The sequence below is a fragment of the Pseudomonas sp. PLMAX genome (assembly GCF_046042685.1).
Lineage (GTDB): Bacteria > Pseudomonadota > Gammaproteobacteria > Pseudomonadales > Pseudomonadaceae > Aquipseudomonas > Aquipseudomonas putida_AE.
In genome coordinates, this window is sequence record NZ_CP064949.1 from 6,297,501 (window position 1) to 6,524,243 (window position 226,743).

The 226,743-nt window shown below is 60.2% G+C and carries 215 protein-coding genes, 6 tRNA genes and 3 pseudogenes (2 of these 224 running past the window's edge); 110 read left to right on the top strand and 114 right to left on the bottom strand.

Going from position 1 to position 226,743, the window contains the following annotated elements:
- The 4 genes from pssA to DKB71_RS28650 form a co-directional block, all read right to left on the bottom strand.
- Positions 1–672: the 5' portion of a CDP-diacylglycerol--serine O-phosphatidyltransferase gene (pssA, locus tag DKB71_RS28635; RefSeq protein ID WP_274074596.1), read on the bottom strand. Its footprint begins 186 nt before the window's first position; only the first 672 of its 858 coding nucleotides appear in the window; it begins with the start codon at positions 670–672; its stop codon lies off the left edge, out of view.
- Between the two features lie 144 nt (positions 673–816).
- The gene (gene ilvC / locus DKB71_RS28640) at positions 817–1,833 is read right to left on the bottom strand and encodes a ketol-acid reductoisomerase (RefSeq protein ID WP_007909969.1); all 1,017 of its coding nucleotides are present in this window, start codon (positions 1,831–1,833) and stop codon (positions 817–819) included.
- A 45-nt stretch (positions 1,834–1,878) separates the two neighbouring features.
- Positions 1,879–2,370, bottom strand: a complete 492-nt coding sequence (gene ilvN, locus DKB71_RS28645; RefSeq protein WP_003176102.1) for an acetolactate synthase small subunit — start codon at positions 2,368–2,370, stop codon at positions 1,879–1,881.
- A gap of 2 nt (positions 2,371–2,372) precedes the next feature.
- Positions 2,373–4,097, bottom strand: a complete 1,725-nt coding sequence (locus DKB71_RS28650) for an acetolactate synthase 3 large subunit (protein WP_274074595.1) — start codon at positions 4,095–4,097, stop codon at positions 2,373–2,375.
- A gap of 397 nt (positions 4,098–4,494) precedes the next feature.
- On the opposite strand from DKB71_RS28650, the gene DKB71_RS28655 reads away from it, so the two are divergent.
- Positions 4,495–4,917, top strand: a complete 423-nt coding sequence (locus DKB71_RS28655) for a DUF4124 domain-containing protein (protein WP_408598871.1) — start codon at positions 4,495–4,497, stop codon at positions 4,915–4,917.
- 119 nt (positions 4,918–5,036) lie between these two features.
- Here the strand turns inward: DKB71_RS28655 and DKB71_RS28660 are convergent, their stop codons facing one another.
- The 3 genes from DKB71_RS28660 to mrcB are packed head-to-tail and all read right to left on the bottom strand — an operon-like array spanning position 5,037 to position 8,462.
- Complete coding sequence (locus DKB71_RS28660; RefSeq protein WP_408598873.1) at positions 5,037–5,372, bottom strand: YqcC family protein; 336 nt, start codon at positions 5,370–5,372, stop codon at positions 5,037–5,039.
- On the bottom strand, positions 5,372–6,124 hold the full coding sequence (locus DKB71_RS28665; protein WP_408598875.1) for a tetratricopeptide repeat protein: 753 nt from the start codon (positions 6,122–6,124) through the stop codon (positions 5,372–5,374). Before DKB71_RS28665 ends, DKB71_RS28660 begins: the two co-directional genes overlap by 1 nt.
- A gap of 16 nt (positions 6,125–6,140) precedes the next feature.
- Complete coding sequence (mrcB, locus tag DKB71_RS28670) at positions 6,141–8,462, bottom strand: penicillin-binding protein 1B (protein WP_274074592.1); 2,322 nt, start codon at positions 8,460–8,462, stop codon at positions 6,141–6,143.
- Between the two features lie 115 nt (positions 8,463–8,577).
- On the opposite strand from mrcB, the gene DKB71_RS28675 reads away from it, so the two are divergent.
- The 5 genes from DKB71_RS28675 to DKB71_RS28695 all read left to right on the top strand — a co-directional run bounded on the left by DKB71_RS28675 (position 8,578) and on the right by DKB71_RS28695 (position 12,524).
- On the top strand, positions 8,578–10,134 hold the full coding sequence (locus tag DKB71_RS28675; protein WP_274074591.1) for a bifunctional aminoglycoside phosphotransferase/ATP-binding protein: 1,557 nt from the start codon (positions 8,578–8,580) through the stop codon (positions 10,132–10,134).
- A 91-nt stretch (positions 10,135–10,225) separates the two neighbouring features.
- A complete protein-coding gene (locus tag DKB71_RS28680; RefSeq protein WP_408598878.1) occupies positions 10,226–10,570 on the top strand; it encodes a pentapeptide repeat-containing protein in 345 nt (114 codons plus the stop codon).
- A 243-nt stretch (positions 10,571–10,813) separates the two neighbouring features.
- On the top strand, positions 10,814–11,086 hold the full coding sequence (locus tag DKB71_RS28685) for a TfoX/Sxy family protein (protein WP_007971093.1): 273 nt from the start codon (positions 10,814–10,816) through the stop codon (positions 11,084–11,086).
- A 16-nt stretch (positions 11,087–11,102) separates the two neighbouring features.
- Complete coding sequence (locus tag DKB71_RS28690; protein ID WP_408598880.1) at positions 11,103–11,912, top strand: Crp/Fnr family transcriptional regulator; 810 nt, start codon at positions 11,103–11,105, stop codon at positions 11,910–11,912.
- Positions 11,913–12,206: 294 nt separating this feature from the next.
- The gene (locus DKB71_RS28695; protein ID WP_408598882.1) at positions 12,207–12,524 is read left to right on the top strand and encodes a Rieske (2Fe-2S) protein; all 318 of its coding nucleotides are present in this window, start codon (positions 12,207–12,209) and stop codon (positions 12,522–12,524) included.
- Here DKB71_RS28695 and sfsA read toward each other — a convergent pair.
- Both sfsA and DKB71_RS28705 read right to left on the bottom strand, forming a co-directional pair.
- Positions 12,521–13,234, bottom strand: a complete 714-nt coding sequence (sfsA, locus tag DKB71_RS28700) for a DNA/RNA nuclease SfsA (protein ID WP_408598884.1) — start codon at positions 13,232–13,234, stop codon at positions 12,521–12,523. The two genes, DKB71_RS28695 and sfsA, sit on opposite strands and share 4 nt — an antisense overlap.
- Positions 13,234–14,406: a pyridoxal phosphate-dependent aminotransferase gene (locus DKB71_RS28705; RefSeq protein ID WP_274074586.1), complete on the bottom strand. Its 1,173-nt coding sequence runs from the start codon at positions 14,404–14,406 to the stop codon at positions 13,234–13,236. Before DKB71_RS28705 ends, sfsA begins: the two co-directional genes overlap by 1 nt.
- A gap of 334 nt (positions 14,407–14,740) precedes the next feature.
- On the opposite strand from DKB71_RS28705, the gene dksA reads away from it, so the two are divergent.
- The 14 genes from dksA to DKB71_RS28775 all read left to right on the top strand — a co-directional run bounded on the left by dksA (position 14,741) and on the right by DKB71_RS28775 (position 34,643).
- Complete coding sequence (gene dksA / locus DKB71_RS28710; protein ID WP_046815673.1) at positions 14,741–15,184, top strand: RNA polymerase-binding protein DksA; 444 nt, start codon at positions 14,741–14,743, stop codon at positions 15,182–15,184.
- A gap of 218 nt (positions 15,185–15,402) precedes the next feature.
- On the top strand, positions 15,403–16,299 hold the full coding sequence (gluQRS, locus tag DKB71_RS28715; protein WP_408598887.1) for a tRNA glutamyl-Q(34) synthetase GluQRS: 897 nt from the start codon (positions 15,403–15,405) through the stop codon (positions 16,297–16,299).
- 77 nt (positions 16,300–16,376) lie between these two features.
- On the top strand, positions 16,377–16,553 hold the full coding sequence (locus DKB71_RS28720; RefSeq protein ID WP_003176118.1) for a hypothetical protein: 177 nt from the start codon (positions 16,377–16,379) through the stop codon (positions 16,551–16,553).
- Positions 16,537–19,491, top strand: coding sequence for a sensor histidine kinase (locus DKB71_RS28725; RefSeq protein WP_274074584.1), 2,955 nt, complete (start codon positions 16,537–16,539; stop codon positions 19,489–19,491). The genes DKB71_RS28720 and DKB71_RS28725 overlap by 17 nt, the downstream gene beginning before the upstream one ends.
- A gap of 22 nt (positions 19,492–19,513) precedes the next feature.
- Positions 19,514–20,953, top strand: a complete 1,440-nt coding sequence (locus tag DKB71_RS28730) for a sigma-54 dependent transcriptional regulator (RefSeq protein ID WP_274074583.1) — start codon at positions 19,514–19,516, stop codon at positions 20,951–20,953.
- Between the two features lie 707 nt (positions 20,954–21,660).
- The gene (locus DKB71_RS28735) at positions 21,661–23,061 is read left to right on the top strand and encodes a polynucleotide adenylyltransferase PcnB (RefSeq protein ID WP_274074582.1); all 1,401 of its coding nucleotides are present in this window, start codon (positions 21,661–21,663) and stop codon (positions 23,059–23,061) included.
- Positions 23,062–23,064: 3 nt separating this feature from the next.
- Positions 23,065–23,550 (top strand): 2-amino-4-hydroxy-6-hydroxymethyldihydropteridine diphosphokinase, encoded by a 486-nt coding sequence (folK, locus tag DKB71_RS28740; protein ID WP_408598890.1) that lies wholly within the window; start codon positions 23,065–23,067, stop codon positions 23,548–23,550.
- Between the two features lie 328 nt (positions 23,551–23,878).
- Positions 23,879–24,679, top strand: a complete 801-nt coding sequence (panB, locus tag DKB71_RS28745; RefSeq protein WP_408598892.1) for a 3-methyl-2-oxobutanoate hydroxymethyltransferase — start codon at positions 23,879–23,881, stop codon at positions 24,677–24,679.
- Positions 24,676–25,536 carry a pantoate--beta-alanine ligase gene (gene panC / locus DKB71_RS28750; RefSeq protein WP_274074579.1) on the top strand — a complete coding sequence of 287 codons (861 nt, stop codon included), beginning with the start codon at positions 24,676–24,678 and terminating at the stop codon, positions 25,534–25,536. Before panB ends, panC begins: the two co-directional genes overlap by 4 nt.
- Positions 25,537–25,745: 209 nt before the next feature.
- The gene (gene pgi / locus DKB71_RS28755) at positions 25,746–27,410 is read left to right on the top strand and encodes a glucose-6-phosphate isomerase (RefSeq protein WP_323608705.1); all 1,665 of its coding nucleotides are present in this window, start codon (positions 25,746–25,748) and stop codon (positions 27,408–27,410) included.
- Between the two features lie 157 nt (positions 27,411–27,567).
- Positions 27,568–29,505, top strand: coding sequence for an acetate--CoA ligase (acs, locus tag DKB71_RS28760; RefSeq protein WP_408598894.1), 1,938 nt, complete (start codon positions 27,568–27,570; stop codon positions 29,503–29,505).
- A 111-nt stretch (positions 29,506–29,616) separates the two neighbouring features.
- Positions 29,617–30,483: an oxygenase MpaB family protein gene (locus tag DKB71_RS28765; protein WP_408598896.1), complete on the top strand. Its 867-nt coding sequence runs from the start codon at positions 29,617–29,619 to the stop codon at positions 30,481–30,483.
- Between the two features lie 95 nt (positions 30,484–30,578).
- On the top strand, positions 30,579–31,595 hold the full coding sequence (locus DKB71_RS28770; RefSeq protein ID WP_408598898.1) for a class I SAM-dependent rRNA methyltransferase: 1,017 nt from the start codon (positions 30,579–30,581) through the stop codon (positions 31,593–31,595).
- Between the two features lie 93 nt (positions 31,596–31,688).
- Entirely contained in the window at positions 31,689–34,643 is a 2,955-nt protein-coding gene (locus DKB71_RS28775; protein ID WP_408598900.1) for a DUF748 domain-containing protein, read from the top strand.
- A 220-nt stretch (positions 34,644–34,863) separates the two neighbouring features.
- Here the strand turns inward: DKB71_RS28775 and DKB71_RS28780 are convergent, their stop codons facing one another.
- Both DKB71_RS28780 and DKB71_RS28785 read right to left on the bottom strand, forming a co-directional pair.
- On the bottom strand, positions 34,864–35,217 hold the full coding sequence (locus DKB71_RS28780) for a BON domain-containing protein (RefSeq protein ID WP_274074573.1): 354 nt from the start codon (positions 35,215–35,217) through the stop codon (positions 34,864–34,866).
- Between the two features lie 308 nt (positions 35,218–35,525).
- Positions 35,526–35,945, bottom strand: coding sequence for a pilin (locus DKB71_RS28785; protein ID WP_274074572.1), 420 nt, complete (start codon positions 35,943–35,945; stop codon positions 35,526–35,528).
- A gap of 11 nt (positions 35,946–35,956) precedes the next feature.
- On the opposite strand from DKB71_RS28785, the gene DKB71_RS28790 reads away from it, so the two are divergent.
- From DKB71_RS28790 to DKB71_RS28815, 6 genes are all read left to right on the top strand, one after another.
- Complete coding sequence (locus DKB71_RS28790; protein WP_408598903.1) at positions 35,957–36,130, top strand: hypothetical protein; 174 nt, start codon at positions 35,957–35,959, stop codon at positions 36,128–36,130.
- Positions 36,131–36,229: 99 nt separating this feature from the next.
- Positions 36,230–37,447: a type II secretion system F family protein gene (locus tag DKB71_RS28795; protein WP_408598905.1), complete on the top strand. Its 1,218-nt coding sequence runs from the start codon at positions 36,230–36,232 to the stop codon at positions 37,445–37,447.
- 1 nt (position 37,448) lies between these two features.
- Entirely contained in the window at positions 37,449–38,321 is an 873-nt protein-coding gene (locus DKB71_RS28800; RefSeq protein ID WP_323627336.1) for an A24 family peptidase, read from the top strand.
- Entirely contained in the window at positions 38,318–38,941 is a 624-nt protein-coding gene (gene coaE, locus DKB71_RS28805) for a dephospho-CoA kinase (RefSeq protein WP_408598907.1), read from the top strand. The genes DKB71_RS28800 and coaE overlap by 4 nt, the downstream gene beginning before the upstream one ends.
- Positions 38,938–39,138 carry a DNA gyrase inhibitor YacG gene (gene yacG, locus DKB71_RS28810; protein ID WP_060543361.1) on the top strand — a complete coding sequence of 67 codons (201 nt, stop codon included), beginning with the start codon at positions 38,938–38,940 and terminating at the stop codon, positions 39,136–39,138. The genes coaE and yacG overlap by 4 nt, the downstream gene beginning before the upstream one ends.
- 208 nt (positions 39,139–39,346) lie before the next feature.
- Complete coding sequence (locus DKB71_RS28815) at positions 39,347–39,907, top strand: magnesium transporter (protein WP_274074567.1); 561 nt, start codon at positions 39,347–39,349, stop codon at positions 39,905–39,907.
- Between the two features lie 32 nt (positions 39,908–39,939).
- Here the strand turns inward: DKB71_RS28815 and DKB71_RS28820 are convergent, their stop codons facing one another.
- Genes DKB71_RS28820 through DKB71_RS28840 form a run of 5 tightly spaced genes read right to left on the bottom strand, consistent with a single transcriptional unit; the run spans position 39,940 to position 44,968 of the window.
- The gene (locus tag DKB71_RS28820; protein WP_408598910.1) at positions 39,940–40,257 is read right to left on the bottom strand and encodes a cytochrome C oxidase subunit IV family protein; all 318 of its coding nucleotides are present in this window, start codon (positions 40,255–40,257) and stop codon (positions 39,940–39,942) included.
- Positions 40,258–40,270: 13 nt separating this feature from the next.
- Positions 40,271–40,984, bottom strand: coding sequence for a heme-copper oxidase subunit III family protein (locus DKB71_RS28825; RefSeq protein WP_274074565.1), 714 nt, complete (start codon positions 40,982–40,984; stop codon positions 40,271–40,273).
- A gap of 6 nt (positions 40,985–40,990) precedes the next feature.
- A complete protein-coding gene (locus DKB71_RS28830) occupies positions 40,991–41,680 on the bottom strand; it encodes a cytochrome c oxidase subunit 3 (RefSeq protein WP_408598912.1) in 690 nt (229 codons plus the stop codon).
- Positions 41,677–43,452: a cytochrome c oxidase subunit I gene (ctaD, locus tag DKB71_RS28835; RefSeq protein WP_408601171.1), complete on the bottom strand. Its 1,776-nt coding sequence runs from the start codon at positions 43,450–43,452 to the stop codon at positions 41,677–41,679. The genes DKB71_RS28830 and ctaD overlap by 4 nt, the downstream gene beginning before the upstream one ends.
- Positions 43,453–43,495: 43 nt before the next feature.
- The gene (locus tag DKB71_RS28840; protein WP_408598914.1) at positions 43,496–44,968 is read right to left on the bottom strand and encodes a c-type cytochrome; all 1,473 of its coding nucleotides are present in this window, start codon (positions 44,966–44,968) and stop codon (positions 43,496–43,498) included.
- A gap of 228 nt (positions 44,969–45,196) precedes the next feature.
- On the opposite strand from DKB71_RS28840, the gene DKB71_RS28845 reads away from it, so the two are divergent.
- Complete coding sequence (locus DKB71_RS28845) at positions 45,197–45,532, top strand: hypothetical protein (protein WP_408598916.1); 336 nt, start codon at positions 45,197–45,199, stop codon at positions 45,530–45,532.
- A 57-nt stretch (positions 45,533–45,589) separates the two neighbouring features.
- Here DKB71_RS28845 and DKB71_RS28850 read toward each other — a convergent pair whose 3' ends face one another.
- Together DKB71_RS28850 and DKB71_RS28855 are read right to left on the bottom strand one after the other, a co-directional pair.
- Positions 45,590–46,279, bottom strand: a complete 690-nt coding sequence (locus DKB71_RS28850) for an energy-coupling factor ABC transporter permease (protein ID WP_274074561.1) — start codon at positions 46,277–46,279, stop codon at positions 45,590–45,592.
- A gap of 75 nt (positions 46,280–46,354) precedes the next feature.
- On the bottom strand, positions 46,355–47,287 hold the full coding sequence (locus DKB71_RS28855; protein WP_274074560.1) for a LysR family transcriptional regulator: 933 nt from the start codon (positions 47,285–47,287) through the stop codon (positions 46,355–46,357).
- A 247-nt stretch (positions 47,288–47,534) separates the two neighbouring features.
- On the opposite strand from DKB71_RS28855, the gene DKB71_RS28860 reads away from it, so the two are divergent.
- Positions 47,535–47,777: a DUF2790 domain-containing protein gene (locus tag DKB71_RS28860; protein ID WP_274074559.1), complete on the top strand. Its 243-nt coding sequence runs from the start codon at positions 47,535–47,537 to the stop codon at positions 47,775–47,777.
- 13 nt (positions 47,778–47,790) lie between these two features.
- Here DKB71_RS28860 and DKB71_RS28865 read toward each other — a convergent pair whose 3' ends face one another.
- From DKB71_RS28865 to DKB71_RS28875, 3 genes are read right to left on the bottom strand one after another with little or no spacing between them, the layout of a single operon-like run.
- The gene (locus DKB71_RS28865; RefSeq protein WP_408598919.1) at positions 47,791–49,059 is read right to left on the bottom strand and encodes an OprD family porin; all 1,269 of its coding nucleotides are present in this window, start codon (positions 49,057–49,059) and stop codon (positions 47,791–47,793) included.
- A gap of 16 nt (positions 49,060–49,075) precedes the next feature.
- The gene (locus DKB71_RS28870; protein ID WP_408598921.1) at positions 49,076–50,296 is read right to left on the bottom strand and encodes a benzoate/H(+) symporter BenE family transporter; all 1,221 of its coding nucleotides are present in this window, start codon (positions 50,294–50,296) and stop codon (positions 49,076–49,078) included.
- Between the two features lie 3 nt (positions 50,297–50,299).
- On the bottom strand, positions 50,300–51,643 hold the full coding sequence (locus tag DKB71_RS28875; protein ID WP_408598923.1) for an aromatic acid/H+ symport family MFS transporter: 1,344 nt from the start codon (positions 51,641–51,643) through the stop codon (positions 50,300–50,302).
- A gap of 219 nt (positions 51,644–51,862) precedes the next feature.
- Between DKB71_RS28875 and DKB71_RS28880 the strand changes: the two genes are divergently transcribed.
- The 4 genes from DKB71_RS28880 to DKB71_RS28895 are packed head-to-tail and all read left to right on the top strand — an operon-like array spanning position 51,863 to position 54,597.
- Positions 51,863–52,489: a DUF1780 domain-containing protein gene (locus DKB71_RS28880; RefSeq protein ID WP_007970534.1), complete on the top strand. Its 627-nt coding sequence runs from the start codon at positions 51,863–51,865 to the stop codon at positions 52,487–52,489.
- Positions 52,486–53,013 (top strand): MOSC domain-containing protein, encoded by a 528-nt coding sequence (locus tag DKB71_RS28885; protein WP_408598926.1) that lies wholly within the window; start codon positions 52,486–52,488, stop codon positions 53,011–53,013. Before DKB71_RS28880 ends, DKB71_RS28885 begins: the two co-directional genes overlap by 4 nt.
- Positions 53,014–53,064: 51 nt before the next feature.
- Positions 53,065–53,238, top strand: a complete 174-nt coding sequence (locus DKB71_RS28890; RefSeq protein ID WP_007996394.1) for a DUF3094 family protein — start codon at positions 53,065–53,067, stop codon at positions 53,236–53,238.
- A 60-nt stretch (positions 53,239–53,298) separates the two neighbouring features.
- Positions 53,299–54,597: an NAD(P)/FAD-dependent oxidoreductase gene (locus DKB71_RS28895; RefSeq protein ID WP_323608719.1), complete on the top strand. Its 1,299-nt coding sequence runs from the start codon at positions 53,299–53,301 to the stop codon at positions 54,595–54,597.
- 172 nt (positions 54,598–54,769) lie between these two features.
- Here the strand turns inward: DKB71_RS28895 and DKB71_RS28900 are convergent.
- From DKB71_RS28900 to rluD, 9 genes are all read right to left on the bottom strand, one after another.
- Positions 54,770–54,846, bottom strand: a tRNA-Pro gene (locus DKB71_RS28900).
- Between the two features lie 222 nt (positions 54,847–55,068).
- Positions 55,069–55,145 (bottom strand) — tRNA-Pro (locus DKB71_RS28905).
- A 222-nt stretch (positions 55,146–55,367) separates the two neighbouring features.
- Positions 55,368–55,444, bottom strand: a tRNA-Pro gene (locus DKB71_RS28910).
- Between the two features lie 97 nt (positions 55,445–55,541).
- A tRNA-Lys gene (locus tag DKB71_RS28915) sits at positions 55,542–55,617 on the bottom strand.
- A 5-nt stretch (positions 55,618–55,622) separates the two neighbouring features.
- Positions 55,623–55,699 (bottom strand) — tRNA-Pro (locus DKB71_RS28920).
- A gap of 9 nt (positions 55,700–55,708) precedes the next feature.
- Positions 55,709–55,784: transfer RNA gene (locus DKB71_RS28925), tRNA-Asn, on the bottom strand.
- 299 nt (positions 55,785–56,083) lie between these two features.
- Positions 56,084–58,648 (bottom strand): ATP-dependent chaperone ClpB, encoded by a 2,565-nt coding sequence (clpB, locus tag DKB71_RS28930; RefSeq protein ID WP_406592038.1) that lies wholly within the window; start codon positions 58,646–58,648, stop codon positions 56,084–56,086.
- A 130-nt stretch (positions 58,649–58,778) separates the two neighbouring features.
- Positions 58,779–59,504, bottom strand: a complete 726-nt coding sequence (gene pgeF, locus DKB71_RS28935) for a peptidoglycan editing factor PgeF (RefSeq protein WP_408598929.1) — start codon at positions 59,502–59,504, stop codon at positions 58,779–58,781.
- Positions 59,501–60,463, bottom strand: a complete 963-nt coding sequence (gene rluD, locus DKB71_RS28940; RefSeq protein WP_274074551.1) for a 23S rRNA pseudouridine(1911/1915/1917) synthase RluD — start codon at positions 60,461–60,463, stop codon at positions 59,501–59,503. The genes pgeF and rluD overlap by 4 nt, the downstream gene beginning before the upstream one ends.
- A gap of 151 nt (positions 60,464–60,614) precedes the next feature.
- Here rluD and DKB71_RS28945 point away from each other — a divergent pair, with 151 nt between their 5' ends.
- The 4 genes from DKB71_RS28945 (at position 60,615) to DKB71_RS28960 (ending at position 64,920) form a co-directional block, all read left to right on the top strand.
- On the top strand, positions 60,615–61,637 hold the full coding sequence (locus tag DKB71_RS28945; RefSeq protein ID WP_408598932.1) for an outer membrane protein assembly factor BamD: 1,023 nt from the start codon (positions 60,615–60,617) through the stop codon (positions 61,635–61,637).
- 136 nt (positions 61,638–61,773) lie between these two features.
- Positions 61,774–62,007, top strand: coding sequence for a PP0621 family protein (locus DKB71_RS28950; RefSeq protein ID WP_274074549.1), 234 nt, complete (start codon positions 61,774–61,776; stop codon positions 62,005–62,007).
- The gene (locus DKB71_RS28955; RefSeq protein ID WP_408601172.1) at positions 61,997–63,586 is read left to right on the top strand and encodes a sensor histidine kinase; all 1,590 of its coding nucleotides are present in this window, start codon (positions 61,997–61,999) and stop codon (positions 63,584–63,586) included. The genes DKB71_RS28950 and DKB71_RS28955 overlap by 11 nt, the downstream gene beginning before the upstream one ends.
- Before the next feature lie 2 nt (positions 63,587–63,588).
- Positions 63,589–64,920: a sigma-54-dependent transcriptional regulator gene (locus DKB71_RS28960; RefSeq protein WP_408598934.1), complete on the top strand. Its 1,332-nt coding sequence runs from the start codon at positions 63,589–63,591 to the stop codon at positions 64,918–64,920.
- Between the two features lie 120 nt (positions 64,921–65,040).
- On the opposite strand, the gene thiO is transcribed toward DKB71_RS28960, so the two are convergent.
- From thiO to DKB71_RS28995, 7 genes and pseudogenes are all read right to left on the bottom strand, one after another.
- Positions 65,041–66,141 (bottom strand): glycine oxidase ThiO, encoded by a 1,101-nt coding sequence (gene thiO, locus DKB71_RS28965; protein WP_323608772.1) that lies wholly within the window; start codon positions 66,139–66,141, stop codon positions 65,041–65,043.
- A gap of 54 nt (positions 66,142–66,195) precedes the next feature.
- On the bottom strand, positions 66,196–66,597 hold the full coding sequence (locus tag DKB71_RS28970; RefSeq protein WP_274074545.1) for a type IV pilin protein: 402 nt from the start codon (positions 66,595–66,597) through the stop codon (positions 66,196–66,198).
- A 14-nt stretch (positions 66,598–66,611) separates the two neighbouring features.
- Positions 66,612–68,441, bottom strand: a pseudogene (locus tag DKB71_RS28975) (pilus assembly protein); the annotation flags it as partial.
- Positions 68,442–68,538: 97 nt separating this feature from the next.
- Entirely contained in the window at positions 68,539–69,009 is a 471-nt protein-coding gene (locus DKB71_RS28980) for a PilX N-terminal domain-containing pilus assembly protein (RefSeq protein WP_408598937.1), read from the bottom strand.
- A gap of 11 nt (positions 69,010–69,020) precedes the next feature.
- Positions 69,021–69,734: a PilW family protein gene (locus DKB71_RS28985; RefSeq protein WP_408598939.1), complete on the bottom strand. Its 714-nt coding sequence runs from the start codon at positions 69,732–69,734 to the stop codon at positions 69,021–69,023.
- Positions 69,731–70,180, bottom strand: coding sequence for a type IV pilus modification protein PilV (pilV, locus tag DKB71_RS28990; protein ID WP_274074541.1), 450 nt, complete (start codon positions 70,178–70,180; stop codon positions 69,731–69,733). The genes DKB71_RS28985 and pilV overlap by 4 nt, the downstream gene beginning before the upstream one ends.
- Positions 70,177–70,650, bottom strand: a complete 474-nt coding sequence (locus DKB71_RS28995) for a GspH/FimT family pseudopilin (RefSeq protein ID WP_408598941.1) — start codon at positions 70,648–70,650, stop codon at positions 70,177–70,179. Before DKB71_RS28995 ends, pilV begins: the two co-directional genes overlap by 4 nt.
- Positions 70,651–70,735: 85 nt before the next feature.
- Between DKB71_RS28995 and DKB71_RS29000 the strand changes: the two genes are divergently transcribed.
- A complete protein-coding gene (locus DKB71_RS29000) occupies positions 70,736–71,248 on the top strand; it encodes a GspH/FimT family pseudopilin (protein ID WP_408598943.1) in 513 nt (170 codons plus the stop codon).
- A gap of 4 nt (positions 71,249–71,252) precedes the next feature.
- Here DKB71_RS29000 and ispH read toward each other — a convergent pair whose 3' ends face one another.
- The 6 genes from ispH to murJ form a co-directional block, all read right to left on the bottom strand.
- Positions 71,253–72,200: a 4-hydroxy-3-methylbut-2-enyl diphosphate reductase gene (gene ispH / locus DKB71_RS29005; protein ID WP_046815712.1), complete on the bottom strand. Its 948-nt coding sequence runs from the start codon at positions 72,198–72,200 to the stop codon at positions 71,253–71,255.
- 149 nt (positions 72,201–72,349) lie between these two features.
- Positions 72,350–72,787, bottom strand: coding sequence for an FKBP-type peptidyl-prolyl cis-trans isomerase (fkpB, locus tag DKB71_RS29010; RefSeq protein ID WP_172668667.1), 438 nt, complete (start codon positions 72,785–72,787; stop codon positions 72,350–72,352).
- A 7-nt stretch (positions 72,788–72,794) separates the two neighbouring features.
- On the bottom strand, positions 72,795–73,322 hold the full coding sequence (gene lspA, locus DKB71_RS29015) for a signal peptidase II (RefSeq protein WP_323608764.1): 528 nt from the start codon (positions 73,320–73,322) through the stop codon (positions 72,795–72,797).
- The gene (gene ileS / locus DKB71_RS29020) at positions 73,315–76,146 is read right to left on the bottom strand and encodes an isoleucine--tRNA ligase (protein ID WP_408598946.1); all 2,832 of its coding nucleotides are present in this window, start codon (positions 76,144–76,146) and stop codon (positions 73,315–73,317) included. Before ileS ends, lspA begins: the two co-directional genes overlap by 8 nt.
- The gene (gene ribF / locus DKB71_RS29025) at positions 76,147–77,097 is read right to left on the bottom strand and encodes a bifunctional riboflavin kinase/FAD synthetase (protein ID WP_046815716.1); all 951 of its coding nucleotides are present in this window, start codon (positions 77,095–77,097) and stop codon (positions 76,147–76,149) included.
- A 129-nt stretch (positions 77,098–77,226) separates the two neighbouring features.
- The gene (gene murJ / locus DKB71_RS29030; protein WP_274074535.1) at positions 77,227–78,765 is read right to left on the bottom strand and encodes a murein biosynthesis integral membrane protein MurJ; all 1,539 of its coding nucleotides are present in this window, start codon (positions 78,763–78,765) and stop codon (positions 77,227–77,229) included.
- Between the two features lie 252 nt (positions 78,766–79,017).
- Between murJ and rpsT the strand changes: the two genes are divergently transcribed.
- Positions 79,018–79,296, top strand: coding sequence for a 30S ribosomal protein S20 (gene rpsT, locus DKB71_RS29035; RefSeq protein ID WP_020798646.1), 279 nt, complete (start codon positions 79,018–79,020; stop codon positions 79,294–79,296).
- Between the two features lie 182 nt (positions 79,297–79,478).
- Here the strand turns inward: rpsT and DKB71_RS29040 are convergent, their stop codons facing one another.
- The 5 genes from DKB71_RS29040 to rplU all read right to left on the bottom strand — a co-directional run bounded on the left by DKB71_RS29040 (position 79,479) and on the right by rplU (position 83,227).
- Complete coding sequence (locus tag DKB71_RS29040) at positions 79,479–79,943, bottom strand: CreA family protein (protein ID WP_274074534.1); 465 nt, start codon at positions 79,941–79,943, stop codon at positions 79,479–79,481.
- An 11-nt stretch (positions 79,944–79,954) separates the two neighbouring features.
- Positions 79,955–81,073 (bottom strand): glutamate 5-kinase, encoded by a 1,119-nt coding sequence (proB, locus tag DKB71_RS29045; RefSeq protein ID WP_033047437.1) that lies wholly within the window; start codon positions 81,071–81,073, stop codon positions 79,955–79,957.
- A 127-nt stretch (positions 81,074–81,200) separates the two neighbouring features.
- Positions 81,201–82,424, bottom strand: a complete 1,224-nt coding sequence (gene cgtA, locus DKB71_RS29050) for an Obg family GTPase CgtA (RefSeq protein ID WP_274074533.1) — start codon at positions 82,422–82,424, stop codon at positions 81,201–81,203.
- A 195-nt stretch (positions 82,425–82,619) separates the two neighbouring features.
- Complete coding sequence (rpmA, locus tag DKB71_RS29055; protein ID WP_003281574.1) at positions 82,620–82,877, bottom strand: 50S ribosomal protein L27; 258 nt, start codon at positions 82,875–82,877, stop codon at positions 82,620–82,622.
- A 35-nt stretch (positions 82,878–82,912) separates the two neighbouring features.
- Positions 82,913–83,227, bottom strand: coding sequence for a 50S ribosomal protein L21 (rplU, locus tag DKB71_RS29060; RefSeq protein WP_003176051.1), 315 nt, complete (start codon positions 83,225–83,227; stop codon positions 82,913–82,915).
- Positions 83,228–83,466: 239 nt separating this feature from the next.
- On the opposite strand from rplU, the gene DKB71_RS29065 reads away from it, so the two are divergent.
- The 3 genes from DKB71_RS29065 to DKB71_RS29075 all read left to right on the top strand — a co-directional run bounded on the left by DKB71_RS29065 (position 83,467) and on the right by DKB71_RS29075 (position 85,404).
- Positions 83,467–84,435: a polyprenyl synthetase family protein gene (locus DKB71_RS29065; RefSeq protein WP_008058287.1), complete on the top strand. Its 969-nt coding sequence runs from the start codon at positions 83,467–83,469 to the stop codon at positions 84,433–84,435.
- 162 nt (positions 84,436–84,597) lie between these two features.
- Positions 84,598–84,939 (top strand): zinc ribbon domain-containing protein YjdM, encoded by a 342-nt coding sequence (locus tag DKB71_RS29070; protein WP_020798653.1) that lies wholly within the window; start codon positions 84,598–84,600, stop codon positions 84,937–84,939.
- 207 nt (positions 84,940–85,146) lie between these two features.
- Positions 85,147–85,404: a hypothetical protein gene (locus tag DKB71_RS29075; protein WP_180204545.1), complete on the top strand. Its 258-nt coding sequence runs from the start codon at positions 85,147–85,149 to the stop codon at positions 85,402–85,404.
- Between the two features lie 131 nt (positions 85,405–85,535).
- On the opposite strand, the gene DKB71_RS29080 is transcribed toward DKB71_RS29075, so the two are convergent.
- The 3 genes from DKB71_RS29080 to DKB71_RS29090 form a co-directional block, all read right to left on the bottom strand.
- Positions 85,536–86,153 carry an FKBP-type peptidyl-prolyl cis-trans isomerase gene (locus tag DKB71_RS29080; protein WP_408598951.1) on the bottom strand — a complete coding sequence of 206 codons (618 nt, stop codon included), beginning with the start codon at positions 86,151–86,153 and terminating at the stop codon, positions 85,536–85,538.
- 118 nt (positions 86,154–86,271) lie between these two features.
- Positions 86,272–86,562: a DUF6482 family protein gene (locus DKB71_RS29085; RefSeq protein WP_406591180.1), complete on the bottom strand. Its 291-nt coding sequence runs from the start codon at positions 86,560–86,562 to the stop codon at positions 86,272–86,274.
- Positions 86,563–86,697: 135 nt separating this feature from the next.
- The gene (locus DKB71_RS29090; RefSeq protein WP_007970904.1) at positions 86,698–87,186 is read right to left on the bottom strand and encodes a TIGR00645 family protein; all 489 of its coding nucleotides are present in this window, start codon (positions 87,184–87,186) and stop codon (positions 86,698–86,700) included.
- A 170-nt stretch (positions 87,187–87,356) separates the two neighbouring features.
- Here DKB71_RS29090 and DKB71_RS29095 point away from each other — a divergent pair, with 170 nt between their 5' ends.
- The gene (locus DKB71_RS29095) at positions 87,357–89,186 is read left to right on the top strand and encodes a hypothetical protein (RefSeq protein WP_408598954.1); all 1,830 of its coding nucleotides are present in this window, start codon (positions 87,357–87,359) and stop codon (positions 89,184–89,186) included.
- A gap of 5 nt (positions 89,187–89,191) precedes the next feature.
- On the opposite strand, the gene DKB71_RS29100 is transcribed toward DKB71_RS29095, so the two are convergent.
- Positions 89,192–89,533 (bottom strand): hypothetical protein, encoded by a 342-nt coding sequence (locus DKB71_RS29100; protein ID WP_046815727.1) that lies wholly within the window; start codon positions 89,531–89,533, stop codon positions 89,192–89,194.
- Positions 89,534–89,845: 312 nt separating this feature from the next.
- Complete coding sequence (locus DKB71_RS29105; protein WP_274074530.1) at positions 89,846–92,284, bottom strand: Lon protease family protein; 2,439 nt, start codon at positions 92,282–92,284, stop codon at positions 89,846–89,848.
- A gap of 280 nt (positions 92,285–92,564) precedes the next feature.
- Between DKB71_RS29105 and DKB71_RS29110 the strand changes: the two genes are divergently transcribed.
- The 3 genes from DKB71_RS29110 (at position 92,565) to DKB71_RS29120 (ending at position 95,687) form a co-directional block, all read left to right on the top strand.
- Positions 92,565–93,053: a DUF3015 domain-containing protein gene (locus tag DKB71_RS29110; protein ID WP_020798660.1), complete on the top strand. Its 489-nt coding sequence runs from the start codon at positions 92,565–92,567 to the stop codon at positions 93,051–93,053.
- A 234-nt stretch (positions 93,054–93,287) separates the two neighbouring features.
- A complete protein-coding gene (locus tag DKB71_RS29115) occupies positions 93,288–95,141 on the top strand; it encodes a DUF4105 domain-containing protein (RefSeq protein WP_408598957.1) in 1,854 nt (617 codons plus the stop codon).
- A gap of 51 nt (positions 95,142–95,192) precedes the next feature.
- Entirely contained in the window at positions 95,193–95,687 is a 495-nt protein-coding gene (locus tag DKB71_RS29120) for a GreA/GreB family elongation factor (RefSeq protein ID WP_408598959.1), read from the top strand.
- Here DKB71_RS29120 and gdhA read toward each other — a convergent pair.
- Complete coding sequence (gdhA, locus tag DKB71_RS29125) at positions 95,684–97,021, bottom strand: NADP-specific glutamate dehydrogenase (RefSeq protein ID WP_274074527.1); 1,338 nt, start codon at positions 97,019–97,021, stop codon at positions 95,684–95,686. The two genes, DKB71_RS29120 and gdhA, sit on opposite strands and share 4 nt — an antisense overlap.
- A 347-nt stretch (positions 97,022–97,368) precedes the next feature.
- The gene (gene ettA, locus DKB71_RS29130; RefSeq protein WP_008058240.1) at positions 97,369–99,033 is read right to left on the bottom strand and encodes an energy-dependent translational throttle protein EttA; all 1,665 of its coding nucleotides are present in this window, start codon (positions 99,031–99,033) and stop codon (positions 97,369–97,371) included.
- A 346-nt stretch (positions 99,034–99,379) separates the two neighbouring features.
- Between ettA and DKB71_RS29135 the strand changes: the two genes are divergently transcribed.
- From DKB71_RS29135 to DKB71_RS29165, 7 genes are all read left to right on the top strand, one after another.
- Positions 99,380–103,168, top strand: coding sequence for an EAL domain-containing protein (locus tag DKB71_RS29135; protein WP_408601174.1), 3,789 nt, complete (start codon positions 99,380–99,382; stop codon positions 103,166–103,168).
- Positions 103,169–103,391: 223 nt separating this feature from the next.
- Positions 103,392–104,645, top strand: coding sequence for a serine hydroxymethyltransferase (glyA, locus tag DKB71_RS29140; protein WP_077185842.1), 1,254 nt, complete (start codon positions 103,392–103,394; stop codon positions 104,643–104,645).
- 268 nt (positions 104,646–104,913) lie between these two features.
- Positions 104,914–105,480, top strand: coding sequence for a hypothetical protein (locus tag DKB71_RS29145; RefSeq protein WP_274074526.1), 567 nt, complete (start codon positions 104,914–104,916; stop codon positions 105,478–105,480).
- 42 nt (positions 105,481–105,522) lie between these two features.
- Entirely contained in the window at positions 105,523–106,068 is a 546-nt protein-coding gene (locus DKB71_RS29150) for a hypothetical protein (RefSeq protein WP_408598962.1), read from the top strand.
- Between the two features lie 242 nt (positions 106,069–106,310).
- Positions 106,311–107,624 (top strand): C4-dicarboxylate transporter DctA, encoded by a 1,314-nt coding sequence (locus tag DKB71_RS29155; protein ID WP_323627375.1) that lies wholly within the window; start codon positions 106,311–106,313, stop codon positions 107,622–107,624.
- 65 nt (positions 107,625–107,689) lie between these two features.
- Complete coding sequence (locus DKB71_RS29160) at positions 107,690–108,394, top strand: FadR/GntR family transcriptional regulator (RefSeq protein ID WP_274074523.1); 705 nt, start codon at positions 107,690–107,692, stop codon at positions 108,392–108,394.
- A 25-nt stretch (positions 108,395–108,419) separates the two neighbouring features.
- Positions 108,420–109,109 (top strand): GntR family transcriptional regulator, encoded by a 690-nt coding sequence (locus DKB71_RS29165; RefSeq protein WP_408598965.1) that lies wholly within the window; start codon positions 108,420–108,422, stop codon positions 109,107–109,109.
- Here DKB71_RS29165 and yjiA read toward each other — a convergent pair.
- From yjiA to DKB71_RS29180, 3 genes are all read right to left on the bottom strand, one after another.
- A complete protein-coding gene (gene yjiA, locus DKB71_RS29170; RefSeq protein ID WP_408598967.1) occupies positions 109,106–110,077 on the bottom strand; it encodes a GTPase in 972 nt (323 codons plus the stop codon). The two genes, DKB71_RS29165 and yjiA, sit on opposite strands and share 4 nt — an antisense overlap.
- 123 nt (positions 110,078–110,200) lie before the next feature.
- Positions 110,201–110,398 carry a YbdD/YjiX family protein gene (locus DKB71_RS29175; RefSeq protein WP_007895266.1) on the bottom strand — a complete coding sequence of 66 codons (198 nt, stop codon included), beginning with the start codon at positions 110,396–110,398 and terminating at the stop codon, positions 110,201–110,203.
- 15 nt (positions 110,399–110,413) lie between these two features.
- A complete protein-coding gene (locus DKB71_RS29180; protein WP_408598969.1) occupies positions 110,414–112,480 on the bottom strand; it encodes a carbon starvation CstA family protein in 2,067 nt (688 codons plus the stop codon).
- A 160-nt stretch (positions 112,481–112,640) separates the two neighbouring features.
- Here DKB71_RS29180 and DKB71_RS29185 point away from each other — a divergent pair, with 160 nt between their 5' ends.
- Complete coding sequence (locus DKB71_RS29185; RefSeq protein WP_274074519.1) at positions 112,641–113,009, top strand: PilZ domain-containing protein; 369 nt, start codon at positions 112,641–112,643, stop codon at positions 113,007–113,009.
- 122 nt (positions 113,010–113,131) lie between these two features.
- On the opposite strand, the gene radA is transcribed toward DKB71_RS29185, so the two are convergent.
- Positions 113,132–114,499, bottom strand: a complete 1,368-nt coding sequence (radA, locus tag DKB71_RS29190) for a DNA repair protein RadA (protein WP_274074518.1) — start codon at positions 114,497–114,499, stop codon at positions 113,132–113,134.
- 618 nt (positions 114,500–115,117) lie between these two features.
- On the opposite strand from radA, the gene mscL reads away from it, so the two are divergent.
- On the top strand, positions 115,118–115,531 hold the full coding sequence (gene mscL, locus DKB71_RS29195) for a large-conductance mechanosensitive channel protein MscL (RefSeq protein ID WP_274074517.1): 414 nt from the start codon (positions 115,118–115,120) through the stop codon (positions 115,529–115,531).
- A 31-nt stretch (positions 115,532–115,562) separates the two neighbouring features.
- Here mscL and DKB71_RS29200 read toward each other — a convergent pair whose 3' ends face one another.
- The gene (locus DKB71_RS29200; RefSeq protein ID WP_408598972.1) at positions 115,563–116,339 is read right to left on the bottom strand and encodes a ferredoxin--NADP reductase; all 777 of its coding nucleotides are present in this window, start codon (positions 116,337–116,339) and stop codon (positions 115,563–115,565) included.
- A gap of 326 nt (positions 116,340–116,665) precedes the next feature.
- On the opposite strand from DKB71_RS29200, the gene DKB71_RS29205 reads away from it, so the two are divergent.
- Together DKB71_RS29205 and DKB71_RS29210 are read left to right on the top strand one after the other, a co-directional pair.
- Entirely contained in the window at positions 116,666–117,397 is a 732-nt protein-coding gene (locus DKB71_RS29205) for an autoinducer binding domain-containing protein (RefSeq protein ID WP_408598974.1), read from the top strand.
- Positions 117,398–117,562: 165 nt separating this feature from the next.
- A complete protein-coding gene (locus tag DKB71_RS29210; protein WP_274074514.1) occupies positions 117,563–118,687 on the top strand; it encodes a methyltransferase in 1,125 nt (374 codons plus the stop codon).
- A 48-nt stretch (positions 118,688–118,735) separates the two neighbouring features.
- Here the strand turns inward: DKB71_RS29210 and DKB71_RS29215 are convergent, their stop codons facing one another.
- Genes DKB71_RS29215 through DKB71_RS29225 form a run of 3 tightly spaced genes read right to left on the bottom strand, consistent with a single transcriptional unit; the run spans position 118,736 to position 121,410 of the window.
- Positions 118,736–118,903, bottom strand: a complete 168-nt coding sequence (locus DKB71_RS29215; RefSeq protein WP_323608308.1) for a DUF2474 domain-containing protein — start codon at positions 118,901–118,903, stop codon at positions 118,736–118,738.
- 59 nt (positions 118,904–118,962) lie between these two features.
- The gene (gene cydB / locus DKB71_RS29220) at positions 118,963–119,970 is read right to left on the bottom strand and encodes a cytochrome d ubiquinol oxidase subunit II (protein ID WP_408598977.1); all 1,008 of its coding nucleotides are present in this window, start codon (positions 119,968–119,970) and stop codon (positions 118,963–118,965) included.
- Positions 119,971–119,973: 3 nt separating this feature from the next.
- The gene (locus tag DKB71_RS29225; RefSeq protein WP_408598979.1) at positions 119,974–121,410 is read right to left on the bottom strand and encodes a cytochrome ubiquinol oxidase subunit I; all 1,437 of its coding nucleotides are present in this window, start codon (positions 121,408–121,410) and stop codon (positions 119,974–119,976) included.
- Positions 121,411–121,810: 400 nt separating this feature from the next.
- Here DKB71_RS29225 and DKB71_RS29230 point away from each other — a divergent pair, with 400 nt between their 5' ends.
- Together DKB71_RS29230 and DKB71_RS29235 are read left to right on the top strand one after the other, a co-directional pair.
- Positions 121,811–123,049, top strand: coding sequence for an MFS transporter (locus DKB71_RS29230; RefSeq protein WP_274074510.1), 1,239 nt, complete (start codon positions 121,811–121,813; stop codon positions 123,047–123,049).
- A gap of 97 nt (positions 123,050–123,146) precedes the next feature.
- The gene (locus DKB71_RS29235) at positions 123,147–123,434 is read left to right on the top strand and encodes a HigA family addiction module antitoxin (RefSeq protein ID WP_274074509.1); all 288 of its coding nucleotides are present in this window, start codon (positions 123,147–123,149) and stop codon (positions 123,432–123,434) included.
- 6 nt (positions 123,435–123,440) lie between these two features.
- On the opposite strand, the gene DKB71_RS29240 is transcribed toward DKB71_RS29235, so the two are convergent.
- Complete coding sequence (locus DKB71_RS29240) at positions 123,441–123,992, bottom strand: DJ-1 family glyoxalase III (protein WP_408598982.1); 552 nt, start codon at positions 123,990–123,992, stop codon at positions 123,441–123,443.
- A gap of 68 nt (positions 123,993–124,060) precedes the next feature.
- Positions 124,061–124,510 (bottom strand): DUF4879 domain-containing protein, encoded by a 450-nt coding sequence (locus DKB71_RS29245; protein WP_274074605.1) that lies wholly within the window; start codon positions 124,508–124,510, stop codon positions 124,061–124,063.
- 220 nt (positions 124,511–124,730) lie between these two features.
- Between DKB71_RS29245 and DKB71_RS29250 the strand changes: the two genes are divergently transcribed.
- Positions 124,731–126,026, top strand: a complete 1,296-nt coding sequence (locus tag DKB71_RS29250; protein WP_274074507.1) for an NCS2 family permease — start codon at positions 124,731–124,733, stop codon at positions 126,024–126,026.
- On the top strand, positions 126,023–127,102 hold the full coding sequence (gene trmA, locus DKB71_RS29255) for a tRNA (uridine(54)-C5)-methyltransferase TrmA (protein ID WP_408598985.1): 1,080 nt from the start codon (positions 126,023–126,025) through the stop codon (positions 127,100–127,102). Before DKB71_RS29250 ends, trmA begins: the two co-directional genes overlap by 4 nt.
- A 54-nt stretch (positions 127,103–127,156) precedes the next feature.
- On the opposite strand, the gene DKB71_RS29260 is transcribed toward trmA, so the two are convergent.
- Together DKB71_RS29260 and DKB71_RS29265 are read right to left on the bottom strand one after the other, a co-directional pair.
- Positions 127,157–127,603, bottom strand: coding sequence for a DUF2442 domain-containing protein (locus DKB71_RS29260; protein WP_323626413.1), 447 nt, complete (start codon positions 127,601–127,603; stop codon positions 127,157–127,159).
- Positions 127,600–128,028 carry a DUF4160 domain-containing protein gene (locus tag DKB71_RS29265; RefSeq protein ID WP_408598987.1) on the bottom strand — a complete coding sequence of 143 codons (429 nt, stop codon included), beginning with the start codon at positions 128,026–128,028 and terminating at the stop codon, positions 127,600–127,602. Before DKB71_RS29265 ends, DKB71_RS29260 begins: the two co-directional genes overlap by 4 nt.
- A gap of 266 nt (positions 128,029–128,294) precedes the next feature.
- On the opposite strand from DKB71_RS29265, the gene DKB71_RS29270 reads away from it, so the two are divergent.
- The 3 genes from DKB71_RS29270 to DKB71_RS29280 all read left to right on the top strand — a co-directional run bounded on the left by DKB71_RS29270 (position 128,295) and on the right by DKB71_RS29280 (position 130,644).
- Entirely contained in the window at positions 128,295–129,206 is a 912-nt protein-coding gene (locus DKB71_RS29270; RefSeq protein ID WP_408598989.1) for a LysR family transcriptional regulator, read from the top strand.
- A 137-nt stretch (positions 129,207–129,343) separates the two neighbouring features.
- Positions 129,344–129,784 carry a type II 3-dehydroquinate dehydratase gene (gene aroQ, locus DKB71_RS29275; RefSeq protein ID WP_274074503.1) on the top strand — a complete coding sequence of 147 codons (441 nt, stop codon included), beginning with the start codon at positions 129,344–129,346 and terminating at the stop codon, positions 129,782–129,784.
- 5 nt (positions 129,785–129,789) lie between these two features.
- A complete protein-coding gene (locus DKB71_RS29280) occupies positions 129,790–130,644 on the top strand; it encodes a shikimate dehydrogenase (protein WP_274074502.1) in 855 nt (284 codons plus the stop codon).
- Positions 130,645–130,693: 49 nt separating this feature from the next.
- On the opposite strand, the gene DKB71_RS29285 is transcribed toward DKB71_RS29280, so the two are convergent.
- Both DKB71_RS29285 and quiC read right to left on the bottom strand, forming a co-directional pair.
- Positions 130,694–131,371 carry a TetR/AcrR family transcriptional regulator gene (locus tag DKB71_RS29285; RefSeq protein WP_274074501.1) on the bottom strand — a complete coding sequence of 226 codons (678 nt, stop codon included), beginning with the start codon at positions 131,369–131,371 and terminating at the stop codon, positions 130,694–130,696.
- A 102-nt stretch (positions 131,372–131,473) separates the two neighbouring features.
- Complete coding sequence (gene quiC, locus DKB71_RS29290) at positions 131,474–133,375, bottom strand: 3-dehydroshikimate dehydratase QuiC (protein WP_408598992.1); 1,902 nt, start codon at positions 133,373–133,375, stop codon at positions 131,474–131,476.
- 579 nt (positions 133,376–133,954) lie between these two features.
- Between quiC and DKB71_RS29295 the strand changes: the two genes are divergently transcribed.
- Positions 133,955–135,292 carry an MFS transporter gene (locus tag DKB71_RS29295; protein ID WP_406591190.1) on the top strand — a complete coding sequence of 446 codons (1,338 nt, stop codon included), beginning with the start codon at positions 133,955–133,957 and terminating at the stop codon, positions 135,290–135,292.
- A gap of 63 nt (positions 135,293–135,355) precedes the next feature.
- Here DKB71_RS29295 and DKB71_RS29300 read toward each other — a convergent pair whose 3' ends face one another.
- The 4 genes from DKB71_RS29300 to DKB71_RS29315 all read right to left on the bottom strand — a co-directional run bounded on the left by DKB71_RS29300 (position 135,356) and on the right by DKB71_RS29315 (position 139,153).
- A complete protein-coding gene (locus DKB71_RS29300) occupies positions 135,356–136,234 on the bottom strand; it encodes a DMT family transporter (protein WP_046815761.1) in 879 nt (292 codons plus the stop codon).
- 36 nt (positions 136,235–136,270) lie between these two features.
- Complete coding sequence (locus tag DKB71_RS29305) at positions 136,271–137,089, bottom strand: sugar phosphate isomerase/epimerase family protein (protein WP_408598995.1); 819 nt, start codon at positions 137,087–137,089, stop codon at positions 136,271–136,273.
- 2 nt (positions 137,090–137,091) lie between these two features.
- Positions 137,092–138,147 (bottom strand): Gfo/Idh/MocA family oxidoreductase, encoded by a 1,056-nt coding sequence (locus DKB71_RS29310; RefSeq protein ID WP_323608314.1) that lies wholly within the window; start codon positions 138,145–138,147, stop codon positions 137,092–137,094.
- Between the two features lie 229 nt (positions 138,148–138,376).
- Positions 138,377–139,153, bottom strand: a complete 777-nt coding sequence (locus DKB71_RS29315; RefSeq protein WP_323608315.1) for an IclR family transcriptional regulator — start codon at positions 139,151–139,153, stop codon at positions 138,377–138,379.
- 175 nt (positions 139,154–139,328) lie between these two features.
- Between DKB71_RS29315 and DKB71_RS29320 the strand changes: the two genes are divergently transcribed.
- The 5 genes from DKB71_RS29320 to DKB71_RS29340 all read left to right on the top strand — a co-directional run bounded on the left by DKB71_RS29320 (position 139,329) and on the right by DKB71_RS29340 (position 144,904).
- Positions 139,329–141,071 (top strand): FAD-dependent oxidoreductase, encoded by a 1,743-nt coding sequence (locus DKB71_RS29320; RefSeq protein ID WP_408598998.1) that lies wholly within the window; start codon positions 139,329–139,331, stop codon positions 141,069–141,071.
- Positions 141,055–141,888: an aldo/keto reductase gene (locus tag DKB71_RS29325; protein ID WP_408599000.1), complete on the top strand. Its 834-nt coding sequence runs from the start codon at positions 141,055–141,057 to the stop codon at positions 141,886–141,888. Before DKB71_RS29320 ends, DKB71_RS29325 begins: the two co-directional genes overlap by 17 nt.
- Positions 141,889–142,036: 148 nt before the next feature.
- On the top strand, positions 142,037–142,906 hold the full coding sequence (locus DKB71_RS29330; RefSeq protein WP_408599002.1) for a neutral zinc metallopeptidase: 870 nt from the start codon (positions 142,037–142,039) through the stop codon (positions 142,904–142,906).
- 147 nt (positions 142,907–143,053) lie between these two features.
- Positions 143,054–143,947: a neutral zinc metallopeptidase gene (locus tag DKB71_RS29335; protein WP_408599004.1), complete on the top strand. Its 894-nt coding sequence runs from the start codon at positions 143,054–143,056 to the stop codon at positions 143,945–143,947.
- A complete protein-coding gene (locus tag DKB71_RS29340; protein ID WP_408599006.1) occupies positions 143,948–144,904 on the top strand; it encodes an alpha/beta hydrolase in 957 nt (318 codons plus the stop codon). It abuts the gene before it with no gap.
- Positions 144,905–144,957: 53 nt separating this feature from the next.
- Here DKB71_RS29340 and DKB71_RS29345 read toward each other — a convergent pair whose 3' ends face one another.
- From DKB71_RS29345 to DKB71_RS29355, 3 genes are all read right to left on the bottom strand, one after another.
- A complete protein-coding gene (locus tag DKB71_RS29345; protein ID WP_274074491.1) occupies positions 144,958–145,551 on the bottom strand; it encodes an HAD family hydrolase in 594 nt (197 codons plus the stop codon).
- Complete coding sequence (tesB, locus tag DKB71_RS29350) at positions 145,548–146,417, bottom strand: acyl-CoA thioesterase II (RefSeq protein ID WP_323608320.1); 870 nt, start codon at positions 146,415–146,417, stop codon at positions 145,548–145,550. Before tesB ends, DKB71_RS29345 begins: the two co-directional genes overlap by 4 nt.
- A gap of 106 nt (positions 146,418–146,523) precedes the next feature.
- Complete coding sequence (locus DKB71_RS29355; protein ID WP_408599009.1) at positions 146,524–147,093, bottom strand: GNAT family N-acetyltransferase; 570 nt, start codon at positions 147,091–147,093, stop codon at positions 146,524–146,526.
- A gap of 20 nt (positions 147,094–147,113) precedes the next feature.
- Here DKB71_RS29355 and DKB71_RS29360 point away from each other — a divergent pair.
- The 8 genes and pseudogenes from DKB71_RS29360 to DKB71_RS29395 all read left to right on the top strand — a co-directional run.
- A pseudogene (locus DKB71_RS29360) lies at positions 147,114–147,257 on the top strand (histone deacetylase); the annotation flags it as partial.
- A 41-nt stretch (positions 147,258–147,298) separates the two neighbouring features.
- Positions 147,299–148,831, top strand: a complete 1,533-nt coding sequence (locus DKB71_RS29365) for a recombinase family protein (protein ID WP_408599011.1) — start codon at positions 147,299–147,301, stop codon at positions 148,829–148,831.
- 765 nt (positions 148,832–149,596) lie between these two features.
- A complete protein-coding gene (locus tag DKB71_RS29370) occupies positions 149,597–149,842 on the top strand; it encodes a hypothetical protein (RefSeq protein WP_408599013.1) in 246 nt (81 codons plus the stop codon).
- On the top strand, positions 149,839–150,351 hold the full coding sequence (locus DKB71_RS29375; protein WP_408599015.1) for a hypothetical protein: 513 nt from the start codon (positions 149,839–149,841) through the stop codon (positions 150,349–150,351). Before DKB71_RS29370 ends, DKB71_RS29375 begins: the two co-directional genes overlap by 4 nt.
- A gap of 29 nt (positions 150,352–150,380) precedes the next feature.
- Positions 150,381–150,920: a hypothetical protein gene (locus DKB71_RS29380; protein WP_408599017.1), complete on the top strand. Its 540-nt coding sequence runs from the start codon at positions 150,381–150,383 to the stop codon at positions 150,918–150,920.
- 368 nt (positions 150,921–151,288) lie between these two features.
- Positions 151,289–151,471, top strand: a complete 183-nt coding sequence (locus DKB71_RS29385; RefSeq protein WP_408599019.1) for a hypothetical protein — start codon at positions 151,289–151,291, stop codon at positions 151,469–151,471.
- Entirely contained in the window at positions 151,434–152,951 is a 1,518-nt protein-coding gene (locus tag DKB71_RS29390) for a hypothetical protein (RefSeq protein WP_408599021.1), read from the top strand. Before DKB71_RS29385 ends, DKB71_RS29390 begins: the two co-directional genes overlap by 38 nt.
- 473 nt (positions 152,952–153,424) lie before the next feature.
- Positions 153,425–154,132, top strand: a complete 708-nt coding sequence (locus tag DKB71_RS29395) for a recombinase family protein (RefSeq protein WP_408599023.1) — start codon at positions 153,425–153,427, stop codon at positions 154,130–154,132.
- Positions 154,133–154,543: 411 nt separating this feature from the next.
- Here the strand turns inward: DKB71_RS29395 and DKB71_RS29400 are convergent, their stop codons facing one another.
- Positions 154,544–154,798 carry a DUF1652 domain-containing protein gene (locus DKB71_RS29400; RefSeq protein ID WP_408599025.1) on the bottom strand — a complete coding sequence of 85 codons (255 nt, stop codon included), beginning with the start codon at positions 154,796–154,798 and terminating at the stop codon, positions 154,544–154,546.
- A gap of 244 nt (positions 154,799–155,042) precedes the next feature.
- On the opposite strand from DKB71_RS29400, the gene DKB71_RS29405 reads away from it, so the two are divergent.
- Complete coding sequence (locus tag DKB71_RS29405) at positions 155,043–155,261, top strand: hypothetical protein (RefSeq protein WP_408599027.1); 219 nt, start codon at positions 155,043–155,045, stop codon at positions 155,259–155,261.
- An 84-nt stretch (positions 155,262–155,345) separates the two neighbouring features.
- Here the strand turns inward: DKB71_RS29405 and DKB71_RS29410 are convergent, their stop codons facing one another.
- Together DKB71_RS29410 and DKB71_RS29415 are read right to left on the bottom strand one after the other, a co-directional pair.
- Complete coding sequence (locus DKB71_RS29410) at positions 155,346–155,774, bottom strand: response regulator (protein WP_408599029.1); 429 nt, start codon at positions 155,772–155,774, stop codon at positions 155,346–155,348.
- Positions 155,775–155,904: 130 nt separating this feature from the next.
- A complete protein-coding gene (locus DKB71_RS29415) occupies positions 155,905–156,213 on the bottom strand; it encodes a hypothetical protein (protein WP_408599031.1) in 309 nt (102 codons plus the stop codon).
- Between the two features lie 132 nt (positions 156,214–156,345).
- On the opposite strand from DKB71_RS29415, the pseudogene DKB71_RS29420 reads away from it, so the two are divergent.
- Both DKB71_RS29420 and DKB71_RS29425 read left to right on the top strand, forming a co-directional pair.
- Positions 156,346–157,194, top strand: a pseudogene (locus DKB71_RS29420) (histone deacetylase); the annotation flags it as partial.
- Between the two features lie 291 nt (positions 157,195–157,485).
- Entirely contained in the window at positions 157,486–158,727 is a 1,242-nt protein-coding gene (locus DKB71_RS29425; RefSeq protein ID WP_408599033.1) for a TIGR03862 family flavoprotein, read from the top strand.
- Positions 158,728–158,844: 117 nt separating this feature from the next.
- On the opposite strand, the gene DKB71_RS29430 is transcribed toward DKB71_RS29425, so the two are convergent.
- Together DKB71_RS29430 and yedA are read right to left on the bottom strand one after the other, a co-directional pair.
- A complete protein-coding gene (locus DKB71_RS29430) occupies positions 158,845–160,185 on the bottom strand; it encodes a DEAD/DEAH box helicase (protein ID WP_323626400.1) in 1,341 nt (446 codons plus the stop codon).
- 65 nt (positions 160,186–160,250) lie between these two features.
- Positions 160,251–161,180, bottom strand: coding sequence for a drug/metabolite exporter YedA (gene yedA / locus DKB71_RS29435; protein WP_323608324.1), 930 nt, complete (start codon positions 161,178–161,180; stop codon positions 160,251–160,253).
- A 164-nt stretch (positions 161,181–161,344) separates the two neighbouring features.
- Here yedA and DKB71_RS29440 point away from each other — a divergent pair, with 164 nt between their 5' ends.
- Complete coding sequence (locus DKB71_RS29440; protein WP_323626399.1) at positions 161,345–161,800, top strand: Lrp/AsnC family transcriptional regulator; 456 nt, start codon at positions 161,345–161,347, stop codon at positions 161,798–161,800.
- Between the two features lie 121 nt (positions 161,801–161,921).
- On the opposite strand, the gene DKB71_RS29445 is transcribed toward DKB71_RS29440, so the two are convergent.
- The 3 genes from DKB71_RS29445 to DKB71_RS29455 form a co-directional block, all read right to left on the bottom strand.
- A complete protein-coding gene (locus DKB71_RS29445) occupies positions 161,922–162,533 on the bottom strand; it encodes a 3'-5' exonuclease (RefSeq protein ID WP_323626398.1) in 612 nt (203 codons plus the stop codon).
- A gap of 22 nt (positions 162,534–162,555) precedes the next feature.
- Complete coding sequence (locus tag DKB71_RS29450) at positions 162,556–163,035, bottom strand: NYN domain-containing protein (RefSeq protein WP_007946629.1); 480 nt, start codon at positions 163,033–163,035, stop codon at positions 162,556–162,558.
- A gap of 128 nt (positions 163,036–163,163) precedes the next feature.
- Positions 163,164–163,925, bottom strand: a complete 762-nt coding sequence (locus DKB71_RS29455) for a DUF2076 domain-containing protein (RefSeq protein WP_408599037.1) — start codon at positions 163,923–163,925, stop codon at positions 163,164–163,166.
- 178 nt (positions 163,926–164,103) lie between these two features.
- Here DKB71_RS29455 and DKB71_RS29460 point away from each other — a divergent pair, with 178 nt between their 5' ends.
- Together DKB71_RS29460 and DKB71_RS29465 are read left to right on the top strand one after the other, a co-directional pair.
- Positions 164,104–164,778 (top strand): YciC family protein, encoded by a 675-nt coding sequence (locus tag DKB71_RS29460; protein ID WP_274074481.1) that lies wholly within the window; start codon positions 164,104–164,106, stop codon positions 164,776–164,778.
- A 66-nt stretch (positions 164,779–164,844) separates the two neighbouring features.
- Positions 164,845–165,933, top strand: coding sequence for an endonuclease/exonuclease/phosphatase family protein (locus DKB71_RS29465; protein ID WP_408599039.1), 1,089 nt, complete (start codon positions 164,845–164,847; stop codon positions 165,931–165,933).
- Positions 165,934–165,942: 9 nt separating this feature from the next.
- On the opposite strand, the gene hrpB is transcribed toward DKB71_RS29465, so the two are convergent.
- A complete protein-coding gene (hrpB, locus tag DKB71_RS29470) occupies positions 165,943–168,462 on the bottom strand; it encodes an ATP-dependent helicase HrpB (RefSeq protein ID WP_408599041.1) in 2,520 nt (839 codons plus the stop codon).
- 109 nt (positions 168,463–168,571) lie between these two features.
- Between hrpB and DKB71_RS29475 the strand changes: the two genes are divergently transcribed.
- Both DKB71_RS29475 and DKB71_RS29480 read left to right on the top strand, forming a co-directional pair.
- The gene (locus DKB71_RS29475; RefSeq protein ID WP_274074478.1) at positions 168,572–168,991 is read left to right on the top strand and encodes a polyribonucleotide nucleotidyltransferase; all 420 of its coding nucleotides are present in this window, start codon (positions 168,572–168,574) and stop codon (positions 168,989–168,991) included.
- Between the two features lie 29 nt (positions 168,992–169,020).
- Complete coding sequence (locus DKB71_RS29480; RefSeq protein ID WP_408599044.1) at positions 169,021–169,929, top strand: cation diffusion facilitator family transporter; 909 nt, start codon at positions 169,021–169,023, stop codon at positions 169,927–169,929.
- Here the strand turns inward: DKB71_RS29480 and DKB71_RS29485 are convergent.
- Positions 169,911–170,849, bottom strand: coding sequence for a DUF6515 family protein (locus DKB71_RS29485; RefSeq protein WP_408599046.1), 939 nt, complete (start codon positions 170,847–170,849; stop codon positions 169,911–169,913). The two genes, DKB71_RS29480 and DKB71_RS29485, sit on opposite strands and share 19 nt — an antisense overlap.
- Positions 170,850–171,284: 435 nt before the next feature.
- Here DKB71_RS29485 and DKB71_RS29490 point away from each other — a divergent pair, with 435 nt between their 5' ends.
- Both DKB71_RS29490 and DKB71_RS29495 read left to right on the top strand, forming a co-directional pair.
- Positions 171,285–171,764 (top strand): Lrp/AsnC family transcriptional regulator, encoded by a 480-nt coding sequence (locus DKB71_RS29490; RefSeq protein WP_007894448.1) that lies wholly within the window; start codon positions 171,285–171,287, stop codon positions 171,762–171,764.
- A 197-nt stretch (positions 171,765–171,961) separates the two neighbouring features.
- Positions 171,962–172,171 (top strand): DUF2788 domain-containing protein, encoded by a 210-nt coding sequence (locus DKB71_RS29495; RefSeq protein WP_046815823.1) that lies wholly within the window; start codon positions 171,962–171,964, stop codon positions 172,169–172,171.
- Here the strand turns inward: DKB71_RS29495 and DKB71_RS29500 are convergent.
- From DKB71_RS29500 to DKB71_RS29515, 4 genes are all read right to left on the bottom strand, one after another.
- Positions 172,166–172,801, bottom strand: coding sequence for a pseudouridine synthase (locus tag DKB71_RS29500; protein WP_408599049.1), 636 nt, complete (start codon positions 172,799–172,801; stop codon positions 172,166–172,168). The two genes, DKB71_RS29495 and DKB71_RS29500, sit on opposite strands and share 6 nt — an antisense overlap.
- Positions 172,802–172,870: 69 nt before the next feature.
- Positions 172,871–174,370, bottom strand: coding sequence for an AMP nucleosidase (gene amn / locus DKB71_RS29505; RefSeq protein WP_274074474.1), 1,500 nt, complete (start codon positions 174,368–174,370; stop codon positions 172,871–172,873).
- Positions 174,371–174,518: 148 nt separating this feature from the next.
- Positions 174,519–176,168 carry an acyl-CoA dehydrogenase family protein gene (locus tag DKB71_RS29510; RefSeq protein WP_406591201.1) on the bottom strand — a complete coding sequence of 550 codons (1,650 nt, stop codon included), beginning with the start codon at positions 176,166–176,168 and terminating at the stop codon, positions 174,519–174,521.
- 74 nt (positions 176,169–176,242) lie between these two features.
- Positions 176,243–178,627: a 7TM diverse intracellular signaling domain-containing protein gene (locus DKB71_RS29515; protein ID WP_408599052.1), complete on the bottom strand. Its 2,385-nt coding sequence runs from the start codon at positions 178,625–178,627 to the stop codon at positions 176,243–176,245.
- A gap of 304 nt (positions 178,628–178,931) precedes the next feature.
- On the opposite strand from DKB71_RS29515, the gene DKB71_RS29520 reads away from it, so the two are divergent.
- From DKB71_RS29520 to DKB71_RS29535, 4 genes are all read left to right on the top strand, one after another.
- A complete protein-coding gene (locus DKB71_RS29520) occupies positions 178,932–179,729 on the top strand; it encodes a hydroxymethylpyrimidine/phosphomethylpyrimidine kinase (protein ID WP_046815827.1) in 798 nt (265 codons plus the stop codon).
- Positions 179,730–179,747: 18 nt separating this feature from the next.
- A complete protein-coding gene (gene thiE / locus DKB71_RS29525; RefSeq protein WP_274074471.1) occupies positions 179,748–180,371 on the top strand; it encodes a thiamine phosphate synthase in 624 nt (207 codons plus the stop codon).
- Positions 180,372–180,387: 16 nt separating this feature from the next.
- Positions 180,388–181,671, top strand: a complete 1,284-nt coding sequence (hemL, locus tag DKB71_RS29530) for a glutamate-1-semialdehyde 2,1-aminomutase (protein WP_008066019.1) — start codon at positions 180,388–180,390, stop codon at positions 181,669–181,671.
- A 225-nt stretch (positions 181,672–181,896) separates the two neighbouring features.
- Entirely contained in the window at positions 181,897–182,451 is a 555-nt protein-coding gene (locus DKB71_RS29535) for a tetratricopeptide repeat protein (RefSeq protein ID WP_408599055.1), read from the top strand.
- A 123-nt stretch (positions 182,452–182,574) separates the two neighbouring features.
- Here the strand turns inward: DKB71_RS29535 and DKB71_RS29540 are convergent, their stop codons facing one another.
- Positions 182,575–182,904: a DUF1820 family protein gene (locus tag DKB71_RS29540; protein WP_008066015.1), complete on the bottom strand. Its 330-nt coding sequence runs from the start codon at positions 182,902–182,904 to the stop codon at positions 182,575–182,577.
- Between the two features lie 132 nt (positions 182,905–183,036).
- Between DKB71_RS29540 and miaB the strand changes: the two genes are divergently transcribed.
- The 5 genes from miaB to lnt all read left to right on the top strand — a co-directional run bounded on the left by miaB (position 183,037) and on the right by lnt (position 188,458).
- Positions 183,037–184,365 carry a tRNA (N6-isopentenyl adenosine(37)-C2)-methylthiotransferase MiaB gene (miaB, locus tag DKB71_RS29545; RefSeq protein WP_408601175.1) on the top strand — a complete coding sequence of 443 codons (1,329 nt, stop codon included), beginning with the start codon at positions 183,037–183,039 and terminating at the stop codon, positions 184,363–184,365.
- Positions 184,366–184,579: 214 nt separating this feature from the next.
- On the top strand, positions 184,580–185,587 hold the full coding sequence (locus DKB71_RS29550; RefSeq protein WP_274074469.1) for a PhoH family protein: 1,008 nt from the start codon (positions 184,580–184,582) through the stop codon (positions 185,585–185,587).
- Positions 185,580–186,074: an rRNA maturation RNase YbeY gene (gene ybeY, locus DKB71_RS29555; RefSeq protein WP_274074468.1), complete on the top strand. Its 495-nt coding sequence runs from the start codon at positions 185,580–185,582 to the stop codon at positions 186,072–186,074. The genes DKB71_RS29550 and ybeY overlap by 8 nt, the downstream gene beginning before the upstream one ends.
- A gap of 5 nt (positions 186,075–186,079) precedes the next feature.
- Entirely contained in the window at positions 186,080–186,919 is an 840-nt protein-coding gene (locus DKB71_RS29560; RefSeq protein ID WP_046815833.1) for an HlyC/CorC family transporter, read from the top strand.
- 15 nt (positions 186,920–186,934) lie between these two features.
- Entirely contained in the window at positions 186,935–188,458 is a 1,524-nt protein-coding gene (gene lnt / locus DKB71_RS29565; protein ID WP_408599058.1) for an apolipoprotein N-acyltransferase, read from the top strand.
- Positions 188,459–188,557: 99 nt separating this feature from the next.
- Here the strand turns inward: lnt and DKB71_RS29570 are convergent, their stop codons facing one another.
- Complete coding sequence (locus tag DKB71_RS29570; RefSeq protein ID WP_408599060.1) at positions 188,558–189,319, bottom strand: YdcF family protein; 762 nt, start codon at positions 189,317–189,319, stop codon at positions 188,558–188,560.
- A gap of 105 nt (positions 189,320–189,424) precedes the next feature.
- The gene (locus DKB71_RS29575) at positions 189,425–189,745 is read right to left on the bottom strand and encodes a hypothetical protein (protein ID WP_274074465.1); all 321 of its coding nucleotides are present in this window, start codon (positions 189,743–189,745) and stop codon (positions 189,425–189,427) included.
- A 280-nt stretch (positions 189,746–190,025) separates the two neighbouring features.
- Here DKB71_RS29575 and leuS point away from each other — a divergent pair, with 280 nt between their 5' ends.
- From leuS to DKB71_RS29600, 5 genes are all read left to right on the top strand, one after another.
- Positions 190,026–192,632 (top strand): leucine--tRNA ligase, encoded by a 2,607-nt coding sequence (gene leuS, locus DKB71_RS29580; RefSeq protein WP_408599062.1) that lies wholly within the window; start codon positions 190,026–190,028, stop codon positions 192,630–192,632.
- Between the two features lie 88 nt (positions 192,633–192,720).
- On the top strand, positions 192,721–193,326 hold the full coding sequence (gene lptE, locus DKB71_RS29585) for an LPS assembly lipoprotein LptE (protein ID WP_274074463.1): 606 nt from the start codon (positions 192,721–192,723) through the stop codon (positions 193,324–193,326).
- Between the two features lie 39 nt (positions 193,327–193,365).
- Positions 193,366–194,403 (top strand): DNA polymerase III subunit delta, encoded by a 1,038-nt coding sequence (gene holA, locus DKB71_RS29590; protein ID WP_408599065.1) that lies wholly within the window; start codon positions 193,366–193,368, stop codon positions 194,401–194,403.
- Positions 194,404–194,556: 153 nt separating this feature from the next.
- On the top strand, positions 194,557–194,721 hold the full coding sequence (arfA, locus tag DKB71_RS29595) for an alternative ribosome rescue factor ArfA (protein ID WP_056855798.1): 165 nt from the start codon (positions 194,557–194,559) through the stop codon (positions 194,719–194,721).
- A 62-nt stretch (positions 194,722–194,783) separates the two neighbouring features.
- Positions 194,784–196,106 (top strand): lytic murein transglycosylase, encoded by a 1,323-nt coding sequence (locus DKB71_RS29600; protein WP_408599067.1) that lies wholly within the window; start codon positions 194,784–194,786, stop codon positions 196,104–196,106.
- A 145-nt stretch (positions 196,107–196,251) separates the two neighbouring features.
- Here DKB71_RS29600 and DKB71_RS29605 read toward each other — a convergent pair whose 3' ends face one another.
- From DKB71_RS29605 to DKB71_RS29665, 13 genes are all read right to left on the bottom strand, one after another.
- A complete protein-coding gene (locus DKB71_RS29605) occupies positions 196,252–197,199 on the bottom strand; it encodes an LD-carboxypeptidase (protein ID WP_408599069.1) in 948 nt (315 codons plus the stop codon).
- A gap of 171 nt (positions 197,200–197,370) precedes the next feature.
- Positions 197,371–198,393 carry a lipoyl synthase gene (lipA, locus tag DKB71_RS29610; protein ID WP_406591207.1) on the bottom strand — a complete coding sequence of 341 codons (1,023 nt, stop codon included), beginning with the start codon at positions 198,391–198,393 and terminating at the stop codon, positions 197,371–197,373.
- Position 198,394: 1 nt separating this feature from the next.
- Positions 198,395–199,042, bottom strand: a complete 648-nt coding sequence (gene lipB, locus DKB71_RS29615; RefSeq protein ID WP_274074459.1) for a lipoyl(octanoyl) transferase LipB — start codon at positions 199,040–199,042, stop codon at positions 198,395–198,397.
- Positions 199,042–199,317 carry a DUF493 domain-containing protein gene (locus DKB71_RS29620; RefSeq protein ID WP_003215438.1) on the bottom strand — a complete coding sequence of 92 codons (276 nt, stop codon included), beginning with the start codon at positions 199,315–199,317 and terminating at the stop codon, positions 199,042–199,044. The genes lipB and DKB71_RS29620 overlap by 1 nt, the downstream gene beginning before the upstream one ends.
- An 85-nt stretch (positions 199,318–199,402) precedes the next feature.
- Entirely contained in the window at positions 199,403–200,560 is a 1,158-nt protein-coding gene (locus tag DKB71_RS29625) for a D-alanyl-D-alanine carboxypeptidase family protein (protein ID WP_274074458.1), read from the bottom strand.
- 196 nt (positions 200,561–200,756) lie between these two features.
- On the bottom strand, positions 200,757–201,764 hold the full coding sequence (locus tag DKB71_RS29630; protein ID WP_274074457.1) for a septal ring lytic transglycosylase RlpA family protein: 1,008 nt from the start codon (positions 201,762–201,764) through the stop codon (positions 200,757–200,759).
- Positions 201,764–202,774: a lytic murein transglycosylase B gene (gene mltB / locus DKB71_RS29635; protein ID WP_408599072.1), complete on the bottom strand. Its 1,011-nt coding sequence runs from the start codon at positions 202,772–202,774 to the stop codon at positions 201,764–201,766. The genes DKB71_RS29630 and mltB overlap by 1 nt, the downstream gene beginning before the upstream one ends.
- A 17-nt stretch (positions 202,775–202,791) precedes the next feature.
- Positions 202,792–203,895: a rod shape-determining protein RodA gene (gene rodA / locus DKB71_RS29640; RefSeq protein ID WP_274074601.1), complete on the bottom strand. Its 1,104-nt coding sequence runs from the start codon at positions 203,893–203,895 to the stop codon at positions 202,792–202,794.
- A 31-nt stretch (positions 203,896–203,926) separates the two neighbouring features.
- A complete protein-coding gene (gene mrdA, locus DKB71_RS29645) occupies positions 203,927–205,822 on the bottom strand; it encodes a penicillin-binding protein 2 (RefSeq protein ID WP_274074455.1) in 1,896 nt (631 codons plus the stop codon).
- Positions 205,823–205,832: 10 nt separating this feature from the next.
- Positions 205,833–206,300, bottom strand: a complete 468-nt coding sequence (gene rlmH, locus DKB71_RS29650; protein ID WP_007937439.1) for a 23S rRNA (pseudouridine(1915)-N(3))-methyltransferase RlmH — start codon at positions 206,298–206,300, stop codon at positions 205,833–205,835.
- A gap of 9 nt (positions 206,301–206,309) precedes the next feature.
- Positions 206,310–206,804 (bottom strand): ribosome silencing factor, encoded by a 495-nt coding sequence (gene rsfS / locus DKB71_RS29655; RefSeq protein ID WP_008065972.1) that lies wholly within the window; start codon positions 206,802–206,804, stop codon positions 206,310–206,312.
- 73 nt (positions 206,805–206,877) lie between these two features.
- Complete coding sequence (gene nadD / locus DKB71_RS29660; protein ID WP_408599075.1) at positions 206,878–207,567, bottom strand: nicotinate-nucleotide adenylyltransferase; 690 nt, start codon at positions 207,565–207,567, stop codon at positions 206,878–206,880.
- Between the two features lies 1 nt (position 207,568).
- Positions 207,569–208,840: a glutamate-5-semialdehyde dehydrogenase gene (locus tag DKB71_RS29665; protein ID WP_408599077.1), complete on the bottom strand. Its 1,272-nt coding sequence runs from the start codon at positions 208,838–208,840 to the stop codon at positions 207,569–207,571.
- Positions 208,841–209,029: 189 nt separating this feature from the next.
- Between DKB71_RS29665 and DKB71_RS29670 the strand changes: the two genes are divergently transcribed.
- Positions 209,030–209,728, top strand: coding sequence for a DNA-3-methyladenine glycosylase (locus DKB71_RS29670; protein WP_323607793.1), 699 nt, complete (start codon positions 209,030–209,032; stop codon positions 209,726–209,728).
- Between the two features lie 174 nt (positions 209,729–209,902).
- Positions 209,903–211,219 (top strand): bifunctional DedA family/phosphatase PAP2 family protein, encoded by a 1,317-nt coding sequence (locus tag DKB71_RS29675; protein ID WP_408599080.1) that lies wholly within the window; start codon positions 209,903–209,905, stop codon positions 211,217–211,219.
- Positions 211,220–211,355: 136 nt separating this feature from the next.
- Here the strand turns inward: DKB71_RS29675 and DKB71_RS29680 are convergent, their stop codons facing one another.
- From DKB71_RS29680 to DKB71_RS29695, 4 genes are all read right to left on the bottom strand, one after another.
- Positions 211,356–211,616, bottom strand: a complete 261-nt coding sequence (locus DKB71_RS29680; protein ID WP_408599082.1) for a hypothetical protein — start codon at positions 211,614–211,616, stop codon at positions 211,356–211,358.
- Positions 211,617–211,726: 110 nt separating this feature from the next.
- The gene (locus DKB71_RS29685; protein ID WP_274074450.1) at positions 211,727–212,317 is read right to left on the bottom strand and encodes an LON peptidase substrate-binding domain-containing protein; all 591 of its coding nucleotides are present in this window, start codon (positions 212,315–212,317) and stop codon (positions 211,727–211,729) included.
- A gap of 11 nt (positions 212,318–212,328) precedes the next feature.
- Positions 212,329–213,045, bottom strand: a complete 717-nt coding sequence (locus DKB71_RS29690) for an LrgB family protein (RefSeq protein WP_008065952.1) — start codon at positions 213,043–213,045, stop codon at positions 212,329–212,331.
- On the bottom strand, positions 213,042–213,404 hold the full coding sequence (locus DKB71_RS29695; RefSeq protein ID WP_408599085.1) for a CidA/LrgA family protein: 363 nt from the start codon (positions 213,402–213,404) through the stop codon (positions 213,042–213,044). The genes DKB71_RS29690 and DKB71_RS29695 overlap by 4 nt, the downstream gene beginning before the upstream one ends.
- A gap of 194 nt (positions 213,405–213,598) precedes the next feature.
- Here DKB71_RS29695 and DKB71_RS29700 point away from each other — a divergent pair, with 194 nt between their 5' ends.
- The 3 genes from DKB71_RS29700 to DKB71_RS29710 all read left to right on the top strand — a co-directional run bounded on the left by DKB71_RS29700 (position 213,599) and on the right by DKB71_RS29710 (position 216,555).
- Entirely contained in the window at positions 213,599–214,054 is a 456-nt protein-coding gene (locus DKB71_RS29700) for a MaoC family dehydratase (protein WP_274074448.1), read from the top strand.
- Between the two features lie 113 nt (positions 214,055–214,167).
- Complete coding sequence (locus DKB71_RS29705; protein WP_408599087.1) at positions 214,168–215,886, top strand: C13 family peptidase; 1,719 nt, start codon at positions 214,168–214,170, stop codon at positions 215,884–215,886.
- A 27-nt stretch (positions 215,887–215,913) separates the two neighbouring features.
- Entirely contained in the window at positions 215,914–216,555 is a 642-nt protein-coding gene (locus tag DKB71_RS29710; RefSeq protein ID WP_274074446.1) for an oxidoreductase, read from the top strand.
- A gap of 85 nt (positions 216,556–216,640) precedes the next feature.
- On the opposite strand, the gene DKB71_RS29715 is transcribed toward DKB71_RS29710, so the two are convergent.
- From DKB71_RS29715 to mpl, 3 genes are read right to left on the bottom strand one after another with little or no spacing between them, the layout of a single operon-like run.
- A complete protein-coding gene (locus DKB71_RS29715) occupies positions 216,641–216,925 on the bottom strand; it encodes a YceK/YidQ family lipoprotein (protein ID WP_323607792.1) in 285 nt (94 codons plus the stop codon).
- Positions 216,918–217,550 (bottom strand): flavin prenyltransferase UbiX, encoded by a 633-nt coding sequence (ubiX, locus tag DKB71_RS29720; RefSeq protein WP_274074444.1) that lies wholly within the window; start codon positions 217,548–217,550, stop codon positions 216,918–216,920. Before ubiX ends, DKB71_RS29715 begins: the two co-directional genes overlap by 8 nt.
- On the bottom strand, positions 217,547–218,896 hold the full coding sequence (gene mpl / locus DKB71_RS29725) for a UDP-N-acetylmuramate:L-alanyl-gamma-D-glutamyl-meso-diaminopimelate ligase (RefSeq protein WP_274074443.1): 1,350 nt from the start codon (positions 218,894–218,896) through the stop codon (positions 217,547–217,549). The genes ubiX and mpl overlap by 4 nt, the downstream gene beginning before the upstream one ends.
- Before the next feature lie 194 nt (positions 218,897–219,090).
- Between mpl and DKB71_RS29730 the strand changes: the two genes are divergently transcribed.
- The gene (locus DKB71_RS29730) at positions 219,091–220,215 is read left to right on the top strand and encodes a molecular chaperone DnaJ (protein WP_408599091.1); all 1,125 of its coding nucleotides are present in this window, start codon (positions 219,091–219,093) and stop codon (positions 220,213–220,215) included.
- A 36-nt stretch (positions 220,216–220,251) separates the two neighbouring features.
- Here the strand turns inward: DKB71_RS29730 and DKB71_RS29735 are convergent, their stop codons facing one another.
- A complete protein-coding gene (locus DKB71_RS29735) occupies positions 220,252–222,174 on the bottom strand; it encodes a sigma-54-dependent Fis family transcriptional regulator (protein ID WP_408599093.1) in 1,923 nt (640 codons plus the stop codon).
- 301 nt (positions 222,175–222,475) lie between these two features.
- On the opposite strand from DKB71_RS29735, the gene DKB71_RS29740 reads away from it, so the two are divergent.
- From DKB71_RS29740 to DKB71_RS29750, 3 genes are all read left to right on the top strand, one after another.
- Entirely contained in the window at positions 222,476–223,996 is a 1,521-nt protein-coding gene (locus tag DKB71_RS29740) for an aldehyde dehydrogenase family protein (protein ID WP_274074440.1), read from the top strand.
- Positions 223,997–224,206: 210 nt separating this feature from the next.
- Positions 224,207–225,577: an ethanolamine permease gene (gene eat / locus DKB71_RS29745; RefSeq protein ID WP_083349793.1), complete on the top strand. Its 1,371-nt coding sequence runs from the start codon at positions 224,207–224,209 to the stop codon at positions 225,575–225,577.
- Between the two features lie 183 nt (positions 225,578–225,760).
- Positions 225,761–226,743, top strand: the 5' portion of a protein-coding gene (locus DKB71_RS29750; protein WP_408599096.1) for an ethanolamine ammonia-lyase subunit EutB. The gene runs 412 nt beyond the window's last position; only the first 983 of its 1,395 coding nucleotides appear in the window; its start codon is at positions 225,761–225,763; its stop codon lies beyond the right edge, outside the window.

The window sequence follows — 226,743 nt, forward strand, 5'->3', positions numbered from 1 at the left end:
GTACTTGATGTTGCTGACCATCAGCATGCCGGCCGCCGCAACCAACAGCGCCACCAGGAAGGACATCTTCGAACCCTGGATGCCGTAATCGCTGAACGCCCAGACTATCCCCGCCACCACACCGGCTGCGGCCGGGCTGGCCAGACCGATGAAATAGCGCTTGTCGGCGGTACCGACCTGGGTATTGAAACGCGCCAGGCGCAACGCCGCGCCCGCTACATAGATGAAGGCGACCATCCAGCCAACCTTGCCCATGTCGCCCAGGGCCCAGCCGAAGGCGAGCAATGCCGGTGCCACACCAAAGGCGACCATGTCCGACAGTGAGTCGTACTCGGCACCAAAGGCGCTCTGGGTATTGGTCATGCGCGCAACGCGACCGTCGAGGCCGTCGAGCACCATGGCCACGAAAATCGCGATGGCGGCAAAGGCGAAATACTTGCTCGCACCGATCGAGTCGCCGGCGCTCAAGGCAGCCTGGGCACTCATCGAGTTGATGATGGAATAGAAACCGGCGAACAGGTTCGCCGTGGTAAACAGATTCGGCAGAAGATAGATACCACGATGCCGGACTTTACGGCCTTCAGCGTCATGCCCTTCTTCGACATGTTCATCGATGGGCAGCAGGCTTTCGGCGTCAGAGGCCTGGTTTGGCTCTTCGGGACGTTCGCTCATGGACATTACCTTGCAACGGGGTGGAAAGTTTCGACAGGTGTCTGGGACGACGGTTCGACCGCAAACGATGCAGCTTTATACCAGAACCAGCCCCCCAAACGAAAAAACGCGGCCTAAGCCGCGTTTTTCGTACAAGAGCTCGACTTAGTTCTTGGCTTTGTCGACGATCTTGTTGGCACCGATCCACGGCATCATGGAGCGCAGTTGCTCGCCGATGACTTCGATACCGTGCGCGGCGTTGTTACGACGCTTGGCGGTCATCGAAGGATAGCCGGTAGCGCCTTCGCTGATGAACATCTTGGCGTATTCGCCGTCCTGAATACGTTTCAGGGCGTTGCGCATGGCCTGACGGGATTCGGCGTTGATGACTTCCGGGCCGGTCACGTACTCGCCGTACTCGGCGTTGTTGGAGATCGAGTAGTTCATGTTGGCGATACCGCCTTCGTACATGAGGTCAACGATCAGCTTCAGTTCGTGCAGGCACTCGAAGTAGGCCATTTCCGGCGCGTAGCCAGCTTCAACCAGGGTTTCGAAACCGGCTTTTACCAGTTCAACGGTACCGCCGCACAGAACGGCTTGTTCGCCGAACAGGTCGGTTTCGGTCTCGTCCTTGAAAGTGGTTTCGATGATGCCGGTACGACCGCCACCCACGCCAGCTGCGTAGGACAGTGCTACGTTTTTAGCGTTGCCCGAAGCGTCCTGGTAGATCGCGATCAGGTCAGGGATACCGCCGCCTTTGACGAACTCGGAACGCACGGTGTGGCCTGGCGCCTTCGGCGCGATCATGATCACGTCGAGGTCAGCGCGTGGCACTACCTGGTTGTAGTGGATCGCGAAGCCGTGGGAGAAGGCCAGGGTGGCGCCTTTCTTGATGTTCGGCTCGATTTCGTTCTTGTACAGGGAGGACTGGAACTCGTCCGGGGTCAGGATCATGACAAGGTCGGCAGCAGCAACGGCGGAAGCAACGTCAGTCACTTTCAGGCCGTGGGCTTCAGCCTTGGCAACGGTGGCCGAGCCTTTGCGCAGGCCAACAGTCACGTCAACACCGGAGTCTTTCAGGTTGCACGCTTGAGCGTGGCCCTGGGAACCGTAACCGATGATGGCAACTTTCTTGCCCTGGATGATCGACAGGTCGCAGTCTTTATCGTAGAAAACTTTCATGAATTTCCCCTATATCAGGCCGTTCAGGCCATTCGCTAATTTGGTTTAGATGCTGAGTACTTTGTCGCCGCGGGCGATACCGGTGACGCCACTGCGGACGGTCTCCAGGATCGAGGCGGTGCCAATGGACTGGATGAAGCTGTCGAGCTTGTCGCTGGTACCGGTCAATTGAACGGTATACACGCTGGCACTGACATCGACGATCTGTCCACGGTAAATATCGGTGGTGCGCTTGATCTCGGCGCGCTGGGCGCCGGTGGCCTTGACCTTGACCAGCATCAGTTCGCGCTCGATGTGAGCACTTTCCGACAGGTCGACCAATTTGACCACTTCGATCAGCTTGTTCAGGTTCTTGGTGATCTGCTCGATGACTTCATCGTGACCCACGGTGGTCAGCGTCAGACGCGACAGGGTCGGGTCTTCGGTTGGCGCCACGGTCAGGCTTTCGATGTTGTAGTTGCGCTGCGAGAACAGGCCGACTACACGAGACAAAGCGCCAGGTTCGTTTTCCAGAAGCAAGGAAATAATGTGCCGCATGATTAAGTACGCTCCGTCTTGCTCAGCCACATATCGCGCATGGAGCCGTCTTTGATCTGCATCGGGTAGACGTGCTCGCTGGTGTCGACCGAAATATCGATCACCACCAGGCGATCTTTCATGGCGAACGCCTCTTCCATCTTCGACTTCAAATCTTTCGAATCGGTAATGCGCACGCCGACGTGGCCGTAGGCCTCTGCCAGCTTGACGAAATCAGGCAGCGATTCCATGTAGGAATGAGAGTGGCGGCTGCCGTAGCTCATGTCCTGCCACTGGCGAACCATGCCCAGCACACCGTTGTTCAGGATGACGATTTTTACCGGCAGACCGTATTGCAGGCAGGTCGACAGTTCCTGAATGTTCATCTGGATGCTGCCCTCGCCCGTTACGCAGGCGACGTCGTCATCCGGAAAGCTCAACTTGATACCCATGGCCGCCGGGAAACCGAAGCCCATGGTGCCCAGGCCACCGGAGTTGATCCAGCGGTTCGGCTTGTTGAACTTGTAGTACTGCGCGGCGAACATCTGGTGCTGACCCACGTCGGAAGCCACAAAGGCATCGCCCTTGGTCACTTCGCACAGGGTCTCGATCACCGCTTGCGGCTTGATGACACTGCCGTCGCCCTTGTCATAAGGGAACAGGCCGCGGTCACCGCGCCACTCGTCGATCTGCTTCCACCAGCTGGCAACGGACTCCTTGTTCGGGGTCTCGCCGATTTCCTTGAGGATCGCGACCATTTCGGTCAGGACGCTCTCGACCGGACCCACGATAGGCACATCGGCCTTGATGGTCTTGGAGATCGAAGCCGGGTCGATGTCGATGTGAATGATCTTGGCGTTCGGGCAGAACTTCGATGCGCCGTTGATGACGCGGTCGTCGAACCGTGCGCCGACGGCCAGGATCACGTCAGCATGGTGCATCGCCAGGTTGGCGGTGTAGCTGCCGTGCATGCCCAGCATGCCGATGAACTGACGGTCGGTGCCAGGGAAACCGCCCAGGCCCATCAGGGTATTGGTCACTGGCAGGTTGAGCATTTTCGCCAGCTCGGTCAGCGGTGCGGAGCCGTTGCCGAGAATCACGCCACCGCCCGAATACATCACGGGACGCTTGGCCGCCAGGAGCATTTCTGCCGCCTTGCGGATTTGCCCCGAGTGGCCGCGAACGGCCGGGCTGTAGGAGCGCAGCTTGGCTTTTTTCGGGAAGATGTATTCGAACTTCTCGGCAGGGTTGGTCATGTCTTTCGGGATATCGACAACGACAGGACCAGGACGACCGGATTGCGCCAGGTAGAAGGCTTTCTTCATGACTTCCGGGATTTCCGACGCGTGCTTGATCATGAAGCTGTGTTTCACGATCGGCCGGGAGATACCGATCATGTCGGTTTCCTGGAAGGCGTCGGTACCGACCATGGTGCTCGGCACCTGGCCGGAAATCACCACCATCGGAATGGAGTCCATGTAGGCCGTGGCGATACCGGTGATGGCGTTGGTCGCGCCCGGGCCGGAAGTCACCAGTACCACGCCGGCTTTACCGGTGGCACGGGCGTAGCCGTCAGCCATATGGGTCGCGGCCTGCTCGTGACGAACCAGGATGTGGGTCACTTCCGGTTCTTTGAACAGGGCATCATAGACATGAAGAAGAGCACCACCCGGGTACCCGTAGATATATTTGACGCCTTCGTCACGCAAAAAGCGGACGAGCATCTCACCGCCAGATAAAAGCTCCACGTTGTTCACCTCTAAAACGCCAGAATACCGCCCACAAAAGGGACGGGTCTTAATAGGTTTACTTCTCAGCAGAGCATGAGCGACGGTGGTCGCCGACTACGTCAGCACTGACTGAGCAAGTATTGGGATCGTCCCAAGTGTTGCGGGCCTTTCCCACCCAGCGCGAGGTAACGCGTTGCGGGTGTAACAGGTCGGCGCGGATGTGCGCCTCATGATCTGCCGAGCGGGTCTGCTTCTGGCAGTCCCTCTACAGCGGACTTTGGATTCTTCTGTTTCGTCCCCTGCAAGTCAAGTCGTCTATGAGGTTTATTCTACTAACCACATGAGAACGCAAGAAAAAACCTGTAAACCCCCAGTGTGTTAGCTTCAATTGCGCAACTTTTGACTAGGAATTGGCATGCGTACGCACTTCTTCATCGCCGGCCTGATGGCCGCCCTCAGCCCGCTGTCCCTGGCCGCGCAAATTTACCAGTGGGTCGACGCCCAGGGCGTTACCCATTTCGATGCGCAACCGCCCAGGGATCAGCCAGCCACGACCCTCGTCACGCCCGCCTCCCCCTCTGGCAAATCGGGCGCCGCCGCGCACAGCGGCGCCATTGGTGACCAACAGGCGATCGACAAGTCGGTGAAGCAGCAGGTGGCCGAGCAACAGAATCAATTGAGGGCTTTCTGCGAACAGGCACGAACCAACCTGGCGCAGTTGCAGAATAATCCGCGTTTGAGAGAGCAAGTGGATGGCCAGATGCGACGCCTTGATGACACGCAACGCCAGGAGCGCATCGGCGAAACGCAGAAACAGATTGCCGATAACTGCATGTAGGAGCTGTCTCGTGGAACGAGGCTGCGATCTTTTGATCTTTGAAAAGATCGCAGCCTCGTTTCACGAGACAGCTCCTACAGGTTCCCGCAGGCCCCACAGGTTCAGACGATGGGGCGGGGTTAGCGGGAGGCAGTGATCAGGTGATCGAACTCTTTGAGCAACACCTGCAGCTGGCGATCCCTGCCCTGGACATTGCGTCCGGCAAAGACCATTTCCGCCATTTCCTGGATGCCAGATGCATTCGGCAATGGCAGGTCCTGCTCGAGGATCATCTTCATGCGCGGCAGGAAGATCCATTGCAGCCACTGCTCGAAGTCCAGTGTATCGACCGAAAACGGCTCAACACTGGACAGCGCTTCAGCGGAGGGTGGAGCTTCGTCCCACCACCCTTGCACGCGCAATTCACGCTCGATCAGCAGCAGCTGATCGGCGATTTTGAGAAAGCGTGCATCCATTACGACGTTACCTTGGCTTTTTGACGAGCCAGCGCTGCGCCCGAAGAGTCGCCCTGCTTCTCACGCGCTTGGGCGATCAGCTCCCACAGGCTGGCTTGAAGTGCCGGACGGCCGTTGGCGAAGGTCAGGCCACGGCGGGCAAATTGCTCGGCCTGTGGCGCATCGCCTTGGGCCATGCGCACTTGTGCCAGGCGATACAGCACTTGCGGCTCACGCGGGGCCACACGCTGGGCACGTTCGAGGATTGAAGAAGCGCCATTGAGGTCGCCACTGGCCTGTTGTTGCTGAGCGGTGGTCAACAGGGCCAGTACCGGACCGTCCAGTTGCTCGTCGGCGGACAGGCCACCGGAGCTACTGGCCGACGGAATACCGCTCGGCGTCGAAGGCATGCTGTAGCTGCCCTGATTGACCGGTGCGGACTGCACCGGCGACGTGTCGATCGGGCCTGGCGTTATTGGCCCTGGAGTAATGGGCCCCGGAGTAATTGGACCAGTGCTGATCGGTGCCGACGCCACCGCACCACCACCCGGCACCATCACGACCACACCGGTATCGCCTTGTGGAATCTCCTGAGGCCTGGATTGCACAGGACGTTGCACCGTTGTCTGACGGTATCCGCCGTTCGCCGATACGCGCTCGCTGTTGGAAACCCTGGTGCCGGAGTCCTCCACCGGAATCGAGCCGCGCTGCACCGTGGAGCAACCGCTGAGCAAAGCCACGGCAGTAACCGCTGGAATCAACCACTTGTTCACTTGAAACCCTCTTTGCTTAATTCATCCAGCCCTTGACCCAATCCATCACCGTTTCGCCGGAAGGGCTTTCGCCACCGCAAGCGGCACCGGGAGGCGGTTCGCTGCCGCGAATATACGGCATCTGCACGGCGCCCGGGCAACCGGCGTCGGAACCTTGTCCGGTGCGCGAATCGACCCAGGCCTGAACGATATTATCCGGCTGCGGCATGTCCAGCGGCAACGGGTCGGCCTTGCGCATGAAGCTGGTCCAGACCTGCAACGCACCGGTGGCACCGGTGAACGGGGTCTTGCCGTTATCGTCGCGCCCCAACCAGACCACCGCCAGCAAGTCCTGACTGAACCCGGCGAACCAACTGTCCCGCGAGTCGTTACTGGTCCCGGTCTTGCCGGCCAGGGTCAAAGTCTTTGGTAACACGTTGTAAACCGAGCTGCCGGTACCCTCGCGCATGACCCGCTGCATCGCGCTCTGGATCAGGTAGATCGACGCCGGGTCGAAACGCTGCTGGATCTGGAACGGATAGCGCTTGAGCGGCTCGCCTTCAGCCGTCAATACACTGCGAATCCCGCGCATTGGCGTATTGAAACCACCGTTGGCGAGCGTCTGGTACATGGTTGCCACTTCGATCGGGGTCATGCCGCCGGCACCCAGCAACATCGACGGGAAGGCCGGGAACTCGCGGCTGACACCCAGGCGTCCGAGTGTCTTGAGGACATTCGGCACGCCCACGGCCAGGCCCAGGCGCGCGGTCGACAGGTTGTAGGAGTGCGCCAGCCCTTGATAAAGGAAAACCGTGCCGTGGGAGCGGCGATCGTAGTTCTGTGGTTTCCAGACCTGGCCGTCCGCGCCCTTGACCGAGAAGGACTCATCCGACAGCCAACTGGTCAATGTGTACTGGCTGGGTTTTTCCAGCGCCGTCAGATAAACCGCCGGCTTGATCAACGAGCCGATCGGCCGCACCGCGTCCAGCGCCCGGTTGAACCCGGCGAAGCTGGCCTGGCGACTGCCGATCATCGCCTGCACCTCACCGGTTTCCGGGTTGGTCACGACCATGGCCGCCTCGACATCATCCGAACCCTTGCGGCCGGAGAGGCGCTTGAAGGTGTCATTGACCGACGCTTCGGCTTTCATCTGCAGGATCGGATCGAAGCTGGTAAAGATCCGCAGCCCCTCCTCGGTCAAGTCTTCGTCGCGGTAATCTTCGCGCAGCTGGCGCTTGACCAGGTCCAGGAAGCCAGGGAACGAGCTGTCCGCCAGACTGCCGCGCTTGGTCACGCCCAGCGGCATTTTCTTCGCCGCTTCGACTTGCTCGGCCGTGGCAACGCCCTGCTCCTGCAGCACATCGAGCACCAGGTTACGCCGCTCGAGTGCACGCTCCGGATAGCGGCGCGGGTTGTAGGAGGATGGCCCCTTGACCATGCCGACCAGCAAGGCCACCTGATGCAGCTTGAGCTCGGCCAGAGGCTGACTGAAGAAGAACTGGCTGGCCAACCCGAAACCGTGCACCGCGCGTTGACCGTCCTGGCCGACAAACACCTCGTTGAGGTAAGCCTCGAGGATTTCACGCTTGTCGTAGTGCAGTTCGAGCAGCAGCGCCATCATCGCTTCGGTCAGCTTACGGCTCAGGCTGCGCTCGTTGGTCAGGTAGAAGTTCTTGACCAGCTGTTGAGTCAGGGTACTGCCACCCTGGCGCATGCGGCCCGACGAACCGTTGACCCAGATCGCACGGGCGATCGACTTCGGCGAAACACCAAAGTGGTGATAGAAATCACGGTCCTCGACAGCGACCAGGGTTTCGAGCAGATACGGCGGCACCTGGTCGATCTTGATCAGGATCCGGTCTTCGAGGTTTTTCGGGTACAGGCCGCCGATCAGCAGCGGCTCCAGGCGCACCACTGACAACTTCGAGCCTTTGGTCGACGACAGCTCGGCCACGTAATCACCCGAGAAGCGCACACGCACCGGCTGCGCTTGCTCCATACCCTCATAGAACTGGAAGCCACGGGTATTCAGATCGACGGTATTGCCGTTGACCGACGCCGCGCCCGGACCGTTGGCCACGCTTTCACGGCGATAGCCCAAGGCATCGAGCTCGGTGAGAAAATCGTCCCTGCTCAACTTTTGTCCGACGAACAGCTCGAGCGGGCGCGCGTAGACCTTGGCCGGAATGGTCCAGCGCTTGCCGGAGAACTTCTCCTGCACGATGGCATCGAGGTACACGGCGAACCCGGCCAGCACCACGAGGCCGACCAGGCTGAGTTTAAGGGCCCAGCCCAGCCAGGGCCGCAGGCCTCTGGAGGGTGGTTTTTTTGGGGTACGGGGGGATCGAGTACGAGTCATGGCGGCGGATTATACGCACTTTATTCATACTCAACAGGAGGCCCGCAAGTTTGCGTTAGGCTGGCTAGACGCCATAATGACGACCTGAATTTTTTCCGACTCTTAAGGATCGCCTGTGAGCCAGTCCCTGATCGCCGCCCTGCAAAACAAGGCCCTCTACCCGCATCCTGTAGATGGATTCAAGGTCATCGAGACCCACATTTCCTGGGTCGTGCTTACCGGCCCCTTTGCTTATAAAGTGAAGAAGCCGATGAACTTCGGTTTCCTCGACTTCACCACCCTCGAGGCTCGCGGGCATTTCTGCGCTGAAGAGCTGCGCCTGAACCAGCGCCTGACCCAGGATCTTTATCTCGAAGTGCTGCCGATTACCGGTAGCGCCGAAGCACCGCAACTGGGCGGCGAAGGCCCGGCCATCGAGTACGCCCTGAAAATGCGCCAGTTTGGCCAGGACGGTTTGCTCAGCACGCTGCAAGCCAACGGCGAATTGACGCCCGCGCACGTCGACCAGATGGCTGACCAGATCGCCCGTTTCCACCTTGACGCACCGCGCGTGCCGGCAGAACACGAAGCCGGGACCCCGGACAGTGTCATGGCCCCTGTGCGGCAAAACTTCGAGCAGATTCGCCCCTTCCTCAGCGACAAGGCCGACCTGCTGCAACTGGACGCCCTGCAGGCCTGGGCCGACAGCAGCTTCGAACGCCTCAAGCCACTGTTCAGCCAGCGCAAGGCCGAGGGTTTCATTCGCGAATGCCACGGTGATATCCACTTGGGCAACGCTACGGTGATTGACGGCCAGGTCGTGATCTTCGACTGCATCGAATTCAACGAACCGTTCCGCTTCACCGACGTGTACGCCGACACCGCGTTCCTGGCGATGGACCTCGAAGACCGCGGCCTGAAGTGCCTGGCACGCCGATTCATCAGCCAGTACCTGGAGCTGACCGGCGATTACCAGGGCCTGGAACTGCTCAACTTCTATAAAGCCTACCGCGCCCTGGTTCGCGCCAAGGTCAGCCTGTTCAGCATGCCGGCCGAGGCGACCCCGGTACAGCGCGCCACGACACTGCGCCAATACCGCAACTACGCCAACCTGGCGGAAAGCTACAGCACCATCCCTTCGCGATTCATGGCCATCACCCATGGTGTGTCCGCCGTGGGCAAAAGCCACGTGGCGATGCGCCTGGTTGAAGCACTGGGGGCGATTCGCCTGCGCTCCGATGTGGAACGCAAGCGTCTGTTCGGCGAGCAAACCGTGGCCAATGACCTGCAGGCCGGCATTTATAGTGCCGACGCCAGCGCCGCGACCTACCAGCGCCTGCACGACATTGCCGCAGTGATCCTGCACGCCGGGTTCCCGGTGGTGGTCGACGCCACTTACCTCAAGCATGCGCAGCGCGACAGCGCGGCGAAAGTGGCCGAGGCAACCGGCGCACCGTTCCTGATCCTAGACTGCAATGCACCGCAAGCAGTGATCGAGAGCTGGCTGGCCCTGCGCCAGGTCGACAAGAAGGATCCGTCCGACGCTACCCTGGCCGTGATCGAAGCCCAGCAAGCCAGCCGTGAAGCGCTGACGCCTGCAGAAATTCTCTGCAGCAAGCGCGTACAGACCAATGAAAGCGGCACCCTCGACACGGTGGTGGAACAGATTCGCCAGCGCCTGCCGGGACTGTAAGCAAACCTTTGGGCCGTGAAGCCTGCCCCGGCTTCGCGGCTTTTAGATAGTGGCACTACACTGGCGTCATGAATCCAACAGGTGACGCAAAATGAGCCAACCGAGACTGCTCGACACCCCGCTCTACGCCTTGCTGCACAAAGACGACATCGCGGGCTTCAATAAAGAGCGCCCCGAGCAAGGGCCTATCGACATGGTCGGTGGTGATTTCCGCGGCCTGGACCTGCGCGAACTGAACGCCGACGGCATCGACTTCACCGACGCCTATTTCCGCTCCGCCGATTTGCGCGGCATCGATTTTCGCAATGCATCGCTTGAAGGGGCGAGCCTCGCCCACGCGCAGATTTCCGGCGCCTACTTCCCGGTGGAACTGAGCGCCGACGAAATCCTGATGTCGATGAACTTCGGTACGCGCCTGCGTTATCGCACCCGCTGATCGCCCGTCTGAATTGACAAGTCCAGCGCCCTCGCTTCGCGCTTGACTGCGTGCTTTTTCGCCTGAAATTCTATCGTTTTTATCATCCTTACCCTCCTCTTCGCAGCTTTTCGAAGCACTCGCGCCTGCACCCTCTTAGAAGCGTTTGCGTCAAAAACGAGCAAACAATCACGCTTTTCCTACTGATGGCTACACTCCTCAGAAGCTTGCCCACGCACCATTCGGCCATCGCAAGGAGGCTTGATGAATGATGAACTGCAACACCTGAAGAATCTTGGCAAGACGTCGGCGCAGTGGCTGCATGCCGTGGGCATCCACAGCGCCTCGGACTTGCGTCGCCTGGGGGCGGTGGATGCCTATCGGGCCGTGCGCACGCGCGGGTTTCGGGCGTCCAAGGTGTTGTTGTACGCAATCGAAGGCGCGTTGATGGACGTGCACTGGAACGACATTCCCGCCGAACGCAAGGAAGCCTTGAACAAACAACTCGAAGCCATCTCGTCACGCCACAAGAATTGAACGAGTACCGCTCGCCATGTACTTACTCGGGGAACAACCGGCTTACGCCGAAACACTGATCAATCGACTGCAAAATCTCCCTGCCCGCCTGTTGCAGGGGTTGGCACCGAGTGGGCCCGCCGTCGAGTTTCCTGCCATCGACGACCTCGCCGCGGCGCTACCCAGCGACCAGTTGTACATGCTGGACAGCGGTCGATTGCACGGATGCATCGATGATCGCGCGCTGTTCTATCTGCGCCAGGGCGACCTGATCGGCCTGCGCCAGGACGCGGGGTTGCCGCGCTGTCGCCTGTGCAGCAAGACGCCCCTGGCGCTGACGCCCTACCTTCGATCGCAGGTGTTCCAGCACATCTACGCCGACCCGTCCCGCTCGGAACTGTTCCTGCAATACATGGCGGGCCAGACGGCCCTGCTGTCCGATGCCGTAGCGCGCCTCAAGCAACCGGAATTTCGCGCCACCAACGGCTTCCAGCGCGTCGCCGGCGGTGAAACGCTGATCCATCAGGGCGATGAGGCGGACCATGTGTTCGTGATCATCGAGGGTCACGCCGAAGCATTTGTCGATGGATTCAAAGTGGGCGATGTACCCAAGGACGAGATTTTCGGCGCCATGGCGGTGTTTACCGGCGAGAAACGCAGTGCTACGGTCATCGCCAGCGAACCAAGCACCATAATGCGTATTCCCAAGGACCAGTTCCTGAGCCTCACCCAGAGCAATCCGAAGATTGCCAGCTGCCTGATCGAGAGCATGGCCCGCCGTATCGACCTGCTGAATAAACAAGTTACACAACTGATGGCACTGAAAACGACAGGCAGACCTCAATGAATACAAGGACCTGGAACGAGCGTGCGACACGAATCGAAGAAATGGAAAATCACCTGTTGACTTGGTAATGAGAATCGATATGATTATCACAACTGGTCGCGAGACTGGTCGATCTTCTGAAAAGCCCTTGGTTCGGACTCTCAGATTATCTCCTCATCAGGCTAATCACGGTTATTTGACCCGGCTCTTGCCGGGTCTTTTTTTGCCTGTGGAAAAGTCATCCGGCGCTGCGCCAAGTATCCTGAGCACCTGAGCCCTGCTCGCACCGGGCAGTTGCGCCATTTGAGGATCAGCATGAAATTTCTCTGTACCGGCCTCGAGCTGGCCGATGCCAGCAGCCGCGGTTTCGACATTGACGGCCAGAGGCTGTTCGCCGTGCGCCGGGGTGGCCAGGTCTACGTCTATATCAACCGCTGCCCGCACCGTGGCGTCGGACTGGAATGGACCCCCGACCAGTTCCTCGACCCCAGCAACAGCCTGATCCAGTGCGCCACCCATGGCGCCCTGTTCCTGATCGAGGACGGCGAATGTGTCGCCGGCCCTTGCGCAGGACAATCGTTGACCCGTGTCGATTGCCGCGAAGACGCGCAGGGCATCTGGGTCAGCCTCTAACCGCCGAGCAACACCTGCAGACGCCGGTCCACCACCATCTCCTCATGGCTCAGGCGTACGCCGTAGGCCAGCACTTCAACTCCGCACGCCACGGCCTCGCGTAAGGCCTGGGCGTAGGCTGAGTCGATCTCTTCTGCGGGACGCACGGCCTCGATGCCACTGAGATTGACGCAATACAACTGCACCGCGCGAATCCCGTCCCGGGCCAGATGCGCCAATTCGCGCAAATGCTTGGCGCCGCGCTGGGTTACTGCATCGGGAAACGCCGCCACGAGCGTGCCGTCATAGCCCAGGGTGACGCTTTTGACTTCCACATACGCTGGTCCGCTTGGGTAATCGAGGCGGAAATCGATGCGACTGCTTTCCTGGCCGTAGGCGACTTCACGCTTCAGCTCGGTGAAACCGTTCAACTCGGTGATCACGCCCGCCCGCAGCGCCTCTTCGACCAGGCCATTGGCCCGCCCCGTGTTCACGCAGAACAAGCGCCCGTGCGGGGTCTCGCCGACTTCCCAGGTGCCGGGCAGCTTGCGCTTGGGGTCATTGGAGCGGCTGAACCAGACCTGCCCGCCTTCGACCTGGCAATTGAGCATCGAGCCGGTATTGGGGCAGTGAATGGTCAGCAATTCGCCATCGACGGTTTCGATGTCGGCGAGAAAACGTTTGTAGCGGCGAATCAGCCGACCTTCTTCGAGGGGAGGATGAAAACGCATCAGCCTTGCCAGCTCCGCAGGCCACGACCGATACGCTCCACCGCTTCCTGCAAGCGTTCGAGGTTTTGGGTGTAGGCAAACCGTACGTGGTGCCCGGCTTGATAACGACCGAAGTCCAGCCCGGGGGTGATGGCGACATGTTCGGTTTCGAGGAAGTGACGGCAGAACGCGAAGGCATCGCCGCCGAACTTGCTGATATCGGCGTACAAGTAGAACGCGCCTTCCGGCTCAACGGCGATCCCGAAACCGAGATCTCTCAGGGCAGGCAGGAGGAAATCCCGGCGACGTCCGAATTCGGCGCGTCGCTCTTCCAGGATTGCAATGGTGGCCGGCTCGAAACAGGCCAGCGCCGCGTGCTGGGCCATGCTTGGCGCGCTGATGTAGAGGTTTTGCGCGAGTTTTTCCAGCTCGCCCACCGCCGCGTCCGGCGCTACCAGCCAGCCCAGGCGCCAGCCGGTCATGCCGAAATACTTGGAAAAACTATTCAGGACAAAGGCACTGTCGTCGACTTCCAGCACGCTGGCCGCATCGGTGCCGTATGTCAGGCCATGGTAAATCTCGTCCACTACCAAGTGGCCGTGGCGCTGCTTGATGGCCTGGGACAGGCCCGCCAGCTCGTCGCGGGTGAGGATGGTGCCGGTCGGATTGGCCGGGGAAGCCACCAGCGCGCCAACGCTGTCGTGATCCCAATGCCGGGCGATCAGGTCCGGTGTCAGTTGATAACGCACCTCCGGTCCGACCGGGACCAGCTGCGCGGCGCCTTCCACCAGTCGCAGGAAGTGCCGGTTGCACGGGTAACCCGGGTCGGCCAGCAGCCAGTGTTTGCCTGGATCGACCAGCAAGGCACTGGCCAGCAGCAGCGCACCGGAACCACCGGGGGTGATGAGAATGCGGCGCGGGTCGATGTTCAAGCCATAACGCTGCTGATAAAAGGCCGAAATGGCCTCACGCAGCTCGGGAATGCCACGGGCGGCGGTGTAGCGCGTCTTGCCCCCTTCCAGCGCGGCCTGCCCGGCGCGGATGATCGGCTCGGCGGTGGTGAAGTCCGGTTCGCCGATTTCCAGGTGGATCACATCGTGACCGGCAGCCTGCAATTCATTGGCCCGCGCCAGCAACGCCATGACATGAAATGGTTCGATCGCGCGACTGCGGGCACTGTAGGACTGAGCCATTGGCCTTCCTTCAACAGGGAAAAGAATCGATTCTACCCAAGCGCAGGAACGAGCGAGAACCTAAAGCGGTCAGAGGCCATATGACCCGGGCCACAAACGAACTGAGCGAGTGCCCCAGGTTTGACTAAAATCATTAATTGAGCCGGGTTCCAGAGCCACCAGGCAACACTTTGCCAGCATTTGCCAGCACCGCGGGCTGCGCCCTCGACATCCGGGAGTAGCGCGGTCTGATTTGATCTGGTAAGTTCGCCCGCTTGCAGCCGCAGGGCCGGCAGGTGCCGGTGATGGAGCAATCCTGCGCAGATGGATTACAAGAGTAGAGGCGGTCTATTTCATGTCCACCCAAGCAAAGCAACAAGCGAATCAGACGATCAGCGGCTTCGAGCCCTATGTTCAGAAAGCTGGCGAAGAGTACATGGGCGAGCCCATGCGCAAGCACTTCACCAAGGTTCTGAATCAGTGGAAAAAAGAGCTGATGGAAGGTGTCGACAAGACTGTGGACCACATGAAGGACGAAGCGGCCAACTTCCCGGACCCGGCAGACCGTGCCAGCCAGGAAGAAGAGTTCGCTCTCGAGCTTCGAGCCCGCGATCGTGAGCGCAAGTTGATCAAGAAGATCGACAAGACGCTGCAGCTGATCGAAGACGAAGAGTACGGCTGGTGTGAATCCTGCGGCATCGAGATCGGCGTCAAGCGCCTTGAGGCCCGTCCTACCGCTGACTTGTGCATCGACTGCAAGACACTGGCGGAAATCAAGGAAAAGCAAGTCGGCAAATAATCGCGGCTTGAACGAAGAACGGAGCGTGCGAACGCTCCGTTTTTGTTTCTGATATTTGCTTCGGCAGGAAACCCTGTGGGAGTGGGCTTGCTCCGGGCGGCGTTCCGACGAAAGCGGTGCATCAGCCTATATTGATGATGAGGCTGATGGCCTCTTCGCGAGCAAGCCCGCTCCCACAGGGTGGTTGGCGCAAGCCTGGAAAAAGTAATATTGCCCTTATGACTGCCATCGCCGCCTCTACCTACATCGGGCGTTTTGCCCCCACGCCCAGTGGCCACCTGCATTTCGGTTCGCTGGTCGCCGCATTGGCCTCCTACCTCGACGCCCGCTCGGTGGGTGGCCGCTGGCTGATGCGCATGGAAGACCTCGACCCGCCCCGCGAAGAGCCCGGCGCCCAGGCGGCGATCCTCAAGGCTCTGGAGAGCTACGGTTTCGAGTGGGATGGTGAGATGGTCCGCCAGAGCGACCGCCACGAGGCCTATGCCGAAGTGCTCAATCGCCTGTTCAGCCAGGGTCTGGCCTACGCCTGCACCTGCTCGCGCAAACAGCTGGAGCCGTACCACGGCATTTATCCGGGGCTGTGCCGCAATGCCGGACACGGCACGGAAGACGCCGCCATTCGTATTCGCGTGCCTGAACTGGATTATCACTTCATCGACCGGGTGCAGGGCGAGTTCCACCAGCACCTGGGCCGGGATGTCGGCGATTTCGTGATTCGCCGCCGCGACGGGCTGTACGCGTATCAACTGGCGGTGGTCCTGGACGATGCCTGGCAAGGCATCACCGACGTCGTCCGCGGTGCCGACCTGCTGGACTCGACGCCGCGCCAGCTCTACCTGCAGGAACTGCTCGGCCTGCGCCAGCCGCGCTACCTGCACATCCCGCTGATTACCCAGCCCGATGGTAACAAGCTCGGCAAGTCCTACCGCTCACCGCCCTTGAGCGAAGACCAGGCCACCCCCTTGTTGCTGCGGGCCCTGCGCGCACTGGGGCAGAAACCCGGCGCCGAACTGGCCTACGCCACGCCACGGGAAGTGCTGGACTGGGGCATAACCCACTGGGATGCCCTGCTGATCCCGCGCACACTGAGCCTGCCCGAGGCGCAGCTACAGTGATCTTACTTGCAGTGGCGCGCCCATCCGTTACCATCGCCGCACGTTTTCGGGCACGCGCATAAAAAAGAGAGGCCGGGATGTACATCTATCGCTTGGTCCTGCTCCTGGTAGTGGGGATTTATCTGTTTTCCCCGGCCATCATGGATTGGTGGATCGACGCCACTGGCGCCTGGTATCGCCCTTATCTGCTCTGGCTGATCCTGATCGTCGTGACCTTCATCCTGCAGAGCCAAAAAGATGCCGATGAGCTTTAGCCTGACCCAGATGATCCTGATCAGCGCCGCGTACCTGGCGGTGCTGTTCGGCGTGGCCTGGGTCAGCGAACGGGGCATGATCCCCCGGGCGATCATTCGCCATCCACTGACCTACACCTTGTCGCTGGGGGTCTATGCCAGTGCCTGGGCCTTTTATGGCACCGTGGGCCTGGCCTATCAGTATGGCTACGGCTTCCTGTCCAGCTACCTGGGCGTTTCCGGCGCATTCCTGCTGGCGCCGGTGTTGCTGTATCCGATCCTGAAGATCACCCGCACCTATCAGCTGTCGTCCCTGGCCGATCTGTTCGCGTTCCGCTTTCGCAGCACCTGGGCCGGCGCGCTGACCACGATTTTCATGCTGGTCGGGGTACTGCCCCTGCTGGCGCTGCAGATCCAGGCGGTCGCCGACTCCATCGGCATCCTCACCCGCGAGCCGGTCCAGCATCGCGTGGCACTGAGTTTCTGCGCCCTGATCACGCTGTTCACGATTTTCTTCGGCTCGCGGCACATCGCCACCCGGGAAAAACATGAAGGCCTGGTGTTCGCGATTGCCTTCGAGTCGGTGATCAAATTGATCGCTCTCGGCGGCGTCGGCCTCTATGCGCTGTATGGCGTGTTCGACGGCCCGCAACAGCTGGAACTGTGGCTGCTGCAAAACCAGACCGCCCTCGCCGCGCTGCACACGCCGCTGCAGGAAGGCCCTTGGCGCACGCTGCTGCTGGTGTTCTTCGCCTCGGCGATCGTCATGCCGCACATGTACCACATGACCTTCACCGAAAACCTCAATCCGCGCTCGCTGGTCAGCGCCAGCTGGGGCCTGCCGCTGTTCCTGTTGCTGATGAGCCTGGCGGTACCGCTGATTCTCTGGGCCGGCCTGAAGCTCGGCGCCACCACCAACCCGGAATATTTCACCCTGGGTATCGGCATCGCGGCCAACAGCAAGGCCCTGGCACTGCTGGCCTATGTCGGTGGCCTGTCCGCCGCCAGCGGCCTGATCATCGTCACCACCCTGGCCCTGTCCGGCATGGCCCTGAACCACCTGGTGCTGCCGCTTTACCAGCCACCAGCCGAAGGCAACATCTACCGCTGGCTGAAGTGGACCCGTCGGGCCCTGATCGTCGCCATCATCATGGCCGGCTACGGTTTCTACCTGCTGCTGGGTGCCGAGCAGGACCTGGCCAACCTCGGCATCGTCGCCTTCGTGGCCACGCTGCAGTTCCTGCCTGGCGTGCTGTCGGTGCTGTATTGGCCGACCGCCAACCGTCGCGGCTTCATTGCCGGGCTGCTGGCGGGGATCCTGGTGTGGCTGGTGACCATGTTGCTACCGCTGGTCGGCAACCTGCAGGGCTTCTATATCCCGTTGCTGAACATGATCTACGTGCTCGACGACACCAGTTGGCACATGGCCGCGATCGCCTCCCTGGCCGCCAACGTGCTGATGTTCACCCTGATTTCGCTGTTCACCAATGCCAGCACCGAAGAAGCCAGCGCCGCCGAAGCCTGCGCCGTGGACAACGTGCGCCGCCCGCAACGCCGCGAACTGCACGCCGCCTCGCCCCAGGAATTCGCCACCCAGCTGGCTAAACCGCTGGGTGCCAAGGCCGCGCAGAAGGAGGTCGAGCAGGCCCTGCGCGATCTTTACCTGCCCTTCGACGAACGACGGCCGTACGCCTTGCGCCGCCTGCGCGACCGCATCGAAGCCAACCTCTCAGGCCTGATGGGGCCGAGCGTGGCCCAGGACATGGTCGAGACCTTCCTGCCCTACAAGGCCGGCGGCGAAAACTATGTCACCGAAGACATCCACTTCATCGAAAGCCGCCTCGAGGACTACCACTCGCGCCTGACCGGCCTGGCCGCCGAACTCGATGCCCTGCGCCGTTATCACCGCCAGACCCTGCAAGAGTTGCCGATGGGCGTCTGCTCGCTGGCCAAGGACCAGGAAATCCTCATGTGGAACAAAGCCATGGAGGAACTGACCGGGATCGCCGCGCAGCGCGTGGTCGGTTCGCGCCTGAGCACCATTGCCGATCCGTGGAAAGCGCTGCTGCAAGGCTTCATTAACGTTCCGGATGAGCACTTGCACAAACAGCACCTGGCCCTCGACGGCCAGACTCGCTGGCTGAACCTGCACAAAGCGGCGATCGATGAACCGCTCGCACCGGGCAACAGTGGCCTGGTGTTGCTGGTGGAAGACCTGACCGAAACCCAGATGCTCGAAGACAAACTGGTGCATTCCGAGCGCCTGGCCAGCATCGGTCGCCTGGCCGCGGGCGTCGCCCATGAAATCGGCAACCCGATCACCGGCATCGCCTGCCTGGCGCAGAACCTGCGCGAAGAGCGCGAGGAAGACGGCGAGCTCAAGGAAATCAGCGGGCAGATCCTCGAACAGACCAAGCGCGTGTCGCGTATCGTGCAGTCGTTGATGAGCTTCGCCCATGCCGGCAGCCACCAGCACAGCGACGAGCCCGTCTGTCTGGCGGAAGTGGCCCAGGACGCCATCGGCCTGCTGGCCCTGAACCGGCGCAATTTCGAAGTGCAGTTCTACAACCTGTGCGACCCCGACCACTGGGTCGAAGGCGACCCGCAGCGGCTCGCCCAGGTCTTGATCAACCTGCTCTCGAACGCCCGCGACGCTTCGCCTGCGGGCAGCGCGGTGCGGGTAAAAAGCGAAGCCGGCGAACACACGGTCGACCTGATCGTGGAAGACGAAGGCAGCGGAATTCCAAAGAGCATCATGGACCGATTGTTCGAACCCTTCTTCACCACCAAGGACCCGGGTGAAGGTACCGGTCTGGGCCTTGCACTGGTCTATTCCATCGTTGAAGAGCATTATGGACAAATCACCATCGACAGCCCGGCTGATGTACAGAGCCAACGCGGCACCCGGATCCGGGTGACTTTACCGCGTCATGTCGAAGCGACGTCCGCTGTGAACTGAGACCGTCGAGAGTATCGAATCAATGCCGCACATTTTGATCGTCGAAGACGAAACCATTATCCGCTCCGCCTTGCGCCGCCTGCTGGAACGCAACCAGTACCAGGTCAGCGAAGCCGGTTCAGTGCAGGAAGCACAAGAACGCTTCACCATTCCCACGTTCGACCTGATCGTCAGTGACCTGCGCCTGCCGGGCGCGCCGGGCACCGAGTTGATCAAGCTGGGCCAGGGCACGCCGGTGCTGATCATGACCAGCTACGCCAGCCTGCGCTCGGCAGTGGACTCGATGAAGATGGGCGCGGTGGACTACATCGCCAAGCCTTTCGATCACGACGAAATGCTCCAGGCCGTCGCGCGCATCCTGCGTGACCGGCAATCGGCGCAAGCCAGCAGCGAACCGGTTGCCGCCAAAGCCGGCAATGGCGCGGCCAAGCCCGGCACCGACAACAGCAACGGTGAAATCGGCATCATCGGCTCGTGCCCACCGATGCAGGACCTGTATGGCAAGATCCGCAAAGTCGCGCCGACTGACTCCAATGTCCTGATCCAGGGCGAGTCCGGTACCGGTAAGGAACTGGTGGCGCGAGCCCTGCACAACCTCTCCAAGCGGGCCAAGGCGCCGATGATCTCGGTGAACTGCGCGGCCATTCCGGAAAGCCTGATCGAGTCCGAACTGTTCGGCCACGAGAAGGGCGCGTTCACCGGCGCCAGCGCCGGACGTGCCGGCCTGGTGGAAGCGGCGGACGGCGGCACCTTGTTCCTCGATGAAATCGGTGAGCTGCCACTGGAAGCCCAGGCGCGCCTGCTGCGTGTGTTGCAGGAAGGTGAAATTCGTCGAGTGGGCTCGGTCCAGTCGCAAAAGGTCGATGTGCGCCTGATCGCCGCGACTCACCGAGACCTCAAGAGCCTGGCAAAGATCGGCCAGTTCCGTGAAGACCTGTATTACCGCCTCCACGTGATCGCCCTGAAACTGCCGGCCCTGCGCGAACGTGGCGCGGACGTCAATGAAATCGCCAACGCCTTCCTGGCGCGGCAAAGCGCGCGGATCAACCGTACCGACCTCAAGTTCGCCGCGGACGCCGAGCAAGCCATTCGTCACTACTCGTGGCCGGGTAACGTTCGTGAGCTGGAAAACGCGGTAGAGCGCGCGGTCATCCTGAGCGAGAGCCCCGAGATTTCCGCCGAGCTGCTGGGCATCGACATCGAACTGGGTGACCTGGAAGACGACGAATTCATCGGCCTGCCCCCACAACAGGGCAACGGCAACGCCGGTAACAACAATCATGAGCCGACCGAAGACCTGTCCCTGGAAGACTACTTCCAGCACTTCGTGCTCGAGCATCAGGACCACATGACCGAGACCGAGCTGGCGCGCAAACTCGGGGTCAGTCGCAAATGCCTGTGGGAACGCCGTCAGCGCCTGGGTATCCCGCGGCGCAAAACCGGGGTGGCCAGCGAAAGCTGAACCCCACCTGTCTCATGTGCGGGTAACACATGATTTTGTGAAAAAACTGTTACCTCAGGTTTTTCACGTAACAGAAGCCGGGGCTTACGGTAACGAAGCCCCGGCTTTTTTTCGCCCCCATTTACCCCCTCGAACCGCCTAACCCCTTGTTTTACTGGGGTTCGCAAAAGTTGGCACGCACCCTGCTATATGTTTGGTACAAGAACAATAACAAGCAATGCACAAGACAATAAAAATAAGACGTATCGACTCACGCACAATAAAAACAAGACGGCGAGAGGCGCAGCTAACTGATTCTTTTGGAGAGGCGTTGTATTTGGGGCATGCCCCACGACCAGGCCGAGAACAACAAAAAACTGTCTTAAGACAGAGCCTGAACTGGTTGGATCGCAAGATCACTGCAGCACAGCGACCAAAGCAATCCGTTTGCTCTTGGCTCCCGATTGGGAGTGTCATGAAGGAAAGCTTCATGGCGAGGGCACTCAACAAAAACAAGAAGCCCGAAACCAATAACAAAAATGAGCATGCAACTACTTCTTGGGGAGCTTCGGCTCCCCTTGTAGTTTCTGCGATTCGCCCGCCCCGCCTCGCTCCTACACCTCAAATCTGCTGTGTCCTACACCATCCCTCGACTAAATGCTAGAATCCCCGCCCATCATGCGGTCATTCTTCGTTTTGGCCGAACATTCCTTCAAACAGTGCATCCCATGCTGAAGAAGCTGTTCCAGTCATTCCGTACTCCCGTGCGTCGTACGCAACACATCCGCAGCACGCCTGAAGTGCTCAATAGCGGCCAACATTCGCTGCAAAAGGGGCAATTCAGCCGTTACGCGGTGAACATCGTCGAACGCCTGCAGGGCGCCGGTTACCAGGCCTATCTGGTCGGCGGCTGTGTGCGTGACATGCTGCTCGGCATCACGCCGAAAGATTTCGACGTCGCCACCAGCGCCACCCCTGAACAGGTACGCGCCGAATTCCGTAATGCTCGGATCATTGGCCGCCGGTTCAAACTGGTGCATATCCACTTTGGCCGCGAAATCATCGAAGTCGCGACCTTCCGCGCCAACCACCCGCAGAACGACGAAGAGGAAGATCAAAATCAATCCTCGCGTAACGAAAGCGGGCGCATCCTGCGCGATAACGTCTACGGCACCCTGGAAGAAGACGCGCAACGCCGCGACTTCACCATCAATGCCCTGTATTACGATCCGGTCAGCGAACGCATTCTCGATTACGCCAACGGCGTGCACGACATTCGCAACCAACTGATCCGCTTGATTGGCGACCCCAAGCAGCGTTACCAGGAAGACCCGGTGCGGATGCTGCGCGCCGTGCGGTTTGCCGCCAAGCTGAATTTCGGCATCGAAAAACACAGTGCCGCGCCCATCCGCGACCTCGCGCCCATGCTGCGCGAGATCCCGTCGGCCCGCTTGTTCGAAGAAGTACTCAAGCTGTTCCTGTCCGGCCACGCGGCCGACACTTTTGAAATGCTGGTCGACCTGCAATTGTTCGATCCACTGTTCCCGGCCAGTGCCGAGGCATTGGAATACAACCCGACCTACACCCACACCCTGATCAGCGAAGCCCTGATCAACACCGACCTGCGCATCAAGCAGAACAAGCCGGTCACCCCGGCGTTCCTGTTTGCCGCCCTGCTTTGGCCCGCTCTGCCGGCGCGCGTATTGCGCCTGCAGGATCGTGGCATGCCGCCGATCCCGGCGATGCAGGAAGCCGCTCACGAACTGATTGCCGAGCAGTGCCAGCGCATTGCGATCCCGAAACGCTTCACCATGCCGATCCGCGAGATCTGGGACATGCAGGAGCGCCTGCCACGGCGCAGCGGCAAACGCGCCGACCTGCTGCTGGACAATCCGCGCTTCCGCGCCGGCTACGACTTCCTGCTGCTGCGCGAAAGCGCGGGCGAGCAGACCGATGGCCTGGGCGAATGGTGGACCGACTATCAGGATGCCAATGACAGCGAGCGCCGCGACATGATTCGCGACCTCAGCGGCAAGGACGACGGCACCGGCGGCCCACGCAAACGTCGCCGCAGCGGCGGCTCCAAGCGCAAGCGCTCAGCGGACGCTTCGAGCACCACGGGCGAGTAATCCATGGAACGCATCTACATCGGCATGGGCAGCAACCTCGCTGACCCCGCCGAACAACTGCGCAGCGCCATCGAGGCGCTGGCTCAGTTGCCGCACTCGCAACTGGTCGGGGTTTCTGCCTTCTATCAAAGCGACTCGTTGCTGCCCGGCCAGCCGCGTTATACCAACGCAGTGGCCGCGCTCGACAGCGCTCTGGCACCGCTTGAGCTGCTGGACGCCTTGCAGTCCATCGAAACCGGCCAGGGCCGCGAGCGGCTTGAGCGCTGGGGGCCGCGTACGCTGGACCTGGACATCCTGCTGTTCGGCGACCGCCTGATCGACGAACCTCGCTTGAAAGTCCCGCATTACCATATGCAGGAGCGGGCCTTCGTCCTGTATCCCCTGGCCGAACTGGCGCCCGCCGACCTGCGCCTGGCCGATGGCCGCACACTCGCCGACTTGCTCGCTGCCTGCCCGTTCGTCGGGCTGGAACGCCTGCCGGTAGACTGAGTTGCACCAAAAGATCGCAGCCTTCGGCAGCTCCTACAGGACGGTGATGACCTGTAGGAGCTGCCGAAGGCTGCGATCTTTTGATGTTGGCATTTGCTGAAACGCATCAGTCACCCCGGTAACACCGCGGGCGTAACAATGCGGTAACACACGCAATTGACTTCCCACGTTCTCCTCACGACTATAGGCGTCCCGCTGCCGTCACCACGGCATCAAGGGCGCAATCCAGGCCTTAAAAGCACGACAAAAGACCGTGCGCCTGTATTCAACGAAGAATCACGCGCGTTACTCGCAGTAGTTTCCACAGCGCCTGAATGAGGAACTTTTCATGCCAGCCATCACCCTGACCACTCTGCAAGGTCTCAAGCAAAAAGGTGAAAAAATCACCATGCTGACCTGCTATGACGCGACCTTCGCCCACGCCTGCAACCAGGCCGGCGTCGAAGTGCTGCTGGTGGGCGACTCCCTCGGCATGGTTCTGCAAGGTCATGACAGCACCCTGCCAGTCACCACCGCCGAAATGGCTTACCACGTGGCAGCCGTCAAACGCGGTAACAGCGACGCCTTGATCCTTGCCGACTTGCCGTTCATGGCCTACGCCACCACGGAACAGGCAATGACCAACAGCGCCCTGCTGATGCAGGCCGGCGCTCACATGGTCAAGGTCGAAGGTGCGTTGTGGCTGGCGGACTCGATCCGCCTGCTGGCAGAACGAGGCATTCCGGTCTGTGCCCACATGGGCCTGACGCCGCAATCGGTGAACATCCTCGGCGGCTACAAGGTCCAGGGTCGCAACGAAAACCAGGCGCGGCAGATGCGTGCCGATGCCATCGCGCTGGAACAGGCCGGCGCGTCGATGCTGCTGCTCGAATGCGTGCCGAGCGAACTGGCCGAAGAAATCACCCAGGCCGTGGGCATTCCGGTCATCGGGATTGGCGCCGGCCACCGCACCGACGGCCAGGTACTGGTCCTGCACGACATGCTGGGGCTGTCCATCACGGGGCGCGTACCCAAGTTCGTGAAAAACTTCATGGCCGGCCAGGAAAGCATTCACGCGGCCCTGAGCGCTTACGTCACTGAAGTCAAAGCGGCGACTTTCCCAGGCATCGAACACGGATTCTCTGCATGAACACCGTCAAAACCGTACGCGAACTACGGGCCGCCGTGGCCCGTGCCCGCAGCGAAGGCAAGCGCATCGGCTTTGTGCCGACCATGGGCAACCTGCACAGCGGGCATGTCGCGCTGATCACCAAGGCCACCCAGCGGGTGGATTTCGTGGTCGCGAGCATTTTCGTCAACCCGCTGCAGTTCGGTGCTGGCGAAGACCTCGACAAATACCCGCGCACCCTCGCCGCCGACCAGGAAAAACTGCTCGAAGCCGGTTGCGACCTGCTGTTCGCGCCGACCGTTGAAGAGATGTACCCCGGCGGCATGACCGGCCAGACCCGCGTCAGCGTCCCGCAGCTTTCCGAAGGCCTGTGCGGTGCCAGCCGTCCGGGGCATTTCGAAGGTGTGGCAACGGTGGTCAGCAAGCTGTTCAACATGGTCCAGCCGGACCTGGCGATCTTCGGCCAGAAAGACTTTCAGCAACTGGCGGTCATTCGCGCGCTGGTGCATGACCTGAACATGCCGATCCAGATCATCGGCGAGCCGACGGTGCGGGCGGCCGATGGCCTGGCCCTGTCGTCGCGCAATGGCTTCCTCGACGCAGATCAGCGCGCCGTTGCGCCGGTGGTGTATCGCACGCTGAGCGAGATCGCCGAAGCGATCAAACAAGGCGAGCGCGATTACCCGGCCCTGATCCGTGCCAAGCTGCAACAACTCGAAGCGGCGGGCCTGCGTCCCGACTACCTGGAAATTCGCCATGGGCTGAGCCTGCGCCCGGCCACCCCGGAAGATCGCGACCTGGTGATCCTGGTGGCGGCGTTCCTGGGGACGACGCGCCTGATCGACAACCTGCACCTGAACCTCGACACCCCCGCCTGACCTCCCCCCGTGACCGCACCGGTACAAAAAAGTACCGGTCGCAGGTCCGACAAAGCCAAGACAGATCGTCTCACTGGGTTTACTGTTACCGGTCTGCGCTATTTAATCGTGTACACGCAGGCTAACCGGAGACCACCCAGACAGTGGTCAGGACATTCCGGTATTTTCAGTGTCTTAAAGGCAGTTCAAGTAAAAGGAAACCCGCAGCGATGGCGTATTACCGCACCCCCCACGACGTGACCACCCTGCCCGCCTGGCAGGCGTTGAAAGACCACCGCCAGGCCATGCAGGATTTCAACATGCGCGAGGCCTTCAACGCCGACCCGCAGCGCTTCAACCAATTCACCCTCAGCAGCTGCGGCCTGTTTCTCGATTATTCGAAAAACCTGATCAACGCCCAGACCCGCGACCTGCTGGTGGGCCTGGCCGACGAAGTCGACCTCAAGGGCGCGATCAAATCGCTGTTCGATGGCGAGATCGTCAACGCCTCCGAAGGACGCCCGGCCCTGCACACCGCCCTGCGTCGCCCGGTTGGCGACAAGTTGTCGGTCAACGGCGTCAACGTGATGCCAGAAGTGCACAAAGTGCTGAACCAGATCACCGACCTCGTGGGCCGTATCCACGACGGCCTGTGGCGCGGCTACTCCGAGAAGCCGATCACTGACGTTGTCAACATCGGCATCGGTGGTTCGTTCCTGGGTCCCGAGCTGGTCTCCGAAGCCCTGCTGGCCTATGCCCAGAAAGGTGTGCGTTGCCACTACCTGGCAAACATCGATGGCAGCGAGTTCCACGAACTGGCCATGAAGCTGCGCGCCGAGACCACGCTGTTCATCGTTTCGTCGAAATCCTTCAACACCCTCGAAACGCTGAAAAACGCCCAGGCCGCACGTGCCTGGTACCTGGCCCAGGGTGGCTCGGAAGCCGAACTGCATCGCCACTTCATCGCAGTATCGAGCAACAACGCCGCCGCCGTAGCGTTCGGCATCCGCGAAGAGAACATCTTCCCGATGTGGGACTGGGTCGGCGGGCGTTACTCGCTGTGGTCGGCCATCGGTTTGCCGATCGCCCTGGCCATCGGCATGTCGAACTTCAAGGAACTGCTGTCCGGTGCGTACACCATGGACCAGCACTTCCTGAACACCCCGTTCGACCAGAACATGCCGGTGCTGCTGGCCCTGCTCGGCGTGTGGTACGGCAATTTCTGGGGCGCGCAAAGCCACGCGATCCTGCCGTACGACCACTACCTGCGTAACATCACCAAGCACCTGCAACAGCTGGACATGGAATCCAACGGCAAGAGCGTGCGCCAGGACGGTACGCCCGTCAGCACCGACACCGGCCCGGTGATCTGGGGTGGCGTAGGTTGCAATGGCCAGCACGCTTACCACCAGTTGCTGCACCAGGGCACCCAACTGATCCCGGCCGACTTCATCGTGCCGATCGTCAGCTTCAACCCGGTGGCCGACCACCACCAGTGGCTGTACGCCAACTGCCTGTCGCAAAGCCAGGCGCTGATGCTCGGCAAGACCCTGGCCGAAGCCCAGGCCGAGCTGCGTGACAAAGGCATGAGCGAAGAGCAGGTGCAGAGCCTTGCGCCGCACAAGGTGATCCCGGGCAACCGTCCGAGCAACACCCTGGTGGTCGAGCGCATCAGCCCGCGGCGCCTGGGTGCGCTGGTGGCGATGTACGAGCACAAAGTCTTCGTGCAAAGCGTGATCTGGGGCATCAATGCCTTCGACCAATGGGGCGTGGAGCTGGGCAAGGAACTGGGCAAAGGCGTCTACAACCGCCTGGTCGGCAGCGAAGAAACCCCGGCTGACGACGCGTCCACCCAGGGCTTGATCAACTACTTCCGCGGACGTCACCGCGGCTGATTTGACGCTTGTACTAACCTTTGTAGGAGCTGGCTTGCCAGCGAAGACGGTATATCAGGCAATACTTATGTCGACTGATACACCGCTTTCGCTGACAAACCAGCTCCTATGAGGGTCGCGCAGCTCCCCTCTTCCAAAACAAGAAGAAGGAACCGTCATGTTCGATATCAGCACGTTCCCCAAGGCCGATGCCGTGCGCCGGGCTGCACAACTGAGTCAGGACGACTATCACCGCCTGTACCGCGAATCCATCGAACACCCCAGCACCTTCTGGGCCGAACAAGCCACCCGCTTCCTCGACTGGAGTGCACCGTGGCAGACCGTCCAGCGCTACGACCTGAAGACCGGTGAAGCCCACTGGTTTGCCGGCGCCAAGCTGAACGTCAGCTTCAACTGCATCGACCGCCACCTGGCCACACGCGGCGATCAAACAGCGATCATCTGGGAAGGCGACGACCCCGCCGAATCCACCCAGATCACTTACAAAAAACTGCACCATTACGTCTGCCGCCTGGCCAACGTGCTCAAAAGTCGTGGCGTGAAGAAAGGCGACCGGGTGTGCATCTACATGCCGATGATCCCCGAAGCGGCCTACGCCATGCTCGCCTGCACACGCATCGGCGCGGTGCATTCGGTGGTGTTCGGCGGGTTCTCGCCGGATTCGCTGCGCGACCGGATCCTCGACGCCGACTGCCGCACAGTGATCACTGCCGATGAAGGCGTGCGCGGCGGCAAATTCGTGCCACTCAAGCACAATGTCGACAAGGCGCTGCAAAGCTGCCCGGATGTCAGCACCGTGGTCGTGGTCGAACGAACCCAGAACCCGGTGAACTGGGTCGAGGGCCGGGACCTCTGGTATCACCAGGCGCTACGCGACGTAGGCGACGACTGCCCGCCTGAGCCGATGGACGCCGAAGACCCGCTGTTCATCCTCTACACCTCCGGCAGCACCGGCAAACCCAAAGGCGTGCTGCACACCACCGGGGGCTACCTGCTGCAAGCGGCCATGACCTTCAAATACGTGCTGGACTACCGCGACGGTGAAGTGTTCTGGTGCACCGCCGACGTCGGCTGGGTCACCGGCCACAGCTACATCGTCTACGGCCCCCTGGCCAATGGCGCCACCACCCTGATCTTCGAAGGCGTGCCGAGCTACCCGAGCACCTCGCGGTTCTGGCAGGTGATCGACAAGCACAAGGTGAACATTTTCTACACCGCCCCCACCGCGTTGCGCGCGCTGATGCGCGAAGGCGCAGAACCGTTGAAGGAATCGTCTCGCGCCAGCCTCAGATTGCTCGGCACTGTCGGTGAGCCAATCAACCCGGAAGCCTGGGAGTGGTACTTCAATGTGGTCGGCGAACAGCGCTGCCCGATCGTCGATACCTGGTGGCAGACCGAAACCGGCGGCATCATGCTCAGCCCGCTGGTCAGTGCGCAACGGATCAAACCGGGCTGCGCGACGCAGCCGATGTTCGGCGTACAACCGGTGCTCCTGGACGAGCATGGCAAGGAAATCAAAGGCGCCGGCAGCGGCGTGCTGGCGATCAAATCCAGCTGGCCGGCGCAGATCCGCAGCGTCTACGGCGACCCGCAACGAATGGTCGACACCTACTTCAAGCCCTACCCCGGCTACTACTTCACCGGCGATGGCGCTCGCCGCGACGAAGATGGCGACTACTGGATCACCGGGCGTATCGACGATGTCATCAACGTCTCCGGGCACCGCATCGGCACCGCCGAAGTGGAGAGCGCCCTGGTCCTGCACGACAACATCGCCGAAGCCGCCGTGGTCGGTTACCCACATGACATCAAGGGCCAGGGCATCTACGCCTTCGTCACCCCCATGAACGGCGTCGAGCAAAATGAAGAACTGAAAAAAGCCCTGCTCGCCCACGTCAGCAAGGAAATCGGCAGCTTCGCCAAGCCCGACCTGATCCAGTGGGCGCCGGCCTTGCCGAAAACCCGTTCAGGCAAGATCATGCGGCGCATTCTGCGCAAGATCGCCTGCAACGAACTGGACAGCCTGGGTGACACCTCGACCCTGGCCGATCCGAGCGTGGTCCAGGGCCTGATCGACAAGCGCCTGAACCAATAACGTACTGCCGCCTCCTGTAGGAGCTGCCGCAGGCTGCGATCTTTTGACGTTGCTTTCAGGATCAAAAGATCGCAGCCTGCGGCAGCTCCTACAGTCAATCACCGGGAAACCATGGAATTCATCCGCAATCGCATCGAAACCCAGATCATGAGCCTGACCGGCCTGTCCCTGGGCAAGCTCGACCTGGAAAACCCCAAGGGCGACCCCGGGCTGTTCGGGCCCGACTCGGTGAGCTGGCAAGTCCACGGCGACTTCAGCAGCATGTTGATCGGCGGCATCAGCGCCCTGATGTTGCAGGCCCTGCACCCGCTTGCCCTGGCGGGTGTGTGGGACCATTCGAACTTTCGCGAGGACATGCTCGGTCGCCTGCGTCGCACCGGGCAATTCATTTCCGGCACCACCTTTGGCTCACGACAGGACGCCGACTGGCTGATCGAAAAAGTGCGCACCATCCACCTGCAAGTCACAGGCACCGCACCCGATGGCCGGCCCTATGCCGCCAGCGACCCCGATCTGCTGACCTGGGTGCATGTGGCGGAGGTCAGCAACTTCCTCGCCGCGCATTTGCGTTATCGCAATCCACACCTGTCCCTGGTCGATCAGGATCGTTATTACGCAGAGATCGCGCTGGTGGCCGAACGTCTGGGCGCCCGTGACGTGCCGCGCTCCCGGCAGGAGATTGCCGCTTATCTTGAGCGCATTCGCCCGCAGCTGCTGTGCGACGAACGCAGTCGGGAAGTGCTGCGATTGCTGTTGAACGCCCCCTCCCCCAGCCGTCTGGCCAAGCCATTCGGCGGTTTGATGATGCAGGCCGGGATCGATCTGCTGCCGGACTGGGCCAGTGACATGCTTGGCGTGCACCAAGGCCCGCTGCAACGCAAATTGATCCGCGCCAGCGTCAACCGCAGTGCGCCGATGCTGCGCTGGGCGGTGCGCAATGGCTCGGTACATCGTGCAAAAAGACGGATGGGACTGTAGGAGCGAGGCTTGCCCGCGAAGAACGATAATGCGGTATTTCAGCAAGCCCAAGCTGTTAAACTCCCGCGCCCAATTCCACCTGCAAGGCGCCCGGCATGTCCTCCTTGAATCAGGCGCTGCGCGCCGCCCTTGAACATCGTCAGGATCTGCTGGCCGAACTGCACAGCCAGGGCACCGACTGCTATCGCCTGTTCCATGGCAGCCAGGAAGGCGCCGGCGGCCTGACCATCGACCGCTACGGCCCGCAACTGATGGTGCAGAGTTTCCACCAGTCGCTCGACCGCGAAGCGTTGCTGCAACTGCACGAAATGGTCAATCAACACCTGGGGTTTGAAACCCTGCTGGTCTATAACGACCGCTCCCGTGGCAACTCGCGCATCGACCGCGAAGACACTGTCTACCGTGCCGACGAAGCCGCGCTGCAAGACCTGGTGGGCCACGAGTGGGGCCTCAATTATCGGGTGCGCGGGCGCCACGCCGGGCAGGACCCGCTGCTGTTCCTCGACCTGCGCAACACCCGCGGCTGGGTCAAGGACCACAGCAAGAACAAAAGCGTACTGAACCTGTTCGCCTACACCTGCGGGGTCGGTCTCAGCGCCGCAGCCGGGGGGGCCAGCGAGGTGTGCAACCTGGACTTCGCCGAAGGCAACCTGGCGGTCGGTCGCGAGAATGGCTTGCTCAACCCGCAATTGCCGACCATGCAATTCATCCAGTCCGACTACTTCCCGGCCATTCGCCAGTTGGCCGGCCTGCCCATCAGCCAGCGTCGCGGGCAGAAACTGCCGAGCTATCAGCGCCTGGAACAGCGACAGTACGACCTGGTGCTGCTCGATCCGCCGGCCTGGGCCAAGAGCGCTTTCGGTACCGTCGACCTGCTGCGCGACTATCAGAGCCTGCTCAAGCCGGCGTTGCTGGCCACCGCTGACAACGGTGTGCTGATCTGCTGCAACAACCTGGCAAAAGTCAGCATGGACGACTGGCGCGAGCAGGTCCTGCGTTGCGCCGAGAAAGCCGGCCGGCCGGTACGGGAGTGGACGGTGATGAAACCAGGCGGCGATTTCCCGTCGATGGACCAGCAGCCACCCCTGAAAACCCTGATTCTGCAGTTCTGAAAGTAGCCGTTGTTTTCCGACAAATCCCGCAGGATGTGAGGACTTCGGAACCGAAATCGCGTGCCATACTCCAAGGCACTCCGATCCAGACAGATGAAGCCGCACATGTACAAAGGATTGATTCGCGCCATCGGCGCCTTGTTGACTGCTCTGGCGCTCTACAGTCTGCTGGGCTTTCTGATTTTGCCGGGCATCGCGTTGCGCGTTGCCAACCAACAACTGGCCCACTACGCCACGACGCCCGCCACCCTCCAGCGTATCGAACTCAACCCGTTCAGCCTTGAAGTGACCCTTTGGGGCCTGAACATCGGCGAGCCCGGCAAAGAGCAGGTCGGCTTCGAACGCCTGTACGCCAACCTGCAGCTCGACAGCCTCTGGACCAACGCGCTGCACCTGTCGGAAATCGAACTGGAAAAATCCAAGACCGAAATCCTCTTCGGCAAGGACGGCAAACTCAATCTGCGCGGGCTGTTCAAACTGCCAGCGAGCGAACCCACGCCGGCCGATCCGAACGCCAAGCCGTTCCCGCTGCGCATAGACCGGATCAAACTGGCGGGCGGCGCCTTGCACTTCAAGGATGAGCGCCCCAGCGAAGCGATCGAGTTTCTCTACGACAAACTCGACTTCGAACTGAAAAACCTCAGCACCTTGCCCGAAGACAGCGCCGACATGGAACTGGTCGCTATTGGCCCCAACGGTGGCCAGGTCGACTGGACCGGCAACTTCAGCCTCATTCCGTTCGCCTCTGAAGGCAAGCTGAAAATTACCGACGGCAAGATGAAAGCCTTTTGGCCCTATGTCCGCGACGCCGTGCCCCTGGACCTCGAAAGCGGGGTGATGAGCCTCAGTACCGACTACAAACTCAGCCTGGCCAAGCAGACCGAACTGCTGCTGAACAACCTCGCAGTCAGCGTCGCACCCTTCGCGATCAAGGCCCCGGACGGACGGCCGCTGGCGAAGCTCGAGCGTCTGGACATCAGCGAAACCACGGTGGACCTGGCCAAACAGCAAGTGGTGGTCGGCAAGATCCGCAGCCAAAAGCTGGAAACCTGGGCGGCACTGGAAGCCGATGGCCAGCTCGACTGGCAGAAACTGTTCGCCAGCCAACCGTCCAAACCGGCGGCCAAGGCCAACGCCGAACCGCCGAGCACCCCGGCGGCCGCCGATTCGCCGAAACCCGAACCGGCGGAGCCTGGCAAACCCTGGCAAGTGCTGCTCACCGATGTGCAATTGCGCGATTACAAAGTGCATCTGGCGGACCGCAAGGCGCAACCGCCGGTGGAAGTAGAGCTGAGCCCGCTGAATCTCGACTTGCAGAAGTTCGACAGCCTCAATGGCTCGCCCTTCGCCCTCAAGCTCGACACCGGCGTGGGCAAGCAGGGCAAGCTCACGGCCGATGGCGAGGTCAACCTGGCGCCTGTCAGCGCCAGGCTAAACGTACAGACCAAGGACATTGACCTGCGTGTCGCCCAGTCCTACATCAGCCCGTTCATTCGCCTGGAACTGCGCAGCGGCATGCTCGGCAGCGACCTGGCGGTCAACCTGAAAAGCACCGAGCCGCTGGCCCTCAGCGTCACCGGTCGCGCTCAGGTCGATCAGCTGCACACCCTCGACACCCTCAAGACCCGCGACTTTCTCAAGTGGCAACAGTTGGTGGTCGAAGGCCTCAACTACCAACACGGCGACAGCCTGTCGATCGACAAGATCAACCTGCTGCAACCCTATGCACGCTTCATGATCAACGATGACCGAACCACCAACATCGATGACCTGCTGATTCCGCAACCGCCCGACGCAGGGGCAAAGTCTGCCGCGGCCAAACCCGTCGCCAGCAAGGACAAGCCCCTGGGCATCCATATCGGCGGCATTGCCATCAACGACGGTTCGGCGAACTTCGCCGACTTCAGCCTGACCCCAAACTTCGCCACCGCCATCCAGCAGCTCAACGGTTCGATCGGCACCATCGACAGCCGCCAGGCGAAACCGGCCACTGTCGATATCAAGGGCAAGGTCGACCGCTACGCACCGGTGACCATCAAGGGCGCGGTCAACCCGTTCGACCCGATGGCCAGCCTCGACATCGCCACCAGCTTCAAACGCGTGGAACTGACCACGCTGACCCCCTACTCCGGCAAGTTCGCCGGTTATCGCATCCGTAAAGGCCGACTCAACCTCGACCTGCATTACGTGATCACCAAAGGCCAGCTCAAGGCTGAAAACAAGGTAGTGGTCGAGCAGTTGCAACTGGGCGAAAAAGTCGACAGCCCGGATGCCGTGAGCCTGCCGCTGAAACTGGCGATCGCCCTGCTCAAGGACGTCGACGGCAAGATTTCCATCGAACTGCCGGTGACCGGCGACCTCAACAATCCGCAGTTCAGCGTGATGCCGATTGTCTGGCAAACCCTGCGCAACCTGATCGTCAAGGCTGCCGCCGCGCCGTTCAAACTCATTGGTGGCCTGGTGGCCGGTGGTGGCTCGGAGGACCTGGGTACCGTGTCATTCGCGCCGGGCTCGAGCGACCTGAGCAAGGACGCCGAAGCGGCCCTGGTCAAACTGTCCCAGGCCCTCAAGGAACGCCCGACCCTGCGCCTGGAAATCGAAGGCACCGCCGCCAAGAGCAGTGATGGTCCGCTGCTCGCCGAGCAACGCCTGGAACGGGAATATCAGTACAACTACTACAAAATGCTCCAGCGCCGCGGCGACAAGGTGCCGGCGAAGGCGAATCTGCTGGAGGTGCCGGACAGCGAGAAAGGTCCGCTGCTCGAAGGGATCTACCGCACGCGCCTGAAGGTCCAGCCGCCCGCCGAATGGAAAGACCTGGGCAAGGAAGAACGCACGGCGAAAATGCGTGCGGACGTGATCCAGTTCTGGAGCTCCAGCGAAGTGCTGTTGCGTGAGCTGGGCCAGGAACGCGCCAGCAGCATCAAGGATTATCTGGTCGACAAGGGTCAGCTCGCGGACGACCGGGTGTACTTCATCGACGCCCAGTTGGGCGAAGCGGAAAAGGACGGCAAGGTCGTCACCCCAATGCACCTGGACGCCGAGTGATGGGCAAACACTGCATTTAAACAACGCACATACCACTGTGGGAGCAAGCCCGCTCCCACATTGGATTTGCGATACCCCAATAGAACAGGCCCCGACACGAATGCCGGGGCCTGTAATGGCCACATCCCTGTGGCCGGTCGCATGAACTTCTCAGTTGCGGCAGACGTATGACTCGGCCCGCCTACCGCGCCTTCTCCCAGTCCAGGCGAGAAGTCTTGCCTTACTCGGCTTTCAGGCCGTCAGCGGAGACCGCCTTGACGCCTTTGATTTTCTTGGTGATAGCCACTGCGGTGGTTTTCTGGGCATCCGTTACAGCAACGGTGGACGACAGAGACACAACACCTTTGTTGGTTTCCACTTTGATGTCGGTGCCGGGAATGCCTTTTTCGGTGACCAGGTCAGATTTGACTTTGGTAGTGATCCAGGTATCGGAAACATCCTCTTTCGCTTCGGTGACTTCACCGGCGGCCAGCATCATGGGTGCTTGTGTGGCCTGAGTCTGGGCAAATGCAGCGTTGGCCATGGTCAGGGTCAGCGCGGTAGCAGTAGCGGCAGCGATAGCGAACTTCTTCATACGAGTAACTCCTGTTTTTCTGGAAAATCTGCTGATTGTCTTTTCAGCAGGCTTACCGGAGATATTGCGAACGCTGTGCCAACTTTGAAACAGATGCAAATACGATATAAATCAACAACTTATAAAATCAGCGATTTCTCGAAATCATGCAAAATGCATGAGTTGGAAATTCTCTACATGCAAGTTGCGGGTTTTGAGTAAGGCCTAAGGCCATGAATTGTCGGAAGTTTTCTCAAATACTCGCTAGCCCTGAACGTCGAACAAAAAATACCCCGCACAGGCGGGGTATCAGGCAATAAATGAATGGATCAGGCTTTCGGGGCAACCCCCGTGCAGCCTTTCGGCGCGTACTCCTGGTCGACGGTGGTGGCACAGGTCCAGCCTGCCACCGTACGCGAAAGGGTGATGGTTTTATTCAGCACCTGAGCCGGCGCGTTAAGGATCGTGCAACCGATAGTCCCGGAACCATCAGTGGCTTTACCGCTGGCCGAGGTCGTGCAGTTGGACGTTAATGCAGCGCCGCCGACATTGGACAAATCAGGGTCGTCGCCTTGATTGATCACATCCTCGAACGCCACCTTCAACGCCGATATCTCGGCCAGCCCCGCCGTCACCTTGGCCCGCGCCTGGTACTTGGAGTAAGCCGGTATCGCAAACGTCGCCAGAATCCCGATGATCGCCACCACGATCAGCAGCTCGATCAGGGTAAAACCTTTTTGATTGTTCAAGGACAGCCTCCATGCATGAGTCGAAATCTCATGATCTGCACCTGCAGCAGCACAGCCCATGCCAAGCCCGGCGCGCCCTGTTCTCGGGGGTGCGCGATCGCCATGAGGCCCCTTCCCACTCCCGGGAACCGCACTATCTGACACTTTTCGTCACCTCGACAGCGCTGTTTGGTTCCACCGATTGACTAGGCTATAAGTCGTTTCCCGAGGAACGCATCGGCACATTCACGATCTATGAGCCGGTCGGCTGCGATCAACGCATCGGCGGTTACAAAGGGCTGAACATGGCAGTCAAGGCAGCAAGCACCAGCGTGTACAGCTGGGAAGGCACAGACAGGAAAGGCGCGAAGGTGACGGGCGAGCTGAGCGGCCAGAACCCGGCACTGATCAAGGCGCAATTGCGCAAGCAAGGCATCAATCCCGGCAAGGTGCGCAGGAAATCCACGTCGATGTTCAAGCTGGGCAAACGCATCACGCCCCAGGACATTGCCCTTTTTACCCGGCAGATGGCGACCATGATGAAAGCCGGCGTGCCGTTGTTGCATTCCTTCGACATCATCGGTGAAGGCTTCGACAACCCGGCCATGCGCAAGCTGATCGACGAGGTGAAACAGGACGTGGCGGCAGGCAACAGCTTCGCCACGGCCCTGCGCAAGAAGCCGCAATACTTCGATGAGTTGTACTGCAACCTGGTGGACGCCGGGGAACAGGCCGGCGCGCTGGACACCCTGCTGGAACGGGTGGCGACCTACAAGGAAAAAAGCGAAAGCCTCAAGGCGAAGATCAAGAAAGCCATGACCTACCCGCTGATCGTCGTGTGCGTGGCGATCATCGTGACCGCTATCCTGCTGATCAAGGTGGTGCCGCAGTTCGAGTCGGTATTCAAGGGTTTTGGCGCTGAACTGCCGGCCTTCACCCTGATGGTCATCGACCTGTCGCAATGGCTGCAGGCGTGGTGGTGGATGCTGCTGGGCGCGCTCAGCGCGGGCGTTTTCGCTGCGCGCCACGCGCTGAAAACCTCCCAGGGTTTTCGCGACCGCATGGATACCTGGCTGCTGAAACTGCCGCTGGCAGGTACCTTGATGTACAAGTCCGCCGTGGCCCGGTTCGCCCGCACGCTGTCGACCACCTTCGCTGCCGGTGTGCCACTGGTGGAAGCCCTGGAGTCTGTGGCCGGCGCCACTGGCAACATCGTGTTCAAACGCGCGGTGCTGCGCATCCGGCAGGACGTTGCGACGGGCATGCAGCTAAATTTCTCCATGCGTACGACCGGTATTTTTCCCAATATGGCCATTTCGATGACCGCCATTGGCGAGGAGTCTGGCGCACTCGACGACATGCTCGACAAGGTCGCCGGTTTCTACGAGGACGAGGTCGACAATCTGGTCGACAATCTCACCAGCCTGATGGAACCGTTCATCATGGTGGTGCTGGGTGTTATTGTCGGCGGCCTGGTGGTTGCGATGTACCTGCCCATCTTCCAACTCGGCTCAGCGATCTGACATGCCATTGAACGAAATCCTGATCCACTTCCCGCTGGCTTTCGTCGTCGTCGCCGGGGTAGTCGGCCTGCTGGTTGGCAGCTTCCTCAACGTACTGGTCTGGCGCCTGCCGAAAATGCTCGAACGCGAGTGGCGCGTGCAGGCCCACGACATCCTCGGCCTGCCCGGCGAAACGCCGCTGCCGACCTTCAATCTGATGCTGCCCCACTCCCAGTGCCCACACTGCGGTCACCGGATTCGTGCCTGGGAAAACATTCCGGTATTGAGCTTTCTGTTCCTGCGCGGGCGCTGTTCGGCCTGTGCGACGCCGATCAGCAAACGTTATCCTTTGACCGAACTGGCCTGCGCGTTGCTGTCGGCGTTCATTGCCTGGCACTTCGGGTTCGGCTGGCAAGCCGGCATGGCGATGCTCCTGACCTGGGGCCTGCTGGCCATGAGCCTGATCGACGCCGAGCATCAACTGCTGCCGGATGTGCTGGTGCTGCCGCTGATGTGGCTCGGGCTGATCGTCAACAGCCTCGAGCTGTTCGTGTCATTGCCCGAGGCGTTGTGGGGCGCAATTGCCGGCTACATGACGCTGTGGACGGTGTTCTGGGTGTTCAAGCTGATCACCGGCAAGGATGGCATGGGTCATGGCGACTTCAAGCTGCTGGCGATGTTTGGCGCCTGGGGCGGTTGGCAGATCCTGCCGCTGACGATCGTCCTGTCGTCCGTGGTGGGTGCGATCATCGGCGTGATTTACCTGCGCCTGCGCAAGGCGCAAACATCGACGCCAATCCCTTTCGGCCCCTATCTGGCCATTGCCGGCTGGATTGCCTTGCTCTGGGGTGGTCAAATAACCGACTTCTATTGGCAGTTTGTCGGTCTGAAATGAATACCCCTGTGGAAAAACCCTGGATTCTCGGCTTGACCGGCGGCATCGGCAGCGGCAAAAGCGCGGCGGCCCAACACTTCATCGACCTGGGCGTGCACGCGGTCGATGCCGACCATGCCGCGCGCTGGGTGGTGGAGCCCGGTCGACCGGCGCTGGCGAAGATTGCCGAACACTTCGGTCCCGGCGTGTTACAAGACGACGGACAACTGGACCGCGCCGCGTTGCGCAAACTGATCTTTGAGGTACCGGAGCAACGCCTCTGGCTCGAAGCCTTGTTGCATCCGCTGATCGCCGAAGAGATTGCCCATCACCTGGCGCTGGCAAAATCACCTTACGCGATACTGGTTTCGCCGCTGTTGATCGAGTCTGGCCAGTACGCCATGACCCAGCGGGTGCTGGTGATCGATGCCCCCGAACAGTTGCAGATCGAACGCACCCTGCGGCGTGACCAGACCAGCGAACCGCAGGTCCAGGCGATCCTCAAGGCCCAGTCCAGCCGCCAGGATCGCGTAAGCCATGCCGACGACGTGGTGGTCAACGACCGCGACCTCGCCTGGCTGCACAGCGAGGTCGAACGCCTGCATCACTTTTACCTTACTTTGCGTGGAGGCCAGTCATGAGCCAGATCCCAACCGTCGAATGCCCAACCTGTGGTGCCCCTGTCGAATGGAGCCCCGAGAGCAAGTTCCGGCCGTTCTGTTCCGACCGTTGCAAATTGATCGACCTGGGCGCCTGGGCGTCGGAAGAGCACAAGATTCCGGTGGCCCCGGATGCCGAGGACGAGCTGTTCAGCGGCGATTTCGACCCGCGTCACTGATTCCGCGCATCGGAGGGCCTGACTCGCGGCAGAAATCGACGAGATGAACCAGGCCCTGACGTCGCCTCCCGGGGTATTGACACCCAAAATCCATCATGCTAGCGAGTGCTATACTTCTTTCAAATTGCACGACGTGTGCAACGTTCCCCACGGGTACAGGCTGCAGGACAGAGGAGGTCCAGAGCAAACACGAGATGGGAGGTGTGGCATGAATCGGCACTATTACATCAGTGACAACCTCAACGATCTTGAAACCGTTGAAAATGAGCTGGAAGCCAGCGGCATCAATTCCGAACAAATTCATGTGCTCAGTGAAAAGATTGCCGATGTTGAAGAACATCACCTCCACGAGATCAGCTCGTTGATGGAACAGGATACCGTTCACTCCGGGGAGATTGGTGCGCTGGTCGGTGTGCCACTCGCAGCACTCGTCCTGGGTGGCGCCTGGTGGATGGGCTGGACTGAATCCGCCGCAGGCTGGATGCCTTTTGTCTTCCTGGCCATTGTCATTTTGGGCTTCAGCATCTGGGAAGGCGGTTTTTTTGGGTTCCAGGTGCCGAACACCCACTTCCGCAATTTCAAGCAGGCGGTACAAGAAGGCAAACATATTTTCTTTGTGGATGTCGAGCCGAATCAGGAACCGCTATTGGACCAGGTTATCGGCCATCATCCCAATCTGACGATCGCCGGCACGGGAGCGGCAGCTCCCCACTGGACAGTCGCCTGGCAGCACAAATGGCATCAGTTCAAGCGAGTGATATCGGGTTAACGCCTGGAGACTGAGGGCCATCCGACAGCGGTTCATTGGCCAAAGAAAATGACCCGGCTGAGGAAAACATAGTCCGCCTCGGTGGCCATCAGTCCGATCAGCACCAACAAACACAGGGGCGGAACCAATATGGCGTAGACCATGGCTAACCGTTCCCAGGCCAGATGCATGAAGATGGAGACAATCAAGCCTGCCTTCAGCAACATGAACGTGATAATCAGCGACCACCTGAGGTAGCCGTGCAATTGGAAATAGTCGACCAGATACGACAGGGTACTGAGGACGAATAACAGTCCCCATATCTTGAGATACAGGCTGATCGGATGTTGCTGACCCTGAGCATGTGCCATCACCCGCGCTCCTCTACCACAAATAGAAGAAAGCAAAAATAAACACCCACACCAAATCCACGAAGTGCCAATAAAGCCCGGCTATCTCGACGTTCTGATAGTTTCCGGAGCGCTCATAGTCTCCCCGCCATACTTTCATCGCCACAATGCTCAGGTAAATCGCGCCGATTGACACATGAAGGCCGTGGAAACCGGTAATCATGAAAAAGCTGGCACCAAATTGCGCCGCCCCCATGGGGTTCCCCCAGGGACGCACCCCCTCTGAGATGAGCTTGCTCCATTCAAAAGCCTGCATGCCGACGAAGGTCACACCCAAGGCAGCCGTCGCCAGCATCAGTGCTGTGGTTTTCGCGCGATCGCGGCGATAGGCGTAATTGACAGCCATGGCCATCGTGCCGCTGCTACTGATCAGCACAAAAGTCATGATGGCGATCAGAATCAGCGGGATTTCCTTACCGCCGATCGTCAATGCAAACACTTCGCTGGGATTTGGCCAGAGGTCGGTGATGGTCATGCGTACCGACATGTAGCCGGTGAGAAAACAGGTGAATACAAACGTATCGCTGAGCAGGAATATCCACATCATTGCCTTGCCCCAAGGCACCTGCTTGAACGCCTCTCTATCGGAGGACCAGTCGCTGGCGATGCCCTCCCATCCCGGTGCAGGTGGCGAGCCTGGTGGATTGGATGAGCCAGAGCCGGCTGGGGCTTGTGGATGCGATGCCATGGTTTTTCACCTCAGGCCGCAGAGCCTGGCGATGGCTTCATAGGTTTCTGGCGTGCTGGTCAGCAGCGCGAATAGCACGAACCAAAGACCCAACAGGTAATGCCAATAGATGGCACAGAGCTCTACGCTGGCGCGCAGTTGCGTCAACGGCACGCGATGCAGGAATTTAGCGACGATCATGCCCCAGGCTATCAACCCGCCCAGCAGGTGGAGCCCATGAAGGCCGGTCAACAGGTAGAAGAAACTGTTGGCCGGATTGCTGGCGACAAAGTAGCCCCAGGCGACAAACTGCTGCCAGACCCAGAGTTGTCCCGCCAGAAAGGCAATGGCAAACACGCCCGCCACGACGAAACCGATAACCGTGGCGTCCAGTCGAACCTGTCGGGCTGCCATGCGCGACCACTGCAGTGCGATGCAACTGAACACTAGAAACGCCGAATTCAGCCAGAGTTGCCATGGATTGGCCAGCGGCGCCAGGGGCTCTGTCAGGGGTAGCCAGTCGACCATCTGGGAGCGGGCGATAAAGGCGATCAGGAAGAGAAAGAATAACGAGCTGACCACGGCCAGAAACAGGCGCAGGCCTGTTTTTGCGATTTGGCTTCTATCGACACCCTCGGCCTGAATACCTTCAGGATCGCGATTCCAACCGCCTGCAGGGTCACCGTCATCCGCGTTTCTCAATAGCAATCTGTTCATGGTTTAACGTCCGCTATTCGGGTTCCGGCACTGAGTTGGCGCATTTGCTCCAACTCCTCGGCAGACACCGTTTGCGCAACGAAATCCTGTTCTATGCCCGGCACACTGTAGTCATAGGCCCAGCGATGCACGACCGGCAACTTCTCTCCCCAGTTACCGTGTTTCGGTGGAGTGTTCGGTGTTTGCCATTCCAGGCTGGCCGCGCCCCAGGGGTTACCGCCTGCGGGTTTGCCTTTGAATACACTCCAGGCCAGGTTGAACAGGAACAGCAGTTGGGAAACACCGACAGTCAATGCGACCACCGTAATGAAGGCATTCAACTCTTGCGCCGACTGTGGAATGAACGCGTAGTTGTCGTAGGCGTAGTAGCGGCGAGGCATGCCCTGGAAGCCCAGATAGTGCATGGGGAAGAAGATGGCGTAGGTGCCCAGGAAGGTAATCCAGAAGTGCAGCTTGCCCAGGGTGTCGTTCAACATGCGCCCGGTCACTTTCGGGAACCAATGATAAATGCCGCCGAACACCACCAGGACCGGTGCGACGCCCATGACCATATGAAAATGGGCGACGACGAAATAGGTGTCCGAGAGCGGAATATCCACAATCACATTGCCGAGAAACAGCCCGGTCAGACCGCCCACCAGGAAGGTGACGATAAAGGCCAGGGCAAACAGCATCGGCACGGTCAGATGGATGTCGCCCTGCCACAGGGTCAGGACCCAGTTGTAGACTTTCAGAGCGGTCGGCACCGCGATGATCAAGGTGGTGACGGCGAAGAAAAAACCGAAATACGGGTTCATTCCGCTGACATACATATGGTGCGCCCAGACCACAAAGCTCAGTACGCCAATCGCAATAATGGCCCACACCATCATTCGGTAGCCGAAGATGTTTTTACGCGCATGCGTGCTGATCAGGTCGGAGACCAGGCCAAACGCAGGGAGCGCAACGATATAGACTTCCGGGTGGCCAAAGAACCAGAACAGGTGCTGGAACAATATCGGGCTGCCACCCTGGTGATCGAGCTGCTGTCCCAGCGAGATCATCGCCGGCATGAAAAAACTGGTGCCCAACAGTTTGTCGAACAGCATCATGACCGCACTGACAAACAACGCCGGGAAAGCCAGCAAGGCCATGATCGAGGCCATGAAGATGCCCCATACCGAGAGCGGCATGCGAAACAACGTCATGCCGTGGGTACGCGCCTGCAACACCGTGGTGACGTAGTTCAACCCGCCCATGGTGGCGGCGACAATGAAAATCGCCAGCGAGACGAGCATCAGCACGATGCCCCACTCGACCCCAGGCGTCCCCTGGGTAATGGACTGTGGCGGATAGAGCGTCCAGCCCGAACCGGTGGGGCCGCCGGGGACAAAAAAACCGGCGAGCAACACCAGTACCGCGAGCAGATAGAACCAGTAACTCAGCATGTTGACATAGGGGAAGACCATGTCGCGTGCGCCCACCATCAGTGGGATCAGGTAATTGCCGAAGCCCCCGAGAAACAAGGCCGTCAGCAAGTAAATGACCATGATCATGCCGTGCATGGTCATCGCCTGATAGTAAGCACTGGCGTCCATGAACGCCAAACTGCCGGGGAAGCCTATCTGTATGCGCATCAAGCCAGACAACACCACGGCGATAACCCCCACGAACAAAGCCGTCAGGGAGTATTGAATGGCGATGACCTTGTGGTCCTGGCTCCAGATGTATCTGCTCAGGAAACTCTTGGGCTCGTGCAGTGCCTCTGTTTCGGCTTGCTCCGCATAGGCCATCACGTCATCCTCCTGCCGAAGTTTGCGTGTATTTCTGGCTGCTTTACGGCGACTTCCCTGGCTCAGCCTTGTTCGCGTCAGCGTCGGCATTCGCTTTTGATTTGATGAAAGCGATCAGCGCGTTCAAGTCCTGATCACTCGGGGTAAAGGCCGGCATGACGGCTGCATAGCCTTTGACGATTTTGGCACCGGGATTGAGGATCGAATCCTTTATATAGCCCTCGTCGGCCTTGATACTCGTACCGTCGACAAGGGTTACGGGCTCGTTATACAGGCCCTGCCAGCTCGGGCCGATACCCTTGCTGCCATCGACACTGTGGCAGGCCAGACAGCCTAGCGACCCGGCTAGCCGCTGTCCTTGCGTCGCCAAGTCGTCACCTCTGTCCAGCGCTTCGCTGGCAGAAGGTTCTTGCGACGCAGCACCCAGTGATTTGATCAGGGCGACGAGCGCACCCAATTCATCGTCATTGAGAGTATAGGCCACCATGACCGGCGGGTAGCCTTGTACCAGACGGGCCTGCGGTTCGAGGATCGATTGTTTCAGGTAGGCCTCATCGACCTGAACACTGGTGCCATCGGCAAGCTGTTCGGTGCGGCCGTACAGGTCCTTCCATCCCGGCCCGAGGCTGGTACTGCCATCCTGGCTGTGGCAGGCACCGCAGCCGTATTGTTCGACCAACTGACGACCTTTTTCCAGTACGCTGTCCTGACCGGGTTTGGTAGCTGCCGCTAATGTCTGCGCAAAGGTCGGCTGGCTGCTGAGCCATTGATCGAAGGCACCCTGCTCCTCCACGATCATCTGGCCGCGCATGTTGTAATGACCTACGCCACAAAATTCAGCGCAAAGGACTTCATATTTCCCGGTTTTAGTCGGCGTAAACCAGAAGTACGACACCATCCCCGGCACCATATCCATCTTGCTGCGAATTTGCGGTATATAAAAATTGTGCAATACATCTTTAGAGCGCAGTAAAACTTTTACCGGTCGATCCAGCGGAAGTCTGACTTCGTTACTTTTTATTAGCACATCGTCCTGGCCGGCGGGATCCTTGGGATCAACGCCAAACGGGTTGACGGAATCAACTAACTTAATTTCAGACTTGCCCAGTTTCCCGTCCTGGCCCGGAAAACGAAAGGCCCACTGCCACTGCTGGGCGACCACTTCAAGTTCATAAGCATTTTTTGGTACCCGGATGAAATCGTTGTAAACAACCAGGCCTGGCGCCAACATCGCGGCAATACCTATCGAGGTAACGACAATCAACCAGAATTCCAACCTCTTGCTTTCCGGCTGGTAGTGGGCCTTGGCCCCCTCTTTATGACGATAACGCATCACGGCTACCGCCATGAATAGCGTAATGGCGATGAAAAATATTCCGCTGATGATCAGGGTGATAAACAGCGTGGTGTCTATTGATCCCCAGTTGGAAGCTGCCGGTGTTGCATGCCAAGGCGCTAGTACATGGAATAGCACTGATCCAATAACGATGAGTACCAGGACAATTGCTATTGCCATTTCTCTTCATCCTATTCCTGTTGCTCATTGGTTATGCGCAAGCATCGCCACTGACGTCCAGGCAGGGCAGACAAGTACCACCCATCCGGGTGGCAAAGTCAGTTAAAAGTATAGTGCCATCGGGTTGTGCCGTGAGGGTTGGCGAGCGAGTCCCGGTTGCCAGCTATACTGAATTTCAGATCAGAGACAGAGCAATAGAATCCAGCAGTCTACGACGGAGGCTTCGTTATGAGCGCCATGACGATCGAAGGCTGGTGCAAAACCAGCCCCGACCAAAAATCCACCCCAATAGGTGAAATCCATTTTTACGTCGATGTGCCACTTCGTCAGCGCCTGGAGCAGGCTGAAGAACAGCTGAAGAGTTCCCATGGGCCTGAAGCCATGGTTGATGTCGACATGAGCACTCTGGATCTGAAATTGCCAGAGGGATACGACCCCTTGTCCGACTGCCAAATGCGCGTCTATTTGCACCTCGATCGTGGTCAATACCATTTGGTTGGGCACCGCGCGAGCGATGGTAGCTTGATCTATAGCAACGCGGTTTTGATTGATCAGCAGATCTAGGGAACCGCTGGAAAAACCGAGTATGGGATCGTCATCATTTGGCGAATCTGAAATGGATCAAGATTCGGGGTCGTCGTCCTTCCAGGGCGCCGACAGATAACGCGTGCGGTTGAAGGTCTCGAGCCACTCAGGGCTGAACACCACCAGCGCGCTCACCACCATGCCGTTGATGAACGCCTCGGGAAAAATGATCAACCACAGGTAACCGACAAAATCTTCCAGCCAATACGGCATGGCGAACCGTTCGTCGTACCACAACAACGTCAGCGCCAGCACCAGGCACAGCAACGCTGAAAGGGCTGCGGCGAAGAAACCGGAAACGAAGATGTACACGAAGAGATTTCGTGGCTGCGCGCGCTCCACCGCTATCGCACAGCATTCAGTGATCAACACCGGCAACAAAATGAACAGCGTGCCATTGACCCCCATGGCCATCAGGTCCTGACGCCCCAGCAACACCAGGCCTGCCTGCGCCACCAGACCGCCGACGATTGCCAGCGGCCAGTCCAGCAACAGCGTCACCGCTGTCATGCCGATGAAGTGATAGGACACGCCGGTATCGAAGTCCCGCCGCACCAGCCACAGCATGAACAGCGCGAACACCGTACCGAACAGCAGATGCTGGCGACGATTGTCGGTGAACAACTCGACCCAGGGTGCGCGCACGACGGCCCAGAGTAATACCGGTATGTAGATCAACCACCCCACGTTCAGGGTCTGGGATGACAATAACTCGGCACCGATCATGGCTGGGCCCACTCCCCTGTCTTTCCGAAAGAGAAAGAGCCTCAGTCTACACCGCCCTTCACCGTCCCTTCGACCTCAAGCCCAATGCCGTGGATCGTTCATCACCGCTTCATGTTCGGCAAACAATTTGGGAAGCTCGGCCTTGAGAAAATCCACCCAGGTGCGGACCTTGGCATCGAGAAAACGCCGTGATGGATACAGCGCATAGACATTGCGCTCGCGCAATCGCCAGGTCGGCAATACACGCAACAAGGTGCCATCGCTCAAGGGCCGTGTGGCGGTGTGGAAAGGCAGCAGGCTGATGCCCATGCCGGCCTCCGAGGCCTTGACCATCGACTCGGCGACATTGCACTGGAAGGTCTTGGCCGGACTGATGGCATGTTCACCGTGTTCGTCCTGGAATACCCATTGATCGCCATACAAGGGATCAAGCAGGCGCAGGCATTGATGCTCGTTCAGCGCCAGCGGCTGCTGTGGAATGCCCTTGCGGCGCAGGTAGTCCGCGGAGGCGCAAGGTACGCTGTAGATCTGTCCGAGGGCCTGGGCGACCAATTGCGAATCGGGCAGTTCGGGGGCGATCGAAATCACCACGTCGTGCCCCTCCTCCAGTGGATCGGGATTGCGCTGGGACAAGGTCAGTTCGAACACCACGTCGGGATATAGCTCGCTGTAGCGGGCGATCAGAGGCGTGATCAGTACGCCCAGTCCGTTCATGCTGTGCACCCGCAGGCGCCCGGCGGGGTTGATATGCGCGCCACGGGCCTCGGCCGTCGCCTCGTCCATTTCTTCGACGATCTGCCGGCTGCGCAACAGGAATCGCTCGCCTGCTTCGGTCAGGCTCAGGCGTCGCGTGGTGCGTTGCAGCAGGCGTGCCTGGAGATGTTCTTCCAGGTCCGCGACCAATCGGGATACCTGCGCCGTGGACAGATCCAGCGTGTCGGCCGCGGCGGTGAAACTGGCGCAGTCCACCACACGGATGAACACGCGCAAGTTGTTAAGCAAATCCATAAACCCCCTCGGGCGAAAATACTGTTCATTGCGAGAAACCTGCAGGAGCAAGCTTGCTCGCGATGGAGGTCAACGATGACGCGGGGAGCCTGACACCCGCGCAGCTCTCAGGTTTTTCGCGAGCAAGCTCGCTCCTACAGTTGTGACTATTACATTTTGCGTAACGCTGCATCCGCCGTTGGCCCCTTTATCCACGGGTGCCGAAGACTAAAATCAACTCATCGAAACCCACGCGGAGCACGCCAGCATGAAAACGTTGATCAGCCTGTTTCTGGCCGTCATCGCCACCTCGGCCATGGCCGCTGACAACGAGCCTCTCGCTGTCTTGTACAACCCGGCGCAGCCGCTGGACATCGCCAAGGTGGTGTCTGTTTCGGACACCGCGACCGCCTGCGGGGTTGTGCCGGCGACCATGGTGTATGTCGATCATCAGGGCCAGACCCGGCGGGTGACGTACAACGTCATCGGCGATTGCACCAGCAACCTGTGATTCGCCGCTGCACTCAGAGCAGCGTCCAGGTGTAGCTGAGGATCAGGCGGTTTTCATCGATATCACTGCGGTAATTGGACCGCGCCATCGCATTACGCACGCGGATCCCCAGGCCTTTGAGGCTGCCGCTCTGCAGCACATAGCCGATGTCCAGGTCGCGCTCACGGTCCTTGCCCTCATACCCCTTGCCGGTATCGACATTGTTGCCGCTGATGTAGCGCAGGGTACTGGTCAAGCCCGGTACACCCAGGGCCGCGAAGTCGTAGTCGTAACGCGCCTGCCAGGAACGTTCATCGGTGTAGGCGAACTCGTAGGTCGGCACCTCGTTACCCAACGGTGAGATGTTGGCGAATACCCGCGGGAACGCGCTGTCGCCAAACATGCCCTGATAGCCGACATAAAAGGTGTGGCCGCCACGTTTGGCCGACAGCAACGAGTAGAACGCCTGGTTGTCGATGTTGCCCAGCAGTTTTTTGCCGTCCTCGCGCGAATCGAAGTAGCCGAGGTTGGCGCCGAGGATCCAGTCACCCACGGGTTCGCTGTGCTTGAGGCCGAGGAAGCGCTGGTTGTAGATGTCCTCCAGTTGCCCGTACCAGGCGCTGACCGAGGTGCGCTTGTCGTTGAAGGCATAATCGCCACCGGCAAAGTTGAACCCGTCACTGCTGACCTGGCGCTGCGGCACGTGCCCGAGCATGGCCTGCATTTTTTCGTCGCCAGCCTCGTTGCGCAGGCTGGTTGAACTCAGGTGTCCGCCCTGCAAGGTCAGACCATTGATCTCACTGGAGGTGATGCTTGCACCCTGGTAACTCGGCGGCAGCAGGCGAATATCACTGAACACCAACACCGGTAGATTGGGTTGCAGCTCACCGACTTTCAGCTCGGTTTTCGAGTAACGCATCTTCAACGCGCCTTCCAGACGGCTGTAATTGTCCGCTGCGCGACCGTCGTCCTGCACCGGCAGCAAGCCGGTATTCACCCGGTCCGGGCTGCTGTCGAGCTTGAGGCCGAGCAGGCCGATGACATCCACACCAAAGCCGACGGTGCCCTGGGTGTAACCGGACTTCACGTTGAGGATGAAGCCCTGGGCCCACTCCTCGGCCTTCGATTGCTGGTTGGCGCCGACGATATCGGAGTAGTCGCGGCTGAAGTAGTAATTGCGCGCTTGCAACGTTGCGGTGGTGTCTTCGATAAACCCGCTCTCGGCGGCCATAACGCCTGTGGAAAAACCCGAGACGACAGCCAGGGACAACGCCGTACGGGTTGTTGGGAGATTCTGCTTCATCGTTTTTCTCTTATTGTTATTGATCGACTGATTGAACAGCTTCAGTTGCAGTGGATTTACGAAGGAGATCGGGACGACGGGCGCTTAACAGCACATGGGTGACCATGCCGAAAATCAGACCCCAGAACGCGGCGGACAAGCCGAACAGCGACATGCCTGAAGCGGTGATCAGAAAGGTCACCAGCGCGGCTTCGCGGTCGCTCGTCACGGCCATCGCCCCCGTCAGCGCCCCGGCAATGGCAGCAAACAGCGCCAGCCCCGCCAACGCCGCAATCAGCTCTTTGGGGAACGCGGAAAACAGCGAAACCAACGTGGCGCCGAAGATGCCCAGCACCAGGTAGCACAAGCCCCCGACAACGCCCGCCACGTAGCGCTTGCGCGGATCCTCGTGAGCCTCTCGACCGGTGCAGATGGCCGCCGTGATCGCGGCCAGGTTCAGTCCATGGCAACCAAAGGGGGCCAGCAGCGCGGTGCCCAATGCGCTGCTGGCGATGATCGGGCTCGCAGGCGTTTGGAAACCACTGGCACGCAGCACGGCCATGCCAGGCACGAACTGGCCGGTCAGCGCCACCATCACCAGTGGCAAGGCGATGTTCAGCGTCGCGCCCAGGCTGAACTGGGGCGTGATCCACACCGGCGTAGCCAACCCGATGACCAATGCCTCGCGATGCAGATCACCGCTGAACGCGGCAATCGAACAGCCCGTCAGCAACACCAGCATCACCGCGTAACGTGGCATCACCCGCTTGCCGATCAGATAGGCCGCGAACATCGCCAGCACCAACAACGGCTTGTGCTGCATCGATACGAACAGCCCTGTGCCGAAGCTGAACAGGATCCCCGCCAGCATCGCCGCCGCAATCGCGGCGGGCAGTTTGCTGATGATCCGGTCGAAAGCCCCCGAGACCCCGACCACAAAGATGATCAGGCTGCTGACCAGATAAGCCCCCACCGCTTCTGCCATGGAAATTTCAGGCAACAACGCCACCAACAACGCCGAGCCAGGCGCCGACCAGGCGATGATGACCGGAACGCGATAGCGCAGGCTCAAACCGATGCCCAGCACGGCGCTGCCGATGGAGATCGCCCAGATCCAGGACGACAACAGTTCCCGCGGCAGATGGGCCGATTGCGCCGCCTGAAAGATGATCACCAAGGGCCCGGCATAGGAAATCACCGTGGCGATAAATCCGGCGACAGCGGCTGACAGGGAGAAGTCCTGGATAAACGCCTTCATGACTCAAGCGCCCGTCGGCGACAGCGTTGGGCTGACAGCCATGGCGCTGCGCCGGTTGCTGATGGCGAACACGGTCATGGCGAGGGCCGCCACGGCACCCGGCAAGGCAAATGCCATGAAGTTCAGTTGCAGCGGCAGGCTGATGCCGAGCAAGGCGCCACCCAGCAGGGGACCGACGATGGCACCGTTGCGGCCGATGCCCGACGCCCAGCCCAGGCCAGTGGAACGAATGGTCATGGAGTAGAACTGCGCGGCGCAGGCGTACAGCAGAATCTGCGAGCCGATGGTGGTGGCGCCAGCGATGGCGATCAGCAGGTACAACACCGGCATCGGGCTGTTGAAGCCCAACAGGGTGATCGACACCGCCGCCATGGCGAAGAACACCGACAGCACCCGCGGCAGATTGAGCTTGTCACCCAGCACACCGCCGCCGACCGCACCGAAGATCGCCCCGAAGTTCAGCACCAGCAGGAACGACAGGCTCGAGCCCAGGCTGTAACCGGCGTTGGCCATCAGTTTAGGCAGCCACGAACTCAAGGCGTAGACCATCAGCAGGCAGCAGAAAAACGCCAGCCACAACATCAGCGTACGCAGTGCACGGCCTTCGCGGAACAACTGCAACACCGGGGTGCCCGCCCCCTTCACTTCGCTCATGTGCAACTGATCATCGCCCTGGGCGACGTAGGCCGGGTCGATGCGCTGGAGAATGTTGCGGGCCTCTTCATTGCGCCCCTGGCGCAGCATGAAACCCACCGACTCGGGCAGGAAGTACATGATCAGCGGCAACAGCAGCAACGGCAGGACCGCCACGTAGAACACCGACTGCCAGCCGAAACTCGGGATCAGCACGATGCCCAGCCCGGCCGACAGCATGCCGCCCACCGAGTAGCCACTGAACATGATTGCCACCAGGGTGCTGCGGATCTTTTTCGGCGCGTATTCGTTCATCAACGCCACGACATTGGGCATCACGCCACCAATGCCCAGCCCGGCAATGAAACGACAAATCCCAAACTCGGCGGGGTTGCGGGCGAACCCGTTGAGCACGGTGAAACCACTGAAGAGGATCACGCAGAGGGTAATGGCTTTCTTGCGCCCGATCCTGTCCGACAGCGGGCCGAAGAACAGCGCGCCGAACATCATGCCGAACAATGCATAACTGCCCAGTGCACCGGCTTGCAGAGGACTGAGCCCCCACTCTTTCATCAGCATCGGCAAGACCACGCCGTAGATCACCAGGTCGTAACCATCGAAAATGATGATCAGGGCACACCAGAACAGCACCATCCAGTGGAAGCGGTTGAATCGAGCGTTGTCGATAACCTCATGTACGTCGATCTTGCGCATGGCGTTCATCTCTTGTTTTTGTTTTTTAAGGGCAGCGGCAGCACGGCTCACGTCCGTACAGCCGAGGGTAGAGTCACCAGGCGCGGGTCAATATCCGCATTGCGCAGACCACTATCCGTTTTGTGCAGCGCCCTGGACCGGGCTTGGGAGCGAGAGGATTTGCTCCTCTCCGATAAACTGTCTTCTTTACAATCACATTTGAGCGCTAAGCTTGGGCGTATGGATGATTCAGATTACTTACGCCTGCTGACCATTGCGGCCGAGCAAGCCAACGCGTTCCTGTCCAATGCCCGCAAATGGGAGCGCGAGCGTTGGGTCTGCCAACGCCTGCTGCAGGGCCTGAACATTCCCTACCGTGCCGACGAATTCGCCCCGGCCGGGGAGCCGCCGGATGTATTGTTCCGCGACGCCAGTTTCGAGGTGTTCTTCGTGCTCGACGAGGGCCGGCGCCTCAATGATGAATGGCGCGATGAACTGCAGCGGCGGCGCAGCGCGTTCTCCCTGAGCCAGCTGGTACGGCGCGAGGCCAAGCCTCGGCGCATACCTGCCAACGAGTTCTTGCTGCGCCTGGCGCCGACCTTGCGCAAAAAAGCGCACAACTACAAAGAACGCGGCATGGACCTTGGCGAGCTGGACATCATTGCCTTCGCCAGCCTCAAGCGCGAAGTGCTGGACCTCAACAGTCATTTCCCGCCGCCCACCGAATACCTGCGCCAGGGCTGGCGCTCGCTGTCGCTGGTGGGCCCGACCTTCGCCCGCGTGCTGTTCGCCCATCCCGATGCGCCGGATTTCCTGCGCAGCAACCTGGGACGCAGCATTGTGTTCGACGTTGGAATCAGCCTGTGAGCCCATTGCAGGAACTGATTGCCGAAGTCCCGCAAACCGGCCGCGTACGCTGGATCGGCGTGCGCCCGGAACGTCGCGCACCGATGATCGAACTCGATGCCGTGGAGGCGCGACTGGAGGCGGGCCTGACAGGCGATCGCGCCCGACCCGGCATCCGCAATGCGCGGCAGGTGACGCTGATCCAGTGGGAACACCTGGCGGTGATCAGTTCGCTAATGGGCCGCCCGGACGATCAGCCAGTCAAGCCTGAAGATTTGCGGCGCAATCTCGTTATCAGTGGGATCAATCTGTTCAGCCTCAAGGGCCGGCGCTTCCGCATCGGCCAGGCGATTTTCGAAACCACCGGATGGTGCCAGCCCTGCGCACGCCTGCAAGCCAACCTGGGCCCCGGGACGTTTCAGGCGGTGCGCGGACATGGCGGAATCACCGCCCGGGTGTTACAAAGTGGCATCATTCGCCTGGAAGACAGGGTGAGCGTCGAGCCCATTCCGGACAGCGGCTATGCTCCGTTCAACGTTCGTTAAATCAGCCTGTAGCTTCTACACCTTCAGCAACGTCTACCTGACGAGGCCTTTATGACCAGCCGCCTGAACCCCGACGACCAAAAGCATGTCGAAGAGTACCTGCAGTTGTCCCAACACCGAGTCGAGCGCAGGCCTTTCCGGCCGTGGATGCTCCTGGTGCTGGTATTGGCAGTGACCATTGGTCTGGGCCTGCTGAGCCGACTTATCAGTTACCTGACGCTATGAGCTGCTTCGCGCTCGCTTGGGTAACCACACCGATTTCCTTTAGCCTTGTGAGTTATCCCCATGTCCCATCGTATTGTCATTGTCGGCGGCGGCGCCGGCGGTCTGGAGTTGGCTACCCGTCTGGGTAAGACTCTGGGCAAACGCGGCACGGCCAGTGTGATGCTGGTCGACGCGAACCTGACCCATATCTGGAAACCGCTGCTGCACGAAGTCGCGGCCGGGTCACTGAACTCTTCCGAAGACGAACTCAACTATGTTGCCCAGGCCAAGTGGAACCACTTCGAGTTCCAGCTGGGGCGCATGAGCGGGCTTGATCGCGCCAATAAAAAAATCCAGCTGGCCGCCACTTATGATGAAGCCGGTCTGGAGCTGGTGCCGGCCCGGGAAGTGCATTACGACTCGCTGGTGATCTCCGTCGGCAGTACCACCAACGATTTCGGCACCCTGGGCGCGGCGCAACACTGCCTGTTCCTGGATACCCGCAAACAGGCCGAGCGCTTCCACCAGCAGTTGCTCAACCACTACCTGCGCGCCCACGCGGGTCAGACCGACAAGGTCGAGCAGATCAGCGTCGCCATCGTCGGTGCCGGTGCCACCGGGGTCGAACTGGCCGCCGAGCTGCACAACGCCGCCCATGAACTGGCGGCCTACGGCCTGGACCGGATCAAACCGGAAAACATGCACATCACCCTGATCGAAGCCGGGCCACGGGTGCTGCCGGCCCTGCCGGAGCGGATCGGCGGGCCTGTGCATAAAACCCTGGAAAAGCTCGGGGTCAACGTCATGACCAATGCGGCCGTCAGTGAAGTGACCGCCGACAGCCTGATCACCGCGGATGGCAAAGTGATCAATGCCAGCCTGAAAGTCTGGGCCGCCGGGATCCGTGCACCGGGGTTCCTCAAGGACATCGATGGCCTGGAAACCAACCGCATCAATCAGCTGCAAGTGCTGCCGACCCTGCAAACCACCCGCGACGAGAACATCTTCGCCTTCGGTGACTGCGCGGCCTGCCCGCAACCGGGTTCCGATCGCAATGTGCCGCCGCGCGCCCAGGCTGCTCATCAGCAGGCGTCGTTGCTGGCCAAATCGCTGAAGTTGCGCATCGAAGGCAAGGCGCTGCCGGAGTACAAGTACACCGACTACGGGTCGCTGATCTCGCTGTCGCGTTTTTCGGCTGTGGGTAACTTGATGGGTAACCTGACCGGTAGCGTGATGCTGGAGGGTTGGCTGGCGCGGATGTTCTACGTGTCGTTGTACCGCATGCACCAGATGGCGCTGTATGGGCCGTTTCGCACGGCGATGCTGATGCTGGGCAGCAAGATTGGTCGCGGGACCGAGCCGCGGCTTAAGCTGCACTGATATAAAACCTGTGGGAGCGGGCTTGCTCGCGAAAGCGGTGTGTCAGTCGACATGAATGTTGAATGACACACCGCTTTCGCGAGCAAGCCCGCTCCCACATTTGGTTTTGCAGTGTTCTGGAAATTTTCGCAGGCAAAAATCCCCCCCGTATTCGATACGAGGATTTTTAATATGGTCGGGGTAAGGGGATTCGAACTCCTGACATCCTGCTCCCAAAGCAGGCGCGCTACCGGACTGCGCTATACCCCGGTAAAAAAAAGGCGACCTAACTAAAGAGCCGCGGCTGAAGCTGCACTGATTTAAAACTGTGGGGAGCGGGCTTGCTCGAAAGCGGTGTGTCAGTCGACATGAATGTTGAATGACACACCGCTTTTCGCGAGCAAGCCCGCTCCCACATTTGGTTTTGCAGTGTTCTGGAAATTTTCGCAGGCAAAAAAATCCCCGTATCTTTCGACACGAGGATTTTTAATATGGTCGGGGTAAGGGGATTCGAACTCCTGACATCCTGCTCCCAAAGCAGGCGCGCTACCGGACTGCGCTATACCCCGGTAAAAAAAAGGCGACCTAACTAAAGAGCCGCGCCTGAAGCTGCACTGATTTAAATCCTGTGGGAGCGGGCTTGCTCGCGAAAGGTGTGTCAGTCGACATGAATGTTGAATGACACACCGCTTTCGCGAGCAAGCCCTCTCCCACATTTGGTTTTGCAGTGTTCTGGAAATTTTCGCAGGCAAAAAAAATCCCCGTATCTTTCGACACGAGGATTTTTAATATGGTCGGGGTAAGGGGATTCGAACTCCTGACATCCTGCTCCCAAAGCAGGCGCGCTACCGGACTGCGCTATACCCCGGTAAAAAAAAGGCGACCTAACTAAAGTCGCCTTCTTCGATCAGCGCTTTTGGCCTCTGATCTTAAGATTCGATTCCAGCGTTAACTGGTTTCAAAAATGGTGGGTCGTGTGGGATTCGAACCTACGACCAATTGGTTAAAAGCCAACTGCTCTACCAACTGAGCTAACGACCCAAAAATGGTCGGGGTAAGGGGATTCGAACTCCTGACATCCTGCTCCCAAAGCAGGCGCGCTACCGGACTGCGCTATACCCCGGCTTGAAATTGGCTCCGTGACCAGGACTCGAACCTGGGACCCAATGATTAACAGTCATTTGCTCTACCGACTGAGCTATCACGGAACTACACATTTCAATTTACAACTTTGTAGCTTTACTGCGTTCTCTTCGACCCGTTCGCATCGCTGCGTTCGTGTGTCTGAGGCGCGCTATTCTACAATCTTCAGCACCTCTGTCAACCCCCTAATTTGCATTCAAGTTAATGATTTGCAACTTATTTTAGATTCCTGCCTGAAGCAGAAACCCTGGCGGGTGACTTACTGCGGGGCGCACTTTACAAGCCTTTTCCTTAGAGTTCAACAGCCTGAATGAAAAAAAGGCCTCGTTGTGCGAGGCCTTTTCGATTTTGCTGCGGTTACCGATCAGACGAAGACGATTTCGTCGTTTTCCACCACGCCCTGAGCGGTGTCACCCGGCATGAATCGACCGGAAAGGATCAACTGCGCCAGCGGGTTCTCGATCCAGCGCTGTATGGCCCTCTTGAGCGGCCGTGCGCCGTACACCGGGTCGTAGCCGACCGCGATCAGCTTGTCCATGGCTTCGGGGCTCAGTTCCAGCTTCAGCTCCCGCTCGGTCAGGCGACTGCGCAGGCGACCCAACTGGATCTCGGTGATGCCAGCAATCTGATCCCGCGCCAAAGGCTCGAAGATCACCACTTCGTCGACCCGGTTGATGAACTCCGGCCGGAAGTGGCTGGAAATCGCATCCATCACCGCGGCGCGCTGCGCCTCACGATCACCCACCAATTCCTGGATCTGTACAGAGCCCAGGTTGGAGGTCATGACAATCACGGTGTTCTTGAAGTCCACCGTGCGGCCATGGCTGTCGGTCAAGCGACCGTCTTCCAGCACCTGCAGCAGGATGTTGAACACATCCGGGTGCGCCTTCTCGACTTCGTCCATGAGGATCACCGAGTATGGCTTGCGACGCACCGCCTCGGTCAGGTAACCGCCCTCCTCGTAACCGACGTAGCCTGGTGGCGCACCGATCAGGCGAGCCACGGAATGTTTCTCCATGAACTCGGACATATCGATCCGCACCATCGCCTCTTCGGTATCAAAGAGAAATTCAGCCAGCGCCTTGCACAGCTCGGTTTTACCGACACCGGTCGGGCCGAGGAACATGAACGAGCCGCTCGGGCGATTCGGGTCGGACAACCCGGCGCGGGAACGCCGCACCGCGTTGGACACGGCCACCACCGCTTCGTCCTGGCCGATCACACGCTGGTGCAACAGGCTTTCCATCTTCATCAGTTTTTCGCGCTCGCCTTCGAGCATTTTCGACACGGGAATACCGGTCCACTTCGAAACGACTTCGGCGATCTCTTCTTCAGTCACCTTGCTGCGCAGCAACTGGTTTTCAGGTTTTCCATGCTGGTCGACCATTTGCAGGCTGCGCTCCAGGTCCGGGATCACCCCGTACTGCAACTCCGCCATGCGGTTCAGGTCGCCTTTGCGGCGAGCGGCTTCCAGTTCCTGACGGGACTGTTCGATCTTCTGCTGGATTTGCGCAGAACCCTGAACCTCGGCTTTTTCCGAGTTCCAGATTTCTTCCAGGTCCGAGTACTCACGCTCGAGGCGGGCGATTTCTTCCTGGAGTTTTTCCAGGCGTTTCTTCGCTGCGTCGTCGCTTTCTTTCTTCAGCGCCTGGGATTCCACCTTCAGCTGGATCAAACGTCGTTCCAGGCGGTCCAGCACCTCCGGCTTGGAGTCGATCTCCATGCGGATGCGGCTGGCGGCCTCGTCGATCAGGTCGATGGCCTTGTCCGGCAACTGCCGGTCAGTGATATAGCGATGGCTGAGCTTGGCCGCCGCAATGATCGCGCCGTCGGTGATCGCCACCTTGTGGTGGACCTCATAGCGTTCTTTCAGGCCACGCAGAATGGCGATGGTGTCTTCTTCGCTCGGCTCGTCCACCAGCACTTTCTGGAAACGTCGCTCAAGGGCGGCGTCCTTCTCTATGTATTGGCGGTACTCGTTGAGCGTGGTGGCACCGACGCAGTGCAGTTCGCCCCGCGCCAGGGCTGGCTTGAGCATGTTGCCCGCATCCATCGAGCCCTCGCCTTTACCGGCGCCGACCATGGTGTGCAGTTCGTCGATGAACAGGATGATCTGCCCTTCCTGCTTCGACAGCTCGTTGAGCAGGGATTTCAGGCGTTCTTCGAACTCACCGCGATACTTGGCACCGGCAATCAATGCCCCCATGTCCAGAGACAGCAGGCGCTTGCCCTTGAGGCCGTCCGGCACTTCGCCATTGATGATGCGCTGCGCCAGGCCTTCGGCGATGGCGGTCTTACCGACGCCAGGCTCACCGATCAGCACCGGGTTGTTCTTGGTGCGGCGTTGCAGCACCTGGATAGTGCGACGAATTTCATCGTCACGGCCGATTACCGGATCGAGTTTGCCGTCTTCGGCACGCTTGGTCAGGTCGACCGTGTACTTATCCAGCGCCTGCCTGGCTTCCTCGTGGTTCGCGTCATTGACTGCCTCACCACCACGCAGGTTGTTGATCGCGTTTTCCAGGGCTTTCTTGCTCACGCCCTGGCCGAGCAACAGCTTGCCGATCTTGCTGTTCTCGTCCATGGCGGCGAGCAGCACCAGTTCACTGGAAATGAACTGGTCACCCTTCTGCTGGGCCAGGCGATCGGCCTGGTTGAGCAGGCGCGCCAGATCCTGCGACATGTTCACGTCGCCGGTCGGATTCTGGATTTTCGGGAGCTGGTCGAGCTCTTTGGTCAGCTCTTTACGCAGGCTGTTGACGTCGAAGCCCACCTGCATCAGCAGGGGCTTGATCGAGCCGCCCTGTTGCTCGAGCAGGGCTTGCATCAAGTGCGCCGGTTCAATGGCCGGATGATCGAGACCGACGGCCAGGGATTGGGCATCGGACAACGCTAACTGCAATTTGCTGGTTAAACGGTCTATACGCATGGGTCACCTTCCTTTTGAGCAGGCCGGACCTATAAAACATCCTGAATGAAGAAACCTGCCAGATACCACAATAGATGCGGTCGATTCTGGGAGTTTCAAGCGTCGAGACGTTGATGCAGATCAGACAAGTCTAGCGTTCGAGCCAGATAAGGGAGGCAAACCGACCAGTGCGAGGCGCGCGGCGATAGGAAAAGAACCGTGAATCGGTGACGGTGCAGAAACCGCCGCCGTAGACAGCGGTTACACCACGGGCTGCCAGGCGCAAGCGCGCCAGCTTATAGATGTCGGCCATGAACTTGCCGGGGTTTTGACTCGGTGCAAAAGCTTGAGCAGCTTCAGGCAGTTGCCCCACGAAGGTTTCCCGCACTTCCGGGCCGACTTCGAAGGCTTTCGGACCAATGGCCGGGCCGAGCCAGACCAGAACCTCGGCAGGTGGCACGTCCAGGCTGTCGAGGGTCGCTTCCAGCACGCCCGCCGCCAACCCGCGCCAACCGGCATGGGCCGCCGCGACACGCGTACCGGCACGGTCGCAAAACAACGCAGGCAGGCAGTCGGCAGTCATCGCCGCACAGGCAATGCCCGGCGTTGAAGTCCAACTGGCGTCGGCAGTGTCCACCCGGCTCGGATCCGCATGCGCCACAACGATGCCGTGGACCTGCTGCAGCCAGGCCGGTTGAATCGAAAAACGATCAGTCAGACGCCGGCGATTTTCGGCGACAGCTTCGGGGCTGTCGTCGACGTGATCACCAAGATTGAGGCTGTCGAACGGCGCCAGGCTGACGCCGCCCGCACGGGTGGTGACACAGGCTTTGACCCCGGCCGGCGCGGGCCAGTCAGGAATCAGCCAGTCACTCATCCGACAAACGCCTCGCGGTCTTGCTTGAGCAGGGTCAGCAACCAGACGAAATCTTCCGGCAACGGCGATTCCCAGCTCATGCGCTCACCGGTGGTCGGGTGATCCAGCTCGAGGAACCGCGCATGCAGCGCCTGACGCGGGAAGTTTTTCAGCGACTCGACCATGGTCGGGTTGGCGGCCGGCGGAATCCGGAAACGACCGCCGTAGGCAGGGTCTCCGACCAACGGGAAGTTGATGTGTGCCATGTGCACGCGAATCTGGTGTGTACGACCGGTTTCCAGCTTCACCCGCACGTGGGTGTGGGAACGGAAACGCTCGAGCACGCGGTAATGGCTGACGGCCTGCTTGCCACCTTCCATCACGGCCATGCGCTGGCGTTGCTGGCCATGACGACCGATCGGCGCATTGATCTTGCCGCCAGCCGTCACCACGCCGATCACGATGCACTCGTAGATCCGGCTGACGCTGCGGCTCTGCAACTGTGTAACCAGCTGCGTCTGCGCCTGAATGGTCTTGGCTACCACCATCAGACCGGTGGTGTCCTTGTCCAGGCGATGCACGATACCGGCGCGGGGCACATTGATGATGTCCGGCACGTGGTGCAGCAAGGCGTTGAGCAAGGTGCCATCAGCGTGGCCAGCAGCCGGGTGAACCACCAGGCCCGCAGGCTTGTTGATCACCAGGATGTCGTCGTCTTCATAGACGATGTCCAGGGCGATGTCTTGAGCGACCCATTCGCCCTGAGCTTCCTGCTCGGCAGTGAGTTCAAGAATGGCGCCACCGTGAACGATGTCTCGCGGGCGGACAACCGCCCCATCCACAGTCAGGCGGCCGTCTTTGATCCAGGCGGAAAGGCGCGAGCGCGAGTGCTCAGCGAATAATTGTGCGGCGACTTGATCGAGGCGTTGGCCGCCCAATTCGGACGGCACCTCTGCGCTAAGTTCAATTTTATCGGACATGCTCGGACTAGGCGTCGGCACAGCCTTTGGTTTCGGCTGCGCGCTTGTGGTTAAATACGGCGTCTTTTGCCCCGAGGCTATTCAACGGGGCGCTCATCATAACAGGACGGCCTCGCCCAAGACAGCGGCCGTCATAGGGACGCAAGCCGCCATGCAAGTGAAACACCTGCTGCTGATCGCCATCCTCGCATTGACCGCTGCTTGCTCTTCGAAGGAAGTCGTAGACGAAAACCTGAGCGAAGTCGAGTTGTACCAACAGGCTCAAGCCGATCTGGACAATAATAGCTACACCAGCGCCACTGCCAAGCTGAAGGCTCTGGAATCGCGCTATCCGTTCGGCCGTTATGCCGATCAGGCCCAGTTGGAGCTGATCTACGCCAACTACAAGAACGCCGAACCAGAAGCCGCCAAGGCCGCTGCCGAGCGCTTCATTCGCCTGCACCCACAGCACCCGCACGTCGATTACGCCTACTACCTCAAGGGCCTGACGTCTTTTGACCAGGACGTTGGCCTGCTCTCGCGCTTCCTGCCGCTGGACATGACCAAGCGTGACCCGGGTGCCGCTCGCGACTCCTACAACGAGTTCGCCCAACTAACCAGCCGCTTCCCCAACAGCCGTTATGCGCCGGACGCCAAGCAGCGCATGATCTACCTGCGCAACCTGCTGGCCGCCTACGAAATCCACGTGGCCGACTATTACCTGACCCGTCAGGCCTACGTCGCCGCCGCGAACCGCGGTCGCTACGTGGTGGAAAACTTCCAGGAAACCCCTGCGGTAGGCGACGGCCTGGCGGTGATGACCGAGGCCTACCAGCGCCTGCACCTGGATGAACTGGCTGCCACCAGCCTCGAAACCCTGAAGCTCAACTACCCGAACCACCCAAGCCTGGTGGACGGTCAGTTCGTGCCATCGGTCGCCGAAGCCGACAACCGTTCGTGGCTGAGCAAGGCCACCCTGGGCCTGATCGAATCCCGTCCGCCGCTGCCACCGGGAGAAACCCGCGCCAACCAGGACGTGCAGAAGCAGTTCCAGGATGCCAAGGACGCGATTCCGAGCGAGCTCAAGCCTAAAGACGGCAACGGCGATGTGATCGAGGAAGAGGATCACGAGGCCGAGGGCAACAACGAAGACCGCTCGTGGTTCAGCTATATGACCTTCGGCGTGTTCGACTGATACGACCGGTCGTACAGAAAGGGAGACGCTTGAGTCTCCCTTTTTTATTGCGCCGTTTTTATGCCGCGCGAATACGCTGTGCGCCTGTCATGTCCTTGGCTAAACTGGCGGCTCATCCGTCATAAAGCAGCTCACCATGCTTCGTTTACTATTCTGGATCGCAGTGATTGCCGCCGCTGTCTGGTTCTGGCGCAAATACAAGCGCCAGGTCTCTGCACCCAAGTCCTCCGCCGAGCTGGAAGCGGCGCCCATGGTCCGCTGCGCCCATTGCGGCGTGCACCTGCCCCGCGACCGTGCGCTGAGCCTTCAACAACAGTGGTATTGCAGCCAGGCTCACCTTGAGCAAGGCCCAGGCTCCAGTGATCGCTGAGACGACCAGTCCCGGCGACAAACAGGCCCAGCGACTGCTGCGCCTCTATCACCTCTACCGCCTGAGCATCGGCATCACCCTGGTGCTGCTGATTTCCAGCAACCTGGACTACCGGTTGCTGACGTCCGCCAATGACGACCTGCTGCGCTACGCCAGCGGGTTGTACCTGGTGCTGAACATCCTGCTGGTGGTCTTCTTCGCAAACACCCGCCGTCCGACACAACTGCTCAGCCTGGCGCTGGTCGATGTCCTGCTGCTTTGCGTGTTGTTCTACGCCGGTGGCGGTGTGGCCAGCGCCATTGGCAACTTGTTGATCGTCTCGGTGGCCATCAGCAATACCTTGTTGCGAGGACGCATCGGCCTGCTGATTGCCGCCATCAGCGCACTTGGCATCCTGGGTTCGAGTTTCCTGCTGAATCTCAGCCATCCCGCCAGCCCCAACGATTACTTGCAGATCGGCACGCTCGGCGCCCTGTGTTTTGCCGCGTCACTGCTGGTGCAAGGCCTGGTCCGACGACTGGAAGTCAGCGAAACCCTGGCAGAACAGAAAACCAGCGAAGTCATCGGCCTGGAAGCCCTCAATGCCCTGATCCTGCAACGCATGCGTACTGGCATTCTGGTGTTTGACGACCAATGGCGCGTGCAACTGGCCAATCACAGTGCGTTGGCCCTGCTGGGCTGCGAGCGCCTCGAAGGCCGGCGGATCGACGAACAGGCCCCCGCCCTGGTCGAACGTCTGCAACTGTGGATCAACAACCCGACGCTGCGCCCGCAGAGCCTGAAAATCCCCGGCAGCGGCCTTGAACTGCAGCCGAGCTTCATTGCCCTGGCTCCTGGCCCGCATCAGCAGATCCTGGTCTTTCTCGAAGACCTCGCCCAGGTCACCCAGCAGGCTCAACAACTGAAACTCGCCGCCCTCGGCCGCCTGACCGCCGGTGTCGCCCATGAAATCCGCAATCCGTTAGGCGCCATCAGTCACGCCGCGCAGCTATTGCGCGAATCGGAGGAACTGAATGGCGCGGATCGACGTCTGACGCAGATTATTCAAGACCACTCTCAGCGAATGAATCGGGTAATCGAAAACGTCCTGCAACTGTCCCGTCGCCAGCAAACCGTGGCGCAACGACTCGACTTGAAGCCGTGGCTGGAGCAGTTCGTCACACAAACCCGCGAGCAGGCGACCGAGCGCCAGAAGATCCATCTACGCATGGCTTGCGGTGACTTCAGTACCTTGATGGACCCGAACCAGCTGGAGCAGATTCTCGACAACCTGATCCGCAATGCATGGCGCCATAGCGCCCTGAACCACGACCAGGCGCAGGTCTGGCTTGAGTTTTTCATCGACCCCGAGAGTCAGCTGCCGATCCTCGAAGTCCTCGACGACGGCCCCGGGGTGGCCCCGGACCATCAAGCGCAATTGTTCGAGCCTTTCTTCACCACCAGCCACCAGGGCACGGGCCTGGGCCTTTATCTGTCCCGCGAGCTGTGCGAAAGCAACCAGGCCCGCCTGGACTTCAAATCACGCCAGGGCGGCGGCTGCTTTCGCATTACCTTTGCTCACGGATGCAAACAAGGTTGAACATGAGCCCACGGCAAAAAGTCCTGATCGTCGACGACGAGCCGGACATCCGCGAACTCCTGGAAATCACCCTGGGACGGATGAAGCTCGATACCTACAGCGCACGCAACGCTGGCGAGGCCTTGATACTGCTCCAGCGCGAGGCGTTCGACCTGTGCCTGACCGACATGCGCTTGCCCGACGGCAGCGGCCTGGAGCTGGTGCAACACATCCAGCAACGCTACCCGCAAGTCCCGGTGGCCATGATCACGGCCTATGGCAGCCTCGACACGGCGATCAATGCACTGAAGGCCGGTGCGTTCGATTTCCTGACCAAACCGGTGGACCTGACCCGCCTTCGGGAACTGGTGACCAGTGCCTTGCTGCTGCCCGCCCCTGGCTCCGCCATCGATCGTCGTTTGCTGGGCGACTCACCGCCCATGCGCGATCTGCGCAAACAGATCGACAAACTGGCCCGTAGCCAGGCACCGGTGTACATCAGTGGCGAGTCCGGCAGCGGCAAGGAACGGGTCGCCCGCCTGATTCATGAGCGAGGACCACGGGCCAGCCAACCCTTTGTCCCGGTCAATTGCGGTGCGATTCCGACCGAGCTGATGGAGAGCGAGTTTTTCGGCCATCGAAAAGGCAGCTTCAGCGGCGCCATCGAAGATAAACCGGGACTGTTCCAGGCGGCCCACGGCGGCACCCTGTTCCTCGACGAAGTGGCAGACCTGCCTTTGCCGATGCAGGTCAAACTGTTGCGGGCCATCCAGGAGAAAGCAGTACGCAGCGTCGGTGGGCAACAGGAAGTGGTGGTCGATGTGCGCATCCTTTGCGCCACCCACAAAGACCTGGGCGCCGAAGTCGCTGCCGAACGTTTTCGCCAGGACCTGTACTACCGCCTGAACGTGATCGAGCTGCGGGTTCCGCCCTTGCGCGAACGCCGTGACGACATCGAGCCCCTGGCCAGCCATGTGCTCAAGCGCCTGGCTGCAGACACCGGGCAGCCCGCGGCAACACTCCACCCGAATGCCCTCGAGGTCCTGAAAAGCTACCGTTTCCCTGGCAATGTGCGCGAACTTGAGAACATGCTCGAACGGGCTCACACGTTATGCGACAACCAGCAGATCGAGCCCAGCGACCTGCGCCTGGCCGAAGGCAACTGTGCCGCCGAAGCGGGTGTGCCGGACCTTACGCAGATCGATAACCTGGAAGCGTACCTGGAAAACGTTGAGCGCCAGTTGCTTTTGCAGGCGCTGGAAGAGACCCGCTGGAACCGCACGGCGGCGGCTCAGCGGTTGAATCTGTCATTCAGATCGATGCGCTACAGGCTGAAGAAATTGGGTCTGGATTGAGGGGCCCCTTCGCGAGCAAGCCCGCTCCCACATTCGACCGTGCTTATTCAGGAGAACCACGGTCGATGTGGGAGCGGGCTTGCTCGCGAAGGCAATCTGACAGACGCCAGATATCTCGAATCAAATCCGCCCGGCCGGCGCATACGGCGCAGGATCAATGATCGGCGCCCTGCCCAGCATCACATCGGCAAACAACTGACACGACGCCGGCGCCAACACCAACCCGTTGCGGTAATGCCCGCAATTGAGCCAAAGCCCCTCAAAACCCGGCACCTGGCCAATATAGGGAATGCCCTCCGGCGAGCCTGGCCGCAACCCGGCCCAATGCCCCACCACCTCGGCATCGGCCAACGCCGGAATCAATTCGATAGCCGAGGCCTTGAGGCTTTCGAGTGCCGATTCGGTCGGCGTCTTGTCGTAGCCTTCATGCTCCAGGGTACTGCCAATCAGGATGTGACCATCGCGCCGCGGAATCGCATAACGCCCCTTGGCCAGCACCATGCTTGGCAGGAAGTCCGCCGCGCACTTGTAGAGGATCATCTGCCCTTTCACCGGTTCGACCGGCAATTCAAGGCCCAGGCTCTTGAGCAGATCGCCGCTCCAGGCACCAGCGGTGAGGACCACTTGGTCGCCATGGATCGCGCCGGTGGAGGTCTGCACACCGACTATTTTTTCGTCTTGCCGAATAAACCCGCTGACTTCGCACTGCTCATGGATCGTCACGTTCGGCAGCGCCTGCAAGGCCGCCTTGAGCGACTTCACCAGCCGTGGATTGCGCACGTTGGCCACGTCGGCCATGTAGATCGCCCGGGAAAAACCACCGCCCAGCACCGGCACCGCATCGTGGGCCGCCGAGATATCCACAGCCCGCAGCGGCCGGCCCTCGCGCGCGGCCCAGGCCAGCGCCTCGGCCTCATCGTCCAGGTCCAGCCAGTACAGGCCTGTGGTATGGACCTCGGGATCAATGCCGGTGGCCGCAAACAAGCGCTCGCCCAGCTGTGGATAAAAATCCTGGGACCAATGCGCCAGCGCGGTCACCGCCGGGCTGTAGCGCCATGGATAGAGCGGCGAAACGATGCCACCACCGGCCCAGGACGATTCCTGGCCGACATTCGAGCGGTCCAGCAGCACCACACTCTGCACCTGGGACGCGAGATTGAATGCCGTCAGCAGCCCGATTACCCCACCACCGACGATCACCACTTGCTGTTGCCTGGTCATGTTCTGATCCAACCGTTCAATAGACAGAGGCGCAAAGGGCGCCCGAAAAGGAACTCAGCGACCCCAGCAATCCTTGGTGGTCAGGCCGTCCGCTGCATTGACCATGCTTCTGACACCGGTGTTGGTGAGTGTGAAATCACCACACTTGTCAGCGGCCATGGCGGCATCGCTCTTGCGGGTTGCCGTCAGCAGGAACGTCTGGTCCGTCAGGGTCGGTGTGATGCTGTAGTAATCGTTGCCGGCGCTAAGATCGGTGGCATTGGTGTAGACGTTATTCTTCGAATAGTAGCGCTCGAGGATCTGCGCCTGTTCCGAGAGCAGGCCGGCGACTTCGGTGCGACGCCCCTTGTTCACGTACTCGGTGAGACTCGGATAGCCAATGGTGATGACGATCCCGATGATCGCAATCACGATCATGATTTCGATCAGGGTAAAACCGCGGTTGGAGCTGCGCATGCCTCAATTCTCACTTACTGTATTTGTCGCCACATGATGCGACGGCTGCCGCCGCCGGATTTTTCCACCAGCGTGGAGATACCGCCACTGGAATCGTTCACGATCTTGCGAGCCCCGCCATTGACGATGGCGTTCAGGGTCGGCATCCCGCCGGTAAAGACCACGCCGCTGGACAGCGTGTCGTCGCTGTCGACCACGGCGTCGCCGTTGGTGTCGAGCACCGCGTAATTGAGCATCTTACCGCTGAACGCATCGAGTTCGACCAGTTTGCCGCTGCCAAAGCCGGCGCAAGGGTCGGTGGTATCCACGCTGGCCGTGGTAAAGACGATCCGACCGAGCACCAGGCTGGCCTGGTTGATCACCCGCTCACCGGTCAGCGCGCTGTTATACACCAGCGGCAAATACCAGCCCTTTTGCGTCGGGTAGGTTACCTCGTGCTGGCTGGTGGTGATGGACTGCGCCGACACCCCGGTCACTGCCTGGGCCTGCAGGCTGGAGGTAGTGATCTGCCCCGAGCCGCCCTGCGCGTCCCACACCGCGTAGAACGCCTGCAGGTCTTTGTTGGTCCCGTCCGCCGTCTCGTTGAATTTGCCGGTGCCGAAAAACACCATTGTTCCACCCTGGGCGCTGTCCGCCAGTAATGGCTGCGCGGTGATGGGCTGGGTAGCACCACCGGCGGTGGTGAACAAAGGCTTGCCGGCAAATGCGAGGCCCCAGGCGTTCGGGGTGGCGCCACTGAGGTCGAACTTCCAGAGCCGCCCCTTGAGGTCTCCGCCATAGGCAGCCTGTACCACATTCTGCGAGTTCACCCTGAGTTTCACCGAAGACAAGCCGTTAGTGGTCTCGCTGCTGTCGACCACGATTTTCCTGATCAGGCTGCCGTCGCGAATGTCCACTACGTACAACGCCGCCACCCCGGAGTAACTGCCATAGCCATTGGCAATGAACGCCGCCCAGCGCCCATCCGCCAAGCGTGCCACCTCCGGACGGGCGTAGGCATAACCCAGGTCATTAAAAGCGTTCGCCGCATTGGCAGTGTCCGGCGCGCTGATTTCCCACAGGGCCTTGGTCACATTCCCCGCCGATGCGTCGAACAGTTGCAGCGCATAGAAGGTTCGCCCGCCCGCGCCCGTTCCGCCCAGGGCAAGGGTCTTCCAGGCGCTGTTCAACTGGGCATCGAACACGCCCACCTGCCCATCCACCAGAAACCTGTGGCCAACGCCGTTGATGTAGATGGGATCGGCGATGTAATGCAAGGACGGCAGCACACTGGCGGGCATGTAGGCGTAGCGCCGGGCACCGTTGGCGGTGTTGATGACGCTGACAAAACCGTCGTTGGCGTTGACCACCAGGCTGGCATGCATGTTGGCCGCCTTGGTCGCCAGGTAAGTGCTGTAGCTGGTATCCCCCGACCAATCAGCTGCGGTTTTATCCGAAGGCGCCGCCAGGACCAGCGGCGAGTTGACGATATCGCCGAGCAATACACTGCGCACTTTCAGGCCGGCCTTGTTCGCGCCCTTGCTCCACTCCAGCAGATCGCTGCCCGTAATACCGCCAGGCAAGCCCTGGCTGAGCACGCCTTGCTGAGCCGCAGACAAATTGGCAAAGGCCAATGTCACGGCGCTGTGGGTCTGGCTGTTCCATGAATGATAGGTCGGTGCCGCAGCGCCCGGCACGATGGCCGTATCGGTGGACCACAGCACCGAAGAGGTATCGACCGCTCCACTGGCGGTAAAGCCATAGGCCTTGATCGTGCCACGCCAGTCCCTGGGGTCGTAGCTGGTCTGGAAATAGCGGGTGCCGCTGGCGACACCACTGCCGCCGGAGCCGGCCTTGGTGCACAACAAGGGCGAATCCGCAGGCGTGAAGGCATAGGCCGGAGCGGCCAGCAACAAGGCACACATGGCCCCGCTCAACCACCGCCAGCGCTGTGAGCGACTTTCAATATTTCGCATAAATGCTCTCCACCACACTGCGTGAGCTGCCCGCAATGCCCACGGCGGTGACCCTGTACAGGGTCGCCGAGGTGTTACTCGGCACGTTCACCGCTGCCTTGGTGGTGCCGATGTTCTGCACGCCATAGAAGCCGTTGCCGGACGCGATCCAGGTCACCCCCGAGGTGGAATTGAACCCGGCCGCGGTGAGGGTCGCCGATTCGGCAGGCGGGGCGCACCGGGTAGTGCCGCTGCACACGGGCAACGAGTAACTATCGAGCTGCACCGCGCTTTCACCCACGCGCAATACCGCTTCGGCCAGCTGGAACGACTGATTACGCAAGCCCAGGCTGCCGGCCATTTTTTCCTGCAGGGTGGCGTTTTGCATCGATGAAATACCGATCAGCGTCAACAGCAACAGGAACACCAGGCTGACCAGCAGCGCCATGCCCCGCTGGGCACCAGGGGCAACGCTCATCGGCCCGCGCCTCATGGCAAGCGGTTGCGCAAGGCGGCAACCACGTTGAAGGTCTGGTCGCCCACCCGATTGTTCGGGTCGGTGAGGGTCAGGCTCAGGCGTACGCTGCGGATGCGTGCCGGGTCCGACGGGTTGCTGCTGTAACTGGACACCGCCAGATCGGAAGCCGAGCTGGCCAGGCCGAAGCTGACGTCGAAGGCACTGACGTTATCCACCAGCACCTGCTCGAGCGGCTTATCCCTGCCGACGCCCATCTTCAGCTCACCGTTCTTCAAGCTGTAGATCAATCGGCGGATGGGAAATGCCAGTTGTCCCGCAGCAGGTGCTTGCGAGTCGGAATACGCCGTCGCGCTGGTGCGACAATCGGATACCACCGTCCAGGCCGGCGTCCCGCCATTGCTGCCGATGTCCGCCGTGACCAGGGTCAACTTGCGACCGACGTTGTCCCAGCTGATAGGCGTTAGATGGCTGGCATTGAAGTCACGCGGTTTGCTGGCATCGGTGATAGACCCCAGGCAGCCGAACATGCCGACCATGCGGATTTCCTGGATCATTTTGCTCAGCACGAAACGCGCGTCCTCCTGCATGGCCGCCGCGGAGTTCTGGCTGATGTAAGTGTTTTTCGCGGCGATGAATACCTGCACCACGCCCAGCACCACGACCAGGCTCAAGGCCAGGGCGATCAGCAACTCGACCAGGCCGAAGCCGCGACTGCAGCGGCTCATGGCCTCGCCACCGGGTCGACAGTCGCGCGGCTGGTGAGGACGAAACTGCGCCGGGAGTCGGCAGCGTTGGCGGCCCGCGAGTCGTCCCAGGTGATGGTGATGGTGTACACCCGCTGGCTCAGGGAGATGCTGCCGGTCGCCGTTTCGCCACCAAAACCTGCAATGTTACGGGTGAAATCGTAGAGGTCCTGGTCCCGGGCGTCGTTCGGATTGCCCGAGGTTGGCGGTGTAACGGTGTAGTCGGCGGCTGCGTTGGCGCGAATGCGGTCCATCATGTCGTAGGCGATGAAGCTGGCCTGACTGGTCATGCGCGCACTGTCGGTGTACTTCAAGGCATTCAATTGAAAGGCGGCCGCGCCCAACAGCCCCACGCCCAGGATCAGCAACGCCACCAGCACTTCGATCAGCGTCATGCCCTCCTGGGCACGCTTGCTCCATGGCCTCATCCGCAACTTCCACCCAATAGAATTCGTCCGTTCAAACACACATTCAGCGTCCTGCTTTGTGTTCCGAGCACATAGCTGATCACCAGTGGCATGGAGGGTGATGACAGCCCGCCCAGATTATTGAAATCGATCGCCGTGACATCCGAGGGTAGCGCCAGAGTCGCCCCGCTGCTCATCGGTGGAACAACCCGCAACACATTGGCCGGGGTGCCCGTGCTGTCATAGACCGACAATTCCCCGCTCCACCCGCTCCCTCCCGCCGTGGGTCGCACCCGAATGGGCACGCCTCGGTCGATGGCTTCCAGTCGGGCGTAATTCAGGGCTCGTCGCAGATCCCCCATCTCGGTGTCGGCCCTGGTGCCTTGTGTCGAACGGATGAACGCCGGGACCGCCAGGGTGATCAGGACCAGGAAGATCGCCAACGCCACCAGCAACTCGATCAGCGTGAAACCTTTTGAACGATGATCCACCGTTGCCCTTGGTTGCCGTCGGCTATACCTGCTTCTACTGGCGCAGGGATCGCGCGAGGCAACATATTCCAGGGAGGGAGATTTCATGCGTGAGCAAGGATTCAGTCTGATCGAATTGCTTATGGGACTCACGATTGCCGGGATTGTTCTGCTCCTGGTCAGTCCGGCCTTTGCAGGGCTTACAGAATCGAACCATCGCGAGGAGGCAGCCAAGTCACTCGTCAGCGGTTTGCGCAGTGCAAGAAGCGAAGCGATAGCCCGTGGCCAGGTCGTGGTCATTCACGGCATCGACGACGACTGGAGCCAGGGCTGGCGGATCATTCTGGATGTCAGCGGCAAGGGCCATGAGGACCCCGACAATCCGCTGCTGGTCGAGCGCCGCAGCGGCATGGGCGTGGCGATCATGGGTAATCGGTATATCAAGACAGCCATACGCTTCGGTCCACTGGGTGGGCCGGTAGCCGGGGGCTTTCAAGCGGGGACACTGCACGTGTGCGCGCCACGCGAAGCGCAGAGCCAGCACCAGGTGGTACTGGCCTCGAACGGTCGCATCAGCCTGCGCAACGAGCAGGCCGCGCAGGCGTTATGCCCGGGGTGAAGGCTCAGAGCAGCGAACGGACCCGCAGCTCCTTGGGCATGGAGAACGTGATGTTCTCTTCACGACCGGCCAACTCATCGGCACCGGTTGCGCCCCAGGCCTGCAATTGCTGGATCACGCCCCGCACCAGGACTTCCGGAGCGGAAGCGCCGGCGGTGATGCCGATGCGCTCGACACCGTCGAACCAGCTTTTTTCCAGGTCTTCGGCACCATCGATCAGGTAGGCCGGGGTAGACATGCGTTCTGCCAGTTCACGCAGGCGATTGGAGTTGGAGCTGTTCGGACTGCCGACCACCAGCACCACATCGCATTCGTCGGCCAGTTGCTTGACCGCGTCCTGGCGGTTTTGCGTGGCGTAGCAGATGTCGTCCTTGCGCGGGCCGCCAATGGCCGGGAAACGCGTACGCAATGCGTCAATGACGCGACTGGTATCGTCCATGGACAAGGTCGTCTGGGTGACGAACGCCAGTTTTTCCGGGTTGTGCACCTGCAGTTCGGCGACATCCTTTTCGTCTTCGACCAGATAGATCGCACCACCGTTGCTACCATCGTACTGGCCCATGGTGCCTTCGACTTCCGGGTGACCGGCGTGGCCAATGAGGATGCATTCACGACCGTCGCGGCTGTAACGGGCGACTTCGATGTGCACCTTGGTCACCAGCGGACAGGTGGCGTCGAACACTTTCAGGCCACGGCCGGCGGCTTCGGTACGCACGGCCTGGGACACGCCGTGGGCACTGAAGATCACGATCACGTCGTCCGGCACCTGATCCAGTTCCTCGACGAAGATTGCCCCGCGGTTACGCAGGTCTTCGACGACGAATTTGTTGTGGACCACTTCGTGGCGCACATAGATCGGCGGCCCGAAGACTTCCAGGGCGCGGTTGACGATTTCGATCGCCCGGTCCACACCGGCGCAGAAGCCACGGGGGTTGGCGAGTTTGATTTGCATGCTGTGCCTCGTGTCTTGCGCGCGAAAACAATGAAAAACCACTGTAGGAGCGAGCTTGCTCGCGAAAAACTCAGGTACACCGCGCACATTCTGTATTGACGCGGTGCCAATGAGTTCATCGCGAGCAAGCTCGCTCCTACAGAAAGCGGTTACAGCGCCTTGACGGAGATGATTTCCACGTCAAAGGTCAGCGTCTTGCCTGCCAGCGGATGGTTGAAGTCGATGGTCACTTGCGCGTCATCGAACTCTTTCACCACACCCGGCAATTCAGTATTGGCCGCATCGTTGAAGATCACCAGCAAACCGGGCGACAGGTCCATGTCCTGGAACTGCGAACGCGGGATGATCTGCACGTTTTGCGGGTTAGGCTGGCCGAAGGCGTTTTCCGGCTCGATGCTCAGGGTACGCTTGTCGCCCGCCTTGAAACCGAACAGCGCCGCTTCGAAACCTGGGAGCAGGTTGCCATCACCGACCTTGAAGGTCGCCGGGGCCTTGTCGAAGGTGCTGTCCACCGTGTCGCCGTTCTCCAGGCGCAATGCGAAATGCAAGGTGACTTCCGTGTTCTGGCCGATGCGTTGCTCAGCCAATACCTGTTCAGTCATGAACGGCTTCTCCGGTCTTTTTACTTTTGAACATATCAAGTGCCAGCATGACAGCGCCTACAGTGATTGCACTGTCGGCAAAGTTGAACGCCGGGAAATGCCAGCGGTTCTGCCAATGCACCAGGATGAAATCGATCACATGGCCCAGGGCAATGCGGTCATACAGGTTGCCCAGCGCGCCACCGAGCACCAGCGCCAGCGCAACGGCCAGCCAGGTCTCGTTGCGCCCCAGACGCTTGAGCCACACCACCAGCACCGCACTGACCACTATGGCGATCAGGGCAAACAGCCAGCGCTGCCAGCCGGAGCTGTCGGCCAGGAAGCTGAAGGCCGCGCCGGTGTTGTAAGCCAGGGTCCAGCTGAACAGATCGGGAATCACCACGATCTGCTGGAACATCTCGAGCTTGCCCTCGAAGTAGAACTTGCTGGCCTGGTCGATGACCAGAACCAGCAAGCTCAACCAGAGCCAGCCCAGCCGTCCGAAACGGCCAACTGCATTAGGCCCGGCTGCATTAGGCATAGTGACGAACCTCGCCCGCGCCGCTGATGTTGTCGACGCAACGACCGCAGATTTCCGGGTGCTCCGGATTCACACCGACGTCTTCACGGCAGTGCCAGCAACGGGCGCACTTGGCGAAGGCCGACTTGACGATTTTCAGCTTCAGGCCGCTGACTTCAGTGACTACCGCATCTTCTGGCGCCTTAACAAACGGCGCAACGCTGGCGGTGGAGGTGATCAGCACAAAGCGCAGTTCGTTGCTCAGCTTGGCCAGGTCGGCGCTCAGCGCGTCTTCGGCGAACAGCGTCACTTCGGCTTGCAGGTTGCCACCGACGGCCTTGGCCGCGCGCTGGATTTCCATTTCCTTGTTGACCGCTACCTTCACTTCCATGATGCGGTCCCAGTAGGCGCGACCCAGCTCGAAGCCTTCCGGCAGCTCGGTCAGGCCTTCGTACCAGGTGTTGAGCATCACGGACTCGTTGCGCTCGCCCGGCAGGTACTGCCACAGCTCGTCGGCGGTGAACGCCAGGATCGGCGCGATCCAGCGCACCAGCGCTTCAGAGATGTGGAACAGCGCTGTCTGGCACGAACGACGGGCCTTGCTGTCGGCGCCGGTGGTGTACTGGCGGTCCTTGATGATGTCGAGGTAGAAACCGCCCAGCTCCTGCACGCAGAAGTTGTGGATCTTCGAGTAGACGTTCCAGAAGCGGTATTCGCCGTAGTGTTCTTGCAGCTCGCGTTGCAGCAGCAGGGTGCGGTCCACGGCCCAACGGTCCAGCGCGAGCATTTCTTCGGCCGGCAGCAGGTCGGTGGCCGGGTTGAAGCCGGTCAGGTTCGAGAGCAGGAAACGCGCGGTGTTACGGATACGCCGGTAGGCGTCCGCACTGCGTTGCAGGATCTGCTCGGAAACAGCCATTTCGCCGGAGTAGTCGGTCGAAGCAACCCACAGGCGCATGATGTCGGCGCCCAGGGTGTCGTTGACCTTCTGCGGTGCAATGACGTTGCCCAACGACTTGGACATCTTGCGGCCGGACTCGTCGACGGTGAAGCCGTGGGTCAGCAGTTCGCGGTACGGCGCGTGGTTGTCGATGGCGCAACCGGTCAGCAGCGACGAGTGGAACCAGCCGCGGTGCTGGTCGGAACCTTCCAGGTACAGGTCGGCACGTGGACCGCTTTCGTGGCCCATCGGGTGCGAACCGCGCAGGACGTGCCAGTGAGTGGTACCCGAGTCGAACCAGACGTCCAAAGTGTCGCTGATCTTGTCGTACTGTGGCGCTTCAGCGCCCAGCAGTTCGGCCGCGTCCAGTTTGAACCAGGCTTCGATGCCTTCGACTTCGACGCGCTTGGCAACTTCTTCCATCAGTTCGACGGTGCGTGGGTGCAGCTCGCCGCTTTCCTTGTTCAGGAAGAACGGGATCGGCACGCCCCAGTTGCGCTGGCGGGAGATGCACCAGTCCGGACGGTTGGCGATCATCGAGTGCAGGCGCGCCTGGCCCCAGGCCGGAACGAACTTGGTGTCTTCGATGGCTTTGAGCGAGCGCACACGCAGGGTGTCACCCGTGGTCGGCTGCTTGTCCATGCCGATGAACCACTGCGCGGTGGCGCGGTAGATCAGCGGGGTCTTGTGGCGCCAGCAGTGCATGTAGCTGTGTTCGATGACGGTGGTGTGCATCAGCGCACCGACTTCGGTCAGCTTGTCGACGATGGCCGGGTTGGCCTTCCAGATGAACTGGCCGCCGAAGAATTCCAGCGACGGCACGTACACGCCGTTGCTTTGTACCGGATTGAGGATGTCATCGTTGACCATGCCGTACTTCTTGCAGGTCACGAAGTCGTCCACGCCGTAGGCCGGGGCGGAGTGAACCACGCCGGTGCCGGCGCCCAGTTCCACGTAGTCGGCCAGGTACACAGGCGACAGGCGGTCGTAGAACGGGTGGCGGAAGTTGATCAGTTCCAGCGCGGAACCCGGTGCGGTGGCCAGCACGGTGCCTTCAACGCCGTAACGGGTCAGGCACGATTCGACCAGCTCTTCAGCCAGCACCAGCAGCTTGTCGCCGATGTCGACCAGGGCGTAGTTGAATTCCGGGTGGACGTTAAGCGCCTGGTTGGCCGGGATGGTCCACGGGGTGGTGGTCCAGATCACGATCGAAGCAGGCTTGGCCAACGATGGCAGACCGAATGCGGCAGCCAGCTTGGCTTCATCGGCAGTCGGGAAAGCCACGTCGATGGTCGAGGACTTCTTGTTCTCGTACTCGACTTCCGCTTCGGCCAGGGCCGAACCGCAGTCGAAGCACCAGTTCACCGGCTTCAGGCCCTTGAACACGAACCCGCCCTTGACGATTTCGGCCAGGGCACGGATTTCACCGGCTTCGTTCTTGAAGTCCATGGTCTTGTACGGGTTGGCGAAGTCGCCCAGCACGCCCAGACGGATGAATTCGGACTTCTGCCCTTCGATCTGCTCGGTGGCGTAGGCACGGCACAGTTCGCGGGTCTTGTCCGCGCCCAGGTTCTTGCCGTGGGTCACTTCGACCTTGTGCTCGATCGGCAGGCCATGGCAGTCCCAGCCCGGAACATAAGGCGCGTCGAAGCCCGACAGGGTCTTCGAACGGATGATCATGTCCTTGAGAATCTTGTTCAGTGCGTGACCGATGTGAATCGTGCCGTTGGCGTACGGAGGACCGTCGTGCAGGACGAACTTCGGACGATCCTTGCCAATCTCGCGCAACTTTCCGTACAGGCCAATGCTGTCCCAGCGCTGCAGAATCTGCGGTTCGCGCTGAGGCAGGCCGGCCTTCATTGGGAAGGCGGTGTCCGGAAGGTTTAGCGTGGCTTTATAGTCGGTCATTTAAGGCTCTTCATTAGCGATTGGCGCTAGGTGCGACAGGGCACGGGCGGCGGCGACATCCGCATTGATCGCCGTCTTAAGCGCCTCCAGAGAGGCGAAACGCTGCTCTTCACGCAGCTTGTGGTGGAAAACCACCGTCAAACGCCGGTCATACAGATCGCCGGCAAAATCTAAAAGATGGACTTCGAGGTGGGCTTTGCCATCTCCCTGGACCGTGGGGCGAACGCCGATGTTGGCGACCCCTGGCCAGGTCTTGCCGTCGATGTCGACGTTAACCAGGTAAACCCCGGTCAGCGGCACGCGACGACGCTTGAGTTGAATGTTGGCGGTCGGCGTACCCAACTGCCGCGCCAGCTTCTGGCCGTGCAGCACGCGACCGGCGATCCGGTACGGGCGCCCCAGCAGCCGCTCGGCGAGGGCAAAGTCAGCGGCGGCCAGGGCATTACGCACCTGGGTGCTGCTGACGCGAATGCCATCGAGCTCGACGGTCTGCGCCGCTTCCACGGTAAAGCCCTGCATGACGCCGGCCTGTTGCAGGAAATCGAAATCCCCTACCCGGTCACAGCCGAAACGGAAGTCGTCGCCGACTTCAAGGTGCTGCACGCCGAGCCCATCCACCAGGATGGTATCGACGAATTCACTGGCGCTGAGCTTGCTCAGGCGCTGGTTGAAGGCCAGGCACAGGACCCGGTCGACCCCTTCGGCGGCCAGCAGCTGCAGTTTGTCACGCAACCGGGCCAGACGGGCCGGTGCCGTGTCCGGGGCGAAGAATTCCCGCGGCTGCGGCTCGAAAATCACCACGCAGCTGGGCACGCCCAACTCCAGCGCACGCTCGCGCAGCCGCGCCAGGATAGCCTGGTGGCCACGGTGTACACCGTCAAAGTTGCCAATAGTGGCGACACAGCCCCGATGCTGGGGGCGCAGATTGTGGAGGCCTCGAACCAGCTGCATAACGCGCTTCTTGCTCATAAAGTGGTCGATTATAACCACACCCGGCGGCCGACGACAGGCAACACCGTATCCCAAAGTAATCGAGCCGACAAAAACGCCGGCTCGCCCGTGTTTATCAAGACCCTGGCCTCAGCCAAGCGTCTTGCGGTTGAAGTCGCGCAACCGAAAGCCCATCAACACTAACATGCCGAAATACGCCACCACACCGGCAATCACCAAAGCGCCCAGGCGCAGGAAACGCTCAAGCATCTGGCCATCGCCCCAAGCGGGCATGAAGTGCATGCCAGCCAGCAATACCGCGGACATCACCGTGACCGCGACCACCAGCTTGGCGCCAAACTTCGCCCAGCCCGGTTGCGGTTGGTACATCTGCTGCTTGCGCAGTTGATAGAACAGCAGCCCGGCATTGAGGCAGGCACCGGCACTGATGGCGAGCGCGAGACCCGCGTGTGCCAACGGGCCGATCAACAGCAGGTTGAACAACTGCGTGACCACCAGGGTGAAAATCGCGATTTTTACCGGCGTGCGAATGTTTTGTTGCGCATAAAAGCCCGGCGCCAGCACCTTGATCACGATAATCCCGAGCAAACCGACCGAATAGGCGATCAGTGCGCGCTGGGTCATGGCCGCGTCATGGGCATCGAATTGACCGTACTGGAACAGTGAAACCGTCAGCGGCTCGGCCAGGATTCCCAACGCCAGGGCGCAAGGCAGTACCAGCACGAAACACAGGCGCAGGCCCCAGTCGAGGATTCGCGAGTATTCCTGGCGATCCTTGCTGGCGTAGGTCTTGGCCAGGGTCGGCAGCAAAATCGTGCCCAACGCCACGCCCAACACACCGGACGGCAACTCCATCAGGCGGTCGGCGTAGTACATCCAGGACACCGAGCCGGCCACCAGGAACGAGGCAAAGATGGTGTTGATGATCAGCGAAATCTGACTGACAGACACCCCGAGAATCGCCGGCAACATCTGCTTCATCACCCGCCAGACGCCGCTGTCGCGCAGACTCAGGCGTGGCAGGACCAGCATGCCGATCTTTTTCAGGTGCGGCAGCTGGTAGAGCAACTGCGCCAGGCCGCCCGCCAGTACGGCCCAGCCCAGCGCCATCACCGGGGGATCGAAGTACGGCGTCAGGAACAGCGCAAAGATGATCATGCTGACGTTAAGCAGGGTCGGCACAAAGGCCGGCACCGAAAAACGGTTCCAGGTATTGAGGATCGCGCCGGCCAATGAAGACAGGGAAATCAGCAGGATGTAAGGAAAGGTCACTCTCAGCAGACTCGTGGTCAACTCGAACTTCTCCGGCGTATCGACGAATCCCGGCGCAGTCACCCAGATCACCCACGGGGCGGCGAGCATGCCCAACGCCGTGACGAGCGCCAGTACCAGCGTCAGCAGGCCTGAGACATAGGCAATGAAGGTTCGAGTCGCCTCATCGCCCTTCTGACTCTTGTATTCGGCAAGAATTGGTACGAATGCCTGTGAAAACGCTCCTTCGGCAAAAATCCGCCGCAACAAATTGGGCAGCTTAAAGGCGATGAAGAAGGCGTCGGTCGCCATTCCTGCACCGAATGCACGCGCAATGAGGGTGTCACGGACAAACCCCAAAACCCGGGAAAGCATCGTGATAGAGCTGACGGCGGCCAACGATTTGAGCAGATTCATTGAAAGAGTTTGTGCCTGTCGATAAACAGCAGGCGAACTACGCGCCTACTTATGCGATACTCCGCGCCGCAACAGCACAGAGCCAAAGCTCGCGAGTTTACAGGTCGCACGCTGGAAAGAAATATCCAGAGGTGTAGTACCTACCACTTAGCGGAACGTCTCAACCGCCCTTGACAAGACCTCAACTCATCGGCATGATTCGCGGCCTATTTTGTTTGCTATTTCCTAAAAAGTCTTTCGAGGAGCTCGACGGTGGCCAACTCACCTTCCGCCAAAAAACGTGCAAAACAGGCTGAGAAGCGTCGCAGCCACAACGCCAGCCTGCGTTCCATGGTTCGTACCTACATCAAGAATGTAGTTAAGGCCATCGACGCAAAAGACGCTGAAAAAGCTCAAGCTGCTTACGTTCTGGCTGTGCCAGTTATCGACCGTATGGCCGATAAAGGCATCATCCACAAGAACAAGGCTGCTCGTCATAAGAGCCGCCTGAATGGCCACGTAAAGGCCCTGAACGTTGCCGCTGCTGCCTAAGCGACTCGTTCATTAAAAAACCGACCTCAGGGTCGGTTTTTTATTGCCCGCGATTTGATGGGCGCGCAAAAAAACTGTGGGAGCGGGCTTGCTCGCGAAGGCGGAGTGTCAGTCGACATCAATATTGACTGACACTGCGCCTTCGCGAGCAAGCCCGCTCCCACATTTGGATTTGCGCCTGATTATTGAGCGCTGGCCCACGGCAAGATCGGAATCGCCGTCACCGCATTCTGCGGGCTACCCTCGATCAACCGATCGCTGTACACCAGGTACACCAGCGTATTGCGCTTCTTGTCGAGAAATCGCACCACCTGCATCGTCTTGAACACCAGGGACGTGCGCTCCTTGAACACCTCGTCACCGTCCTTGAGCTCACCCTTGAAGCTGATCGGCCCGACCTGGCGACAGGCGATGGACGCCTCGGCGCGATCCTCGGCCAATCCAAGCCCACCCTTCACGCCACCGGTCTTGGCCCGCGACAGGTAGCACGTCACACCCTCGACCTTGGGATCATCAAAGGCCTCGACCACGATGCGATCGTTCGGGCCGACGAACTTGAACACCGTCGACACCTGGCCAATTTCCTCGGCCGACGCCAACAGCGGCATCGCCAGCAGCAATCCCAACAATCCTTTTGCCACGCGCATCAGGTATTCCTTCAGACCAGAATCAGGTTATCGCGATGAACCAGTTCCGGTTCCGCCATATAACCCAGGAGACCGACAATCGCCTCAGACGACTGACCGATGATTTTTTGTGCCTCCAGCGCACTGTAGTTGGCCAGCCCACGGGCAATTTCACGACCGTCGGGCGCGACGCACACCACCATTTCGCCGCGACGGAAGCTACCCTGGACCAACTTGACTCCAACCGGCAGCAGGCTCTTGTTGCCCTGGGACAAGGCCGTCACCGCACCCGCATCCAGCACTAGCGTGCCACGGGTTTGCAGATGCCCGGCCAGCCACTGCTTGCGCGCCGCCAGCATGCCGCGCTCAGGCGAGAGCAGGGTGCCGATGCGCTCGCCCGCCTTGAGGCGATCCAGCACGCGCTCAAGACGACCACCGACGATGATCGTATGGGCACCGGACCGCGCCGCCAGGCGTGCCGCCCGCAGCTTGGTCTGCATGCCGCCGCGCCCCAGCGCACCGCCGGTACCGCCCGCCACTGCGTCGAGCGCCGGATCATCGGCGCGCGCCTCGTAGATCAGTTGGGCATCAGGGTTGTTACGCGGATCGGCGTCGAACATGCCATCGCGATCCGTCAGGATCACCAGCAGGTCAGCCTCGACCAGGTTGGCCACCAGCGCCGCCAGGGTATCGTTGTCGCCGAAACGGATTTCATCGGTGACCACGGTGTCGTTCTCGTTGATCACCGGGATGACTTTGAGCTCAACCAGCGCGCGCAAGGTACTGCGCGCGTTCAGGTAGCGCTTGCGGTCGGACAGGTCATCGTGGGTCAGGAGAATCTGCGCAGTGTGCCGGCCATGCTCGGCAAAACTCGACTCCCAGGCCTGCACCAAGCCCATCTGGCCGATTGCTGCAGCGGCCTGGAGCTCGTGCATCGCACTGGGTCGAGAGGTCCAGCCCAGACGGCTCATGCCGGCCGCCACCGCCCCGGAGGACACCAGCACCAGCTCGACACCCGCCTCATGCAAGGCCACCATCTGTTCAACCCAGACACCCATTGCCGCGCGATCCAGGCCCTTGCCGTCCGCCGTCAGCAAAGCGCTGCCGATCTTCACGACCCAACGCTGCGCACCTGTCACCTTGCTCCGCATCATCTTCAACCTTAGCTTGAGGGCAGCGCGACCTGGCACTGCCCATGACGTTATTCGTGACCAACGATCGATTTACAGATACTAAAACGCCGCTCGATTGAGCGGCGCTTAAGTTTATCGCAACGAATCAGTCACGCACGTAAATGATTTCCGGACCGTCTTCGTCATCCACATCTTCTTCGTCCCAATCATCGTCACCGATGTCGTGGACCGACTTCACGCCGCTGCGACGCAGGGCACGCTTGTCATCCAGCGCCTGCAGCTGCGCGCGAGCCTCGTCTTCGATGCGCTGATCGAGATCGGCCAGCTCTTCCTTGTAGGCCGGGTCATTGGCCAGGCGATCGGCACGATCTTCCATGTAACGCATGATGTCGTGGCACAGACGCTCGGTACCGAGCTTGGAAATGGCCGAGATCACGTAGACCGGACCCGTCCACTCCAGGCGATCAACGATTTCCTTGACGCGAGCATCGTGCTCTTCTTCGAGGATCTGGTCGCACTTGTTCAGGACCAGCCAGCGGTCACGCTCCGCCAGGGACGGGCTGAACTTGATCAGCTCATTGACGATCACTTCAGCGGCATCCGGCGCGCTGGCATCATCCAGCGGCGCCATGTCCACGAGGTGCAGCAGCAGACGCGTACGCGCCAAGTGCTTGAGGAAGCGAATACCCAGGCCGGCACCCTCGGAAGCACCTTCGATCAAACCCGGAATATCGGCAATGACGAAGCTCTTCCAGCGATCGACGCTGACCACACCCAGGTTCGGCACCAGCGTGGTGAACGGGTAGTCGGCAACTTTCGGCTTGGCGGCCGATACTGAACGGATGAAGGTACTTTTACCGGCGTTCGGCAAACCCAGCAAACCTACGTCCGCCAGTACTTTCATTTCCAGTTTCAGGTCGCGCTGCTCACCCGGCTTGCCCGGCGTGGTCTGGCGCGGCGCACGGTTGGTACTGGATTTGAAACGGGTGTTGCCCAGGCCGTGCCAGCCGCCCTGCACCACCATCAATTTCTGACCGGCCTTGGTCAGGTCGCCGATGACTTCCTGAGTCGCGGAGTCGATCACCGTGGTGCCGACCGGAACGCGCAGGATCAGGTCCTCACCCTTCTTGCCGGTGCAGTCGGTGCTGCCGCCGTTGGAGCCACGCTCGGCATCGAAGTGCCGGGTGTAACGGTAGTCCACCAGGGTGTTGAGGTTTTCGTCGGCCATCATGTAGATGGAACCGCCATCACCGCCATCACCGCCGTTCGGGCCACCGTTCTCGATAAATTTTTCCCGACGGAAACTCATGGCGCCATTGCCGCCGTCACCAGCCTTTACGCGAATCGATACTTCATCAACAAACTTCATAACAAACGCCTCTCGCCATACGGACGAGCCGAAAAACAATCAAGACATAAGACTCTTGCAAAAATGAGCGCAGCGACCCCAAACCACGATACCTACATCGTACGCCAACAGCCCATACAAACAGCTTTGCAAGAGACTCACCCCACAAACGAAAAAGCCCCGTCGCGAGACAGGGCTTTTCCAGCGATCGCGCAATTAAGCCGCGACTACGCTCACGTAACGACGACCGAAGGCGCCTTTTACTTCGAACTTGATCACGCCTTCGACTTTAGCGAAGAGAGTGTGATCTTTACCCATGCCAACGCCGTAGCCAGCGTGGAATTGGGTGCCGCGCTGACGCACGATGATGTTGCCTGCTTTGATAGCCTGGCCGCCATACATCTTCACGCCAAGGCGTTTGGCTTCTGAGTCGCGACCGTTACGGGTACTACCACCAGCTTTTTTGTGTGCCATGAGTTCAATTCTCCTAGTGAGGAATTAGGCTGTAATTAAGCCTGAATACCGGTGATTTTGATCTCGGTGTACCACTGGCGGTGGCCCATACGCTTCATGTGGTGCTTACGGCGACGGAACTTGATGATGCGGACTTTATCGTGACGACCTTGGGAGATCACTTCAGCCACAACGGTAGCGCCAGCAACAACTGGAGCGCCGATATTCACGTCGTCACCGTTGGCAACCAACAGAACGCGATCAAAGGTAACGGATTCGCCGGTAGCGATTTCCAGTTTTTCGATCTTCAGGTATTCACCTGGGGCGACTTTGTACTGCTTGCCGCCAGTAACGATTACTGCATAAGACATGGTATTTCTCCGATAATCCTGCTCACCCAGCTCTTTATAAGAAGAGGTATTGGCTGGCATGGCTGCATGGGGCTGGAGGCCCGCTTGCAATTGCGTAAGGCAGGTGCTGCCCAGGAAGTTCAGGGTGCGCGATTGTACGCAAGGCACGAGCACCTTGCAATAGGCCGTCCATCGCGCCTTGACACCTGCAGGCGTGGGTCCTAGCATGCCGCGCAACCCTTCTGGAGCAACTGTCGCTGATGCAACCCCAAGCTTTCTACCGCGCGGTGGCGGACGATTTTAGCGCCGTCGACGGCATCATCAAGAAGCAGCTGACTTCCCGAGTGCCGCTGGTATCGAAAATCGGCGATTACATCACCTCGGCTGGCGGTAAACGCCTGCGTCCATTATTGGTGCTGCTGTGTGGCAAGGCCCTCGGCCGCGAAGGCGACGACCTGCGCCTGCTGGCCGCCACCATCGAATTCCTGCACACCGCCACCCTGCTGCATGACGACGTGGTCGACATGTCCGGCATGCGCCGTGGCCGCTCGACCGCCAATGCCATGTGGGGCAATGCGCCGAGCGTGCTGGTGGGCGACTTCCTGTATTCGCGCTCCTTCGAAATGATGGTCGAGCTGGGCTCCATGCCAGTGATGAAGATCCTTTCGCAAGCCACGCGCATCATCGCCGAAGGCGAAGTGTTGCAGCTGTCGAAGGTGCGTGACGCCAGCACCACCGAAGAAACCTACATGGAAGTCATCCGCGGCAAGACCGCGATGCTCTTCGAAGCCTCGACCCACAGTGCGGCCGCCCTGGCCGGTGCGACGCCCGAACAGTGCGAAGCGCTGCGCACCTTCGGCGACCACCTGGGCGTGGCCTTCCAGCTGGTCGACGACCTGCTGGACTACAAAGGCGATGCCGAGACCCTGGGCAAGAACGTCGGTGACGACCTGGCCGAAGGCAAGCCGACCCTGCCGCTGATCTACACCATGCGCGAAGGTACCCCGGAGCAGGCTGCACTGGTGCGCAAGGCGATCCAGAAAGGCGGCATCGAAGACCTCGAAAACATCCGCGCAGCCGTGGAAGCCTCCGGCTCGCTGGAGTACACCGCGCAACTGGCCCGTGATTATGTGGCCCGTGCAATCAAATGCCTCGATGCGCTGCCAGCCAGTGAGTATCGCGATGCATTGGTCGAGTTGAGCGAGTTCGCAGTAGCCCGCACACACTGACCCCTGTAGGAGCCGGCTTGCTGGCGATCGCATCACCTCGGTGCCCCTGACACACCTGGTTGTATGCATCGCCAGCAAGCCGGCTCCTACAGTCCCACCTTCGCGCTCTAAAACCCTATATAATGTGCGCTTTTTAGCGATCCTGAATCCAAAGGAGCCTTAGTGAGCACGTTGCCACCCTGCCCAAAATGCAATTCCGAATACACCTACGAAGACGGCGCCCAGCTGATCTGCCCCGAGTGCGCCCACGAATGGTCCGCCAGCGGTGAAGCGGAAGCTGTGTCCGATGACGCCGTGAAAAAGGATTCGGTCGGCAATGTCCTGCAGGACGGCGACACCATCACCGTGATCAAGGACCTCAAGGTCAAGGGCACGTCGCTGGTGGTCAAGGTCGGCACCAAGGTCAAGAACATCCGCCTGTGCGATGGCGATCACGACATCGACTGCAAGATCGACGGTATCGGTCCGATGAAGCTCAAATCCGAATTCGTCCGAAAAGTCTGATTCAGCTGTACGCCATCCCGCGCCTTGTCGTGGGGTGGTGCTTCGCCATACCCGCCTCGCCCAATGAATCCTCGCAATAGCCAAACGCCAGCCGTTTTGACCTTACGCATTCTTTACCCTGAAAAAAGCCCAAAGCGCCAATAGGCCCTTGCTATTTATTGAATAAGAATTATTCTCATTGAACCCAATCAACGGAGATGAGAAGACATGACTTATTTGATCGATGCCTGGCTGGACCGCCCACACCCCTACCTCAGGATCCTGCATCGGGAAACCGGGGAAGTCTGTGCCGTGCTGGAAGAAGAAGCCTTGAGCGAACTGCAGGATCAGGGCGACCTGGACGTCAACGGCTTGAGTTCCAGCGAGCCGGTGGTGCTCAAGGAAGTGGTGCGCAACCTGTTCCTGTTCTGCTATGCCCGGGCGTTGCGCCCGACCAATGAACTGCATCACAAGATCGAAATATGAAAACCGCTAAACCTGTAGGAGCTGGCTTGCCAGCGATAGCGGTGTGTCAGGCAACGTGTTTGTTGACTGAACCAACGCCTTCGCGAGCAAGCCCGCTCCCACATTAACCCGAGGTCATATCGGGCCAGGTATTACAGAACGTCCAGCAGCTCGACGTCGAATACCAGTACGCTGTGCGGCGGAATGCTGCCAACGCCTTGAGCGCCGTAAGCCAGTTCGCTCGGCACGTACAGGCGCCATTTGCTGCCGGCATTCATCAGTTGCAGTGCTTCGGTCCAGCCAGCGATCACGCCGCCAACCGGGAATTCCGCAGGCTGGCCGCGCTCGTAGGAGCTGTCGAACACAGTGCCGTCGATCAGGGTGCCGTGGTAGTGGGTACGCACGGTGTCTTCACGGGATGGCTTGGCGCCTTCACCGGCTGTCAGCACTTCGAACTGCAGGCCGGAAGCCAGGGTGGTGATGCCATCACGCTTGGCGTTTTCAGCCAGGAAGGCCAGGCCTTCGCCAGCGGCCGCTTCAGCCTTGACTGCAGCTTCGGCCTGCATGATTTCGCGAATCACCTTGAAGCTCGCGGACATTTCTTCCTGGCCAACACGGCTTGGCTGACCGGCAAACGCGTCGGTCAGGCCTGCCAGGATCGCGTCCAGGCTAACGCCCGGCGGCGGGTTGTCACGCAGCTGGTCGCCCAGCTGACGGCCAATGCCGTAGCTCACGCGGGTTTCGTCGGTGGACAGATTTACTTCGGACATGACACTGCTCCGCTCTGGGGCCTTCCGAAAAGGTACTAATTCCTACAGAACCTTCCGAAAAGCCCTACATAAAAGGGCGAGCAGACTAGCACAGTTGCCATGGCATTGATGAGAGACGTCAGGCGATCGGTACCTTCAGGTTTTCCTCGATATCGGCGACCAACCCGCACATTTCGTCATGGACCACCGTGTGCACCAGGTTGAAGTGCAACTTGGGAAAGGAGCGCAGCACATCCCGCGCATGTTCCACCGAGCGCAGGCTCAGCATTTGGCCGTGGGTATCGCTCAACGGATACGCCGCACCGTGCATCCGTGCCTCCAGCAGGTAGATACCCCCTTCCATCGAGATCAGGTTCAGCTCATCGACCTTTCCGGCGACGGCATAGGCATTCAACTCTTGCAGGTTCATGAACGCACCTCACGCAGTGGCGAGTTAATACCCTTACAGGGATATGCCTCGGCGCCTCAAAGCACAAGCCGAAAACGACGCCGCCCGTCTGTTTTGCAACAGACGGGCGGCGCGTGAGGACAGGACAGCCGTTGTTTAGTGCTTGGTCACTTTATCCAGGTAACCCATGGCAAATGCCGACACCACAAAGGTCATGTGGATGATGACATACCACTGCAAATGCTCGGGGTCGACGTTCTTGGCGTCCATGAAGATGCGCAGCAGGTGGATGGACGAGATCGCCACGATCGACGCGGCCACCTTCATCTTCAGCGACGAGGAGTCCATGGTGCCCAACCAGTTGAGCTTTTCCTTGCTGTCGTCGATGTCCAGTTGAGAAACGAAGTTCTCATAACCGGAAATCATCACCATCACCAGCAAACCACCTACCAGCGCCATGTCGATGAGCGACAGCAGCACCAGGATCAGGTCCGATTCGGCCATCGAAAAGACGTTGGGTATGACATGGAAGACTTCCTGGAAGAATTTCAGCGCCAGTGCCAACAGCCCCAGGGACAGACCGAAATAGATCGGCGCCAACAGCCAGCGCGAGGCATACATTGCATTTTCGATAAAGCGTTCCATTGAATCTCACAGTAGGTCTGAAAATGGACGCAAGTATAACAGCCACTTGTCCCTACCCAGAAGCAACCGGAAACCGTTGGGAAATCCGCAACCTGCGCGTGTGTATCAAGTTTTTTCTGCTAGTGTCCAAACCATTGACAGCAAAATGACATCGGACAGGAAGACTGGAAATGGATGGGCGATTGCCTTTTACGAGTGCCGGAATTTGCCTGGCTCTGCTGCTCAGCGCCTGCTCGCCCAGCGACGAGAAGCGCCAGGTCAGCCTCGAGGAAAAAACGGCTCAGTTCGAAAAGTCCCTGGACGCCATCGAGGACCCGAAACTCAAGGATGAGATATCTGAGCTGGGTGGCTCGCTGTTGTTGCTCGAGCGCGCACAACTGAAGCTCGACAGCAAACCCGTGGAAACCGAATACGGCGAAGACGCCCTCGCCGTGCTCAAGCACTACCCGACGCCCCAGGCCCTGGTCGACACCTACATCAACGGGCTGTTCGTCCTGCACAAGGACTCCAGCTCCGACTACCTGACTGACCTGCAGCCAGTATTTCCCTTCAACTTCAGCATCCCGGCGGCATTCCTGTTTCCCCATGGCCTGCAATGGCAGTCGGTCACCCTGAGCAACAAACGGGTCATCGCCTTCCAGCCGGAATGGTCGGAAACCGACCCCGGCATTCAACTGAGCCCATCGAGCTCCAACCTGACCAACCCTGACGACCTGACCGTGACCTATCCGTTCATTGAAGGCCTGGACGTCGATATCAAGAACCAGCCACAACCGGTGAGCCTGCAAGGCAAAGTGGAGGTCATTGCACCCCGCCGGCTCTACAGCTTCGACCTGACGAAAAAGGACGTCGGCCAGACCCGCACCAATGACAACCTGAGCGTCACCCTGCTGAGCCTTACGGATAACCACGCCGAAATCGAGTTCAGCAACAGCGCGCCGCTCGCCCCCGAGATCGCTGAAACACCATTGAACCCGTTGATCGTCCAGGCCAGGGATACCACAGGGCAGTTTCTGTCGCGCTCAGGATCCATCAATGAAACTGCTGCGCAAATCGCCTTCTACCAGAAGCAACTGGCGAAGATGCAACAACAGAAGCTCTGGAGCGAGTCACTGGAAAACCAGCTCAATGAAGAACAGCGAGCCTTCGAGAAACAACAGAAACGCCACTACTCCAAGGTGTATTTCAATGGCCCCATCGAAACCCTTGAGGTCAGCCTGCTGGATTTCTCCAGCGTGACCGTGACCCGCAAGGACTTGAACCTGCCGGTACGCCGCTTCGATCCCCATACCACGGCGAAAACCGTCCAGCCGCTGAACTTGCCGGTGGTGGTCTACGACGACAACGCCACGACCTGGCTCAAGGGCGCGACCTTGACCGAGGAACAGCTGAAAGCAGGCGTCAGGATCAATCAATCGGTCGAGGACCCCAGCGCTGCACGCGTGGAGTTCACTCACCTGCGCAGCTTCAATGATGAACTGCTCGGCACCTCGTTCAACCCTGGCGAAAGCCCGGTCAGTTTCTTCACCGAAGACAGCAGCGGCAACCGCGATGAGCCGATCGAATTGCCACCCGAGGCCTATGAGGTCGACCCCCTGCGCGGCACCATCACCTACGACCTGAACCTGTTCCCACAAACGCCGGCCTTTGTGGTCGGTTCCATCCCGCTGTTCCTGGCCACCGTCGACAAGCAGGCCTACGATGCCCGTCAATTGCCCAAGGGCCTTGAACTCAAGGGCAATGCACTGGTGGTGGATGCGAAAGTGTTTCCCGAACAGGACTGGCGGTTTTTTGCCAAGGATGACAGCGGCAATTACTTGAAGGAAATTCTTGCAGTCAGCCATGACGCGAGCACAGAAGGCCCTGCGTTATTCGCCGTGCATTACTTCTACGGGCAACCCACGCGCCTGGAAACCTATCAACGAACTGACCTCGCCACCGTGCAATACGGTTTCGAGGTCAAGCTCGACAAGGCTGACATGTCCAGCCAGCCCCAATAGCGCTGTCAGTGCTCGGGCCGGAACTCGAAGCCACCCACGTTACGACAACGGCCACCGTTGATTTCCCGCAACTGGGCTTGCAGATGCAGGCACCAGATCTGCGGGTCATCGGCCAGTTCATAGCCATGCAGGGTCAGGCTTTCAACAATGGTATCGAGGATGGACTCGGCTACAAAAGGGCCATGGAACGGGCCTTGGGCCTTGATGGCTGAAGGTTGTTCGCCAGCCATTCCGGCGGCGAAGAGCAAGGTCCACATGCCCGTATCGCCAGCCAACGGCTTGATGGCGCATTCGATACGGGTCACAAGCCCCAGGCATTGACGGGTGAGACAGAGGTTGCGCGACATGGCGGCGACCCTCGGTAGATCCGGTATTCAGCCTCCACGGGAAGGCTGTCTCGATCCAGTGATACTGTCGATATCCTTGAGCAGAGAATAGAGGAAAAGTCTGACTAGCACGTCAAGTAAGACCAGAAGGCGCCGAATGGTCATAGTGTGAATATTGGCGCCAGAGTGATGGCACTTTTTCAGGTTTCACCCGATTAAACTGTAGGAGCAAGCTTGCTCGCGATGGCGGAGTGACAGTCAACATCGTTGTCGTCTGAAAGATCGCTATCGCGAGCAAGCTTGCTCCTACAGGTGGATCGGGGAGTCTCAGGGTCAGGCCGGCTTGGCCTCCACCAGCGCCTCGACCGCCATTTCCTTTTCAGCCTCTTTCAGATCTTCCTCGCTGATCATCTCCGCGATCACCCGCAAGCGCTCCACCACCCGTGCGTTGACGCTACCTTCAGGGAACTCGCCATTCTCATCGGGCTCGCCCGCCGGCTCGCCCACCAGCAGGCTCAGCGCCTCGTCAGCCTGGCGCACGGCGTAGACGTGGAACTGACCGGCGCGCACCGCCGCGAGCACTTTCTCATCGAGCATCAAGGTGGCGACGTTGGCGTGGGGAATGATCGCGCCCTGCTCGCCCGTCAGCCCGCGGGCTTCGCAGAGGCGGAAGAAGCCTTCGATTTTCTCGTTGACGCCGCCCACGGCCTGCACTTCACCGAACTGGTTGATCGAGCCGGTAATCGCAAAGCACTGCTTGAGCGGGGTTTTCGACAAGGCCGAGATCAGGGTGCACGCCTCGCCCAGGGACGCACTGTCACCGTCGACGTAACCGTAGGACTGCTCCAGCGCGATGCTCGCGGAGATCGCCAGCGGAAACTCCTGGGCGTAACGGCTGCCCAGGTAACCGGTGAGGATCATCACCCCTTTGGAGTGAATCGGTTGACCGAGGTTGACCTCACGCTCGATGTCGACGATGCCGCTGCCACCCGGGTACACCGTGGCGGAAATCCGCGCCGGTACACCGAAGGCCGAGTCACCGACTTCCAGCACTGTCAGGCCGTTGCACTTGCCGACCGCCGCGCCCGCGGTGTCGATCAGGATGATCCCCGCCAGCATGTCATCTAGAATCCGCGCCGACACACGTCCCGTGCGGGTGGCCTTGGCCTTGAGCGCGCGCTCGATGTGCCCGGCGTCGGTCATCTCATCGCCGGCCAGGTGACGTATGAAGTCTGCCTCGCTGACCAGCTGGAACAGATCGCCGATGCGCGCCGACAAGCGTCCCTGATGCTCGGCCAGCCGAGCGCTGTAGGTTGCCAGGCGCGCCACCGCATCGGCGGTCAACGGCGCCATGCCTTCCTCGGAAGTTCGGGTCTTGAGCAACTGGGCGAACTGCTCCAGGCTTTCGTCCACCATCGGAATGTCTTCATCGAAATCCACCAGGACGCGAAACATTTCCTGGAAGTCCGGATCGAGGTCTTGCAGCGTGTAGTAGAGCTGGCGGGCGCCGATGATGACGACCTTGACCTGCAAGGGAATATGCTGCGGCGTCAGGGTGACGGTGGCGAAACGGCCCATCTCGCCCAGTGGCGATTCCATTTTCAGTTTGCGCGATTGCAGGGCGCGCTTCAGCGCATCCCAAACGAACGGCTCGCTGAGCATCTTATCCGCTTCCAGGATCAGGAAGCCGCCATTGGCCCGGTGCAACGCACCCGGTCGCAGTTGCCGATAGGTGGTGTAGAGCGCGCCCTGGTCGGTGCTGTATTCGATACGACCGAACAGGTTTTCGTAGGTCGGATGCGGCTCGAACACCACGGGCGCGCCACCACTGGCCGAATGCCCGACCACCAGGCTCGGCGCGTATTGCTCCTCCAGCAGCTTGCGGGCGACCGCATCGGTCTTGCTGTCGTCGACCAGTTGCTCGACCACGGTCTTGAGCAGATACACCTGCATCGCTTGCAGGTAACCGCACACCGCGGCGTTCTCGGCGTATTTCTCCGACAACGGCGACAGCAATGGCTGCAGGGCCAGGGTAATGGTCTCTTCGTTGAGATGGCGCAGTTGATTGCTCGATTCGCGCTTCCATTGCGGCAGGCTGGCGAGCTCCTCGTTCAGGCGCTCTTCGAGGTTGGAAATATCCTCATGGAAGCGTTCGCGCTCGGCTTCCGGCAATTGGGCGAACTCCGCCTCGTCCAGCGCCTTGCCTTCGAGCATCGGGGTGAAGGCGATGTTGCTGCTGTCGCGGTACAGCGCGACCTCTTTTTCCAGCGCCAGCCGCTCGATCACGTCCAGCGCCTTGTCGTAGCGCTGGTTGAAGGCGCGGTCGATGGCGCTTTTTTTCTGCTGGTAGGACGGGTGCTCGAACACCGCCGGAAAGGTCGCCAGCAGGTTGTCGATCAAGCCGTTGATATCACCGATGAAGGCACCGGCGGTGCCCGACGGCAACTCCAGGGCGCGCGGTTCGCGCGGCTCATCGAAATTATTGACGTAGACCCAGTCCGCCGGGGTCTGCAGGCGCTTGCCTTCGGCCTTCAGGTAGCGTTTGACGAACGAGAAGCGACCGGTGCCAGGCTCGCCCATGACAAACACGTTGTAACCGGGGCGTGGCATGGCCACACCGAACTGCAAGGCTTCGACCGCGCGTTCCTGGCCAAGCACACCGCGAAAGGGCTCCAGATCATTGGTGGTAGAGAAGCTGAACTGTTCAGCGGAAAACGGACGGGTCAGCGCTTCGGGCGCTAGACGCAAGCTGGCAGCAACAGGATCAGGCATCGGGCTTCCTTAACAATCAGGCGGGGCAGATAGCGGCATTCTGGCGCTGCCCATACCTCACTTGCAAGGCGCGCCTCATGGCAAAGCATAGACAAGCCACCAGCCCCAGGCGGGCCGGGGGCAAATCCGCGATTGCAGTGAAGTTTTAGCAAAAAATCACGGAACCCCGGGATCGTGCCTAAACTCCAAACTGCGCGGCTGGACTAATAACCGGCCCAACTGGTGTCAGGTAGGCGCCAGCACCCTTGTCCATTGGTATGCACACAAAGAGAAAAAAGCTATGAAACGGATTCTTCTCGGTACTCTCTTCACCGCTGTATCCATCAACGCCATGGCGCAGGCGCCAGGCGGTCCGGATTGCGGTTGGGGCAACATGCTGTTCGAAGGTCAGCGTGGCACCCCGGCTCACTTCCTGGCATCCACCACCAACGGCACTTCCGGCAACGCAACTTTCGGTATGACTTCTGGTACCAACGGTTGCTCGACCAACGCGTCGCTGACCTATGGCGGCAAATCCTGGTTTGCCATGAATGGCATGATGAACGAGCTGTCCGAAGACATGGCTAAAGGTCAGGGCGAAGCGCTGACCACCTACGCCGTGGTACTGGGCGTGGCGCCGGAAGACCGTGCGCACTTCGCCGCTGTCACTCACGAGCACTTCCAGCAGATCTTCAGCAAGGCTGACGTGACCGCGGAAGATGTGCATACCAACACCCTGGCCGTTCTGAAGAGCGATCCTCGTCTGGCCAAGTACGCCACTCAGGCATAAGCTCGACCCGCCCCGCTTCTTTCGGGAAGCGGGGTTTTATTTTTTGGACCTGCCCCTCTTTGGGTAATGTCATGCAACTGTAGGAGCTGGCTAGCCAGCGATGGCCTCATAGGCGCTGTGTTCATCCAGTCAACACGCGTCATCGTTAACGACCATCGCTGGCAAGCCAGCTCCTACAGTTGAATTGCATCCATTGTGCTGGGTATTTATTTTTTCCTGTTCAAGTTGCCACTTATGCTCAAACGCCTTGCCTGGCTGGCGCTCTGTGTCTGCGCCCCGCTGTCCGCCGCGCCTCATATCGATCCCCAACGTTTGCAGCAGCTGGCCAACGATCCTTTCTGGATCTCCCTCGGTCACTACGAAACCGCCAAGCTTGGTGGCTGGCGCAGCTATGTCAGCGACAAAAAATTCTTTCTCGCCGCCGATGGCAACGAACATCCGGACCGTGAACTGGCAGCCACCGTGCAAGCGTTGTACGCCCCTGCCAGTGCGGGTGAACAGCATGCGCAGTGCGTCTATCCGGCCCGTACCCGCTGGCTGAAAGCGCAGCTCAACCTGACCGATCTTCCGGCACCGGACTGCGCCGAATTCAAGCAATGGTTCAAGGACGTCTCGCCCCACAGCGCGGTGATGATCTTTCCGGCAGCCTACCTGAACAGCCCGTCATCGATGTTCGGCCACACGCTGCTGCGCATCGATCAGGCCGATGTACAAAGCGACAAGACCTCGCTGCTCAGTTATGCGATCAACTTCGGCGCCTACATCGAGGGGTCGGACAACAGCATCCTGTACGCCTGGAAAGGCTTGATGGGTGGCTATCCGGGACTGTTTGCACTAGTGCCTTACCAGGAAAAACTCTCGGAATACCGCAGCCTCGAAAACCGCGACTTGTGGGAGTACCGGCTGAACCTGACCCAGCAGGAAACGGCGCGGATGGTCGAGCACGTCTGGGAGCTGAAACAGATTCAGTTCGATTATTTCTTCTTCGACGAAAACTGCTCCTATCGCCTGTTGGAACTCCTGCAAGTGGCGCGTCCGAGCCTGCGCCTGACCGGGCAATTCCCGCTGACCGCCATTCCCACAGACACCGTCAAGGCCGTAAAAGAAGCCGGGCTGGTGGAGTCCATCCAGTACCGCCCTTCCCGCGAGCGCGAACTGCTGAGTCGCGCCGAGACACTGACCGACGAAGAACAGCAGTGGGTGCTGAAAGTCAGCGCTGACCAGAAGCAACTGCAAACACCCGAATTCAAGGCACAACCCCGCGCGCGCCAAGCGTTGATCATCGATGCGGCCTATCGACTGGAGCGCTACCGCGCCAATGGTCAGGAGCGCGACCCGCAACGGGCACAGCGCAGTTTCGAACTGCTGCGGGCGATCAACCAGAACCCCGCACCAGAGCTCGATATCCCGCAACCCGGGCTTCCGGAAGATGGCCACGAATCCCGCACCTGGCAGGCCGGCCTCGGCACCCGCGGTGATCGTGCCTTTGGCGAGTACGGCCTGCGCATGGCCTATCACGACCTCAACGACAACGCTGAAAGCTTCCCCCTCGGCGCTCAGATCGAAATCCTGCAATTGAAACTGCGCCAGTACGAAGGCAATGACTGGCAAGTGCAGCAACTGGACCTGGCGACGATTCGCTCCCTGACCCCGCGCAACGAGTTGCTGCAACCGCTGTCGTGGCAGGTCACCGGTGGCCTGGAGCGGGTGCCGGGCAAGCATGATGATGAAACCCTGGTCAGCCACGTCAATGGTGGAGGCGGTGGAACCTGGCAACTGGCCGACGACACCCTCGGTTTTGCCCTGGGCACCGTGCGCGTGGAGCACAACAATGATTTCGCCGAATTCATCTCTCCGGCGGCGGGGTTCAACACGGGTCTGCTGTGGAAAAACCCGCTGGGCAATCTGAGCCTGGAGGCGAAAGGCGATTTCTTCACCAACGGTGAAGTGCGCCGTAGCCTGAGCCTGAACCAGCAGTGGGAATTGTCGCGCAACCTCGGTCTGCGCCTGAGTGCCCAGCGCGAATTCAGCCACCTGGCCACGCCCGAGAATGAAGTGATGCTCGAGGTGAAGTGGTATCACTACTGACGCAACCAAATGCCTGCAACCATGGCCTAACCCCTATAACGGGAGAAAACCATGAGTCGTGCCTTCGTCAATGAAGATAATGCTGCTGCACAAGCTGATCAGCCAGTTGAACGGCAGGTCAGCGCGCAGCCCAATTACGTTACGCCCACTGGTCTCGCCCAATTGCAGGCGAAGGTCGCCGAGTTGCAGAAGCTGTTGGGAGAACTGAGCGCACAAGGAGACTTGGCCAACAAGCAGCGAGAGGCAGACCTTCAGCGCGACTTGAGGTATTTCAGCCAGCGCCTGCAAAGCGCTCAGCTTGTACCGCCCCCGGGCTCAACGGAAAAAGTACAGATTGGCAGTCGAGTAACCTTCGCCGACGAACAGGACACGGAGCTGACCGTGCAACTGGTGGGGGAAGATCAGGCTGACGCGCCAGCCGGCCTGATCAACTGGGGGTCTCCGCTGGGCCGGGCGCTACTCGGAGCGCAACTCGGTGACGAGGTGCTATGGCAACGCCCTGCCGGCGATCAACTGATCGAGATCATCCGCATCGAACCGGCTTAAACCACACCCTGGGCGAGCATGGCGTCGGCAACCTTGACGAAACCGGCGATGTTCGCGCCCTTGACGTAGTTGACCTGACCGTTTTCTTCCCCGTAATGCACGCAGGCGTGGTGGATCGACTGCATGATCGCGTGCAGCTTGCTATCCACCTCACCACCAGTCCAGAGCAGGCGCATGGCGTTCTGCGACATCTCCAGGCCGCTGACGGCCACCCCACCGGCATTCGACGCCTTGCCCGGCGCGAACAGGATGCCTGCCTCGATGAACAGGTCGACGGCTTCGAGGGTGGTCGGCATGTTCGCGCCTTCCGCCACACAGATGCAGCCATTGCGCAGCAACGCCCGTGCCGCATCGGCATCCAGTTCGTTCTGCGTGGCGCACGGCAGCGCGATGTCGCAGCTCAGCCCCCATGGATGCTGGCCAGCCAGGAACTCCAGGCCAAAACGACCGGCCAGTTCGCTGATGCGTCCGCGCTGGACGTTTTTCAGTTCCAGCACCGCCTGCCATTGCGCCTCGGTCAGCCCGCTTTCGCAGTACAGCGTGCCTTCGGAGTCGGACAGCGAAATCACTTTGCCGCCCAGGTCCATGACCTTGCGCGCAGCATATTGCGCAACGTTGCCGGAACCGGAGATGGCCACGCGTTTGCCTTCGACGGTTTCACCGCGACGCTTGAGCATTTCCTCGGCGAAGTACACGCAACCGAAGCCGGTGGCCTCAGGGCGGATCAGGCTGCCGCCGTAGCTCGGGCCCTTGCCGGTCAACACGCTGGTGAACTGGTTGCTCAAGCGCTTGTACTGTCCGAACAGGAAGCCGATTTCACGGGCACCGACACCGATGTCACCGGCCGGCACGTCGACATCGGCACCGATGTGGCGGTACAGCTCGCTCATGAAGGCCTGGCAGAAGCGCATGACTTCGGCATCGCTCTTGCCTTTGGGGTCGAAATCCGAACCACCCTTGCCGCCGCCCATGGGCAAGGACGTCAGTGAGTTCTTGAAGGTTTGCTCGAAGGCGAGGAACTTCAGGACACCCAGGTTCACCGACGGATGGAAACGCAGACCGCCCTTGTACGGACCGATGGCGCTGTTCATCTGGATACGGAAACCGCGATTGACCTGCACCTTGCCGTGATCGTCGACCCAGGACACGCGGAACACGACGGCCCGCTCAGGCTCGCAGATACGCTCAAGAATGCCGGAGGTCAGATAGTGTGGATTGGCTTCAAGAAAGGGCCACAGGCTACGCAGCACCTCTTCGACGGCTTGATGGAATTCAGGCTGGTCCGGATCGCGTTTTTTCAGGCGGGCAAGGAAGGAGTCGACGGATTCGATCATGGAAAAGTCTCGGCAAATTTATTGTCGTTGGAAGATTTGAGCCGGACTTTAGCAAACCAATCGCGCACAGGAACAGCGCAGAATGTCGCTTTTATGAAATTAAATGGTGCACAGGATATAAATTAACCCTGTTTCCGCGGTGTTTTTGCACCCAAACAGGGATTCCAAAATCCAGTTTTGCACCATCAGTTAGCCCGCCTTCGCGAGCAAGCCCGCTCCCACAGGGGAACGCATTTCAAGAGGTGGGAGCGGGCTTGCTCGCGAAGATCGAGACTCGGTGCCAGTGAATAAACACGCTAAAAAAAACGGAGCCCGAAGGCTCCGCTTTTTCATGCAACCAACCCGAATCAGGCCAGTTTCTTGTGGCGTACCCGGTGCGGCTGGGCAGCGGCTTCGCCAAGACGCTTTTTGCGATCGGCTTCGTACTCGGTGTAGTTACCTTCGAAGAACACCGCTTGCGAGTCGTCTTCGTACGCCAGGATGTGAGTCGCGACGCGGTCAAGGAACCACCGATCGTGGGAGATCACAATGGCGGCGCCCGGGAAGTCCAGCAGGGCTTCTTCCAGGGAACGCAGGGTTTCAACGTCGAGGTCGTTGGACGGTTCGTCGAGCAGCAGGACGTTGCCGCCCTCTTTCAGGGTCAGGGCCAGGTGCAAGCGACCACGCTCACCACCGGACAGGTCCTTGACGAACTTCTGTTGGTCACCGCCCTTGAAGTTGAAGCGGCCCACGTAAGTGCGCGACGGGATCTCGTAGTTGCCGATGCGGATCTGGTCGGAACCGTCGGAGATCTGCTGGAACACGGTCTTGCTGCCGTCCAGGTCTTCGCGGCTCTGGTCGACGCAGGCCAGCTGCACGGTTTCGCCGACTTCGATGCTGCCCGAATCCGGAGTTTCCTTGCCCATCAGCATGCGGAACAGGGTCGATTTACCGGCACCGTTACCACCGATCACGCCGACGATGGCGCCTTTCGGCATGGAGAACGACAGGTTGTCGATCAACACGCGATCGCCATAGCCCTTGGTGACGTTCTTGAACTCGATGACCTTGTCGCCCAGGCGTGGACCGGCCGGAATGTAGATCTCGTTGGTTTCGCTGCGCTTCTGGAATTCCTGCGATTGCATTTCTTCGAAGCGTTGCAGACGTGCCTTGGATTTCGACTGGCGGGCCTTGGCGCCTTTGCGCACCCACTCCAGTTCTTCCTTCATGGCTTTTTCGTGAGCCGACTGCTGCTTGGATTCGGCAGCCAGACGATCGGACTTGGCTTCCAGCCAACCCGAATAGTTGCCCTCGTAAGGAATGCCCGCACCGCGGTCAAGTTCCAGAATCCAGCCAGCGACGTTGTCCAGGAAGTAACGGTCGTGCGTGATCGCGACCACGGTGCCCGGGAAGTCGTGCAGGAAGTGCTCCAGCCACGCAACCGAATCGGCGTCCAGGTGGTTGGTCGGTTCGTCGAGCAGCAGCATGTCCGGGGCGGACAGCAGCAGGCGGCACAGGGCCACGCGACGTTTTTCACCACCGGAGAGGACTTCAACCTTGGCATCCCAGGCCGGCAGGCGCAGCGCATCGGCGGCGACTTCCAGCTGACGCTCCAGGTTGTGGCCGTCGCTGGCCTGCAGGATGGCTTCGAGCTTGGCCTGTTCGGCTGCCAGCTTGTCGAAGTCGGCATCCGGATCGGCGTAGGCCGCGTAGACCTCGTCCAGGCGTGCCTGGGCATCCTTGATCACGCTGACCGCTTCCTCGACCACTTCACGCACGGTCTTGGTCGGGTCCAGTTGCGGCTCTTGCGGCAGGTAGCCTATGTTCAGGTCCGGCATCGGACGGGCTTCGCCGTCGAACTCGGTGTCGACGCCAGCCATGATTTTCAACAGGGTGGACTTACCCGAACCGTTGAGGCCGAGCACGCCGATCTTGGCGCCCGGGAAGAACGACAAGGAGATGTTTTTCAGGATTTCCCGCTTCGGTGGAACAACTTTGCCCAGCCGATGCATGGTGAATACGTATTGAGCCATGGAGAACCTTGGGTCAGTGACTGATGAAATGATTAGGGTGCAGGCGAGGCCTGGCCAGACCATGCGCGCTGTACGCTTGACGAGGCCAATGCGTATGCGCTGAAAAAAGTCTGATTCTAGGAGCTGGAACGCTCCCGCGTAACCGGCAAAGCTACCTTAATGACAGATGGCAGTCCAGCCGAGCGGGACTGGCACTTTGCCACAACTCAAGGCATGCTAGCCGCCCTTCGGGCGTCCGGCTTATAGTGCACGTCGCGCCAGTCCAGCCAAACCGCAGGATTACAGTTTGTCCAGTGTCCCTCCGTCCCTGATCACCCGTGCACCGACTGTTGCACCCGGCTCGCCCATGCGCGGCACACTCAAGGGCGCTTTGGCGATGCTGGTGTTGCTGCTGCTCGCATTGCTGTTCTGGCAACTGCTGGATCAGCTGCGCGAAACCCAGAAGAGCAAGCGCCAGGCCACCATCGACTACACCGCCGACCTGGCCACGCAAGTCAGCCTGAACATGGCGCTCAACGCGCAGATCGCCCTCAACCTGCTACCGATTGTCGAGCAGCCACAAAGTGCCGACGAGCTAGTGGACTTGCAGCGCAAACTGCAAAAATCCCTGCCCGACCTGCTGAGCCTCGCACTGCTCAGTCCCTCGGGGAGAATCCTCAGTGACACGGTTGGCACCCGCGAAGATGCCGACTATCTGGCGGAACTGGTGCGCCGCAGTCGCGCCCAACCCCACTATTACAGCAACGCCATCGACGGCTCGCGAGTGCATCTGCTGTTGCATCAATCCAGCGGCAGCAACCGCGGCTACTGGGCCTTGCGCTTCAAACCGACGTTTTTCGCCTCCCTGACGAAGCTCAATGAAACGGCGGCGGCTCCGCTGTGGTTGGTGGAAAACCGCTCCAATTACCAGATCATCAGCCGCGACCAGGCGTTGCCGCAGGTCAACCCGGGCACCCTGACCCAGGACGATGTGGCCAACAGCGTACTGACCGTCCCACTGAGCGGCAGCGACTGGCAACTACGAGGCCTGTTCGATCGTCAGCGAGTACTCGAGGAACTGCTGCCGGCCTTCATCGGCAAATGCCTGCTGGGCCTGGCCTTTTCCATGCTGCCGTTCATCGTCCTGCTGAACATGCGCCGTCGCCAGCGCCAACTGCACGAAGGTCGCCGACGCTACCAGGAGATTTTCGAAGGCACCGGCGTGGCCCTGTGCGTCCTCGACATGTCGGGCTTGCGCAGCCTGTTCGACAAGGCTCAGTTGCTGCGCGACGAGCAACTGCAAACCTGGCTGGGGACCCCAAACCTGCGCCGGAAATTGTTGCAGGAACTGCGCATCACCGAGGTCAATCAGGTCGCCTTGCAACTGCTGAACGTCAACACCTGTGAGCAAGTGTGGAACCTGCTGATCGATGGCAACCCCGTGGCGGGCAGCGCCATCGGCAATCAGGTCCTCGAAGCGGTGCACAAGCAACAGCAGCAGCTTGAACTGGAAATCAAGCTGCAGGACGCCGGGGGTCGTGACCAGCACCTGTGGCTGGTGTTGCGCCTGCCGCAAAACCCGGACGACTTCAAGGCCGTGATCCTGAGCATCACCGATATCACCAGCCGCAAGCTCATCGAGCTGTCGCTGCAGGAGCGCGAAGGCTTCTGGTCCGACGTCGTGCGGACCGTGCCCGATCACCTGTACGTGCAAGACGTGATCAGCCAGCGAATGATCTTCAGCAACCACCATCTGGGCCAGACGCTGGGCTACAACCGCACTGAACTGCAGCAGATGGGCGAGTACTTCTGGGAAATCCTCCTGCACCCCGACGATGCCGACTACTACCACCGCTCGCGCCAGAGCCAGCGGCAAGGCGGTTACAGCCAATTGATGCAGTGCCAGTTGCGCTTTCGCCACCGTGACGGCGAATGGCGGCGCTTCGACATTCGCGAGCAGGCACTGGCACGGGACAAGCATGACCAGGTCACCCGCATCATCGGCGTGGCCAAGGACGTTACCGAGCAGATTGAAGCCAGTGAGTCGCTGCGCGACAGCGAGCAGCGCTACAGGATGCTCGCTGAAAGCATCAGCGACGTGATTTTCTCAACCGACAACCGCATGGCGCTCAACTATGTCAGCCCGTCGGTGCAGGCAGTGCTGGGCTATGAAGCGGAGTGGATTTTCCAGAACGGCTGGCAATCGACCATTGCCAATCCGCAACAGCTGAGCGGCATCTACCTCTTGATGGATCGCGTCAGCAAAGCGCTGGATAAACCCGAACAACTGGCCCTGTTGCGCAGCCAGGTGCAAACCCAACTGTTTCTGTTCGACTGCCTGCGCGCCGACGGGCGCAAGATTCCCATCGAACTGCGCCTGGTATTGGTCTGGGACGAACACGGTGCGTTCGAAGGCGTGCTGGGGGTCGGTCGCGACATCAGCCAGCAACGCCGGGCCGAGAAAGACCTGCGAATGGCTGCCACGGTATTCGAGCACTCGACCTCGGCGATCCTGATCACCGACCCGGCCGGCTATATCGTCCAGGCCAACGAAGCCTTCAGCCGTGTCAGCGGTTATGCCGTGGAACAGGTGCTCGACCAGTTGCCGAACATGCTCACCGTCGACGAGCAGCAGGAAGCCCATTTGCGCTACGTGCTCAAGCAACTGAACCAGCACAGCACCTGGGAAGGCGAAGTGTGGCTCAGGCGCCGCAATGGCGAGCATTATCCGGCCTGGGTCGGCATAACCGCGGTACTGGACGATGAAGGCGACCTGGCCAGTTACGTGTGTTTTTTCAGCGACATCAGCGAACGCAAGGCCAGTGAACAACGGATTCACCGCCTGGCCTATTACGACGCCCTGACCCACCTGCCCAACCGCACGCTGTTCCAGGATCGCCTGCACACCGCGCTGCAAGCCGCCGAGCGACAGAAGTCCTGGGTGGTGTTGATGTTCCTCGACCTGGACCGCTTCAAGCCGATCAACGATTCCCTGGGCCACGCCGCCGGTGATCGCATGCTCAAGGAAATGGCCACGCGCCTGCTCGGTTGCGTTGACGACGACGACACCGTAGCGCGCATGGGCGGCGATGAATTCACCTTGCTCCTGCAACCGCGGGCCAACCGTGAAATCGCCCTGAACCGGGCGATTCACGTGGCCGAGCAGATTCTCGCCAGCCTGGTCAAGCCCTTCGTGCTCGAAGGCCGCGAGTTCTTCGTCACGGCCAGTATCGGCATCGCCCTGAGCCCGCAGGACGGCAATGAACTCAGCCAGCTGATGAAAAACGCCGACACCGCGATGTACCACGCCAAGGAACGCGGCAAGAACAACTTCCAGTTCTATCAGGCGGACATGAACGCCAGCGCCCTGGAGCGCCTGGAACTGGAAAGCGACTTGCGACATGCGTTGGAACAGAACGAATTCGTGTTGTATTACCAGCCGCAATTCAGCGGCGATGGTAAACGCCTGACAGGCACCGAAGCCCTGCTGCGCTGGCGTCATCCGCGCCGCGGCCTGGTGCCGCCGGGGGACTTCATCCCGGTGCTCGAAGAGCTCGGCCTGGTGGTGGATGTCGGCGATTGGGTGATCAGCGAGGCCTGCCGTCAGCTCAAGACCTGGCATCAGGCCAAGGTGCGTGTGCCGAAGGTGTCGGTGAATATTTCCGCCCGACAGTTCTCCGACGGCCAGCTTGGCACACGGATCGCCAACATCCTGAAGGAAACCGGCCTGCCGCCGGCGTGCCTGGAGCTGGAGCTGACCGAAAGTATCCTGATGCGCGAAGTCAGCGAAGCCATGCAGATTCTCGCCGGCTTGAAAAACCTTGGCCTGAGCATCGCGGTCGACGACTTCGGCACGGGCTACTCATCACTCAACTACCTCAAGCAGTTCCCGATCGACGTCCTGAAAATCGACCGCACCTTCGTCGACGGCCTGCCGTCGGGCGAACAGGACGCGCAGATCGCCCGGGCGATCATCGCCATGGCCCACAGCCTCAACCTGGCGGTGATCGCCGAGGGTGTGGAAACCCAGGAGCAGCTTGATTTCCTCAGGGAACACGGTTGCGACGAGGTCCAGGGATACCTGTTCGGGCGGCCGATGCCAGCCAATACCTTTGAAGAGCAGTTCAGCAATGATGCGTTGTTCATGTTTGACTGAAATCTTCAGGTGAAGCGAGCGACGCCTTCGCGAGCAAGCCCGCTCCCACAGGGGACCGCGTTTCAAATGTGGGAGCGGGCTTGCTCGCGAAAAGGCCGGCACGATCACCGCTAACCCCCGCATGAACACCACTTGTCTGCGACATGATGTCGTTTCATATGCCTTCCAAAACCCATTGGGTTAGAATGCCCCCCTTTTCCGCCCCCGATCCTTGAGGACCGCCATGTTCAGCCGTGATTTGACTATTGCCAAGTACGACGCCGATCTCTTTGCCGCCATGGAGCAAGAAGCTCAGCGCCAGGAAGAGCACATTGAGCTGATCGCTTCGGAAAACTACACCAGCCCCGCGGTGATGGAAGCTCAAGGCTCGGTACTGACCAACAAGTACGCCGAAGGCTACCCGGGCAAGCGCTACTACGGTGGTTGCGAGTACGTCGACGTCGTAGAGCAGTTGGCCATCGACCGTGCAAAAGAACTGTTCGGCGCCGATTACGCCAACGTTCAGCCACACGCCGGCTCCCAAGCCAACAGCGCCGTTTACCTGGCCCTGCTGTCGGCTGGCGACACCATCCTGGGCATGAGCCTGGCCCACGGCGGTCACCTGACCCACGGCGCCAGCGTTTCGTCCTCCGGCAAGCTGTACAACGCCATCCAGTACGGCATCGATGCCAACGGCCTGATCGACTACGACGAAGTCGAGCGCCTGGCTGTTGAACACAAGCCAAAAATGATCGTGGCCGGTTTCTCTGCCTACTCGCAGATCCTCGACTTCCCACGCTTCCGTGAAATCGCCGACAAGGTGGGTGCCTACCTGTTCGTCGACATGGCCCACGTGGCCGGTCTGGTCGCCGCTGGCGTCTACCCGAACCCGGTTCCATTCGCTGACGTGGTGACCACCACCACCCACAAGACCCTGCGCGGTCCACGTGGCGGCCTGATCCTGGCTCGCGCCAACGCCGACATCGAGAAGAAGCTGAACTCCGCCGTATTCCCAGGCGCCCAGGGCGGCCCGCTGGAGCACGTGATCGCCGCTAAAGCGATCTGCTTCAAGGAAGCGCTGCAGCCCGAGTTCAAGGCCTACCAGCAACAAGTGGTGAAAAACGCCAAGGCCATGGCCGGCGTGTTCATCGAGCGCGGTTTCGACGTGGTTTCCGGTGGTACTGAAAACCACCTGTTCCTGCTGTCGCTGATCAAGCAGGAAATCTCCGGTAAAGACGCCGACGCCGCCCTGGGCAAAGCGTTCATCACCGTGAACAAGAACTCCGTGCCAAACGACCCACGCTCCCCGTTCGTCACCTCCGGCCTGCGCTTCGGCACCCCGGCTGTGACCACTCGCGGCTTCAAGGAAGCAGAGTGCAAGGAACTGGCCGGCTGGATCTGCGACATCCTGGCGGACCTGAACAACGAAGCGGTGATCGATGCCGTTCGTGAGAAGGTCAAGGCGATCTGCAAGAAGCTGCCGGTGTACGGCGCTTAATCACAGCGCTTTACCGAGCCAGACAAAAACCCGACCCTCTGTGGTCGGGTTTTTTATGCGTCAATTCTTTTATAACCCGCGACATCGACATTCCAGACAAACTAACAAAACGGCAAACAGCCCTTTAATAAAACCCTGGAAAAACCCTGCCTTAATTTAAATCACGCCACTTTTATTAGAATCGCTATATTCCAAGGAAAGCACTTTCAGTTTGAGCACCAACCCACTCAAACAAGCGCTACAACCAAACGAATAGCGAGACCAGACAATGACTACAGACCGGCAAAAATCATTTATTGCCACACTAGGCACAGACAACATACCGTTGCACTTTCTCGACTTGCTTCATGGCGAGCCAGCCATTGCCAGTAGTGTATTCGCCAGTGGTGGTTTTTTTACCGGCCCACCACAACGCAGAGACGACTCCCACCGGCTTGGGCTGCACCCTGAAATTTCGGCAGATGCCATACCCGGCCTATTACTCTATTTTAGATATACAAATTATGGCTACAGACTCTATATCCGGACGCCAGGCCCGTATTTCGGAAAGTGCATCAGTGTCGATACATCCGGGTTTGTCGGCGCATTCCCCATTGCCGGTTCCACGACATTCAACTTGATCAATCGTCACAACAGGGCCATGACACTGGACGACATCAGGGAAGACAGCCTGGAGACCTACATCCAAGTCAGTGGATCCGGGCTCCTTCACCGCCAAAATCTATACGGCTCAAAGTACACATACATCGCCAACAAGGGACAGACACCCCTGCTTTGCAGATTGAAAATTCTTGAAAGAAATGCGACTTACCTAAGCACCCCAGATGAAATCTAAGTAACTCCAACCAACAGTTGAAACTTTATCAAGGAAGATAAAATGAGCACCGATCGTCAAAAATCTTTCATTGCCGAACTGTCCACCAATTTCGGCCACCTGCACTTCCCCCGACTGACCCACAATAAACAAGTCGCCAGCCGTATTTATAACGGACTTTACACCTCCCCCGCACGAGACATTTCCAACTATCTTTTTACACAACGCAAAACGCCTCACATCACCTTGAGATTTTACTTCAGGTGCACCAGAAACCACTATCATATTTACATACGCACGCCTGGAGACTATTACGGAAAAATCCTCGGAATGAACGAAGATTACATCATAAGTGCGGTAGGAGATGAAGATGCTATCAATTTCAACCTTCTCGACAAAAACTACAAGGTGATAACCTTGGATGACATCCCTTCCAATAAAATCTCCTTACATATCCAGACCACTCATGACCGCTGGCTTACCAGTAATGGAGCTTATCGAACCGATGAAGGTATTGGTGTCTCTGCCAGCGGTGGAATTCTGCTGACCTTCCACTTGAATATCATCGAGCGCAACGCCTCATTTATCGACAATCCGGACGAAGTCTAAATCCGCCCATGCTTTTTCATCCTGTGGGTGCGTTCTTCCCAGACCCAAACCGCTCAAGACCGGGCCTTACCCCTCAACTGGTAAGACCGGTCATGCCAATTTCAACATTTTCCCTTGCGATCACCCGAAGTCCACGCCTAGACTGCGCCTGCACTGGACATACCGGTAAGACCACAATAATTAAGTCCTGAAGCCGAAAGCCCTCAAACTCGGCAGCCAGGACACCGACCAGGATTTCTCCCATGCTCAGATGGTGCTCGCGTTCAATCTTCCTGCAAGTGGTTCTCGGACTGGTGCTCGGCATAGTCTGCGGGCTGACCCTTCCTGAATACTCCGCTCAGCTCAAACCCCTCGGCGACGGTTTCATCAAGCTGATCAAGATGCTCATCGGCCTGATCGTGTTTTGCGTGGTGGTCAGCGGCATCAGCGGTGCCGGCGACCTGAAGAAGGTCGGCCGTATCGGCCTGAAATCCGTGATCTATTTTGAAGTCTTGACCACCATTGCCCTGGTGATCGGCCTGGTGTTCGCCTTCAGCACCGGTATCGGCAGTGGCGCGAACATTCATCTGGAACAGCTTTCTGCGGCTGACATGGGCGATATCGCCCAGCGCGGCCAGCACATGCACACCACCACACAGTTCCTGATGGACCTGATTCCGACCTCGGTGATCGGTGCATTTGCCGATAACAACATCCTGCAAGTCCTGCTGTTTTCGGTGTTGTTTGGCAGCGCCCTGAATCTGGTGGGAGAAGCGGCGTCGGGCATTTCGCGACTGATCAACGAACTCAGCCATGTGATCTTCCGCATCATGGGCATGATCGTGCGACTGGCACCGATCGGCGTATTCGGCGCGATCGCCTTCACCACCAGCAAATACGGCCTGGACTCGCTGCAGCATCTGGGCAGTCTGGTCGGCCTGTTTTACCTGACCTGTGTAGCCTTCGTGGCGCTGATTCTCGGCCTGGTCATGCGTCTTTCCGGCCTGAAGATGTGGCCTTTGCTCAGGTACCTGCGCGAAGAACTGCTGATCGTCATGGGCACCGCCTCGTCAGACGCCGTGCTGCCACAAATCATGCGCAAGCTTGAGCATCTGGGTATCGGCAGTTCTACGGTCGGGCTGGTGATTCCCACCGGATATTCATTCAACCTCGACGGTTTCTCGATCTACCTGACCCTGGCCATCGTGTTCATCGCCAATGCCACCGGCACGCCGCTGGCCATGACCGACTTGCTGACGATTCTATTGGTGTCCTTGATCACCTCCAAAGGCGCACACGGCATCCCGGGTTCGGCCCTGGTGATTCTGGCGGCCACGCTGACGGCAATCCCGGCGATTCCCGTGGTGGGCCTGGTGCTGGTGTTGGCCGTGGACTGGTTCATGGGGATCGGCCGGGCCCTGACCAACCTGATCGGCAACTGCGTGGCCACCGTGGCGATCGCTCGCTGGGAAAAAGACATCGATGTGGAGCGGGCGAACAAAGTGCTTTCCGGCCAGGTGGGTTATACCTTCCAGCCGAGAAAACCGGTGGCTGCGGCCCATCAGCAGGAATTTTGAATGAACGCCGTGCCTGCTCCCGGGCAGGCATGGCCAAAACCGTTTTTGAGCTCATGGAGCGAACAGTGATTACCTCGTCGACCGTTGTAAATTCAGTCGTAGAAAAACTTCGGGCCGCGCTGGCCCGCGGTCAGTGGCGTTCCGGTGACATGCTGCCAGGGCAACGCGAGTTGGCCGAACAACTGGGTATCAGCCGCCCCAGCCTGCGAGAAGCCGTCATCGTGCTCGAAACCCTCGGTCTGGTGCGGTCCATGCCGGGTAAAGGGGTGGTGGTCCTGGAGGCCAATCTTGCCGACAGCCAACAGCACGACAGTGCCGTGGCCGCCGCAAGCCTGGAAGACGTACTGCAACTGCGCTACACCCTTGAGCCGTTCATCGTCGGCCTGGTGGCGCAATCGATCAGCAGCAAGGAGGTCGGGCAACTGCGCCTGACCCTGATGGACATGCGCGAAGCCCTGGAGGCCAACGACAGCGAAGCCGGGGTGAGCGCCTACATTGCGTTCCACGAAGAACTCTTCACCCTGACCTCGAACCCGATCTTCCAGAGCGTTGTCCAGCAGACCAGCAATGCCCTCAAGCAAAGCGCCGAAGTGCTGCGCAATTCCCCGGAACATCTGGCCGAACGCCTCGAAGAAAACGAAGCTGTGGTGCGGGCGATCCGCAGCAAGAACAGCGCCCAGGCCAGTGCCGAGATGCGTAGGCACATTCTTCGCGAGGGCCAGCGCATGGGCATCGAACTGAACATCCCGGACGACAACCTTGGCAGTTGAACCCTCTTCGAACTGGAGATTGGCCATGAACAGCTTCGTTTCACCGCAAACGCTTACGACCCTGCCCTTTCCACCGGCGGCGGATGATCTGTACTCGCGGGTCCTCGACGCCATTCTTGAACAGCGCATCCATGAGGCCAGTCGCTTTACCGAAGAAAGCCTGGCGCAAATGTTCGGTGCAAGGCGCAGTGACATGCGTGATGTGCTGATGCGACTGTCCCATCAGCAGATCATTATTCTGCGGGTCAATCATCGCCCCCGTGTAGCGGCGCTCAATGTCGATCAAGTTCGGCAAACGCTGCATGCGCGGCGACTGACCGAGCTCATGCTGGTGAAGCTGGCCTGCCAGCGGCCCTGCACGCAAGCCTTGAAGCGCCTGAGCGCGTTGGTCGATCGCGAGCGCCAATGCACTGAGCGTGGCCGGGCAATACGTCTGGCAGGAGAGTTTCACCTACAGTTGGCAGAAATGGCGGGCAATGCACCGTTGGCGCATTTTCTCGGCAGCCTGGTGCCACCGAGTTCGCTGGCGATTGCGCAACTTGAGGTGTGCGGGGAGGACTATTGCGCCTGGCAGGTGCACGAGAAAATAGTGGATGCGCTAACGCGTAGGGATGCCGTGATGGCAGCGACATTACTTAACCGGCATCTGGATTATCTGGAGGCGGTATTGCTGAACGCTCAACCGCTCTCCAACCGCAAGCGTATTGCCGGTTAGTTCGCCGCCACCCGGGCAAAACCCTCGCGAATCTTTTCTTCCGGCAAATCATCGGCAATGAACACGATCACGCTTTCGCGCGCTTCATCGTCGGCCCACTCGGTGTCCCAGTCGAAACCGTACAACTTAAGAACCCCCTGAAACACCATGCGGCGCGGTTCGCCGAGGATGTTCAAAACGCCCTTGTAGCGCAGCAGTTGCTTGCCGTGGTCTTCCAGCAGTTCGTTCATGAACTCGCTGAGCTTGTCGATATCCAGCGGCTTGTCGGTGCGCAGCACCAGGCTGGAAATACGGTCGACGGACGGCGCCTGACTGACCGGGCGCAAACTCACGCCACCACCAAGGTCGGCATTGAGATTGAAACCACGCACGTCGAGCAGTTCGGCCAGGTCGATCTTGCCGTGGTCGACCACGCGGATCGGTGCACGGCGATTGATACGGGTCAGACGCTCGCTCAACGCAGTGAACGCAGGTTCGTCCACCAGATCACGCTTGCTCACCAGCAGCCGGTCGGCGAAACCGATTTGCGCCTGGGCGATGGTCTGGGTCAGATGCTGCTCGGCGTGTGCCGCGTCTACCAAGGTAATAATGCCGTCGAGGATGTAGCGCTCGCGCAGCTCCTCGTCGATGAAGAAGGTTTGCGCCACCGGAGCCGGGTCGGCGAGGCCGGTGCACTCGATCACCAGGCGGTCGAAGGCGATTTCGCCACTGTCGAGACGTTCGAGCAGCAGATACAGGGCCTTGGTCAGGTCGGTGTGGATCGTGCAACAGACGCAGCCGTTGGACAGCGTCATGACTTGAACCGGCTCGTCACCCAACAGTTGGGTGTCGATGCCGGCGTCGCTGAATTCATTTTCGATCACGGCGATTTTCAACCCATGCTCGGCTTTGAGCAGGTGGCGCAACAGCGTGGTTTTGCCGGCGCCGAGAAAGCCGCTGAGGATCGTGACCGGGATTGGAGTGAGCAAAACGAAAATCTCCCATGCGCTGATAAAACTGTAGGAGCCCGGCTTGCCGGCGAAGGCGTCCGGAAGATCGCTTTCGTCGGCAAGCCGGGCTCCTACAGTGGTGTGTCGCCTAGGCGTGTTGTATCAACAACACTTCGGCCCACCCTTGCCACCGTAACGAGCTTCCTGGCGTTCCCGAAAGAACATCTCGTAGCTCATCACCGGTTTGTCCGGGTGCTTTGTTTGCATATGCTCGACGTAATTGTCGTAGTCGGGCATGCCGACCATCAGGCGCGCTGCCTGACCGAGGTATTTACCGAGGCGACTCAGGTCATTGAACATGCTGCAATCCTCTGGTTACGCATCCGGCAGCGCCTGGAACGGCGCTTCCTTGTCCGTGCGCTCTTTCGTACCCCAGGCAGAAATACCGACCTTGAGTGCGTAGAACAGGATGCTGAATACCACGAACAGGAACAGCGCGGTCAGCGTGGCGTTGGTGTAGGCGTTGAAGATCACGTGCTGCATCTGAGTGATGTCCTTGGCCGGGGCGAGGATCTGGCCATTGGCCAAGGCATCGCTGTATTTTTTCGCCAGGGCCAGGAAGCCGATCGCCGGGTTGGCGTCGAACAGCTTGATGAAGCCGGCGGTGGTGGTGCAGATCAGCAACCACACGGCAGGCAGCATGGTGACCCAGACATACCGCTGGCGTTTCATCTTGATCAGCACGACGGTGCCGAGCATCAGCGCGATACCGGCGAGCATCTGGTTGGAGATGCCGAACAGCGGCCACAGGGTATTGATGCCACCCAGCGGATCGATCACGCCCTGATACAGCAACCAGCCCCACATCGCCACACAGCCAGCGGTGGCAATCAGGTTGGCAGTCCAGGACTCGGTGCGTTTGAGCGCGGGCACGAAGGAGCCGAGCAGGTCCTGCAGCATGAAACGCCCGGCACGGGTGCCGGCGTCCACCGCGGTCAGGATGAACAGCGCTTCGAACAGGATCGCGAAGTGGTACCAGAACGCCATGGTGTTTTCACCCGGCAGCACACTGTGCAGGATCTGCGCGATGCCGACCGCCAGGGTCGGTGCACCGCCGGCACGGGCCAGGATGGTGGTTTCACCGATGTCGTGCGCTACTGCCTGCAGCGCTTCCGGGGTGATTGCAAAACCCCAGCTGCTGACGGTTTGCGCCACAGCCATCACGTCACCGCCCACAACTGCGGCGGGGCTGTTCATGGCGAAGTACACGCCTGGCTCGATCACCGATGCGGCGACCATGGCCATGATGGCCACGAAGGACTCCATCAGCATGCCGCCGTAGCCGATGTAACGGGCGTTGACCTCATTATCCAGCAGTTTCGGCGTGGTGCCGGAGGAGATCAGCGCGTGGAAACCCGAGACCGCGCCACAGGCGATGGTGATGAACAGGAACGGGAACAGACCGCCCTTCCACACCGGGCCAGTGCCATCGACAAATTGGGTCAGCGCCGGCATTTTCAGCTCGGGCATGGTGATCAGGATGCCGATCGCCAGGGCCACGATGGTGCCGATTTTCAGGAACGTCGACAGGTAGTCACGCGGTGCCAGGATCAGCCAGACCGGTAACGAAGCTGCCACGAAACCGTAACCGACCAGCATCCACGTAATCTGAACGCCATTGAAGGTGAAGGCCTTGGCCCAGACCGGATCCACAGCAATCTGCCCACCCAGCCAGATCGACCCCAGCAGCAGCAATACGCCGATCACGGAAATCTCACCGATGCGGCCCGGGCGGATGTAGCGCATGTAGATGCCCATGAACATCGCGATCGGGATGGTCGCCATCACCGTGAAGATCCCCCACGGGCTTTCGGCCAGGGCCTTGACCACGATCAGCGCCAGCACCGCGAGGATGATGATCATGATCAGGAAGCAGCCGAACAGCGCGATGGTGCCGGGGATGCGGCCCATTTCTTCGCGGACCATGTCGCCCAGGGAGCGACCGTTGCGGCGGGTGGACATGAACAGGACCATGAAGTCCTGCACGGCACCGGCCAGCACCACGCCGGCAATCAGCCACAAAGTACCGGGCAGATAGCCCATCTGCGCCGCCAGGACCGGACCGACCAGCGGCCCCGCGCCAGCGATGGCCGCGAAGTGGTGACCGAAGAGGATATGCTTGTTGGTCGGGACATAATCCAGACCGTCATTGTTGAGCACGGCGGGGGTAGCCCGTCGAGCATCGAGTTGCATGACATTATTAGCGATGAACAGACTGTAGTAACGATACGCAACGAGATAGATGGCCACGGCAGCGACCACGATCCACAAAGCGTTGATCGCTTCACCTCGGCGAAGTGCCACGACGCCCAGGGCGCACGCCCCAACGATTGCCAGCAGCAGCCAGGGTAAGTGGCGTAGCGGGCTATTATTATTTTTCATTTTATTATTCCAGCCAGAGTGGACAAGAAAGACAGCAACATCGAGTTTAGCTCGCCTGACAGCAAAGGCCATACCCCAACATTGGTCTAGACACCTGGCGGCGCTGGCAGCTTTTCGCGATGCCGGTCTATAGTCAGCGTACATTTCCGAGGATCGTGCCATGAGCGAGCTCCCTGCCGAACGTCGCCGTTTCAAACGTATTGCGTTCGATGCCAGAACCGAGCTGGGCCAGGGGCCGTTCATCTGGCCGGTGAAACTGATCGACCTGTCGCTCAAGGGCTTGCTGATCGAGCGGCCGGAACCCTGGCTGGGCGATCCGCAGCAGGATTTTTTTGTCGACATCCATCTGAGCGAAGACGTCGATATCGAGATGGATGTGCAGTTGACCCATCAAGACCACGGGCAGCTCGGCTTCGAGTGCAGGCATATCAGCCTGGAGTCCATTGAACGCCTGCGGCGATTGATTGAATTCAATCTGGGGGATCCGCAGGAGCTTGAGCGGGAACTGGGTGCCCTCATCGAAATATGAATCGCCCCCCCTGCAGGAGCGAGCTTGTTCGCGAAAAACGTCCGGATCGCGCGCTCACTCAGGCAGCTCGCGTCATCGTTAACGTTCATCGCGAGCAAGCTCGCTCCTACAGGGGATTGGTGTTATTCGAACAGGGCGTCGAGCGCCTGCTCCAGTCGGGTGACCGCGATGATCTGCAACCCCGGCGGCGCTTCTTTCGGTGCATTGCCCTTGGGCACGATCGCCCGCTTGAAGCCGTGCTTGGCCGCTTCCTTCAGGCGTTCCTGACCGCTAGGCACCGGGCGCACTTCACCGGACAGGCCGACCTCACCGAACACCAGCAGGTCATGGGGCAGCGGCCGATTACGCAAACTGGACATGACGGCTGCCATCAAGGCCAGGTCAGATGCCGTTTCCAGTACTTTCACCCCACCAACCACGTTGAGAAACACATCCTGGTCGTGGGTGGGAATGCCGCCGTGCCGGTGCAAGACCGCCAACAACATTGCCAGTCGGTTCTGGTCCAGGCCCAGGGTCACCCGGCGCGGATTGGCCAAGTGGCTGTCATCGACCAGCGCCTGGACTTCCACCAGCATCGGCCGTGTGCCTTCCCATGTCGCCATGACCACACTGCCTGGGACTTCTTCCTGGGCACGGGTCAGAAAAATAGCCGAAGGATTGGAGACTTCTTTCAGGCCCTTGTCGGTCATGCCGAACACGCCCAGTTCGTTAACCGCGCCGAAACGATTTTTTACCGCCCGCAACAGGCGCAGGCGCCCGTCGGATTCACCTTCAAAATACAGTACGGTGTCGACCATGTGCTCCAGCACCCGCGGCCCCGCCAGGGCGCCTTCCTTGGTCACGTGCCCCACAAGGAAAATCGCGGTGCCACTCTGTTTGGCATAACGCACCAACAGCGCCGCGCTTTCGCGAACCTGAGACACGCCACCCGGCGCCGATTGCAGTTGCTCGGTGAAAATCGTCTGGATCGAGTCGATCACCATGACCCGGGGCTTTTCCAGCCGGGCGGTGGCAATGATGGTTTCAATGCAGGTTTCGGTCATGACCCGTAGCTGATCCTGAGGCAGCCCCAGGCGTCGGGCGCGCATGGCCACCTGCTGCTGCGACTCTTCGCCCGTGACATACAACGCCGGCATGCTCTTGGCCAGATTGCACAAGGTTTGCAGCAGAATGGTGGATTTGCCGATGCCGGGATCGCCGCCGATCAGCACTACCGAGCCGTCTACCAGGCCGCCACCGAGCACCCGGTCGAGCTCACCGGAAGCCGTGGAGAAACGCGGGACTTCCTCGACACTGACTTCAGCAAGGGTCTTGATTTGCGCCTGCTGGCCGGCCCAGCCGGTGCGACCGCTGGGCGCCGCTGCCCCGCCACTTTCCACCATGGTTTCGGTGAGCGTGTTCCAGGCGCCGCACTCGCCACATTGTCCGGCCCACTTGGGAAAGGTTGAGCCACACTCGGTGCAGCCGTACATGCGCTTGGCCTTGGCCATCGGAACTCCCGGCAAAACCGCGATGATAGCTCAGGTCAGCTGTCCTGGTACGTCGCGATTGATGCCAGACAACCTTAATTGAATACGGCTGGTGAATAGCAATCTTGTTCGAAAGACCTCAATTACAAATTCATAACATATAAGTTATTTACTTATACACAAATTCAGCAAAATACCTGGCCACCCTAACAGCGACAGAAAAAAACCTGTACAAATATTAACTATCAACTCCCTACACGTATAACACCACCTTTAATAGTCATACAAATATATGACGCCTGAGTCTTACCTCCCACTAAATCCGATTGTAGATTGACACCCTGACCTAATAACCAGTGCAACCTGCTGGAAGACTTATCACCCATTTACCGGTAAGCGTCGGAACATTCAAATCACTCGTGCAATCCATAGCGATTTCTTTCAAGCCCATCATCGATTGCCCAGCGGCTGGAAGCAGATGCAAGGAGATCCCGGCGCATGGAGAAACGCAATTTGTAAACTTTTTACCGCAGAATCAGTCGATTGCAGGCAGACCTCACACGCAGTCGTTTCGAGCAGGATGCGATCTGCTGATTTACACTGCGTTCACCAACCTCATCTGTAACAAGGAAATGTCCTATGGGCGTGATAAGCGAGTTCAAGGCCTTCGCCGTCAAAGGCAATGTGATCGACATGGCCGTCGGTATCATCATCGGCGCTGCTTTCGGCAAGATCGTGACGTCGTTTGTCGGCGATGTGATCATGCCCCCTATCGGTCTACTGATCGGCGGGGTGGACTTCAGTGACCTGGCCATTACGCTCAAGGCCGCCCAGGGCGATGCCCCGGCGGTGGTGCTGGCGTACGGTAAATTCATCCAGACCCTGATCGACTTCGTCATCGTCGCCTTCGCAATCTTCATGGGCGTCAAGGCCATCAACCGCCTCAAGCGTGAAGAAGCCGTCGCGCCCACCCTGCCGCCGGTTCCGACCAAGGAAGAAGAGTTGCTCGGTGAGATTCGCGACTTGCTCAAGGCCCAGAACAACCGACCTTGAAACAAACGGCGCCATCAAGGCGCCGTTTTTTTTACCAGAAGTTCTCGACCGCCACCTGACCGGGTCGCCGGCTGAGGCTCAAGTGCATGTCGCGCTGCTTGAGCAATTTGCGCGTGTCATCGATCATCTGCGGGTTTCCGCACAACATCACTCGTGAATGCTCAGGCGTCAGCGCCACGCCAGCCGCCCGCTCCAGCTCGCCGTTTTCAATCAAGGTGGTGATCCGCCCGTTGAGGGCGCCGGGGTGCTGCTCGCGAGTCACGGTGTTGATGAGCTGCAACTTGTGGGCAAACTCCCGCAAATAGTCGCGCTGCGCCAAGCCGGCGATCAGCGCCTGATAAGCCAGCTCCCTGGACTCCCGGACGCTATACACCAGGATGATGCGCTCGAATTTTTCCCAGACCTCGAAATCCTGCAGGATCGATAGAAACGGTGCCAGACCTGTACCGGTGGATAATAGCCACAAATCACGGCCGTCGACGAAGCGGTCGAGTGTCAGGTAACCATAGGACTGCCGATCGACCAGCAGCGTATCGCCCACGCCCAGCCGGCTGAGCTCGCTGGTGAATTCGCCACCGGGTACGACGATGGAAAAGAACTCGAGAAACTCGTCGTAGGGTGAAGACACCATGGAATAGGCGCGCCATACCGTACTGCCGTCCGCCTTGACCACGCCCAGCCGGGCGAATTGCCCCGCGCGAAAGCGAAAACCTGCATCCCTCGTGGTGCGCAGGGTGAACAGGTTCGACGTCAACGGCTGGACATCGAGCAAGGTCTGGCGGGTAAATTTCTCTTCACTGGCGGTCATGGGGTGCTCCCTTCAACACATGACCGCAGTGTCTCGCATTGCGGGCCCCATAAACACCGGCGATTTGTAGTGTTTTTAGCGAAACATCTACTGATGAGTGACTATTCCCAAACACATTTAACCACTTGGTTAAACAACAAGAAAAACTGCGCAATTACATTAACACTGACATCTTTCGAACTGGAGAACATTAGAACCATAAACCTGATTTGAAAATTCAAACAAAACAAAAAATTCTCACCGCCTTGTATGAAACATCCTACAATCCGTGCGTACTGCACATTGGATCCATATACAACCGAGCCAATGAAAACGGGAGCTCAAAGATGGAAAGGTGGAAGGAGCTACAACTCAGCCAGATAGCCGGCGCAAAGGAGATCGACACCGCCTACCAGGTAGCGCTGCGTTTCGCGAAAAATATCGGATATAAATTTTTTGAATTTTCAGTCACTTACAAAACCAGATCGGAGCAAATAAACACACTCAGACTCAACAATTATCCTGCACGCTGGAACACCGAGTATGAACAGAAAAAACTTGGTAAAATTGACCCAGTAGTGGCTCATTGCAATCAAACCATGTTGCCCGTTCTATGGAGTGAAGAGCTTTTCTGCAAAGTCCCATCGATGTGGGAAGCGCTTGGAATTCAAGGATTTCAACACGGCTGGTCGCAATCGTTGCATGACGATGAAAGCGGCCTGTTCAGCATCCTGAGCCTGGCCCGGAGCCATTGTCCCATCAGTGCGTTTGAGCTATACGAGAATTTCGGCTTTTCCGTCTTCATAGGACAGCATCTGCATGCACTGGTCGCACAATCGCTTCCAAAGCATTCGGCAAAATTGGCTCCGACGAATTTGTCGCTTCGGGAAATCGACGTGCTGAAACTCGCAGCCGATGGCAAGACGGCCTACGAGAGTGCCAGGATTCTCAATCTCAGTGCACGCACCGTCAATTTCCATGTGCAGAGTGCGATTGAGAAACTGGGGGTCAATAACAAGATTTCGGCCGTCATTGCCGCAGTCAAGGCGGGCTATATCGGCAGCGGCGCGCTGCGCTGATCACAAAACCTGCGGGTAATCCAAAAGAAAAAATCGTACCATTTGCATCCCTCTTGAGTGTTGACGTGTAAAAAAGCATGCCGCAGTTCACTCGGACGGTCCCGCCCGCAACAACGCCTCAGGGCCGCGGAACATCCTCGTTTATCTATCAGAGCCTCCTGCCCGATGCCCTTGCTCGAAACCCCGTTCGCCCAGCTCGACCTGATCCGCCAGCCCGAACAGCAGAACGAACCGCTGCAAGCCTTTGACGCCGCAGACGAGTACCTGCTCAATCACCTGGCCGAGCAGCAGCCCGCGGCGAATTCACGGGTACTGGTGCTGAACGACAGTTTTGGCGCATTGGCCGTCAGCCTGGCAGGCAGGGTCAATGTGACCAGCAGCGGCGATTCGTTCCTGGCCTTGCAGGGGCTGGAAAAGAATCTGGCCCGTAACGGCCAGGCGTTTGACGCCGTGCCCCACGTACCGGCCAGTGAACCCTTTATGGGACCGTTCGACCGGGTGCTGATCCGGGTGCCGAAGACACTGGCATTACTGGAAGAACAACTGATCCGCCTGCAAGGCCAACTGTCGCCCGGCGCCCAGGTGATTGCCGGAGCAATGGTCAAGCATCTGCCGCGTGCGGCCGGCGATCTGCTGGAGCGCTATATTGGCCCGGTGCAGGCCTCGTTGGCGGTAAAAAAAGCCCGGCTGTTGATCGCCACGGCTCAAGCCAAAGCCGCCGTCGAGTCCCCCTACCCGAGCCGTTATCGACTGGATGATCCTGCGATCGAACTGCTCAATCACGCCAACGTGTTCTGCCGTGAAGGCCTGGACATCGGCACACGAGCCTTCTTGCCGCACCTGCCGAAGAACCTCGGCAGCGCAAGGGTCGCCGATCTGGGTTGCGGTAACGGCGTGCTGGCCATCGCCAGTGCCCTGCAAAACCCCGAAGCCCGCTATACGCTGGTCGATGAATCCTTCATGGCGGTGCAATCGGCCGCCGAAAACTGGCGCGCCACGCTGGGTGAGCGGGAGGTGATCGTGCGGGCGGGCGATGGCCTGGCCGGGCAGGAGCCCCAGTCGCTGGATGTGGTGCTGTGCAATCCACCGTTTCACCAACAACAGGTGGTGGGCGACTTCCTCGCCTGGCGGATGTTCCAGCAAGCCCGTGAGGCGCTGGTGGTGGGCGGAGCGCTGTACATCGTCGGCAACCGCCATCTGGGCTATCACAGCAAGTTGGCGCGGTTGTTCCGCGGGGTCGAGCAAGTGGCGGCCACCCCGAAATTCGTGATCCTCAAGGCGCGCAAGTAACACGCAAAAACACCCTCCAGCTGGAGGGTTTTTTATGCCATAGGGCTTTCAGTGAGTCGTCAGGCCTGCGGCGTTCATGAACATGCGCATCAGGCTGGCCACAATGAACAGCGCACCGACGCTGCCCGCCCAGATCAAGGCCAACCAGCCGAGCCGCTGCCACAGCGGTTTTTTTTCGGCTTGCTCAATGTCGTGCAGGGAATGTTTGCCGGGCATGGCACATTTCTCCAATAAAGGTCGGATGGCGCCTGGCTGACGCCATCGCGAGCAGGGGCCTAGTGATAACCATCCTGGTGAGTGACCTTACCGCGGAACACGTAGTAGCTCCAGAAGGTATACCCCAGGATGAACGGGATGATGAACAGCGTGCCCACCAGCATGAAGCCTTGGCTTTGCGGCGGTGCGGCGGCGTCCCAGATCGAGATCGACGGCGGCACGATGTTCGGCCACAGGCTGATTCCCAGCCCGCTATAACCGAGGAAGATCAATACCAGCGTCAACAGGAATGGCGTGTAGTGCGCATTGCGCGCCACCGCGCGGATCAATCCGTAGAGGGTCACTAGCACCAGGATCGGCACCGGCAGGAACCAGAACAGGTTCGGCAAGGTGAACCAGCGCGCTGCAATCTCGGCGTGGGCCAGAGGAGTCCAGATGCTGACGACACCTATCACCGCCAGCAAGACGAACGCCAAGGGGCGCGCCAGATCGTGCATCTGTTCCTGCAACTTGCCTTCGGTCTTCATGATCAGCCAGGTGCAACCGAGTAAAGCATAGGCCACCACCAGCGCGGCGCCGCAGAACAGGGTGAAGGGGGTCAGCCAATCCAGCGAGCCGCCGGCAAACTGCCGATCGACCACCGGCAGGCCATCGATGAACGCCCCCAGCGCTACGCCCTGGAAGAACGTTGCGGCGATCGAACCGCCGATGAATGCCTTGTCCCACAAATGGCGCTTGTCGTCCTTGGCCTTGAAGCGGAATTCGAACGCCACGCCGCGGAAGATCAGCCCGATCAGCATGAAGATCAGCGGTAGATACAAGGCCGAGAGCACCACCGAATAGGCCAGCGGGAACGCCCCGAACAACGCCGCACCGCCCAGCACCAGCCAGGTTTCGTTGCCGTCCCAGACCGGGGCGACGGTGTTCATCATCACATCGCGGTCGCTCTTGCCGGGAATGAACGGAAAGAGAATGCCGATACCGAGGTCGAAACCGTCCATGACCACGTACATCATGATGCCGAAGATGATGATCACGGCCCAGATCAGCGGAAGATCAATACCCATGATTCAAATCTCCTTGGTCACGGTGTGGTCGTGATCGGCGTGTTCATCGTCCGCTGCGGACAACGGACGCGCCGGTGTGCGTTTCTGGCCGGGACCGCCTTCGTTGGTTTCCTTGCCTTCGTCGATCTTCGGCCCTTTGCGCACCAGGCGCATCATGTAGCCGAGACCTGCACCGAACAGCGCGAAATACACCACCACGAACAGGATCAAGGTGATGCTCATCTGCATGAAACTATGGTTGGAGGACGCATCCGCCGTGCGCATCAGGCCGTAGACCACCCACGGCTGGCGACCGATTTCAGTGGTGAACCACCCGGCGAGGATCGCAATCAACCCGGACGGCCCCATCCACAACGCCAGGTAGAGGAAAGGCCGCGAGGTGTACAGCTTGTCGCGCTTGCGCAGCCACAGGCTCCACAGACCGGTGAAGATCATCAGCAAGCCAAGGCCGACCATGATCCGGAACGACCAGAACACAATGGTCGAATTCGGCCGATCCTCGGGTGGGAATTCCTTGAGCGCCGGCACCTGTTTATCCAGCGAGTGGGTCAGGATCAGGCTGCCCAGGTACGGAATCTCGACAGCGAATTTAGTTTTCTCTTCTTTCATGTCCGGCCAGCCGAACAGGATCAGGGGCGTTGCCTCGTCGCCCTTGTTTTCCCAGTGGCCCTCGATCGCGGCGATCTTGGCCGGTTGATGCTCCAGCGTATTGAGGCCATGGAAGTCGCCGATGACCGCCTGGATCGGCGCGACGATCAAGGCCATCCACATCGCCATCGACAGCATGGTACGGATCGCCGGGTTGTCCTTGCCGCGCAGCAGATGCCAGGCCGCCGAGGAACCCACGAAGAACGCCGTGGCGACAAACGCCGCCGTCGCCATGTGCATCAAGCGGTACGGAAAGGACGGGTTGAAGATCACCGCCAGCCAGTCGGTGGGAATCACCTGGCCGTTGATGATTTCAAACCCCTGGGGCGTTTGCATCCAGCTGTTGGAGGCGAGAATCCAGAAGGTCGAGATCAGCGTGCCAATGGCGACCATGACCGTGGAGAAGAAGTGCAGGCCGCGTCCGACCTTGTTCCAGCCGAACAGCATGACGCCGAGGAAACCGGCTTCGAGGAAGAATGCCGTGAGCACTTCATAGGTCAGCAACGGACCGGTCACCGCGCCGGCGAAGTCCGAGAAGCGGCTCCAGTTGGTGCCGAACTGATAGGCCATGACCAGTCCGGAGACCACACCCATGCCGAAATTGACGGCAAAGATCTTCGACCAGAAATGGTAGAGGTCCCGGTAGGTGTCGTTATGGGTTTTCAGCCACAAGCCTTCGAGCACCGCCAGGTAACTCGCCAGGCCGATGGTGATGGCTGGAAACAGGATGTGGAACGAGATAGTAAACGCGAACTGAATTCGGGCGAGATCAAGTGCCTCTAAACCGAACATAAGTCTTCCTCTGTCAGGTAGTACGGCTGCGGGCTCGAAGCCTGCACCCACGGCCCCCACGGATATGGAGTGTGGCGAATCTCTGTTTGTTCTTTTTTTGTACGCATCACAACGCAGGGAGTCTGGCCTCATGGCCGCCGGATCAATTCCTTTTGTCGGTCTTGATCTGGATCAATCAACGATGAAAGAGTAGTCCCATTTACGGGGATGACCCGCGTGGTCTTTTGCCGCGTGACAACTTGCCTCACGGCTTCAGTCACAGGTTGAAATGAATCAATGGAAGGCAATGGACCAGAAGTCAGCGGAATCGATGCTTGGCTAACGAAATTTTCCCGCGCCGCAACTTCCTGTTACAGGTTGGTGATAATCTCGACCTTTCCCTCCCCAGACTTGCCTTCAAATGCCCAGCCAAGAGCCCTTGCTGTTACGTCACCATCGTCCTTTCATCGCCTTCTGGCTGGCCCGGGTTTTCACCGCCAGCGGTTTTCAGATGCTCACCGTGGCCATTGGCTGGAACCTTTACCAACTGACCGGCAACGTGCTCGACCTGGGCTTGGTCGGCCTCGTGGAGTTCGCGCCGCGCGTGCTGTTCATGCTGCACACCGGGCACGTTGCCGATCGCTACGACCGACGCAAGGTCGCGGCCATCTGCCAGTCGCTGCAAGCGCTGATTGCCCTGTCGCTGGCCATCGGTAGCGCGACCGACCATGTCACTCGGGAAATGATCTTCATCCTTGCATTCCTGCTCGGCGCCGCGCGCTCCTTCGAAATGCCGACCACCCAAGCCTTGCTGCCGAGCATCGTGCCCAGCGCACTGTTTCCCCGGGCCGTGGCCGCCGCGCAGTCGGCCCAGCAATCGGCGACCATCGTCGCCCCGGCACTCGGTGGCTTGCTCTACGCCTTCGGCAGCGTCTGGGTGTATGGCCCGACGGTGATCCTGTACATCATCGCCTGCGCACTGATGCTCAACCTGCCCGCCCGACAAACGCCTCTGAACAAGGGCAAGGCCACTCTGGATTCACTCCTGGCGGGCATCCGTTTCATCCGCAGTCGTCCGGACATTCTCGGGGCCATTTCCCTTGACCTGTTCGCTGTCCTGCTGGGGGGGGCGACGGCGTTGCTGCCGGTGTTCGCCAAGGACATTCTGTTGACGGGCCCGTGGGGCCTGGGCCTGCTGCGTTCGGCACCGGCGGTGGGCGCGCTGCTGATGTCGCTGTTCCTGGCGCGGTTTGCCGTGGAGCGCAATGTCGGACGGGTCATGTTCACCGCTGTGGGTGTGTTCGGCGTGGCGACGATCGCCTTTGGCTTGTCGACTTCGTTCTGGTTCTCGCTGGCCGTGCTGGTGGTCCTCGGCGCGGCCGACATGATCAGCATGGTGATCCGCGCCTCGTTCGTGCAACTGGAAACCCCGGACGAAATGCGCGGCCGGGTGAGCGCCGTGAACGGGCTGTTCATTGGCGCTTCGAACCAATTGGGCGAATTCGAATCCGGCCTGACCGCCCACTGGTTCGGCACCGTGCCGGCAGTCGTCATGGGCGGTATCGGCACGCTGGTGGTGACAGGAACCTGGATCAAACTCTTCCCGACCCTGGCCAACCGCGACCGGATGCATGTGCCGGTGGAAGAGGTAAAGGCCTGAGGCTGTTGCCATCACAATTTTGTCGACCAGGTGCAATACGTAATTAACGCATAGAGTGTAAGGTATCGCCTTACACATTCCCCACGGGAGGCAGGACATGCCCACGCACAACCCGCCGCACCCTGGTGAAACACTATTGATGGATGTATTGCCCGAGTTGGGCATCAGCGTCGCGGAACTTGCCCGGCATCTTGGGTTTGCGCGTCCTCACCTGTCGCGGGTACTGCATGGACATGCACCAGTCAGTCCGGATCTGGCCGTACGCCTGGAGCGCGCTGGAATCGGCAAGGCTCGCATGTGGCTAGGGGTCCAGACCGACTATGACCTATGGCAAGCAGAGCAGCGTGAGCAACCGCCCATCAAACCCATCGCCGCTCACGCCTGACGCCGTCTAAATCATCAACTCCCCCGCCACTGCCACCCGCGTGGCTTTGCCACACAACTGTTCCACCAGGGTCATGGCAAATTCCAAAGCGCCACCCGACCCTTGGGCGGTGATGCAATTGCCGTCGACCACCACCGGTTGATCGACGAAGTTGCAGCCCGACAGTTGATGGCTGGCCGAAGGCAGGCAGGTCATGCGCCGCTGGCGCAGCACGCCGAAGGATTGCAGGGCTGTTGCGGGGGCTTCGGCAATGCCGGCGAACAGGCGCCCCGCCGCGGCCTGGTCCTTGATCAGTTGCTGCAGGGGCTGATGGGCGCTCAGATGTTGCGTCCCTGTGGCACCGCCAGGCAGGACGATCAGGTCGAACGGCTGGGCCAGCAGATCCACCAGCATCGCATCGCAGGTCAAGCGCGTACCTCGGGCACAGGTGAGCATGCGCCGTCCCTCGATGCTGGCAACCACTACCTCGACTTTTGCGCGGCGCAATACATCGATCAAGGTCACGGTCTGCAGGTCATCGGCGCCCTCGGCGAGGGTAATCAAGGCTCGAAAGGTCATGGGAACAATCCACAGGAGAATTCTTAAAGCGTAGTCAGCTTTCCTGACGCCTGTTCGGGCCGCCGTCGTTACTTGATGTAAAGCTGGGTCGACAGCGTATTGCCCGGCGCGTTGATCGAGGTATTGCTGAAGATGAACGTACCTTCCTGCTTACCTGCCAGATTGAAAATGTAAAGGTTGCCGACGATCCTGGTCCTTTGCGAGCAGTCGGTCAGGTTGCCGTTGTCATAAGCGCAAACCGGCGTGCGGGTGCCGTCCACTTCGAAGCCATCGAGCGCGGCATGGGGCTGGCTGCGACCGTAGCCCACTTCCAGCACATAGATCCTGATGTTGGGCCCCGCGTGGTTGCAGCGGGTCTGTGTCTGCCCTTCGTCAATCGTCTCAAAACCACAGCCCGGCGATTCGACCTTGAGCACCTTTACCTGGGTCAACGGCGGTGCCGATGCCGCCGAGGCGGATTGTGCCGCCAGCGCCAGCAGCATCAAGACAGCGGACATGATCGTCAGACGCTTTTTCATCCAATTGCCACCCAAAAAAACCAGCGCGCAGTATGGCGGGTTTGGACTGAACACAAAACATCGACGACGATCACCGCCATAAGCAGCCATAACCCCACGCTGCTGGTATGATGCGCGGCTTTTTCCGGCCCACAGTATTTTCCCAGGCGCGTTCAGCGGTCTGTGCTTTGCTGTTGAGGTCGATACATTCACGGCGCCGGGCGCGCCACGGGGAGCAGACATGCTGGAAAGGCTGTTTCAACTCAAGGCACACAACACCAACGTGCGGACCGAGATTCTGGCGGGCGTCACGACTTTCTTGGCCATGGCCTACATTCTGTTCGTCAACCCGAGCATCCTCGGCGAGACCGGCATGGACAAGGGTGCGGTGTTCGTCGCCACCTGTCTGGCAGCCGCCATCGGCTCCACAGTCATGGGCCTGATCGCCAACTACCCGATCGCGCTCGCGCCGGGCATGGGCCTGAACGCCTTCTTCACCTACACCGTGGTCCTGCACATGGGCCATACCTGGCAAGTGGCGCTGGGGGCGGTGTTCATCTCGGCGGTGTGCTTCTTCCTGTTGTCGATCTTCCGTATCCGGGAATGGATCATCAACAGTATTCCGCTGCCGCTGCGTTCGGCGATTGCGGCCGGTATCGGCCTGTTCCTGGCGCTGATCGCCCTGCACAACGCCGGTATCGTGGTGAGCAACCCGGCGACCATGGTCGGCCTCGGTGACCTCAAGCAACCGGCACCCATCCTCGCCACCCTGGGTTTTGCCCTGATCGTCGCCCTCGAAGCCCTCGCCGTGCGGGGTGCAGTGCTGATCGGTATCCTGGTGGTGACCATCGCTTCCATCGTCATGGGCTTCACCCCGTTCGGCGGCGTGATGTCGATGCCGCCGTCGCTGGCCCCGACCTTCCTGCAATTGGACATCAAGGGCGCACTGGACATCGGTCTGGTCAGCGTGATCTTCGCCTTCCTGTTCGTCGACCTGTTCGACAACTCCGGCACCCTGATCGGCGTCGCCAAGCGCGCCGGGCTGATGGGCAAGGACGGCCACATGCCGAAAATGGGCCGCGCACTGATCGCCGACAGTACCGCCGCAATGGCCGGTTCCCTGCTGGGCACCTCGACCACGACCAGCTACATCGAATCCGCTGCAGGCGTGAGTGCGGGCGGCCGCACCGGCCTGACCGCTGTCGTCGTGGCGATGCTGTTCCTGCTGGCGCTGTTCTTCTCGCCACTGGCCGCCAGCGTTCCCGCGTTCGCCACGGCCCCAGCGCTGCTGTTCGTCGCCGTGCTGATGACATCCGGCCTGGCCGAAATAGACTGGGACGACATCACCGTCGCCGCGCCGGTCGTCATTACCGCGCTGGCCATGCCATTCACTTATTCCATCGCCAATGGCATCGCCTTCGGTTTCATTGCCTGGACCGCCATCAAACTGATGTCCGGTCGTGGCCGTGAGCTGAACCCGGCGCTGGTGATCCTGTCGATTCTGTTCGTGATCAAGCTCGGTTGGTTCAACGCATGACTTTTGATTCCCAGGCCTACACCGTCCAGCTCGATGAAAAGGTCACACGCCTGCGTGACCTGCTGGCCCCATTCGACGCGCCCGAGCCTGTGGTCTTCGACTCGCCGCTGCAGAACTTCCGCCTGCGTGCCGAATTCCGCCTGTGGCGCGAAGCCGGCGAGCGCCACTACGCAATGTTTTCCCAGGAAGACAAACGCACGCCGATCCTGATCGAAGAGTTCCCGATCGCCAGCCAGCGCATCAATCAATTGATGCCGCAGCTCAAGGCCGCCTGGCAAGCCAGTGCGCCTTTGAGTCACAAGCTGTTCCAGGTGGAGTTTCTGACGACCCTGGCCGGCGATGCGATGATCACCCTGTGTTATCACCGGCCGCTGGATGAGCATTGGCATGCGGCAGCGAGCAAGCTGGCGTCGGACCTGAACGTCAGCATCATCGGCCGCTCCAAGGGCAAGCGCGAAGTCATCGGTCACGATTACGTGGTCGAGCAACTGGAGGTCGGCGGCCGCACCTTCAGCTACCGCCAACCGGAAGGCGCGTTCACCCAGCCCAACGGCACCGTGAACCAGAAGATGCTCAACTGGGCGTACGACGCCCTCGGCGATCGCCCTGACGATTTGCTGGAGTTGTACTGCGGCAACGGCAACTTCACCCTGCCGCTCGCGACCCGCGTGCGCAAGGTGCTGGCCACCGAAATCAGCAAGACCTCGGTCAACGCGGCGTTGAGCAACCTCAGCGAAAACGCTGTGGATAACGTTACGCTGGTGCGTTTGTCCGCCGAAGAGCTGACCGAAGCCTTGAACGAAGTGCGCCCGTTCCGCCGCCTGCAGGGCATCGACCTGAAAAGCTACGAATTCGGCAGCGTCTTCGTCGACCCGCCCCGCGCCGGCATGGATCCGGACACCTGCGAGTTGACCCGACGCTTCGACAACATCCTCTACATTTCCTGCAACCCGCAAACCCTGGCGGACAACATCGCCCAGTTGCACGACACCCACCGCATCACCCGATGCGCGATGTTCGACCAGTTCCCATGGACGCATCACATGGAATCCGGGGTGTTGTTGACTCGGCGGTAATTGCAAAGGCCATGAACAAATCAGCCGTCATCACGACGGCTTTTTTGTGGGCGTTCAAACCACGACGTCGACTTTGCGTGGACGTCCACCTTTCCTGCCATTGGCCCTCGCCGCCTCGGCCTTGGCGGCGCTGCTCTGCCGACCGTTGCGCGAAGCAATCACCGAAGCCGCCATCGCCATCAATGGCTCGCTGGCCGAGATCATTCCGGCGATAGAGATCTGCAGGTCCTTGCCTTCGTGGCAGAGCGCGGTGCCGGTAAAACCCACCTCGAAACCAGCAAAATCCTCGATCTCGAATCCATCGAACTCAGGGTAATTTCCAACTGGCAGCAACACCCCGCTGCCATCTTCGAAGCTGACCGCCAGACACGGAGCCTGAAAGGTTACCGACGTCGCCTGCAGCCCGCTGCTTTGGCGAGACTTGCCTCGTTCAATCGCTCGATCAAGGCGGGCCTCTGTCACCGGCCGATCTATCTGGACCTTGGCTTTTACCGTTTTCATAACTCGATCTCCACACATTCCTGTGCACCTATCAGGGACAGCAGCGTCCTGTTCGTCTCCGGCTCATAGCAAGCCGAACCAATCATGTTGGTGGTACTGACAATCCTTTTCACCACAACGACCTCACCGGTTTGCCAATCCCACAATTGATTATCAAGGCAGGCCGTTTGCAGTTTTCGCCACCAGATGCGACGAGCACGCAGCAAATGGGCAGGCAGCCTGAGCGATTGGCGCAACCCCTCAAGTACCGCAATCGGTGGCCGACGCGAGAGTGGAACCACATCCCAGAGTTCGACACCGTTGTGCCAAAAGCTGAATCTGAAACGCGCACTCCACGCGCCTGCCTCCACATGTGCGTGAGGAGGACAATGTTCATCACGCAGCATGATCACCACCGAGAGCCCTTTGTAGCTGCATATCTTCATGCTAACCCATCCGTTAGGTTATTGAACCGAGAGATTCGACATTCCTGGGAAAAACTGACGACCGGCGCTACGCACTCAATCGTCATCACGCCTTTTGAGACTAGCGTTCAGCGGCGCCCTGGGCCGAAGCAGGTCCCGGCAAAATCGTAAGCATTGCTTTCACACACCCACAAAAAAGCCATCGCGAGGACGGCTGTCTTGTAAAGGTCCTACCTCACCCGAAATACTGATTTACTGAGTTCATTTGATCCCCGGTGTAATCAATCATGCAGCGACAATTCGACGATCTTCAATTGGGCAGCATCGAGCTTTTTTGCCTGGCTGCCGAAGCCGGCAGCTTCACTGCCGCCGCACTGGTGGCGGGCGTCACACCGGCCGCGGTGAGCCGTTCGGTGTCGCGTATGGAAGAACGCCTTGGCGTGCGGTTGTTTGCACGCACCACCCGCAGCGTCAAGCTGACCGACAGCGGTCGGCGCTACTACGAAGAATGCCGCCAGGCACTGGCGCTGCTGGTCGAAGCCCAGCGCGAGGTCATGGGCCAGCAACAGGTACCTTCAGGAACCTTGCGCATCAGCATCCCGACCACTTATGCCCACCACCGCATCCTGCCGTTGCTGCCGGCCTTTCGCGCGCGCTTTCCGGCGGTGAAGGTCGAGTCGCATATCAGTAATCGCAATATCGATTTCGTCGGCGAAGGTTATGACATGGCGATCCGTGTGCGCGCTATTCCGGACTCCGGCCTGATCGCCCGGCAGCTTGAAGATGCCGCGCTGGTGATGATTGCCAGCCCCGAATACCTCAAGCGGGCCGGCACGCCGCAAACCCTCGACGACCTGCAACAGCACGAGTGCATTCAATACGAACTGCCCAGCAGCGGCCGGCGCATTGCCTGGTTGTTCAATGACGGTGGCATACAGCGCGAAATTCTCGCCGAGGGCAACTTCAGTTGTTCCGACGATGTATTGGGTGGCGTGACCCTGGCGAAACATGGTGCGGGGTTGTTCCAGACCTATCGATTTATCGTCGAGAAGGAACTGGCCAATGGCTCGCTGGTGGAAGTGCTCAAACCTTATGGGGGGCGTTCGCGGCCGTTTACCCTGCTCTACCCGCAAAGTCGTCATATGCCCCTGCGGTTGCGCGCGTTCATCGACTTCCTGGTGGAGCAGTTGCCACGCTGAAACGAAACCGTCCGATCACCGCACACAAAAGGACCGTATGCGGGCGGTCCAATTGACCAAATTAACCATCTGGTACATTTTATCTCCACAGGCCGAGACCTTGGCCAACGCCAAAAATAATAAGTGGAGAAACCTTGATGTCCCCTATCATTCTGGTGCTCAACGGCCCGAATCTGAACCTGCTTGGTACCCGTGAACCGGCGACTTACGGCCACGAAACCCTGGCTGATATTTCCGCCATGTGTGGCCGAGCCGCCGAAGAGTTCGACCTGGCGGTGGAGTTTCGCCAGACCAACCACGAAGGCGAACTGCTCGACTGGATTCATGCCGCCCGCGGCCGTTGTGCCGGGATAGTGATCAACCCGGCCGCCTGGACGCACACTTCGGTGGCGATCCGCGATGCGCTGGTCGCCAGCGAACTGCCGGTGATCGAAGTTCACCTGTCCAACGTGCATGCCCGTGAGCAATTTCGGCACCACTCCTTCGTCTCGGGCATTGCTACGGCGGTAATGGCCGGTTTTGGCAGCCATGGCTATCGCCTGGCACTGGAGCATTTCAGTCAACGTCTGAAGGGGTGAGCGTGATGAGCAAGAATCAAACCGTACTGGCAGGCCTGATCGGCGCCGGCATCCAGGCTTCCCGCACCCCTGCCCTGCACGAGCATGAAGGCGATGCCCAGGATTTGCGTTATCTGTATCGCCTGATCGATCTCGATCAACTGCAACTCGACAGCAACGCCCTGCCCGAGCTGCTGCTGGCTGCCGAACGCATGAACTTCACCGGCCTGAACATCACCTTTCCGTGCAAGCAGGCGATCATCCCGCTGCTCGACGAACTGTCGCCAGAAGCCCGTGGCATTGGCGCGGTGAACACCGTGGTGTTGAAGGACGGCAAACGCATCGGCCATAACACCGATTGCCTGGGGTTTGCCGAAGGTTTTCGGCGTGGCTTGCAAGGCGTTGCCGTTGAGCGCGTCGTACAAATGGGCGCCGGCGGCGCTGGTGCGGCAGTGGCCCACGCGTTGTTGAGCGAAGGCGTACAACAACTGAGCATTTTCGATGTGGAAATCAGCCGCGCACAGAGCCTGGCTGACAACCTCAATCAGCATTTCGGCAGTAACCGCGCGGTGGCCGGTCATGACCTGGCACTGACCCTGGCCGAGGCTGATGGCCTGGTCAATACCACGCCCATGGGCATGAAAAAACTGCCAGGCATGCCGGTGCCGGTCGAGTTGCTTCGGGCTGAGTTGTGGGTGGCGGAGATTGTCTATTTCCCGCTGGAAACCGAACTGCTGCGTAATGCCCGCGCCCTGGGCTGCCGGACGCTGGATGGCGGCAACATGGCGGTGTTCCAGGCGGTAAAGGCATTCGAATTGTTCAGCGGCGTGGTGCCGGATGCGCAGCGGATGCTGGCGCATTTTCAGAGCATGAATGGTTAAAGATCAAAAGATCGCAGCCTTCGGCAGCTCCTACAAGGCTGCGATCTTTTCAGGCCTGCAGGTATCTTAGGACCGATTCGCAAATCATCTCCCGATGACGCTGCTTGATGCTCTCGTCCGGCAAGTCGATCTGAAAGATCTCGCCGAAAGTGTGGCGGTTCGACACGCGATAGAAGCAGAACGAACTGATCAGCAGATGCACATCCAACGGATCAAGCCCTGTGCGGAACAGCCCTTGCTCGGCACCGCGACGCAGGATCTCGCCCAGTGAATCAAGGATGGTGTTGTTCATGGCCTTGATTGCATCGGAGCGTTTCACGTATTCGGCGTTGTGAATGTTCTCGATGCTGACGATGCGCACGAAATCGACGTTGCGGTCATGGTGATCGAAGGTGAACTCGACCAGCCGCCGAATCGCCTCGACGGGCGGCAGTTCCGCCAGGTGCAGCCGGTTTTCGGTATTGCGGATATCGCCGTAGAGCTTCTCCAGCACCTCGACGTAGAGCTGTTCCTTACTGCCGAAGTAGTAATAGATCATGCGCTTGGACGTGTGGATGCGCTCGGCGATGGCATCGACTCGAGCCCCGGAAAGCCCTTGCTGAACGAACTCGACAATCGCCTCCTGCAGGATGTTCTCGCGGGTTTTTTCCGGATTGTTCTTGCGACTCTTGCGCGGTTCGGCAACCGGTTGATCGGGTGCTGCGGAGAGTTCTGAAGTCATTGTCATTGCGGGCTCACGGCCATCACTGCACAGGCTGGCGATTATGAGCCGCGCCGCACAGTGAAGGAAGCCGTGCGGCAGCGGTTTGTCGGTGTGGTTACGATTTTCCTACAACTTTGTCTGACGCACCGCGCCGCTGCGGGATTTGGCCATGGCTGCCAGGCGCACCGCCACGTTGGCCGCGCCGTAACCGGCATAACCGTTCTTGCGCTGAATGATCTCGAAGAAGAACCGCCCTTCGAACGGTTCGGTGTACACGTGGAACAGCTCACCGCCCTGGGCATCACGGTCGTACAGCACGTTGTAATAGGCCAGTTCGCTGAGAAACTCGTCGTCAAAATCGAAGCGCGCCGCCAGGTCATCGTAGTAGTTGAGCGGAATATCCAGCAGCGGCACGCCCGCCGCCTTGGCGCGACTGACTTCGGCAAAGATGTCGTCGCAATCAAACGCGATGTGGTGCACGCCGGAGCCGCGATAACTCGACAACGCGTGTGAGATGGCGGTGTTGCGGTTTTCGGAAATATTCAGCGGCAGGCGAATCGAACTGTCACGGCTGCGCAGCGCGCGGCTCTTCACCAGACCATAAGGATCTGGCAGCACCACTTCGTCATCGGCCTCGAAGTCCAGCAGGCTCTTGTAGAACAGCACCCAACTGTCGAGGCTGTCGGCGGGCAGCGCCATGGCCATGTGGTCGATGCGCTTGAGGCCACCGCCGGTCACTACGGCCGGTTGCAGGTTGAAGTCGGTACCATAGACATCGGCGTCTTGATCGACGAGGTAGATCAGGCTGCCATCCGGCGCGCGCACGGCGGCCAGTTCCAATTCATTGGGACCGACCAATCCGCGATACGGCTGGCCTTTGTAGGCCACGGCCCTGGCCAGCGCGCTGGCACTGTCCTTGACTCGCACGGCGGTGGCGCACAACGATGGACCATGGGCCTCGAAGAAACTGTGGGCGAACGAGTACGGTTCGGAGTTGAGGATCAGGTTGATATCGCCCTGGCGCAGCAGGCTGACGCTCTTGGAGCGATGCTCCCCGGCCTTGACGAAACCCAGCCGCTCCAGCCAATGGGAGAGCTTGGCGCCGAGGCTTTCGTCCACGGCGAACTCGAGAAACTCGATGCCGTTGTATTCGCTGGCCTTCGGCGTCTCGAACAGAATCTCGGGGTTGGCCGTTGGTTTGGTTTCCTGGGCCAGGCGCTCGCGGGTTTTCTCTTCCAGGTACAGCAACGAGCGCAAACCGTCGGCAGCGTTGGCTCGAGGCGGCGCGGCGCGGAAACCGTCGTTGAAGATCTCCAGCGACAGTGGCCCGGTATAGCCACTCTTGATGATCGGCGCGAGGAAACCCGGCAAATCGAATTCGCCCTGGCCCGGGAAGCAGCGGAAATGCCGGCTCCACTCCAGCACATCCATGGCCAGGATCGGGGCATCGGCCATTTGCACGAAGAAGATCTTGTCGCCGGGAATCTCGGCGATAGCGCTCGGATCGCCCTTGAGCGACAGCGTATGGAAGCTGTCGAGCAATACGCCGAGGCTCGGATGATCGGCCTGACGGACGATGTTCCACACCTGTTGCCAGGTATTGACGTGGCGTCCCCAGGCGAGCGCTTCGTAACCGATACGCAGGCCTCGCGCGCCGGCGCGTTCGGCCAGCAGGCGCAAGTCGTCGACCAGGATCTGTTCATCACCGATGGAGTCGGCCGAGGCGTTGCTGCACACCAGCACCAGGTCGGTGCCCAGTTCCTGCATCAGGTCGAACTTGCGCTCGGCCCGCTCAAGGTTGCGCGACAGACGGTCACGGCGACAGCCTTCGAAGTCCCGGAACGGTTGAAACAGGGTGATGGCGATCCCGAGATCAGCGCACATCTGTTTAATTTCTCGCGGGCTGCCGTCGTAGTAGAGAAGGTCATTCTCGAAGATCTCCACGCCGTCGAAACCGGCGGCGGCAATGGCTTCGAGTTTTTCCGGCAGGGTACCGCTCAAGGACACGGTGGCAATGGAACGCTGCATATTTCGACTCCCGGTGATGGAGGCAATCTTGTTAGGGGTATCGCACGCTTGTTGCAGCGGCCCCGCTGCCGGGAATGGCGGTCTCACGGACGCCATCGCCGGCAAGCCGGGCTCCTACAGGGATTGCGTTTAGCTTTGAATGAATTATTGGCCTGGCGATCCCCCACGGCAATTCAAAGTGTACTATCCAGTTAGTTTTTCGTGCGATTATCGAACAAAATGGCCGTTAGCGAATTGACGATTTTTCGTCCACTGCGCAACATCAACACCACATTGGGTCCGGTCATGAATCATCGGTTCCAGTTAACAAGACCCTGAACACCACATAAAAATTTCAAAAAACGGGTATACGCTCATGCGCTCATTAAACGCCTTGCTCGATTACACCACCGTCATTACGCCTTGCCTGGCGTCCATCCGAACCCCGCGCACCGCTGGCACCCACGTGCCGCTCGCTGAATAACTCGTCAGCCGACGAACACAGCCGATCAGTCCAACCGCGCCCGTCGCCCTCGATTGATCACGCGCCCTTGAAGTCCCGACGAGCTTCGCTTGTCAGTCATTGAACGGATGGCACAGATGAATCCTACACATAGCTCACGCATGGCTCCGGCCATGAGCGCTGCCACTGGCGGCATCGGCGACAAGATCCGCGGCGCCATGGCTGTCGGCAAAACCCGTTGGGGCATGCTGGCGCTGGTGTTTTTCGCCACCACCCTGAACTACATCGACCGCGCCGCCCTGGGCGTCATGCAGCCAATCCTGGCCAAGGAAATGAGCTGGACGGCGATGGACTACGCCAACATCAACTTCTGGTTCCAGGTCGGCTACGCCATCGGATTCGTGCTGCAAGGCCGCCTGATCGACCGGGTCGGCGTCAAGCGCGTGTTCTTCTGCGCCGTGCTGCTCTGGAGCCTGGCGACCGGCGCCCACGGCCTGGCCACTTCGGCGGTCGGCTTCATGGTCTGCCGCTTCATCCTCGGCCTGACCGAAGCCGCCAACTACCCGGCCTGCGTGAAGACCACGCGCCTGTGGTTCCCGGCCGGCGAGCGCGCAGTGGCCACCGGTATTTTCAACGCAGGGACCAACGTCGGCGCCATGTTCACACCGATGTTGCTGCCACTGATTCTCCACGTATGGGGCTGGCAGGCGGCGTTCCTGTGCATGTCGGCACTGGGCGGGATCTGGCTGGTATTCTGGGGCCTGAAGTACTTCAACCCGGAAGATCACCCACGCGTCAAACAGTCCGAACTGGACTACATCCAGAACGAAGTGGAACCGGAACAAGTCCGCGTACCCTTCTCGAAAATCCTGCGCATGCGCGGCACCTGGGCCTTCGCCCTTGCCTACTCGATCACAGCGCCGGTGTTCTGGTTCTACCTGTACTGGCTGCCACCGTTCCTCAACCAGCAATACAACCTGGGCATCAACGTGACCCAGATGGGCATCCCGCTGATCATCATCTACCTCACCGCCGACTTCGGCAGTGTCGGTGGCGGGATCCTCTCCTCGTTCCTGATCGGCCGCGGCGTCAATCCGATCAAGGCGCGCCTGATGTCCATGTTCCTGTTCGCCTGCTGCATCATCGGCGTGATCATGGCGGCCGGCTCCAGCAACCTGTGGGTCGCAGTGGCCGCCATTTCCCTGGCCATCGGTGCGCACCAGGCCTGGACCGCGAACATCTGGAGCCTGGTGATGGACTACACGCCCAAGCACATGATGAGTACGGTGTTCGGTTTCGGCGGCATGTGTGCGGCGATTGGCGGGATGTTCATGACCCAGCTGGTCGGCCACATCCTGACTGTCACCAACAACAACTACACCGTGCTGTTCACCCTGATCCCGGCGATGTACTTCATCGCGCTGATCTGGATGTACTTCATGGCCCCGCGCAAGATTCCGAAAGTAGAAGGCTGATGTTCCCTCGGCGCAGGCCCGGTTTCGGGCCTGCGCTTTTTTTTGCCTGTTGTTCAGGAGCGATCAGCGACGGCTTTGCTGCCAGGCCGCCGCCAGGCCACTGCAGCAGATCACGGCGATCCCGACGACGGTGGTCAGGGTCGGCGTGTGGGAAAACAGCAGCCAGCCCAGCAGGCCGGCAAACACGATCTGGCAATAGCTGAAAGGCGCCAGCAAGGCTGGCGCCGCATGCCGGAAGGCCTGGGTCAGGAACAGGTGCGCCGTCATCCCGCAGGCACCCAGCGCCAGCATCATCGCGCCGTGCAGCAAGGTCGGTACCTGCCAAAAGAACGGCACCAGCGCACTCATGACCAGGGTATTGCACAGCCCGGCAAAGAAGTTGCTGGTGGTCGGGCTGTCGATCTCACTGAGCTTGCGGGTCAGCAATTGGTAGAAGCAGAAAAACAACGCCGAGCACAACGGCAACAACACCGCCGGGGTGAACAGATCACCACCGGGGTGCACGATGATCAGCACCCCTATAAACCCGCAGATCACCGCCAGCCATTGGCCACGGGTGACCTTCTCCCCCAGCAACGGCACCGACAGCGCGGTCACCAGCACCGGTGCCAGGAAGTTAACCGACGTTGCCTCGGCCAGCGGGATGTACATCAATCCCGTGGTGAAAAACAGGCTGGTGCCCAGCAGGCACAAGGCCCGAATCAGTTGCAGCAACGGCCGCTTGGTACGCAGCACGCGCAGCCCGGATTGCGGCAGGAATATCCCGGCCATCAGCAAGGTGTGCACCACATAACGCGCCCAGACCACCATGACAATCGGATAGAAGCCGGAAAGGTACTTCGACAGGGCGTCATGGCTGGAAAACAGGAAGGTTGCGACAACGATCAGCAGGATCCCTTTGAAGGGCTGATTGACGCCGGAAAGCGGGGTGCTGACGGTCATTGGGGTTCCTTGTTCAAATCAAAAGCGTCGCGGGACCTATGTCAGCCGCGCCAGCAATTCACGGGTTTTGCTCAATGCCATCTGCGCCCGATCCAGCCCGCTCACGCCCTGCTCCAGCAGTTGCACGGTGGGAATCTCCAGGCTCAATGGAATGTTAGCCGGCAAACACCGCAACAGCCCCGGCAGATCACAATCGCCATCGCCGGGAAAACGCCGTTCATTACGCGCCTGCCGCAAGATCTCTGCCATGTCGGCCGGCCTGGACCCCGCCACGTCGCACAACTGCGCATACCGTAACCGCGAGGGGGCAACCCTGGCCAGATCTTCCAGCCGCGACCCGGAGCGATCGAAGTGAAAGGCGTCGACCAGCACCGCCGCATTTCCACACCCCGCCCTTTCAACGATGCGCACGGCTTGCTGCAGATCGCGCGCGTCGGTCCAGGGCATGAACTCCAGGTGCGGGTGCAGCCCGTAAGGCGCCGCCAGATCACACAGCCTGGCGAAATTCTCGGTCATTCGCTGCTCGTCAGGATCGTTGCCGGCCACCAGCAATTCAGTGGCACCGAATTCGGCGCCCACCGCCAGCACTTGCTCGAAATCGGCCACCAGGGTGTCCGGTTTCAGCCGCAGGATTTCCACATCCAGGACACGAATGCCGGTGTCGCGCAGACGCGCCAGGGTCTGGCGCCGCAGATCGCCATCCGCCACCAGCGCGAAATGGTGTTCCTGCGGCGTCGCCGGCACCAGGCGCAAGCCAACATGGCTGTAACCGGCCCGCGCCGCGACCTCGACCATGTCCGGTGGTGACAACTCCAGCACGGTAAGACTGGCCAGGGAAAAGATTCGTTCACTCATGCTCAATCCTCGATCAGGGCTGGTGCGCAGGCGCGCCCGGTTTCAGCGGCCTGGCGAATCGCCTCGACCAGCGCCAGGGTGCGGGCTGCGTCAGCGGCGCTGACCAGCGGCTCGACCTGCCCACGCGCCACGCGCACGAAGTGCTGCAACTGCAAGCGCAGCGCGGGTTCAACACTGAAAGGCTCGTTCGTCGACGCCAGGGGTTGATGCCAGCCACCGTCGGCTTGCGTGTAGTGCCAGTGCTTGAGCTGCGGGATACTGAGCGCCCCGGCGGTTCCCGCCAGCAAATAGCACGGCTGGTCGGCCTGGCGTGGATACACCGGGTTCTCTCCGGAGCCCAACTCCCAACTCCAGGGCGCTGCCACCGCATCGGACCCGGTCAGGCTGCCCAGCGCACCGTTGTCGAATTGCAGCAGCACGGCCGCGCAATCCTCGTTGGCAAACCCGCGCACGGCGTTGCTGGTGATGGCCTGCACCTGGCGCACTTCACCGCACAAATGCCGGAGTAGATCGAGGTCGTGGATCAAGTTGGTCAACAACATGCCCGCACCGGGCTCGCGGCGCCAGGCCGTTTCGAAATAACTGTCGGGCTTGCGCAATTGCCAGAGTGCGGTGACGGTGCTCAACCGGCCCAACGCGCCGCTGTGGACAAGTTCATGGGCGCGGACGATCAACGGGTTGTGGCGTCGATGATGGCCGACCAGCACGGGAACGCCGCTCGACTTCGAGGCAGCCACCAACTCCCGGGCCTCATCCAGGTGCACACCCACCGGCTTTTCCAGCAACACTGGTACCCCGGCAGCCAGGCAATCGAGCGCGGTGCTGACGTGCAGCGTATTCGGGTTGGCGATAATGACCGCCTCCGGCTTTGCCTGCTCCAGCATCTGACGATGATCGGCGAAATACCCCACGCCCCATTCTCTCGCGAGGCCCGGCGCTTGCGGGCCAGGGTCGGCCACGGCGCACAAGGTCGCTTCAGTCAGGGTTTTCAACTGCTGGTAATGCTGCTGGCCCATGTTGCCAGTGCCGATCAGGGCTATACGCAATGGTGAACTCAAGGTGCGGTCCTCTTGTGTTATTGTTGGAATCAACAATTTAGAACCTGGTTCCAGATTCTTACACAAGCGCGCATTGAAAGTGTTCGAACAGCGCACAGCTTTGGCAAGCTCAACGCCGGCCAAATGTGGGAGCGGGCTTGCTCGCGAAGAGGGTGTATCAATCAACATTTCCGTTGCATGACACACCGCATTCGCGAGCAAGCCCGCTCCCACAGGGATTGTACAGGCCTCAGGGAAACAGCTCTGACGCCAGACTCGCCGCCGACAACTCATCGGTAAACGCCAACAACAACGGCGCCAGTTCATGCAGCCGCGCGCCCGGCATTCGCGCACTCGGCCCGGCGATGCTGAGCACGCCGATCACCCGTCCATCACCGGGATGTCGCACCACTGCGGCAATCGCCGAGGTACCCACCGCCGAACTTTCCTCGACACAGGCGTAGCCCTGCTCCCGTGCCAGGCGCAACCGTTCAAGCAATTCAATGTTGGACCTGGGGGCATTCGGGCCCAGCTCCAATGGCCGGTCCGCCGCCTGGCGCTCCACCAGCGACAAGGCTTCGGCATCGCTCATGCAAGCCAGCCAGGCATGACCGGAGGCGGTGTAGAACAGCGGCGCATCCCGCCCCATGTCCGGGTCGTAACGCAGACCGGAACGAGCCCCCTGCGACTTGGCGATCCAGGTCTGGCGCTCGCCTTCGATGACCCCCAGGCGCACCAGTTCGCCGGTTTCCTGAGCCAGCCGGTCGAGCACCGGTTGCACGATATCGGCACCGCTGCTCGACAGATAACGGAAACCCATCGCCACCAGCCGGGTCGACAGGTGATAACGCAAGTTCTCCGGATTCTGGCGCACATAGCCGAGCCGGATCAGCTCAGCCAGCAAGCGATGGGTGGCACTCTTGGGGATGTCCAATTGCTCTGCCAGCACCTGCATCGGCAGGCCGCGAGGGTCGCTGGTGAGGCTTTCAAGCACACTGAAAACACGTTCGATCTGACTGCCGGCCATGGGGGTATCCACGCAAAATTTGCTCGATTCTAGAAGACAACCAGAGGAATGCGAAATCTGGAACTGACTGTCCGATAACCGCCCGCTTTCCTCAGCATCGACTTGCCGGCTCTCTGCAGCCCTCATATATTTTCTGGAACCAGATTCCACAATAATAAACAGCGGAGTTCAATCAATGCCTGCCCAACCCCTTCCCGACATCGATTGCGATGTGCTGATCGTCGGCTCCGGTGCGGCCGGACTGGCAACGGCCGTGACGGCGGCATGGCATGGCCTGAAGGTGATAGTGGTGGAAAAAGACCCGGTATTGGGCGGTGCCACCGCCTGGTCCGGCGGCTGGGCCTGGGTACCGTGCAACCCCCTGGCCCGACGAGCCGGTATCGTCGAGGAAGTTGAACTGCCACGCACTTACTTGAAACACGAACTGGGCGACCGGTATGACCCGGCAATGATCGATGCCTTCCTCGAGGCCGCTCCGCGCATGGTGGCGTTCTTCGAACAACACACTTCGTTGCAATTTGCCGACGGCAATGCTATCGCCGACATTCATGGCGACACGCCGGGGGCCGGTACCGGTGGGCGTTCGGTGATCGCCGCGCCCTACGACGCGCGCAACGTCGGCAAGCTGCTCAAGCGCCTGCGCAAAACCATGCGCGAAACAGCCTTCATGGGCATGCCGATCATGGCGGGGGCCGACCTCACCGCGTTTCTCAACCTGACCCGCTCGTTGTCGGCGGCCTGGCACGTTACAAAGCGCTTCACTCGCCATTTGCTCGATCTCGCCGTGCATGGCCGGGCGATGCAGCTGGTCAACGGCGTGGCGCTGGTGGCGCGCCTGGCGAAATCCGCCGACGATCTTGGCGTGTTGCTGTGGGAGTCGGCACCGGTCACCGAGTTGCTGCACGAGAACAATCAGGTAAAGGGCGCGGTCGTTCGCACCGGCAAAGGTTCGATCCGCATCAAGGCACGCAGGGCGGTGGTGCTCGCGGCCGGCGGTTTCGCCAATGACATCGAACGGCGTAAGGCCTTGTTCCCCCGCACACCGACCGGACACGAACACCTGGCACTGCCGCCCCTCGGCGTGTCCGGCGATGGCCTGCGACTGGGCGAGAGCGTCGGCGCCCGGGTCGACACCAACCAGGCATCGCCTGTGGCCTGGGCACCGGTGTCACGCGTGCCCTATCGCGATGGCAGCAGCGGCCACTTCCCACACATCATCGAACGCGGCAAGCCGGGGATCATCGGCGTGCTGAGCAATGGCCAGCGCTTCGTCAACGAAGCCAACGGCTACTACGACTATGTGACGGCCATGGTCGCCAGCGCCCCGCCCGGCGAAGAAGTGGCGTCCTGGCTGATCTGCAGCCATGGCTTCCAGCGACGTTATGGCCTGGGTATTTCCCGGCCGTTTCCGGTACCGCTGTCGTCCTTTATCCGCAGCGGTTATCTGAAAACCGGCAACACCCTGGAAGAATTGGCCCAAGCCTGCGGCATCGACCCGATCGGCTTGTGCACCACCGTGTCGGACTACAACCGGCACGCCCAAAACGGCCAGGACCCACAGTTCGGCCGCGGATCAACGCCCTACAACCGCAAACAGGGCGATGCGCGCCAACAGCCCAACCCCTGCGTCGCACCCATCGAACAAGGTCCGTTCTATGCCGTGAAAGTCGAACCGGGCTGTTTCGGCACCTTTGCCGGACTCAAGGTCAATCAACACGCCCAGGTCCTCGACGACTCGGGGCAGGCCATCAGCGGCCTGTATGCGGCGGGAGCCGACATGGCCAGCATCATGGGCGGCCACTACCCCGCCGGCGGCATCAACCTGGGACCGGCGCTGACATTCGGCTACATCGCCGCACGCCATATCGCCGGCATCAGCGCTTATGAAAAGGAGATCGACCATGCAACACATCGTTAACGCACAGGGCTTGAACATGCCCAAGCTCGGCCTCGGCACCTGGCCAATGCTCGGTGAAGAATGCACCCTGGCCGTGGAACAGGCCCTGGCACTGGGTTATCGCCACATCGATACCGCTGCGGCCTACAACAATGAGGACGCTGTCGGTCAGGCACTGGTGAATAGCCCCACACACCGTGAACAGATCCACGTCACCAGCAAAGTCTGGTGGGACCAGCTGCAACCCGATGCCATGCGCCATTCCATGGACCGCAGCCTCAAGGCTCTGCACAGCGATTACATTGACCTCTTCATGATCCACTGGCCCGGCACCGATTGGGACTTGCCGCGCACGATCGAAACCCTGGTGTCCTTCAAGGAACAGGGGTTGGCGCGCAACATCGGCGTGGCGAATTTCCCGCTGCCCCTGCTGCGCAAAGTGGTCGAGGAACTGGGCGCACCGCTGTCAGCCATTCAGGTGGAATACCACGTGCTGCTCGGACAAAACGCACTGCTGGACTACGCCCGTCAAAATGACCTGGCACTGACAGCTTATTCGCCGCTGGCACGCAACAAGGTCTCGGATGTTCCGGCTATCCAGCAAATTGCTGCCAGACACGGAGTACTGCCGACCCAGGTCGCACTCAAGTGGCTGCTGGATCAACCGAACGTGGCCGCCATCCCCAAGGCCAGCAGCAAGGCCAACCAAATAGCCAACCTGGAAGCGTTCGCAGTCAACCTGGATGATCAGGATCGTGCGCTGATTGCCGGCTTGTCCAAGCGTGAGAGGCAAGTCAGTCCGGACTTTGCGCCCGTGTGGGACGCGTTCGATCGATAACCGCGAAAAGGCCACTTTTGATGTGCGACACCCGTCGCAATGACTGTGGCTTACCAAACCTTACACATTTCACCCACACGCCTTGGCCAGTGCGGTTATTCATAGACCCGGCGCTACACGCCCCACCCATCTATGAGAGACCGCCAACATGCTATGGAACAAGGCAAGACGCAGCAAAAACGTGAACGACACTCGCCAGGGCAAGGATGCCCGCACACTTACAGGGACAACACTGGCTGCCGGACTGGCCGCCGTCGCCCTGGCCGGCGCAGGACTCTATTCGACACTGGACACGCCAGCGGACGTCATTGCGCCCGCGCCCTCGTACACCCTGAACCACCCCCTCCCTCAACCATCGGTCGAGCCTGAAGAAGATCTGCAGCTGATGTTTGTCCAGTCGGTGCTGGGCGATACCGAAGACACCTGGCAACAACTGTTTGCGCAAATGGGCCGAGACTACCCGCTACCCACCTTGACGCTGTTCGAAAACGGCGTGGTCTCCGGCTGTGGTTTCGCCAGCTCCAGCAGTGGCCCGTTCTATTGCCCGAGCAATCAACAGGTGTATCTCGACCTCGGCTTTTTCAACAAACTGGAGCAGCAGTTTGCAGTGGTCGGTGACTTCGCGCGGGCTTATATCATCGCCCACGAAATCGGGCATCACGTGCAGCTTGAACTGGGACTGTCCGAACCTTTCGAAAAAGCCTTGCTCGAACAACAACCGGTCAGCGGCGATGGCGGACTGGAGGTCCGTGCGGAGTTGCAGGCCGATTGCCTTGCCGGAGTCTGGGCGCACCATGCGCAACAGCGCCTGGACTGGATGGAGCCGGGTGATATCGAAGCCGCCCTGCATGCCGCGGCAGTGTTCGGTGACGACCAACTGCAAGCTTCGCGAAATGCCAAGGTTCGACCGGAGACATTCAGCCACGGTACTTCCCGCCAGCGCGTGAACTGGTTCAAGACAGGATTTGCCTCGGGCCTGCCAGAGACCTGTGACACCTTTACTGCCGATGCCCTGTGATCCTGCCCGTCCATGAAACCTCTGATGTCACCGCGTGGATAGAACCGCCGTCGCTCCCGGCTGTCTGACGACCGGACTGGCGCCGCGTCTGGTCTGCAGCAACACTCATCCCACGGTTCTTTACCCGCAACATCAGAGGATTCCCACATGCTATGGAAAAAAGGCCGACGCAGCGACAACGTGGTCGATGCCCGTGGCGATGATGTCGGCGGCGGAGGCGGCGGGATGCGTTTTGGTGGCGGCAAGGGCCTGAGCCTGACGGCGATCCTGCTGATCGTCGGCATCGGCTGGATCACCGGCCAGGACCCGCTGCAGATCCTCGGACAATTGACCGGGCAGATGAGTGAACAATCGGCGCCGACCACGTCACAGACGCGCAAGGCGCCACCGGCCAATGACGAAGGGGCCGAGTTCGTCCGCTCGATCCTCGGTGATACCGAGGATACCTGGCGGCAGATTTTCCAGCAGGCGGACCGGCAGTACAAGGACCCGACCCTGGTGCTGTTCAGCAACCGGGTCAATTCGGCCTGCGGGTTGGCAACCTCGGCGACCGGCCCCTTCTATTGCCCCGCAGACCAGAAGGTCTATCTGGACATGGGCTTCTTCCAGGAGATGTCCCAACGCTTTGCGGCCGCGGGCGATTTCGCCCAGGCCTACGTGATCGCTCACGAAGTCGGACACCATGTTCAAACCTTGCTCGGCGTTTCGGCGAAGATGCAGGTCGCCCGCCAGCAAGGCCGGCAGATGGAAGGCGATAGCGGCTTGCTGGTGCGCCAGGAGCTGCAAGCGGACTGCCTGGCCGGGGTCTGGGCCAACAACGCGCAGAAGCGCCTGAACTGGCTGGAGCCGGGCGATATAGAAGAAGCATTGAACGCGGCGAACGCCATTGGCGACGATCGCTTGCAACAACAGGGTCAGGGCCGCGTGGTGCCGGACTCGTTTACCCATGGTACGTCAGCGCAACGGGTGCGCTGGTTCAAAACCGGATTCGCCCAGGGCCAGGTTGGCCAGTGCGATACCTTTGCGGCGAAAAATCTGTAGATGAAGAAGTGGTGGTTAGTCGTACTGTTCACATGCGCAACGTCCCAGGCCGCCGAGCACGCGGTCAAGGAACTCAGCCCCGGGCGCCTGCTGTTGAAATCCGGTGAAATCGCGGTGGGCATCAGCCGTGCCCCGGCAAAAATCGAGCGGGTATTGATCATCGTCCATGGTCGCTTGCGCAATGCGCAAACCTATCTGCAGAGTGGCACGCGCGCGGCCGAACTGGCCGGGCAAAGCGCTACGACCCTGGTGATCGCCCCACAGTTTCTCAATGAAACCGACGTTGCGCAGCATCCAGTGGCGGACACCGTCCTGCGCTGGCAGGGCAATGAGTGGATGGCTGGCGGTGAATCCACCGCACCCTTTCGCCTGAGTTCCTACGACGCGCTGGACGAAATAATCGCTCGCCTGGGTGATCGTCAGCAGTTTCCGGATTTGAAGCACATCTTCATTGCCGGTCACTCGGGAGGCGCTCAGGTGGTTCAGCGCTACGCCCTGCTGGGTCACGACAAGTCGGCCCTGGAAGCCGCCGGTGTGCAGCTGCGCTATGTCGTCGCCAACCCCTCTTCCTACACCTATTTCGATGAGCGTCGGCCAGTGGCCTTCAATCATGCAGGCTGTCCGCAATTCAACCGCTGGAAGTACGGGCTGACGGATATGCCTGCCTACGCAGAAGGACAAACTGCCGCCCTGCTGCAGGAAAAGTACCTCAAGCGCAACATCGTTTATCTGCTGGGGCAGCAGGACGTCGATCCCAATCATCCAGCCTTGGACAAAAGCTGTGAGGCAAAGGCCCAGGGTCCGAATCGATTGGCCCGCGGGCGCTACTACTTCAATTATCTGAAGCGCCTGCAACCCCAGGGGTTGCAACAGCAACTGATTGAAGTGCCCGGGGTCGGGCATAACGGGGACGGAATGTTTACATCACCGCAAGGACAACAGGCGTTGTTCCCGTAACCGAAATTCCCCTGTAGAGCTGCCGCAGGCTGCGATCTTTTGCTCTCAACAAATCAAGCCAAGAGCATCTGCCGCAAGGCGACACAATCCGCCGCATGCCAATCGGTCAGCTCAGGCCACGGATTATCCGGCAGGTTGACCAACACCGTCCGCGCTCCTGCCGCGCGACCGCAATCAAGGTCAAACCGGTAATCACCGACCATCACCATCTCGCTGGCCGACACCTTCCAGGCTTCGGCCAGCTTCAGCAATCCACCAGGATGGGGCTTGGGTGGCGCTTCATCGCGACCCAGCACATCCTCCACGGCGAAGCAGTCAGCCAGGCCGATAGCCTCCAGCGTGACATGCGCGAGTTCGCGAGCATTGCGCGTGAGGATCCCCAGGCGATACCCGCGGCCAGCCAATTCACGCACCAGCTCCACCGCCCCCGGTGCCGGTTTCGAGCCCAGCGCCAGATCGCGTTCGTGCTCGAGCAGCCAGGCGTGTTTGGCGCTGGCTTCTTCGGCGGGCAGTGCCGCCAGATGCGTGAGGATGTCGTCTTCAGGCGGGATCGCCAACGCTACGCGAATCGCCGCGAAATCATGCACCGCCACCGTCAGGGTGCCGTCCATGTCGAACACCCAGTGGCGCACCTCGGCCAGGCTCATGCCCAATCCTTGCGATGGCGAATCAGGCCTTCCTGAGTGACCGAGGCCACCAGTTGCCCGGCGCGGTTGAACACGCTGCCACGGGTGAAGCCGCGGGAATTGCCGGCCCACGGGCTGTCCATCGCATACAGCAACCAGTCATCGGCGCGCAGGTCGGCGTGGAACCACAGCGCGTGATCGAGGCTGGCAACCTGCATGTCCTTGTGCCAGACCGATTTGCCGTGGGGCAGCATCGAGGTGGTCAGTAGACCGAAGTCCGAAGCGTAGGCCAGCAGATACTTGTGCAAGGCCGGGGAGTCGGCCATGGCGCCGTCGGCGCGAAACCAGACGTATTTGACCGGATCGCTGGCTTTCGGGTTGTAGGGATCTTCCTCGGTGACGGGCCGGAATTCGATCGGTTTCGGGCACAGCAATTTTTCACGCATGTGCTCGGGAATCAGGTGAGCGCGCTGCTGGGTCAGTTCCAGTTCCGATGGCAGGTTTTCCGGCCCGACCACTTGCGGCATTTCGGTCTGGTGCTGGAACCCTTCTTCGTCGTACTGGAACGAGGCGCTGCAGGTGAAGATCGGCTGGCCCTTCTGGATCGCCGTCACCCGCCGCGTGCTGAAACTGCCGCCGTCGCGCACCCGGTCAACGGAATACACCACCGGCAACTTGGCATCGCCCGGACGCAGGAAATAGCCATGCATCGAATGCACATGACGCGCCTCTTCAACGGTCTGGCTGGCCGCCGACAGCGACTGACCGAGCACCTGGCCGCCGAACAGCTGACGAAAGCCCAGGTCCTGGCTGCGGCCACGGAACAGGTTTTCTTCGATCGGTTCCAGGCTCAGCAGGTCGACCAGATCATCCAACACTTGGCTCATTCAGACTCTCCTCACACAACGCAATGCCGCGCAGTCCTGGCTGCGTCGGTCGATTCAATTTCTGGCCGGTGCCAACATGGGGGCCATTGTAAACGTCCGTGGCAGGTTATCCATGCAAGGTTTGCAGCCATTGTTCACGACTGATTCGGTACAGCACGTGGCGACGCAGGGGATGATCGAGGGCCAGCCTGGGATGATCGAAGTCATCGGCCGGATCGTGATGCATGCCGATCGCCTGCATGACTTTCTGCGACGGCAGGTTGCTGACCGCGGTAAAGGACACGACTTCGTTCAACACCAGGCGATCAAAGCCGCAGCGCAGAGCGGTCCATGCCGCTTCGCTGGCATACCCCAGGCCCCAGTGCTCGCGCGCCAGGCGCCAGCCGATTTCAACGGCGGGAGTGAAAGGCGCGTCGAAACCGATCACGCCCAGACCGGTAAAACCGATGAACTGTCCGGTGTCCTTGCGCTCCAGCGCCCAGGGGCCAAAGCCATGCTCGGCAAAGTGCTCGCGAACCCTGTCAATCATCGATGCACTTTCAGATCGGCTCAAGGGCGCCGGAAAATAACGCATGACTTGTGGATCGGCGCACATCGCGGCAAATTCCGCCAAGTCGCCATCATGCCACTGCCGCAACAGCAATCGCGCGCTCGCCAGTTCCAGTATCGGCTCCATCGTCCCCCTCCCCCAATTCCATGCTGCCAGTCTACAACGCTGGTAGGATCCTTCACTCATTCCGAAACGAAATCATCATGCCGCTGCCGCTGATCTACCACGAAGACTACAGTCCCGAGTTCCCGGCGGATCACCGCTTCCCCATGGACAAGTTTCGCCTGCTAAACTTTAGGATATGCAGTGATACATTCTCAGGTGAGCACTCATGCCAGTAGCAGTCCCGTATATACGATTTTCCAGCGAGCAGCAGAGGCACGGAAGCAGTCTAGAGCGCCAAGAAGCTTTGGTGGAGAAGTGGCTGGCTCATAACCCCGACTACACAAGGTTCGAGCAGAGGTTTGAAGACCTTGGCCTGAGCGGCTTTCACGGCGACTTTGTTACGCAAGGCGCGATGGGGCGTTTACTTTTCGCTATCGAAGAGGGGCACATCCCTGCTGACTCCGTGGTACTGGTTGAGGCGATGGACAGGTTTAGCCGACTAGAGCCGATGCAGACGCTGAAGAATCTTGAGAGCATCGTTAAGACCGGAATCCAGTTGGTGACCTTGGAAGACGGTCAGCGATATGACGCACAGAGCCTAAAGAACCAAAGCCTAATGTATCTGGCGATGAAAGCTCAGGTCGCACACGAGTTCTCACAGCGCCTGTCGAACTTTGCCACTGGCTCTTATGTGGACAGAGCGAAGGAAGCCAAGAGAGGCGGCACGATTAAACGCCGCAACCCCTTTTGGCTCACCAGCGAAGGCAAGCTCAGGGATGGCGATTCTGTGCAAGTGATCCGGCAAGCGTTCCTATCTTTCGCCAACGGTGTCCCGCTCCGCCTCATTGCCAACCGCCACCCCGAACACTTCAAAAATCGCCAGAGCTTGAAGCACGCCCTAAAGAACATTGCAGCTATCGGCCACTGGCAACGCACCAAGACTGTTCGGAAGGATGGGAAGAGCCATCAGGAGCCCGGTGAACTGATTAGGGACGTGTTTGATGCTGCGGTGACAGAGAAACTGTTTTATCAGGTGCAGAAGCTGCTAGCAGACCTGGCTGAGCAGTCACCAACGATTGCACGGAAATTCTCAATGGCTGGCCTGCTCCAGTGTGGCGAGTGTGGCGCCAACATGGTATTGCTCCGTAATACTGCCAGACAGCAGACCGATGTCGTTCGTTGTTATCGCCGGATGCAGAGCAGTGCCAATTGTACGAACCAGAAGACAATCCCGGTGCCGGTGGTCTATTGGTTTTACGTGGAGACGCGGAAACCGCACGCCCTCCGTGCCTATTTGCGAACCCAGCTACCAGAGGCCCAGCGTCTACGGATCAAGCTTGAAGGCCGGATAGACCAGTTGAGGCAGCAGCAGGCCCGATTACGGGTACTTGTGCAGATGGATACCAGCGATGCAGACGCAGCAGCGGATTACCAAAAGCTCGTGGATGACAGGAAGCAGCTAGAGCAGGAACTGGCATCCATTCCCGCCACTACCGTCGCCGGGACTGAAGAGTCACCGGCAGGCGTGGGTTTCTATCGCTTCATGTACGGTGACAGATTCGCTATCAGCAACCTGCTACAACTGGATGGCTACCGGATCATTTGCCACAGAGATGGGACACTTGCGGTCAATAGTTCCGGCGACGACAGCCCGGCAGCGACTGTTCAGTACATTGGCTATGCACGGAAGGTCAAGCGGTGGACTATTGAGCATCCCGATGGCGACATTATCTCCGTGGACAGTAGAGGCAGTCAGTAGTAGCGCGTCCCTGTGTAAAATGTGGGGGGTTATACCCCTGCTTGACGGTCAGATTTTACACAGGGGTGCACTCCCGTAACGACCGCTGCAAAAGAAAATAAAAATAAGTGTTGTGTTTATGAATGAATTATGCTTGACAAATCTCTAGGGTGTGCTATACTATCCGCTCTCAGTTGGAAGACCTACTTCCACTGCCCTCGCAATACCCGAACCAACTTCCCCTCTGCTCTGATGTAGTTAACCTCGTCCTGCTTAACTGCATTGGCCTACGACTTGTTTGCTGATCCAAGTGCAGAAGATCGGCGTCAATTTCCTTTGGGTTGTTGCCTTTGTGGCACTTGGGTAGGCATTCCCGAGTGTTATCACTGCCAGTCCTCGTCCGTCGGATGCAACAAAGACGGTCACTAATTCAACATCCTGAATTGCAGGAAGTTAAAATGCACCCCTAGTGCAACTCTGCACCCGCAATACGCACCCGCAATACACAAGCCCGTAACCTCGCTCTGAGAACGGGCTTTTTCATATCCCTAGATAATCCATATACATACAGGAGGAATTAACGATGGCACAACGGCCACTCCGCAAGCACAAATGCGAGGCTTGCACTCGCAACTTCTACAGCCGCAGTCCTCTCTCAAGGTTCTGCTCCGTACACTGTCAAGTGAAGACATGGCGCCAAGCCAATAAGTCAACACAAGCAGAGCTTGAACAGCAGTTCAATGAACAAGAAGCCAACAAACAAACCACCAAGCAGGAAGTAGCACAATGAAGTTATACCACGAAGTTAACCCATCCACTGACCAGATTACCCAGCTCACTAGTGGAGCAATCGATCCTGAAAACTATTGCTATGTGATCGAACAAGCAGACGACTGGATGTTCTTGCATAGTTGGCGGAAGGCCTGGCCGAACATTCAGCCGCTACTCTCCGACTTGAAAGTGTTCCGCCGGTACATTAATGCTGAACGCCGCTTCAAGGCAATTTGTGATCGAGCGGAGTTGCAGCAATGACAGGCGCTCTATATCTGGAAGTAGATAGAAGTAATGGAGCGATCCTCTCTTATAGTAATGAACAACTAAAGTCTTCAACTTCAGACTTCATCGAAACCACAGAAGCAGAGTTGAACTACCTTAACCATCTTGAAGACAATGTGTTTCCGGCAGGCACGATAGCCACTCTTTCAGACTTACAAGCCTACCGATCCAAGGTGAAGGCGTTTGCTCAAGGTGAAGCTAAGGCTGCTCAGCTAAAAGCCACGCGTGCTCAATTGACGATCCAGCGGGCCAAATTTAAGGCACAACTTGGTGCCATCCAAGCCAAGAAGGACGCCCTCCTGAAGGCAGGAGCCGCCTTGAACGGCGTAACCGTTGCTGAGTATGAGGCGGAGTGCATCGCCCAGTACGCAGCCTCTCAGGCACACACAGACGCCCCTCTAATGAAGTCCGGCAAGACTCGTGCTGAAACCGCAAAGATACTGCGACAAATGCAAGCCAAATCCAAACGCCACCATAGCAATTAACAACTAACATAATCCATAAGGAATAAAATATGACAACTAATAAATACGAATACGGCTCTAAAGTAGTAGAGTTCTTCAAGCATTCCGATGAAGAGCTGCAAAAGATTGTTGCCCGTAAAACACTGCGGTACTATTCCCAATCAGAGAGTATTTGGGATGAAGAACTCGGAGCCAGCGTTAAGTTCGTTTCCCATAAGCCTCTCGCTCAGGCGCTGACTGATCTGGAAGAAATGACTTTGCTGGGCTACAAAGTGCAGATAGCGGATTACAATCCTTTGCTCTTGAAGTGCACTCTTCGCAAGCCAGATGAAATGATTGCAGCAGAACTTCCTAAGCTGACCGAGATGGCGAAGGCAGAATATGACGAACTGCGGTACGCATCCAACGTAGCAGAGACACAGCGCCAAATGGAGTTCACCATTGCACGTAGAGCCCGTGAACAGGCCGAAGCTAAAGCGGCAGCCGAAGCCAAGCATAAGGCCGATGAGGAAGCGTTTGCACTTGCTGACTTGCTCAAGGCTTACACGCCAAAGCCTAAGGCTAAAGCGAAACAGGAGGTCGCGGCATGAGGACACACAGCTAGTTGGAGTGAAGACCCTGGGCTTTTCAATCCCTGCCGAGCAGTTCCGGGATATGAACTTCTACGCGAGTCAGCACGGGATGTCAGTTCGTAACTTCATGGCTCACATTGTCGAGCAGTACCTTGATTCAATGAAAGCAACACCCGCCAAGTAACTTCTGTATACTGCCCGCCTTCCCCTGACACCACTCAGCCGATAATCAAACGATTAACGTCGGTATCGTGCTGTCTGGCGAAAGGCGTTTGGGGGCACGAGGTAGGCTGGGGAATGTCACAACTTCTGGCTGTAGCGCCCGGTCTAGAGCCTTCCAGCCGAATTACGTTTTGCACAAATCACTTTTTCAGGAGTAACAACCCATGAGGATTTCCCTCAACGATTCATCCACAGAGCGGCTGCTGGCCTTCATGGCCGAACGCAATATCACCAATCCAACACATGGCCTGAACGTGCTCATCACGGAGGCCGCACAAATAAACCTGATCCCAAGAAGCGTGGACAAAGATGGCAACAACACCCGTAACCACAAACAAGCAGCCTGAGTTCGCCTGCACCGCAATTGATTGCGGAAAACTGTTCAACCGTAGACCCGGTGGCCGCACCACTTGCAGCGACCGTTGCAGGCAAGCAGTACAGCGTCAGCAGAAGGCACCCAAGGTCACAGCCAGAGATGCGAAGATTGCTCGCCGCAAAGCGCGACTTCTAGAGAATCCCTTCGGCTACTGGTTCATTGAACAGGCTGAGAGAGCAGGCACCGCCCAGACTTATCAGGGCATCGATGCTGCTGGTCTGCATCAACTGTTGGATCTACACAACTACCGTAAGAAGCGGTACGGCTGGGTCGAGAAAGGCCACGGCAAAGACTCATATCACCTGTGCCACGTACAGGGCCTCAAGGGGCGTGATGGCTCCACTGGCCTGACAACTCCACTGAACTTGTTCGCTGGCCTCGACTACCTGAACCAGCAGCACGGTGACAAACCCGTTAACTCCTGGGCCGGACAATCATTGCCAAAGTCTGCACGGAAGCGGAAGTGGAACATCACTCCCGGCATGACATTAGATGAGCGGCTACAGAAGCTTGCCGACTTCCTTGGTGATGAACTGGACACCTTCCTCGATGAACTGGACGAGATGCCCCAGCGGACTGCACGACTACGGTTGGCCCGGTCGATTCACAAACGGCAGGGTGACGCACTATACGAGCCGCTAGACCGTCGCTATACCTTGGCCGACCTTGGTTCATTGAAGATGGAGCAGTTGCAGGCACTGGCTGACACCCAAGAAGGCCGGGAGCAGAGCAAAGACTTCCTCTTCCGCAAGTGTTCACCAGATTCAATGTTGGGCGTGATGCACGATGAGTTGAAGCGGTTCTCTGCGGATCTACCGGAAGGCAAGCACAGGGATAACTGTCGGTTCATGTTGTCGCTGGTGCGACTGCTGGGCATCTACCTTGCTCAGATCGGCAATGCCGAAGGTAAGGCCCGCAACCGTTTCCTCTCGCTGGCGAACGCAACGTGGACACCACTACAGTACAGCCACCCGGTTAACCCGTGGAAGACACCTGCCAGCCTTCTAGAGGCTGACCGGGCGTCATTGGTTAAGGCGATCACAGAGGCAGCCTACAACGCACTACAAGGCCTGAACATCGACGGGGAAGTACTAGCGGCACAACTTGGAGAACGCCTACATCTGCAATCATTGGTGCCGGTGGTGATGGTGCCGAACGAGGTAAGTTGGGAGGCCAGCGGGGCAGACTGGATTCCCTATATCGACAACCTGTACGGCTCGTTCGAGAGTACGTGGCAGGCGCTGCTAGACACTGGCATCTGCACTGAGTCGCAAGTCTTCGCCGCTCAGGATGGCGTCCTGTGGAGCTTGCAGGCAGCTATCGAGCAGGGGCGTGAGCAGTACATGAATCAACGCTGCTTCACGCACTACAATGTGCCATTCCAGCGTTACCCGAAGCATCTGGAATTCCCACCAGTAGCGCCAGAGGAGCCGTACCCGCTAGCAGCATGAGGAGCCCTCGGAAGTGAGGCCTCCTCCCAGGCATGTCCCTCACAGGGTGGACCGCTCAAAACTGAGCACTCCTCAAATAACTAATGCATAACTAATCCCGCAACCAATCCCACGCATCACTCAATCCCTCCTCTCTGATTACCCTCACACCCATCACCCTCGCCAAGTGCCCTATTTACGGGGCGATGTCGCTACAGGGCTCAAGCCAAATCCTTTTCGTGCAAACTTTTCACTCGAACCAACTTTGGTTTGAGCTCTCTCGCAGTAAATGTGAGCAAACCGCTCAGGAAAGGATGAGCTACTTTTGGATCATCCTCCCAGCCGCCAAGGGTGCACACATTCTGCGTACCCAGCCGCCACCACCAATAATCCCACCCTGTCAAGCAGCTCATTTTTATGGCATTACAACTGTTGAACGTTCGTTGTAACAGTTGTAAAATGAATTCATCAGCCAAGTTTACGGAGTCACCAGCATGGAAGTTGTCGCCTACTACCGAGTATCTACCAAGGGTCAAGGTGAGTCCGGTCTGGGTCTTGAGGCTCAGCAGGAATACATCAGGCTCGCTGCCAAGCAGCATGGATGGAAGGTGGTGGCTGAGTATAAGGATGTAGGCGTCTCTGGCTCTATGCACCCTCTAGAGCGCCCAGCAGGCGCCAAGGCCTTTGCTGATGGTCGGCCTGTAGTCGTAGCCAAGCTGGACCGCCTGAGCAGGGATGTTGAACACATCGCTGGCCTGATGAAGCGGAACAACTTCAAGGTAGCAACCATGCCCACCGCCTCTACGGTAGAGCTGCACATCTATGCAGTACTTGCTGAGCAGGAGCGAACCTTCATCAGCGAGCGTACCAAGGCTGCATTGGAGTCTCTGCAAGCACGTGCAGACGGTGGTGATATCGACGCCGTACACAGCATCGCCAACCGTGAGGACAAGTTGCGGAAAGGCCGTAGCAAGCTCAACCGTGCCAAAGGTCACTACACCCAGCGCCAGCAAGCAGATGAACGTGCAGCCTTGGTAAAGGACGCCATCAGGTTGTGCATCCTCGAAGGCGCCACCAGTCTTCAAGCTGTAGCCGATTGCCTCATTGCTCGTGACATCCCAACTGCCCGAGGCGGCCAATGGTCACCCACTGCTGCAATGCGCGTGATGAAGCGGTTAGGCTTGGAGCTGAACAAGGGGTGATCCTCTCTGCAAGCTCCTGTAACGCCGTATAGGCCACTCTAATGCAGCGGCCTGAGGCCCCGCAGATATTCGAAACGGAGCTTTGCGTGGCGCCGTAGCTCGCCCCAGTGCCATCAAGCGCCGACCTCCATAGTGCCGAGTTTCAGCAATTCTCCAGACACCCCTCTGGATTTTCCCGCGCCATTTACGACCCGTATATTCCAGAAGGGCGATATGTTTTATAGAAAATTCAGGGCTTCTGGCCTTCTGGAAAAAATTCAGCACTTGCAGCAACCCCCCTCTGATATTCCTGCCCGATTCCGCAGATGATATTCAGCCAGGAGCAAGTGTCGATTCTAAAATTTTGGGTATCTGTGGATTGGGAAAGTGCCTCCCTGTGTTGGTAACATCAGGCAGACATCGCTCGGATCACTATCTCGCAAGCACCATAGTGCCCGTCGCTTGGTGTGCCACCATTTCAGAGCGAAGCTCCCCGATCAATTTCGCAATGGCACGGCTGGACGTAAGATCGTTCGTTTTGACCCCAGTAACCAGCAGATCGACCCGACCAGAGATCGAATCGAACACCTTGATCATCAATGATCCGTCCGGATTGACTGAGCAGGTGCAAGAGAGAGGCTGGAACCCACATTCGATAATGTGGCGAAGCTCAAGCGTAGAGATCATTACTCGCGTCCAATAGGGTCAGGTGAATGAGATTTAGCCTTATAAGAATAGCTACTGATCTTCAGTGTGGCGGGCAGGAATCGCATGTCTCTGCATTTCTTTCCCGTGGTCACTACGGGTCACTCACTGCCGGTCATGATCAGGAAGCGTGCTGCTCAAATCCGGTCCAATGCAATTACCCAGCAGAACCAGCCAGCGGCAGGTTGAACTAGGATTCCCGCATCACCACTCAAGGACGATATCCATGTCAAATGACCAAGCAGCTAAGATCGCTACGGCGGACGCTTTGACTTTGCTCCTGCACAACCAGCACGCGATTTGTGCGGCCATTGAAGAGGTGACGAAGTGGCTGGCTGAGAATGGAGTGGGGGGTGTGGCCGCTAACGCTGTAGTAGCAATGGAAGCGTTGGATTCGAACGCACAAGCGATCACAGACGCCATCATGAGGCTTCGGCAGTCGTAGGTGAAGAGTGCCCCAGCCTCTGAATGCTTCGGGGTCGCAGTGGACTATTCTCGCGGCTGGGGCCTTGGGCCTGTAGAAAGTGGTTCACTGCCTAGGAGTATCCACGGATGTCTCTGTGGGCGGAACCCCGGGTTGAAGCAGATTAGCCACTGCCATCACCAGTTCTTCCAGCGACCAAGGCTTTGCAAGGAAGTGAGCAGCAGGGGGTAGCCCAATGAAGGTGTCAGTCCAGCCGCTTGTAATGATTACCGGTGTCTCGGGCCATCTGCCACGGGCAAGCTCCGCCAGTTCAGCGCCTTGAACCTGCCCTGGAAGGCCATGGTCAGCGATGATGAGTGCACATCGGGTATCCGATGTGAGCATATGGATTAGCGCATCATCAGCAGTCGAGAATGCAACACACTCGGCACCCACCTCGCTCAAGATTTCTCTAGTGAGTTCCCGCAACAGGGGCTCATCTTCGACGATTACGATTTCGCCGTTGATGGGTAGCAGCCGAAAATTCACATCCATGCTGTGTGGTCCTGAGTCAGCTCTTCAGACTTCAGTTTTACACCTTCGACGTACCGGGTCCACGATTTGCTTCGGTGTGATTTCATCCGCAACTGGCTGGCCGCCACGACGTCATATAATCGCCCTGGAGCTAAGTCTCACCTTTAGTGTGGTCCCCATATTGGTAGCTCATCCGCGCCGTTTCCCGCTCGCTCTCTCGCCGGTACACGTCACTCAGTGTCCATCGCACCCTCTCATGCTCAACCTTCAATGCAGCAAGCTCGGTCGAGCTATCCCGGTACATGACAATCAACCGGGCGATGTTCTGGTGAGCCTTCCGTAAGTCGAGGCGCGTAGTTTCCAGCTCCGCACACAGCAAGGTGCACTGGTGCCTCAGCATCTCGGTGTAGGAGGGCATGCCCAGTTCAAAACCGCTGTCATCGATCAAATCGTCTTCCATCACGCACGCACCATATACTGTATATGCGAACAGTATATGGGCGAGAGATGATGTTCAATTCGTTGGTGATGGATGGCGAGCAAGATGCTGCCTGCCGAATAAATCTCCTCAATAGTTTCACTGCACAGGTTGAAATTCAGCCTGCTGCGCGATCACTTGGTGGACAGCGGCCTGACTCGCGACGCCGACCTGCTGCGCCCACAGTTGTGCCCGCCGCAGATTCTCGCGCTCGCCCATGACCCTTCGTATATCGAGCGCTACATGAGTGGTGATTTGTCCCGTGAAGACCAGCGACGCCTCGGCCTGCCCTGGAGCGAACCCTTGGCCCGGCGTACGGTGCGGGCGGTCGGCGGTTCGCTGCTGGCGGCGGAACAGGCGCTGGAGCATGGCCTGGCCTGCCACCTGGCGGGCGGCACGCACCATGCGCATTACGATTTCCCCGCCGGTTTCTGCATCTTCAACGACCTGGCGGTGATCAGCCGTTTCCTGCTGGAGAGTGGTCGGGTGAATCGGGTGCTGATCTTCGACTGCGATGTGCATCAGGGCGACGGGACTGCACGTATCCTGCACAACACGCCGGAAGCGGTGACCGTTTCCCTGCACTGCGAGAAGAACTTTCCTGCACGCAAAGCCGAAAGTGACTGGGACATCCCGCTCCCCAACGGCATGGGCGATGCCGATTACCTGAAGGTGGTGGACGATGCGCTCAACTACCTCTTGCCCCTCTATCAGCCGGACCTGGTGCTGTACGACGCCGGTGTCGATGTGCACAAGGACGACGCGCTCGGTTACCTGAAGCTGACAGACGAAGGCGTCGCCGCCCGCGATGAAGCCGTCATGCGCCATTGCCTGGGTCGGGACATTCCCGTTGTCGGCGTGATTGGCGGCGGCTACAGCAAGGACCGCCGGGCCCTCGCCCGCCGTCACGGCATCCTCCATCACAGCGCCCAACGGGTCTGGGAGTCATCAGGCTGTCACTGAGTTGTGGATGCTTTACCCACAATGCCTGTGGAACTGCCTGTGGATAACCTGAGTGAAAGGGACTGCAGCCCATGCCACCTGCAGGCTACAGAGAAGTGATTATTTTTTAACCAGCCACTGAATAGACCTCTGAACCCTGTAGGAGCGAGCTTGCTCGCGATGGACTCAAGGGCACCGCATAAATTCAGGATGAGCGCGTCATCGTTAACGTCCATCGCGAGCAAGCTCGCTCCTACAAGGGATGGGGCTGATAGAATGCCCGCCCTCTTCCGCAGAACCGCAGCGCACGCCATGACCCAGCACTCCGCCTCCTCCCCTTCATCTGTCGCCATCATCGGCGGCGGCCCCGCCGGTCTGATGGCGGCTGAAGTCTTGAGCCAGGTCGGGATCAAGGTCGACCTGTACGACGGCATGCCTTCAGTGGGGCGAAAATTCCTCCTGGCCGGCGTTGGCGGCATGAACATCACCCACTCCGAGGCCTACCCGGCGTTCCTTTCGCGTTACGCCGAACGGGCACCGCAGATTGCTCCGCTGTTGCGCGCCTTCGGTGCCGATGCGTTATGCCAGTGGATACATGGCCTGGGCATCGACACCTTTGTCGGCAGTTCCGGGCGGGTCTTTCCCACCGACATGAAGGCCGCGCCCCTGCTGCGCGCCTGGCTCAAGCGCCTGCGCGACAGTGGCGTGGTTATCCACACCCGCCATCGATGGCTCGGCTGGAATGCCGATGGCAGCCTGAAAGTGTCGAGCCCCGAAGGTGAAAAAACCTTAACGCCTGATGCAACGTTGCTGGCCCTCGGCGGCGGCAGTTGGTCACGCCTGGGTTCGGACGGCGCGTGGATGCTGCCACTGGAGCAACAGGGTGTAGGACTCGCGCCGCTGCAACCGAGTAATTGCGGTTTCGAGGTGCAGGCCTGGAGCGATTTGATGATCAGCAAATTCGCCGGCGCACCGCTGAAAAACATCGCCATCGGCCTCAACGACGACGTGCCGCGGCTCGGTGAATGTGTGATTACCGCCACGGGGATTGAAGGCAGCTTGATCTACGCCTTGTCGGCACCGATCCGTGAAGCCATCAACCAGTACGGTTCGGCGACCGTTCATCTCGATCTCCTGCCCGGACGACCTGTGGATAAAGTCCAGGCTGCCTTGAGCAAGCCACGGGGATCACGCTCGATGGCCAAGCATCTGCATAGCCAGTTGGGTATCGATGGGGTGAAAGCGGCACTGTTGCGAGAGCTGACATCTGCCGACACCTTTACCGACATGGCATTGCTGGCCAAGGCGATCAAGGCGTTGCCGATGACACTGGTGAAAACCCGACCGCTGGATGAGGCCATCAGCAGTGCCGGCGGTGTGTTGTTCGAGGCGATGGATGAGCGGTTGATGCTCAAGCAAATGCCTGGGGTGTTTTGCGCCGGGGAAATGCTCGATTGGGAAGCGCCAACGGGTGGCTATCTGCTGACCGCGTGTTTCGCCAGTGGGCGTGCAGCGGGGTTGGGGATGGTGGAGTGGTTGCGGCGCAAGGGCTGAAGACCGCGGCGCGCCCTTCGCGAGCAAGCCCGCTCCCACAGGGAATTTGTGAACAACACAGATCCAGTGTGGGAGCGGGCTTGCTCGCGAAGGCGGCTTAACAGACGCCGCAATTAATCAAGGTTTGCGCTTACGCGGCCCAGTGTTGAACACCGGCACTTTGCGCACAGGTTTTATCGAAGGCTCCGCCGGCGCAACCTCTCCGCTGTCCACCCACTTGCCCAGATTGCGTTTACCACCGCCACCACCCGAAGCCTTGGGCTTCTTCGGTTTCTTCGGCTTCTTGACCACCTGGCCGCTGGCATCGGTGTCCGGCACGCGATGCTCAGGCTCGAAGTCCGGCTCGTTCTGACGCTTGAGCGTCTGGCGGGTCAACATCTCGATGGCCGACAGCAGATTCACTTCATCGGCGCACACCAGGGAAATCGCCTCGCCGGTCGCCCCCGCGCGCCCGGTACGACCGATGCGGTGGATGTAATCCTCGGCCACGATCGGCAAGTCGAAGTTGACCACCAGTGGCAAGTCTTCAATATCCAGGCCCCGGGCCGCGACGTCGGTGGCAACGAGGATCTGCACTTCGCTGAGCTTGAAGCGGTCCAGCGCGCGCTGACGGGTCGCCTGGGGCTTGTCACCGTGAATGCCGTCGGCGTTGATGCCCAGGCCCTGGAGTTTTTCCACCAGCGCGTCCACGCCGTTGCGGGTCTTGGCGAACACCAGTACCTGCTTCCACTTGCCCTTGCGCATCAGGTGCACGAACAGCTCCGGCTTGCGCTTCTTGTCCACCGTCACGATCCACTGCTTGACCGTATTGGCGGCGACGTTGCGCGGGCTGACTTCGATGCTCAGCGGATCATTGAGCATTTGCCCGGCCAGCAGGCGGATGTCGTCAGAGAAGGTGGCGGAGAACAGCAGGGTCTGGCGCTTCTTCGGCAACGCCTTGTAGATATTCGCCAGTTCCTCGGAGAAACCCAGGTCGAGCATGCGATCGGCTTCGTCCAGCACCAGGGTTTGCAGCTGATTGAACTTCAGTGCGTTCTGGCGGAACAGGTCGAGCAGACGGCCCGGGGTCGCCACCAGCAGGTCGACGCCGCTACGCAGCTTCATCATTTGCGGGTTGATGCTGACACCGCCGTACACCGCGTAGGTGCGCAGCGGCAGGTTCTCGGCATATTGGCGCACCGCTTCGTGAACCTGCTCGGCCAGCTCCCGGGTCGGCACCAGGATCAGCGCACGCACCGAGTTGGCGGCGACTTTCGGCCCTTCCATCGCCAGCAACTGCAGGAGCGGCAAGGCAAACCCGGCAGTCTTGCCGGTGCCGGTCTGGGCGGCGGCCATCAGGTCGCGACCGGCCAGCACCGCCGGTATGGCTTGCGCCTGAACCGGCGTCGGAGTCTGGTAGCCGAGCGTCTCAAGGGAGCGCAGCAAGGGTTCGATCAGGCCAAGGGTGGCGAAAGTCATGGGAGTACCGTAGGAAAATTCAGCGCGATTGTGCAGAAGGAGTGTGCAATGCCGCGCAGTTTACCCTAATTCACACGGGATTCTGTCGGCACTGCCTTGACCACTGGCCGTTCCGGTGTACGGCGCCATTGCGGCAGGCCAATCAGCACCACGGCACTGATGATCACCAACATGGCCAGCGCTTCCTCGATGCCGATGGTTTCGCCGACAAACACGATCCCCAGTAACACGGCCACCGCCGGGTTGACGTAGGCATAACTGGTGGCCGCCGCCGGACGCACATGCTTGAGCAGATACATGTAGGCATTGAAGGCAATGATCGAACCGAACACGGTCAGGTACGCCAGCGCCGCCCAGCCCTCGATGGGCGGCATCTGCTCCAGGTGTTCACCGCTCACGGCGCTACCGATCAGCAACACCACGCCGCCCACCAGCATTTCCACGGCGCTGGCCATGGCGCCTTGAGGCAACGGCAAGTGTTTGCTCCACACCGAGCCGAACGCCCAGGTGGCCGCGGCAAAGATCAGCAACGCCGCACCCAGCGGACTCGATTGCAGGTTGGAGCCCAGGTTGAGCATGGCAATGCCGATCATGCCGAGCGCAATCCCGGCCCATTCGAGACGGGTATTACGCGCGCCCCAGAAATATCCACAGAGCAAGGTGAACAGCGGCACCGTCGCCACGGCCAGCGCGGCGACACCGGACGCCACGCCCGTGTGTTCAGCCAGGCTAACCCCGCCGTTACCGCAAGCCAGCAGCAACACACCGATGATCCCGGCGGCTTTCCATTGCGCCCAGGTCGGGGCCGGCGCTCCGCGCCAGCGCAGGAAGGCATACATCAGCGTCCCGGCGATCACGAAGCGAATCCCCGCCAACAGCAACGGCGGCCAGTACTCCACACCGATGCGGATCACCAGGTAGGTCGAGCCCCAAATCACGTACAACGCGAAAAAGGCAGCGATTAACGGCAAGGGAAAACGACGTAGACCAGGCATGGGGGGCAGCTCACAGGCAGGACAAGTGAACAGCTATTTTAGAAAGGCTGACACGGGAAAATAAGTTACAAAACCTGTTTAAAGCATCAGTACACTTTTCAAAACACGGAGTTCAGCGCTATAAACCGTGTTTTCGAAAGTCCGTTATTTTCAGGAGTTCGACCGTGGACAAATATGACCGCATGCTGCTCAGCGCCCTGCTGGAAAATGGTCGCGCGTCCTATGCCGACCTGGCGCGCAAGGTCAACCTCTCCGCCCCGGCCGTGGCCGAACGCGTGGCCAAACTCGAATCCAGCGGCGTGATCACCGGCTACCAGGCGAAAGTCGACATGGCCAAGCTCGGGCTGCCGATCCAGTGCGTGATCGAATTGCGCCTGAACCAGCATGGCAACCAGAAGGCCTACGACGACCTGATCAAGATCCCGCAGCTGACTGAGTGCCACCGGGTGACCGGCGACCCGTGCGTGATCATGCAGGCGGCGGTGGCTTCGATGCCGGAGCTGGAGGAGTTGATCAACCGGATTGCCACGTTTGGTTTCAGCAAGACGTCGATTGTGCTGTCGAGTGCCATCGAAAAGCGTGTGCCGTTGGGGCATATCGAAAGGAATGGAACGGCATGATGCGGCGCAATCCCTGTGGGAGCGGGCTTGCTCGCGAAAGCGGTGTGTCATTCAACATTGATCTCGACTGAACTGACGCTTTCGCGAGCAAGCCCGCTCCCACAAGGGATTGGCGGTGCTTTCAGAACCCGCGATAACGCTTGAGATGCTCACCCACTTTCGCTGCCGGCACTTTCTGCAACTTGCACAGCAGATCATGGGACAGCTCACTCAGCCCATGCTTTTGCCGCAACTCCCCGGCCAGATGCGTCAGCAGGTTGGCCGCCATCTCGGCATCGGCCATGGCCCGGTGAGCCTTGCCGGTGTGGGGCAGGTTGGCGAAGGTGGTGAGGGTGCCGAGTTTGTGGTTCGGTGCCGCAGGCATCAGGCGACGCGCCAGCAGGAGCGAGCAGGCAAAGTTCTGCAAGCGCGTGCGTTTGATTCGCCCCAGCTCGAAGTCCCAGAACTTCTGGTCGAATGCCGCGTTGTGCGCCAGCAGTGGCGTGGTGCCGACAAACTCGTTGACCTCGTTCATCACCTGCTCCGCCGCAGGCGCAGTGCGCAACATGGCATTGCTGATACCGGTCAGTTGTTCGATGAAGCCCGGGACGCGCACGCCGGCGTTCATCAGGCTCTGGTAACGCTCGACGATGCGCCCTTGCTCGAGGATCACCACGGCAATTTCCGTGGCCCGGCAGCTGCTGCTCGGAGAGATCCCGGTGGTTTCAAAGTCGATGACTGCTATGCGTTCCAAACCTGTTTCAACTCCGTAAAAATCAATTCTTGAGCAGCAACGCGCCTTCGATCGGCACATAGCGGCTGGCGGCGCGGATCAGCGAGTTGGCCGTGAGGCCCGGCACCCCGTAGGCCACCGCTTGCACCCCGTGTTTGCTGATGATGCGCTCCAGCAGCATGTCGAAATCACCGTCGCCGGAGGCCAGCACCACTTCATCGACATGATCGGCCGCGTCCATGATGTCGAGGGTGATGCCCACGTCCCAGTCGCCCTTGGCCGAGCCGTCGCTGCGCTGGATATAGGGCTTGAGCTTCACGGTGAAACCGAGGTTGCGCAGGATCTGCTGGAACTGCTGCTGCTTGCTGTCGCCACGATCGATCGCGTAGGCGTAGGCCTCGACGATCTCGCCCTGCTTGCTGATGTCAGCCCACAACGCGGCATAGTTGAAGTGGCAACCATAAGCCTGGCGCACGGTGTAGTAGAGGTTCTGGACATCGGCGAACACTGCGATTTTTTTCACCGGACACCTCATTAACGCGCAGGCAGGATCAGGCACCAGGCCCGAAAAGTCGCCCAGTATGCCAGCCAAGAGGTGAGTTTCGCGAATAATCGCCCCGGAGCGCCGTAGCGCCCCGGACGAATGGCGTATCAGACGAAGGAGTCGTCGTCGCCGAAGAACGATGAGCTGTCATCGCTGTAGTCGGCGTCGGCAAAACCGCCCTGGTCGTTGCCGTAGGTATCATTGCCGGCCGTGCGCTGGTCATCGCCCCAGCCAGTGTTGCCCTGGTCGTTGACCTGGGCCGGTTCTTCCTTGATGACTTCGACGACTTCCTGCGCTGGCTGGTTGTGGTGGAACAGGCTGCTGATACCTTGTGCCAGCATCACGCCACCCGCCACACCAGCCGCTGTTTTCAGCGCACCGCCGAGAAAGCCGCTGCCCGCCGCCGGGGCCTGTTGCTGGGGTGCATAGCCCTGCTGTGGAGCAGCACCGAAGTTCTGCGGCGGCTGTGCGTTGAACGACGGACGCGCCGGCTCACGCCAGCCGCCGCCACTGGTTGCCGCCGGTTGCGCAGGCGCAGACTGCGGATCACGGCTGCCGCCACCAAAGATGCTCGACAAAAAGCCACCGCTGCTCGGCGCCGGAGCGGATGTTTGCGCCTTGGCCTGTTGCAGTTCGGCCTGCAATTGCTGGATTTGCGCCGTCAGTTGTTTGTTCTGTCCGTCGAGGCTCTTGATCGCCGCCTCTTGCACCAGGATCGCCTGGGTCATGAAATAACCTGCCGCCGGTTGGCGCACCAGGTGTTCCTTGATCCGCGCCTCGGCCTGGGCGTCGCGCGGGGCTGAGTCCGCCTCGGCCTGTTGCAGCCGGGAAAACAGTCCATCGATCAGGGTTTGTTCTTCGCTGTTCATGGCGACCTCGTAGATTGCCGGGAAAATCGTTGCCTTTACCCTCAAAGGATAAGGTGCCCGACCTTAATGGAGGCTGAAACAAGTTGTTTCAATGACCTTTACCGAACGTTTACGTTTGCGCCCTCCCGCGTTTCATCGGTTAAAGTGGGCCACTGCTTTCAACCAGCGATACCAACTGATGAATCCGTTCGATGTACTGCGTGACTCCTTGTATTTCTTCAAACGCAATCTGCGCCAGATCGTGCAGCTGTGCCTGCCGTTGGTGATCATCGAGGCCCTGTTGCAACAAGTGGTCGACCGCTCCACCGAGCCGGACAGTTTTCCGGGCATCAGTGTGATCGTCGGCTTGCTGGTCTATCCGCTGTACACCGCCGCCCTGATCCTGTTCCTCGACGCCCGCAGCCGTGGCGAATCGCCAAGCAATCGCGAGCTGCTGTCGAGGTCCGCTTATCTGTGGCCGCGTTTCGCCCTGCTGACCGCCCTGAACACCCTGCTGATCCTGCTCGGCCTGTCGCTGTACTTCCTGCCGGGCATCTGGCTGATGGTGACCCTGGCCTTCGGCGAGTACCTGCTGGTGCTGCGCGGCCTGGCGCCCTTGCAGGCCATGAAGGAAAGCCTGCGCCTGACACGCGGCCATTTCATGCGCATCCTGGTGTGCATCCTGTGTGTGATGGGGCCCTTGTGGTTGCTCAAGGGCGCCACATTGGCGGCGTACCCCGAGCCGCAGAACCCGGTGATCTCGCTGCTGATCGACAGCGCCCACAGCTTCCTGCAGCTGTTCACCAGCGTGGTGCTGTTCCGCCTGTTCATGCTGATCAGCGAGGTGCCGGAAAAAATCGATGGGCCACGTTGACCGTGGGCGACCGCCCGTCAGTCGGGTATGCTCGGGGTCAACTTCCGTAACGCGATAAGCCGAGCCATGACCCGACTGCTGCGCTACACCTTGCTGGGATTGTTGATCGTCATCGGCTTGACCGGCGTGGCGGTCTACAGCCTGACCTGGCGCCCCGAGGCCAGGGAAACAGCGCCAGTCAGCTGCACCCAGGCGCCCACCCTCGCACCAACCCTGGCACCGGGCCAGGCACTGAAGGTCATGACCTGGAACGTCCAGTACCTGGCGGGCAAGCGTTACGTGTTCTGGAATGACCTGGCCGCCGGCACCGACGACTCCCCCACGCTGGAAGACATGGCCTTCAGTCTCGATGAAGTGGCGCGCGTGATTCGTGACGAGCAACCGGACGTCGTGCTGCTGCAGGAGCTCGATGACGGTGCCAAGGCCAGCGCCTACCAGAACCAGCTCAAACTGCTGCAGGAACGGCTCGCCGACCTGTACCCCTGCAGTGCCCAGGCCTTCGACTGGAAGGCTGACTTCGTGCCCAACCCGCACATTTTCGGCAGCGTCGGCCGGCAACTGGCGACCCTGAGCCGCTATCGGATCGAGCACGCCGAGCGCCTGCAATTGCCGATCACTTCGGCCAATCCGATCAGCCGCCAGTTCCAACCGAAAAACGCCTTGCTGGTGACGTACCTACCCTTGAGCGACGGTGGCCAGCTCGCGGTCCTCAACACCCATCTGGACCGTGCGAGCCAACCTGACGAGACGCTGCAGGCACAGGTCGCGGCCGTGGCCAAGGTGCTGGACAAGTTCGAAAGCCGCGGCACGCCCTGGCTGATCGGTGGCGACTTCAACCTGCTGCCGCTGGGGCAATACCAGCGCCTGCCCGGCGAACAGCGCACCCCCTACTCCGCCGACAGCGCCCTGCATCTGTTGTGGGACAAGTACCCGATGATTCCCACCAACAACGAATCCGGCGGGATCGACCGCGCGCGCTGGCTGACCCATTACCCGAACGATGCAGGCTTGAACGGCCCGGACCGGACCGTCGACTATCTGTTCTACAGCCCGCGGATCAAACGGGTCGAGGCGATGGTCCGGCAGGACGACACCCTGCGCATCTCCGATCACCTGCCGGTGATTGCGCGGTTCCTGCTGCCCGCCGCGCCGTAGCGTGCCGCGTCATTGCTTGCGCGGCTTGATCCGTGCCGTGGCTTCGGCCACCAGCGGGTCGTCCGGCCAGTAATGTTTCGGGTAGCGTCCCTTCAAGTCTTTTTTCACCTCGGCGTAGGTGCTGCGCCAGAAGTTCGCGAGGTCCTGGGTCACCTGCACCGGCCGCCGCGCCGGGGACAGCAAATGCAGCTTGACCACTTGCCGGCCACCGGCGATGCGCGGGGTTTCGGCCAGGCCGAACAATTCCTGCAAGCGCACCGCCAGGATCGGCGGCTGTTCGCTGTAGTCCAGACGAATCGATGAACCCGATGGCACGCTCAAGTGGTGGGGCGCCAGCTCGTCCAGCCGTTGCGGCATTGGCCATGGCAACAGGTTGTGAACGATGCTCGAGAGGTCGAGATTGGCGAAATGACTGAGCCGCGAGACTTTGCCCAGATACGGCATCAGCCAGTGCTCAAGGTTGTTCAGCAGCGCAGCGTCGCTGACATCCGGCCAATCGCTTTCGCCCTTGCCGCCCAGGTCAAGCTGGCGCAACAACGCCACTCGAGCCTGCCACTGGCGCAACTCCGGGGTCCACGGCAACAGCTCCAGGCCTTTGCGCCGCACCAGATTCACCAATGCCTGGCTGCGGGCGCTTTCATCGAGGCCGGTGAGCGGTTCGCGGCTGAGAATGAGCTCACCAACCTTGCGTTGGCGCTCGGCCCGCAGCACGCCTTCGCGCTCATCCCAGTCCAGTTGATCGACGCAACGCACCTGTTCGGCCAGTACCGAGTCGAACAACGCCGGATCGAAATCCGCCGCCAGATAGATCCGCTCTTCACGCTGGCCCTGGCGGCTGCCGAGGTCGGCGATTACCAGCCACGGCTGCTTCATCAGGCTGTCGGCTTCGGCAAACAGCGCCGCACGACCGTTGGCCAGGCGATACTCGGCACCGCCGGCACGGCGTTGCTGGGCGACGCGGTCGGGATAGGCCAAGGCCAGTAACGCCCCGAGCCAGCGCGGATGGTCGAGGTCGCTGACCGGCTCCGACGCCTTGCCGCGCAGATAACCGCGATACTGCCGCGCCAGTTGCCGGGCGCGTTGTACGCCACCCTGGGTACCCCGGGAGGCGCGCTGTTCGCCGGACAGCAAGGCCAAGCGGCTGTGCAAATCGGCGCCAGCGCCACGCAAGATGTCGCGCTCGCCAAGCAATGCCGCGACATCGCACGCCATGTCGGCCAGGCCGAGCGCCTGTCCTCGCAATAACAAGTGCGCGATGCGCGGGTGCGCCGGCAGTTCGGCCATGGCCTGACCGTGACGGGTCAGCGCGTCGCCATCCAACGCGCCCAGACGAACCAGCAAGTCCTGAGCCTGTGCATAAGCGGCGGTCGGTGGCACATCGAGCCAAACCAGCTGCCCCGGCGTCACGCCCCAACGCGCCAGCTGCAGCGCCAGCCCGGCGAGATCCGCCGAGAGTATTTCCGCACTGCCATAAGCCGCCAATTGTTCGTGCTGATCCTGGGACCACAAGCGGTAGCACACCCCCGGTTCCAGTCGCCCTGCCCGGCCCGCACGCTGGGTCGCGCTGGCCTTGGAAATACGCTGGGTGTCGAGGCGGGTCATGCCGCTGCCGGGGTCGAAACGCGGGACCCGCGCCAACCCGGCATCGATCACTACGCGTACGCCGTCGATGGTCAGGCTGGTCTCGGCGATGTTGGTGGCCAGCACCACTTTGCGTTGGCCTGGCGGCGCCGGATCGATCGCCGCCCGTTGCGCGGCGAGGTCCAGTTCGCCGTGCAGCGGGCAGAGCAGGACCTGAGGGTTATCGCCCAGCGCATCGGCGAGTTGTTGATGCACGCGACGGATCTCGGCCTGTCCCGGCAGGAACACCAGCACGCTGCCGCTTTCATCGTTCAAGGCTTCGAGGATGGTCTGCACCAGCCGTGGTTCGATGAATTCACCGGCCTGGAACGGCCGGCCCCAGCGCATCGCGACCGGGTACATGCGGCCTTCGCTGCGCAGGATTGGCGCGTCGTCCAGCAACCCGGCCAGCCGCTCGCCTTCCAGGGTGGCCGACATCAAGAGGATTTTGAGCGGCTGATCGTCGCGGAACAGTTCGCGGCCATTGAGGCTCAGGGCCAGCGCCAGATCGGCGTCGAGGCTGCGCTCGTGGAACTCGTCGAAGATCAAAAGGCCCACGCCCTCCAGCGCCGGATCGTCCTGCAGACGCCGGGTGAGAATGCCTTCGGTGACCACTTCGATGCGGGTGTTGGGGCCGACCTTGCTGTCGAGCCGAATGCGATAACCCACGGTTTCGCCGACCTTCTCGCCCAGTTCACTGGCCAGGCGCTCCGCCGCTGCCCGCGCGGCCAGACGGCGCGGTTCAAGCATCAGGACGGTCTGCCCGGCCAGCCATGGCTCGTTGAGCAAGGCCAGCGGCACACGGGTGGTCTTACCGGCGCCGGGCGGTGCTTCGAGCACGGCTTCGTGGCGTGTCGCCAGGGCTTCACGCAGGGCGGGTAAAACTTCATCAATCGGCAAAGAAATCATGCTGGCTCCCAAACAGAGGCGCGAGTATAACGGCGAACTGCCCAGTGTTCGTTGCGGTCCTAATTCATATCGACGACGCTTCGTTTTGAAATTACCCAGGAGATTTCATATGCGTGTTCCCTTTCGCCTGATCGGCGGCGTTCTGGTCGCGACCCTGCTGACCCAACTGACTGCCTGCGGTTCGATCTTCTATCCGGATCGCCGTGGCCAGATCGATGGCAAGATCGACCCGGCCATTGCCGTGCTCGATGCCGTGGGCCTGCTGTTCTACATCATCCCCGGCCTGATCGCGTTTGCCGTGGACTTCGCCACGGGTGCGATCTACTTCGAACCGGGCAAGACGGCCCAGGTCGATCCGGAAAAACTCAAGGACGCCATTGGCGCGGACGGCAAGGTCGATAACCTCAAGTTGCAGTCTATTCTGCAGCGTGAACTGGGCCGCAGCTTGCCGCTGGACGATCCACGCCTGATCCAGTCCAAGGGCAGCGCCCAGCAACTGGCCATGTTCGGCCTGCAACCCGCCGCGTAATCGGGGCACGACAAGGAACATCCGCACCCATGATCTCCAGCGACGAACATGCCCGCCTGCTGCGGCTGGCGACCCGTGCCTCGATGGCGGTGGCCTGCACGCTGATCGTCGCCAAAGCCATCGCCTGGTGGCTGAGCGGGTCGGTGAGCATGCTCGCCGGGTTGACCGACTCGGCACTCGACGGCGTAACCTCGCTGCTCAACTTGCTGGCCGTGCACTACGCCTTGCGCCCGGCCGATGACGACCATCGTTACGGACATGGCAAGGCCGAGTCGCTGGCCGGCATGGCCCAGGCGCTGTTCATTGGCGGCAGTGCGGTGTTGATTGCGCTACAGGCTGTGGACCGGCTCAAGCATCCGGAACCGGTGGGTGCACCGTGGATCAGCATCGGCGTGATCGTGTTTTCGCTGGGCCTGACCCTGGCGCTGCTGATGGTGCAGCATCGGGTGGTCAAGGCCACCGGCTCCAACGCAGTGCGCGCCGACTCCCTGCATTACCGTTCGGACATGCTGCTCAATGGCAGCATCCTGGTGGCGCTGGTGCTCGCCGGGTTTGGCTGGCATCGGGTCGACCCCTGGTTCGGCCTGGGGATTGCCGCGTACATCCTCTGGAGCGCGATCACGATTGCCAGGGAAAGTTTTGCCGTGTTGATGGACGAAGAGCTGCCGCCGGATGTCAGCCAGCACATGCTGGAACTGGCCTGCAGTGTGCCGGGGGTGTTGGGTGCCCATGATTTGCGGACAAGGATTTCCGGCAACCAATGGTTTGTGCAATTGCACCTGGAGTTGCCGGGGGAGCTGACCCTGTCAGTTGCCCACGGCATCAGCGATCAGGCCGCCGATGCAATTCATGCCGCCTACCCGCGGGCCGAAGTGCTGGTGCACGCCGATCCGCAGGAAGTCGTCAAGGCCGCCAGGGCTCAGAACGTCACCCGATAACCGCGACTGCTCAGGCATCCGCCCTGGGCCTGGCGGTAGGTCTGCACCACCGTCGGGTCCGGTTGATAAGTATCGACCCGCGGGTCAAAACCACTCTGCTCGACCGCCCAGCGGTAGCAATCGTAGCCATCCTGGTTGACCTGCTCCGGTGACTGGCCGCTGGCCGGATAGGCCTCCACGTCGTAGCCATTGCCACTCGCCAACGGTTGGCCGGGCGGCTCGACCACCACGTAATCCTGAGTGCTTTGCTGATAGGCGTAATAGGACCCCGCCGCCAGGAACAGCAACGATCCACCGATCCAGACTTCACGGGCGTAATCGGGCAGATACTGGATGCGAATCCCGCGCGGCGGCTGCACCACCACATAACGCGGACCTTGCGGGCGATACCAGTAGCCGCCGGAGTAGTAGTAATCCCGGCCCCCATAGGGCACTCGGTAGTCGCGGTCGGGGAAGCGGTCGATCACGTGCCCCGGACGATATTGCGGGCCGGGGCCCCATCCATTGCCGTGGCCACTGGGGCGACCCTGCCAATGGTTACTGTCATTGGACGGTGCGCCTATGTAGCCATTCCAGTGCTGGTTGGGATCGTTGCGCCGCGGCTCGTCCTGATAGTAACCACGCCGCGGCGGCTGAGTCTGTTGTACCGTGTCCGGTCGAGGCTGGATGGGCAGGTCGTTGGCCGGCAGTTGCGGCGGTGGCGGCGGCGAGCGCACCCGGCTGTTGTAATCCGGCGCTGGACGGTTTTGCCCTTGGCCGTTGTTGTGCGGATTTTGATTCTGTCCGTTGTCCTGATGCCCACCGCCCCCGTGTTGTCCACCCTCGGGGCCGCGGTTCTGCAGCTGATCGGCCAACGATTGCGCGCTGACACTGACACATAACAAACCAACACCGGCCAAACGCCAGATGCGCGATCTCATGCTTTTCCTCAATGCGGGTCAGGGCCTGTACGTAAGACTGGAAATGCACAGGCCGGTTCTGCAACAGGTTATCAGTCGCGCAACTTATTTATTGAGGGCGGGCGGCAAATGGCGCGCAAGAAAAAGGGGAGACCCGTCGGCCTCCCCTTGAGAACTTCGTCCGTGCTCGACGCTTTTGACGTCGGCTCACCTCACGCCGTCTTCTGGACAGTGTGCAGCTCGGGGGCCAGCACATCCCCTGTGGGGGTGGCGACCGCGGCGGGCCTGATTCGGCGGGCCGCATTGGACTGTTTGTCCGAGCAGTGATTCTGGTGATAAGAATAGGCCTGGAGCACCGGCAGAGGATTGCGAAGATTGCTGAAATAAACATCACTTGCGCAATTTTTAACCCTGGATAGATAATCTGTCGCAATAGTTATGACAAGGGACCGTTTGATGAGCAAACTCGACCGATACGACCTGAGCATTCTGGCTGAATTGCAGCGTGACGCGCGCATTTCCAACCAGGAGCTGGCCGAACGCATCGGCCTGTCGCCTTCACCCTGCTCACGGCGGGTCAAGCAACTGGAGGACGATGGCTACATTACCCGCCAGGTGGCCCTGCTCGACCGCAAAATGCTCGGTCTAAGCCTGACGGCGTACGTACTCATCGGCATGGACCGGCACACGCCGGAGCGCTTCGAAAACTTCGAAGCCGCCATCCGCACCTTGCCGCAGGTACTGGAATGCAGCCTGGTGACCGGGATGGATGCCGATTACCAACTCAAGGTGGTGGTGCCGGACATGGACCATTATCAGAAGTTGCTGCTGGGGCACCTGACGCGGATTGAGGGGGTGACCAGTGTGCGTTCGAGTTTTGTGCTTAATCAGGTTTTGAACAGCACCGAATTGCCTTTGACTCATCTGCGCAGTTGAGGACGCCTTCGCTGGCAAGCCAGCGCCTACAGGGTTTCATATGCGCTGGAGATTCATTGTAGGAGCTGGCTTGCCAGCGAAGGGGCCAGCACAGGCGACGAATAGCTGCGACACACTGCCGCAGGTCAACTCCCAGCCAATGTCCATTGCCGTATACTCCGCGCGCCCTTTCAGCCTCGCCCGCGCGGAGATGTTCAATGGATCCTGCAGTTTTTGAAGAGTGGATGATGACCGGCCTGGTCAGCATCCTGATCATTTTCATGGGTTTCATCGTCTGGGATCTGGCGAAGAAGTCCAAGGCCGGGCGGTTCGGCTCGTTCATCCTGTTTTTCGTGCTGGGGCTTGGCGTGGCGGCATTCGTCATCAAGAGCGTGGTGATCGGCCTGATCGAAACCGGCACTTTATAAGCGCGCCGGCACCTCTTTCCACTGGCCCTGATCGAGCCCGTCGATCGACCAGTCACCGATCCTGACCCGCACCAGCCGCAACGTCGGCAACCCGACCGCCGCGGTCATGCGGCGCACCTGCCGGTTGCGGCCTTCGCGAATCACCAGCTCCAGCCAATGGGTCGGCACGCTTTTACGAAAGCGTACCGGCGGGTTGCGCGGCCACAACTGCGGCTCATCCAGTTGCCGCGCCTCGGCAGGCAGGGTCATGCCATCGTTCAATTCTACACCGTCACGCAAGCGCTGCAACTGCTCGGCGCTCGGCTCGCCTTCGACCTGCACCCAGTAGGTCTTGGCCAGTTTGTGTTTCGGGTCGGCGATGCGCGCCTGCAATTGGCCGTCGTTGGTCAGCAGCAGCAGGCCTTCGCTGTCGCGGTCCAGCCGTCCGGCGGGGTAGATCCCCGGAATGTCGATGTAGTCCTTGAGGGTCGCGCGCCCTTCTGCATCGCTGAATTGCGTCAGCACATCGAAGGGTTTGTTGAACAGGATCAACTTGGGCGCGGCCGGCGGCGCCTTGGCGACACGGCGCGGGGCTGTGGGGGATGGCTTTGCGCCAGGGCGGCGGGAAACAGGACGTGGCGGACGGGACATGGCGGACAAACATCTAACGGTCAGGGCTGCCAATGCTAGTAGCCCGACCGTTAAATGACCATCGCCAAATCAGCGGAATGGCGGCTCGTCGAAGCTGCGCAGCTTGCGCGAGTGCAACGAGTTGAGCTCGGTGCGCAGCAGATCCACGGCTTCGATGCCGATTTTCAAGTGCTGGCTGACCGCGCGTTCGTAGAAGGCGTTGGCCGAACCTGGCAACTTGATCTCGCTGTGCAGGGGTTTGTCCGACACGCACAGCAGCGTGCCGTAAGGTACCCGCAAGCGATAACCCTGGGCTGCGATCGTGCCGCTTTCCATGTCCACCGCCACCGCGCGGGACAGGTTGATCAGCGGCCGCTCCTGGGCCCAGCGCAGCTCCCAGTTACGATCGTCGTAAGTCAGTACGGTGCCGGTGCGCAGGCGCTTTTTCAGTTCGTCGCCCTTCTCGCCGGTGATGTTGGCCGCTGCCTGCTGAAGCGCAAGCTGCACTTCGGCCAAGGCCGGAATCGGAATGTTCGGCGGCACCACCCGGTCGAGAATGCCGTCACGGCGCATATAGGCGTGAGCCAGCACGTAGTCGCCAATGGTCTGCGACTGGCGCAGGCCACCACAGTGGCCGATCATCAGCCAGCAATGCGGACGCAGCACCGCCAGGTGGTCAGTGATGTTCTTGGCGTTGGACGGACCGACGCCGATATTGACCAGGGTCACGCCGTGACCGTCAGTGGCGATCAGGTGGTAGGCCGGCATCTGGTAGCGATGCCAGACCACGCCAGCGGCAATCGCCGAGGCTTCGCCGTGATCCATGCTCTTTTCGATGATCACGTTACCCGGCAGCACCATGCGCACGAAGCGCGGGTCGTTGCGCAATTGCTCCAGGCCATGGACGATGAACTGGTCGACGTAACGGTGATAGTTGGTCAGCAGGATCCACGGCTGTACATGCCGCCAGTCGCTGCCGGTGTAATGCACCAGGCGGCGCAGGGAAAAATCCACCCGGGCGGCATCGAACAGCGCCAGGGGCAGCGGATCGGTGTTTTCCCAATCGTACAAACCGTCGGCAATACCGTCGGTCGCCGCCGACAGGTCGGTACTCGGGAACACCCGCGCCAGCACGGCGGCGGTGACACCGGAACCGGCCAACTCATCGCCCTGCTCGACCACGTACGGATAAGGAATGTTCTGCTGGCTGACACCGACTTCCACGGTCACGGTGAAGTCGTGCATCAAGGGCACGAGCTGCTCCAGCAGGTATTTACGGAACGCGGCGGGATGGGTGACGGTGACGCTGTAGGTGCCCGGCAACTGGACCTTGGCGTAAGCGCGTGTGGTCTGCGGGACTTCGCCCTGGCAGTGGTAGGTCAGACGCAGTTCGGGATAACGAAACATCGCCCGTTGTTCGGCGTCCGGCTCGACACGATCCTTGAGATAACGCTTGAGCGCCTGGTTCAGCGCGGTGGTTGCACGATTGTGCAAGAGCGCAAGCCGGTCTACAGCTTGCTCGGCGGTTTGAACGACAATAAAAGCTTCGGTCACGATCAGCATCCTGTGTTCTGACTTGCAGGCCTTCATCTTGCCTGTATCGTCGCTTCACGGGAACCCTGTGGGAGCGGGCTTGCTCGCGAAAGCGTTGTCCCTTTCAACATTGATGTTGACTGACAGTCCGCCTTCGCGAGCAAGCCGCTCCCACAATGGTTTTGTAGTGTTCATGAACCTGAGTTCAGAATCCTTGCGGGGTGGACCGGGCGACTATCGCCTCCACATCCACTCCTCGCGGCAACCCACCGTAAACCCGGCCGCCACCCTTCAAACGACTGGCGATAAACCCGTCACTCACCGCCGCGTTCCCCGCCTCCAGCAACAGCTTGGCCTGTAACCCAAGCGCAATATCCTCGGTCAATTGCCGCGCACGGTACTGAATGTCGCTGGTGTCCTTGAAAGCGCTCTGCAGCTGGCTGATGTGCGCGGCCAGGCGTTTGTCGCCATGACCATCGCCCAACTCGCTGAACAGCGCATCGAGCACACCCGGTTCCTTGGACAGGGCGCGCAGCACATCGAGGCATTGCACGTTGCCGGAGCCTTCCCATGTCGAGTTCACCGGCGCCTCGCGGTAAAGGCGTGGCAGGATGCTGTCTTCGACGTATCCCGCGCCGCCCATGCACTCGGCGGCTTCGTTGATCATGGCCGGCGCGCGTTTGCAGATCCAGTATTTGCCCACCGCCGTCACCAGCCGGGCGAACTTCGCTTCCTGTGCGTTTTCCAGATGATCCAGCGCCTGGCCCATGCGCAGGCTCAAGGCCAGGGCGGCCTCGCTTTCCAGCGCCAGGTCGGCCAGCACGTTCTGCATCAAGGGCTGTTCGCTGAGCAACTTGCCGCCAACGCTGCGGTGGGCGCAATGATGGCTGGCCTGGGTCAGTGCCTGGCGCATCAACGAACTTGAGCCGACCATGCAATCGAAACGGGTCATGGCGACCATCTCGATGATCGTCGGCACGCCGCGCCCCTCTTCACCGACCATCCACGCCAGGGCACCGCGAAACTCCACTTCGCTGGAAGCGTTGGAGCAGTTGCCGAGTTTGTTTTTCAGGCGCTGGATGTAGAACTGATTGCGCGTGTCGTCCGGACGATGCCGCGGCAGCAGGAAACAAGTCAGCCCCTTGTCCGTCTGCGCCAGCGTCAGGAAGGCATCGCACATGGGCGCCGAACAGAACCACTTGTGCCCCACCAGTTCGTACGCCTGGCCAGGGCCGCCGGCACCCACCGGATAAGCCTTGGTGGTGTTGGCGCGGACATCGGTACCGCCTTGCTTCTCGGTCATCGCCATGCCGATGGTGACGCCGGCCTTGTGGGCCATGCCGACATTGCGCGGGTCATACTCGGTGGACAGAATCTTTGGCAGCCATTGATCTGCCAGGTCCGGTTGCAGGCGCATCGCCGGAACACTGGCAAACGTCATGGTCAGCGGGCAGCCACTGCCGGCTTCGGCTTGACTGTGCAAGTACGTCATGGAGGCGCGGGCGACATGGGCACCGTCCTGCGGATGAGCCCAGGGCAACGAAGTCAGGCCATGGCCGACCGCCGTGCGCATCAACTCGTGATAGGCCGGATGAAACTCCACCAGGTCGATGCGATGACCGTAGCGGTCATGGCTGCTGAACACCGGTTTGTTCTGGTTGGCCAGAAAGCCAGCTTCCATCAATGGTCCGCCGGCCAGCGCTCCGTATGCGTCAATCCGCGATTCGGCCCAACCGGCCCCGAAGCGCCGCGACCATTCCTGTAGCGGCAAATCGATGCGGTACAGGTTGGCGCCGTCCAGCGAGGGCGGCTGGTTGGTGACTTCGTGGGTTTCGGCGAACTGATGCAGGTTCATGACGGGGCTCCTTTGGTCAGCCAAGGGACTTCAGTTAAGCACCGCCCCTTGGCCGAACAAAGTGTCATATCTGCCTAACTGTCGGCACTTTCGCCCTGTTCAGTACAGAGCACTCGACGATAAAGCGCGGCTTGCAAGTCCTCGAACTTCACCGGTTTGCTCAAATGGTCGATCTGCGCGCCGCTCGGGCAGCGCTCCCGGTCGGTACCCAGGCCAATCATGAACACCGGCAGTTGCGCGCAACCGGGCATTGCCCGGATCTCGCAGCACACGGAAACGCCGTCCAAAGACTGCAACTGACAATCGACCAGCACCGCATCGAACGTTTCACGCTGCAGCAAATCGAGCGCGGCGTGATCGCTGTCAGCCGTGCGCACACGGAATCCGAGCTTGAGCAACATACCGCGCATCACCAACTGATTGACGTTGCTGTCATCCACCAGCAATACGCTGCAATCCTGGGGCAGGCGCATTTGTGCCAACTGCCGCATCGCGAGTGGCATGGCAGGCCGCTCCGGTGCCGGCAGGTCAAACTCGACGTCAAGCTGAAACCGGCTGCCACGCCCGGGCTCGGAGCGGTGTGTCAGGCGCCCGCCAAGCAGCTCCACTAATTGTCGGCAGATGGCCAGGCCGACACCCAGCCCGCCGTACTCGCGCGTCATCGAACCGTCGAGCTGGAAGAAGCGCTGATACATCGTCGCCTCCCCAAGGTCGGTGAAGCCGATACCGGTGTCGATCACCGCAAAGGACAACGCCAGTCGCTCGGGGTTGAGCGTTTTCCCCGTGACCCGCAGCGCCAGTCCGCCGACCCGGGTGAACTTGATGGCGTTATCCAGCAGGCACTCCAGGCATTGCGCCAACTTGGCGCTGTCGCCGTGCAGGCGATCCGGCACACCCGGTGCCACGTCGACCTTGAAGTCCAGCGATTTGCTCGAGGCATTGCCGTCGAACTGTGCGCGCAAGGCCTCGACCACGGCGCGCAAACTGAAGGTGGACGGGGTCACCTGGAGCTTGCCCGCCTGCAACTCGGTGAGGGTGAGAATGCCGTTGACCATGCGCATCATGTCCCGCGCCGACCCCGCGGCCGTTTGCTGATATTGCTCCAGCTCAGGGTCCATCTCGACGGTCTGCATCAGCTCCAGCGACCCGATCACGCCATTCATGGGTGTGCGCAACTCGTGGGTCAGGGTGGCGAGGAATTCGTCCTTGAGCTTGTTGCTGTGCGCCAGTTGCTGGTTAAGCACCTCAAGCTTTTGCCCCGCCTCGAGCAGGGTTTGCGCCTGCTGCTCGCGCATGGCATTGATGCGGTCGGCCAGGGCCATGGACAGGAGCGCCACTTCGATGGCCGAGCCAATCTGGCTGGAGTACATGGTCAGGAACACGTTCGGCAGGTAACCCAGCACCATCAAGGTATTGATGATGCCGCCGAGCAGAAACGCCGACCAGGCAATGATGAAATATCGCGCGACCCGCAAGCCACGCAGCCAGGCAAAAATCCCGGCGGCAAAGATCACCACCGTGAAAGTCAGTGCCAGGGTCGTGGCCAGGCGCAACGCCAGGGCGTAGCTGGTCATCAGGGACAACCCGACCACCAGCGCGCCGAACGCCACCAACGCCAACAGCAAGCGGTCCATCCAGCGGCTGAGGGTAGCGGTCTGCAGGAAGCTGCGGGCGAACTGGCTGCCGAACAACCCGGCGCAACCGATGAAAAACGGCGTCGAGGCGTTGGCCCACCAGGGATTGTCTGGCCAGAAGTACTGCACGGCGGCGCCGTTCACCGACAGCTGATATAAGCCGAACGAGGCGATGTAGAAGATGTAGTAGAGGTAGCTGGTATCGCGCACGCTGAGGTAGATGAACAGGTTGTAGACAAGCATCCCCAGCAGTACACCGTAGATAAGCCCCAGCACATAGAGGCGCACCGGCTGGTCTTCGAGATACGCCGTGCTGGACCACAGCGTGACCGGCGCCTGGATCGACCCCTGGCTTTGCAGGCGCAGGTACAGGGTTTGCGCCTGGTCAGGGGTAAAATCCACAGTGAACAGGTAGTTGTTCTGGCGGATTTCGCGACTGGCGAACGGCAAGGCATCGCCGGTTTGCCTGGCCAATTCATAGTTGCCGCTTGCATCAGGCAGATACAGGTCGAGGTGATCGAGCGGCGGGTAAGCCAATTCCAGCAGCCAGGTCCTTTGCGCAGCCGGGTTGGTCGGGCGGTAATGCAGATCGATTTTCAGCCAGAACACCGAACGCGAGTAACCGGCGTTGAGGGTGGCTTTATCATGCGCCTTGAAGTTGCCGGCCGCGGCCTGCGCACGGACATCCGCGACGGTCAACTGACCACCGACATCTTCAAACACTTGCAGGGTTCGCCCGAGGGGAAGGCTTTGGGTGAGTTCATTGAACTCAACGGCGTTCGCCAAGAGGGGCAAACACAACACAAACATCAGCAAATAGCGCATTCATGCCCCAGCGTGGCCTGTCCGGTCCTGTCAGGAAGCCCCCCATTCCTTTTGAGTAGACGTAAGACCGGTGATACCTGTTATTGGTTTGGATCCACTCTAGCATAGCCGTTGATGGCTAATGAGCACTACCAAAATTTTTCCTACAAAGGCTCTAGCACGGGCGTTCCAGCGAAGATTATTGAGATAGAGCCCGCGCCCCATGTAGGAGCTGCCGAAGGCTGCGATCTTTTGAAGGTCGCGCAGCTGTCTGCGGTTATGCGCACGCACCGAAAAAAGATGTTTGGTGGTAAGCTCGCGCACCATGAATATCTACAGCTCTCGCCCCGTTGTCCTCTGTCTCTCCGGCCACGACCCAAGTGGTGGCGCCGGCTTGCAGGCAGATATCGAAGCCTTGCTCGCCCAGGGTTGCCATGCGGCTCCGGCCGTCACCGCCCTGACCGTGCAAGACACTGTCAATGTCACTGATTTCCGCGTGCTCGACCGTGAGTGGGTGTTGGCCCAGGCCAACGCCGTGCTCAACGATTCCGAAGTCGCGGCCGTCAAGCTCGGCATGCTCGGTTCCCTGGAGATGGTCGACACCGTGGTCGAACTGCTCTCGGCGCACCCGCACTTGCCGGTGGTCTGTGACCCGGTGCTGCGTGCCGGCGGTGGTGGTCGCCTGGGCAAGGACGAAGTCGGCTACGCCATGCGCGAACGCCTGCTGCCGCTCTCGATCATCGCCACCCCCAACCTTCCCGAAGCCCGGATCCTCGCCGAACTGCCGGAAGGCACCGCGGACCAGTGCGCTGAAAAACTCCTGCCGTTCGTCAAACACCTGCTGATCACCGGCGGCCATGGCGACGAAACCGAAATCCACAACCGCCTGTACAGCCGCGATGGCTTGCGCGAAACCTACACCTGCCAACGCCTGCCCGGCAGTTATCACGGTTCGGGTTGCACCCTGGCCAGTGCCCTTGCCGGCCGTCTGGCCCAAGGCGAAAACCTCGCCAGCGCCGTACAGACTGCACTTAACTACACGTGGCGCACCCTGCGCGATGCGGAGCAGTTGGGCAAAGGCCAATTCGTGCCACGCCGCCTGCCTCTGGACTTCTGTTCGTAACGCCATGAGGCCTGCTCGATGAAACTACGTGGCCTGTACGCCATTACCGACAGCCAGTTGCTGGCCGGTAAATTCCTTTCGTACGTGGAGGCGGCGCTGGAAGGCGGCGTCACCCTGCTGCAGTATCGCGACAAGAGCAGCGATGAAGCCCGTCGACTGCGCGAGGCCGAGGCCCTGCGCGATCTGTGCGAACGCTACAAGACCCGATTGATCATCAACGACGACGCCGAGCTCGCCGCACGCCTGAACGTGGGCGTGCATCTGGGCCAGACCGATGGCCCGCTGTCGCCGACCCGCGCCTTGCTAGGCTCCAAAGCCATCATCGGCTCGACTTGCCACGCGCAACTCGAACTGGCCGAGCAAGCTGCCAGGGAGGGTGCCACTTATGTCGCCTTCGGCCGCTTCTTCAATTCCACCACCAAGCCCGGCGCACCGACCTGCAGCCTCGACCTGCTCGACCAAGCCCGCAAGCAGTTGCACCTGCCGATCTGCGCGATCGGCGGCATCACGCTGGACAACGCCGCCCCGCTGGTGGCCCACGGCGTCGATCTGCTGGCTGTGGTGCATGGCCTGTTCGGCGCCCAGAGCACGGCTGAAGTGACCCGCCGCGCCCGCGCCTTCAACGAACTACTAAAAATCTGATTTTGAGAGCCCGATCATGTCTCGTTCCGAAACGCTGTTTGCCAATGCCCAGAAACACATTCCCGGTGGCGTGAACTCGCCGGTTCGCGCGTTCAAGAGCGTTGGCGGCACGCCGTTGTTCTTCAAGCACGCCGAAGGCGCCTACGTCACCGATGAAGACGACAAGCGTTATGTGGATTACGTCGGCTCCTGGGGCCCGATGATCCTCGGCCACAGCCACCCGGACGTCCTGGACGCCGTGCGCAAGCAGCTTGAACACGGCTTGTCCTACGGCGCGCCGACCGAGATGGAAACCCAGATGGCTGATCTGGTCTGCTCGCTCGTACCCTCGATGGAAATGGTGCGCATGGTCAGCTCCGGCACCGAAGCGACCATGAGCGCAATCCGCCTGGCCCGTGGTTTCACCGGTCGCGACAGCATCATCAAGTTCGAAGGCTGCTACCACGGTCACTCCGACAGCCTGCTGGTCAAGGCCGGCTCCGGCGCCCTGACCCAAGGCGTGCCGAGCTCGGCGGGTGTACCGGCGGCGTTCGCCAAACACACCCTGACCCTGCCGTTCAACGACATCGATGCGGTTGAAGCCATGCTCGCCGAAGTCGGCCAGGACGTGGCGTGCATCATCGTCGAGCCGGTTGCCGGCAACATGAACTGCGTGCCACCGGCTCCCGGCTTCCTCGAAGGCCTGCGGACCCTGTGCGACAAGCACGGCGTGGTGCTGATTTTCGACGAAGTGATGACCGGTTTCCGTGTTGCCCTCGGCGGCGCCCAGGCTCACTACGGCGTGACGCCAGACCTGACCACCTTCGGCAAGATCATCGGCGGCGGCATGCCGGTGGGTTGCTTCGGCGGCAAGCGCGAAATCATGTCGCGCATCGCCCCGCTGGGTCCGGTCTATCAAGCCGGTACATTGTCGGGTAACCCGCTGGCGATGGCGGCGGGCCTGACCACCTTGCGCCTGATCAGTCGTCCGGGCTTCCACGACGAACTGACCGACTACACCACTCGCCTGCTCGACGGCTTGCAAGTGCGTGCGGATGCGGCAGGCATTCCCTTCGTGACCACTCAGGCCGGCGGCATGTTCGGCCTGTACTTCAGTGGCGCCGACGACATCGTGACCTTCGATGACGTGATGGCCAGCGACGCAGCCTTGTTCGGCCGTTTCTTCCACCTGATGCTGGAAGGTGGCGTGTACCTGGCGCCAAGCGCTTTCGAAGCTGGCTTCACCTCGATCGCCCACGGCGAAGCCGAGTTGAAACTGACCCTGGATGCCGCCGAGCGCGCATTTGCTGCACTGAAGTAACGCCGTAGCGCTGACGCTGGCCATAACCAGCGTCAGCTTTTGCCTACGCTCCTGCCCTTTTTCCTACTCATCTGCTAATAATCCCGAACAAAGTGGGCGATATATTTCCCGCGCAGCAGAAAAACGAGTAAAGACTTTGTAAGGTTGGCCCTGCTTATTTCATAATGCGCGCTTATTGGATCCCCTCGATGGGTCCGCGCGCCCCTCAGAGGTAAGTCGATTCCCATGAACCGCACCGGCCGCGCCCTTTCACTGGGCTGCCTGTTGCTCCTTCAGCCCCTGCTCGCGCTCGCACAAGCAGGCGGTAACTCGTTGTTAATCCCAGCGATGGGTCGCTGCACCCTCAATACCCAGCCGCAAGACCTGGCCCAGGCAGTCGCCGCCTGCCAGAAAGCGTCGGATGAAGGGGATGCTCAAGCGCAATACGAGTTGGGTGAGTTCTACTACGACGGTAAAAACGCGCCACGCGATCTCAATAAAGCCTTGAGCTACTTCGAAAAGGCCTCGCTGCAAGGCCACGCCCAGGCCCAATTCAAACTCGGTACCATGTTCTTTCATGGCGAAGGCGTACCGGCCAATAACATTCAGGCGTATATCGTGCTGAAGATGGCCGCGGTCAACGGCGCGGAAGAAGCACTGGACACCGCCGACGAAGTCGCCGAACAAATGCCCCGCCAGGAACTGGAAGTCGCCACCCAGGTGCTGGGGCAAATTTTCCGTAAATACCTGATGGAATTGCAGAGCGCCGATGGGCGTACGCCGTTCGCGCCTTTGCCCTGAATTCTTTAGCGACCTTTCTGGCCCCTTCGCGAGCAAGCCCGCTCCCACAGTTAATCTCGGACGCTCAGAAGATCCATTGTGGGAGCGGGCTTGCTCGCGAAGGGGGCGACTCGGTCTTGAGGCCTACTTCTCAGGCATCGGCACCGGAAACGGCATCACATTGCCGACCGTGCCGCGGGCTTCGCTGATTTTCGGTGTGCCCAAGCGCTCGACCTCGTCGATGCGCACGATCGAATGCATCGGCACGAAACTGCGCACGACCCCTTCGAACTGGGCCTTGAGCTTCTCTTCGCTCGGGTCGACGACTACCTGTGTGCGCTCGCCAAAGACGAACTCTTCCACTTCCAGGAAGCCCCACAGATCGCTCTGATAGATCTGCTTGGCGTACATTTCGAACACCTGGCCCTGATTGAGGAAAATCACCTTGTAGATTGGAGCTTCACGTTTGGTCATGGCAGGCGAAACACATCGGGGATAAAAATGAGGGCGCGAACTATAGCATAGCCGCCGGACGCGCAGCGGTAGGAACCTGAGTGCATGTTCCCTATAATGCGCGGTTCTTTGAATCACGTGATGACCCTGTCCATGGCCAAGAAGCTTTACATCGAAACCCACGGTTGCCAGATGAACGAGTACGACAGCTCGCGCATGGTCGATCTGCTGGGCGAACACCAGGCCCTGGAAGTCACCGCGCGCGCTGAAGACGCCGACGTGATTCTGCTCAACACCTGCTCGATCCGCGAGCGCGCCCAGGACCGCGTCTATTCCCAGCTGGGCCGCTGGCGCGAACTGAAGCTGGCCAACCCGGACATGGTGATCGCCGTCGGTGGCTGCGTGGCCAGCCAGGAAGGCGCCGCCATTCGCGATCGCGCGCCGTACGTCGACGTGGTGTTCGGCCCGCAGACCCTGCACCGCCTGCCGGAAATGATCGACGCCGCACGCATCAGCAAGCTGCCGCAAGTCGACGTCTCGTTCCCCGAAATCGAAAAATTCGACCATTTGCCCGAGCCGCGCATCGATGGCCCGAGCGCCTACGTGTCGGTGATGGAAGGTTGCAGCAAATACTGCACGTTCTGCGTGGTGCCCTACACCCGTGGTGAAGAGGTCAGCCGGCCGTTCGATGACGTGATTGCCGAAATCATTCACCTGGCCGAACACGGCGTGCGCGAAGTGACGCTGCTCGGGCAGAACGTCAATGGCTATCGCGGCACGACCCACGACGGTCGCCTGGCGGATCTGGCCGAACTGATCCGCGTGGTCGCCGCGGTCGATGGCATCGACCGCATCCGCTACACCACCTCGCACCCATTGGAATTTTCCGACAGCCTGATCCAGGCCCACGCCGACGTGCCGGAACTGGTGAAACACCTGCACCTGCCGGTGCAATCGGGCTCGGACCGGATCCTCGCGGCGATGAAACGCAACCACACGGCGCTGGAATACAAATCCAAACTGCGCAAGCTGCGCGCCGCCGTACCGGGAATCTGCATCAGTTCGGACTTCATCGTCGGCTTCCCCGGCGAGACTGAAAAAGACTTCGAACAAACCATGAAGCTGATCCAGGATGTCGGCTTCGACTTCTCCTACTCGTTCGTCTACAGCCAGCGCCCGGGCACACCCGCCGCCGATCTGGCCGACGAGACGCCGGAAGAGCTGAAGAAAGAGCGCCTCAACGCCCTGCAACATCGCCTGAACCAGCAAGGTTTCGAGGTCAGCCGACAGATGGTCGGTTCGATTCAGCGGATTCTTGTAACCGATTATTCCAAGAAAGACCCCGGCGAGCTGCAAGGCCGAACCGAGAATAACCGTATCGTCAACTTCCGCTGCGACAATCCGACCCTCATCGGCCAGTTCGCGGACGTGCACATCGACGCCGCACAGCCACACTCGCTGCGGGGCTCGCTGATCCAATAACTCCGAAGATCCCTGTGGAAGCGGGCTTGCTCGCGAAGACGGCGTGTCAGTCGACATTAATGGCGCTGACAGACCGCATTCGCGAGCAAGCCCGCTCCCACAGGTACAGCGCCAGAGGCGAGAATCGGGTTGCCTTATTTAAGAGCTTTCGCACCCGCGCCACTGGCGCTATCCTTGAATCATCCCAATTGCCCCAGGGCGGCTAAATACGACCTTGAACGCACCCATCGAACCACATCGTTTCATCCTCGAGCCCTTTGAGGCTCGCCGCTTCGCCAATCTGTGCGGGCAATTCGACGAGCATTTGCGCTTGATCGAACAGCGCCTGACCATCGAGATCCGCAACCGCGGAAACCAGTTCGAGCTGATCGGCGAGCCAAAACACACCACCTCCGCGGAAAATCTCCTGCGCCGCCTGTACCGGGAAACCAAGGGTACCGAGCTGTCACCGGACTTGGTGCACCTGTTCCTGCAGGAATCCGCCGTCGAAGAGCTGGATAACCACTCGCCCGCCGAAGCCTCCGTCGCCCTGCGCACCAAGAAAGGCATGATTCGCCCTCGCGGCTTGAATCAATTGCGCTATGTGAAGGAAATCCTCGGTAACGACATCAACTTCGGCATTGGCCCGGCCGGTACCGGCAAGACCTACCTGGCCGTCGCCTGTGCGGTAGATGCGCTGGAACGCGAGCAAATCCGTCGCATCCTGCTGGTGCGCCCGGCGGTCGAAGCGGGTGAAAAACTCGGCTTCCTGCCCGGCGACCTGTCGCAGAAAATCGACCCGTACCTGCGCCCGCTCTACGACGCACTGTATGAAATGCTCGGTTTCGAATACGTCGCCAAGCTGATCGAGCGCCAGGTGATCGAAGTCGCGCCACTGGCCTACATGCGTGGCCGGACGCTGAACAACAGCTTCATCATCCTCGACGAAAGCCAGAACACCACGGTCGAACAGATGAAAATGTTCCTGACCCGGATCGGCTTCGGCTCCACGGCCGTCATCACCGGTGACATCACCCAGGTCGACCTGCCTCGCGGCACCAAGTCCGGGCTGCACCATGTGATCGAAGTCTTGAAGGATGTGCCGGGCATCAGCTTCACGCACTTCCAGCCCAAGGACGTTGTGCGCCATCCATTGGTGCAGCGGATTGTCGAAGCCTACGAGCGCTTCGAAACCAAAGCGGCCGATGATGCCGCCGCCAGGGACAGCCGACGCGATGCTTGAGCTTGACCTGCAAATCGCGACCCAAGCGCCCGCCCCCAGCGAAGCCGAGTTCCGCCAATGGTGCGAACTGGCCCTGCGCCAGCGCACCGCAGACTCGGAAATGACCATTCGCCTGGTCGACGAAGCCGAAGGCCGCGAACTGAACAACACCTGGCGGCACAAGGATTACGCGACCAACGTCCTGTCGTTCCCCGCCGATGTGCCGGACGAGTTTCTCGACATCCCGCTGCTGGGCGACCTGGTGATCTGCGTGGCGGTGGTCGAGCGCGAAGCCACCGAGCAGGGCAAGGAACTCAAGGCCCACTGGGCGCACCTGGTGATCCACGGCTGCTTGCATCTGCTTGGTTACGACCATATTGAAGATGACGAAGCCGAAGAGATGGAAGCACTGGAACGAACGTTGCTTGCAGAACTGGGCTATCGCGATCCGTACGCGGACGACGAAATCGAAGTACCCCCTACCGAAACAACAAAGGATTCAGAGTAATCGCTATGAGCGAAGATCGATCGAGCAACGGGCAGAAGTCTTGGCTGGGTAAGCTCACCCAGGCTTTTGCCCACGAGCCGAAGAACCGCCAGGAGCTGCTGGAGCTGCTGCGCGATGCACACCAGAACAAACTGCTGGACAGCGAAGCGCTGGCCATCGTCGAAGGCGCTATCCAGGTGGCCGACCTGCAGGTACGGGACATCATGGTCCCGCGCTCGCAGATGGTCAGCATCAAGGCGACCCAGACACCTCGCGAGTTCCTCCCCGCCGTGGTCGATTCGGCCCACTCCCGCTACCCGGTGATCGGCGAAAGCCACGATGACGTGATGGGCGTGTTGCTGGCCAAGGACTTGCTGCCGTTGATCCTCAGGGAGAACGGCGACAGTTTCAACATCAAGGACCTGCTGCGCCCGGCCACGTTCGTGCCGGAGTCCAAGCGCCTGAACGTACTGCTGCGTGAGTTCCGCGCCAACCACAACCACATGGCCATCGTCATTGACGAATACGGCGGCGTGGCGGGCCTGGTGACCATCGAAGACGTGCTGGAACAGATCGTCGGCGACATCGAAGACGAGCACGACGTCGAAGAAGACAGCTACATCAAGCCACTGCCCAGCGGCGACTTCCTGATCAAGGCCCTGACGCCGATCGAGAACTTCAACGAGTTCTTCGACAGCGAATTTTCCGACGACGAGTTCGACACCGTGGGCGGCCTGGTGATGAGCGCGTTCGGGCACTTGCCAAAACGCAACGAAATCACTGAAATCGGCGCCTATCGCTTCCGCATCCTGAACGCCGACAGTCGGCGGATTCACTTGCTGCGACTGACACCTATCGCCCGGTAAAACCTAAGGATTGAAATGCGCTGGACAACCCGCCCCGGCTGGCCCGGTAACCTGCTGGCCGTGGCGGCCGGTGCAATCACCACCCTGGCCCTGGCGCCGTTCGATATCTGGCCAATGGCACTGCTGGCGGTCGGGCTGTTCTATGCCGGCTTGCGTGAACTGAATCCACGCCAGGCCCTGGGGCGTGGCTGGTGTTTCGGCTTCGGCCTGTTTGGCGCCGGCACCAGTTGGATCTACTACAGCATTCATCACTTCGGTGGCGCGTCGGTGCTGCTGGCCGGCTTCCTGATGCTGATCTTCACGGCGGCGATTGCCTGGTTCTTCGCCCTGCCCGCCTGGATTTGGGCGCGCTGGTTGCGGCGCAATGAAGCACCACTGGCAGACACCCTGGCCTTCGCGGCGCTGTGGGTCGGCCAGGAAGCGTTTCGTGGCTGGTTCCTGACCGGTTTCCCATGGCTCTACTCTGGCTACAGCCAGCTTGACGGCCCCCTGGCCGGCCTCGCGCCGGTTGGCGGAATGTGGCTGATATCCTTCACCCTGGCCCTGACGGCTGCATTGATCTACAACGCCGTGCGCCTGGTGCGCACGGGGCGCAAAGGCTTCATCGCCGTGGGCGTTGTGCTGCTGACAGGCCCGTGGGTGGCCGGCCTGGCGCTCAAGCACCACGCCTGGACCAGCCCGTCGGGCGCCCCCCTGAGTGTCGCGGCGCTCCAGGGCAACATCGAACAGAGCATGAAGTGGGACCCGGCGCAGCTCAACGCGCAATTGGAACTGTACCGCGACATGAGCTTCAGCTCGAAACGGGTCGACTTGCTGATCTGGCCGGAAACCGCAGTCCCGGTGCTCAAGGAATCTGCCCAGGGCTACCTGGACATGATGGGGAAATTCGCCGCCGAGCGCGATTCAGCCATGATCACCGGCGTACCGATCCGCGAAGTCGTCCACCAGCAGAAGCGTTTCTACAACGGCATTACCGTGGTGGGCGAAGGCGACGGCACCTACCTCAAACAAAAGCTGGTGCCGTTTGGCGAATACGTGCCGTTGCAGGATGTGCTGCGCGGCTTGATTGCATTCTTCGACCTGCCCATGTCGGACTTTGCCCGCGGCCCTTCCGACCAGGCCATGTTGCAAGCCAAGGGTTACCAGATTGCGCCGTTCATCTGCTACGAAGTGGTGTACCCGGAGTTCGCCGCCGGCCTTGCCGCGCAAAGCGACCTGCTGCTGACCATCAGCAACGACACCTGGTTCGGCACCTCCATCGGCCCGCTGCAGCACTTGCAGATGGCGCAGATGCGCGCGCTCGAGGCGGGCCGCTGGATGATCCGCGCGACCAACAATGGCGTGACCGGCCTGATCAACCCGTTTGGCCAGATCACCACGCAGATCCCGCAGTTCGAACGCGGCATCCTGTACGGCGAAGTGGTGCCAATGCACAACCTCACACCGTACCTGCAATGGCGGTCGTGGCCATTGATCATTGTTTGTGTGCTGTTGTTTGGCTGGGCGTTGATTGCCAGCCGGATGGCCAAGACCGTCTGAAGATTTGTGGCGCCTGCAAAAGATCGCAGCCTGCGGCAGCTCCTACAGGGGATTGCATTCCAATTGTAGGAGCTGCCGAAGGCTGCGATCTTTTGCTTTTCAGCGATAGAAAAGCCTATAAGCGATCTGCCCCGCCGCCTCATTCATCAACTGCCCGCTGCGCCAGACGGCCTTGAATTCCGGCATCCAGCCGCCCAGCGGCTCGGCGTTGTCCACGCCGAGGAATCCGACTGGTGCCGGCACCACTTCAAACCCGGCCTTCTGGAAACTCCAGACCGCGCGCGGCATGTGCCAGGCCTGGGTGACCACCACCACGCGCTTGATGCCCTCAGGCAACAGGACTTCGGCGCTGAATGTCGCGTTTTCCCAGGTGGTTCGGCTTTGCCCTTCCTGCCACCGCACAGCCACGCCAAAATCATCGCGCATTGAGTCAGCCATCATTTTGGCTTCGGTGGGCGGCGAGCCGTAATGCAAGCCACCACTGGTCAGGATCGGCAAGCCCGAGGCCTTTGCCAGGCGAGCGGCATAGCGTTCTCGCTCCAGGGCCATTCCGGTGGGTTGATCACTGCCCCAGGCCAGGTCACCCCGTTCGCGCCCGGCCCCCAGCACCACGATCGCATCGGCGCGCTGGGCCAGGGTTGCCCACTCGTCGCGAGGCAAAGGGGCTTCACGCTCAAGGAGCCCGGCGCCCCATTGCACCATCACCGGCAGGCTCATCAACCAGAAACCGCCCACGCCCAGCGCAAAACACCATCCGGCAAGGCGCGGTCTTGAGCGGCGCCACCACCAGGCGAGCACCAGCAACAGGATAAGGACGCCGGGCGGCATCAGAAGGTGTTTAACGAAATAGCGAAAAGGCATCGGGCATCTCCTTAAAGATGCCCGAAGCCTAAGTGGGTTGACGCAATGGGACAATAAATACGGAAGGACTATGCTTCAAAAAACCGTGGAGCATGGCTCTATGCGCTATTTGAACTGCAGGGACCGGACCTTTACCGCGTCTCTGCCAGGTATTTTGTCCTTGAGCCAGATGATCTTGGCCGAACGTGGTGCGTCGAGTTGCTTCACTGCCTCAGACAAGCATCCCTGCGTTTCACGCTCACTGCGATCGAGGTACGCCTTGACCAGTGCAAACTCTGCGGGGCTCAGGCCACGCAACTCCAGTTCCAAAGGGCGTTCGTCGCGCAGCCGACCCGCTGTTTTGGCTGCATCAAGGGCCATGCCCAAACGATCGATCAGTCTTTCGTACAACTCCGGTTTTGTAGCTTTTTGCCGTGACTCAACCATCCCTCACCTCATTGGAAGATAAGACCTACTCCCCATTTAGAGCTTAGCTTCCATCGACAAACCGGCTGGACGCCGCGACCAACGGCCCTCGCAGCGGTTTTTGCGAGACGCGCGGCAGTAATCAGGGTTTCCCTCGATAGAGTGCGGTCATGTATGCTACGGCGCTTCCTGTAACTCCACTTCCAGCTCCTCTGGACACCGAAACGCCGAATTGGCGCACTCACCGTCCAAGGTCGCATTGAAGAGGATTAGGCCACCCCTATTCAGTTCAAAAGTAGCCATGCACGAACAATATCAGCCCCGTGAAATCGAAGCCGCCGCCCAGTCGTTCTGGGACGAGCAAAAGTCCTTTGAAGTCAGTGAACAGCCAGGCAAGGAGACCTACTACTGCCTGTCGATGTTCCCTTACCCCAGCGGCAAGCTACACATGGGGCACGTGCGCAACTACACCATCGGCGACGTGATCTCCCGCTACCAGCGCATGCTCGGCAAGAACGTCCTGCAACCCATGGGTTGGGACGCCTTCGGCATGCCGGCGGAAAACGCCGCGATGAAGAACAACGTAGCGCCCGCCAAGTGGACCTACGAGAACATCGCCTACATGAAGACCCAGCTGCGCAGCTTGGGCCTGGCGGTGGACTGGTCGCGCGAAGTGACCACCTGCAAGCCCGATTACTACCGCTGGGAACAATGGCTGTTCACTCGCCTGTTCGAAAAAGGTGTGATCTACAAGAAAAGCGGCACCGTGAACTGGGACCCGGTCGACCAGACCGTCCTGGCCAACGAGCAGGTGATCGACGGTCGCGGCTGGCGTTCCGGCGCGCTGATCGAAAAACGCGAAATCCCGATGTACTACTTCAAGATCACCGCCTACGCGGATGAGCTGCTGGAGAGCCTCGACGAACTGACTGGCTGGCCTGAACAGGTCAAGACCATGCAGCGCAACTGGATCGGCAAATCCCGCGGCATGGAAGTGCAGTTCCCGTACAACGCCGACTCCATCGGCGAAGCCGGTGCACTGAAAGTCTTCACCACCCGTCCGGACACCCTGATGGGCGCGACCTATGTCGCCGTGGCTGCCGAGCACCACCTGGCCGCCCTCGCTGCCAAAAACAACCCTGAGCTGCAAGCGTTCATCGCCGAATGCAAGGGCGGTAGCGTCGCCGAAGCCGACGTCGCCACCCAGGAGAAAAAAGGCCTGCCGACCGGCCTGTTCGTCGAGCACCCTTTGACCGGTGAAAAACTGCCGGTATGGGTCGCCAACTACGTGCTGATGCACTACGGCGACGGCGCGGTGATGGCTGTTCCGGCCCACGACGAACGCGATTTCGAGTTCGCCCACAAGTACAACCTGCCGGTCAAATCCGTGGTGCGCACAAGCGCAGGTGACACCAACCCGGCGCCATGGCAGGACGCCTACGGTGAGTACGGCACGCTGATCAATTCCGGCGAGTTCGACGGCCTGGACTTCGCGGGTGCCTTCGACGCCATCGAGGTGGCGCTGATCAAGAAAGAACTGGGCGCCTCGCGCACCCAGTTCCGCCTGCGCGACTGGGGCATCAGCCGTCAGCGCTACTGGGGCTGCCCGATCCCGATCATCCACTGCAATACTTGCGGTGACGTGCCGGTGCCGGAAGATCAATTGCCTGTCGTGCTGCCGGAAGACGTCGTACCCGATGGCGCCGGTTCGCCACTGGCGCGCATGCCCGAGTTCTACGAGTGCAGCTGCCCGAAATGCGGCCAGCCTGCCAAGCGTGAAACCGACACCATGGACACCTTCGTCGAGTCCTCGTGGTACTACGCCCGCTACGCCTCGCCGCACTTTGAAGGTGGCCTGGTAGAGAAATCGGCGGCCGACCACTGGTTGCCGGTAGACCAGTACATCGGCGGTATCGAACACGCGATCCTGCACCTGCTCTACGCGCGCTTCTTCCACAAGCTGATGCGCGACGAAGGCCTGGTGAGCTCCAACGAGCCGTTCAAGAACCTGCTGACCCAGGGCATGGTGATCGCCGAGACTTACTACCGTCGCGAAGCCAACGGTGCCTACACCTGGTTCAACCCGGCGGACGTCGAGCTCGAACGCGACAGCAAGGCCAAGGTCATCAGCGCCAAGCTGATCGCCGACGGTCTGCCGGTGGAAATCGGTGGCACCGAGAAGATGGCCAAGTCGAAGAACAACGGCGTTGACCCACAGTCGATGATCGACCAGTTCGGCGCCGACACCTGCCGTCTGTTCATGATGTTCGCCTCGCCACCTGACATGAGCGCGGAATGGTCCGACTCCGGGGTCGAAGGTTCGCACCGCTTCCTCAAGCGCGTCTGGCGCCTGGCTCAAACGCACGTCACCCAGGGCCTGCCGGGCAAACTGGACGTCGCCAGCCTGAACGACGAGCAGAAAGCCATTCGCCGTTCGATCCACCAGGCCATCAAGCAGGCCAGCCACGACGTCGGCCAGAACCACAAATTCAACACCGCCATCGCCCAGGTGATGACGCTGATGAACGTGCTGGAAAAAGCCGCACAAGGCACCGATCAGGACCGTGCGCTGGTTCAGGAAGGCCTGGAAACCGTGACCCTGCTGCTGGCGCCGATCACCCCGCACATCAGCCACGAGCTGTGGCATCGCCTGGGTCACGCCGACCCGGTGATCGACGCCGCCTGGCCGGTGCTGGACGAAAGCGCCCTGGTGCAGGACAGCCTGACGCTGGTCATCCAGGTCAACGGCAAGCTGCGCGGGCAGATAGAAATGCCCGCCAGCGCCAGTCGCGAAGACGTCGAAGCCGCCGCCCGGGCCAACGAGAACGTGCTGCGTTTCGTCGATGGTCTGACCATTCGCAAAGTGATCGTGGTGCCCGGAAAACTGGTCAACATCGTCGCCAGCTAATTGGATCAGGCGCCTGGCCATGCCAGGCGCCGAATAAAACCTTTCGGGCCGCTTGATTGGCCCACATGGTTTCAAGGGGAGCAACACAATGATCAAACGCAACTTGCTGGTGATAGGCCTCGCAGTCCTGTTGAGCGCCTGTGGCTTCCAGCTACGTGGCACCGGCACCACCGAACTGGCGATCAAGGAACTCGACCTGAGCGCCCGCGACGCCTACGGCGAAACCGTGACACAACTGCGCCAGTCGCTGGTCAGCAGCGGCGTCAACGTCTACACCGGCGCCCCCTACAAACTCATCCTGACTGACCAGCAGGAATCCCAGCGCATCCTCAGCTACGCAGGCGCCGGTCGTACGGGCGAATATCAACTGAGCACGGTGCTCAGCTATGACATTCGCGGCCAGGGCAATCTGCCCCTGCTGAGCGACAAACTCGAAGTGCAGAAGGTGTTCATCCATGACGGCAACAACCTGGTAGGTTCCGACCAGGAAGCCAGCGATGCGCGCAGGGAAATGCGTCGCGAGCTGGTTCAACGCATGATGTTGCGCCTGCAGCAATTCACCCCGGCCCAGCTGGACCAGTTGCAGCAAACGGCGGCAGCCAAGGCCAAGGCGGAAGCCGCGGCACTGGAAGCAGCGCAGAAGGCTGAAGCGGAAACACCGCGTCAGTCTCCCATCGAACTGCCTCGGCAGTAAGCCTTACGGGGCGCCCCGGCGCCCCGTTTGCCCCCTCTTATGAAGCTCGCCCCTGCCCAACTCGCCAAACACCTGCAAGGCGCCCTCGCGCCGGTCTACGTCGTCAGTGGCGATGACCCCTTGCTGTGCCAGGAAGCCGCCGACGCCATCCGCACGGCCGCGCGCCAACAAGGCTTCGACGAACGCCAGGTGTTCGCCGCCGACGCCAGTTTCGACTGGGGAACCTTGCTGCAAGCCGGCGCCAGCATGTCGCTGTTCGCCGAAAAACGCCTGCTGGAATTGCGCCTGCCTTCCGGAAAACCCGGCGATAAAGGTGCTGCCGCGCTCATTGAGTACTGCTCGCGACCGGCCGAAGACACGCTGCTGTTGATCAGCCTGCCGAAGCTCGATGGCAGCGCGCAGAAAACCAAATGGGGCAAGGCGCTGGTCGAAGGCCAACAGACCCAGTTCGTGCAGATCTGGCCGGTGGATGCCAACCAGTTGCCCGGCTGGATCCGTCAGCGCCTGTCCCAGGCCGGGCTGTCCGCCAGCCAGGACGCCGTCGAGTTGATCGCCGCCCGGGTCGAGGGCAACTTGTTGGCCGCCGCCCAGGAAATCGAAAAGCTCAAGCTGATGGCCGAAGGCGGCCAGATCACCATCGAAACCGTACAGGCCGCGGTGGCCGACAGTGCACGCTTTGACGTTTTCGGCCTGACCGATGCCATTCTCAATGGCGAAGCCGCCCACGCGCTGCGGATGCTCGAAGGGCTTCGCGGTGAAGGGGTCGAGCCCCCGGTGATTCTCTGGGCCCTGGCCCGGGAACTGCGGCTGCTGGCCAACATTTCGTTGCAGTACAGCCAGGGCACGCCACTGGACAAGGCCTTCAGCCAGGCCAGACCGCCGGTCTGGGACAAGCGCAAACCACTGATGAGCAAGGCCCTGCAACGATATTCGGCGCAACGCTGGGCGCAATTGCTGCTCGAAGCCCAGCGCATTGACGCGCAGATCAAGGGCCAGGCGGCGGGTTCGCCGTGGATGAGCTTGAGTCGCCTGACGTTGTTGATGGCTGGGCAGCGATTGTCGTTGCCTGCTGAATAAGATCAAAAGATCGCAGCCTCTGTAGGAGCTGCCGCAGGCTGCGATCTTTTGATCTTTTTTCCTACAAAACACACATGCATTTGCGCTATAGACAGCCGCCCAACTTCGGCCGATGATTTGCCCCGCAAAACTCCTCACTTGTGAGCGCCCATCATGAGCAAAAAGCCGTCCAAACGCGGCCCCAACAAGGCCAAATCCATCATCGCCCAGCCATTGTTCCGCAGCCGACAGGAACGAGCCGGCAAGGGTAAAGGCAGCTACCGCCGCGAAGCCTTCCAGTCTGACAACTGGGAGGCTTCTTACTTTCTGGCAGCCTGAAAGGCAAGCAACCGCTCAACATGTTAAGGTCTGTACCTGATTCGTTTTCCCTGGACCCGTGCATGCCCCTTTGTATTTCCCGTCGTTGGCAGTTTCGCCAATTGATCGCTGCCTCCAGCCTCATCTTGCTAGTCGCCTGCGCGGAAAAACCCACCGCCGCCGACGCCCAGCCGATTCAGACTCTGCCTGTCGCCACCGCCCCGGCGGTCATTCCACCCGTGGTTCCAACCGGTGAAAATCTCGACATCCAGCCGACCCAGACCTTCGCCGAATGGCAGGCGGGTTTTCGCAAGGACGCCCTGGCCGCCGGTATCCGTGCCGACCTGTTCGACCGCGCCTTCGCCAATGTCAGCGTTGACCCGAGCGTGATCCGCGCCGACCGCAGCCAACCGGAATTCGCAAAACCGGTATGGGAATACCTCGATGGCGCCCTGTCGCCGCTGCGGGTTCGCAAAGGCCAGGCATTGGTCGAGCAGTACGCCGGCATCCTGCAAAGTATCGAACAGCGCTACGGCGTCGACCGCCAGGCACTGGTCGCGGTATGGGGCATGGAAAGCAACTTCGGCCAGTTCCAGGGCAGCAAGTCGGTGATCAACTCACTGGCCACCCTCGCCTACGAAGGCCGCCGCCCCGGTTTCGCCCACGCGCAATTGATCGCCGCCCTGCAGATCCTCCAGCAAGGCGATATCGAACCCGAGAAAATGCTGGGCTCCTGGGCGGGCGCCATGGGCCAGACCCAGTTCATCCCGACCACCTACAACACCCACGCCGTGGACTTCGATGGCGACGGTCGACGCGATATCTGGGGCAGCGCCACCGACGCCCTGGCGTCGACCGCCCACTACCTGCAAAGCTCCGGCTGGCAAAAAGGCCAGCCGTGGGGCTTTGAAGTGCAGCTGCCGGGCAGTTTCAACTACATCCTCGCCGATGGCTCGATTCGCAAGAGCGTCGCCGAATGGCGGCAACTGGGCGTGGTGCTGCCCAACGGCGGCCAGTTCCCGGCTGGCTCCGAGCAACTGTCCGCGGCGCTACTGTTGCCGGCAGGCTATCGCGGCCCAGCCTTCCTGGTGCTCGACAACTTCCGCGCGATTCTCAAGTACAACAACTCGTCGTCCTACGCCCTCGCGGTGAGCCTGTTGGCTGAGCGCTTCAATGGCGCCGGGTTGATCAGCGGCACCTGGCCCAAGGATGACCTGCCCCTGAGCCGTACCGAGCGGATCGAACTGCAGAACCTGCTGAGTGCGCAGAACTACGACGCGGGCACTGCCGACGGCATCATCGGTGCCAATACCCGCAAGGCGATCCGCAGCGCCCAGCAGTCGTTTGGCTGGCCGGCGGATGGTTATCCGACGCACAAGTTGCTGGAAGGATTGCGTAACCGCTAGGCGCCTAATCCACTGTTGTAGGAGCGAGCTTGCTCCGGGCGGCGTTCCGACGATGGACTCAAGGGCGCCGCGTTTAGCCAGTAAACACGCGTTATCGTTGACGTCCATCGCGAGCAAGCTCGCTCCTACACGGGGGGGGCGAGGTTTAGCGTCTTACGACGTTTTGTTCCAGCGCCAGTTGCTGTTTACCCGCATCCAGTTTCACCAGCGCCCCCATCGGCAGCGTCAGGTTCGGATTGCAGTGCCCGCTGCGCCACCCGGACAGCACCGGGATGCACAACGGTTCTAGGGTCTGCTTCAGCAATCGATCCAGGGCCTGCGCCTCTACCCCCGCTATATCGCCCACCAGGACCCCACGCAGCTTGTGCAACACGCCCGCCAGGCGCAGATGGGTCAGCAGTCGGTCGATGCGATACAGCGGCTCGTTGATGTCTTCGATAAACAGGATGACACCCGCGGCATCGATCTCGAAAGGCGTGCCCATGGTCGCGGCAATCATCGACAGGTTACCGCCTAGAAGGCGGCCATAAGCGACGCCCGGCACGATTGTCGTCAAGGGGCGGCCAACCGGATGGGCAAGCACCATACCGGCCCTGCATTGCCCTCTGAGCATGTTGAAGAACGAGGATTCGGTCGGCGGCAGCCGCTCGCCCAGCAGATCGGCGTTGAGCAACGGGCCGTGGAAGGTCACGAAACCCGCGTAGCGGCTGATCGCCAGATGCAGCGCGGTGATGTCGCTATAGCCGATGAATGGCTTGGCGTTTTGGCGCAGCAGCTGGAAATCGATGCGATCGAGCAACCGCGGGGTACCGTATCCGCCGCGCAGGCAAATGATCGCATCGACCTCGGGATCCATGAACGCGGCATGCAGGTCATTGAGTCGCACCTCGTCGCTGCCGGCCAGGTAGCCGTCCTTCTCGAACACCCCGGGAAAAATCCGCAGCGCATAACCGCGAGCTCGCATCCAGGCGATGGCCTTCTTGGTGTCCAGCGCCGCCGGACCTGCAGGCGCGATAACAGCGATCAGCCCTTGCATCGGCAAGGCCGGTACAGGCGTGTGGGGAATGAGCGTCGGGTCAGGTCTTGCGTTCATCCATGGATCTCCCTGCGTGAAAGCATCAAGCACACATTAGTCAGGAACGCAGACAAACAGAAGCGGATCAAGCATCTCGCAGTCGCAGGAAAAGACTGATGTGCCTGTGAGACAGGCAAAAAAAGCCCGCAAGGCCGTTTGAACGTTGCGGGCTGTTTGTTCATGGCCGAATCAGGACGACATCAACTCGGCCTTGACCAGCTTCGCCTGCTCGTCGGCGTGGTACGAAGAGCGTACGAGCGGGCCGGAAGCAACGTTCTTGAAGCCCATTTTGTAACCTTCCTCGGCGAACCAGGCAAAGGTGTCCGGGTGCACGAAACGCTGCACCGGCAAGTGACTGCGCGACGGTTGCAGGTACTGGCCGAGGGTCAGCATGTCGATGTCGTGCTCGCGCATGCGCTTCATGACTTCGATGACTTCTTCGTCGGTTTCGCCCAGGCCCAGCATCAGGCCGGACTTGGTCGGAATGTGCGGCATCATCTGCTTGAAGCGTTGCAGCAGGGTCAGCGACCACTGGTAGTCCGAACCCGGACGCGCAGCCTTGTACAGGCGTGGCACGGTTTCCAGGTTGTGGTTGAAAACATCCGGCGGCTCGGCGGCGGTGATTTGCAGGGCGATGTCCATGCGGCCACGGTAATCCGGAACCAGGGTTTCGAGCTGTACGTTCGGCGACAGCTTGCGGATCTCGCGGATGCAGTCGGCAAAGTGCTGGGCGCCGCCGTCACGCAGGTCGTCGCGGTCGACCGAGGTGATCACCACGTACTTGAGTTTCAGGTCGGCGATGGCGATGGCCAGGCTTTGCGGCTCGTTGACGTCCAGTGGCTTCGGACGGCCGTGGCCGACGTCGCAGAACGGGCAACGACGGGTGCAGATGTCGCCCATGATCATGAAGGTTGCAGTGCCGCCGGAGAAGCACTCGCCCAGGTTCGGGCAGGACGCTTCTTCGCACACGCTGTGCAGCTTGTGTTTGCGCAGCAAGGCCTTGATGCGGTCGACTTCCGGAGAGACCGGGATGCGTACGCGAATCCAGTCAGGCTTCTTCGGCAGTTCGGTGGTCGGAATGATCTTTACCGGGATGCGTGCAACCTTCTCGGCGCCGCGCAGCTTGACGCCGGCTTCAACCTTGGCACGCGGGGCCGGGCGCTCGGTGACATCGAGCGTCGGGATCATGGTTTGCACTGCATCAGTAGTCATATCAGTCGATTCCGCCCGTGAGGGTCGTCTGCTCAGCATAGTCGAGGTGTTTGACGAGCTGCGCGCGCAGCCGGGCACTTACCTCGGCAAATTCAATCGATCCTGCGTGATCGCTCAGCTGGGTCATCGCCAGCCCGGCGTAGCCGCAGGGATTAATCCGTCGAAACGGTTCCAGGTTCATGTCCACGTTCAGGGCCAGGCCATGAAAGGAACAACCGTGGCGGATCCGCAGACCCAGGGAAGCGATTTTCGCGCCATCGACGTACACGCCCGGCGCATCCGGCTTGGCCGCGGCGGTCACGCCGTAACTGGCGAGCAGTTCGATCAGGCATGCCTCCATGCGACTTACCAGGTCGCGTACGCCGAAACCCAGCTTGCGTACGTCCAGCAACAGGTAGGCCACCAGTTGCCCGGGCCCGTGATACGTCACCTGGCCACCGCGATCAACCTGCACCACCGGGATATCGCCCGGCAGCAGCAAGTGCTCGGCCTTGCCGGCCTGGCCCTGGGTGAAGACCGGCGGGTGTTCGACCAGCCAGATCTCGTCGGCGGCATCGCTGCCGCGTTCGTTGGTGAAGCGCTGCATGGCATGCCAGACCGGCTCGTAAGCCATCTGGCCAAGCTCGCGAAAACCCACCGCGGCGGACATCACAGCACCATGTGCACGAAACCGGTGGCCCGCAGTTCGCTGTTGATGTTGTACAGCTGGTCCTGGTCGGTCGCGACGATGTGCAACTGGATGGTGGTGTATTTGCCGTTTGTGCTCTGGCGCTCATCCACGCGGTCATGGTTGATCGTCGCGTGTTTCTTGACGATCTCGATGATCTTGTCCTTGTTGCCCACACCAGTATCGCTGATCACCTTAACCGGGTAATCCACGTTGGGGAATTCGATCTTGGGCGCCTTTACTTCGGTATCGGTCATGGCGTAACGGCCTCGTAAGCGTAAGCCGTGGCGACGGGCATAGCCCCACGCCGGATCAGCGCGGGGGCCATGCTGGTGCACACTATCAGTTGAACAAGCCGTAGAAGAATAGACGGATGCTATCCCACATGCGACGGAAGATACCACCCTCTTCGACGCCATCCAGAGCGATCAGGTCGGCGCTGTGCACCACCTTGTCTTCCAGTTTGACTTCGACTTTGCCGATCACGTCGCCCTTGGCGATTGGCGCAACCAACTGCGGGTTCATGGTCATGCTGGCGGCGAGCTTTTTCAGCTGGCCTTTTGGCAGGGTCATGGTCAGGTCTTGAGCCAGGCCTGCCTTGATCTGGTTGGTGGCGCCTTTCCAGACCGGAGCCTGGGCCAGTTCGGTGCCCTTCTGATAGAAGGTCTGGGTTTCGAAGAAGCGGAAACCGTAGGTCAGCAGCTTCTGGGTTTCGGCGGCGCGAGCCACTTCGCTGTTGGTGCCGAACACCACGGCGATCAGGCGCATGCCATCACGTACGGCCGAAGACACCATGCAGTAGCCGGCTTCGTCGGTGTGACCGGTTTTCAGACCGTCAACGGTCTTGTCACGCCACAGCAGCAGGTTGCGGTTCGGTTGCTTGATGCCGTTCCAGAAGAACTCTTTCTGCGAGTAGATCGCATAGTGAGCCGGGTCTTCGTGGATGATCGCGCGGGCCAGCACGGCCATGTCGTGAGCCGACGAGTAGTGCTCGGGGTTCGGCAGGCCGGTCGGGTTCATGAAGTGGCTGTTGGTCATGCCCAGGTCAGCCACGGTCTTGTTCATCATGTCGGCGAACGCGTCTTCGCTGCCGGCGATGTGCTCGGACAGCGCAACGCTGGCGTCGTTACCCGACTGGATGATGATGCCGTGCAGCAGGTCGCTGACAGTTACCTGCGAGCCGACCTTGATGAACATCCGCGAGCCGCCGGTACGCCAGGCGTTTTCGCTGACGGTCACCGGATCGTTTTCACCGATCTGGCCGCGACGGATTTCGAGGGTCGCGATGTACGCGGTCATCAGCTTGGTCAGGCTGGCTGGCGGCAGACGCTGGTCACCATTGTTTTCGACCAGCACGTTGCCGCTGCTGGCGTCCATGAGCACGTAGGCCTTGGCGGCCAGTTGCGGTGGCGACGGCATCATCTCGACCGCGAATGCGGCAGGCGAGAGGAGCAGCGGGACTAGAAGGCACAGGCGTTTGGCAAAGGTGGTGATGTTCATCCGTCTCTCGAAATCGCTAATGGAAACTTGCCCGAGGGCAAAACTATTCAGACAGCCTTCTAACGGGCCGTCGCGTGTTCAGCTGCTCACTCAGTAACCCTTGCCGGGCTTTTGTTCTTCAACGAGCCAACAACCTGGTTCACCCCCCAAAACCGCAGATGAACCGTCAATCAAGTTCTACGTATTACTCAGTGGCTTACTCGGTCACTACGCTCGGCGAACCGAGATTAGCCAGGCGCACACTGTTCTGCACTTGCTGGATTTCACCCGGCGAACCGATCGGCCCCAGGCGCACCCGATGCAGTGTCTGTTGATTGCGCACGATCGAGCTGATGAACACCGGAGCGCTCACCATCCCGCTGAGCTTGGACCTCAGCAGTTCGGCAGCGTCCGGGTTGGCGAACGCGCCCACCTGCAGATACTGGCCAGACGCTGATGCAGAAGCGTTTTTTTTTGCATCCACTTGTACCGGGACAACGGCGGCGGCGTGTTGCTGCGGTGGTGGCGTCCATTGCTCGACGGTACCGGCCGAGGCCGTGATTACCGGGGCGCTATTCTGCGCGACTTTCGGCTCATTGAGCATCAATGGCGCCGGACGGCCTTTGGCGGCCCACCATTGCTGCGGGTCGATGCCTTCGACCTTGACCCGCGCGGTGCCGGTTTCGGCGTAACCGAGCTTCTTCGCAGCCGCATAGGACAAGTCGATGATCCGGTCCGAATAGAACGGCCCGCGATCGTTGACACGCAGGATCACGCTCTTGTTGTTGTCCAGGTTGGTCACCCGGACGTAACTTGGCAGTGGCAATGTCTTGTGCGCGGCACTCATGCCGTACAGGTCATAGACTTCGCCGTTGGCGGTGTTCTGACCGTGGAATTTGGTGCCGTACCAGGACGCCGTACCCGACTGCACGTAGGTCTTGGACTCTTGCAACGGGAAGTAAGTCTTGCCCAGCACCGTGTACGGGTTGGCCTTGTATGGGCCGGTGTGCAGGGTTGGCGTGGCGTCCGGGATGCGGGAAACGTCGACGTCCCACCATGGCGCGCCATCCTTGTGGGCACGGTTGATGTCCAGCCCCGGCGTCGAGCGCACGGCGGTGGTAGTCTTCTGCGCCGGCGCGCGGCTGGTCGAACAACTGGCAACCAGCACTGCCAACGCGGCAAATGCCATCAGCTTCAGGGGTTTATTCATAGGCAATGCCCGCATTACTTGACGCCCCGTGCTTGGACCAGCTGTTCAGACAGTTGATGTACGGCCATGGCGTACATCACGCTGCGGTTATATCGCGTGATCGCGTAAAAATTCTTCAGGCCCATCCAGTATTCAGGGCCATTGTCGCCTTCCAGGCGGAATGCGGTAACCGGCATATCATCGCGCAGCGCATCATGACTTGACCAGCCCAGGGCCCGCAACTCTCCAACGGTTTTAGTCGGCTCGATACCGGCGGTCAAACCATCGTCCACCTGTTCGCCGCGCACGTCGGCGCGGCTGACCACCGGCTCGCCGGCAACCCAGCCGTGGCGCTTGAAATAGCTGGCGACGCTGCCAATGGCATCGTCCGGGTTGTTCCAGATATTGATGTGGCCGTCTCCGTCGAAGTCCACCGCATAGGCGCGAAAGCTGCTCGGCATGAACTGCGGCAAGCCCATGGCGCCGGCGTAGGAGCCCTTGAGGGTCAGTGGGTCGACCTGCTCTTCCCGGGCCAGCAGCAGGAACTCACGCAATTCCTTGCGGAAAAATTCGGCACGGGGAGGATAGTCGAAACCGAGGGTCGACAAGGCATCAATTACCCGGAAATTGCCGGTATTGCGGCCAAAAAAGGTCTCAACACCGATAATCGAGACAATCACCTGCGCCGGTACGCCGTATTCCTGCTCGGCACGGGCCAGCACGGCCTCATGCTGACGCCAGAAGTCGACGCCACGGGCAATCCGCGCATCGGTAATGAACATCGGCCGGTATTCGTTCCACTGCTTGACCCGTTCGGCCGGTTTCGAAATGGCATCCAGGATCGACTGCTTGCGCTGCGCCTCGCGGAACACGCCCATCAGTTGCTCACCGGCGAAACCATAGTCGCGGGTCATCTCACCGACGAACTCGGCCACTTGTGGCGAGCCGTCGTAATCGCCGGCCAACGCTTGTTGCGAAGTGCCAAGGATGCTTACCAGGCCGACCCATGGCGCGTATCGAGTCGCCCAGCCACGCATTGCTTGCATTGAACTCTTCACCTTATTCAAACCTGCGCGATCCACTTGCGATGGGTATGGATCGACATCAAAACCCCAAACGCTGACAGCAGCGTCACCAGCGAAGTTCCTCCGTAGCTAATGAACGGCAACGGCACCCCCACCACCGGCAACAGGCCGCTGACCATACCGATATTGACGAAAACATACACAAAAAATGTCATGGTCAAGGCACCCGCCAGCAATTTGCCGAACAAGGTCTGCGCCTGGGCGGTAATCACCAGCCCGCGACCGATCAACAGCAGGTAGATCAGCAGCAGCGCGCAAATGCCCACCAGGCCGAACTCCTCCCCCAATACCGCGATGATGAAGTCGGTGTGGCTTTCCGGAAGGAAATCCAGGTGTGACTGGGTGCCCAGCAACCAGCCCTTGCCGAACACGCCGCCGGAACCGATCGCAGCCTTGGACTGAATGATGTTCCAGCCGGTACCCAACGGATCGCTTTCAGGGTCGAGGAAGGTCAGGATCCGCTGTTTCTGGTAGTCGTGCATGATGAAGAACCACATGGCGATCGCCACGGGCACGGCGGCCGCCAGCACACTGACAATCCAGCGCCAGCGCAGTCCCCCCATGAACAGCACGAAGGCGCCGCCGGCCAGGATCAGCAGCGAGGTGCCGAGATCCGGTTGGCGCACGATGAGAATGAACGGGATGCCGATCAGCATCAGGCTGATGCCGACATGCTTGAGCTGCGGCGGCAAGGTGCGCTTGGACAGGTACCAGGCAATGGTCGCCGGCATCAGGATCTTCATGAATTCCGAAGGCTGGAAGCGTATGACGCCGGGAATATTGATCCAGCGCGTGGCGCCCATGGCGTTGTGGCCCATGACATCAACCACGACCAGCAAAAGCACGCCGATCACATAACCGACCGGCACCCAGCGCGCCATGAAACGCGGTTCGAACTGAGCGATAACGATCATCGACACCAGGCCGATGCCGAACGACGTCGCCTGCTTGGCCAGCAAATCCCAGCTCTTGCCACTGGCCGAATACAGCACGAACAGGCTGCCGGCAGCCAGGGTCAGCAGCAGGATCAGTAGCGGACCGTCGATGTGCAGGCGCTGCAGCAGCGTTGCACGACGACGCATCACATCCTCGCTGGAGAGCATGCGATCAAAATTATTCATCACGGGCGGTTGCCTCTGCACTGATTGGGGCGGCGTATTCGGGCTTCAGGCGACCGTCCTGGCCCAGCAGCCAGGCGTCCATGACTTGACGCACCACCGGCGCGGCCACGCCGGAGCCGGATTCACCGTTCTCGACCATCACCGACACCACGATCTTCGGATCGTCGGCCGGCGCGAAGCCAACGAACAGGGCGTGGTCGCGATGACGCTCCTGGACCTTGGAACGGTCGTACTTCTCGCCTTGCTTGATCGCCACCACCTGGGCGGTACCACTCTTGCCGGCAATCCGGTACTGCGCACCGATCGAGGCCTTGCGCGCGGTGCCTCGGGCGCCGTGCATGACCTGCTGCATGCCATGGTTGACCCGCGTCCAGTCCGACGGATCGCGCAGGATGATGTCCGGCATCGGGTTCTCGTCCACCGGCTTCTCGCCTTCGATGGTCTTGGCCAGGTGTGGACGGTTCCACACGCCTTTGTTGGCCACCAGTGCCGTGGCCTGGGCCAGCTGCAATGGCGTCGACTGCATGTAGCCCTGGCCGATCCCCAGGATCAGCGTTTCCCCCGGGAACCACGCCTGTCGGCGGGTCGCTCGCTTCCATTCGCGGGTCGGCATCAGCCCCGGCGATTCTTCGAACATGTCCAGGGAGACCTTCTGGCCAATGCCGAACTTGGTCATGTACGCCGACAACCGATCGATCCCCAGCTTGTGGGCCAGGTCATAGAAGTAGGTATCGTTGGACCGCATGATCGCCGTATCCAGGTCGACAAAGCCGTCGCCGGTACGGTTCCAGTTGCGGTATTTGTGATCGTAGTTGGGCAGCATGTAGTAACCCGGGTCGAACACCCGGGACGAAGCGGTCACCACGCCCGCGTCCAGCCCCGCGATCGCTACGGCCGGCTTGATGGTCGAACCCGGCGGATAAAGGCCACGCAGGACACGGTTGAACAGCGGCCGGTCGATGGAGTCGCGCAGCTCGGAATAGGCCTTGAAACTGATGCCGGTGACGAACAGGTTCGGGTCGAAGCTCGGCTGGCTGACCATCGCCAGCACCTCGCCGGTTTTCGGGTCCAGCGCCACCACCGCGCCACGACGCCCGCCAAGCGCGGCTTCAGCGGCTTCCTGCAACTTGATATCCATGCTCAGGACTATGTCCTTGCCGGAAATCGGTTCGGTACGTTTGAGCACCCGCAATACGCGTCCGCGGGCGTTGGTCTCGACTTCCTCGTAACCCACCTGGCCGTGCAGCTCCGGCTCGTAGAAGCGCTCGATGCCGGTTTTGCCGATGTGGTGGGTGCCGCTGTAATTGACCGGATCGAGCGACTTCAACTCTTTCTCGTTGATCCGCCCCATGTAACCCACCGAGTGGGCAAAATGCGCACCCTGCGGATAGTGACGGACCAGTTGCGCGACCACTTCCACCCCGGGCAGGCGGAATTGATTAACGGCAATGCGGGCGATCTGCTCTTCGGTCAGTTCAAACAGGATCGGCACCGGCTCGAACGGCCGTCGCCCCTGGCGCATGCGCTTCTCGAAAATCACCCGATCCTCGGGCGTCAGCTCCAGCACTTCGACGATCACATCGAGCACTTGCTGCCAATCGCCAGAGCGCTCGCGGGTCATGCTCAGGCTGAAGCTAGGTCGGTTGTCGGCAATCACCACGCCGTTGCGGTCGAAAATCAAGCCGCGGGTCGGCGGAATCGGCTGCACATGGACGCGGTTGTTTTCCGACAGGGTCGAGTGGTATTCGTACTGGATGACCTGCAGGAAATACAGGCGCGCGATCAGCACCCCAATGAGCAGCACCACTGCAATGGCACCGAACACGACGCGGCCACGCACCAGACGGGCGTCTTTTTCGTGGTCCTTGATGCGGATCGGTTGGGACATGAGGGCGCAACTACTTGTGGTAAGGGTGACCGGACAGCACTGTCCAGGCACGATACAGCTGCTCGCCGATGAGGATGCGCACCAGCGGGTGCGGCAACGTCAGCGGTGATAGCGACCAGCGCTGATCGGCACGGGCGCAGACTTCCGGTGCCAGCCCTTCGGGGCCGCCAACCATGAAGTTGACCGTGCGCGAGTCCAGCCGCCAGCGATCGAGCTCGACCGCCAGCTGCTCGGTGCTCCAGGGCTTGCCGTGGACTTCGAGGGTGACAACGCGCTCGTTTGGCCCGACCTTGGCCAGCATGGCTTCGCCTTCCTGACGGATGAAGCGCGCCACGTCGGCGTTCTTGCCACGGGTATTGAGCGGTATTTCCACCAGTTCCAGCGCCAATTCGGACGGAAGACGCTTGGCATATTCATGCCAGCCTTCTTCCACCCACTTGGGCATGCGGGAACCGACGGCGATCAGTCGCAGTCGCACAGCCGTTCCTTATTCCTGGTCTTTGTTGAGCTTGGTGAAATGCTCATGACCGACTTCAGGGCTGTGGTGTTTGCCATCAGCGGCACGGCTCTGCTCGGCGCCTTTCCACAGGCGCTCCAGGTCGTAGAACTGGCGGGCATTGGAGGTCATCATGTGAACGATCACGTCGTCCATGTCCAACAGCACCCAGTCGCTGTCGCCCTTGCCTTCTTCACCCAGCGGCTTGATGCCCAGGGCTTTGACGGCTTCGCGAACCTTGTCCAGCATCGCGCCGATCTGGCGGTTGGAGGTACCGGTGGCGATGATCATGTAGTCAGTGATGCTCTGCTTGTCGCGAACATCGATCACCAGCACGTCCTGGGCCTTGACGTCTTCCAGGGCGGCTACGGCGATCTTGACCAGCTCGTCGCCTTTTGGCGGTTCGGCAGCCAGAACCTTCTCAGGCAGCGGAGCGCTCTTGAACGTGCCTTTGCGTTTAACTTTGCTTTCGTTGTTGCTCGTCATATAAAACTCGTTTTGCTCGTATGTTCGGGCGCTTCGGTACACGTTGTTGCCACGTGCCTTGAAGCACTCCTATTCAGTTCGACGCACGGTAAAGTCCGTGCGCATCGATGTAGGCCAGGACCGCGTCGGGCACCAGGAAACGTACCGACTTACCGCTGGCCAGCAGTTGACGGATCTGGGTGGCGGAAACCGCGAGCGGTGTCTGCCAGACGAATGCAATCTGTCCGCTCGGCCCCTTGAGGGCCAGCGGGTCGCTCACCGAGCGCGCTGCCAGCAGGTTGCGCAAGGCATCCGGCGGTTCGCTGTCGGCATCCGGGCGTTGCAACACCAGGATATGGCAATGCTGGAGCAACTCTTCCCAGCGGTGCCAAGTGGGCAGGCCGCAAAATGCGTCCCAGCCCAAAAGCAGAAAAACCTGGGTCTCGGCGGGCATTTCGGCACGCATCAACTCCAGGGTATCAATGGTGTAGGACGGTTTGTCCCGCTGCAATTCGCGGTCGTCCACCACCAACGGTGCCACACCGGCCACCGCGCATTCGACCATCGCCAGACGGTCTTTCGCCGACACCTGCGGCGTACCCCGATGGGGCGGCCTGGCACTGGGTGTCAGGCGCAGTTCATCGAGCGCCAGCGATTCGGCGACTTCCAGCGCACCCCGCAAATGGCCGACGTGCACCGGGTCGAAGGTCCCGCCCAGTACGCCGATGCGTCGAGGTGCAGGCGCGCTGGCGGTGACCGGGGCTGACGGGTCGAGGTCGCCCAAGTCAGACCGGCTCCTGTCCGCGCAACTGGCCATCACCGACCACGATGTACTTCTCGCAGGTCAGACCTTCGAGACCGACCGGGCCGCGGGCGTGCAGCTTATCAGTAGAAATGCCGATCTCGGCACCCAATCCGTATTCGAAGCCATCGGCGAAGCAGGTCGGGGTGTTGATCATCACCGACGAAGAATCGACTTCAGCCACGAAACGCCGGGTGTCGCCCTGGTGTTCGCTGACAATCGAATCGGTGTGATGGGAGCCAAAATGGTTGATGTGCTCGATCGCCTGGTCAAGCCCGTCGACCACGCGGATCGACAGGATGGGCGCCAGGTACTCGGTGCTCCAGTCCTCTTGCGTGGCCGGCACGGCATCGATAATTGCCCGGGTGCGTTCGCAGCCGCGCAGTTCGACGCCTTTTTCGCGGAACTGGGCCGCCATCGCCGGCAGGAAATCTTTGGCAACGATTTGATCGACCAGCAGCGTCTCCATCGCCCCGCAGATGCCGTAGCGGTAAGTCTTGGCGTTGAACGCGATGCGCTGGGCTTTCGCCAGGTCGGCGTGCTCGCTCACGAAAACGTGGCAGATACCATCCAGGTGCTTGATCACCGGCACCCGGGCATCCCGACTGACGCGCTCGATCAGGCCACGGCCACCACGGGGCACAATGACGTCGACGTATTCAGGCATGCTGATCAGCGCACCAACGGCAGCGCGATCAGTGGTTTCCACCACTTGCACCACGGCGGCCGGCAGATCGGCCTCGGCCAGGCCGCGCTGGATGCAGGCGGCGATGGCGCGATTGGAATGAATGGCCTCGGAGCCGCCGCGCAGGATGGTCGCGTTGCCAGACTTCAGGCACAGGCTGGCCGCGTCGATGGTCACATTCGGCCGTGACTCGTAGATGATCCCGATCACGCCAAGCGGGACGCGCATCTTGCCCACCTGGATACCCGACGGGCGATAGCTCATGTCGCGGATCGCGCCGACCGGGTCGGGCAACGCCGCGACCTGGCGCAGGCCAACGATCATGCCGTCGATACGCGCCGGGGTCAGCGCCAGACGCTCGAGCAGGGCCGGCTCCAGACCATTGGCGCGACCAGCCGCCAGGTCCAGCTCATTGGCCGCGGTCAATTCGTCGCGGGCTGCATCCAGCGCATTGGCAGCCGCCTGCAGCGCGCGGTTTTTCTGCGCGGTGCTGGCACGGCCGATCACGCGGGAAGCCTCGCGGGCAGCGCGACCCAGGCGGGTCATGTAGTCAAGAACGGACTCAGTCATGGTCTGGAGTGGTCTTTGCTAAGGTCTTGGTAAAGAGTAAAGCGGCAGATTATAGCTGTCGTGTCCGCCGACTAACAGCGGTGACGGGCGGATGGTCGAAATCGAGGGCAATTTGCCGACGTTCAGCCGGGATTAAGCTGCAAATTGTTATCATCACGACTCACTCAGCCCTGATAAACGCCGTTCATCATGACTAACCTGACTGTTCGCGCCTCCGCCGAGGGCCTGCCCAAGGGCCTTCCGGACGCGTTTTTCGACCGCGACGCGCAAGTTCTCGCCCGCGATCTACTCGGAAAAGTCATCCGCCATCGGGTCGGCGATCAGTGGCTCAGCGCGCGGATCATCGAGACAGAAGCCTATTACTGCGCAGAAAAAGGCAGCCACGCCTCCCTCGGCTACACAGAAAAGCGTAAGGCTTTGTTTCTGGATGGCGGGCATATCTATATGTACTACGCTCGCGGCGGCGATTCACTCAACTTCAGCGCCCAAGGGCCGGGCAATGCCGTGCTGATCAAATCCGCCTACCCCTGGGTCGACGAGTTGAGCGGGTCGGCGAGCCTTGCGCAGATGTTGTTGAACAACCCCGACGCCCAAGGCCGCCCTCGCCCCTCGCAAAAGCTCTGCGCGGGGCAAACACTGCTCTGCAAGTCGCTGGGCTTGAAGGTGCCGGTATGGGACGCCAAGCGCTTCGATCATGAAATTTTACTGGTGGAGGATGTCGGACAGACCCCAGCCCACATCATCCAGGCCACCCGCCTGGGCATTCCCCATGGACGCGACGAGCACCTGATGTACCGCTTCGTCGACGCGGCCTATGCCGCCTATTGCACGCGGAACCCGCTGCGACGGGGCCAGGTCGAAGGTCGCGATTATCTAATACTGACCTGACACTGGAATGATTCATTGTAGGAGCGAGCTTGCTCGCGAATGCACCGGGTCAGTCGACATCAACGCTGGCTGATCCACCGCTTTCGCGAGCAAGCTCGCTCCTACAGGGGACCCGTAGCGTTTTAAGATGATATTCGCCCGCTAGGGCCATTTGAATTCGATGGAGTTGTTTTTATGGGCCCATGGCTCGAAAGCGTGACCGGCTGGTTGACGGTCAACCCGCAATGGCTGGCGGCAGCGGTATTCATCGTGGCCTTTGTGGAATGCCTGGCGATTGCCGGCCTGATCGTGCCTGGCACCGTATTGCTGTTCGCCGTGGCGGTACTGGCCGGCAGCGGCGCACTGTCATTGAGTGAGACCTTGCTCCTGGGTTTTCTCGCCGGCGTGCTCGGCGACGTGGTTTCGTATTTCCTCGGCCGCCACTTCCATCAGAACATCCGGCGCCTGCCGGGCTTGCGTCATCACCCGGAATGGATCACCGGGGCAGAAGCATATTTCCAGCGCTACGGTATCGCCAGCCTGCTGGTCGGACGCTTCATCGGCCCCCTGCGCCCGATGCTGCCGATGGTCGCCGGGATGTTCGACATGCCCTTCCCGCGCTTCTTCGCGGTCAGCCTGCTGGCTGGCGCCGGCTGGTCCGTGGCGTACCTGCTACCGGGCTGGGCCACGGGCGCGGCGATTCGCCTGCCGCTGCCCGAAGGCTTCTGGCTTGAGGCCGGCATCGTTGCCGGCAGCATTGCAATCATGGTCGGACTGAGCGCAACCAGCAGCCTGCGCCGCCATCGCAAGGCCACGGTGTTCATTGCCGGCATGAGCTTGCTGATTCTGGCGGGCCTGTTTATCGGCTATCCCCACCTGGACGCCCTCGATCAGGGGGTCATGACCCTGGTGCAGGAGCACCGCAGCCCGACGCTCGATGAAGTGGCGGTGGTCTTCACCCTGATTGGCGAATTCCGCAACATGCTGATTTTCAGCGCCTTGCTGGTGGTGCTGCTGCTGATTACCCGTCAATGGCGCCAGCTGATCTTCGCCACCACCACCCTGCTCTGCACCGCGCTGGGCAACACCCTGACCAAACACTTTTTCGGCCGCGTGCGCCCGGAGGTATTGAGCGACCCGCTGACCAGCTACAGCATGCCCAGTGGCCACGCATCCGGGGCGTTTGCACTGTTCCTGACCCTCGCCGTCCTGGCCGGCCGCGGGCAACCGCCACGGATGCGCCTGACCTGGTTGCTGGTGGCGTGCTTGCCGGCGCTGGCGATCGCCCTCTCCCGCGTTTACCTCGGTGCACACTGGCCGACGGATGTGCTGGCGGGCGCGATGCTGGCGTCGTGTGTTTGTGCGGCGAGTTTGTGGTTGATTCAGCGTCAAACCTCGCTCAACGCCATGCCACCCAGGGTCTGGTGGCTGGTCCTGCCATCGTTGGTAGCGCTTTTCGGATTCTTCGTCTTGCGGCATCTACCGCATACGATGTTGCGGTATTCCTATTAACAAAGATTTTCAGTCAATCTCAAGTCGCCCCCCAAAAAAAACAATCCCGCTCGAACTGAGCGGGATTGTTTTTTACAAGTAGTAATTTAACCTCATATAAAAGGCAAACTACGATCACGGGAACAACCAGTGATTATTATGGAAAAGGGATTCTGTTAATAGCTTCGGCAGCCCGCTCCTCAAGAAAGTCATGCAGACGTCCGTCATATTGCTTAAATACGGCATCGAGCTCAGCGTCTACCTTATCCCGGATTTCAACATACCGAGCAGCCGGATTGCGGACCACCAACTCATCGGCGATTTGACGCCAAATCTCAGTCAGAATAAAAAAATACGCCTCCCTTTGTGAGGGATCAAGCGGGCTAAAAACAGCAGAATCAACAACTTTAACATCCATAATTAAAACTCTCCTTGTTATGTCGATCCAGAAACCTGGACCACAAGGAAAACTTAATTAGAAGAACGTCGCCTTACAAGCATTTTAATTTTAAAATTAAAACAAAACAATTAAGCAAACAACTCCCCCTGCAACTCATCCAGCAACGCCTGAATCGCATCCAGCCGTTGCTGCGGATCATCAAGTTGCAGCAGGTCGATCTTGTCCACTTCGGCAAACGGCAACAGGTAAGCCAGCTGGTTGGCCAGCGACTGTTGTCCGGTGGCCTCCGTGCCCATGTTCAGCGCTTCGACCATCGGGTGTTCGGCCAGGGCCTTGAGCAAGGCCACCAGATCGGCGTCTTCGTCCTGCAGCGGCTGCTCAGGCTCGTCTTCCAGCCATTCGACCTCGGCGAGGATCAGCTGGTCGCGCTGGACTTCGGTGGTCAACACGTTGAACCGTCGCCCGCCCTCAACCCGTATCCCCAGCAGGCCGTTGTCCTGCTGCTGAAAATCGGTGATGCGCGCTTCACAACCGACCATGGCAAAGCCCTGGGGCGCGATACCGACTTCGCTCCCTTCAAGGATGCACACCACGCCGAAGCCGCCGCCCTGTTTCATGCAGCGACCGATCATGTCCAGGTAACGCGCCTCGAAAATCTGCAGATCGAGGATGCAACCCGGAAACAGCACCGTGTTCAGCGGAAAAAGCGGCAGACTCATAGACATATTCCTTACACCACCATCGACACCGCCAACGGCAGGAATACCGCCGTGGCCACGCCCATCAAACTCATCGCCAGCGCCGCGAAGGCGCCACATTCGTCACTTTCCTGCATCGCCACCGCGGTGCCGACCGCATGGGCGGTCATGCCCAGTGCCATGCCGCGAGCCTCGGGACTGTGGACACCAAGCCGGGTCAACAGGCTCGGGCCGAAGATCGCCCCGATTACCCCGGTGATCAGCACGAACACCGCCGCCAGCGCGGCGACGCCACCAATCTGCTCGGCTACCAGCATGGCGATGGGCGACGTCACCGATTTCGGCGCCATGGTCATCAGGATCATGTGTTCGGCCCCAAACCACCAGCCCAACAGCACGCCCATGCACGTGGCGACCACACCGCCTATCACCAGCGTAGTAAATATCGGCCAGAACAACTGTCGGATCCGCCGCAGATTGAGGTAAAGCGGCACGGCCAGCGCGACCGTCGCAGGGCCGAGCAAAATACTGAGGATCTCGGTGCTCTTGCGGTACTCGGCGTAGGTCAGACCGCAGCCGACCAGCACACCGATCACCAGCAACATGGAGACCAGCACAGGCTGCAAAAAGATCCAGCGGGTTTTCTCGAACGCCGCCAGCACCAGTTGATAGGCGCCGAGCGTGATGCCGATGCCGAACAAGGGATGATGTATCACCGACGTCCAGGCGCCGTGCCAGTCAAGGATCATTGGCCGTCCTCAGGTTGAACATGGCGCTTGACCATGCGTTGCATGAGGACACCAGCGAACGCCATCGACAGCAACAATGACAACACCAGCGAGCCGACAATGGCCCAGAAATCGGCGGCGATGTCCGCGGCGTACACCATCACCCCCACGGCCGGCGGCACCAGCAGCAATGGCAGGTAGCGCAGCAGGCTGCTGGCTGCAAGGTTCAACGGCTCACCGACCTGGCCACGACCGATCAGAAATATCAGCAACAGCAGCAGGCCGATGATCGGCCCCGGCAGGAAGGGCAAGAACAAATGGTTGATCGCGGTGCCGAGCAATTGGAACAGCACCAGCCAGGTCAGGCCACGTAACAACATCGAAGATCTCCCGCAAAATCGGTCACCCGCATTGGCCCGCGCATTATAAGCACGCTTGCGCTATGGACCGGCATTCGCCATAAGCATGGTCTGTTGACCGCGGCCTTTTGCCATGGTGATCTAAAGTGGTAAATCCGGGAGGTCAAATCCCCCCACCTAAAAACTATAAAATCGATGAACCCAGGAGAGTCTCAATGCCCTATGTACCCGTTGCAGAGCTCAAAGATTATATCGGCAAGGAACTCGGACGTTCCGAATGGCTCACCATCGATCAGGAGCGCATCAACCTGTTCGCCGAAGCCACCGGGGACTATCAGTTCATCCACGTCGACCCGGTCAAGGCCGCGCAAACGCCCTTTGGCGGCACCATTGCCCACGGCTTTCTGTCGCTGTCGCTGATTCCGAAACTGATGGAAGACATCCTCGTCATGCCAGAAGGCTTGAAGATGGTGGTCAACTACGGTCTGGACAGCGTGCGCTTCATTCAGCCGGTCAAGGTCGATTCGAAGGTGCGCCTCAAGGTCGAACTGTCCGAGGTCACCGAGAAAAAACCCGGTCAATGGCTGCTCAAGGCCATCGCCACACTGGAAATCGACGGCATGGACAAACCGGCGTACGTCGCCGAATCCCTGTCGCTCTGCTTCGTGTAAGCCCTCCGGGATGCGAAGCAGCACAGGCTGTTTCGCACCGGCTGTTTTTCTACCGGCTGTATAAGGACACATAGCTGCGGCATACTCGGTCGCCTAATTGCCCGGAACCCGCTATGCGCCCACTTGCACTCCTCGCCTTGACCCTGATGCTCACCGCTTGCGGCGACGGCGAATCGCTATTGCCCGCGGACGCCCGCCTGCCGGACGGTGGACGCTATCGCGGGGAGCTGGTCAACGGGTTGCTGCAGGGCCAGGGCCGCATCGACTACCCGAACGGCAGCTGGTACGCCGGCGAGTTCGATCAGGGCCAGTGGCATGGCCAGGGTGAATGGCATGGCAGCAATGGCGAGGTCTATCGCGGGCAGTTCAAGCAAGGCCTGTTCGATGGCCAAGGGTCCCTGACCACCAACGGTGGCAGTTACGACGGTGGCTTCAAGCTGGGCCGACGCGACGGCGAAGGCACCCTCAAAGAACACGGCATGCTTTACCGGGGCGGGTTCAAGGCCGACCAATATTCGGGGCTCGGCCGCCTGGAGCTCGAAGATGGCAGCGCCTATCAGGGCCAGTTCGCCCACGGCAAGCCCAATGGCGATGGCCAACGCAGCGACGGCAGCGGCAATCAATTCACCGGGCACTTCGTCGACGGTCAGCTGGAAGGCAACGGAACCTTCAACAGTGCCGAAGGCGATATCTATGTCGGCGGGTTCAAGAACAACCAATTGCACGGCAAGGGTCGTTATGAAAACGCCGACGGCGACGTCTGGCTGGGTCAGTTCAAGGAAGGTTCGCTCAACGGCAAGGGCGAATTGATCGGCGCCGACGGCAGCCATTACATCGGCCACTTCAGCGACTGGCGCTTCATCGGCCAGGGCCGCTTGAACCTGGCCGACGGCAGCTTCTACACCGGCCAGTTCGACAACGACACTTACTCCGGGCGCGGCACCCTGGTCCTCACCGACGGTTCCGTGCTCAGTGGCACCTGGATCAACGGCCAGCGCGTGCGCGATGCCGAGGGCAAATTGCTGCCCGACACCCTCGAGCTTGGCTTGCTGGCCCAGGGGCGCTTGCTCGAAGAGGCGCTGAGCAACGTTCCAGTCTCGACCCCGGCCGTGGAGCTTTATACCCTGACCCTTGGCGGCGACGGCAAGCAGAGCGTGTTCCTGCGCGAATCCGACTATGTCGCGAACATGCTCACCAGCCGCTTCGGCGCCTATGGCCAGATCCGCCTGGTGAACCATCGCGACCACCTCGGCGACCGGCCGATGGCAACCCGGGAGAACCTGCGGCGCGCCGCCCAGACGCTGGCCGAACGCAGCGGCCCGGAAGACCTGGTGTTCATCTACCTGACCAGCCATGGCACCAGCGAGCACGAACTGGTGCTCGACCAGCCGCGCATGGAACTGGCGGACCTGCCCGCCGACGAGCTTGCCGCCGTCCTTGCCCCGCTGAAAAACCGCGACAAGATCATCGTGATTTCGTCCTGCTACTCCGGCGGTTTCATCCCCGCCCTGAAGGACGAACGCACCCTGATCATGACCGCCTCGCGAGCTGACCGCGTGTCCTTCGGCTGTTCCGAAGAAGCTAACTTCACCTACTTCGGCGACGCCCTGTTCGCCCAGGCGCTGAACCAGACCGATGACCTGGAGCAAGCCTTCAAACTGGCCAAGGCCACTGTCGCCGAGCGCGAGCTGGCGGACAATTTCGAAGCCTCCGAACCGCAGATCTGGGCACCGAAAACCGTGCTCTCGCATTGGCAACTGTTACGTAAGCAGCAGGCACGAAAAGCGCTGCAAAGTGTCTCCATTGACAGCAAGGATGCAAAGAACAACTAAGCTGAACTGTATCAAGGGAGAAACATTATGTACTTGACGCCTCAGCACGTGTTGCTTGCCGGAGCCACTGGTTTGACCGGTGAACACTTACTCGATCGCTTGCTCAACGAGCCAACGATATCGCGAGTATTGGCCCCCTCGCGCCGACCACTGGCCGAACATCCGCACCTGGAGAACCCGGTAGGCGACCCCACTGAGTTCCTGCCGCAATTGAACGGCCGCGTCGACATCGCCTACTGCTGCCTGGGCACCACCATCAAACAGGCCGGCTCGGAGCAGGCGTTTCGCGCGGTGGACCTGGACATGGTGGTGGCGTTCGCCAAGCGTGCCCGGGAGATGGGCGCACGACACCTGATCGTGATCAGCGCCCTGGGCGCCGATCGCAGGTCCTCGATTTTCTACAACCGGGTCAAAGGCGAAATGGAGTATGCCTTGCGCGCGCAGGACTGGCCGCAGTTGACCATCTGCCGTCCTTCGTTGCTGTTGGGCGAACGCACCCAGCCACGCCTGGGCGAGCAGTTCGCCGGGCCCTTGTCGAAACTGATTCCCGGCAAGTACCGAGGCATAGAAGCCTGTCAGCTGGCCCGCGCGATGTGGCGCCTCGCCCTGGAGGAGCAGGATGGGGTGCGGATTGTCGAGTCGGATGAGTTGAGGAAGCTGGGCAAATAGATCAAAAGATCGCAGCCTTCGGCAGCTCCTACAGGGTGTACACCTTCCCAATGTAGGAGCTGCCGAAGGCTGCGATCTTTTGTTTTTACAATCCGCCGGTTGCCTGGAAACTCACGCCGATCACCGTCAGCAACGACAATGGCAACAACAGTGTATCGAGCAACGCACTGGCCGGCAGATCAACACCCGGATAGCTCGGTGCCTCGGCGCCGAAGCGGTCCATCGCGCAACAACCGCCGTTGAGCGCATACAAATCCAGCCGCGTCCCGGAGTACACCACTGGCGCGCCTGGCTTGGCCGCATCCAGCGTACGCGCCGTCGCACATCCCGCCAGCTGTAACGCCAGCACTATAACCAACCACTTACTCATCGCTGGTCAGATGGTATTCGCCCCAACGCGGCAGCATGTCCTGGGGAATGTTCAGCAGATTGAGGATCCGCGCCACGACGAAATCTATCAGGTCGTCGATGGTTTGTGGCTGATGATAGAACCCCGGCGAGGCCGGCAAAATCGTCACGCCCATGTTCGACAACTTGAGCATGTGCTCCAGGTGAATGCTCGAGTATGGCGCTTCACGGGGCACCAGGATCAACTGCCGGCGCTCCTTGAGCGTGACATCGGCGGCGCGTTCGATCAGGTTGTTGCACGCTCCCGTCGCGATGGCCGACAGGGTCCCGGTGGAGCACGGCACCACCACCATCGCCGCCGGCGCACCTGAGCCCGAGGCCACCGGCGACATCCAGTCTTCCTTGCCGTAGACCCGAATCTGCCCAGCGGCAGCACCGGTGTATTCGGTGAGGAAGGCCTGCATCATCTGTGGCTTGGCCGGTAGCGTGACGTCTGTTTCGGTGGCCATCACCAGTTGCGCGGCCTTGGAAATCAGGAAGTGCACTTCACGCTCTTCGCGCACCAGGCAATCGAGCAGGCGCAAGCCATACTGGGCACCGGAAGCGCCGGTCATCGCCAGCGTGATGCGGTCCGGACCGTTACTCATTTGAGCGCCTCGGCCAGCTTGCCGTGCAGGCCGCCGAAGCCGCCGTTGCTCATGATCACCACGTGGGTGCCCGGCTGGGCCTGGCTCTTGACCCGCTCGATGATGCCTTCCAGCGAGTCGCTGACAATCGACGGTACCGTGCACAGCGCCGCGGTGCCGGCCAGATCCCAGCCGAGATTGGCCGGTGCATACCAGATCACCTGGTCGGCATCGACCACGCTCTCCGGCAAGCCGTCACGGTGCGCGCCCAGCTTCATGGAGTTGGAGCGCGGTTCGATGATCGCAATCAACGGCGCATCGCCAATGCGCTTGCGCAGGCCGTCGAGTGTGGTGGCGATGGCCGTCGGGTGGTGAGCGAAGTCATCGTAGATGGTGATGCCGCGCACCTCTGCGACTTTTTCCATGCGTCGCTTCACGCTTTTGAAGGCGCTCAATGCGGCAATGCCCATGGCCGGAACCACGCCAACATGGCGCGCGGCAGCCAAGGTGGCCAATGCGTTGGCCACGTTATGCTGGCCGGTCATGTCCCAATCGACCACGCCTTGAGCGACGCCTTCGAACATCACTTCGAACTTCGAGCCATCCTCACTGAGCAGCTTGACCTGCCACTGCCCGCCGGCACCGGTGGTTTGCACCGGGGTCCAGCAACCCATCTCGATCACGCGCAGCAAGGCCGGTTCGGTAGTCGGATGAATCACCAGGCCTTCGCTCGGGATGGTTCGCACCAGATGGTGGAACTGTCGCTCGATGGCCGGCAGATCCGGGAAGATATCGGCGTGGTCGAACTCCAGGTTGTTCAGGATCGCCGTGCGCGGACGGTAGTGAACGAACTTGGAGCGTTTGTCGAAGAACGCGCTGTCGTACTCGTCGGCTTCGATCACGAAAAACGGTGTGTCACCCAGGCGCGCCGATACCGAGAAGTTCTGCGGTACACCGCCGATCAGGAAGCCCGGGCTCATGCCCGCGTGCTCCAGCACCCAGGCGAGCATGCTGCTGGTGGTGGTCTTGCCGTGCGTACCGGCGACCGCCAGTACCCAGCGACCCTGCAGCACGTGGTCAGCCAGCCATTGCGGGCCGGAAACATAAGGCAGGCCTTTGTTCAGCACGTATTCGACCGCCGGGTTACCGCGCGACATGGCGTTGCCGATGACCACCAGATCGGGGGCCGGGTCCAGTTGCGCCGGGTCGTAGCCCTGGGTCAACTCAATGCCCTGCGCCTCGAGCTGAGTGCTCATTGGCGGGTAGACGTTGGCATCGGAGCCGGTCACGTGATGGCCGAGCTCTTTGGCCAGGACCGCCATCGAACCCATGAAAGTGCCGCAGATACCCAGAATATGAATGTGCATAGTCGACCTCGTAAAACATGGCCGCAGGTTAGCTTAGGGAGGGGAAAATCGCACCTTGTGTTTGAGCTGACCCATGCTGCTTCCCTCTACACTATTGCATCATCCGAAAACACTTGGCATCAGAATGCGCTGTTCCAGGCTGGATTTACCTTGATAATGCCGCTCATCCCTTGAACGTTCACTTGGAGCAGTCCGTGAAGAACAACACTTCCCAGATCAACATCGCACCTGCCTCAGGCACGAAAAAACTTTCCGCTGCACAGCGGAAATTCAACGGGCTCATCAAGAAGATCGAAAAACAACGCCTGGTGCTTCAGGAATGGCAATCCGCTACTCCCCTGTATATCGAACGTTGGCATCTCGAGTTCGCCCCCCGGCTCGAGCAATTTCATCAATGCAATGTTGAGCTTGTGCATGCCCTGGATCATCTCAGCGAACGGATCAAGCTCTCGAAAGTCGATCGCCGGACCTTGGTTCAGGAAATCCTTGACCAAGCTTACTCATTGATCGATCGCGGCTGTAATGAGGAGCAGGAAGCTGCTTTGAAAGCGTTGTACAACAAGCATAGCGGCGGTGACTTTGATGCAGATGAGCGCGAAGGAGACGAATTACTCAAACTCGGCCTGAAAGACATATTCGGTGTTGAGTTGGACGATGATGTCGACATGCAGTCCCCTGAAGACATTGCGCAAAAAATTCTTGAACAGCAGCAAGCTGAACACACCGCACAGCAGCAAAAACCGGGTAAAAAAAACGCACGCCAGCAGCGCCTGAAAGAAGAGGCTGCCCAAGTCAGTCAATCTATTCGCGAGGTTTACCGCAAACTGGCCAGTGCCCTGCACCCCGACCGGGAAACCGATCCGGACGAGCGCAAACGAAAGACATCGCTGATGCAGCGCGTCAACCAGGCATATAGCGAACGGAACTTGCTCGAACTGCTGCAACTGCAGTTGGAAATGGAGCACATCAATGCGAGCACTCTTGAAACTCTGTCTGCTGATCGACTCAAGCACTACAACCAGGTCCTGACCGAGCAACTGGATGAGTTGGAACTGGAAGTGCTCAACATTGAACTGTCTTTCAGGCAACAATTCAATCTCGAGCCATTCGATGAGCTATTCGTTCAGAACCTGCCTGACATCTATCAACACCAACTCGACATGTTGAACACTGACATCGAAGAGCTAAGCGTTCTGCATGAACAGCTCAAGGATCCTAAAGTCCTGAAATCATGGCTAAAGCAACTACGGCAATATCAGAAGACCATGGAGTTTGATGAAACTCTATTCGATGACTTCCCGGATACATTTTTTCGTTGAGCCACAGTTGTTCAGGTTCACTCAAGCACCCAATCCCTAACGGGAGATCCCGTGCTTGCGTAGCTTCCTGTAGAGGGTATTGCGGCTGAGCCCCAACTGCTCAGCCGTATTCGTCATATGCCAGCGCGAATGCTCCAGCGCATTCAACAGCGCCAGCCGCTCGGCATCTTCCAGCGGATGTTCGCAAGGCTCTTCAATTTTTGGCACGACCACCGGCTGCGCCTGACGAATCATCGCCGGCAGATCCTCCAGCCCGATCCGTCCGCCGTCACACAACGCCGCCAACGTACGCAACACATTGCGCATCTGCCGCACGTTGCCCGGCCAGGCGAATCCCAACAACGCCTCGCGCGCCGGCCCGTCGATCAGCACGGTTTCCCCGCGCGCCTCCTCGGCCAGCAGGAAGTCGAGCAACTGCGATTTGTCACTGCGCACGCGCAACGCCGGCAACGCGACTTCGAGCCCATTGAGCCGATAATAAAGATCCTCGCGAAAACCGCCGTCCTGCACCCGCTCCAGCAGATTGCGGTGCGTGGCACTGATGATCCGCACGTTGACTGATTCCGGCTCGCCACCGATTGGCACCACTTGCCGATCTTCCAGCACGCGCAACAAACGGGTCTGCATGGCCAGCGGCATGTCGCCGATTTCGTCGAGGAACAAGGTCCCGCCATCGGCCTGCTGCAGCTTGCCGCGCATGCCCTCCTTGCGCGCACCGGTGAAACTGCCGCCGCGATAGCCGAACAGCTCACTCTCGATCAGGCTTTCGGGGATCGCCGCACAGTTGAGGGCGACGAAGGCTTTTTCCGCTCGCTGGCTGGCCTGGTGGACGGCCTTGGCGAAGGCTTCTTTGCCCGAACCGGTTTCGCCGTTGATCAGCAAAGGGACGTCCCGCTCGTATACGCGCAGGGCCTTGCGGAAATCCGCCTGCAACGTTGGATCGCCAAGGCAAATGCCCGACAGGCGCGAGCGCTCTTCCACCACCGGGCCTGGCACCAGCGGCACCGGCGTTACCGGCGCTTTACGCGACTGCCCGCGCAACACGGCGAACAGATTGCGTCCGTCACGGGTGCGCAGTGGCCAGCTGGCGCTGGCGTTGACGCTCGCGCGGCCGAGCAGTTCGTCCAGCGAGCAGTCGAAAAACGCCTCCACCGGCTTGCCCAGCAAGCCGCCACGGATATGCCCCAGCAGGTTCAGTGCGCTCTGATTGACCGCGCAGATCCGCCCTTCACCGTCGAACGCCAGCAGCCCTTCGCTGAACAAACCGACGGACTCGGCCTGCAGATGAAAACGCAGCAGCCATTGATTGTCGAAACAACGCAGGAAATAGCAGCTCTCGATCATCTTCGCCGAAAGATTGACCAGGGCCATGGTGTGAAACTGACTTTGCCGCGAGACCTCGTGCCGGGCAGAGGACACGTCGAGAACCGCCAACAGCTCGCCGTGCGGATCGAATACCGGGCTTGCCGAACAGGTCAGGCCGGTGTGTCGCCCGCGGAAATGCTCATCTTGGTGAATGGTCAGCGACTGGCGCTCCACCAGGCAGGTGCCGATGCCGTTGGTGCCTTCACAGGCCTCGCTCCAGTCGGCGCCCAGCCAGAGGCCGGCACGCTCGAAAATCTTGCGTTCGGCCGGTGCCGTCACGCAATTGAGGATCACCCCGCGAGCATCGGTCAACAGCACAGCGTGGCCGGCACCGGAGAGTTGCTGATGAAGGCTGGTCATTTCATTGCCGGCGATGTGCAGCACCTGCTGCAAGCGCTCGCGGCTTTCCAGGACGCGGCCATGTTCCAGCACCGTCGGCGCCATGGTCAGGGCGGGGTCGAGATGATAGTCCTCCAGGCACCGCAGCCAGGAACGGGCGATGGACGGGTCGCTGCCCGGCCCCTGCAGGTGGGCCTTGCCCTGGGCGACGGTCAACACCTGCTGGGCATGGCGACTCAAATGGTTGTCGTGCATTTCTTATTATGCTCCCCGGGGCTCGGCGACCCGTGCATGCGGTGATGCCGAGCATCCTCCAGCCGGGCCAGCATTGCAATGCTGGCGAGACCGGCCAGTCACAGCCTGTGCCAGAAACGGTACAAAGTGTCACGAGCACTGTACCGAAAGCGTCACAAGCACTCTCCGCCCGTCCGACAAAAACCGCGCAAGGCCTTGATTTACATGACCTGCAAGGCAGTGGCCCGACCCTTGCTCTACGCTTAAAGCAAGCGCACACGCGCGTCTTCCTTATAAGCACAAGAACCAAGGAGAAAACATCATGCGTTACGCTCACCCCGGTACTGAAGGCGCTATCGTTTCGTTCAAAGCCAAATACGGTAACTACATCGGCGGCGAGTTCGTCGCGCCTGTCAAAGGTCAGTACTTCACCAATACCTCGCCAGTGAATGGCCAACCCATTGCCGAATTCCCACGCTCCACGGCCGAAGACATCGACAAGGCCCTGGACGCTGCCCACGCGGCCGCCGATGCCTGGGGCGCCACGTCCGCCCAGGCACGCTCGCTGGTGCTGTTGAAAATCGCCGACCGCATCGAACAGAACCTGGAACTGCTGGCGATCACCGAATCCTGGGACAACGGCAAAGCCGTGCGCGAAACCCTCAATGCCGACATCCCGCTGGCTGCCGACCATTTCCGCTACTTCGCCGGCTGCATCCGCGCCCAGGAAGGCAGCGCTGCCGAAATCGACGGCAACACCGTGGCCTATCACATCCATGAACCCCTGGGCGTCGTCGGGCAGATCATTCCGTGGAACTTCCCGATCCTGATGGCCGCCTGGAAACTCGCCCCGGCCCTGGCCGCCGGTAACTGCGTGGTGCTCAAGCCTGCCGAGCAAACCCCTCTGGGCATCACCGTACTGGTCGAGCTGATCGGCGACCTGCTGCCACCGGGCGTGCTGAACATTGTCCAGGGTTACGGCAAAGAAGCCGGCGAAGCCCTCGCCACCAGCAAGCGCATTGCCAAGATCGCTTTCACCGGATCGACCCCGGTCGGCTCGCACATCATGAAATGCGCCGCCGAAAACATCATTCCGTCCACCGTGGAGCTGGGTGGCAAGTCGCCGAACATCTTCTTCGAAGACATCATGAAGGCCGAACCGTCCTTCATCGAAAAAGCCGCTGAAGGCCTGGTGCTGGCATTCTTCAACCAGGGTGAAGTTTGCACCTGCCCGTCCCGCGCACTGGTGCAGGAATCGATCTACGACGAGTTCATGGCCGTCGTGATGAAGAAAGTCCTGCAAATCAAACGTGGCGACCCGCTGGACACCGACACCATGGTCGGCGCCCAGGCGTCCGAGCAGCAATTCGACAAGATTCTTTCCTACCTGGAAATCGCCAAGGGCGAAGGCGCCGAGCTGCTGACCGGCGGCAAGGTGGAAAAACTCGAGGGCAACCTGGCCTCCGGTTATTACATCCAGCCGACCCTGCTCAAGGGCACTAACAAGATGCGCGTGTTCCAGGAAGAAATCTTCGGCCCGGTGGTGAGCATCACCACCTTCAAGGACGAAGCCGAAGCCCTGGCCATCGCCAACGACACCGAGTTCGGCCTGGGTGCCGGCCTCTGGACCCGCGACATCAACCGTGCCTACCGCATGGGCCGCGCCATCAAGGCCGGTCGTGTCTGGACCAACTGCTACCACCTGTACCCGGCACACGCCGCGTTCGGCGGGTACAAGAAGTCCGGCGTCGGCCGTGAAACCCACAAGATGATGCTCGATCACTATCAGCAGACCAAAAACCTGCTGGTGAGCTACGACATCAATCCGCTGGGTTTCTTTTAACCCGGCGCGACACCGCGTAACGGCTTTCGCTGGCAAGCCAGCTCCTACAAGGATCACACCGCACCTGTAGGAGCCGGCTTGCCGGCGAAGGCGCCCTCATTGACATAACACTCAAGGCCTGGCCGCTCTGGCACGGGCTTTGCCTGCCCGTATCACACCCAAACGCAACACACGCAAGTCCAACAAGATCAAAAAAAACAGCGAGGACTTATGACTTCTTCCACACAGCTCAAACCCACACTCGGCACCCTGCATCTATGGGGCATTGCCGTTGGCCTGGTGATCTCCGGCGAATACTTCGGCTGGAGTTATGGCTGGGGCACCGCCGGGACCCTGGGGTTCCTCGTCACCGCACTGATGGTGGCAACGATGTATACCTGCTTCATCTTCAGTTTCACCGAATTGACCACGGCCATTCCCCATGCCGGCGGACCGTTTGCCTACAGTCGACGGGCCTTCGGTGAAAAAGGCGGATTGATCGCCGGCATCGCCACCCTGATCGAATTCGTATTCGCGCCGCCGGCCATCGCCATGGCCATCGGCGCCTATCTCAACGTGCAATACCCGGAACTGGACCCGAAAATCGCCGCGGTGGGCGCCTACTTCGTGTTCATGACCCTCAATATCCTCGGCGTCAGCATCGCCGCCACCTTCGAACTGGTGGTGACGGTGCTGGCCGTTGCCGAACTGCTGGTCTTCATGGGCGTGGTTGCGCCAGGCTTCAGTTTCAGCAACTTCGTACTTAATGGCTGGTCTGGCTCCAGCGAATTCACCATCGCTTCCATTCCCGGCATTTTCGCGGCCATTCCCTTCGCCATCTGGTTCTTTCTCGCCATCGAAGGCGCAGCCATGGCCGCCGAGGAAGCCAAGGACCCCAAACGCACGATTCCCAGGGCCTACGTCAGCGGCATCCTGACCCTGGTGTTCCTGGCCATCGGCACAATGGTGATGGCCGGTGGTGTCGGCGACTGGCGCCAGCTGGCCAACATCAACGACCCGCTGCCCCAGGCCATGAAAGCGGTGGTCGGCAACAACTCAACCTGGATGCACATGCTGGTCTGGATCGGCCTGTTCGGCCTGGTGGCGAGTTTCCACGGGATCATTCTCGGCTACTCGCGCCAGTTCTTCGCCCTGGCCCGCGCCGGTTACCTGCCGCGCAGCCTGGCCAAGCTCTCGCGCTTCCAGACCCCGCATCGGGCGATCCTGGCCGGTGGGGTGATCGGCATTGCGGCCATCTACAGCGATGGCCTGGTCAACCTGCAAGGCATGTCGCTGACGGCGGCCATGATCACCATGTCGGTATTCGGTGCCATCGTGATGTACATCATCAGTATGCTGAGCCTGTTCAAGCTGCGTAAAACCGAGCCGAACCTGGAGCGCACCTTCCGCGCGCCGGGCTATCCGATCGTACCGGGGATTGCGCTGTTCCTGGCGCTGGTGTGCCTGGTGGCGATGGCATGGTTCAACACCTTGATCGGCCTGGTCTTCCTCGGCTTCATGGCCGCCGGCTACCTGTATTTCCAACTGACCGCGCGGCAACGTTCCGAAGCACCGGCGGACGCTATGCTCGAAGGGATCTAGTTGCACCGGCGCCGGGCCCGTTGCCCGGCAACGCCCTATGGACGTGCACACCCCCTGTAGGAGCTGTCGAGTGCAACGAGGCTGCGATCTTTAAAAGCAAGATCAAAGATCGCAGCCTCGTTGCACTCGACAGCTCCTACAAAGGGTCGGAAATGAATTTGAGTTATTTGGAGGACACCGCCCATGGCCGTATTTGCCCATTCCGTCGGCGCCCAGACCTACCGCTTCGAGAACCTCAAGGAAGTGATGGCCAAGGCCACTCCGGCGCGCTCCGGGGACTATCTGGCCGGCATCGCCGCCCTCAACGATGGCGAGCGCGTGGCGGCGCAGATGGCGCTGGCCGACATCCCGCTGAGCCACTTCGTGCAGGAAGTGCTGATCCCCTATGAGGCCGATGAAGTCACCCGCCTGATCATCGACACCCACGATAAACAGGCTTTTGCGGTGGTCAGCCATCTCACCGTCGGCGGTTTTCGCGACTGGCTGCTCAGCGACGCCGCCGACGAACAGGTCCTGCGCGCCCTCGCCCCCGGCCTGACCCCGGAAATGGTGGCGGCCGTCTCGAAGATCATGCGCGTACAGGACCTGATCCTGGTCGCGCAGAAGATCCGCGTGGTCACGCAGTTCCGCGGCACCCTCGGTCTGCGCGGCCGCCTGTCCACCCGCCTGCAACCCAATCATCCCACTGATGAACCGGCCGGCATCGCTGCGAGCATTCTCGATGGCCTGCTGCACGGTAACGGCGATGCCATGATCGGCATCAACCCGGCCACGGACAGCATTGCCTCGATCTGCGCCATGCTGGAAATGCTCGATGCGATCATCCAGCGCTACGAAATCCCGAGCCAGGCCTGTGTACTGACCCACGTCACCACTTCAATCGAAGCGGTCAATCGCGGCGTCCCCCTGGACCTGGTGTTCCAGTCGATTGCCGGCACCGAGGCGGCCAACGCCAGCTTCGGCATCAATCTGAATGTGCTCAAGGAAGGTTACGACGCCGGGTTGAGCCTCAATCGCGGCACGCTCGGCAAGAACCTGATGTATTTCGAAACCGGCCAGGGCAGCGCCCTGTCGGCCAATGCCCATCACGGCATCGACCAGCAGACCTGCGAAACCAGGGCCTACGCGGTGGCCCGCCATTTCAATCCGTTCCTGGTGAACACCGT

Coding starts and splice junctions, on each gene's coding strand:
- DKB71_RS29515 (WP_408599052.1), bottom strand. CDS start 178,627: ATGCGCTATTTGCTGATGTTTGTGTTGTGTTTGCCCCTCTTGGCGAAC.
- DKB71_RS29185 (WP_274074519.1), top strand. CDS start 112,641: ATGAGCGAGCTCCCTGCCGAACGTCGCCGTTTCAAACGTATTGCGTTC.
- DKB71_RS28830 (WP_408598912.1), bottom strand. CDS start 41,680: ATGAACAGATTGCTATTGAGAAACGCGGATGACGGTGACCCTGCAGGC.
- DKB71_RS29215 (WP_323608308.1), bottom strand. CDS start 118,903: ATGCCCGGCAAACATTCCCTGCACGACATTGAGCAAGCCGAAAAAAAA.
- DKB71_RS29625 (WP_274074458.1), bottom strand. CDS start 200,560: ATGAACATCACCACCTTTGCCAAACGCCTGTGCCTTCTAGTCCCGCTG.
- DKB71_RS28680 (WP_408598878.1), top strand. CDS start 10,226: ATGAGCCAACCGAGACTGCTCGACACCCCGCTCTACGCCTTGCTGCAC.
- DKB71_RS29465 (WP_408599039.1), top strand. CDS start 164,845: ATGACCCGACTGCTGCGCTACACCTTGCTGGGATTGTTGATCGTCATC.
- DKB71_RS28865 (WP_408598919.1), bottom strand. CDS start 49,059: ATGAAGCAGAATCTCCCAACAACCCGTACGGCGTTGTCCCTGGCTGTC.
- DKB71_RS28820 (WP_408598910.1), bottom strand. CDS start 40,257: ATGGCACATGCTCAGGGTCAGCAACATCCGATCAGCCTGTATCTCAAG.
- mpl (WP_274074443.1), bottom strand. CDS start 218,896: ATGCACATTCATATTCTGGGTATCTGCGGCACTTTCATGGGTTCGATG.
- DKB71_RS29600 (WP_408599067.1), top strand. CDS start 194,784: ATGCCCCTTTGTATTTCCCGTCGTTGGCAGTTTCGCCAATTGATCGCT.
- acs (WP_408598894.1), top strand. CDS start 27,568: ATGTTCGATATCAGCACGTTCCCCAAGGCCGATGCCGTGCGCCGGGCT.
- DKB71_RS29180 (WP_408598969.1), bottom strand. CDS start 112,480: ATGAAAAATAATAATAGCCCGCTACGCCACTTACCCTGGCTGCTGCTG.
- DKB71_RS29690 (WP_008065952.1), bottom strand. CDS start 213,045: ATGATCCTTGACTGGCACGGCGCCTGGACGTCGGTGATACATCATCCC.
- DKB71_RS29680 (WP_408599082.1), bottom strand. CDS start 211,616: ATGGATGTTAAAGTTGTTGATTCTGCTGTTTTTAGCCCGCTTGATCCC.
- DKB71_RS29325 (WP_408599000.1), top strand. CDS start 141,055: ATGCAACACATCGTTAACGCACAGGGCTTGAACATGCCCAAGCTCGGC.
- DKB71_RS29285 (WP_274074501.1), bottom strand. CDS start 131,371: ATGACAATGACTTCAGAACTCTCCGCAGCACCCGATCAACCGGTTGCC.
- ribF (WP_046815716.1), bottom strand. CDS start 77,097: ATGCAGCTGGTTCGAGGCCTCCACAATCTGCGCCCCCAGCATCGGGGC.
- lipA (WP_406591207.1), bottom strand. CDS start 198,393: ATGACTACTGATGCAGTGCAAACCATGATCCCGACGCTCGATGTCACC.
- hrpB (WP_408599041.1), bottom strand. CDS start 168,462: ATGATTTCTTTGCCGATTGATGAAGTTTTACCCGCCCTGCGTGAAGCC.
- rluD (WP_274074551.1), bottom strand. CDS start 60,463: ATGTCCGATAAAATTGAACTTAGCGCAGAGGTGCCGTCCGAATTGGGC.
- DKB71_RS29135 (WP_408601174.1), top strand. CDS start 99,380: ATGCGCGGCACACTCAAGGGCGCTTTGGCGATGCTGGTGTTGCTGCTG.
- DKB71_RS29405 (WP_408599027.1), top strand. CDS start 155,043: ATGTCAAATGACCAAGCAGCTAAGATCGCTACGGCGGACGCTTTGACT.
- DKB71_RS29280 (WP_274074502.1), top strand. CDS start 129,790: ATGAGCAAGAATCAAACCGTACTGGCAGGCCTGATCGGCGCCGGCATC.
- rodA (WP_274074601.1), bottom strand. CDS start 203,895: ATGCGTCGTCGTGCAACGCTGCTGCAGCGCCTGCACATCGACGGTCCG.
- tesB (WP_323608320.1), bottom strand. CDS start 146,417: ATGAGCCAAGTGTTGGATGATCTGGTCGACCTGCTGAGCCTGGAACCG.
- DKB71_RS29490 (WP_007894448.1), top strand. CDS start 171,285: ATGAGCAAACTCGACCGATACGACCTGAGCATTCTGGCTGAATTGCAG.
- DKB71_RS29575 (WP_274074465.1), bottom strand. CDS start 189,745: ATGGTTGAGTCACGGCAAAAAGCTACAAAACCGGAGTTGTACGAAAGA.
- pgi (WP_323608705.1), top strand. CDS start 25,746: ATGGCGTATTACCGCACCCCCCACGACGTGACCACCCTGCCCGCCTGG.
- DKB71_RS29335 (WP_408599004.1), top strand. CDS start 143,054: ATGCTATGGAAAAAAGGCCGACGCAGCGACAACGTGGTCGATGCCCGT.
- DKB71_RS29570 (WP_408599060.1), bottom strand. CDS start 189,319: ATGCCTTTTCGCTATTTCGTTAAACACCTTCTGATGCCGCCCGGCGTC.
- murJ (WP_274074535.1), bottom strand. CDS start 78,765: ATGAATCTGCTCAAATCGTTGGCCGCCGTCAGCTCTATCACGATGCTT.
- DKB71_RS29095 (WP_408598954.1), top strand. CDS start 87,357: ATGGATGGGCGATTGCCTTTTACGAGTGCCGGAATTTGCCTGGCTCTG.
- DKB71_RS29225 (WP_408598979.1), bottom strand. CDS start 121,410: ATGTTCGGTTTAGAGGCACTTGATCTCGCCCGAATTCAGTTCGCGTTT.
- coaE (WP_408598907.1), top strand. CDS start 38,318: ATGAATACCCCTGTGGAAAAACCCTGGATTCTCGGCTTGACCGGCGGC.
- DKB71_RS29245 (WP_274074605.1), bottom strand. CDS start 124,510: ATGAAAAAGCGTCTGACGATCATGTCCGCTGTCTTGATGCTGCTGGCG.
- DKB71_RS29510 (WP_406591201.1), bottom strand. CDS start 176,168: ATGAACCTGCATCAGTTCGCCGAAACCCACGAAGTCACCAACCAGCCG.
- DKB71_RS29560 (WP_046815833.1), top strand. CDS start 186,080: ATGAGCGAAGATCGATCGAGCAACGGGCAGAAGTCTTGGCTGGGTAAG.
- DKB71_RS28685 (WP_007971093.1), top strand. CDS start 10,814: ATGAATGATGAACTGCAACACCTGAAGAATCTTGGCAAGACGTCGGCG.
- ubiX (WP_274074444.1), bottom strand. CDS start 217,550: ATGAGTAACGGTCCGGACCGCATCACGCTGGCGATGACCGGCGCTTCC.
- DKB71_RS28695 (WP_408598882.1), top strand. CDS start 12,207: ATGAAATTTCTCTGTACCGGCCTCGAGCTGGCCGATGCCAGCAGCCGC.
- DKB71_RS28800 (WP_323627336.1), top strand. CDS start 37,449: ATGCCATTGAACGAAATCCTGATCCACTTCCCGCTGGCTTTCGTCGTC.
- DKB71_RS29485 (WP_408599046.1), bottom strand. CDS start 170,849: ATGAGATCGCGCATCTGGCGTTTGGCCGGTGTTGGTTTGTTATGTGTC.
- DKB71_RS28690 (WP_408598880.1), top strand. CDS start 11,103: ATGTACTTACTCGGGGAACAACCGGCTTACGCCGAAACACTGATCAAT.
- DKB71_RS29320 (WP_408598998.1), top strand. CDS start 139,329: ATGCCTGCCCAACCCCTTCCCGACATCGATTGCGATGTGCTGATCGTC.
- DKB71_RS29630 (WP_274074457.1), bottom strand. CDS start 201,764: ATGCGGGCATTGCCTATGAATAAACCCCTGAAGCTGATGGCATTTGCC.
- ileS (WP_408598946.1), bottom strand. CDS start 76,146: ATGACCGACTATAAAGCCACGCTAAACCTTCCGGACACCGCCTTCCCA.
- ispH (WP_046815712.1), bottom strand. CDS start 72,200: ATGCAAATCAAACTCGCCAACCCCCGTGGCTTCTGCGCCGGTGTGGAC.
- DKB71_RS29535 (WP_408599055.1), top strand. CDS start 181,897: ATGAACCGCACCGGCCGCGCCCTTTCACTGGGCTGCCTGTTGCTCCTT.
- rpmA (WP_003281574.1), bottom strand. CDS start 82,877: ATGGCACACAAAAAAGCTGGTGGTAGTACCCGTAACGGTCGCGACTCA.
- thiO (WP_323608772.1), bottom strand. CDS start 66,141: ATGACCAGGCAACAGCAAGTGGTGATCGTCGGTGGTGGGGTAATCGGG.
- glyA (WP_077185842.1), top strand. CDS start 103,392: ATGTTCAGCCGTGATTTGACTATTGCCAAGTACGACGCCGATCTCTTT.
- DKB71_RS29500 (WP_408599049.1), bottom strand. CDS start 172,801: ATGTCCCGTCCGCCACGTCCTGTTTCCCGCCGCCCTGGCGCAAAGCCA.
- mrdA (WP_274074455.1), bottom strand. CDS start 205,822: ATGTCCCAACCGATCCGCATCAAGGACCACGAAAAAGACGCCCGTCTG.
- DKB71_RS29620 (WP_003215438.1), bottom strand. CDS start 199,317: ATGACCGATACCGAAGTAAAGGCGCCCAAGATCGAATTCCCCAACGTG.
- ybeY (WP_274074468.1), top strand. CDS start 185,580: ATGCTTGAGCTTGACCTGCAAATCGCGACCCAAGCGCCCGCCCCCAGC.
- DKB71_RS29480 (WP_408599044.1), top strand. CDS start 169,021: ATGATCTCCAGCGACGAACATGCCCGCCTGCTGCGGCTGGCGACCCGT.
- DKB71_RS28795 (WP_408598905.1), top strand. CDS start 36,230: ATGGCAGTCAAGGCAGCAAGCACCAGCGTGTACAGCTGGGAAGGCACA.
- DKB71_RS29495 (WP_046815823.1), top strand. CDS start 171,962: ATGGATCCTGCAGTTTTTGAAGAGTGGATGATGACCGGCCTGGTCAGC.
- DKB71_RS28770 (WP_408598898.1), top strand. CDS start 30,579: ATGTCCTCCTTGAATCAGGCGCTGCGCGCCGCCCTTGAACATCGTCAG.
- hemL (WP_008066019.1), top strand. CDS start 180,388: ATGTCTCGTTCCGAAACGCTGTTTGCCAATGCCCAGAAACACATTCCC.
- ilvC (WP_007909969.1), bottom strand. CDS start 1,833: ATGAAAGTTTTCTACGATAAAGACTGCGACCTGTCGATCATCCAGGGC.
- DKB71_RS28735 (WP_274074582.1), top strand. CDS start 21,661: ATGCTGAAGAAGCTGTTCCAGTCATTCCGTACTCCCGTGCGTCGTACG.
- DKB71_RS29740 (WP_274074440.1), top strand. CDS start 222,476: ATGCGTTACGCTCACCCCGGTACTGAAGGCGCTATCGTTTCGTTCAAA.
- DKB71_RS29375 (WP_408599015.1), top strand. CDS start 149,839: ATGACAGGCGCTCTATATCTGGAAGTAGATAGAAGTAATGGAGCGATC.
- DKB71_RS29670 (WP_323607793.1), top strand. CDS start 209,030: ATGACTAACCTGACTGTTCGCGCCTCCGCCGAGGGCCTGCCCAAGGGC.
- DKB71_RS28985 (WP_408598939.1), bottom strand. CDS start 69,734: ATGAGCCGCTGCAGTCGCGGCTTCGGCCTGGTCGAGTTGCTGATCGCC.
- lspA (WP_323608764.1), bottom strand. CDS start 73,322: ATGCCTAATGCAGCCGGGCCTAATGCAGTTGGCCGTTTCGGACGGCTG.
- DKB71_RS28660 (WP_408598873.1), bottom strand. CDS start 5,372: ATGGATGCACGCTTTCTCAAAATCGCCGATCAGCTGCTGCTGATCGAG.
- DKB71_RS29695 (WP_408599085.1), bottom strand. CDS start 213,404: ATGTTGTTACGTGGCCTGACCTGGCTGGTGCTGTTCCAATTGCTCGGC.
- DKB71_RS29110 (WP_020798660.1), top strand. CDS start 92,565: ATGAAACGGATTCTTCTCGGTACTCTCTTCACCGCTGTATCCATCAAC.
- DKB71_RS29165 (WP_408598965.1), top strand. CDS start 108,420: ATGAACAGCTTCGTTTCACCGCAAACGCTTACGACCCTGCCCTTTCCA.
- lptE (WP_274074463.1), top strand. CDS start 192,721: ATGATCAAACGCAACTTGCTGGTGATAGGCCTCGCAGTCCTGTTGAGC.
- DKB71_RS28870 (WP_408598921.1), bottom strand. CDS start 50,296: ATGAAGGCGTTTATCCAGGACTTCTCCCTGTCAGCCGCTGTCGCCGGA.
- DKB71_RS29380 (WP_408599017.1), top strand. CDS start 150,381: ATGACAACTAATAAATACGAATACGGCTCTAAAGTAGTAGAGTTCTTC.
- DKB71_RS28970 (WP_274074545.1), bottom strand. CDS start 66,597: ATGCGCAGCTCCAACCGCGGTTTTACCCTGATCGAAATCATGATCGTG.
- sfsA (WP_408598884.1), bottom strand. CDS start 13,234: ATGCGTTTTCATCCTCCCCTCGAAGAAGGTCGGCTGATTCGCCGCTAC.
- DKB71_RS29100 (WP_046815727.1), bottom strand. CDS start 89,533: ATGTCGCGCAACCTCTGTCTCACCCGTCAATGCCTGGGGCTTGTGACC.
- DKB71_RS29150 (WP_408598962.1), top strand. CDS start 105,523: ATGAGCACCGATCGTCAAAAATCTTTCATTGCCGAACTGTCCACCAAT.
- DKB71_RS29400 (WP_408599025.1), bottom strand. CDS start 154,798: ATGATCTCTACGCTTGAGCTTCGCCACATTATCGAATGTGGGTTCCAG.
- DKB71_RS29390 (WP_408599021.1), top strand. CDS start 151,434: ATGGCAACAACACCCGTAACCACAAACAAGCAGCCTGAGTTCGCCTGC.
- DKB71_RS29715 (WP_323607792.1), bottom strand. CDS start 216,925: ATGAGTAAGTGGTTGGTTATAGTGCTGGCGTTACAGCTGGCGGGATGT.
- DKB71_RS28950 (WP_274074549.1), top strand. CDS start 61,774: ATGCTTCGTTTACTATTCTGGATCGCAGTGATTGCCGCCGCTGTCTGG.
- DKB71_RS28845 (WP_408598916.1), top strand. CDS start 45,197: ATGAGCGCCATGACGATCGAAGGCTGGTGCAAAACCAGCCCCGACCAA.
- thiE (WP_274074471.1), top strand. CDS start 179,748: ATGAAACTACGTGGCCTGTACGCCATTACCGACAGCCAGTTGCTGGCC.
- DKB71_RS29155 (WP_323627375.1), top strand. CDS start 106,311: ATGCTCAGATGGTGCTCGCGTTCAATCTTCCTGCAAGTGGTTCTCGGA.
- panB (WP_408598892.1), top strand. CDS start 23,879: ATGCCAGCCATCACCCTGACCACTCTGCAAGGTCTCAAGCAAAAAGGT.
- mltB (WP_408599072.1), bottom strand. CDS start 202,774: ATGCAAGCAATGCGTGGCTGGGCGACTCGATACGCGCCATGGGTCGGC.
- DKB71_RS29675 (WP_408599080.1), top strand. CDS start 209,903: ATGGGCCCATGGCTCGAAAGCGTGACCGGCTGGTTGACGGTCAACCCG.
- DKB71_RS29315 (WP_323608315.1), bottom strand. CDS start 139,153: ATGGCCGGCAGTCAGATCGAACGTGTTTTCAGTGTGCTTGAAAGCCTC.
- pilV (WP_274074541.1), bottom strand. CDS start 70,180: ATGAGGCCATGGAGCAAGCGTGCCCAGGAGGGCATGACGCTGATCGAA.
- DKB71_RS29300 (WP_046815761.1), bottom strand. CDS start 136,234: ATGACCGTCAGCACCCCGCTTTCCGGCGTCAATCAGCCCTTCAAAGGG.
- quiC (WP_408598992.1), bottom strand. CDS start 133,375: ATGCAGCGTTCCATTGCCACCGTGTCCTTGAGCGGTACCCTGCCGGAA.
- trmA (WP_408598985.1), top strand. CDS start 126,023: ATGACTTTTGATTCCCAGGCCTACACCGTCCAGCTCGATGAAAAGGTC.
- mrcB (WP_274074592.1), bottom strand. CDS start 8,462: ATGACTCGTACTCGATCCCCCCGTACCCCAAAAAAACCACCCTCCAGA.
- DKB71_RS29115 (WP_408598957.1), top strand. CDS start 93,288: ATGCTCAAACGCCTTGCCTGGCTGGCGCTCTGTGTCTGCGCCCCGCTG.
- DKB71_RS29355 (WP_408599009.1), bottom strand. CDS start 147,093: ATGGAGCCGATACTGGAACTGGCGAGCGCGCGATTGCTGTTGCGGCAG.
- dksA (WP_046815673.1), top strand. CDS start 14,741: ATGTCCACCCAAGCAAAGCAACAAGCGAATCAGACGATCAGCGGCTTC.
- yedA (WP_323608324.1), bottom strand. CDS start 161,180: ATGCCTGGTCTACGTCGTTTTCCCTTGCCGTTAATCGCTGCCTTTTTC.
- DKB71_RS29265 (WP_408598987.1), bottom strand. CDS start 128,028: ATGAAGATATGCAGCTACAAAGGGCTCTCGGTGGTGATCATGCTGCGT.
- DKB71_RS29455 (WP_408599037.1), bottom strand. CDS start 163,925: ATGAACAGCGAAGAACAAACCCTGATCGATGGACTGTTTTCCCGGCTG.
- DKB71_RS29665 (WP_408599077.1), bottom strand. CDS start 208,840: ATGACTGAGTCCGTTCTTGACTACATGACCCGCCTGGGTCGCGCTGCC.
- DKB71_RS29410 (WP_408599029.1), bottom strand. CDS start 155,774: ATGGATGTGAATTTTCGGCTGCTACCCATCAACGGCGAAATCGTAATC.
- DKB71_RS28945 (WP_408598932.1), top strand. CDS start 60,615: ATGCAAGTGAAACACCTGCTGCTGATCGCCATCCTCGCATTGACCGCT.
- DKB71_RS29040 (WP_274074534.1), bottom strand. CDS start 79,943: ATGCGCGTGGCAAAAGGATTGTTGGGATTGCTGCTGGCGATGCCGCTG.
- rsfS (WP_008065972.1), bottom strand. CDS start 206,804: ATGACGAGCAACAACGAAAGCAAAGTTAAACGCAAAGGCACGTTCAAG.
- proB (WP_033047437.1), bottom strand. CDS start 81,073: ATGCGGAGCAAGGTGACAGGTGCGCAGCGTTGGGTCGTGAAGATCGGC.
- DKB71_RS29175 (WP_007895266.1), bottom strand. CDS start 110,398: ATGTTCAATGACCTGAGTCGCCTCGGTAAATACCTCGGTCAGGCAGCG.
- DKB71_RS28705 (WP_274074586.1), bottom strand. CDS start 14,406: ATGGCTCAGTCCTACAGTGCCCGCAGTCGCGCGATCGAACCATTTCAT.
- lnt (WP_408599058.1), top strand. CDS start 186,935: ATGCGCTGGACAACCCGCCCCGGCTGGCCCGGTAACCTGCTGGCCGTG.
- DKB71_RS29000 (WP_408598943.1), top strand. CDS start 70,736: ATGCGTGAGCAAGGATTCAGTCTGATCGAATTGCTTATGGGACTCACG.
- DKB71_RS29210 (WP_274074514.1), top strand. CDS start 117,563: ATGCCCTTGCTCGAAACCCCGTTCGCCCAGCTCGACCTGATCCGCCAG.
- DKB71_RS29710 (WP_274074446.1), top strand. CDS start 215,914: ATGTACTTGACGCCTCAGCACGTGTTGCTTGCCGGAGCCACTGGTTTG.
- arfA (WP_056855798.1), top strand. CDS start 194,557: ATGAGCAAAAAGCCGTCCAAACGCGGCCCCAACAAGGCCAAATCCATC.
- DKB71_RS28960 (WP_408598934.1), top strand. CDS start 63,589: ATGAGCCCACGGCAAAAAGTCCTGATCGTCGACGACGAGCCGGACATC.
- amn (WP_274074474.1), bottom strand. CDS start 174,370: ATGAAGGCCTGCAAGTCAGAACACAGGATGCTGATCGTGACCGAAGCT.
- DKB71_RS28725 (WP_274074584.1), top strand. CDS start 16,537: ATGCCGATGAGCTTTAGCCTGACCCAGATGATCCTGATCAGCGCCGCG.
- DKB71_RS28980 (WP_408598937.1), bottom strand. CDS start 69,009: ATGAGCGTTGCCCCTGGTGCCCAGCGGGGCATGGCGCTGCTGGTCAGC.
- mscL (WP_274074517.1), top strand. CDS start 115,118: ATGGGCGTGATAAGCGAGTTCAAGGCCTTCGCCGTCAAAGGCAATGTG.
- DKB71_RS29240 (WP_408598982.1), bottom strand. CDS start 123,992: ATGACCTTTCGAGCCTTGATTACCCTCGCCGAGGGCGCCGATGACCTG.
- DKB71_RS29540 (WP_008066015.1), bottom strand. CDS start 182,904: ATGACCAAACGTGAAGCTCCAATCTACAAGGTGATTTTCCTCAATCAG.
- rplU (WP_003176051.1), bottom strand. CDS start 83,227: ATGTCTTATGCAGTAATCGTTACTGGCGGCAAGCAGTACAAAGTCGCC.
- DKB71_RS28860 (WP_274074559.1), top strand. CDS start 47,535: ATGAAAACGTTGATCAGCCTGTTTCTGGCCGTCATCGCCACCTCGGCC.
- DKB71_RS28855 (WP_274074560.1), bottom strand. CDS start 47,287: ATGGATTTGCTTAACAACTTGCGCGTGTTCATCCGTGTGGTGGACTGC.
- eat (WP_083349793.1), top strand. CDS start 224,207: ATGACTTCTTCCACACAGCTCAAACCCACACTCGGCACCCTGCATCTA.
- DKB71_RS28720 (WP_003176118.1), top strand. CDS start 16,377: ATGTACATCTATCGCTTGGTCCTGCTCCTGGTAGTGGGGATTTATCTG.
- ctaD (WP_408601171.1), bottom strand. CDS start 43,452: ATGGCCTATGCGGAGCAAGCCGAAACAGAGGCACTGCACGAGCCCAAG.
- DKB71_RS29395 (WP_408599023.1), top strand. CDS start 153,425: ATGGAAGTTGTCGCCTACTACCGAGTATCTACCAAGGGTCAAGGTGAG.
- cgtA (WP_274074533.1), bottom strand. CDS start 82,424: ATGAAGTTTGTTGATGAAGTATCGATTCGCGTAAAGGCTGGTGACGGC.
- DKB71_RS28895 (WP_323608719.1), top strand. CDS start 53,299: ATGTCCCATCGTATTGTCATTGTCGGCGGCGGCGCCGGCGGTCTGGAG.
- DKB71_RS29605 (WP_408599069.1), bottom strand. CDS start 197,199: ATGAACGCAAGACCTGACCCGACGCTCATTCCCCACACGCCTGTACCG.
- DKB71_RS29260 (WP_323626413.1), bottom strand. CDS start 127,603: ATGAAAACGGTAAAAGCCAAGGTCCAGATAGATCGGCCGGTGACAGAG.
- DKB71_RS29520 (WP_046815827.1), top strand. CDS start 178,932: ATGAATATCTACAGCTCTCGCCCCGTTGTCCTCTGTCTCTCCGGCCAC.
- DKB71_RS29205 (WP_408598974.1), top strand. CDS start 116,666: ATGGAAAGGTGGAAGGAGCTACAACTCAGCCAGATAGCCGGCGCAAAG.
- DKB71_RS28765 (WP_408598896.1), top strand. CDS start 29,617: ATGGAATTCATCCGCAATCGCATCGAAACCCAGATCATGAGCCTGACC.
- DKB71_RS29475 (WP_274074478.1), top strand. CDS start 168,572: ATGCGTGTTCCCTTTCGCCTGATCGGCGGCGTTCTGGTCGCGACCCTG.
- DKB71_RS29685 (WP_274074450.1), bottom strand. CDS start 212,317: ATGAGTCTGCCGCTTTTTCCGCTGAACACGGTGCTGTTTCCGGGTTGC.
- radA (WP_274074518.1), bottom strand. CDS start 114,499: ATGGCCAAGGCCAAGCGCATGTACGGCTGCACCGAGTGTGGCTCAACC.
- DKB71_RS29345 (WP_274074491.1), bottom strand. CDS start 145,551: ATGAGCCTGGCCGAGGTGCGCCACTGGGTGTTCGACATGGACGGCACC.
- DKB71_RS29340 (WP_408599006.1), top strand. CDS start 143,948: ATGAAGAAGTGGTGGTTAGTCGTACTGTTCACATGCGCAACGTCCCAG.
- DKB71_RS29085 (WP_406591180.1), bottom strand. CDS start 86,562: ATGAACCTGCAAGAGTTGAATGCCTATGCCGTCGCCGGAAAGGTCGAT.
- DKB71_RS29235 (WP_274074509.1), top strand. CDS start 123,147: ATGCCCACGCACAACCCGCCGCACCCTGGTGAAACACTATTGATGGAT.
- DKB71_RS28775 (WP_408598900.1), top strand. CDS start 31,689: ATGAAGCCGCACATGTACAAAGGATTGATTCGCGCCATCGGCGCCTTG.
- DKB71_RS28655 (WP_408598871.1), top strand. CDS start 4,495: ATGCGTACGCACTTCTTCATCGCCGGCCTGATGGCCGCCCTCAGCCCG.
- DKB71_RS29700 (WP_274074448.1), top strand. CDS start 213,599: ATGCCCTATGTACCCGTTGCAGAGCTCAAAGATTATATCGGCAAGGAA.
- DKB71_RS29425 (WP_408599033.1), top strand. CDS start 157,486: ATGACCCAGCACTCCGCCTCCTCCCCTTCATCTGTCGCCATCATCGGC.
- DKB71_RS29090 (WP_007970904.1), bottom strand. CDS start 87,186: ATGGAACGCTTTATCGAAAATGCAATGTATGCCTCGCGCTGGCTGTTG.
- leuS (WP_408599062.1), top strand. CDS start 190,026: ATGCACGAACAATATCAGCCCCGTGAAATCGAAGCCGCCGCCCAGTCG.
- DKB71_RS29295 (WP_406591190.1), top strand. CDS start 133,955: ATGAATCCTACACATAGCTCACGCATGGCTCCGGCCATGAGCGCTGCC.
- DKB71_RS28890 (WP_007996394.1), top strand. CDS start 53,065: ATGACCAGCCGCCTGAACCCCGACGACCAAAAGCATGTCGAAGAGTAC.
- DKB71_RS29120 (WP_408598959.1), top strand. CDS start 95,193: ATGAGTCGTGCCTTCGTCAATGAAGATAATGCTGCTGCACAAGCTGAT.
- DKB71_RS29250 (WP_274074507.1), top strand. CDS start 124,731: ATGCTGGAAAGGCTGTTTCAACTCAAGGCACACAACACCAACGTGCGG.
- DKB71_RS29105 (WP_274074530.1), bottom strand. CDS start 92,284: ATGCCTGATCCTGTTGCTGCCAGCTTGCGTCTAGCGCCCGAAGCGCTG.
- DKB71_RS29230 (WP_274074510.1), top strand. CDS start 121,811: ATGCCCAGCCAAGAGCCCTTGCTGTTACGTCACCATCGTCCTTTCATC.
- ilvN (WP_003176102.1), bottom strand. CDS start 2,370: ATGCGGCACATTATTTCCTTGCTTCTGGAAAACGAACCTGGCGCTTTG.
- DKB71_RS29200 (WP_408598972.1), bottom strand. CDS start 116,339: ATGACCGCCAGTGAAGAGAAATTTACCCGCCAGACCTTGCTCGATGTC.
- pgeF (WP_408598929.1), bottom strand. CDS start 59,504: ATGAGTGACTGGCTGATTCCTGACTGGCCCGCGCCGGCCGGGGTCAAA.
- DKB71_RS29270 (WP_408598989.1), top strand. CDS start 128,295: ATGCAGCGACAATTCGACGATCTTCAATTGGGCAGCATCGAGCTTTTT.
- aroQ (WP_274074503.1), top strand. CDS start 129,344: ATGTCCCCTATCATTCTGGTGCTCAACGGCCCGAATCTGAACCTGCTT.
- holA (WP_408599065.1), top strand. CDS start 193,366: ATGAAGCTCGCCCCTGCCCAACTCGCCAAACACCTGCAAGGCGCCCTC.
- DKB71_RS29415 (WP_408599031.1), bottom strand. CDS start 156,213: ATGGAAGACGATTTGATCGATGACAGCGGTTTTGAACTGGGCATGCCC.
- DKB71_RS28780 (WP_274074573.1), bottom strand. CDS start 35,217: ATGAAGAAGTTCGCTATCGCTGCCGCTACTGCTACCGCGCTGACCCTG.
- DKB71_RS29145 (WP_274074526.1), top strand. CDS start 104,914: ATGACTACAGACCGGCAAAAATCATTTATTGCCACACTAGGCACAGAC.
- DKB71_RS29305 (WP_408598995.1), bottom strand. CDS start 137,089: ATGAGTGAACGAATCTTTTCCCTGGCCAGTCTTACCGTGCTGGAGTTG.
- gluQRS (WP_408598887.1), top strand. CDS start 15,403: ATGACTGCCATCGCCGCCTCTACCTACATCGGGCGTTTTGCCCCCACG.
- DKB71_RS29430 (WP_323626400.1), bottom strand. CDS start 160,185: ATGACTTTCGCCACCCTTGGCCTGATCGAACCCTTGCTGCGCTCCCTT.
- DKB71_RS28880 (WP_007970534.1), top strand. CDS start 51,863: ATGGATGATTCAGATTACTTACGCCTGCTGACCATTGCGGCCGAGCAA.
- yacG (WP_060543361.1), top strand. CDS start 38,938: ATGAGCCAGATCCCAACCGTCGAATGCCCAACCTGTGGTGCCCCTGTC.
- miaB (WP_408601175.1), top strand. CDS start 183,037: ATGGCCAAGAAGCTTTACATCGAAACCCACGGTTGCCAGATGAACGAG.
- clpB (WP_406592038.1), bottom strand. CDS start 58,648: ATGCGTATAGACCGTTTAACCAGCAAATTGCAGTTAGCGTTGTCCGAT.
- ettA (WP_008058240.1), bottom strand. CDS start 99,033: ATGGCTCAATACGTATTCACCATGCATCGGCTGGGCAAAGTTGTTCCA.
- gdhA (WP_274074527.1), bottom strand. CDS start 97,021: ATGATCGAATCCGTCGACTCCTTCCTTGCCCGCCTGAAAAAACGCGAT.
- DKB71_RS29075 (WP_180204545.1), top strand. CDS start 85,147: ATGACTTATTTGATCGATGCCTGGCTGGACCGCCCACACCCCTACCTC.
- DKB71_RS28875 (WP_408598923.1), bottom strand. CDS start 51,643: ATGCGCAAGATCGACGTACATGAGGTTATCGACAACGCTCGATTCAAC.
- lipB (WP_274074459.1), bottom strand. CDS start 199,042: ATGTCCGCCGCGGTGGGTTTTCGCGAGCTTGGCCAGATGGCTTACGAG.
- cydB (WP_408598977.1), bottom strand. CDS start 119,970: ATGGGTATTGATCTTCCGCTGATCTGGGCCGTGATCATCATCTTCGGC.
- DKB71_RS28730 (WP_274074583.1), top strand. CDS start 19,514: ATGCCGCACATTTTGATCGTCGAAGACGAAACCATTATCCGCTCCGCC.
- DKB71_RS28840 (WP_408598914.1), bottom strand. CDS start 44,968: ATGGCAATAGCAATTGTCCTGGTACTCATCGTTATTGGATCAGTGCTA.
- DKB71_RS29735 (WP_408599093.1), bottom strand. CDS start 222,174: ATGCACGACAACCATTTGAGTCGCCATGCCCAGCAGGTGTTGACCGTC.
- DKB71_RS29330 (WP_408599002.1), top strand. CDS start 142,037: ATGCTATGGAACAAGGCAAGACGCAGCAAAAACGTGAACGACACTCGC.
- DKB71_RS28825 (WP_274074565.1), bottom strand. CDS start 40,984: ATGGCATCGCATCCACAAGCCCCAGCCGGCTCTGGCTCATCCAATCCA.
- DKB71_RS29065 (WP_008058287.1), top strand. CDS start 83,467: ATGCAACCCCAAGCTTTCTACCGCGCGGTGGCGGACGATTTTAGCGCC.
- DKB71_RS29370 (WP_408599013.1), top strand. CDS start 149,597: ATGAAGTTATACCACGAAGTTAACCCATCCACTGACCAGATTACCCAG.
- DKB71_RS29705 (WP_408599087.1), top strand. CDS start 214,168: ATGCGCCCACTTGCACTCCTCGCCTTGACCCTGATGCTCACCGCTTGC.
- DKB71_RS28815 (WP_274074567.1), top strand. CDS start 39,347: ATGAATCGGCACTATTACATCAGTGACAACCTCAACGATCTTGAAACC.
- DKB71_RS29365 (WP_408599011.1), top strand. CDS start 147,299: ATGCCAGTAGCAGTCCCGTATATACGATTTTCCAGCGAGCAGCAGAGG.
- DKB71_RS28850 (WP_274074561.1), bottom strand. CDS start 46,279: ATGATCGGTGCCGAGTTATTGTCATCCCAGACCCTGAACGTGGGGTGG.
- DKB71_RS29460 (WP_274074481.1), top strand. CDS start 164,104: ATGAATCCGTTCGATGTACTGCGTGACTCCTTGTATTTCTTCAAACGC.
- DKB71_RS29080 (WP_408598951.1), bottom strand. CDS start 86,153: ATGTCCGAAGTAAATCTGTCCACCGACGAAACCCGCGTGAGCTACGGC.
- folK (WP_408598890.1), top strand. CDS start 23,065: ATGGAACGCATCTACATCGGCATGGGCAGCAACCTCGCTGACCCCGCC.
- panC (WP_274074579.1), top strand. CDS start 24,676: ATGAACACCGTCAAAACCGTACGCGAACTACGGGCCGCCGTGGCCCGT.
- DKB71_RS28790 (WP_408598903.1), top strand. CDS start 35,957: ATGCATGAGTCGAAATCTCATGATCTGCACCTGCAGCAGCACAGCCCA.
- DKB71_RS29385 (WP_408599019.1), top strand. CDS start 151,289: ATGAGGATTTCCCTCAACGATTCATCCACAGAGCGGCTGCTGGCCTTC.